General features: G+C 39.1%; 195 protein-coding genes, 5 pseudogenes and 1 other annotated feature (2 of these 201 only partly in view). Of the genes and pseudogenes, 8 read left to right on the top strand and 192 right to left on the bottom strand.

Annotated features, from left to right (window positions below; translation table 11 throughout):
• The 8 genes from BTR25_RS02220 to BTR25_RS02185 all read right to left on the bottom strand — a co-directional run.
• Nucleotides 1-627, bottom strand: partial view of a glycoside hydrolase family 1 protein gene (locus BTR25_RS02220; RefSeq protein ID WP_075685680.1) — the 5' portion only. It extends 648 nt beyond the left edge of the window; the window shows 627 of its 1,275 coding nt (coding positions 1-627); the start codon lies at nt 625-627; the stop codon falls past the left edge of the window.
• A gap of 141 nt (nt 628-768) precedes the next feature.
• A complete protein-coding gene (locus tag BTR25_RS02215; protein WP_075685678.1) occupies nt 769-1,758 on the bottom strand; it encodes an AraC family transcriptional regulator in 990 nt (329 codons plus the stop codon).
• A gap of 144 nt (nt 1,759-1,902) precedes the next feature.
• Nucleotides 1,903-2,355, bottom strand: coding sequence for a PNPOx family protein (locus BTR25_RS02210; protein WP_075685676.1), 453 nt, complete (start codon nt 2,353-2,355; stop codon nt 1,903-1,905).
• A gap of 15 nt (nt 2,356-2,370) precedes the next feature.
• On the bottom strand, nt 2,371-3,546 hold the full coding sequence (locus tag BTR25_RS02205) for an acyl-CoA dehydrogenase family protein (protein ID WP_075685674.1): 1,176 nt from the start codon (nt 3,544-3,546) through the stop codon (nt 2,371-2,373).
• A 30-nt stretch (nt 3,547-3,576) separates the two neighbouring features.
• On the bottom strand, nt 3,577-4,536 hold the full coding sequence (locus tag BTR25_RS02200; protein ID WP_217696953.1) for a VOC family protein: 960 nt from the start codon (nt 4,534-4,536) through the stop codon (nt 3,577-3,579).
• Nucleotides 4,533-5,471, bottom strand: coding sequence for a fumarylacetoacetate hydrolase family protein (locus tag BTR25_RS02195; RefSeq protein WP_075685672.1), 939 nt, complete (start codon nt 5,469-5,471; stop codon nt 4,533-4,535). The genes BTR25_RS02200 and BTR25_RS02195 overlap by 4 nt, the downstream gene beginning before the upstream one ends.
• 195 nt (nt 5,472-5,666) lie before the next feature.
• A complete protein-coding gene (locus BTR25_RS02190; RefSeq protein WP_075685670.1) occupies nt 5,667-6,605 on the bottom strand; it encodes an alpha/beta hydrolase in 939 nt (312 codons plus the stop codon).
• Nucleotides 6,605-7,657, bottom strand: a complete 1,053-nt coding sequence (locus BTR25_RS02185) for a quercetin 2,3-dioxygenase (protein ID WP_075685668.1) — start codon at nt 7,655-7,657, stop codon at nt 6,605-6,607. Before BTR25_RS02185 ends, BTR25_RS02190 begins: the two co-directional genes overlap by 1 nt.
• Nucleotides 7,658-7,896: 239 nt before the next feature.
• Between BTR25_RS02185 and BTR25_RS02180 the strand changes: the two genes are divergently transcribed.
• Nucleotides 7,897-8,796 carry a LysR family transcriptional regulator gene (locus BTR25_RS02180; RefSeq protein ID WP_075685666.1) on the top strand — a complete coding sequence of 300 codons (900 nt, stop codon included), beginning with the start codon at nt 7,897-7,899 and terminating at the stop codon, nt 8,794-8,796.
• A 66-nt stretch (nt 8,797-8,862) separates the two neighbouring features.
• Here BTR25_RS02180 and BTR25_RS02175 read toward each other — a convergent pair whose 3' ends face one another.
• Nucleotides 8,863-9,714, bottom strand: coding sequence for a helix-turn-helix domain-containing protein (locus BTR25_RS02175; RefSeq protein WP_075685664.1), 852 nt, complete (start codon nt 9,712-9,714; stop codon nt 8,863-8,865).
• 123 nt (nt 9,715-9,837) lie between these two features.
• Here BTR25_RS02175 and BTR25_RS02170 point away from each other — a divergent pair, with 123 nt between their 5' ends.
• Nucleotides 9,838-12,645 carry a glycoside hydrolase family 2 protein gene (locus BTR25_RS02170; protein ID WP_075685662.1) on the top strand — a complete coding sequence of 936 codons (2,808 nt, stop codon included), beginning with the start codon at nt 9,838-9,840 and terminating at the stop codon, nt 12,643-12,645.
• Between the two features lie 74 nt (nt 12,646-12,719).
• On the opposite strand, the gene BTR25_RS02165 is transcribed toward BTR25_RS02170, so the two are convergent.
• Nucleotides 12,720-15,059: a beta-galactosidase gene (locus BTR25_RS02165; protein WP_075685660.1), complete on the bottom strand. Its 2,340-nt coding sequence runs from the start codon at nt 15,057-15,059 to the stop codon at nt 12,720-12,722.
• Entirely contained in the window at nt 15,046-18,423 is a 3,378-nt protein-coding gene (locus BTR25_RS02160; RefSeq protein WP_075685658.1) for a DUF5107 domain-containing protein, read from the bottom strand. Before BTR25_RS02160 ends, BTR25_RS02165 begins: the two co-directional genes overlap by 14 nt.
• Before the next feature lie 197 nt (nt 18,424-18,620).
• Between BTR25_RS02160 and BTR25_RS02155 the strand changes: the two genes are divergently transcribed.
• Entirely contained in the window at nt 18,621-19,502 is an 882-nt protein-coding gene (locus BTR25_RS02155; protein ID WP_254842612.1) for an AraC family transcriptional regulator, read from the top strand.
• A 32-nt stretch (nt 19,503-19,534) separates the two neighbouring features.
• Here the strand turns inward: BTR25_RS02155 and yiaA are convergent, their stop codons facing one another.
• From yiaA to BTR25_RS01930, 45 genes and pseudogenes are all read right to left on the bottom strand, one after another.
• A complete protein-coding gene (yiaA, locus tag BTR25_RS02150; RefSeq protein WP_075685654.1) occupies nt 19,535-19,999 on the bottom strand; it encodes an inner membrane protein YiaA in 465 nt (154 codons plus the stop codon).
• 178 nt (nt 20,000-20,177) lie between these two features.
• Nucleotides 20,178-22,247: a bifunctional aldolase/short-chain dehydrogenase gene (locus BTR25_RS02145; RefSeq protein WP_075685652.1), complete on the bottom strand. Its 2,070-nt coding sequence runs from the start codon at nt 22,245-22,247 to the stop codon at nt 20,178-20,180.
• Between the two features lie 929 nt (nt 22,248-23,176).
• The gene (locus BTR25_RS02140) at nt 23,177-23,896 is read right to left on the bottom strand and encodes a LutC/YkgG family protein (RefSeq protein WP_075685650.1); all 720 of its coding nucleotides are present in this window, start codon (nt 23,894-23,896) and stop codon (nt 23,177-23,179) included.
• A 2-nt stretch (nt 23,897-23,898) separates the two neighbouring features.
• Nucleotides 23,899-25,323 carry a LutB/LldF family L-lactate oxidation iron-sulfur protein gene (locus tag BTR25_RS02135; RefSeq protein WP_075685648.1) on the bottom strand — a complete coding sequence of 475 codons (1,425 nt, stop codon included), beginning with the start codon at nt 25,321-25,323 and terminating at the stop codon, nt 23,899-23,901.
• Between the two features lie 428 nt (nt 25,324-25,751).
• Nucleotides 25,752-26,468, bottom strand: a complete 717-nt coding sequence (locus BTR25_RS02130; RefSeq protein ID WP_075685646.1) for a (Fe-S)-binding protein — start codon at nt 26,466-26,468, stop codon at nt 25,752-25,754.
• 156 nt (nt 26,469-26,624) lie between these two features.
• Nucleotides 26,625-27,497: a glycoside hydrolase family 43 protein gene (locus tag BTR25_RS02125; protein ID WP_075685644.1), complete on the bottom strand. Its 873-nt coding sequence runs from the start codon at nt 27,495-27,497 to the stop codon at nt 26,625-26,627.
• 29 nt (nt 27,498-27,526) lie between these two features.
• Nucleotides 27,527-28,444 (bottom strand): glycoside hydrolase family protein, encoded by a 918-nt coding sequence (locus BTR25_RS02120; protein WP_139311153.1) that lies wholly within the window; start codon nt 28,442-28,444, stop codon nt 27,527-27,529.
• Between the two features lie 3 nt (nt 28,445-28,447).
• Entirely contained in the window at nt 28,448-29,230 is a 783-nt protein-coding gene (locus BTR25_RS02115) for an alpha/beta hydrolase (RefSeq protein WP_075685642.1), read from the bottom strand.
• 13 nt (nt 29,231-29,243) lie between these two features.
• Nucleotides 29,244-29,660 carry a hypothetical protein gene (locus BTR25_RS02110; RefSeq protein ID WP_139311152.1) on the bottom strand — a complete coding sequence of 139 codons (417 nt, stop codon included), beginning with the start codon at nt 29,658-29,660 and terminating at the stop codon, nt 29,244-29,246.
• Nucleotides 29,651-30,010, bottom strand: coding sequence for a UxaA family hydrolase (locus BTR25_RS02105; protein WP_075685638.1), 360 nt, complete (start codon nt 30,008-30,010; stop codon nt 29,651-29,653). The genes BTR25_RS02110 and BTR25_RS02105 overlap by 10 nt, the downstream gene beginning before the upstream one ends.
• Before the next feature lie 34 nt (nt 30,011-30,044).
• Complete coding sequence (locus tag BTR25_RS02100; protein ID WP_075685636.1) at nt 30,045-31,028, bottom strand: Gfo/Idh/MocA family protein; 984 nt, start codon at nt 31,026-31,028, stop codon at nt 30,045-30,047.
• Between the two features lie 110 nt (nt 31,029-31,138).
• Nucleotides 31,139-31,320: pseudogene (locus tag BTR25_RS27025) on the bottom strand (glucuronate isomerase); the annotation flags it as partial.
• A gap of 73 nt (nt 31,321-31,393) precedes the next feature.
• Complete coding sequence (locus BTR25_RS02090) at nt 31,394-34,639, bottom strand: rhamnogalacturonan lyase family protein (RefSeq protein ID WP_075685634.1); 3,246 nt, start codon at nt 34,637-34,639, stop codon at nt 31,394-31,396.
• A 236-nt stretch (nt 34,640-34,875) separates the two neighbouring features.
• Nucleotides 34,876-35,514 carry a YesL family protein gene (locus BTR25_RS02085; RefSeq protein WP_083652217.1) on the bottom strand — a complete coding sequence of 213 codons (639 nt, stop codon included), beginning with the start codon at nt 35,512-35,514 and terminating at the stop codon, nt 34,876-34,878.
• A 118-nt stretch (nt 35,515-35,632) separates the two neighbouring features.
• Nucleotides 35,633-36,478 (bottom strand): carbohydrate ABC transporter permease, encoded by an 846-nt coding sequence (locus tag BTR25_RS02080; protein WP_075685632.1) that lies wholly within the window; start codon nt 36,476-36,478, stop codon nt 35,633-35,635.
• Nucleotides 36,479-36,480: 2 nt separating this feature from the next.
• The gene (locus BTR25_RS02075) at nt 36,481-37,434 is read right to left on the bottom strand and encodes a carbohydrate ABC transporter permease (protein ID WP_075685630.1); all 954 of its coding nucleotides are present in this window, start codon (nt 37,432-37,434) and stop codon (nt 36,481-36,483) included.
• Between the two features lie 88 nt (nt 37,435-37,522).
• The gene (locus tag BTR25_RS02070) at nt 37,523-38,836 is read right to left on the bottom strand and encodes an ABC transporter substrate-binding protein (protein ID WP_075685628.1); all 1,314 of its coding nucleotides are present in this window, start codon (nt 38,834-38,836) and stop codon (nt 37,523-37,525) included.
• Between the two features lie 190 nt (nt 38,837-39,026).
• On the bottom strand, nt 39,027-40,307 hold the full coding sequence (locus tag BTR25_RS02065; protein WP_075685626.1) for an ABC transporter substrate-binding protein: 1,281 nt from the start codon (nt 40,305-40,307) through the stop codon (nt 39,027-39,029).
• A 24-nt stretch (nt 40,308-40,331) separates the two neighbouring features.
• A complete protein-coding gene (locus BTR25_RS02060; protein ID WP_075685624.1) occupies nt 40,332-41,891 on the bottom strand; it encodes a response regulator transcription factor in 1,560 nt (519 codons plus the stop codon).
• Entirely contained in the window at nt 41,884-43,653 is a 1,770-nt protein-coding gene (locus BTR25_RS02055; RefSeq protein WP_075685740.1) for a cache domain-containing sensor histidine kinase, read from the bottom strand. The genes BTR25_RS02060 and BTR25_RS02055 overlap by 8 nt, the downstream gene beginning before the upstream one ends.
• A gap of 262 nt (nt 43,654-43,915) precedes the next feature.
• Nucleotides 43,916-45,697 (bottom strand): ABC transporter ATP-binding protein, encoded by a 1,782-nt coding sequence (locus BTR25_RS02050; protein ID WP_075685623.1) that lies wholly within the window; start codon nt 45,695-45,697, stop codon nt 43,916-43,918.
• A gap of 6 nt (nt 45,698-45,703) precedes the next feature.
• Nucleotides 45,704-47,449 carry an ABC transporter ATP-binding protein gene (locus BTR25_RS02045; RefSeq protein ID WP_075685621.1) on the bottom strand — a complete coding sequence of 582 codons (1,746 nt, stop codon included), beginning with the start codon at nt 47,447-47,449 and terminating at the stop codon, nt 45,704-45,706.
• A 156-nt stretch (nt 47,450-47,605) separates the two neighbouring features.
• Nucleotides 47,606-48,229 (bottom strand): YesL family protein, encoded by a 624-nt coding sequence (locus BTR25_RS02040; protein WP_075685619.1) that lies wholly within the window; start codon nt 48,227-48,229, stop codon nt 47,606-47,608.
• A 43-nt stretch (nt 48,230-48,272) separates the two neighbouring features.
• On the bottom strand, nt 48,273-48,971 hold the full coding sequence (locus tag BTR25_RS02035) for a DUF1961 family protein (protein WP_075685617.1): 699 nt from the start codon (nt 48,969-48,971) through the stop codon (nt 48,273-48,275).
• Complete coding sequence (locus BTR25_RS02030; RefSeq protein ID WP_075685615.1) at nt 48,968-51,451, bottom strand: glycosylhydrolase-like jelly roll fold domain-containing protein; 2,484 nt, start codon at nt 51,449-51,451, stop codon at nt 48,968-48,970. Before BTR25_RS02030 ends, BTR25_RS02035 begins: the two co-directional genes overlap by 4 nt.
• A gap of 125 nt (nt 51,452-51,576) precedes the next feature.
• On the bottom strand, nt 51,577-53,928 hold the full coding sequence (locus tag BTR25_RS02025) for an AraC family transcriptional regulator (protein WP_083652215.1): 2,352 nt from the start codon (nt 53,926-53,928) through the stop codon (nt 51,577-51,579).
• 197 nt (nt 53,929-54,125) lie between these two features.
• The gene (locus tag BTR25_RS02020; RefSeq protein ID WP_139311151.1) at nt 54,126-55,019 is read right to left on the bottom strand and encodes a carbohydrate ABC transporter permease; all 894 of its coding nucleotides are present in this window, start codon (nt 55,017-55,019) and stop codon (nt 54,126-54,128) included.
• Nucleotides 55,020-55,049: 30 nt separating this feature from the next.
• On the bottom strand, nt 55,050-56,045 hold the full coding sequence (locus tag BTR25_RS02015) for an ABC transporter permease (RefSeq protein ID WP_083652214.1): 996 nt from the start codon (nt 56,043-56,045) through the stop codon (nt 55,050-55,052).
• 97 nt (nt 56,046-56,142) lie between these two features.
• Nucleotides 56,143-57,684, bottom strand: coding sequence for an extracellular solute-binding protein (locus BTR25_RS02010; RefSeq protein WP_254842611.1), 1,542 nt, complete (start codon nt 57,682-57,684; stop codon nt 56,143-56,145).
• Nucleotides 57,685-57,859: 175 nt separating this feature from the next.
• Nucleotides 57,860-60,454: an exo-rhamnogalacturonan lyase family protein gene (locus BTR25_RS02005; protein ID WP_075685613.1), complete on the bottom strand. Its 2,595-nt coding sequence runs from the start codon at nt 60,452-60,454 to the stop codon at nt 57,860-57,862.
• Nucleotides 60,455-60,477: 23 nt separating this feature from the next.
• On the bottom strand, nt 60,478-61,647 hold the full coding sequence (locus BTR25_RS02000) for an MFS transporter (protein WP_075685611.1): 1,170 nt from the start codon (nt 61,645-61,647) through the stop codon (nt 60,478-60,480).
• Nucleotides 61,648-61,698: 51 nt separating this feature from the next.
• Nucleotides 61,699-62,901 carry an oligogalacturonate lyase family protein gene (locus BTR25_RS01995; RefSeq protein WP_217696952.1) on the bottom strand — a complete coding sequence of 401 codons (1,203 nt, stop codon included), beginning with the start codon at nt 62,899-62,901 and terminating at the stop codon, nt 61,699-61,701.
• Between the two features lie 261 nt (nt 62,902-63,162).
• Entirely contained in the window at nt 63,163-63,477 is a 315-nt protein-coding gene (gene rhaM, locus BTR25_RS01990) for an L-rhamnose mutarotase (protein WP_075685609.1), read from the bottom strand.
• Between the two features lie 20 nt (nt 63,478-63,497).
• Nucleotides 63,498-65,489 (bottom strand): beta-galactosidase, encoded by a 1,992-nt coding sequence (locus tag BTR25_RS01985; protein WP_075685607.1) that lies wholly within the window; start codon nt 65,487-65,489, stop codon nt 63,498-63,500.
• Between the two features lie 28 nt (nt 65,490-65,517).
• Nucleotides 65,518-66,195 (bottom strand): rhamnogalacturonan acetylesterase, encoded by a 678-nt coding sequence (locus BTR25_RS01980; RefSeq protein WP_075685605.1) that lies wholly within the window; start codon nt 66,193-66,195, stop codon nt 65,518-65,520.
• A 12-nt stretch (nt 66,196-66,207) separates the two neighbouring features.
• A complete protein-coding gene (locus tag BTR25_RS01975; RefSeq protein WP_075685603.1) occupies nt 66,208-68,088 on the bottom strand; it encodes a rhamnogalacturonan lyase in 1,881 nt (626 codons plus the stop codon).
• 193 nt (nt 68,089-68,281) lie between these two features.
• Nucleotides 68,282-69,310, bottom strand: coding sequence for a glycoside hydrolase family 88/105 protein (locus tag BTR25_RS01970; RefSeq protein ID WP_075685601.1), 1,029 nt, complete (start codon nt 69,308-69,310; stop codon nt 68,282-68,284).
• A 207-nt stretch (nt 69,311-69,517) separates the two neighbouring features.
• Nucleotides 69,518-70,828: a Gfo/Idh/MocA family protein gene (locus BTR25_RS01965; RefSeq protein ID WP_075685600.1), complete on the bottom strand. Its 1,311-nt coding sequence runs from the start codon at nt 70,826-70,828 to the stop codon at nt 69,518-69,520.
• Nucleotides 70,829-70,984: 156 nt separating this feature from the next.
• Nucleotides 70,985-71,740 (bottom strand): 2-dehydro-3-deoxy-D-gluconate 5-dehydrogenase KduD, encoded by a 756-nt coding sequence (gene kduD, locus BTR25_RS01960; protein ID WP_075685598.1) that lies wholly within the window; start codon nt 71,738-71,740, stop codon nt 70,985-70,987.
• Between the two features lie 22 nt (nt 71,741-71,762).
• The gene (locus BTR25_RS01955) at nt 71,763-72,599 is read right to left on the bottom strand and encodes a sugar phosphate isomerase/epimerase family protein (protein ID WP_075685596.1); all 837 of its coding nucleotides are present in this window, start codon (nt 72,597-72,599) and stop codon (nt 71,763-71,765) included.
• Nucleotides 72,600-72,622: 23 nt separating this feature from the next.
• Nucleotides 72,623-73,453: a 5-dehydro-4-deoxy-D-glucuronate isomerase gene (kduI, locus tag BTR25_RS01950; RefSeq protein WP_075685594.1), complete on the bottom strand. Its 831-nt coding sequence runs from the start codon at nt 73,451-73,453 to the stop codon at nt 72,623-72,625.
• A 54-nt stretch (nt 73,454-73,507) separates the two neighbouring features.
• Nucleotides 73,508-74,521, bottom strand: a complete 1,014-nt coding sequence (locus BTR25_RS01945) for a sugar kinase (RefSeq protein ID WP_075685592.1) — start codon at nt 74,519-74,521, stop codon at nt 73,508-73,510.
• The gene (locus tag BTR25_RS01940; RefSeq protein WP_075685590.1) at nt 74,518-75,171 is read right to left on the bottom strand and encodes a bifunctional 4-hydroxy-2-oxoglutarate aldolase/2-dehydro-3-deoxy-phosphogluconate aldolase; all 654 of its coding nucleotides are present in this window, start codon (nt 75,169-75,171) and stop codon (nt 74,518-74,520) included. Before BTR25_RS01940 ends, BTR25_RS01945 begins: the two co-directional genes overlap by 4 nt.
• 19 nt (nt 75,172-75,190) lie before the next feature.
• On the bottom strand, nt 75,191-76,276 hold the full coding sequence (gene bglB / locus BTR25_RS01935) for a beta-galactosidase BglB (protein WP_075685588.1): 1,086 nt from the start codon (nt 76,274-76,276) through the stop codon (nt 75,191-75,193).
• 117 nt (nt 76,277-76,393) lie between these two features.
• On the bottom strand, nt 76,394-77,077 hold the full coding sequence (locus BTR25_RS01930) for a rhamnogalacturonan acetylesterase (protein WP_075685586.1): 684 nt from the start codon (nt 77,075-77,077) through the stop codon (nt 76,394-76,396).
• Nucleotides 77,078-77,477: 400 nt separating this feature from the next.
• Here BTR25_RS01930 and BTR25_RS27390 point away from each other — a divergent pair, with 400 nt between their 5' ends.
• The 3 genes from BTR25_RS27390 to serC all read left to right on the top strand — a co-directional run bounded on the left by BTR25_RS27390 (nt 77,478) and on the right by serC (nt 84,276).
• Nucleotides 77,478-80,030, top strand: coding sequence for a rhamnogalacturonan lyase (locus BTR25_RS27390; protein ID WP_075685728.1), 2,553 nt, complete (start codon nt 77,478-77,480; stop codon nt 80,028-80,030).
• A gap of 380 nt (nt 80,031-80,410) precedes the next feature.
• Nucleotides 80,411-83,011 carry a bifunctional acetaldehyde-CoA/alcohol dehydrogenase gene (adhE, locus tag BTR25_RS01920; protein ID WP_075685584.1) on the top strand — a complete coding sequence of 867 codons (2,601 nt, stop codon included), beginning with the start codon at nt 80,411-80,413 and terminating at the stop codon, nt 83,009-83,011.
• A 167-nt stretch (nt 83,012-83,178) separates the two neighbouring features.
• Nucleotides 83,179-84,276: a 3-phosphoserine/phosphohydroxythreonine transaminase gene (gene serC, locus BTR25_RS01915; protein ID WP_075685582.1), complete on the top strand. Its 1,098-nt coding sequence runs from the start codon at nt 83,179-83,181 to the stop codon at nt 84,274-84,276.
• A 59-nt stretch (nt 84,277-84,335) separates the two neighbouring features.
• Here the strand turns inward: serC and BTR25_RS01910 are convergent, their stop codons facing one another.
• From BTR25_RS01910 to BTR25_RS01450, 93 genes and pseudogenes are all read right to left on the bottom strand, one after another.
• Nucleotides 84,336-84,980, bottom strand: a complete 645-nt coding sequence (locus BTR25_RS01910) for a protein kinase family protein (protein WP_075685580.1) — start codon at nt 84,978-84,980, stop codon at nt 84,336-84,338.
• A gap of 130 nt (nt 84,981-85,110) precedes the next feature.
• Nucleotides 85,111-85,311, bottom strand: a complete 201-nt coding sequence (locus tag BTR25_RS01905) for a hypothetical protein (protein WP_075685578.1) — start codon at nt 85,309-85,311, stop codon at nt 85,111-85,113.
• Nucleotides 85,312-85,423: 112 nt separating this feature from the next.
• The gene (locus BTR25_RS01900; RefSeq protein ID WP_075685727.1) at nt 85,424-85,969 is read right to left on the bottom strand and encodes an outer spore coat protein CotE; all 546 of its coding nucleotides are present in this window, start codon (nt 85,967-85,969) and stop codon (nt 85,424-85,426) included.
• Nucleotides 85,970-86,180: 211 nt separating this feature from the next.
• A complete protein-coding gene (locus tag BTR25_RS01895; RefSeq protein ID WP_075685576.1) occupies nt 86,181-86,630 on the bottom strand; it encodes a YlbF/YmcA family competence regulator in 450 nt (149 codons plus the stop codon).
• Nucleotide 86,631: 1 nt separating this feature from the next.
• Complete coding sequence (gene miaB, locus BTR25_RS01890; RefSeq protein WP_075685574.1) at nt 86,632-88,176, bottom strand: tRNA (N6-isopentenyl adenosine(37)-C2)-methylthiotransferase MiaB; 1,545 nt, start codon at nt 88,174-88,176, stop codon at nt 86,632-86,634.
• A 317-nt stretch (nt 88,177-88,493) separates the two neighbouring features.
• Complete coding sequence (locus tag BTR25_RS01885; RefSeq protein ID WP_075685572.1) at nt 88,494-89,360, bottom strand: 2-oxoacid:ferredoxin oxidoreductase subunit beta; 867 nt, start codon at nt 89,358-89,360, stop codon at nt 88,494-88,496.
• Nucleotides 89,361-91,097 (bottom strand): 2-oxoacid:acceptor oxidoreductase subunit alpha, encoded by a 1,737-nt coding sequence (locus tag BTR25_RS01880; protein ID WP_075685570.1) that lies wholly within the window; start codon nt 91,095-91,097, stop codon nt 89,361-89,363. It abuts the gene before it with no gap.
• A 451-nt stretch (nt 91,098-91,548) separates the two neighbouring features.
• The gene (spoVS, locus tag BTR25_RS01875; protein WP_075685568.1) at nt 91,549-91,809 is read right to left on the bottom strand and encodes a stage V sporulation protein SpoVS; all 261 of its coding nucleotides are present in this window, start codon (nt 91,807-91,809) and stop codon (nt 91,549-91,551) included.
• Nucleotides 91,810-91,988: 179 nt separating this feature from the next.
• Nucleotides 91,989-92,786, bottom strand: coding sequence for a TIGR00282 family metallophosphoesterase (locus BTR25_RS01870; RefSeq protein WP_075685725.1), 798 nt, complete (start codon nt 92,784-92,786; stop codon nt 91,989-91,991).
• A gap of 86 nt (nt 92,787-92,872) precedes the next feature.
• On the bottom strand, nt 92,873-94,432 hold the full coding sequence (gene rny, locus BTR25_RS01865; protein WP_075685566.1) for a ribonuclease Y: 1,560 nt from the start codon (nt 94,430-94,432) through the stop codon (nt 92,873-92,875).
• 317 nt (nt 94,433-94,749) lie between these two features.
• Nucleotides 94,750-95,193 (bottom strand): annotated as a pseudogene (locus tag BTR25_RS01860) (recombinase RecA family protein); the annotation flags it as partial.
• A 309-nt stretch (nt 95,194-95,502) separates the two neighbouring features.
• A pseudogene (locus tag BTR25_RS01855) lies at nt 95,503-95,826 on the bottom strand (recombinase RecA); the annotation flags it as partial.
• Nucleotides 95,827-95,929: 103 nt separating this feature from the next.
• Complete coding sequence (gene ltrA / locus BTR25_RS01850) at nt 95,930-97,840, bottom strand: group II intron reverse transcriptase/maturase (RefSeq protein WP_075685564.1); 1,911 nt, start codon at nt 97,838-97,840, stop codon at nt 95,930-95,932.
• A gap of 830 nt (nt 97,841-98,670) precedes the next feature.
• Nucleotides 98,671-98,955: pseudogene (locus tag BTR25_RS01845) on the bottom strand (recombinase RecA); the annotation flags it as partial.
• A 510-nt stretch (nt 98,956-99,465) separates the two neighbouring features.
• Complete coding sequence (locus BTR25_RS01840) at nt 99,466-100,713, bottom strand: competence/damage-inducible protein A (RefSeq protein ID WP_075685562.1); 1,248 nt, start codon at nt 100,711-100,713, stop codon at nt 99,466-99,468.
• Between the two features lie 35 nt (nt 100,714-100,748).
• The gene (gene pgsA / locus BTR25_RS01835; RefSeq protein WP_075685560.1) at nt 100,749-101,327 is read right to left on the bottom strand and encodes a CDP-diacylglycerol--glycerol-3-phosphate 3-phosphatidyltransferase; all 579 of its coding nucleotides are present in this window, start codon (nt 101,325-101,327) and stop codon (nt 100,749-100,751) included.
• A gap of 53 nt (nt 101,328-101,380) precedes the next feature.
• Complete coding sequence (locus BTR25_RS01830) at nt 101,381-102,283, bottom strand: helix-turn-helix domain-containing protein (RefSeq protein WP_075685558.1); 903 nt, start codon at nt 102,281-102,283, stop codon at nt 101,381-101,383.
• Between the two features lie 20 nt (nt 102,284-102,303).
• Complete coding sequence (locus tag BTR25_RS01825) at nt 102,304-103,092, bottom strand: YmfK family protein (protein ID WP_075685556.1); 789 nt, start codon at nt 103,090-103,092, stop codon at nt 102,304-102,306.
• Between the two features lie 358 nt (nt 103,093-103,450).
• Nucleotides 103,451-103,708, bottom strand: coding sequence for a DUF3243 domain-containing protein (locus BTR25_RS01820; RefSeq protein ID WP_075685554.1), 258 nt, complete (start codon nt 103,706-103,708; stop codon nt 103,451-103,453).
• A gap of 79 nt (nt 103,709-103,787) precedes the next feature.
• A complete protein-coding gene (gene ymfI, locus BTR25_RS01815; protein ID WP_075685552.1) occupies nt 103,788-104,510 on the bottom strand; it encodes an elongation factor P 5-aminopentanone reductase in 723 nt (240 codons plus the stop codon).
• Between the two features lie 76 nt (nt 104,511-104,586).
• Entirely contained in the window at nt 104,587-105,879 is a 1,293-nt protein-coding gene (gene yfmH, locus BTR25_RS01810; protein WP_075685550.1) for an EF-P 5-aminopentanol modification-associated protein YfmH, read from the bottom strand.
• Nucleotides 105,872-107,158, bottom strand: a complete 1,287-nt coding sequence (yfmF, locus tag BTR25_RS01805; protein WP_075685548.1) for an EF-P 5-aminopentanol modification-associated protein YfmF — start codon at nt 107,156-107,158, stop codon at nt 105,872-105,874. Before yfmF ends, yfmH begins: the two co-directional genes overlap by 8 nt.
• Before the next feature lie 155 nt (nt 107,159-107,313).
• Complete coding sequence (locus BTR25_RS01800) at nt 107,314-108,267, bottom strand: ABC transporter permease (protein WP_075685546.1); 954 nt, start codon at nt 108,265-108,267, stop codon at nt 107,314-107,316.
• A 1-nt stretch (nt 108,268) separates the two neighbouring features.
• Nucleotides 108,269-109,348, bottom strand: a complete 1,080-nt coding sequence (locus BTR25_RS01795) for an ABC transporter permease (RefSeq protein ID WP_075685544.1) — start codon at nt 109,346-109,348, stop codon at nt 108,269-108,271.
• Nucleotides 109,345-110,868, bottom strand: a complete 1,524-nt coding sequence (locus tag BTR25_RS01790; protein WP_075685542.1) for an ABC transporter ATP-binding protein — start codon at nt 110,866-110,868, stop codon at nt 109,345-109,347. The genes BTR25_RS01795 and BTR25_RS01790 overlap by 4 nt, the downstream gene beginning before the upstream one ends.
• Nucleotides 110,869-111,069: 201 nt before the next feature.
• Nucleotides 111,070-112,182, bottom strand: coding sequence for a BMP family lipoprotein (locus BTR25_RS01785; protein ID WP_254842610.1), 1,113 nt, complete (start codon nt 112,180-112,182; stop codon nt 111,070-111,072).
• Between the two features lie 79 nt (nt 112,183-112,261).
• Nucleotides 112,262-112,993, bottom strand: a complete 732-nt coding sequence (locus BTR25_RS01780) for a GntR family transcriptional regulator (protein ID WP_075685540.1) — start codon at nt 112,991-112,993, stop codon at nt 112,262-112,264.
• Nucleotides 112,994-113,423: 430 nt separating this feature from the next.
• Nucleotides 113,424-115,775, bottom strand: coding sequence for a DNA translocase FtsK (locus BTR25_RS01775; protein ID WP_075685538.1), 2,352 nt, complete (start codon nt 115,773-115,775; stop codon nt 113,424-113,426).
• A gap of 118 nt (nt 115,776-115,893) precedes the next feature.
• Complete coding sequence (locus tag BTR25_RS01770) at nt 115,894-116,130, bottom strand: YlzJ-like family protein (protein ID WP_075685536.1); 237 nt, start codon at nt 116,128-116,130, stop codon at nt 115,894-115,896.
• On the bottom strand, nt 116,127-116,882 hold the full coding sequence (locus BTR25_RS01765) for a ClpP family protease (RefSeq protein ID WP_075685534.1): 756 nt from the start codon (nt 116,880-116,882) through the stop codon (nt 116,127-116,129). The genes BTR25_RS01770 and BTR25_RS01765 overlap by 4 nt, the downstream gene beginning before the upstream one ends.
• A 122-nt stretch (nt 116,883-117,004) precedes the next feature.
• Nucleotides 117,005-118,672 carry a ribonuclease J gene (locus tag BTR25_RS01760; RefSeq protein ID WP_075685532.1) on the bottom strand — a complete coding sequence of 556 codons (1,668 nt, stop codon included), beginning with the start codon at nt 118,670-118,672 and terminating at the stop codon, nt 117,005-117,007.
• Nucleotides 118,673-118,874: 202 nt separating this feature from the next.
• Complete coding sequence (dapA, locus tag BTR25_RS01755) at nt 118,875-119,747, bottom strand: 4-hydroxy-tetrahydrodipicolinate synthase (protein ID WP_075685530.1); 873 nt, start codon at nt 119,745-119,747, stop codon at nt 118,875-118,877.
• A 68-nt stretch (nt 119,748-119,815) separates the two neighbouring features.
• Nucleotides 119,816-121,054, bottom strand: coding sequence for an aspartate kinase (gene dapG / locus BTR25_RS01750; protein WP_075685528.1), 1,239 nt, complete (start codon nt 121,052-121,054; stop codon nt 119,816-119,818).
• Between the two features lie 29 nt (nt 121,055-121,083).
• Entirely contained in the window at nt 121,084-122,142 is a 1,059-nt protein-coding gene (gene asd, locus BTR25_RS01745) for an aspartate-semialdehyde dehydrogenase (protein WP_075685526.1), read from the bottom strand.
• A gap of 190 nt (nt 122,143-122,332) precedes the next feature.
• The gene (dpaB, locus tag BTR25_RS01740) at nt 122,333-122,932 is read right to left on the bottom strand and encodes a dipicolinate synthase subunit B (RefSeq protein WP_075685524.1); all 600 of its coding nucleotides are present in this window, start codon (nt 122,930-122,932) and stop codon (nt 122,333-122,335) included.
• A complete protein-coding gene (gene dpaA / locus BTR25_RS01735; RefSeq protein ID WP_075685522.1) occupies nt 122,929-123,831 on the bottom strand; it encodes a dipicolinic acid synthetase subunit A in 903 nt (300 codons plus the stop codon). Before dpaA ends, dpaB begins: the two co-directional genes overlap by 4 nt.
• Nucleotides 123,832-124,000: 169 nt before the next feature.
• The gene (locus tag BTR25_RS01730) at nt 124,001-124,246 is read right to left on the bottom strand and encodes a YlmC/YmxH family sporulation protein (protein ID WP_075685520.1); all 246 of its coding nucleotides are present in this window, start codon (nt 124,244-124,246) and stop codon (nt 124,001-124,003) included.
• Between the two features lie 401 nt (nt 124,247-124,647).
• A pseudogene (locus BTR25_RS01725) lies at nt 124,648-124,980 on the bottom strand (transposase); the annotation flags it as partial.
• 116 nt (nt 124,981-125,096) lie between these two features.
• Complete coding sequence (locus BTR25_RS01720) at nt 125,097-126,335, bottom strand: M16 family metallopeptidase (RefSeq protein WP_075685516.1); 1,239 nt, start codon at nt 126,333-126,335, stop codon at nt 125,097-125,099.
• Nucleotides 126,336-126,359: 24 nt separating this feature from the next.
• On the bottom strand, nt 126,360-127,307 hold the full coding sequence (locus BTR25_RS01715; RefSeq protein WP_075685514.1) for a polysaccharide deacetylase family protein: 948 nt from the start codon (nt 127,305-127,307) through the stop codon (nt 126,360-126,362).
• A gap of 189 nt (nt 127,308-127,496) precedes the next feature.
• Entirely contained in the window at nt 127,497-129,614 is a 2,118-nt protein-coding gene (pnp, locus tag BTR25_RS01710) for a polyribonucleotide nucleotidyltransferase (protein WP_075685512.1), read from the bottom strand.
• Nucleotides 129,615-129,865: 251 nt separating this feature from the next.
• The gene (rpsO, locus tag BTR25_RS01705) at nt 129,866-130,135 is read right to left on the bottom strand and encodes a 30S ribosomal protein S15 (RefSeq protein WP_075685510.1); all 270 of its coding nucleotides are present in this window, start codon (nt 130,133-130,135) and stop codon (nt 129,866-129,868) included.
• A gap of 146 nt (nt 130,136-130,281) precedes the next feature.
• The gene (gene ribF, locus BTR25_RS01700) at nt 130,282-131,235 is read right to left on the bottom strand and encodes a bifunctional riboflavin kinase/FAD synthetase (protein ID WP_075685508.1); all 954 of its coding nucleotides are present in this window, start codon (nt 131,233-131,235) and stop codon (nt 130,282-130,284) included.
• A gap of 30 nt (nt 131,236-131,265) precedes the next feature.
• A complete protein-coding gene (gene truB, locus BTR25_RS01695; protein WP_075685506.1) occupies nt 131,266-132,189 on the bottom strand; it encodes a tRNA pseudouridine(55) synthase TruB in 924 nt (307 codons plus the stop codon).
• A gap of 201 nt (nt 132,190-132,390) precedes the next feature.
• Nucleotides 132,391-132,762, bottom strand: coding sequence for a 30S ribosome-binding factor RbfA (gene rbfA, locus BTR25_RS01690; protein ID WP_075685504.1), 372 nt, complete (start codon nt 132,760-132,762; stop codon nt 132,391-132,393).
• Between the two features lie 17 nt (nt 132,763-132,779).
• On the bottom strand, nt 132,780-133,061 hold the full coding sequence (locus tag BTR25_RS01685; RefSeq protein WP_075685502.1) for a DUF503 domain-containing protein: 282 nt from the start codon (nt 133,059-133,061) through the stop codon (nt 132,780-132,782).
• Nucleotides 133,058-135,343 (bottom strand): translation initiation factor IF-2, encoded by a 2,286-nt coding sequence (gene infB / locus BTR25_RS01680; RefSeq protein ID WP_075685500.1) that lies wholly within the window; start codon nt 135,341-135,343, stop codon nt 133,058-133,060. The genes BTR25_RS01685 and infB overlap by 4 nt, the downstream gene beginning before the upstream one ends.
• Before the next feature lie 19 nt (nt 135,344-135,362).
• A complete protein-coding gene (locus BTR25_RS01675; protein ID WP_075685498.1) occupies nt 135,363-135,665 on the bottom strand; it encodes a YlxQ family RNA-binding protein in 303 nt (100 codons plus the stop codon).
• Nucleotides 135,662-135,946 carry an RNase P modulator RnpM gene (gene rnpM, locus BTR25_RS01670; RefSeq protein WP_075685496.1) on the bottom strand — a complete coding sequence of 95 codons (285 nt, stop codon included), beginning with the start codon at nt 135,944-135,946 and terminating at the stop codon, nt 135,662-135,664. Before rnpM ends, BTR25_RS01675 begins: the two co-directional genes overlap by 4 nt.
• Nucleotides 135,947-135,962: 16 nt before the next feature.
• Nucleotides 135,963-137,084: a transcription termination factor NusA gene (gene nusA, locus BTR25_RS01665; RefSeq protein WP_075685494.1), complete on the bottom strand. Its 1,122-nt coding sequence runs from the start codon at nt 137,082-137,084 to the stop codon at nt 135,963-135,965.
• Nucleotides 137,085-137,272: 188 nt separating this feature from the next.
• On the bottom strand, nt 137,273-137,743 hold the full coding sequence (gene rimP / locus BTR25_RS01660; RefSeq protein WP_075685492.1) for a ribosome maturation factor RimP: 471 nt from the start codon (nt 137,741-137,743) through the stop codon (nt 137,273-137,275).
• Between the two features lie 315 nt (nt 137,744-138,058).
• Nucleotides 138,059-142,381, bottom strand: coding sequence for a PolC-type DNA polymerase III (locus tag BTR25_RS01655; protein ID WP_075685490.1), 4,323 nt, complete (start codon nt 142,379-142,381; stop codon nt 138,059-138,061).
• Nucleotides 142,382-142,566: 185 nt separating this feature from the next.
• Nucleotides 142,567-143,829 carry an RIP metalloprotease RseP gene (gene rseP / locus BTR25_RS01650; RefSeq protein WP_075685488.1) on the bottom strand — a complete coding sequence of 421 codons (1,263 nt, stop codon included), beginning with the start codon at nt 143,827-143,829 and terminating at the stop codon, nt 142,567-142,569.
• An 80-nt stretch (nt 143,830-143,909) separates the two neighbouring features.
• The gene (gene dxr, locus BTR25_RS01645) at nt 143,910-145,052 is read right to left on the bottom strand and encodes a 1-deoxy-D-xylulose-5-phosphate reductoisomerase (protein ID WP_075685487.1); all 1,143 of its coding nucleotides are present in this window, start codon (nt 145,050-145,052) and stop codon (nt 143,910-143,912) included.
• Nucleotides 145,053-145,120: 68 nt separating this feature from the next.
• Entirely contained in the window at nt 145,121-145,909 is a 789-nt protein-coding gene (locus BTR25_RS01640; RefSeq protein WP_075685485.1) for a phosphatidate cytidylyltransferase, read from the bottom strand.
• Between the two features lie 61 nt (nt 145,910-145,970).
• Nucleotides 145,971-146,750, bottom strand: coding sequence for an undecaprenyl pyrophosphate synthase (locus tag BTR25_RS01635; RefSeq protein WP_075685483.1), 780 nt, complete (start codon nt 146,748-146,750; stop codon nt 145,971-145,973).
• A gap of 257 nt (nt 146,751-147,007) precedes the next feature.
• Nucleotides 147,008-147,565, bottom strand: coding sequence for a ribosome recycling factor (frr, locus tag BTR25_RS01630; protein WP_075685481.1), 558 nt, complete (start codon nt 147,563-147,565; stop codon nt 147,008-147,010).
• Complete coding sequence (pyrH, locus tag BTR25_RS01625; RefSeq protein WP_075685479.1) at nt 147,565-148,290, bottom strand: UMP kinase; 726 nt, start codon at nt 148,288-148,290, stop codon at nt 147,565-147,567. Before pyrH ends, frr begins: the two co-directional genes overlap by 1 nt.
• A 163-nt stretch (nt 148,291-148,453) precedes the next feature.
• Nucleotides 148,454-149,335 (bottom strand): translation elongation factor Ts, encoded by an 882-nt coding sequence (tsf, locus tag BTR25_RS01620; RefSeq protein WP_075685477.1) that lies wholly within the window; start codon nt 149,333-149,335, stop codon nt 148,454-148,456.
• 225 nt (nt 149,336-149,560) lie between these two features.
• Nucleotides 149,561-150,262 carry a 30S ribosomal protein S2 gene (gene rpsB, locus BTR25_RS01615; RefSeq protein ID WP_075685475.1) on the bottom strand — a complete coding sequence of 234 codons (702 nt, stop codon included), beginning with the start codon at nt 150,260-150,262 and terminating at the stop codon, nt 149,561-149,563.
• A 195-nt stretch (nt 150,263-150,457) separates the two neighbouring features.
• Nucleotides 150,458-151,237 (bottom strand): GTP-sensing pleiotropic transcriptional regulator CodY, encoded by a 780-nt coding sequence (gene codY, locus BTR25_RS01610; protein ID WP_075685473.1) that lies wholly within the window; start codon nt 151,235-151,237, stop codon nt 150,458-150,460.
• A gap of 156 nt (nt 151,238-151,393) precedes the next feature.
• The gene (gene hslU, locus BTR25_RS01605; RefSeq protein ID WP_075685471.1) at nt 151,394-152,794 is read right to left on the bottom strand and encodes an ATP-dependent protease ATPase subunit HslU; all 1,401 of its coding nucleotides are present in this window, start codon (nt 152,792-152,794) and stop codon (nt 151,394-151,396) included.
• Between the two features lie 18 nt (nt 152,795-152,812).
• Entirely contained in the window at nt 152,813-153,355 is a 543-nt protein-coding gene (gene hslV, locus BTR25_RS01600) for an ATP-dependent protease subunit HslV (protein WP_075685469.1), read from the bottom strand.
• Between the two features lie 97 nt (nt 153,356-153,452).
• Nucleotides 153,453-154,355 carry a tyrosine recombinase XerC gene (gene xerC / locus BTR25_RS01595; RefSeq protein ID WP_075685719.1) on the bottom strand — a complete coding sequence of 301 codons (903 nt, stop codon included), beginning with the start codon at nt 154,353-154,355 and terminating at the stop codon, nt 153,453-153,455.
• A gap of 58 nt (nt 154,356-154,413) precedes the next feature.
• Complete coding sequence (trmFO, locus tag BTR25_RS01590; protein ID WP_075685467.1) at nt 154,414-155,721, bottom strand: FADH(2)-oxidizing methylenetetrahydrofolate--tRNA-(uracil(54)-C(5))-methyltransferase TrmFO; 1,308 nt, start codon at nt 155,719-155,721, stop codon at nt 154,414-154,416.
• A 166-nt stretch (nt 155,722-155,887) separates the two neighbouring features.
• A complete protein-coding gene (gene topA / locus BTR25_RS01585) occupies nt 155,888-157,966 on the bottom strand; it encodes a type I DNA topoisomerase (RefSeq protein WP_075685465.1) in 2,079 nt (692 codons plus the stop codon).
• Between the two features lie 467 nt (nt 157,967-158,433).
• Nucleotides 158,434-159,321, bottom strand: a complete 888-nt coding sequence (dprA, locus tag BTR25_RS01580; protein WP_075685463.1) for a DNA-processing protein DprA — start codon at nt 159,319-159,321, stop codon at nt 158,434-158,436.
• A 73-nt stretch (nt 159,322-159,394) separates the two neighbouring features.
• The gene (gene sucD, locus BTR25_RS01575; protein ID WP_075685461.1) at nt 159,395-160,297 is read right to left on the bottom strand and encodes a succinate--CoA ligase subunit alpha; all 903 of its coding nucleotides are present in this window, start codon (nt 160,295-160,297) and stop codon (nt 159,395-159,397) included.
• Nucleotides 160,298-160,320: 23 nt separating this feature from the next.
• Nucleotides 160,321-161,481, bottom strand: a complete 1,161-nt coding sequence (sucC, locus tag BTR25_RS01570; RefSeq protein ID WP_075685459.1) for an ADP-forming succinate--CoA ligase subunit beta — start codon at nt 161,479-161,481, stop codon at nt 160,321-160,323.
• A 215-nt stretch (nt 161,482-161,696) separates the two neighbouring features.
• Complete coding sequence (locus tag BTR25_RS01565; RefSeq protein WP_075685457.1) at nt 161,697-162,470, bottom strand: ribonuclease HII; 774 nt, start codon at nt 162,468-162,470, stop codon at nt 161,697-161,699.
• A 324-nt stretch (nt 162,471-162,794) separates the two neighbouring features.
• The gene (gene ylqF / locus BTR25_RS01560) at nt 162,795-163,664 is read right to left on the bottom strand and encodes a ribosome biogenesis GTPase YlqF (RefSeq protein ID WP_075685455.1); all 870 of its coding nucleotides are present in this window, start codon (nt 163,662-163,664) and stop codon (nt 162,795-162,797) included.
• 15 nt (nt 163,665-163,679) lie between these two features.
• Nucleotides 163,680-164,234 carry a signal peptidase I gene (lepB, locus tag BTR25_RS01555; RefSeq protein WP_075685453.1) on the bottom strand — a complete coding sequence of 185 codons (555 nt, stop codon included), beginning with the start codon at nt 164,232-164,234 and terminating at the stop codon, nt 163,680-163,682.
• A gap of 174 nt (nt 164,235-164,408) precedes the next feature.
• Nucleotides 164,409-164,753 (bottom strand): 50S ribosomal protein L19, encoded by a 345-nt coding sequence (gene rplS / locus BTR25_RS01550; protein WP_075685451.1) that lies wholly within the window; start codon nt 164,751-164,753, stop codon nt 164,409-164,411.
• Between the two features lie 144 nt (nt 164,754-164,897).
• A complete protein-coding gene (gene trmD, locus BTR25_RS01545) occupies nt 164,898-165,638 on the bottom strand; it encodes a tRNA (guanosine(37)-N1)-methyltransferase TrmD (RefSeq protein ID WP_175596684.1) in 741 nt (246 codons plus the stop codon).
• The gene (rimM, locus tag BTR25_RS01540; protein ID WP_075685447.1) at nt 165,638-166,156 is read right to left on the bottom strand and encodes a ribosome maturation factor RimM; all 519 of its coding nucleotides are present in this window, start codon (nt 166,154-166,156) and stop codon (nt 165,638-165,640) included. Before rimM ends, trmD begins: the two co-directional genes overlap by 1 nt.
• Nucleotides 166,157-166,169: 13 nt before the next feature.
• Nucleotides 166,170-166,556: a YlqD family protein gene (locus BTR25_RS01535; RefSeq protein WP_075685445.1), complete on the bottom strand. Its 387-nt coding sequence runs from the start codon at nt 166,554-166,556 to the stop codon at nt 166,170-166,172.
• A gap of 150 nt (nt 166,557-166,706) precedes the next feature.
• The gene (locus tag BTR25_RS01530; RefSeq protein ID WP_075685443.1) at nt 166,707-166,937 is read right to left on the bottom strand and encodes a KH domain-containing protein; all 231 of its coding nucleotides are present in this window, start codon (nt 166,935-166,937) and stop codon (nt 166,707-166,709) included.
• A gap of 5 nt (nt 166,938-166,942) precedes the next feature.
• Nucleotides 166,943-167,215: a 30S ribosomal protein S16 gene (gene rpsP / locus BTR25_RS01525; RefSeq protein WP_075685441.1), complete on the bottom strand. Its 273-nt coding sequence runs from the start codon at nt 167,213-167,215 to the stop codon at nt 166,943-166,945.
• Between the two features lie 242 nt (nt 167,216-167,457).
• Nucleotides 167,458-168,810, bottom strand: a complete 1,353-nt coding sequence (gene ffh / locus BTR25_RS01520) for a signal recognition particle protein (RefSeq protein WP_075685439.1) — start codon at nt 168,808-168,810, stop codon at nt 167,458-167,460.
• A 12-nt stretch (nt 168,811-168,822) separates the two neighbouring features.
• Nucleotides 168,823-169,155 carry a putative DNA-binding protein gene (locus BTR25_RS01515; RefSeq protein ID WP_075685437.1) on the bottom strand — a complete coding sequence of 111 codons (333 nt, stop codon included), beginning with the start codon at nt 169,153-169,155 and terminating at the stop codon, nt 168,823-168,825.
• An 87-nt stretch (nt 169,156-169,242) separates the two neighbouring features.
• Entirely contained in the window at nt 169,243-170,229 is a 987-nt protein-coding gene (gene ftsY / locus BTR25_RS01510) for a signal recognition particle-docking protein FtsY (RefSeq protein ID WP_075685435.1), read from the bottom strand.
• A 27-nt stretch (nt 170,230-170,256) separates the two neighbouring features.
• Entirely contained in the window at nt 170,257-173,823 is a 3,567-nt protein-coding gene (gene smc / locus BTR25_RS01505) for a chromosome segregation protein SMC (RefSeq protein ID WP_075685433.1), read from the bottom strand.
• A gap of 56 nt (nt 173,824-173,879) precedes the next feature.
• A complete protein-coding gene (gene rnc / locus BTR25_RS01500; protein ID WP_075685431.1) occupies nt 173,880-174,623 on the bottom strand; it encodes a ribonuclease III in 744 nt (247 codons plus the stop codon).
• Between the two features lie 153 nt (nt 174,624-174,776).
• Nucleotides 174,777-175,010, bottom strand: a complete 234-nt coding sequence (locus tag BTR25_RS01495) for an acyl carrier protein (RefSeq protein ID WP_075685429.1) — start codon at nt 175,008-175,010, stop codon at nt 174,777-174,779.
• Nucleotides 175,011-175,080: 70 nt separating this feature from the next.
• Nucleotides 175,081-175,824 (bottom strand): 3-oxoacyl-[acyl-carrier-protein] reductase, encoded by a 744-nt coding sequence (gene fabG / locus BTR25_RS01490; RefSeq protein ID WP_075685427.1) that lies wholly within the window; start codon nt 175,822-175,824, stop codon nt 175,081-175,083.
• Nucleotides 175,821-176,768 carry an ACP S-malonyltransferase gene (gene fabD / locus BTR25_RS01485; protein WP_075685425.1) on the bottom strand — a complete coding sequence of 316 codons (948 nt, stop codon included), beginning with the start codon at nt 176,766-176,768 and terminating at the stop codon, nt 175,821-175,823. Before fabD ends, fabG begins: the two co-directional genes overlap by 4 nt.
• A 14-nt stretch (nt 176,769-176,782) precedes the next feature.
• On the bottom strand, nt 176,783-177,796 hold the full coding sequence (gene plsX / locus BTR25_RS01480) for a phosphate acyltransferase PlsX (protein WP_075685423.1): 1,014 nt from the start codon (nt 177,794-177,796) through the stop codon (nt 176,783-176,785).
• Nucleotides 177,797-177,810: 14 nt separating this feature from the next.
• On the bottom strand, nt 177,811-178,377 hold the full coding sequence (gene fapR, locus BTR25_RS01475; RefSeq protein WP_075685421.1) for a transcription factor FapR: 567 nt from the start codon (nt 178,375-178,377) through the stop codon (nt 177,811-177,813).
• A 117-nt stretch (nt 178,378-178,494) separates the two neighbouring features.
• Nucleotides 178,495-180,543, bottom strand: a complete 2,049-nt coding sequence (gene recG / locus BTR25_RS01470; RefSeq protein ID WP_075685419.1) for an ATP-dependent DNA helicase RecG — start codon at nt 180,541-180,543, stop codon at nt 178,495-178,497.
• Entirely contained in the window at nt 180,540-181,424 is an 885-nt protein-coding gene (sdaAA, locus tag BTR25_RS01465; protein ID WP_075685417.1) for an L-serine ammonia-lyase, iron-sulfur-dependent, subunit alpha, read from the bottom strand. Before sdaAA ends, recG begins: the two co-directional genes overlap by 4 nt.
• Before the next feature lie 19 nt (nt 181,425-181,443).
• The gene (gene sdaAB / locus BTR25_RS01460) at nt 181,444-182,106 is read right to left on the bottom strand and encodes an L-serine ammonia-lyase, iron-sulfur-dependent subunit beta (RefSeq protein WP_075685415.1); all 663 of its coding nucleotides are present in this window, start codon (nt 182,104-182,106) and stop codon (nt 181,444-181,446) included.
• A 245-nt stretch (nt 182,107-182,351) separates the two neighbouring features.
• Entirely contained in the window at nt 182,352-184,034 is a 1,683-nt protein-coding gene (locus BTR25_RS01455; RefSeq protein ID WP_075685413.1) for a DAK2 domain-containing protein, read from the bottom strand.
• Between the two features lie 38 nt (nt 184,035-184,072).
• Nucleotides 184,073-184,435, bottom strand: coding sequence for an Asp23/Gls24 family envelope stress response protein (locus BTR25_RS01450; RefSeq protein WP_075685411.1), 363 nt, complete (start codon nt 184,433-184,435; stop codon nt 184,073-184,075).
• Between the two features lie 246 nt (nt 184,436-184,681).
• Between BTR25_RS01450 and rpmB the strand changes: the two genes are divergently transcribed.
• A complete protein-coding gene (gene rpmB / locus BTR25_RS01445) occupies nt 184,682-184,870 on the top strand; it encodes a 50S ribosomal protein L28 (RefSeq protein ID WP_075685409.1) in 189 nt (62 codons plus the stop codon).
• 127 nt (nt 184,871-184,997) lie between these two features.
• Here rpmB and spoVM read toward each other — a convergent pair whose 3' ends face one another.
• The 17 genes from spoVM to BTR25_RS01360 form a co-directional block, all read right to left on the bottom strand.
• On the bottom strand, nt 184,998-185,078 hold the full coding sequence (spoVM, locus tag BTR25_RS01440; RefSeq protein ID WP_075685407.1) for a stage V sporulation protein SpoVM: 81 nt from the start codon (nt 185,076-185,078) through the stop codon (nt 184,998-185,000).
• A gap of 96 nt (nt 185,079-185,174) precedes the next feature.
• Nucleotides 185,175-185,819, bottom strand: a complete 645-nt coding sequence (locus tag BTR25_RS01435) for a thiamine diphosphokinase (protein WP_075685405.1) — start codon at nt 185,817-185,819, stop codon at nt 185,175-185,177.
• A gap of 54 nt (nt 185,820-185,873) precedes the next feature.
• Nucleotides 185,874-186,518, bottom strand: a complete 645-nt coding sequence (gene rpe, locus BTR25_RS01430) for a ribulose-phosphate 3-epimerase (protein ID WP_075685404.1) — start codon at nt 186,516-186,518, stop codon at nt 185,874-185,876.
• A 1-nt stretch (nt 186,519) separates the two neighbouring features.
• Nucleotides 186,520-187,401: a ribosome small subunit-dependent GTPase A gene (gene rsgA, locus BTR25_RS01425; protein ID WP_075685402.1), complete on the bottom strand. Its 882-nt coding sequence runs from the start codon at nt 187,399-187,401 to the stop codon at nt 186,520-186,522.
• A 19-nt stretch (nt 187,402-187,420) separates the two neighbouring features.
• Nucleotides 187,421-189,373: a Stk1 family PASTA domain-containing Ser/Thr kinase gene (gene pknB, locus BTR25_RS01420; protein ID WP_075685400.1), complete on the bottom strand. Its 1,953-nt coding sequence runs from the start codon at nt 189,371-189,373 to the stop codon at nt 187,421-187,423.
• On the bottom strand, nt 189,373-190,125 hold the full coding sequence (locus tag BTR25_RS01415; protein ID WP_075685399.1) for a Stp1/IreP family PP2C-type Ser/Thr phosphatase: 753 nt from the start codon (nt 190,123-190,125) through the stop codon (nt 189,373-189,375). Before BTR25_RS01415 ends, pknB begins: the two co-directional genes overlap by 1 nt.
• A 4-nt stretch (nt 190,126-190,129) precedes the next feature.
• Nucleotides 190,130-191,221 carry a dual-specificity RNA methyltransferase RlmN gene (gene rlmN, locus BTR25_RS01410; RefSeq protein ID WP_075685397.1) on the bottom strand — a complete coding sequence of 364 codons (1,092 nt, stop codon included), beginning with the start codon at nt 191,219-191,221 and terminating at the stop codon, nt 190,130-190,132.
• 3 nt (nt 191,222-191,224) lie between these two features.
• The gene (gene rsmB, locus BTR25_RS01405) at nt 191,225-192,574 is read right to left on the bottom strand and encodes a 16S rRNA (cytosine(967)-C(5))-methyltransferase RsmB (RefSeq protein ID WP_075685395.1); all 1,350 of its coding nucleotides are present in this window, start codon (nt 192,572-192,574) and stop codon (nt 191,225-191,227) included.
• A 2-nt stretch (nt 192,575-192,576) separates the two neighbouring features.
• Nucleotides 192,577-193,521 carry a methionyl-tRNA formyltransferase gene (fmt, locus tag BTR25_RS01400; RefSeq protein ID WP_075685393.1) on the bottom strand — a complete coding sequence of 315 codons (945 nt, stop codon included), beginning with the start codon at nt 193,519-193,521 and terminating at the stop codon, nt 192,577-192,579.
• Nucleotides 193,518-194,003, bottom strand: coding sequence for a peptide deformylase (gene def, locus BTR25_RS01395; RefSeq protein ID WP_075685391.1), 486 nt, complete (start codon nt 194,001-194,003; stop codon nt 193,518-193,520). The genes fmt and def overlap by 4 nt, the downstream gene beginning before the upstream one ends.
• A gap of 140 nt (nt 194,004-194,143) precedes the next feature.
• Nucleotides 194,144-196,555, bottom strand: coding sequence for a primosomal protein N' (gene priA / locus BTR25_RS01390; RefSeq protein ID WP_075685389.1), 2,412 nt, complete (start codon nt 196,553-196,555; stop codon nt 194,144-194,146).
• A complete protein-coding gene (gene coaBC, locus BTR25_RS01385; protein ID WP_075685387.1) occupies nt 196,556-197,761 on the bottom strand; it encodes a bifunctional phosphopantothenoylcysteine decarboxylase/phosphopantothenate--cysteine ligase CoaBC in 1,206 nt (401 codons plus the stop codon). It abuts the gene before it with no gap.
• A 178-nt stretch (nt 197,762-197,939) separates the two neighbouring features.
• Entirely contained in the window at nt 197,940-198,158 is a 219-nt protein-coding gene (gene rpoZ / locus BTR25_RS01380; RefSeq protein WP_075685385.1) for a DNA-directed RNA polymerase subunit omega, read from the bottom strand.
• Complete coding sequence (gene gmk / locus BTR25_RS01375) at nt 198,158-198,775, bottom strand: guanylate kinase (protein ID WP_075685383.1); 618 nt, start codon at nt 198,773-198,775, stop codon at nt 198,158-198,160. Before gmk ends, rpoZ begins: the two co-directional genes overlap by 1 nt.
• A gap of 11 nt (nt 198,776-198,786) precedes the next feature.
• Entirely contained in the window at nt 198,787-199,047 is a 261-nt protein-coding gene (gene remA / locus BTR25_RS01370; protein WP_075685381.1) for an extracellular matrix/biofilm regulator RemA, read from the bottom strand.
• Between the two features lie 60 nt (nt 199,048-199,107).
• Entirely contained in the window at nt 199,108-199,983 is an 876-nt protein-coding gene (locus tag BTR25_RS01365; protein ID WP_075685379.1) for a YicC/YloC family endoribonuclease, read from the bottom strand.
• 122 nt (nt 199,984-200,105) lie between these two features.
• Nucleotides 200,106-202,784: a calcium-translocating P-type ATPase, SERCA-type gene (locus tag BTR25_RS01360; protein WP_075685377.1), complete on the bottom strand. Its 2,679-nt coding sequence runs from the start codon at nt 202,782-202,784 to the stop codon at nt 200,106-200,108.
• A gap of 192 nt (nt 202,785-202,976) precedes the next feature.
• Here BTR25_RS01360 and BTR25_RS01355 point away from each other — a divergent pair, with 192 nt between their 5' ends.
• Nucleotides 202,977-204,689 (top strand): Rqc2 family fibronectin-binding protein, encoded by a 1,713-nt coding sequence (locus tag BTR25_RS01355; protein WP_075685375.1) that lies wholly within the window; start codon nt 202,977-202,979, stop codon nt 204,687-204,689.
• A gap of 211 nt (nt 204,690-204,900) precedes the next feature.
• On the opposite strand, the gene pyrE is transcribed toward BTR25_RS01355, so the two are convergent.
• The 26 genes from pyrE to ftsA all read right to left on the bottom strand — a co-directional run.
• The gene (gene pyrE, locus BTR25_RS01350) at nt 204,901-205,533 is read right to left on the bottom strand and encodes an orotate phosphoribosyltransferase (RefSeq protein WP_075685373.1); all 633 of its coding nucleotides are present in this window, start codon (nt 205,531-205,533) and stop codon (nt 204,901-204,903) included.
• Nucleotides 205,530-206,243: an orotidine-5'-phosphate decarboxylase gene (gene pyrF / locus BTR25_RS01345; RefSeq protein WP_075685371.1), complete on the bottom strand. Its 714-nt coding sequence runs from the start codon at nt 206,241-206,243 to the stop codon at nt 205,530-205,532. The genes pyrE and pyrF overlap by 4 nt, the downstream gene beginning before the upstream one ends.
• On the bottom strand, nt 206,215-207,156 hold the full coding sequence (locus BTR25_RS01340) for a dihydroorotate dehydrogenase (RefSeq protein ID WP_075685369.1): 942 nt from the start codon (nt 207,154-207,156) through the stop codon (nt 206,215-206,217). Before BTR25_RS01340 ends, pyrF begins: the two co-directional genes overlap by 29 nt.
• On the bottom strand, nt 207,153-207,926 hold the full coding sequence (locus BTR25_RS01335) for a dihydroorotate dehydrogenase electron transfer subunit (protein WP_075685367.1): 774 nt from the start codon (nt 207,924-207,926) through the stop codon (nt 207,153-207,155). Before BTR25_RS01335 ends, BTR25_RS01340 begins: the two co-directional genes overlap by 4 nt.
• On the bottom strand, nt 207,923-211,129 hold the full coding sequence (gene carB / locus BTR25_RS01330; protein WP_075685365.1) for a carbamoyl-phosphate synthase large subunit: 3,207 nt from the start codon (nt 211,127-211,129) through the stop codon (nt 207,923-207,925). Before carB ends, BTR25_RS01335 begins: the two co-directional genes overlap by 4 nt.
• The gene (locus BTR25_RS01325) at nt 211,108-212,214 is read right to left on the bottom strand and encodes a carbamoyl phosphate synthase small subunit (protein WP_075685363.1); all 1,107 of its coding nucleotides are present in this window, start codon (nt 212,212-212,214) and stop codon (nt 211,108-211,110) included. Before BTR25_RS01325 ends, carB begins: the two co-directional genes overlap by 22 nt.
• Nucleotides 212,211-213,500: a dihydroorotase gene (locus BTR25_RS01320; protein ID WP_075685361.1), complete on the bottom strand. Its 1,290-nt coding sequence runs from the start codon at nt 213,498-213,500 to the stop codon at nt 212,211-212,213. The genes BTR25_RS01325 and BTR25_RS01320 overlap by 4 nt, the downstream gene beginning before the upstream one ends.
• Complete coding sequence (locus BTR25_RS01315) at nt 213,460-214,404, bottom strand: aspartate carbamoyltransferase catalytic subunit (RefSeq protein WP_075685359.1); 945 nt, start codon at nt 214,402-214,404, stop codon at nt 213,460-213,462. Before BTR25_RS01315 ends, BTR25_RS01320 begins: the two co-directional genes overlap by 41 nt.
• 161 nt (nt 214,405-214,565) lie before the next feature.
• A complete protein-coding gene (locus BTR25_RS01310) occupies nt 214,566-215,876 on the bottom strand; it encodes a solute carrier family 23 protein (protein WP_075685357.1) in 1,311 nt (436 codons plus the stop codon).
• Between the two features lie 160 nt (nt 215,877-216,036).
• On the bottom strand, nt 216,037-216,579 hold the full coding sequence (gene pyrR, locus BTR25_RS01305) for a bifunctional pyr operon transcriptional regulator/uracil phosphoribosyltransferase PyrR (RefSeq protein WP_075685355.1): 543 nt from the start codon (nt 216,577-216,579) through the stop codon (nt 216,037-216,039).
• A 188-nt stretch (nt 216,580-216,767) separates the two neighbouring features.
• Nucleotides 216,768-217,673 (bottom strand): RluA family pseudouridine synthase, encoded by a 906-nt coding sequence (locus BTR25_RS01300; RefSeq protein ID WP_075685353.1) that lies wholly within the window; start codon nt 217,671-217,673, stop codon nt 216,768-216,770.
• Complete coding sequence (gene lspA, locus BTR25_RS01295; protein ID WP_075685351.1) at nt 217,645-218,136, bottom strand: signal peptidase II; 492 nt, start codon at nt 218,134-218,136, stop codon at nt 217,645-217,647. The genes BTR25_RS01300 and lspA overlap by 29 nt, the downstream gene beginning before the upstream one ends.
• A gap of 74 nt (nt 218,137-218,210) precedes the next feature.
• On the bottom strand, nt 218,211-218,510 hold the full coding sequence (locus BTR25_RS01290; RefSeq protein WP_075685349.1) for a hypothetical protein: 300 nt from the start codon (nt 218,508-218,510) through the stop codon (nt 218,211-218,213).
• A 138-nt stretch (nt 218,511-218,648) separates the two neighbouring features.
• Nucleotides 218,649-221,420 carry an isoleucine--tRNA ligase gene (gene ileS / locus BTR25_RS01285; protein ID WP_075685347.1) on the bottom strand — a complete coding sequence of 924 codons (2,772 nt, stop codon included), beginning with the start codon at nt 221,418-221,420 and terminating at the stop codon, nt 218,649-218,651.
• 74 nt (nt 221,421-221,494) lie between these two features.
• Nucleotides 221,495-221,732 (bottom strand) — a binding site (T-box leader).
• Between the two features lie 46 nt (nt 221,733-221,778).
• Nucleotides 221,779-222,294: a DivIVA domain-containing protein gene (locus BTR25_RS01280; RefSeq protein ID WP_075685345.1), complete on the bottom strand. Its 516-nt coding sequence runs from the start codon at nt 222,292-222,294 to the stop codon at nt 221,779-221,781.
• Between the two features lie 81 nt (nt 222,295-222,375).
• Complete coding sequence (locus BTR25_RS01275) at nt 222,376-223,149, bottom strand: YlmH family RNA-binding protein (RefSeq protein WP_075685344.1); 774 nt, start codon at nt 223,147-223,149, stop codon at nt 222,376-222,378.
• 40 nt (nt 223,150-223,189) lie between these two features.
• Entirely contained in the window at nt 223,190-223,453 is a 264-nt protein-coding gene (locus BTR25_RS01270; RefSeq protein ID WP_075685342.1) for a YggT family protein, read from the bottom strand.
• Nucleotides 223,454-223,458: 5 nt separating this feature from the next.
• The gene (locus BTR25_RS01265) at nt 223,459-223,893 is read right to left on the bottom strand and encodes a cell division protein SepF (protein WP_075685340.1); all 435 of its coding nucleotides are present in this window, start codon (nt 223,891-223,893) and stop codon (nt 223,459-223,461) included.
• A gap of 16 nt (nt 223,894-223,909) precedes the next feature.
• Nucleotides 223,910-224,587 carry a YggS family pyridoxal phosphate-dependent enzyme gene (locus BTR25_RS01260; RefSeq protein WP_075685338.1) on the bottom strand — a complete coding sequence of 226 codons (678 nt, stop codon included), beginning with the start codon at nt 224,585-224,587 and terminating at the stop codon, nt 223,910-223,912.
• Nucleotides 224,584-225,408, bottom strand: coding sequence for a peptidoglycan editing factor PgeF (gene pgeF / locus BTR25_RS01255; RefSeq protein ID WP_075685336.1), 825 nt, complete (start codon nt 225,406-225,408; stop codon nt 224,584-224,586). The genes BTR25_RS01260 and pgeF overlap by 4 nt, the downstream gene beginning before the upstream one ends.
• Nucleotides 225,409-225,474: 66 nt before the next feature.
• Nucleotides 225,475-225,744, bottom strand: coding sequence for a YlmC/YmxH family sporulation protein (locus BTR25_RS01250; RefSeq protein ID WP_075685334.1), 270 nt, complete (start codon nt 225,742-225,744; stop codon nt 225,475-225,477).
• Between the two features lie 103 nt (nt 225,745-225,847).
• Entirely contained in the window at nt 225,848-226,627 is a 780-nt protein-coding gene (gene sigG / locus BTR25_RS01245; protein WP_075685332.1) for an RNA polymerase sporulation sigma factor SigG, read from the bottom strand.
• Nucleotides 226,628-226,790: 163 nt separating this feature from the next.
• Nucleotides 226,791-227,510, bottom strand: coding sequence for an RNA polymerase sporulation sigma factor SigE (gene sigE, locus BTR25_RS01240; RefSeq protein WP_075685330.1), 720 nt, complete (start codon nt 227,508-227,510; stop codon nt 226,791-226,793).
• Between the two features lie 44 nt (nt 227,511-227,554).
• Nucleotides 227,555-228,490, bottom strand: coding sequence for a sigma-E processing peptidase SpoIIGA (gene spoIIGA, locus BTR25_RS01235; RefSeq protein WP_075685328.1), 936 nt, complete (start codon nt 228,488-228,490; stop codon nt 227,555-227,557).
• A 434-nt stretch (nt 228,491-228,924) separates the two neighbouring features.
• Nucleotides 228,925-230,058: a cell division protein FtsZ gene (ftsZ, locus tag BTR25_RS01230; RefSeq protein ID WP_075685326.1), complete on the bottom strand. Its 1,134-nt coding sequence runs from the start codon at nt 230,056-230,058 to the stop codon at nt 228,925-228,927.
• Nucleotides 230,059-230,096: 38 nt separating this feature from the next.
• On the bottom strand, nt 230,097-230,686 hold the end of the coding sequence (ftsA, locus tag BTR25_RS01225; RefSeq protein WP_075685324.1) for a cell division protein FtsA. Its footprint extends 694 nt past the window's final position; 590 of the gene's 1,284 nt are visible here — the last part of the coding sequence; the start codon falls outside the window, past its right edge — the gene reads right to left on this strand; its stop codon occupies nt 230,097-230,099.

The raw sequence follows: 230,686 nt of genomic DNA, 5'->3' as shown, positions 1-230,686 counted from the left end.
ATGGAAGGTAAAGTAATTTTCAATTGTTGTTCCGCACAATTTTGCCGCTGATTCTCTCCATTTAGGGGCCGTCCAGGCATCTCTGTCTATGCCAACAGGCGGGATAAATCCAATTCTTGAAAAAATCTCACGTAACATGACAGGCAGGTTAATCTCGTTCATAGTCAGTACATAAGGAATTAAATGTCCGATTTCATTGAAAACTACTTCACAATATTTTGCAAATCGATCGGGAACCTCTGGGCTTGCCCAGCCTCCTAATCTCATTAACCACTTTGGAGAAGAAAAGTGATGCATCGCTACCATCGGTGTAATACCGTGTTTGTAGCATGTTTCGAGAACATCCCGATAATGTTCAATCGCCGACCGTGAGTACTGTCCTGGTTCTGGTTCTACCCTGGACCACTCAATAGAGAATCGGTATGCCTTTAAACCTAGGCTGGCCATTAGGGCTATATCTTCCCGGTATAGGCGATAATGGTCTATCGTATCACCTGATTTGTCCTTATATGGTGAGCCCTCCGCATGCTCTTCTGCCCAGAAATCGCTGTTAACATTATTTCCTTCCACTTGATAGGCTGCTGTAGTCGAACCCCAAAGAAAATCTGGTGTAAAGGTAAACTTCATTTTTAACACTCCTCGTTGCTATTCTTTTTTCTATTCTCATTGTAGCAAGCGTTTCCAGAAGGTTTAATAGTAAAAGCAAAGAAGTTTATTGCTCGAATCAAAGATTTGATATACATAAAAAAGAACCCTCCGCTAAGAAGGTTAATCTTGATTTTCCCTGTATGCTTTTGGTGTTTGATCAAACACTTCATTAAATTTTTTGTAAAAGAAAGATACACTCGAGTAGCCAACTTCTTCTGCAATATCAGGTATCGGCAAGTCTGTGTTTGATAAGTACTGTGCCGCTTTATTTAATCGCTGAATTTGTAGCAGCTCTTTAAACGATTTTCCTGTCGCTTTTTTAAGGACAGCGGATATATAGTTTGGATGATACCTGAAATAAGCAGCCATTTCGGTTAAGCTGCATTCCTTATAATGGTCTTCAATATACTTAAGAAAATCGAAGACCATCATACCATTTTGTGTCGTATGATCATGGTGTGAGGTCTTCCTGTTACTGTGCCTGATTAACTCTGTTAAAAGAATGAAAAGATAAGCGTTAATCATATCATTCGAACAAAAGTCCTTATCAAAATACTCGCACATGATTTGGTCCATAATTCCCACAACATTGGAGCGGCTTTCTAAAGGAAAAGAAAGATAATTGTTCGCATTTCGCTTGTTAATAAGTGATTCGATTAAAAATTGAGAGATAATGCTCTTATTGGTAAACCGACTGAGAAAGCCTGATGACAGGAAATCCTGCTTGAGCTTGATATCGATAACAATATCAGTAGCTGAAATATCCTTTACAGTGTGAGGAATGTTTTTGTCAATAATGATAATCCCGCCCTCTGTAAGGGGGATTTCACGCTTCTCAATATCAACAGTACATTCTCCCTGATAGACGTAGATCATTTCAATATAATGATGGATATGCATGGGCACAAAAGCGGTAGGAAGCTGCTGCCAGATAACAATACTATCTTCAACAGGATTAATCGAGGAATCAAAACTTAGATTGAAGAGGTAAACTTCCTGACCATTTACTTCAATTGTTTTTGGATGATAAAGTTCTTTTATTACATTCCAATCAGGTGCTTCATTTGTGTTGTTATTTATTAGAAAACTTCGTAATTCAAGACGATTCATATAGGTTCCTCTATCTATCATTTAGGTACGGTAATTTTTTATATACTATACCATATTACTTGACCTTTTTGATTTGAAATTAACTACCATTTTAACTAAAGAAATAAACGCCTGAATTCGATTCAGGCGTTTAGGGAACTCGTATTAATTGTTCTGGCTTAGGAGTTCATATACTTCATTATCTAATTTCTTAGCTAGGTCTGCATTGTATGTTTTTTCATATTCAGGTTCAACGGTAACTTTTCCTCCGTAAAACATAACATTCTCCACTGCTTCAACCTCGATCGTCACTACACAGTATTTCATCGTCCTTTCAATTACCTCTGAAACAGTCGCAGTACCTCGTGCCTCAAAGCAGCTCCCAGCTCCAATGATGCCTAGTAGAACATTTGGGTTGTTTTGAATGTTCTCAATGCTTGATGCTTTATGGCCAAGTGCTATTTTAATTTGTTTCCCGTCTGGCTTTGCCAACACCCAAGATACAACGCTTAATTGAGGTAATTTTGTTTTTGCGTCAATTGTGATGAGTGAAACCATTTTTTCTCCCTCTAAGGAAGATACTAGTTCCGAAGTTAAATGATCTACTGTTTTTGTCATCATCATCACCCTTTCTTAATATACTTCTTTCACTGGAATTCCAAGCTCTATCTTACCATAGATTTCTCCAACCCAATCGAAATTGAATGCTGTATGCTGGGCTCCGGCATGAATATCCCGCCAAAACTGTTGAAGTGGGTGGTTCTCTGCAGTAGCGGCAGCACCGCTTTTCGTATAAATTGTTTCCATTATCTCCGCACACATTTCTGCACAGTAGGCATAGTTACAACGTAAACGTACTCGTTCTTGAAAATCAAGCACTCTACCCGATTCCACAAGCTCCAAGGATTGGTGAAGAAGAGCGTCCACTGCCTCAATTTTCGCCGCCGTCTTGGCTAGCCTGATTTGTTGATGTGATAAATTGGCCACAAGCTCTCCTGTTCTCGATCTATTTTTTCCGATCACTCGGTCACGCCAAATGGCAAAGGCACCCTTGGTCGCTCCAAGAATAACGGACAATAAAGTAACAGGCATGACCGCAGATAATTGGATACGGTAAAGTGGTGCGGTATTAAGGTCCATGCCAGGAGATTTACCGTAAAGATTCCACGGCTCTAACTCCATGGTTCGGTAATCAGGCACAAATACGTCAGTTAACTCTAATAGATTGCTGCCGGTTCCTTTCATTCCAATCACATGCCAAATATCAATCACGTTTAAATCACTTTTTGGAACGAGGTAATATAAAACCTTTTTTCCATCTTCGGTTGGAGCTTCAGCACTAATCATCACCCAGTCACAGTGATTGATGCCAGATGAAAACCCCCATTTACCAGTCAGTCGATAACCGCCATTTACACGTTCGATTTTCGAATCCGTACTTGGGTTAATCGAGGTCGCCAAGCATGCATCAGGATTCTCTTTCCATACATCTTCTTGTGCTTTATTCGGGAAAAACGCAAGCATCCAGCTGTGCAGCAATAACAGTGAGTAGCACCAACCAGCAGATGCATCTCCCTTTGATACTTCAATTGCTGTATCCGCTAGCGTTTTCCAATTAAGTTCATGTCCACCCCAACGCCTAGGAACTAAAGACCTAACTAAACCTGATTCAATGAAATCTTGTATGTTTTCTAGCGGCTGATGTCGAAGTAATTCTCCCTCACGTGACCGCGAACTTACTCCTGGAACTAAACTTTTTGCACGCTCAATTGCTTCATCATAGGTTAACTGCTTTAACGTTTGGTTCATGATCCCATCCCCTTCTGTTCATCTAGTCATTTATTTGCTTGCATCGGGTGTTCCATATGTGTGAAATGTCGATGGTAACGGTGTCCCCCAGGCTAATCCTTTTTTTCGTTCTTCAGGCGTCCACGTCACAGTTTCCCAATCTGGAGAAAAGATTAAAAATCCTCCCGCACAAACTTCAATTCGATTTCCACCCGGCTCATAGACGTAAACAAACATTGTTTGACCTGCCACATGTTTATTAGGGGGAGCTTCAATGAAAATGCCATTGTCCAAAAACACATCGGCAGCGCGGAGCACCATTTCTGGACTCTCCACTTTAAAGGCTGCATGATGAAAACGTCCTCTGCTCCCTGATTTATCAAGTGAGATGGCTAGATCGTATGATTTATTGGTAACGTGAAGCCAGGCTGTCGTCTGCTTGCCCTCGTCTGTGATCGCTTGTTCACTGAGCTTGAATCCAAGCTGCTTACGATAGAATAAGCTGTCGGCATCTACATTTGAACTGAACAAATTGATATGGTCAAGCTGTGTAACCGATGCACCCCTAGCCGAGTATTTCTGGGGCATATTTTTTAGTCCTGGCTTTAAATGATCTGGTACTGCATATTTCTCTGCATCATAATAGATTTCTAGATTATGTCCATCTGCATCCGTGAACCGGTAGGAGCGGCCATGACCGTAATCACCATCTGACCATCCTAGTCCTAGTCCACTTTCCTCTAAATCTTGTGCCCTGCGCTCGAGTGCAGACGGAGAAACCGTTCTTAACCCTACATGACCTAGTCCAGCTTGTTTTGCTTCCGTAAGTTTCAAGCTGTAAAGCTGCTGATCCCCCCACCCGCGAAGGAAAACAGACTGCCCTTCACTATGAACCACTTCCATACCAAGTAAGTTACGGAAAAAATCTAGACTTTCAGTTGGTTTAGGTGTCAATAGTTCGATATGGGCCAAATGAGCAATATCTAGAATCGGTTCTTGATTCATCGTCATTGTTCTGACACCTCCATGATCGTTGTTTCAATTGCCCCAATTCCAGAAATTTCTACCTTTACCTTGTCACCATCCGTAAGGAATTTATTTTGTGCTTCTCCTACCCCTCCAGGAGTTCCTGTACAAACAATGTCACCTGGTTCTAACGTCACGATTCCTGATAAAAATTCAATAAGGTGATTGACATTGAATAATAACTGCTCCGTATTCGAGTTTTGTCTTACTTCACCGTTAACCGTTAAGGAAATATCCAGTGTGTGCGGGTTCGGTATTTCATCCTTTGTTACTAAAACTGGTCCAAGTGGAAGACTTTTATCTAGAGTCTTTCCTTGCAGCCACTGTATCGTTCTTTTTTGCATATCGCGAGCAGTTATATCATTTGCAACGGTGTAGCCATAGACATAATCCAAGGCGTCATCGTAGGAAATGTCCTTTCCTTTTTTTCCAATGACAAAGGCCATTTCTGCCTCGTAATCTAGTTTTTTCGTTAAGCTTGAATTTAATGGAAATACGTCGTTAGGACCTGCGATTGCTGTGGCAAACTTGGCAAAGATTACGGGGTGTACTGGGAAATCACGTTTCATTTCTAGGATATGATTCTTGTAATTTAGACCTACACAGATGATTTTATTTGGTTTCAGTATAGGGGCGCCGATTTGGATATTTTCTTTTTTATAAACTGCCGAAGACTGCTGCTCCTTTCCTAAGGCATCATTGATTGCTTCATTAGCTTTCTGGAGTGCGAGTTCTCCGTTTGCGATAAATTCAGTTGGATCGCATGGGACTAAAGCGCTTGCAATTTCTTCTGCTCTTTCTTGTCCGCGGTTCTTTAACAGTTCTTCATATGCTCGGTTGGGGTCGACAATGGTATTCTCATCTACTAAAACTCCAAGTCGGAATGGGGTATCGTTTGTTGAATATGTTAGTAATTTCATGTAATTTCCTCCTGTTATCATTCGAATAAAGTGTTTTTCCTATAGTTATCATGATAAAGCACTAAAAATCTTTTTTGAAATACACAGTTTGCATTTGAGAAATCTTGATTTCTGATAATTGAATTTTTTTACAAAAAAATACTCCGCATTATGTGCGGAGGTTTGAAATTTCATTATTTAAGCAGCTAATTCCTATTATTTCTTTAAATGACTATAGAAAAATTTTTCTATCATCTCGAAAATTTTGATTTCACTCTGCATAACTTGTTCTGCTTGCTCAGTATTTGCCCACCGAATCGTCACAGAGTGCCGAGTATTGTCCAAATCATTTTTATTAAAAAATGCATGCCCTAAACCTTCGATTAAACAAAGAGTGCTATCATTTCCTTTCGCAATAAGGGCGTCATACAACAGTTCACTTTGATAAACAGGTACAGCTGAATCTCCCAATCCATGGATAATCAGAAAGGGTGGAGCTCCTTTGGCAACATACGAAATTGGATTTGCTTCTCGTACTAGATGCGGAACGGATTGGATCGGTGCCCCTAGTAATTGTGATTCTGGGGAATCCATAGATACATGTAGCCGTGGCGGGTCTAGTGGTGCTGTTTCAGGGTCACGAGAGATGATCTCCAAATTGCTATAGGCATCCATTTGTAGAAAATCTGTAGGTCCATACCCGTCAACAACCGCTTGTACCTCACTCGAAAACTCAGCACATCCGTGCTCAAAATCTTCGAGTATTCCACTGCCAGTGGTTCCCGAAAGTGCTGCTAAATGGCCTCCTGCTGAAGAACCCCACAAACCGATTCGCTCACCATCTAATCCGTATTTGCCTGCATTACACCGAAGCCACCTAATCGCAGTCTTTACATCATGAATCTGTGCAGGGAAAATCGCCTCGCCACTTAAACGATACTCGATACTCGCCATACCATATCCACGTTCTGCAAAAAAGGTACGGAAATCCGGTCCCAATTTCCTGTCCCCGATTCTCCAGCCGCCTCCATGCAGCCAAACGATTACCGGCGGAGCCTTTTCCACCCCCATAGGTAAGTACAGATCAAGAAGTAATGGTTTTCCATTTGGTGCGGCAAATTCAAGATCTGGCAAAACTTGTACTTCATATCTCATTAACTATTAACCTCTTCAGCCTTAGCAGGCGGACCCGGCGGCTTACCTAGTAAAATCAAATCTAACTCAGCGATACGTTTAATGACCCGATCGAAACGGTACGGCGCTGACTCGCTTGGAAAAATTGGATACTCGTAAGGATCTCCGAGAATACGGAAGAAGTCTTCAAAACTGCCAGGAGTTAATACACCCAAAAACTTCGTATAATGGGCATCGCAGCGGAAGCGGTGCGGTACGCCCGCAGGCACATAAGCGAAATCACCTGGAAGCAAATGCAATTCCTCTCCATCCACCCAAAGTGTCATTTGTCCGTGTAAGCACATAAATGTTTCATTCGTAAATTTGTGGGCATGCTCACCAATGGGTAAACCCTTCGGTCCTTCAGAAACTAGAGCGAGAAATTGACCATCAGCAGCAGCTTTAGTTGTTAAAAGCGAATGAACGGTATCACCACTTAGCAAGTGAACTCCCTCTCCTGATTCGAGTACATATGGCTGAACTTCATCTGGAATGGTACCGCCTTTAACCAATTGTGGTAAACCGTTCGATTGCATGCGGTCTGCCAATTTAGTATCAATGTCAGATGGAAGCTCAGTAAAACGATCAAGATCTAGTGGTGCTTTTGCTACTGGCGGGCGCTCGAACTTATCATAAGGCTCTCCAATTAATGAGTATAGTTTTGCAGCATTTCCATTTATCGTAAACGACCAGAAGCGTGTTCGATGACTCTGCATCCAATATGCGTGGACCGTTCCTGCAGGGATGTGTACATAGTCGCCTGCTGTCAAAAGATGAACTTGTCCATTTAGCTCTACCTCAAGTCTGCCATCCAATACAACGATGCCTTCATGAGCGTTCTCATGGACATGTGCCGGAAAGTAGTCACCTTTTCCACCCGATAGTTGAACAATCTCCATCTTATCGCCTGTGCTATCCGTAGTAGCACAGATGGAAGCTACCTGAGTACCAAAAAGATACCGTTCTCCCTCTCCATTTTTAACAAAATATGATTTTTTTTCATTTGGAAGTTTGCCAACAACTTGCAGGACCATCTTTCCACACTCCTCAACTCTATATTTAAGCGTTTTCATTTTTAACCATAATATGAAACTAGCTGAATGGGAAATATATGATTGCGATTTCTGTAATCTATAATTCATATTATTTAGTATATTCAAACAAAAGTCACGGTTAATTTATTTTTGAACAAGATCTGGTTTTTAACCTTTTTAAAACTAAAGTGGATTAGATATGATAGAATAATAATAAATAATTCACAAGTGAGGTTTTTATGGATATCCGCCAATTACGTTATTTTATTACTGTTGCAGAGTATTTAAACTTTACGAAAGCGGCGAATCAACTTTACGTTGCTCAATCGGCCATCAGCCACCAAATTGCTGATCTTGAACAGCAGCTAGGTGTGAAACTGTTTATTAGAAATAAACGATCTGTTCAACTTACTCCTGCAGGTGCTGTTTTTCTAAAGGAAGCAATAGAGATTGTCGACAAGACGTCAGGTGCTGTTGAGAAAGCACAGCAAACAGATGCTGGTGTGATTGGCAGCCTATCTGTTGGTTTCTTAAATGTACATGTTCGACGTTTTTTACCAAATTTAATCAAACAGTTCAGCAAGCAGCACCCGAAAGTAGAACTACATCTTAATCACTTTCCTAGCAGAATGTTAAAGGAGGCATTAGAGGAAGGTGAACTGGACCTTGCTTTCACTTTGCCATCCGGATTAGATAGAATTGAAGATATTAAAACTCAAACGGTTGCAAAAGAACCGTATTGTATCGTCTTACACAAAAATCATCCTCTTTCTCATAAAAATATAATCAATCTTTCAGAGCTGGAAAATGAACCATTTATCATCCATAACCGTCATGACTCACCTGTGGGGTCCTATGAATTTATTGTTCATTTATGTGAAAAAAGTGGATTCACTCCTAGAGTAGTAAGTCAACCTCGCTTTGTTGATACCGTACCCGTTCTGGTTGAATCAGAAATTGGCATATCTATTCTGCCAAAAAGCTTCGAATCGATCTCTAGTCCTTCCCTTCGATTTATCGAAATGGATGGAGTAAAAAATCATGATTGTGAGCTCGTTATCGCTTGGAAGAAAAACAATATTAACCCCTCTATACCTTCTTTTCTTACTGTGTTAACGTCAAACGTGATTACTACATGAATCCTTATTAATATAAAAAAGTCGTACATACATGTGGTACGACTTTTTTAGACCTCTTACAAACCCCTATTTTGCACTAAAATTCTTCCGATATGTTGAAGGATTTTCCCCATAGTACTCGGTAAATTTCCTTGTAAAGTAATCTGGTGTTTTAAAGCCAGTCTCATGAGATATTTCGTTAATTGTCCTTGTAGTATAGGTTAATAATCCTTCAGCCTTCTTTAACCTTATTTTTGTCAGAGTATCAATAATCGATTCACCTACTTGCTCTTTATACAAATGGGATAGTCTTGAAGGTGATAGAGATACATGATGAGCTAATTCTGAGATTATAATCTTCTTATCATAATTTTCGGTTAGAAATTCAATTACTTCTTTAATTCTAGGATCTAATACCTTTCTTGAATTGTTTTGGGAATGAGTATAGTTTGCTAATAAAAGAATGGTTTCTTCTAATGCATTTATGGCGAGCTCCTGGTGAAAGTGATTAAGCAGGTTTAAATTGTAATAAATGACTTTTTGGAAAGAATTTAGAATTGCTGACTGATTACTTTTATCATCAATTTCTGCATAGAAAATGGCTTTCTCTTTAGGTATGGACAGTAACCATTCCATCCAAGACGGCTTTGGTATGAAATGACACCAAACCATTTCCCAGGTAGTCCCCTCGCATGTGTAATAATCATGAACGGATCCAGGGGGCCATAGCGTAATTGTCCCAGCAGTACATGTAAACTCTTGACCATCAACTCTGACCCCTCCTTTACCAGACATGGTATAAATCATCAGCCAATCCTTTGTTCCAGAGGAGCGGTAAACACTGTAGGTACTATCATTTTTATAGTAATCCGAAACGAGGATCCCAGGAGGAGTGGTAGGGGTGTCGTCGATGACAGAATAGTTAGGATTATTAGCCATATCCTCCATTCCTTTCTAGGTTAAGAATATTTAAGATAGTAAGTAATGATAATACTAATTTATCTTTTTACCCGCTATTCGTCTACTAATTCTAACTATTGAGCAGGTTGGAGGCTATTAAAATTGATTAATACTGATAAAAAAAGCAGCAGAAGCAGAATTTCTTTAAACGGAGATTGGTTTTTTATGATGGACCAGGAGGATTGCTTAAAAGCAGAGGATATAAATACCAATGACTTTAAGGATCAAATAAAGGTCCCTGGGTCTTGGGAAGAACAAGGTTTTGGGCAGCCAAGCAAGCATAACCCGATTGGTGCTTGGAAAAAGACTCATGAATTTGTTGGAAGTGCTTGGTATGCACAAGATATCTTTATTCCAGAACATATGAAAGACCAAACGATTCAGTTAGTACTATCAGGGGTCCGCTGGGTGACTAGAGTATACGTAAACGATCAGTTTACAGGTGGGGGTGAAAGTTTAGTCATTGATCACACCTTTGACCTAACGGATTATGTAAAGATTGGCCAAAACAACAAAATCACCATTTATGTAAATAATGAGATGAGATACCCGCTTTCAGACAGCCATATTCACTCTTATCATACTGCTACAAACTGGGGTGGAATTACCGGCGGAATCTATATCGAGGCATATAACAAAACGAATCTTAAAACATGTCACGTTTATCCTAATCCCGATTCCCAAACCATTGATGTTGAGATCGAACTTAATAAAATGGAATTGATTAAGTCTGCTAGTTTCTTATCCATACACATTTACTCAAGTGAAGGAACTTTAGCTGCCGAATATACTGAACCTTTATCAGGTAAGAGTATAGAAACCTTTTCCATTCCATTTTGGGATGATGTTGTTTATTGGGATGACAACATCCCCTATCTTTATAAAATTTCTTTCACCCTCCTTGAGGCAGATACCATTATTGACCAGCAAATCCGTCACTTAGGAATTCGGGACATTAAAACTGACGGGAAAAAGATTTTACTTAATCAGAAACCGAAGTTTTTAAGAGGCTATGTTGACTGCTGTATATTCCCTCAGACCGGATATCCTAGCTGGGATAAGGAGCATTATCGTAAACAATTTATCACCGTAAAAGAATATGGATTTAACCATGTACGGCTTCATGGCTGGACACCGCCAAAGCCATTTTGGGAGGCAGCAGATGAGGAAGGCATGTTAGTTCAGACTGAATTACCACACTGGTCGTTCTTTTATAAAAATCGTGAAAAAGAACCTGATCAGGATGTTCATGAATTCTTAATTCGCGAGCTTAAGAGAGTGATCACTCAATTAAATGAACACCCATCCTTTGTATTATTTTCACTTGGCAATGAATTAATCAGCCCTGAGGGCCATGAAGCTTTAAATGAAATGGTGCGATTATCTCGGACGATTGACCCAACAAGATTGTATACAGACAATACTGGATTTGGGCGGCTGCCGGCACATGACCGTGAAGGAGACTTTTATATCCCTTCTTTAAATGCTCACCCTCCTGTTAACAATAACTATGCAGGGACTCCGAATACATTTGAAGATTACCAGGTAATTACGATGCAGGCATCAAAGCCTGTCCTTGCTCACGAACATGGACAGTTCACGATGTACGTCAGACCTCAGGAAGCCGAGAAATATCAAGGTGTCCTAAAGCCGCATTGGCTTAACACCACCTTGGAAACATTGGAGAAAAAACGTCTGCTCAGCCGTGTTGAGGAATTTATTGATGCATCAGGTAAACTCCAAGTCATAGCCTACAAAGAAAATATCGAGCGTGCCAGAAGAACATCAGGGCTTTCAGGAATTCAACTTTTGGATATTAGGGATTTCCCTGGCCAAGGGCATGCGACTACCGGCGTATTGGATGTATTTTGGGATAGTAAGGGAACCATTACCCCTGATGAGTTTCGCACTTTTAATGATGATGCTGTGCTATTAATGAGAAGCCTAAGTCGAACTCATTATGCAGGTGAGAAACTTCGGATCGGGATTGACCTGTCCAATTTTAGTTCTTTTGATTTTTCTAATTGTGAAGTAGCATGGCAACTAAAAGCTGGCAACCAAATCTATCAATCAGGTAAAATCCCTATCTTAGAGGTACAGCCTGGTCACGTTCAATCACTCGGAACGATAGAAACCGTTACTCCAGCAGATAAAAGTCAATCACTTGCTCTGAGTGTACAAATCCTGGCGGGGTCGAGAGTCATACAAAATGAATGGGAGTTCTGGTCCTATGAAAAACCTTCGCTTCATAAAAATGCGAACAGGATTTGGTCGGATGTTCAACTACTAAAAAATTCCCTTTTTGGTGCAAAATATATTGGTAAAATTGGTTTTGACGGCTTTAGCTATAAAGAAGAAAAGAATATTGATTTAGCGATATCAGATCACTTGTCAACAGAGTTACTGCAATTTCTCCTTGATGGTGGTAAGGCTTGGATCATGGCTAATGAAGGAAATCAATTTGATGAAGTAAAAACAAGATTTTTACCGATCTTTTGGAACTATATATGGTTCCCATCACAAATTGGCACTACCATGGGAATGATAATTCATGCTCATCCGTCACTGAAAGATTACCCTCATGATGGCAGTTCAAATTGGAATTGGTTTCATTTGGTTGACCGTGCTACGGCCATTAATTTGGAAACCGTGCCACAAGTGAAACCAATCGTTGAGGTCATCGATAATCATAGCCGCGGAAAACATTTAGCTTATTCGTTTGAAGTGAAAATTGGCGAAGGCAAACTATTTGTATCAAGCTTTAATATTCTGCAGCATTTGAAGCGGCCTGAGGTGGAATCACTTTTACATCAATCCATCGATTATTTAATGAGCGATCAATTTACCCCATCTGCAAGCCTTACAGTGGGTGAGCTGCTAGGTATTTTTAAACTACAGGGCCACTGGTAAAAATAAATTAAACCTTCAAAATGAATAGACGCCCCATATGGAGCGTCTATTTTTATGGCAGAAAAACACCCTGATTATGATAGTACCTCTATTTCTATCTCTTGGACGGCTGTTGCAAAGATCGATTTGATTTCAACCATCTGCTTATTGATAATCTCAGCTCTCGCGGCCATCGGGGAATCACTTTTCACACGGCTATTTTCCTTTAATGGCGAAACATAAATATACATTCCCTTTTCTAATAGCTCTTTCTGATACTGCTTCAAACCGATTTGCCATGTATCACTGTTACAAAAGTTATCGTGGATCAGTTCTCCGTCAATAAAGGCATATCCGATATCACCAGCATAATCAATATTCAAGAGCAGTTCTTTACTATTTTCAAAAACCTCTGGAGAAAAGTTGATCACGGCTTTCGAGGAACTTACATTTCTTACATCAATAGGTAATGTCTTTCTATTAGCAGCCATATAGTATTCCTCAAAAATACCAGCACTCTTCTTCGCAGCGATCTCTTTTCCTGCTGCTTTCAAACCTCCAAGTGAAGGGAATACTTTAAGCTCCAACCTGTCCTCATGATAAGTTTCCAATCTGATTGAATCATCAGCCGCCAGCACCGTTGAGTTTGTGATAAAGATTCTTTCGGTCCCTTTGATGAGCACCTTCCATAAATTCAAGCTCTGTTCATCGGTCAACGTTACAATATGAAATTTAGACATTGAAGGTAAGGTAACAGTACATACGCTCATTTCCTGATCACTAACCCGGATGATTACATCTTGTTCGTTCGAGATGATTTCTGCAGCATCTGCCTCGATAATCTCCACTTCAGCTCGCCCGAAACAATATTCCCCGCTCATCCCCTTTGGAACAAAGAAAAAGTAGTAAGCTTCTCCTTTGACCTCCAGCTTTGTAATGAGCTGGGTAGTTGCATATTTTAACAAGGCATCTTCCATTTCAAAATAGTATGGGAGAATGCAGCAGGCATCTTTTGCCAGCGATAACCCATTTTCCTTAGGTATTCTTAAAGAGTCAGTCTCCTGCCTAATTTGTATAGCAAAATTAATTTGATCCTTTGTTTCAGCATGGTCTTGGTAATTATTAATGAAAACAAAGCCTGAATTGCCATCTCCTCGTACTGCATACCTTAGTGTCTCCGTATCAAGAGGATCCATTTCTGAAGTATCGTAAGGCAGAACCGTCTGCGTTTTTAGAAAAGAGGACTCTACTGTTTTATAAAAATAATGCTGCCGTTTTAAACGTTTATATGAATCTCGAACCTGCCCAAACTCTCCGATTGGGGCTTGATAATCGTAAGAGATTTTAGGAGTAGCATTTTCATTTAAGAAAGGTGTCTTTTTTCCTTTAGGATTAGAACCGCCGTGAAATACATAATAGCCGACAAAATTACATCCACCTGCCACTTTTACTTCCGCTAAAGCATCGACACTTTCATATGGCAGTTTAAATCGATATTTATAAAAGTTAGTCATTCCGCCTCCCATTTCACAGCAGGCAAAAGGGAGCGTTTCAGGATGATAATTTGGTTCATATCCTTTTATCTTCGTTTCATCATTATGATAGTCTCTAAATATAAATTCAGGTGTGGCCGGATGCTCTTTTGCATCACCATAAAAAATCCAAGGCCAAAACGCATAGCCTCCCCATAATGGGAGAACCTCTTCTGGCGGAGCAGCAGCACCTCCCCAGCCGGTACAAGTATAGATCGGCGTTACGATGCCTGCCTCCATCGCTAATTCTTTTAATGTGAGAATATGCTGATCACCGTCCTTACCCGCCGGAAGCCACTCATTCCCTGTCCCTGACGTAATTTCCCATGGTGCTCCTGCATGCTCGTATTCATTCTCAAGCTGAGTCCCGATTACCGGACCTCCGTCCTTAAACATGAATCCTTGAACCTGGCTGCCGATTTCTTTATACAACCTTTTTACAATCGTTAAATATTCTTCATCATTAGAACGAAGGTCAAACGGCCTGCCAAAGAGCCAATCCGGCAGTCCGCCATTTCTAGCCTCTCCATGGGCAAATGGACCAATTCTTAAAATGACATAAAGTCCATGTTTACCACAAAGCTCCACAAACGTTCGAAGGTCTTTGTTCCCAGCCCAGTCGAATACTCCCTGCTCCTCTTCATGATGGTTCCAGAAGATATAGGTGGCAACCATATTGATTCCACCCATTTTCATTTTGATGATTTCATCTTCCCATTTTTCAAACTGATAGCGGCTATAATGGAACTCCCCGCATATTCCGAAAAAGGGCTGATTATTTACTAGCATGTAATAGTTGGTAAAGCTGATTTGATCGCCATTGGGATTGGTGCCGCCAAGCTTTGTTTTAGCAGGATAAATAGATTTTCGCTCTTCAGGTATTTCGATACTATACTCTCTCATTTACTTCTCCTACCTTAACATTGATAGTACTGCAAAAAGCTTGATGAATCATTGCTCCTTGATGACTAGGATCTAAGGCTAATACCCTCTTCAACTGCTCGCTCGCACTCTCAAACTCTTTTAGACCAATCATCCCAAGTGCTATCATATATCGGCAATGAATCTCATTTCTTACTAAAAGATTGTCATCAAATACTAGGAAGTGCGGAAGTGATACGGCAAAATAGTCAATATTCGGTTGGTCAAATAAATGCTGTTCCCCGTAATCAATTAATTTATTGAATCTTCTTTTCGCTTCTTTTTCATTTTGTAATTTGAGCCAGGACAGTCCTTGGTAAAAAATCATATCAGGCGGCTGATCATTATAGTACATCGCACTAGCCGGTTCCTCTAACCCTTTAGACGCAAAAGTAAAATACTCTCTAGCTGTCTCTTTTTCGCCCAGTTCCTCGTAGGCACAGCCGAGGTAATAATAGATATTATTTTCTTGTGCCCCATAAAGTTTACCCTCGCCAAGGTTATGTGGAAAGACAAGGGCTTTGTTCAAGGCATGAATGGCATCTAAAATCTTTTGTTCAGCTAGATAATATTTTCCAAGTTCAGTATAAGCCGTAACATATTGTCCCGTTACCTTTCCCTCGCCGCCTTCCCACGGGTGGAAGTTCCGATTTTCTAGTAACTTGATCGCCGCTTTGCATTGCCCCATTGTATTTAAGAGTGTGACAAGTTCAATAAACAAATCATCGCGAGATTCAACCAGTTGGAAGTTATCGTGCAAAAAAGTAAGACGTTTTTCTGGTTCATATCCTAACTTTTTATATAACTGATCTAACTCAAATAACACTCTAGCATCTGAATTGTTGCATGAAAAAGCAGTTTTTAACGAAACAAGTGCCTCTTGAGGCTGATGTAAATGATTATAATAGGCGAGTGCTAAATTCCGGTGCACAGTTGAGAGCTCTGGATTTAATGCCCTGGACTCCTCCCACAGCTTAATTGCTTCGTTATAGCGCTTTTTGTCATAAAGCAGATTGCCTAAATAGTACTTTGCTTTATTATCCATTGGATTCATTTTGATTGCAGCATTCAATATTCTATATTCAAATAAGATGTTAGGAAAACAATAGTCTGATGATGCTGCACCGCCTGCATTCAGGTAAGCTTCTGCCTGGTTGTTATCATTTATTTTAGAAGATAAGTATGCTAACGCGTAATAAATCATCGGATAGACTGATTTAACACTTCTCTGTACAACACGTTTAAGGACTTCGATTGCTTCCTCATAGAGACCACATTCTTCATAATCAGCTGCTAACTGAAGATAGTTTAGCTCATCATCTCGCATTAACTTAATTAACTCTTCTAGAATCCTGTTCGCTCTGTCCAATTGTCCTTCCTTTATAGCTAATAAGTATAGTTCGTTATATGCACTAAAGTCAGCAATATCCAGTTTCACTGTTTCTTCAGCAAATCGCTTTGCTTCAGCTAAGCGTCCTGATTTCCGGAGAATCACGGTTTTGAGATGTCTCCCTTTTAGATTACGATGATTACGGTTTAAGGAAGCTTCTATTAATTCCAGCGCCTCTTTCCATGCACCGTTTTCAGCCGCAATTTGTGCAAGGGAGAAGAAACCGCTATCCTTCCATGCAGCAGACCAGGTTGATTTATAGAATGCAGAATAAGCCTCCTTTTGTTTCCCTTGAAGTTTGAGGGACAACCCCAGCTGATAATAGGCTTCTGAATCATATGGGTTAGGATTTCGCCATGTTAGAGAACGAATAGCTGTCTGAAAGTACTGTTCGCTTTCCGCAAAAAGACCTCTTCTCAAAAGCAACGTCCCATATGCCACATTGATCCGGATATCTTTTGGGTCCCGCTTTAAGCCTTCTTCATAATAGTCCTCAGGCTCAAATGTTGCATGGCGGTATTGTTCTAAGTGTAGTCCTGCAAGATACAATTCCTCGGTTGTTTTTAGTTCTACAGGATTTGGTAGAGGTTTTGCTGCCTCAGGCATTTCCTCAATCTTCTTTTCCTGTGGCTGATAACTAATCAATATCACTCCATTTTGATCCGTCACACAAACGCATATATCATGTTCCCTTTCTTCTACGTCAAGCTTTATGACAGATTGATAGGTTTTCTCGGGAGAAAGAATAACCGTTTCCTGCAAATATCTTCCTTTCTTTCCTGTTAATTCTATCGTTACATCCTTTAAGGAGGACGTACCATACACAAATACGGAAGCTTCACTTGTAGCTGCGTTTAGCTCTAGGTTCACGGCCGCCTCTATCGAAGCATTTTTGACCACTCCAATATTTTTATAAGGCATGAAGTATTGTGTAAAGGACTTTTCCTCATATGGCTGCAGCCAAGTAAAGTCAGGCTGGTTATCGGTGAATACCCCTGTCATAAGCTCAATGTATGGCCCATCTTCATCGGTTAAATGTCGATCCCATGCCTGCCCAAAATCACCGTTCCCCCATGTCCACTGTTTTTTACCAGGTGAAATGTGGTGATTCGCAACATGAAGCAAACCTGCTTTGACACCATGGTCGTAGCCGCCGACAAAATTATAGTCTGACTTGTACGCCATATAAGAAGTTGGAACGGGAATATTCTTATATCTTGAAATATCGACTCCTTCTGAATAATCCATTTTATAATAAGTTCCCGTAGCGATTGGGAATTTGGACACATCCCGCTTTCCGTGGTCGAAAACGGCATGTACATCCGGTGGAAAAACAGATTGTGTATGTTCATTCACCGCAACTGCCGGATTTGCCCACCAAAGAAATGTTTGTGGAAACGGGGTCCGGTTGTAGACTTGTGACTTCACTTCTAGATACGCTTTACCTGGGTATAGGGTAAAACCTGTCGTTACCTTTGTTCCGTACATCCGATCAATTTCACTCACCCATACCGTAGCACTTCCATCTTCATTTTCAGTTATCGTATTTTCAACGGGGCCGAAAGTATTTGGACGGTGATGCTGTGGCCAATTGAACTCAATGCCTCCTGAGATCCATGGACCCGCCAAACCAACAAGCGCTGGTTTAATCACTCGATTATAGTAGACAAAATCATAGTTATTGGTTTTATCAAGTGCCCTGTAAATCCTCCCACCTAGTTCTGGCATAACCTCTATATGTAAATATTCATTTTCTATAATGATCAGCTGATAGCTTTGCAACTTTTTATCATCAAAAATTTTATCGATAACCGGGTAGGGATAAACCTTCCCGGTACTTCCTTGATATACACGCTTTTCGAGAAACATCGGATTTTTGTCTGGCTCACCTGTACCATAGGTTGGAATATCCCTTGTTTCCTCCCAAACTTGGACAATTTGTTTTGGTTCATTCACAGATTCCACTACTCCTTTAACCTTGTTATATGTTAACCTTACAAGGTTTATAGCGGTTAGACCATAAACAAAATTCTCTTATTGATGGACAATATTCGGATTTATACAATAAAATAGAGTGTGTGATTATAAGTCTTTAACTACTTAAAGATAAACTATTTTCTTTTTTACCAATGGAGTGAGTGCTGGTGGATACCGTGAAGAAACAGGATGGGTTTGATTCAGAGAAAATCTTAGTCTTGCCCAAATACGTTGTCGATGAAGTAGAAGAGAATTCTTTAGTTAAAAGCTTATATCTCACAGATATTGGCTATTTTCCGCTTGCTAAATACCATTATCGGGAACGCAATGAAGGATGCAATACCTACATATTAATCTATTGTGCTGATGGCGAGGGCTGGGTAGAGCTTGAGGGTTCAAATCTATTTAAATTGAAAGCGAATATGTTCGTTGTCATCCCCGCTGGTACTCCTCACCGTTATGGGGCATCTGAAAAGAATCCCTGGAGCATTTATTGGTTCCATATAAAGGGCACAGAGGTGGAAGGCATCATCGAAACATTTGGTTTAACCAATGGACCTATTGAGATTCCTTTTAGCGGCGGAGTAAAACTGGCAGAGCTTTTTCATGAATGTTATGAAACACTAATTCATAAAACCTATTCCTTACAGCATCACCTTCTTGTATCACAAACGATGAAATATTTGTTGAGTACGATCGGACTGTTGAGTATACGTACTCAGCAGGAGGTTAAATCGAACTATTATATTGAAAAAGCCATCCAGTACATGAACGAGCATTTACATCAACAAATCACATTGCAAGATGTATCAGACTTTATCGGCTTATCAAAACAGCATTTGATTTTTTTATTTAAACAGGAAACGAGTTTCACCCCAATCGATTATTTTCTAAGGCTGAAAATCCATCGCTCTTGCCAAATGCTTGATTTGACAAACCTGACTATTAAACAAATTGCCTTATCTGTCGGAATGGACGATCCTTATTATTTTTCTAGAGTCTTTAAAAAAATCATCGGCTGTTCGCCTTCTCAATATCGAAGCAATAAAAAAGGATAATCTTTGATGATAAGATTATCCCATACATTTAACTATCTTTCTCTTGCCCTTTGTGTGTCTCTAATATTCTTTTGAACGGTTATGGCTGCGAATAAACTAAGAACAAAGGACATAGCATAGAATCCCTTTTCGCTCAAATCAATACTTCCTGCATTGTATAAACCGATCCCCATTAAGGAAATAGAAATAATAAGTGCTAACCAACTAATACCATAATAAATATTGGTAACAGGGATCCCCTCATCTTTATCTCTAACTGCTTTTTGTAATGATACCGCTGCATAGAGTCCGAATACTAAAACGGCAAAGTAATATCCTTTTTCGTTCAGTTGCATCGTTGCGTTAAACAAACCTATGAGATAAGCCGTAACTCCTACCAACAGCGCTGCCCAAGAAGCACCTATGAAAGCAGGAGTCGGTTCTCCCTCTTTTCTTTCTATTTTCTTTTTGGGATCATTTTGTTTTCCATTATCTAATAAAACCTCATGATCAGACATTGATGTTTCGCCTCCAATTTTTCTCTAATAAAAATAGTACAGCTGACACACTAAAGCGCTTCTTTCCTATTATATAGAAATTTCTTACAAATAAAAACAATTATTTACCAAGCCTATAAACGCACGAAAAGCAGTGTGTTAGATGAAAACACACTGCTTTGTAAGCATCTTTTTAAGTTTATCTAGTAAATGCAGCCGGTACTCCGCCGTCTACTGTTAACATACATCCAGTCGTTCTGTCTGATTTCGATGATGCAAAGAATGCGATGGATTCAGCAATATCTGCTGGATAGATATTTACTAGTAATGTTGTACGCTTACGATAGTGTTCTTCTAGTTGATCTGGGTGGATTCCGTACGCTGCCGCACGCTCTTCACGCCAGTTTGAACCCCAAATCGCAGAACCTTGAAGAACGGCATCTGGAAGTACAGAGTTAACGCGAATACCAAATTCTCCGCCCTCTGCTGCAATACAACGAGCTAAGTGAGTTTCAAGTGCTTTTACTGAGCTGTAAGCTGCTGCATTTTTACCAGCGTATACAGAGTTTTTAGATCCGATAAATACCATGTTACCGCCAATACCTTGCTGCTTCATTTGCTTGAATGCTTCACGGGCTACTAAGAAATAGCCTGTTCCAAGAACATTCATATTTAAATTCCACTCTTTTAAAGATGTTTCATCGAATGGACTTGATGTTGCTAGACCTGCGTTGTTTATGATGATGTCTACTCCACCATAGTTTAGGGCAGTTTGGTCATAAGCTGCTTGAACTAGTTCCTCGCTAGTAACATCCACTTTCACAGCCAATGCTCGGTTTGCACCATATTGTTCGTTAATTTCCGCAGCAACCTTTTCTGCACCTTCAAGGTTAAGGTCAGCAAGGACAACGTGTGCGCCTTCAGCAACCAAGCGTCGAGCTGTTGCACTGCCGATTCCGCCTGCACCGCCAGTGATAAATGCTACTTTTCTAGAAAACTCAGCTTCTGCTGGAGCAAGTGTTAATTTATATAATTCTAATGGCCAGTATTCTACGTTATAGGATTCATTTTCACTTAAAGAAACAAAGCTTCCTAGAGTCGTAGAACCCTTCATAACAGCAATCGCACGATGGTATAAGGCACCGCTTACTCTTGAGTTTGCAACGTCTTTACCTGTGTTCACCATCCCAACACCAGGAATTAAGATGACACGTGGAGCTGGTTCAAACATTTTGTCGCCTTCGTTTTTATTGCGTTCAAAGTATTCTTTGTACTCAGCTTTAAATGCAGCTACCCCTTCTTTGATGCTTGAGATCAGTGCTTCAACGTCCTTTGTTTGTGGATCCCAGTTCACGTAGAGCGGCTTCATCTTTGTATGTACAAGATGGTCTGGGCACGCGGCACCAATTTGAGATAATTCTGGTGCATCCACGCTGTTTACAAATTGAAGTACATCTTCACCACGGTCGTATGTTAAAAGCATTTTCTTTTCATCACTTACAGTGCCGCGAATAACAGGCATTACTTTTGCTAAAATACTAGTTGCTTCTTCATCCGTAAGAGACTCATATTTTTGTCCGCCGAAAACTTCTTCTTCTTTCACGCGCTCATTAATATATTGTTCTGCTTCATTAATGATTTGGATTGTTTTTGCATAAGCTTCTTCAGATGTTTCTCCCCAAGTTACAAGACCGTGTTTTTCCATTAATACTAGTTCTGCATTTGGATTGTTTCTTACACCTTCAGCAATCATTTTTGATAGAGTGAATCCAGGGCGAACATATGGCACCCAAACAAAGCGGTTACCGAAAAGCTCTTCTGCTAGCTGCTTACCGTTATCAGCACAGCATAGGCTTATGATGCTATCTGGATGTGTGTGGTCAACATGATTAAATGGTAAGAATGCGTGTAATAATGTTTCGATTGACGCACGTGGGTGCTTGCTGTCGATCATACAGTGCGTGAGATACGCAACCATTTCTTCGTCAGGCATTTCATCACGTTCAAATAGTGGGCGAATATCTTCTAGGTTAAGACCTGTGAAATTTTTTGCTTTCATTGTAGCTAGGTCAGAACCGCTTCCCTTTACCCACATAATTTCAATCTCACGGCCGCGGAAATCTTTTTCAATCGTTTTCATAGATGTATTGCCGCCACCCCAGTTACATACGGCACGATCTGTTCCGATTAAATTTGAACGGTAAACTAGTTCTTCTACCCCTTTAGTAACCTGTGATGCTAGTTCTTCGTTCCATAAGCTTTTTACCATCTTTTTATTCCCCCATTTAGTTCGTTTGTTATCTTCTGTTTTATTATAATATATCTTTGTTTGTTTTTGAATACTAAAATATAAAATTTGTTTTTTATTTGTTTTTCTTTTGGTTATTTGGGTGATCTTGTTGATTCAGAAGTGATTCCTGCTCATCTCAGTTCTTACCGTTTTCCTCGAATTTCTCCTTTTGAGGGAGGAACTTAGCCTCGGTTCTTACCCAACTCTTTGAATTTCTGCTCTTAAGGGAAGAACTTTGCCTCAGTTCTTACCCAACTCTTTGACTTCCCCCTCTTAAGGGAAAAACTTTGCCTCAGTTCTTACCCAACTCTTTGACTTCCCCCTCTTAAGGGAAAAACTTTGCCTCAGTTCTTACCCAACTCTTTGAATTTCTGCTCTTAAGGGAGGAACTTTGCCTCAGTTCTTACCCAACTCTTTGAATTTCTGCTCTTAAGGGAAGAACTTAGCCCCGGTTCTTACCCAACTCTTTGACTTCCCCCTCTTAAGGGAAGAACTTTGCCTCAGTTCTTACCCAACTCTTTGACTTCCCCCTCTTAAGGGAAAAACTTTGCCTCAGTTCTTACCCAACTCTTTGACTTCCCCCTCTTAAGGGAAAAACTTTGTCTCAGTTCTTACCCAACTCTTTGAATTTCTGCTCTTAAGGGAAGAATTTTGCCCCGGTTCTTACCCAACTTTTTGAATTTCTGCTCTTAAGGGAAGAACTTTGCCTCGGTTCTTACCCAACTCTTTGACTTCCCCCTCTTAAGGGAAGAACTTTGCCTCGGTTCTTACCCAACTCTTTGATTTCCCCCCTCTTAAGGGAAGAACTTTGCCTCAGTTCTTACCCATTCCTTCGAGTTGCACTTTTTTCGGGAGAAACTATCTGCTGATAGAAAAAGACTGCCAATCTAATGAGGCAGTCTCCTTCTTTATAGATCATCAATCACAATATAAGTCGCTTTAACGGGTCCGTGTACTCCGACAACGAGGTTTAGTTCGATATCGGCTGAATTACTAGGTCCTGTGATAAAATTGATACAGGAGGCTACATGTCCTGTTTCTTTATAAATCTCACGCATCTTTTGCGCAGCTTGTGTCATCCTTGGTACGAGTGTACTTTTAGGGACCAGGGCAATATAGGTCGCTGGCAGAAAGCTTACGGTTCTACCTTTATCTTCATCACTAAATAAGACAACCGTACCGGATTCCGCAAGGGTTACCTCACTAATGGTAATCCCGACATTCGCCGCTTCTGCTTTAGCAATATTCTCTTCGCCTTTTGAGTGGTCCCACTTATACACGTCATAATCCCGGGCAGGCCACTCTTTTTCAAAAAGTGTCTCAAGTCCCCATTTTGTAAACCGTGCATCTTTCCAGGTAACAACCGGACCCCCGCCATAAGCTTCCACAACATCATTTAGCGTGTCTGACAAGTTCTTACTGTCCGTTACATGGATGCTAGTATGGATTTTTTTACATTGTTCTTTTAATACCTCTAATAATTCGTCCTTTGATGCGCCTTTTAATACCTCATCTTGAGGTCTAAACTTCCAAACAGGTCTTTCAACCGGAGCGGAGCTGCGTGGACGACCAAGACGTTCAGCTATTTGAGTTAAGAATTGATCACGGTTATGAATGGTTCCTGCCATATCTATTTGCTCCCCTTTTCACGGTTTTTAAACCAATCTCTGAATCTCTCTTTATTTGGAGCTGGAAACTCTCGAATTTCTGTCCAAGCTTTCAATGGGCCTGGTCCCTTTGATATTTTATCCCCGACTGTGAATGGATTCAGTGCGGTTGGTGCAATCTTCGAACCTAGTTTGTATAAAGTTGGTGATGCTGCACCCAATCCAAATGCCTTCATCGCTAATTTTTCCGAGATCGGTGCTTTTCCTTCTTTTTCAACAATTACCTCACGGTGCTTATGAAGGAGCTGGTGAAGAGGAATTTTCACAGGACAAACCTCTGTACATGCCCCGCATAATGTTGAAGCATATGGAAGCTCTTTATATTCCTCATATCCTCCGAGTAATGGTGATAAAACGGCCCCTATTGGTCCAGAATAAATGGAACCGTAAGAATGACCGCCAACATGACGATAAACCGGGCAGACATTTACACAGGCAGCACAGCGGATACATTGTAAAACCGACTGAAATTCTCCTCCAAGGATCTTTGACCTTCCATTATCAACTATGACCAAATGGAATTCATCTGGCCCATCTACATCTAATTCCTCTTTCGGTCCCGTTAAAACGGTAATATAGCTGGTTAATTTTTGTCCTACCGCACTTCGTGTTAAAAGCGATACCAGTACTTCCATTTCTTCGAAGGTGGGAACAATACGTTCCATTCCCATTACCGTAATCTGTGTTTTAGGAAGTGCGGTTACTAAATCTGCATTTCCTTCATTCGTAACTAAGCTGAATGAACCTGTTTCAGCCACAGCAAAGTTACATCCAGTAATCCCGATATCTGCTGTTAAATATTCCTGGCGCAGCATCTCACGTGCATGCCATGCAAGTTCTTCTGGCTTTGAGGTCTTATTATAGCCAAGCTTTTCAGTAAAGACATCACGAATTTGTTCTTTATTTTTGTGTAAAGCCGGGACTACGATGTGAGAAGGTGGATCATGGTCATCGACTTGGAGAATATATTCTCCTAAATCGGTTTCAATTACCTGACAGCCCTCTTGTTCAAGAACTGCGTTCAGGCTGATTTCTTCGGTCACCATCGATTTTGACTTTACTATTTTCTTTGCATTTTTCTTTTGGACAACTTCTCTGATGTAATCATTTGCCTCTTCTTTTGTTTGGGCAAAAAATACATGTCCGCCACGCTTAGCTACGTTCTCACTTAACTGCTCTAAATAATAATCGAGATTTTCTAATACATGCTGACGGATTTCCTCACCATGTGAACGCCAATCTTCCCAGTTTCCTATTTCCTCTGTAACAAGTCTTCGCTTTACACCCATCCCGTCCTGGGCTCCGGCAACTGCACCGCGCATAAAGGAATCCTGTATTCCCTTATCCACACGCTGTTTAAATTCATCCTTGCCAATCTTCATAGCCATTTGTGTATCCCCCATCCTTATAAGTCCTGGCTTTTATATATCAGGTGCTTCTTCTGTTTACCGTCGAACCCATTTTTTCCTTTCAACGGTAATCAGGTGACCTTTCTGGTTACCGCTCTTTCCATTTTTCTCCTTCAACGGTAATCAGGTGACCTTTCTAGTTACCGCTTGATCCATTTTTCTCCTTCAACGGTAATCAGATGACCTTTCTAGTTACCGTCGAACCCATTTTTTCCTTTCAACGGTAATCAGATGACCTTTCTGGTTACCGTCGAACCCGTTTTTTCCTTTCAACGGTAATCAGATGACCTTTCTGGTTACCGTCGAACCCGTTTTTTCCTTTCAACGGTAATCAGGTGATCTTTCTAGTTACCGCCGAACCTATTTTTCTCCTCCAGCGGTAATCAAACATTCTTCTGTTAACAGTTTCAACGACTATTTAACACTTCCGCAATATGAAGAACTTTAATTGGTTTTTCTTTTCGATCGATTCTTCCGCCAATATTGATTAAACACCCTGCATCTGCCCCGATTAGATACTCAGCGTTAGTCTCTTCAACATGACAGACTTTTTCATCCACCATTTGCTCCGAAATTTGGGCCATTTTAACTGAAAACGTACCCCCAAAACCGCAGCATTGCTCTTTCCCGGGCAGCTCGGTAAACTCCAAGCCCCGTACATTTCCTAATAGAATTATAGGAGCTTTTTTAACTCCTAATAATCTCGTCATATGGCAGGAGGTATGGTATGTAACCTTGCCTTCAAATCTTGCACCGACATCCTCAACTTTTAAAACCTCCACGATGAATTGTGTTAATTCAAAGGTTTTTTCCGCTAGTTTCTTTGCCTTTGGTTCCCAGACGGGATCATTATTAAAAATATGCGGGTATTCATGAAACATATAAGCACATGAGCCTGAAGGCGAAACAACATATTCCGCATGCTCAAAGGTTTCAATCATTCGTTTCATCGCTTCCTTCGTATCTTTTACATACCCACTATTATAAGACGGCTGGCCGCAGCATACCTGTGATTCTGGAAAATCAATTTCACAGCCCAGCCTTTCCAGGAGCTCTACCGTCGCCTTTCCAACATTACTTTGGAACATATCTACAAGGCATGTTGCAAATAAACTTACTTTCATGCTCACTCATCCCCTTTAATCTACTACTCTATTGAATATATTTTTATTTATTTTTGTTTTTATTATATTACATGTTGGTTTGTTTTTGAATACGTTATGATTATTTATGTAAAAAAAACGAAACGACCAGTCATAAAAACTTGTCGTTTCGCTCACTTATTTTTTTATGGCCAAATTCCCATTTTCCACGATTACCGATAAAAATACAGGACGTTCTAGTGGTGTTTTATTTGGTGAATGGATGGTTAGTTTTAACTCCTGCTCAAAGGTGTGAAAAATCATTGCATGCCCGCCGTCTTGGTCAATTAATGGTTCTCGTTCATGAACCCATGGACCTAGTATGTTGCCAGATTCTGAGCGTACAATTCCTACAGCATATCCATTTTTACTCCTGCTGGACCAGAGCATTTGCAGTCTACCTAGCTTGTCATTATAGAGAAATGGTCCGTCTGTAACATAATCTGTTTCCCCTCTTACCGGTACGGTCCAATCTGCATCTGAAGCTTTAAATAATACAATCGGATCACCCACGGTAGCTAAAAAATCATCTGTTAAACGCTGGGCACAAATTTCTCCGTCGTGTACCTGGAGCCATTCATGACAGTAAATAATCCACGCCTGCTGTGACTCATCTATGTATAGCGTACCATCAAGGCATTCCCAATCTCTTGGTGTGACTGGTTTTGTGCTAAGCGGAGTAAACGGTCCCAGCGGGTTCTCTGAAACTAGTATTTGGGTACCTCGGCAAACCCCTTCCGACTTAAAACTGGCAAACATATAATATTTTTCATGATGATAAAAAACCTCTGGCGCCCAGAAGTGGCGATCTCCCCAGAAATCTGCTGCAGGCCGGAACACTTGGAAAGGACCTTCCCAGTTTTCTAAATCTGTACTTTGGTAAGCATTAAATCCAACTGCCTGACCCTCCCACACATTTTCATCAGTTGTTCCATAAAGAAAGTAAGTTTTTGAGTCATGGTCAGTCAAAATAAAAGGGTCTCGAATTCGAATGTCATTTTTAGTTAACATATTCTGTCTAATATCTCCTTCTAAAATTACTAAAGGTCTAGATGAAATGGAGCGTTTCGATCACATGTAAGGATCTCATCCTCCAACTCTAGTTTTGCCACCTGGATTGATGATCTTCTAGATTTATAGATTGATCGTTCCCCTTCTTTTCTGTCTGGGTGTGTAAAATAAAAAATATAGGCATTTTCCCCATTTACATGAACATCCGCATGAAGGCCGATGGTACCATCATCCTCACGTGTACCAGGTTCATTTAATATTTTGCTGTTTCTTGTCCAGCTCTCACCATCACCAGAACGATAAACACTGAGACCTGACCATTGGTCAATGATCATCCAGTATGAGTTCTTCCAATAAAACACGTTTGCCCCTTCATGCGGGAAACCAGTTATCACTGGCCCCACTGCTTCCCAATGATATAAATCCTTACTTTCCGCCGAATGGGTGTGAGAATGGTCCGCTTCGTCTTTATACCACATCCGCCAAATACCATTTGGCAGTCTATGTATGGCAGCATCAATCACATACTCTGAACTTAAATTTAATTTAGATTCCAACTTCCAATCCCATAAATTTGTACTAGTATAGTGAAGAATGTTTCTTTTGTGTCCAGGCCAGTCATCAGGAACCCCCTGAATATAACTAACATACATATGGTACAAACCTTCATACATCAGAATTTCCGGAGCCCAAAAAGTGTTTCTTCCTCTCTCAAAATCAAGCCCTTTCAGCACACCGCGATACTTCCAGTTCATGCCCCCATCAGATGACGAGGCCACCCCAATGTCGGTTCCATGAACCCAGGCATTCTTCTGACATTCAACATTTGCCCGTCTGTTTGTATAAATCATCCACCATTCTTTTTCTTCCAGGTTCCAAATAATAGCCGGGTCTGCAGCGCCATCAAAAATTGGGTCTCTAAATAACGGTGCTTTCGGAATGAGCACAGCCTAAAACCCCCTTTTCCTCAACCAAGTTTCACAAAGATTTGGCCAGACTACCGCTTCAGGATGCTCTTCAGCTAATCCAAGTCCATGCTGACCACTTTCAAACACATGAAGGTCAAAAGGTATTTTATGTCTGCTTAACCCGGCAGCAAATTGCAAACTGTTTTCCACGTCTACTGCTGCATCATCTGCTGTATGCCAAAGGAAGGCTGGCGGTGTATCGCTAGTAATTTGAGTTTCATTTGATAACAGAGCAAGCTCCTCATCCTTAGGATTCTCTCCTAGCAAGTTCGTTCTGCTGCCTTCATGTGTATGTTCACCCATTGTAATGACTGGATAACAAAGCACCATTAAATCTGGACGGCAGCTTAAACGATCAATGGGGTCGCCTGACAACTCATTTCCTAAGTCAAAATGGGTACCAACAGTTGATGCTAAATGTCCTCCAGCCGAAAAACCAAGAATTCCGACACGTTCGGGGTCTATATTCCACTTCTCTCTATGATACCTCGCCATTCGGATTGCTCTTTGAGCATCGGTAAGTGGATCTGGATGCTTATAAGGGGTTACACGATAATTTAAGACGATCGCGGAAATCCCAATAGAGTTTAACCAACGGGCTACTGGATGTGCTTCATGATCAGCACGGAAAAAGTAAGCCCCGCCTGGAGCAACGATCATGACCGGATGCGGCCCCTCGCCCTCAAGTAAATAAAGCTGAATGCTCGGACAGTCGGTATTAAATCCACTATTATCTAAATCCTTAGAATCCCATAACGGTATCATACTATTTTCACTCCTAATGAGTAACTCCCCCTTTACTAGCTGAAATCTCCAGCAGTTGTTGCAAGCTCTCCTGGATTCCTTTTTGAAGAATTGATTTAAGATGATTAGAGACTGCTTCGTGAAGTCCATCCACTTTTGCTAAATTCGTACCCCATATTTCTTCATTCTTAAGAATTTTTAATACAAGCTGGTCACTATCATTATTTTCCCAGGCTTCAGCTAATGCGGTAATCGCTTCTTTAGCATCTCGAATTTTATATTCTTCATCTCTTCTTATCCCAGCCATATGTTCCTCATCTATCATTCTAATTGGACGATAGTAAACGAATAAGGCAGCCAACGAGAAGGTCATGAGTTGAGTACTTGATTTTGTCATCCACCCAGCGAAGCAGCAGCGGAAATACTCTCGTTCTAAATTTACTAATGGCATTTATTAATGATCCAAATTTCATTACGAATCGCTGCATCTCCGTTTGCTCTCATATACCCGCGGAAGGTTCGTTCTTTGTTTTCATTCTGGTTAACTTTATTCTCAGTAGGTTTAAAGCTATACTCCAGGGTACCACCGAGTTTTGTCATCACATTAGGGGTGTGTACCCACCCGCCTGGTTGAATCAGCGCTTTCGCTTTGCCAATCGGGTAGCCGTATTTTATAACATCTGCATTTTTTTCGATCGTTGTAAGAGCCATCTTATGCCCGACAGGAATATCTTCCCTAACCTCTACTACATTTGATTGGATGTTGATCTTTTCTCCTTTTTGGAAAGGTTTCAAGGTCACTAAAACATTATCATTTTTATGAATGATGACAAACTCAGATTTCCTGTTTCTCCTCCAGCATTAAGGAAATTGGTTTTCCGGTCATTGCAGATTGATTCGCTGCAACGGTCACTTGATGTGTTTTTACCGCATCTTGATAGGTTGATAAAATATTAGATGTATTTCCTGTTCTGACCGCATCAAGAAAGATTTGGTTTTCAACGAAATACGGATTATTTTGTTCCGTATATTCCACGATTCTCTTTCCTCGGACGTCTCTTAACTGGTGATTCCACAGTTCTAGAACTCCTTCGTCCGTATATATTTCAAGTCCTGATTTATTTGGTTCCGGGAGAATACAAGTATTTGAGATCGTTGCCACCATACCGTTTTGCAGCTTAACAATCACACTGCCGACATCTGAAGTGGTTGTTCCTTCCACTTTTTCAGCCATCATTGTACTATTATAAGCTGCATACACTTCCTTAATATCACCGCATAAGTATCGTAAAAGATCGACAATGTGGGTAGTCTGTTCCATAAATTGTCCGCCTGACCTTGACACGTCTCTCCACCACGGGACCATAGGCATTGTACCCATCCAATATCCAAGTGCCATTCCTGCTTTACGATTCTGAAGTAATGCTAACGCCTTTTTGGTCGTATCTTTATATCGCCAGTGGTATCCCACAGATGTAATAAGACCCTGCTCTTCTACTTTTCTCGCAATTGCGTCAGGCTCATCTTTTATTCCAATTGGCTTTTCTACAAAAAAGGGAATATTTCTTTCTAGCAAAGCATGTTCGATTGCTCCATGTGCCATTGGGGGAACACATATGTAAACTGCATCAAGTTTCTGCTTATCCAGCATTTCTTCTACATTTGCGTAGCCAGATGCCTTTGACCATTTTCTTGCTTCTATTTCTGCTTTCTCCACACTTGTTCCACAAAATGCTGTTATCTCTACCCCATCCATTTCCCCTAAAATATCAGCATGTGTTTTAGTGAACCAGCCCGTTCCAATAAATCCGATTTTCAAGATTGATCTCTCCTTTGATGTTTATACGCCCGTTTCATAAGCAGCTGTGTTATTGTAGCAAATATCCTCTACTATTTTTCCAAGTAGTTTGTAATCCTTAGGTACTTCTATTTATAATGGTCACCATTCAGCCAGATTTCTGTCATATTTTTAAACTTTTTATTTTCAGTAATCTCTTTTGGGTTTAAGTGACAATGGTAGTCAATGATCGGCATCTGTTTGGCATAATCATGATATAAAATCTTTCCTGCTTCACTATTTAATAAAAAGTATCGTGTATAAATGGTTTCAAAATTCGTTCCTCCCCTAGATAATAAAAATGATGAAGGGAGAGATAGTAAAAACACTCTATCTCTCCCATTCTGTTATTGACTAATAGTTAGTGTTTCTTTTGCAATAAAGCTCTTTCCATCATATAAGAAACCGCCAACACTGATATCAACTGTGCCGCTGTATCCTTGTAAAGCGTCAACGACTTTTTGACGGTCAAATTTGACCATCAATTTCTTTTTCTTATTTCCATTAACAGAAGAATGGGGTTCTGCAAAAATCGCTTTACCATTGATGACAAGCTTAATAGTTGCAGAATTAATTTCTGAAACATTGCCCCCGCCGTCTAATTCAATATTAACGGTAAATGGACTTTTGCCATTCGTCACCTTTAAATCAAATGTGTTAGGATTCACATCAGCTAATGCCGGTAACACTTCACTAAAATAAAGATTTGGAGCCGGAGCCGCTTCCATATCTTGACCTATAAAGAAGCTTGTGTGCGGCGGCTGGTTATATCCAACATTCTGCCAAGCAACACCTAAACGATATGCAGGGTCATGCATTAACGTATAAATACGATGCTCAGTTAGATTTGTAGTCGTATAGATTCGTAATGCATTGCTGTCTTCAGTTCTCCAAATGACTTCTTCTCTCCAGTCTCCAAGGATATCTGCTTGCAGGTTTGGAGTGCCTTTTGTTCCATTATTCGAGAAAGTACCGTCTGCAGTTAGTAAGTTGACCATTTTGTTATTTTCATAGTCCCATTTACCTATCGTACCTACACCAACCTGTGCTGCTGTGTTAAAATTGCCATGATCAAGAATCTCACGCTGGAGATCCCCGTCCCACCAAATTACAAAGTTTGCAGGAGGAATAGAAGTTGAGATTTTTTCACCTTTAGCAGTGTACAAACCACCGGTGGTATCATTCCAAGCGCCACCAATTGCCCATGATTCATTACCAGGATATCTAGGATCAATATCGGCTGAAGCTCCTCGACCAGTATCTCTGCCCGTATGTTCACCCCAAATGATTTCACCCGACTCCGCATCGCGGAATTCTATACCGTATTTTGCCCCACTGCTCTCATGGACTGCAAACATTTCTAAACCAGGTCTAGATGGATCAAGATCGCCAACATGCATTGCGTCTCCATGCCCTAAACCGGTAGTATACAAACCTGTTCCGTCATCATCAATTACGGCTGCACCATAAACAATTTCATCTTTTCCATCTTGATTCACATCATTTACACTTAAGCTATGGTAACCCTGACCAGCATAGCCGGCATATCCCGGGTTATTGCTATCAAAGGTCCACAGCTCCGTTAATTCACCATCTCTAAAGTTATAGGCTGCGAGTACTGACCTTGTATAATAACCACGTGCCATTATAAGGCTTGGTCTTTCACCATCAAGGTAGGCAATTCCGGCTAAGAAGCGGTCAACACGGTTACCATAGTTGTCTCCCCAAGCAGCTACATTACCTCTTGGTGGATTATAATCAGTTGTAACTAGTGCCTTACCTGTTAAACCGTCAAAAATAGTTAAAAATTCTGGTCCAGCTAATATATATCCGCCAGAGTTGCGGTAATCCGCCTTTGCATCCCCAATTACAGTGCCTTCACCGTCAATGGTCCCATCTGCTGTCTTAACTGCCAGTTCAGCCTTACCGTCTCCATCTAAATCGTACACCATCATTTGCGTATAATGGGCACCGGAACGAATATTTTTCCCTAAGTCAATACGCCACAGTTTTGTTCCATCAAGCTTATAGGCATCAATTAATGTGTTACCAGTATTTCCAGATTGAGAATTATCCTTTGCATTGCTAGGATACCATTTGACAATTAACTCATATTGACCATCTCCATCCACATCACCGACACTTACATCGTTAGCGGAGTAGGTATAGGTTACACCATCTGGTGTCTTACCACCTTCCGGCTTATCGAGAGGCATGTCAAAATAATTTTGCCCCCAAACGGTTACCGTTTCTGCAAGCGGTTCCTCATTCCCATTGAAAACTACACGAACATCGTATTTAGAATCCTGTGTTCCGTTTGCATCTAAATAATTGGTACTTGAGGTAATTGGTTTGCTATTTACTTTTACACCATCACGGTATAGGTTAAACGAAACGCTGTTGGGATCAGTTCCTAACATTCTCCAGCCGACATACACACCGTTTTCTACTTTTGCTGCGACTAATCCTCTATCAAGCTTTTCCATTTGGCGTTGGAACACCTTTGTAATTGGAGTTTTAATAACCGTAGACGATTCTGAAATTCCTCCTAAACTTACCGCAGACACTTTATAATAATAGTTCCTAGTTGGGGATACAGACTGGTCAGTAAATTCCTGATTATCCGAAATTCCCATCCTTTTATATACTCCATCTTCTGATGTAGCTCTGTATACGTAGTATAATAACGCACCCTCAACGCTATCCCATTTAAAGCTGATCGAGTTTTCTGATGCTTCTAATATGGCAACACTACTAGGAGCCTTAGGAGTTCCTACTGTTTCATCAAAGAAATTCACAGAGATTTCTTCACTTTTCGTAGATTCTATACCAGCGCTATTCACTTGAGTTACATAGTATTCATATGTATAACCCAGCTGAACGGTTCTATCAACATATTCTTGAGCTGTTGTTGTACCAACCTTAACAGCTTCTATCTCTCCTACTGATTTTCTGAATACATTATAGGTTGTAGCACCATCTACCGAATTCCAGCTTAATGTTACACTTGAATCGGGGTAAAGATTTTTTTCACTCGCTTCTAATCCCTCAGGTGACGTCATTGGAACAATTTCTAAGGCATTAATTCGCCCATTTTCACTAATAGCAACATTAAGCTGATTATCCTTTACATTAACAATAGTAGACTTTTCAGCAAATTGCCCAGTACCAGTCGAGATTGATCCAAGCGACTGCCCTTCAATATTGAAACTTGTTCTACTAGAAGCAATATTATCTCCTGTAACTACATTTACAAAATATTCACCATTAGGAACATCGACCATAAAAGAATAGTTACCATCAATTACAAAATCTCTTTTTATATCGTCGGGATTTCCTCTATCACGCTCAGCAACTGCTTTACTTAATCCGTACCCTCTAGTACTATTGTAAATCATTGTATTTGTTACTTGAGTATAACCTTTTGCAACAGGGCTTGAAGCAGATCCAAAGTCAAACCTAAGACCCGCACTACTGCTTGATCCCTCTGCTTGAATAGGTGTAGGATTTACTGACCCAACGCCGGTAAACATGGATAGTATCATCGCGGAACTTACAACGACAGGCAATTTTTTAGAAAGTTTTTTAAACATTTTTACCCCCATTAAATTGAATAATAGCTAGTTCATTTATTAGAAATCTAGAATGATAAATTTCTCCCCCCTTTCTATACTTAGGGGATAAAAACAAAAATTCCCCCACTATAATTCATAATATTCTAATTATTGAAAGCGCTTAAGGTGATTTTCCGTCTATTTTGTTTAAAAAACAGACATATATTTCCTCTGGCTATGAAAAAATCGGGTCTCAAAGTAGAGAGCCCGATTATTTATTGTTCTTGAAATACTAACTTAGATTTACTGCCTATTTTCTCGAACGCATTAACGGCAGGCTTCATAATAAATAAGGCTAATAGATTTCCGCTGTATAAAATACAAATCGGAGGTGCATAGGAAAGCACAAAGAGAATTCCAAAGCTTCCAATTAGCATAAAGAATGTAGAAAGTGGATTCAAAATCATGACGAAGAAGGAGTTTTTTATGACCTGACTTATTTTCATATCATAATGTACAAAGATTGGAATGATATAAAACAACATACAGATATAAATAAAAGTAATAATTAAAAATGGAACGTATAAAATGGCTTTCAAACTACTTGCTGCATGATTTACAAAATAAAAATCTATGTATAAAACAAGTCCAAAACCAATAATGATTAATCCAAGAAGATTACTCTTTAAAAACTCCTGTCTGTAAGCAGTCCAAAAGGTCTTAAAAATGGATAGATCTTCTTTCCCAAACATCCATTTACGGACAACCGCAAACATAGCGACAGTTGCTGGGAAAAAACCAAAGATGCCAAAGCCAAGTATAGTGCCAGTGATCCATAATATATTCAAGAAAGCTAATCTTGAGATCCATTCTAGTAATTTATTAAAACCGCCCATAAAACCTGAAGTTTCCATTGTAATCCTCCTACTCACTTGAAAACTTTTATTCTTTGCCACTTCACCAATTAAATTACTTATGTGGAAGTGGCAAAGTGAAACAAAACTTGTCAGCACGTATCATTAATGTCACCTATTAACCTTTTAATCCGCTAGTACTAATTCCTTCCACAACGTGGCGTTGGAAAATAAAGAAGATTACAAATACTGGAATCAAGGTTACAACAGACATGGCAAACATCGCACCCCAGTTTGATACTGTTTCATTACTCAGGAACATGTTTAATGCCATAGAAACAGTATATTTCGATGGGGAATTCAAGTATAATACAGGCCCTAATAAGGATTCCCACGTCCAATAAAAGGAGAAAATAGATGCTGTTGCTAAAGCTGGTTTGATTAACGGTAAGATTATTTTAGTGAAAATCTTGAAAGTGCTACATCCATCTATGATCGCCGCTTCATCAAGTTCTCTTGGAATGGTCCGAATAAATTGGACTAAAAGGAAGATGAAAAACGGATGTCCGAAATAGGCTGGAATTGCAAGCGGTTTAATCGAGTTTAACCAACCAAGCTTTGAGAAAATGATATATTGTGGAACCATTAACACATCATGTGGAAGCATTAACGTAACCATCATAATCGCAAACCAAAATGCTTTTCCTTTAAACTGTAATCGTGCAAAACCGAAGGCAATGAAAGCCGATGAAATAACCTGTCCGATTAAGGTAATAACAACTAGGATTGCTGTATTTCTGATGAAAACGCCAAACGTATTTCCGCCTATACCTTTCCAGCCTTCTGTAAAGTTGGTCCAAATCCATGGATCTGGGAAGAGCGATTTAGCCGTAACAAAGATGGTATCACTAGGTTTAAAAGAACTCATTAGGAGCCAAATAACAGGATACAACATTAATACTGCAAATCCGCCGACAAGTAGATGGTAAATCCACCATTTTGGTGATTTTAACTTTTGTAGCATCGTTATTTGCCTCCTTCCGATTCATAATGAACCCAATATTTTGATGAAACAAAGATGATCACGGTTAACACTCCGACAATAATGAGCATGACCCATGCCATTGCTGAAGCATATCCCATATTAAAGAACTCGAAACCTTGAATAAATAGATATAAAGAATATAGAAGAGTTCCGTCTAACGGACCGCCTGTACCTTTCGAGATAATAAAAGCTGGTACAAAAGTCATAAAGGCCGCAATCGTTTGCATAACTGTATTAAATAGAATTACTGGGCTTAGCATTGGAAGAGTAATTTTGAAGAATTTCTGTACTCCGTTCGCACCATCTACACTTGCAGCTTCATAATAACTCTTTGGAATGCCTTTTAATCCTGCTAGGAAGATTAGCATCGAGGAACCAAATTGCCATACAGATAAGAAAATCAACATCCATAGAGCAGCGGTCGGGTTACCAAACCATCTCACCACATTGAGTCCAAGCAAATCTAATACGATATTCACTATTCCCAAGTCACCGAAAACATTCCGCCACATGATTGCTACCGCGACGCTCCCTCCAATTAGGGAAGGTAAATAGAATAATGTTCGGTAGATCCCCACTGCTTTAGAAGCAGTATTTAGAATCATAGCAATTAGCAGGGCGAAAGCAAGTCTTAAAGGAACACCTGCTAATACATAAATCAGTGTGACTTTTAATGACTGCCAATAACGCGGGTCTGCTGTAAACATTTTTATGTAGTTATCAAAGCCTATCCATCTTGGGGCAGAAAATAAATTATAGTTTGTAAATGATAAATATAAAGATGCAATGATAGGAATTAATGTAAAAGCAAGGAATCCGATGATAAATGGACTAATAAACGCATAGCCTGTTAAGTTTTCATTGATGATCCGCCGTCTTTTACTAACTGTTTTAATTGGGATATTTACATCTCGCTTTACCACAGGTGTACTCATATATTCAACTCCTTTTTCTTAGGATCAACTTCCTTAGTTGAAAGGACGATAGCTGATCTTTAAGACCGATCAGCTATCGAAATGGTTATTATTTTTTGTTTTGAGCTAAAACACTCTCAGCTTGCTGTCTAAATTGCTTAGCTGCATCTTCTACTTTTAGATTACCGTATGCCATTTGCTCAGCAATACTATCTAGTGTTTCAATGACCTCACCAGCACCAACTGGATCTGGACCGGAAAATGATGAACTGTTTTCTTCTGCCCAGTCAACATAGTCAAATACTTGAACTTGTGCAGGTGAAAGTAATGGCTTTAATGCGTCTTTGACAACAGAAGAACCTGGAACTCCACGATCTCCAAGAGTTAACTTGTTAGCCTCAACATCATTGATTAGGAAGTCGATAAACTTCGCTGCTTCTTCTTTATGCTTTGAATTATTAGCCATAGACCAGAACATACTTGGCTTTAAGTATAGGCCTTGTTTGCTGTCAGGTCCTGGCATATTGTTAATTGCTAATGGACGATTTGCAACTTGCTGTAAACCTACGAATTGGTTAGACCATTGCCAGATACCAATTGCTTTTTGAGTTACAACTGGGTCATCTTCAATCCCTTTCAACTGTGCTAAGTAGTCAGGAGTTGGAACTGCTTTTTCTTTTACTAAACCAGATGTCATGTTAAAGAAGTCTTCAAACAATTTGTCATCTGTATAACCTAGAGAAGCTCCATCTTTACTATAAAGTGACTTCCCTTGTGTTCTTAAATAGTAGTTAAAGAATACATCGGCTTTCATTCCTGTATCCATGAATAGACCTGCATCTTTTGCTTTTAGTGCGATTTCCTTATAGTCATCCCAAGTCCAATTCTCATCAAGAGAATCTACACCGATTGTTTTCAATAGTTCTTGGTCATAGTGGAATCCAACTACGTTAACCCCTGCGTTAATTCCATAAAGCTTATCGCCAAGCTTACCACCGCTGATAATAGTATCAGCAATATCTTTTGTGTTGATTTGCTTATCTAAATATGGAGTTAAGTCAGTAACTTGACCATTTTGAGCGTATTGTGAAAAATAAGAAAGGTCCATTTGAACGATATCTGGTAATTCGTTTGCTGCTGCCTGTGGAGCTAGCTTCTTCCAGTAGTCATCCCAAGCTGCATATTCAGCTTCAATTTTTACATTTGGATTTTTTTCTTCATACATTTTAATAATTTCTAGTGTGTAATCATGTCGTGGTTGAGATCCCCACCATGCAATACGTAGTGTAACTTTTTCATCTTTTTTCTCATCTTCTTTTGGTTCTGAATCAGAATTATTACCGCTTGTTGAACTGCTGCCGTTACATGCTGCTAATGAAAAGACTAGTACAAAACTGAATAATAAAACTAAGATTTTTTTCATTTTGTCTCCCCCTTTTTCTTTTAACACCTTTATGTAAGTGTTTACATTTACTATTGTAAGTTTTTATCGGAATTGTCTGAATCCAATTTTCCGTTTATTTTGTTTAAAAATCAGACTATTAATCAATATATATAATAAAGAAAGGCCTCCTTGAACAAGTTCAAGGAAGCCTTAGTAGTTTTTGAATAAATTAGTTGTYTTTTGAAAGGATCTTATTTGCTTCAGTTCTAAATTTTTGTGCTCCTTCAATTGGAGTTACTTTTTTAAACAAGATTTGTTCTGAGACATCTTGCAATAGATTTACGACCTCAATACCGCCGAGAGGGTTAGCCTTTTCAACCTTTTCGTTGTTATTTTTTACTTTATTGACATAGTCGAAAACCTTTTTCTCATCCTCGGTAAGACCATTTTGTATCTGCTCTATCACCTCGTTAGAAACAGGAACTCCTCTTTCTCCTCTTATTACTTTATTTGCTTCAATATCATTAATAAAGAAATTGATAAATTGTGAAGCTGCCTCTTTTTTCTTGGAACCTTTAGAAATGGAAAAAAGCATGCTCGGCTTTACCGTTAATCCTTGTTCTTGTCCAGGTCCTGGTGGCAGGATAAGTTCCAGCTGACGGTTTGCAGCCTTTAAAAATCCAATATATTGGTTTGAATAGGCCCATGTCATCGGGGACTGTTGATTTATTAATAGTTCATCTTCTATACTCTTAATTTGCTCCGTTACATCTGCCCGTGGGAAGGCTCCTTTTTCTAGTAATCTTAATTGCATTTCGAAGTAATCAATAAACAATTGATCCTCTTCATATCCAAGTTTAGTCCCCTTTTCATTATACAAATTCATTCCTTTCGTACGCAGGTAATACGAAAAAAACACATCAGGTGATTTCATCCCATTCGTACCATAGATTCGCTTTTCCTTATGGACCTTTACAGCTAGTTGCTCAAAATCGGTCCAAGTCCAATTGGATTTTGGATAGGTAGAAAGCAATTCTGGATCACCGATAATCGCGGGTGCATTCATCCCTAAAGGAAACCCATATAAATGGTCATCGACTTTCCCGCCCAAAAGAACCTCTTTACTGATAGAGTCTGTGTTAATAATATTTTTATCTATATATGGACTTAAATCCTCAAGAAGATTTTTATCACTGTATGTTTTTAAATATAATAAATCCATTTGAATAATGTCTGGCAATTGATTACCGGCTGCCATCGGGGCTAACTTTTTCCAATAATCATCCCAATTTGCATATTCCGACTCGATATTAATATGGGGATATTTCTTTTCAAACATCTCAATAACTTCTAATGTATAATCATGTCGAGGCTGCTCACCCCACCAAGCAATTCTAAGAGTAACGGTTTCTTTATTTTTACTAGCCGCTGATTCTACTATCTCAAGGTTACTGCAGCCGCCAACCATTACCATTACTAGGGACAAAGTCGAAAACAATATTTTTTTCATCGTTTTTTTCCCCTTTTTGTTTTTTTATAACCCTTGTAACGATTCTCTTTTGAACTCTGATGGTGTAAATCCCGTATGTTTCTTGAATACCTGGCTAAAATATTGGGGGTTTTCCCCGTAGCCAATTTTCTCAGCTATTTCAAATACCTTTACGTCGTTCTCTTTCTCAATCAAATGAATGGCCATTTCAATTCTTAATCGCGTTAGGTAGTTAGAGAATTTTTCACCTGTTTCTCTTTTGAACAATTTTCCCAGATAATCTGCATTCATATATAACATTTCGTTTGCTACCCAATGCAAAGATAAATTTTGGTTGGCCAAATACTGATTTATAACTTCTATCACTTTATTAATAATAGCCGAATGCTTATTTTTATTTTGGTTATAAAAGAATTCAGTGATCTCCCTAGCGACATTTTCAAAAAAGCTCTTCATATTTTGAATGGTATCCATTTCAAGAAGAAGTGTTATTTTCGTTAAATACATATTCATCTCTTTCAGGTCACATAAACGAATCATCGAGTTAAACAACTGGATTACATAAGACTTTGTGATGTTAATATCATGTCTTAATTCACCAAGTTGATTAAAAAATGTGAAGATTTCTTTCAAAACGTCTTCCCAGCTGCCGGATTTGACTAATCTGCAGAAATTTTCATCATCATAATAAAACTCTACATCCTTTGTATTGTTTTGAAACGTGATATCCTTTTTTGTAATAACCCCTCCCTCACCTAAATAAAAACGATAAGATAGACAGTCAAGGGCCTCCTTGTACAATTTATTTGCATTCTTAATTTTTCCTGGATCACTAATGGCGACTGTGGAATCAACTTGATAATATTGATAAAATGTTTCTTGTATTTTTTCAATATGTGAGTGTAGTTTGCCAGTTACATAGGTGTCTCCAATTAGAAATAGTATCGTTTCCCCAACAGTACAACTGAGGATATATTCATCAAAGATGTGTTCAGCAATATTTTTAATGGCAAACATATGCTCAAATTGAATATCTCCTTCTAATTGGAACAAAACCAGTCTTACATTTTCCTTTTCTATGTTGAGCTGAAAAAGTTTTTGATAATGCTCTAAATCTTTATTATTATAATGATTCGTAATAAATTCTTTAAGCATCTGTTCTTTAGCGTAAGGAAGGACTGTTTCAAGGGTTCCTTTCATCTTTTGAACAAATTGCTCGCGATTATGTTTTTCTTTTAAGTCCCCGCATATTTCACTAACAGCATCCATTATCGTATTTTCATTACAAGGTTTTAATAGATAGTGTTTAACACCAAACTCCATTGCCTGTTTTGCATAATCAAATTCACTGAATCCTGAAAGTAAAATAAACTTAATTTCAGGAAAAGCGTTATATACCTTTGCAACTAATTCTAGACCATTCATTCCAGGCATTTTGATATCACTAATGACGATATCTGGCTTTATTTGTTCGATTATGTTATAGGCTTCTATACCATTTCTTGCCGTACCGATTAAGGTAGTCCCGATTGACTCCCAATTGATTACCCGTGAGATTCCTTCAGTAATAATTCTTTCATCATCTACTAACAATACTTTATACATAATCTCCCCCCCGATCGTAAGGCAAAACAATGATTACTTTCGTCCCTTGATTGGGTGCGCTTTCAATTGTCACCCCATATTGTTCACCATAAGAAAGTTTTATCCGGTCGTCAATATTTGATAATCCAACTCCTTGGCCCCGTGTTTTTACTTCCCCTCTTTTTAATTTTTCAATAAAAGAAGGCTCCATTCCAGGTCCTTTGTCTTCCACAACTAATTTGATTGTTTCCTTGTCTAATTCTGAGTAAATACTAATTTTACACGGGTCAATCATTGGCTCTAATGCATAGTGAATGGCATTTTCGACAAGCGGTTGCAAGGTTAGTTTTGGTATATAATAGCCAACTATATCTGAATCAACTTGTAAGTGAAAATCTAATCTTTCCTCAAATCGATATTTCTGGATCGTGATATAATTTTTAACAATATTAAGTTCATCTTCAATCGTAATTAGCGGTTGTTTTAAGCTAATTGAATTTCGAAGTAAATAACCGAGTGATTCTACCATTTTAGAAATCTGTGTTTGTCCATTCCCTTTTGCTAACCAATTGATTGATTCCAACGTATTGTATAAAAAGTGGGGATTTATCTGAGCCTGAAGTGCCTTAAACTCTGTTTCTTTAATGGTAAGCTGCTTGGAATAGTTCTCATTGATTAGTTCGTCAATTTGTTGAATCATATTCTGAAAGTTTTGTTGTAGTGTCCCTACCTCATCATCATGAAAATCGGAAGTTTTAAGAGCTTCTTTTCTCGCTTCCTTAAAATCTCCTACTTTCACAAATTGCATACCAGCAACTAAATTTTCTAGTGGGCTTGTAATGTTTCTTGCAAATCGAATACCTAAAAAAGTTACCGCAAAAAACATAAGAATAAAAATAATGATTAGGAGTGTTTTGATTATATTAATATCTTTAAAGATATGATTGAAGGGAATCACATTCAAATATTCCCATTCAAAGTAATTAGATTTAATATGGACAAGAAAGTAATTCTTTTTATCTATATTTTTAATTTGATAGCCTGCACCAGCAGAAAGGGCTGCTTCTTTAAAGGGAGTTTCTGTTTCCTTCGGATAAATCAAATCGTTTTTGCTAGCAATTAAGAATTCACCATCTATTTTTTTGGAGCCTTCTAATATATTGCCAACTAATTTATCCATATTGATATAAATAATGAGGGTTCCAAGATTGTCGAAGCTTAAATTACGATATTGTCTTATTTCCCGTGCTGTCGCAAACGTGAAATTAGTATTTTTCGGATGAATCCAAACATTGCTCCCGTCAGCCTCAACGGCCATTTCAATAATATTCTCTTTTTGTTCATTTGATATTTTAAGAGTTTTTGGGCCGACATTATATTCTTCACCATATGCATCAATTAAATTTACAGATAGTATGTATTTTTCTTTATTTACATAGCTAAGAAGCTTGTCCATCATGTTAGTGCGCAGCTGAAATTTTTCATATTCGGTACTTTCTTCATTTATGGAGGCTAGGTACTGCTGAATCTGTGGGTCTGTCAAAATATTATAGGAAACTTCTTCAAGGTTTTTTAATTCGTTCTCAATCCCATTCGAGGATGTGCTTAAAACCTGAGAAGATTTGCTATAAAGCTGTTCATCATATGCATGGAACGCATATTGTAAACCAAAGAAAATAAAGGAAAAGGAAATAATCATCGTCCATGAAACTAAGATAAAAAGTTTGTACTTAATTTTTAAATCGTTATACATTTTCTTAAGTCGTTGAAAAACTTTTTTCATTAGATTCATCCTCACCCCTTTATTATAATATTAAAAATACTCAGCACTGTAAGCGTAGCCAATTTTTTTAAAAAAATACTTTATCTCTAGTAAACTTGTCCGTATGTAATATTTAAATTTTACCATTTCACTGCTTATTTTCAAAGGAAATAATCAAAAATATTTTTCATTTCCATATTTGGAAATGAACTTGTACGCACATGTTGTTAGTTGTATGTAAAACAAAAAGTCCTCAGGATCTACACCTGAGGGCTTTTGTAAGTTAACCAGCATCTAGGGATGAATAGTGGGAAGTGTACAACTTCCAATAATATCCCTTTTTATCCAACAATTCTGTATGTGTACCTTCCTCAACAATCTTCCCTTTTTCAATAAATAAGATTCTGGTTGCATTTTGGATGGTAGATAAGCGGTGTGCTATGATAAACGATGTTCTACCTTCAAGCAGTACCTCAAGTCCCTTTTGTAAGGCCAATTCTGTCTCGGTATCAATGGAAGAAGTTGCCTCATCTAATATGAGGATTTTCGGGTTGGCTAATAATGCCCTAGCAAAGGAAATAAGCTGCCTTTGTCCGTTGGATAGCATGGTTCCTCTTTCATTTACTTCTGTTAAATAACCATTCTTTAATTGGACGATAAATTGATGTGCCTGCACTGCCTTCGCTGCCTCCATGACCTCTTCGTCCGTTGCATCTAATCGGCCATACCGGATATTATCTAGTATTGTACCTGAAAAGATAAACGGATCCTGGAGCATTACACCCATTTGTCTCCTAAGCGAGGAAATCGTAACGGATTTTATATCGATATCATCAATATTAATTTTGCCGCTATTAATATCATAGAATCGGCTTAATAAACTTACAATGGTAGTTTTCCCCGACCCGGTTGGACCGACAATCGCAATTGTTTCACCCGGATTCACCTTGAAATTGATGTGATCCAAGTTCCTGCCATTTTTTTCATAACCAAACACAACATTTTCAAACTCCACTTTACCTTTGATATGAGGGAGTTCTTTCGCGTTTGGATCACTTAAGATGAATGGCTTTTCATCCATCATCTCAAAAATTCTCTCTAAATAGGCGGTAGCATTAATAATGGCATTATAGAAATTTCCAATGTTCGCTAAGGGTCCCCAGAACATCCAGATATAACCGATAAAGGCAACCAAGGACCCCACTGTGACTCCTTCCCCGATCATGGAAATACCAATCACATAGATAAACGAAACGGTCAGTACAGAGATGTTTTCAATAGAAGGCCAAAGCAGAAAATGAACTCTAATCGCTCTAATCCATGATTTGCGGTATCCATCCGATACTTCGTGGAAGATTCTTTTATTTTCCTCTTCCCTAACAAAGGCTTGAGTCACCTTAATTCCACTTATACTTTCATGCATATAGGCATTCATATTTGATACTTTATTGCTTAAATTTTGCCAAGCCCTTCTTTGAGCATTTTTAATGAGGAATATGATGGCAGCCAATATCGGAAATCCTGCCATTGCGTATAACGTCAATTTAGGGTCAATCGCTAGCATGAAACCTATAATGACCAAAAGACTAAATAAGTCTGTAATCAAATTTATTAATCCGTTTGACAATAAGTCACTTAATGAATTTACATAGTTCACAACCCTGACTAAGATTTTCCCATGTGGACGACTATCGTAAAAAGAAAATGATAACTTCTGCAGGTGAGTAAACAAATCCTTTCGGATGTTTTTAATCACACTTTGGCCTATTTCAGACATCATTCTAATTCTAAATTTCATACAGATTCCTGTTATCATTAAGGCAAATAGATAAACTCCTGCGAGCATAAATAGACCAGCTATATTCTCTGAAGGTATTTCATCATCAATTGCTTTTTTTATTAGATAGGGTCCAATTAAATTAGCACAGCTTGCGACAAGCATAATCAATACCGTTAACATAATTGTGTTTTTAAACGGTTTTAAATACACTAGTAATCTCTTAAGATGGACGACATTAAACGGAGTATCCAATTCCTCGTCTACATTGAATTTATTGCGTGCCATTCATTCTCACTTCCTTGCCATTAGCTCAATATCAAAGTTTCCATACTGGTTCTGATAAACGTTGTAATAGTATCCTCTTTTCTCGAGTAACTCTTCATGGTTTCCTCTTTCAATAATTTTCCCGTTTTCCATAACTAGGATTTGATCTGCTTCTTTAACAGAAGAAATGCGATGGGCAATGATAAAGCACGTGATCGTCTGTTGAAGGGTCTTTAACGTCTGTTGGATTTTCTCTTCCGTTTCCATGTCGACACTCGAGGTGGTATCATCAAGGATTAGAATTCCCGGGTCCTTTAAAAGGGCACGTGCAAGTGCGATTCGCTGTTTCTGGCCTCCAGATAGACCTACTCCTCTTTCACCCACAATGGTGTCATAGCCTTCGGGTAAGGAGGAAATAAATTCATGTGCTTCTGCCATCCTTGCTGCTTTTTGAACTTTTTCCATGGAAGCATGAGGCTCACCATAAGCGATGTTTCCCTCGATGGTATCGGAAAAAAGAAATATATCCTGCATGACGGTTGCCATTTCGGACCTTAATTTATGGGTATCCCATTCCTTGATGTTGATTCCTGCTACTCTTACTTCTCCACTTGTTGTGTCATAAAAGCGGCTAAGTAAATTTACCAACGTTGACTTCCCTGATCCTGTTGGTCCAATTACAGCAATTGTCTGTCCTGGGCTGGCAGTAAAGCTAATATCATCCAAGACTAATCCATCACCATAGCTAAAATAAACATGATCAAATTCAACTTTTCCTTTCTCTACAGTCAAGCTAGTTCCTTTGTCTCCACTGTTAATGGCAGATTTCGTTTCAAGTAATTCTTCTACTTTTTCTGCAGACGCAATAAACCTTTGTGTGTCATTAATCAGCCAACCAGCCATCCGCATTGGATTATTCAAAGCCCATATTAAGGAGTTAAACATGACTAATTCTCCTATAGTTAGGGTACCGCCTATCACCATGATCCCACCTGCCAAGATCATAATGACAATGAAGACACCGGCTAGCGAATCAAGGACTGGCAGATATCTCTCCCATACTCTGGCAGATTGCAGATTTTTCTCCTTAAATGCGTTATTTTCCATAGAAAATTTTTCAATCTCATAGTCTTCTTTGGCAAAAGCCTTGACTACACGATTTCCACTTATATTTTCTTGAACTACTGAGTTAAGATTGGCAAATTGATTTCTGATTTCTGTAAATGTAGGTTTTACATCATTAGAAAGTCTAAATGCAAAATAACCGATAATAGGTGTAACAGCTAAAATCGCTGCAGCCAATGGTGGATGGATGGTAAACATAAAGATAATCGCAAAGATTAACACGGTTATATTTTCAAAGATCATATAAATCGAAAAGGCCGTAAAATGTCTAATCGCTTCCATGTCACCTGTCATCCGGGCCATAATGTCTCCGGTTTTGGTGCGGTCATAAAAGCTAAAATCCAACTGGAGGAGCCTTTGATAGAGGTTTTTTCTTATTCTAAAAATGACGTTCTGAGATAGATTTTCAAACATAATTTGATACCCATATCGGACAGAGGTTCTAACAACTGTAACTCCAATCATTAACCCAATAAACGGCCATAGCAAACTCTTATTTTGTCCGTACATTACATCATCCACGATTTTTCCTGCCAAGTACGGATTCAACATATTTAGGGCTGAAACAGAAAGTGCTAACAGCAGGCCGATAAACAACCTTTTTTTATAATTTCGAATGTAGCTCCATGCCCAGCGCAAGCTTTGCATACTTCACGCCCCCTTCCAAGTGTCTGTGTTTAAACATAAATACATCTTATTTTCTTACAAGCAGACTTATGAATATTGTTTTAGAATTTTTTTATCCGTCTCGTTAGTAAATTAGGGAAGACCACCATAAACGTTCTGGTGGTCTTCTCCAATTTCTTAAGCGGCTTCTTGATTCTGCTTTATTTTCGAAAAAGCAAAGAAAGAGGACCACATGAGCACAATCGCTAGAAAGCTGCCGCTAAAGATCGGGATTAATCCTGGAATCGTTGTCATTAAAAAAAATATGGCTATACTCCCCATTACCATTAAAATGGTTGAAATAGGATTCATAAGCATGATGATAAAAGCATTCTTTATTACTTGAAGCAGTTTAATATCAAAATGTACATAAGTTGGAAACACATAAAATGCGGTTAAAATAAATCCTAAACTAACCATTAAAGTTGGGTAATAGAGTAAATTCAGGAGACCTGCTGTTGTTCTCAGAAATGCGAGATCAATATATAATATGTATCCAGCGACCACCATCGTAAGACCTAAAAGGTTACTTTTTATGAAATCAATTTTATATGTTGCCCAGAAGGTTTTAAATACTGGGACATCGTCTTCGCCCATCAGCATTTTTCTAACAATGGCAAACATCGCTGTTGTTGCAGGAAACAATCCCAAAACAACCAAACCAAGGATGGAAAAGAAAATCCATAAAATATTGATATAGGCCAACTTCATAACCCATTCACACAGCCGATAAAATCCGCCTAATACTCCATTCATCTGCATCGCTGCATCCCCCTATGATCTTTAATTTTTCAAGTATGGTGTCTTATTCACGTTGAATGATTGCTTGATGTACGGTTAAGTTTGTATAGGCAGCTTTCATAGGTGCCATTTGTCTAAGACCTATCTTTCCACCTCTCAAAATAGGACCATATGTTTCACCATCATCTTCCCATTCAAGGATAGGAAGGTCATTAATAGAAAATTGAACCATTCCTTCATACTTTATTAGTTTCATATGATAAGGCGATATGGCATCCTCTGCAGGCGGGAGAGGATCAGCACCTGCTGCAACTAAATGGAATCCATGGCTCTTTCGCAAATTACAAGTACGAAAAGCACGTTCGTCGGCATGTTTATGCCTAAAATAGGATAAATGCAAAGCATTTATTTCACCAGAATGGTACTCTGGATATCTCCCATTTCTTGCAGCTAATTGTTCATCGAAAAGATCCTCACCCTTTCTGCCCGCGGCTGCAAAAAAAATCATACAAAGTCCAGGCTCCCTTATAGGGTAAAAATCCCATTGAATCATCACTTTATCAGGAAAATTCACAGGACACCAGAACACCCAATGAGCATTGTCCCCATATTCTTGAGGGTCTAACTCATTCTCCAAATGTAAACGGTTTTCCTTGAAACTGATCCTTGCCTTTCCTTCCAATCTCCAATTCTCAATATCTTTTTTGCTACTTAGAGAATTTCGATAAAGGCATTCTCCCGTTTCAAACTTTTTTTCGTTCATTCGATGAATCCTCCTGCTTTTTCATCAAGTTTATAGCCTTCAATAACAACTGGACCCAGTAAACCTGATGGGTTAGGCCTATGATCCATTTGATTGGCTTTGCTATTCGTAACAGCAATTCTGATGCTATTATGGCCAGGTTCTAAGAAACGTTTGATTTCAAAAACATACGGTGCCCACATTTTTACTCCTGCATCTTGGTTATTGATCCAAACATGTGCCGATTCAAAAACGGTTCCAAGGTTCAAGGTAATCTGGTCAAATAGTTCTTGGTCATCATCAATAAAGAAAGAATTTTGATAGACTAATGTACCAGAATAGTATTTAAAATCCGGCCAATTCGTCCAAGATTCTAGGAACATCGTGTTCAATTGTTCCGAATCCCTCATGATGTTCCAGTGATCCTTGATGGAAGCTAATAGAAAACTTTCAAACTGCTTTACTCCTTTATCATTGATAGGTGTTTCAGATTCATTTACATAAAGGAGTAGACTTTCCCTTCTATTTATCGAAATAGGAATTTCCATTTTATTCAAGTTCACAGATACTCCCGTCACATCACGAGACCCACTCCATGGATTCCACTTTTCCACCTTCCCCTTTACATCCACTAGAACCGTGCCATCATATGGAAATTCACCTTCATTTACAAGTAAGATAAAGTGAATGCCTTCTTTGACTAGATGACTGACACGAATATCTTTAGATGCTGATTTCAACTCGATTTTTCGGTTGGTATTGATCGATCTTAATAGTTCCTCTAACGTATGAGCATATGTGGCATTTCTTATTATTTCAGAATGCTGTTGCTCAACATAAATGATCACCTTTCCTCCGCTAGCAATCCATTGCTCTAGTATTTGACAAGTGTTATCTTCCAATGTTTCAAACTGTTCAATTAAAAGCACATCGTATGACTGGTTTTGAATTTTTAGCTTCCCTTGGTCGAGGTCACAGTCTGGTAAAAGGGCTTCCTCTAAGTAATTGAATTCTAATTGATTTTCGTATAAGGGCTTAACGATTTTCCAAGGCAGATTATTGTCCTTGCATAACACAGCAATGCCGGTTTGGTTAACACTATCTGTCATTAGCCAGCTTAACCTCTTCATGTATTCGGAAAAAGATTGATAATAAGGCCACCAATGATTGTTCGGACCCACATCTGGCGGTCTTTCATGGCTGCGCTTCCTTCCATCGATTGAAAAATAAAAGGCATGTGGGCATAGCAGATTAACGCCTCTGACTAAGAGCCAATCCATGTACCATTTCATATCCCCAGGACTTAAATCCCATCCACTTTCTTTCCCACAAACCCCTAAGAATTCATTCAGGTTTCTCCTCCTGCCACGATGACGGGCAGCATCAGCAGAACATTTCGCCACCGTGCTATGTGGTCCAACCACTCCCTTGTCATCCTCAGGTGCTACCCAGCGCCAAACAAGATCTTGACCTGGGATTTGAAAGTGATGAAGAAGACCAATGTCACAGCTTTGGGCAGGATGTCCTGTCAGAGCAATCCCGTGATTCATGCACCACTCGCTGATTGGTTTGTAAAAAGCATCCTCCAGGCGTATCTTTACAGATTTTTGATAATTTCTCCGAACCCTTTCTGTTCGTTCCCCCAAATCAAGAAATAAGGCAGGAAGGTCCGTTTCACAATTACCGTTCTGGATGTACCATTCCATAAAACCATAGGTCCAAGGTATCAATCTTTTTCTGCTGCCGCGGCCCAATATTTCTGGTTCATCTGTAAAAAAGGCTTGTATCGTATTTCCAAAATATTTTTTTAGTCTGCTATAGTATCGTTCGTGGGTAAGATGAATAAATTTTGCTACTGCATCAGGATTTAACAAATCTGCTGAAGGAGGGGCCCCTGTTTCACCATCATCCTCACCAAAATGAATTCCTCTAATCGTCCCATTTGAAAATGTTTCAATAAATAAAAGAACAGACCATTCATTTTCGTTGGGCGGAATAAACTTAAGGGTTTCATCATGAACCTCCAAGATTTGAGTACTGCTGGGACGATTCCTGCTTTCGGAGGTTCTTTCAACAGCCTGTGCAGAAACAAGTGTTTCCCCTGTTACTAATCTTAAGATTATTTCAAGATTCCCACTGGTATGATATTCTTCCATTCTTAATCCTCGGCTTGCATACTCAGGATGATCTTTTACAACTAGACCCTTTGCCGAACCGGATGGATACATCGCTTCATCATATAACATGACCTGCATTCCAAGTTTTGCAGCCTCTTGGACTGCAGTTTCTACAAAGTCTAAATAAAGGTCAGACAAGTAACCAATCTCTTTTGGCATACCCATTCTTGGATGAATAACAAACCCCATTACACCTTTTTCCTTAAAATCACGGATTTGCCTAATAATTTCATCATTTGTTATAAGATCATTCCAAAACCAAAATGGTATAGGTGTAAACTCATCAGACGGCTGTAAAAATTGGTGATATAAGTTTTTATTCATTTTCCACCTGCTCACTAATCAGCTGTTTTTGTCTTACTATAGAATGATTTGATTTTTCCTACAACCATACTTTTTTGTTTAAGTAGACAAAAGCTTTTAAAATAAAGAAAAACGATGGTTATTTGCTAACCATCGTTTTCGGCTTTTATTTGGTTAAAATCCTGATTGAGTTTCCGGTATTGACTTGGCGGAACACCGATTTGCTTTTTAAAGATCCGGTTGAAGTAGCTGTGTCTGTAACCTACACTCTCGGCAATATCATTAATTTTCATATCCGAGTGAATAAGTAATTCTTTTGCTTTATCAATTCGTAATTGTGTTAAATAATCAATAAAATTAATGCCCACCATTTGTTTGAAGGCCTTACTTAAAGAATATGGATTTGTTCCTACTTCGTCAGCACAGCTTTCCAAAGAAATATCATCCATATAGCTGTCCTGTATTTTTACAACAACTTTCTCAATCACTCGTTTTAATTCAAGATTCATTCGGCCTTCCAACTTTTGAAGATATGGGCGAATGACATCCTTTGTAAACCAGTTTAAAATCCTTTCAGAATCACGGAGCTGAGAAAGTTCTTCAAACATATTCTTACCTTCAAAAAGATCATGAGGATGGATTCCCGAATGAAGAATTTCGTGTTGAATACTGCTGTATAGCTGGATGACCCCCTGCTGAAAGTTAATCTCATTGATGCCCTTCTCTGTTAGGTCCTGCAGAAATGGTTTTATTAAGTTTTCCACTTCATCTGCCTGTCCCATTCGAATGGCCTGTATAATTTCTTTTTCTATTGCAAATGGATAATGGAAATGATTCACATTATCTGTCCGTACAAGTTCTTGCAAGTCAATAACCTGATTACTATTTTCAAAGATTCTAAACCGTTTACCGCTTCTGACCGCTTCAAATATATGTGGAATCTTTTTGATACTCTCAGTTGGTTCACTAATTGTAACCGTCACTTGCATTTTTAATATCTCATTTATAGTTTGTGTCACTTTATCAGCAAAGAGATGTAATTTCTCTCGGAAAGATGGGTGATGTTGTTCAATGACTAATATCCCGACTGATAAATCCTCAAATCTGACCACATTAAACTGATCAAATATTTCATCGGCTAATTCTTCCACGATATTAGATGCAGTAAATGTAACTAAACTTTCATCATTATTAGAAAAGCTAACCTTTGATTCACTCAAACCTGTAAGCTGAAGTTCCAGCGCCGTAAACGATCTACCTTCTAAATTCCAGCCATAATTCTCCATTCTTGTACGTAAATCTTCTTCCCTATAATGATATAAATACCCTTGGGTTAATTGGAGTACAAAACTACTCTTAATTTGTGAAAGCTGTTCTGCTAAGCGTGTCTGCATTAAATCACTTTTTTGTGAAAGCATCTGCCATTGCTGTTCAATGACTGTAAATTCATCCTTACCTTTACGTTTCCACAATCCTTCATCTTCATGTCCTAAATTGTTTAATAATCTTTTAATTGGAGAGTATAGTCTATTCGATGTAACCCAAGATAAAACAAAAGCTAAAATAAGTGCTGAAAAGCTAAAAATTAAAATCAATCTTGAGACCAGTACTAGTGGTGCAGTAATCGAAGACATCGGTGCAGCAGAAACATAGGTCCAGTTTGAATCAACTCGCGTAAATTGACCATATGAAACAGAATACATTTTTTTATTGTTTTCAAGTTGAAAAGATCCTTCAGAGTTCTTATGCTTCTCTAACTCATTCTTTAAAACATTTACAAAATTGGCATCTTTCGTACTATTGGACGACAGTAAGATTTCGTTCTTACCGTCTAAAAGGAAGGTTGCCCCATTATCATATGGCGTCAAAGTCTTTAGAAGCTGAAGAACTTTGTAGCGGTCAATGGTAACGATAATAGACCCAAAAGGTTCCTTACTGGTTGCTGGAATGCTATGCACAAATGCTAATGTTTTATGTTCGGAACCATTTTCTGCTGAGTACTCTGCCCATTGCAACTTTTTTCCTGTTTGTAGTGTATCATGGTAAAAAGCCTTTGATTTCTCATCTAACACATTATATTCACTATTAAATAAGATTGGCTTTTCCCTCTCAATATATAAATCTACATCTTTTATCAGTGAATGACTGCCTTGTAATAAAAGCAGTGTCTTCGTAATATCATAGGTTTCAGTAAATTGTTTAACAAAATCAATATCCTGTAATGATTCACTAAAACGCGGTTCAAAGGCCCAATGTGACGTAGAATACTCTAGGTATTTAAATTCCTCATCTATATTTTTTGCCCTTTGCTCGATTTGACTATCATGTATGGAAGTTAATTCATTCTCAACCTTTCCAACAGCAAACCAATAGATACTAAGACCCGTGATTAAGCCTGGAATACTGGCGATCGCTAATATCAAAATAAAACTATTACGATGGAAACTTCCTCTCCAATGGAATGATTTTCGTTTCGCCTTCTTGTCTTTCAAACCCACTAGTACACCCCCAAGATTTATTTCCCCTTACATGTTTGGAACTATTATGTCACACTTTTGTCAAAAAATGAAGGCGCTTTTATGGAGAAGTTCTGAATTTTGCTTTTTAGGTTACTCAAAAAACTAAAAGGGCCATTTGCCTTGAATGAATAAATCATCCAAGGCAAATGGCCCCTTTAGACTATAGTTTTTGTCTATTAACCTTTTACTGATCCTAAAAGCATCCCTTTGGCAAAGTGTTTTTGCAGGAACGGGTACACAATTAATATTGGTAATGTAGCAACAACAACGACAGCTAATTTCAATGACTGATCCGGCGGCTCCACAAAAGAAGCTCCCGCTGATGCTGCATCGCCAAGCTGTGATTGCGATAGAATAATAATTTGTTGAAGCAATACCTGAACCGGCCATTTCGCACTGTCAGTAATATATAACAATGCACTAAAGAAGTCATTCCAAATCGCTACTGCATAAAATAGGGCAAAAGTAGCGATTACTGGCTTAGATAAAGGCAGCATGATTCTCCAAAAAATCCCTATCTCGGTACATCCGTCGATCTTTGCTGCTTCCTCTAATTCTATCGGAATATTTTGGAAAAACGTTTTTACAATGATCAAGTTAAAGGGATTGATAGCTATTGGTAAAATCAATGCCCAATAAGAATCTAGTAAACCTAAAGACTTTACAACGATGTACGTAGGGATCATACCACCACTAAATAACATCGAAAATACCACTAGATTCATAAATAAACTTCGGCCCATCAGCGTTTTTCTTGAAAGTGGATAGGCCATTGTGAATGTAAAGAATAAACATACCAATGTTCCTACTAGAGTGATACCCATTGAAACAAGAATACTCCGAACGAAAGTATTGGTAGCAAAGATATACTTATAGGCATCTAGAGTAAATGTTTCCGGGAAGACAAAGAAACTTCTTCTTGTCAGCTCAGCCTCAGTTGCAAATGAACCTGCAATAACATATAGAAACGGACAAATCATTAATAGTCCAATTAACCCCAAAAAGATAAAGTTAAAAACATCAAATACCCTTCCTGCCGGGGTATTGTGCATTTTTGGCATACCTGCCATTTTTTCCACCTCCTGTAATTAAACCGCTGCTTAAAAAATACCTTCCTTACCCATCTTTTTGGCCAGCTTATTCGCACCTAATACTAGGACAACTCCCACTACTGATTTAAATAAACCTACTGCAGTACTGTAACTATACGCACCTTGTGTAATCCCCACAAAATAGACATACGTATCAAATACATCTGCAACATCACGATTCAAGGAATTCGTCATAAGGAAAATCTGTTGAAATCCTGTATCAAGGAAATTTCCAAGCCTTAGGATTAAGAGAACAATAATCGTACTGCTTACAGCCGGCAGTGTAACATGCCATAAGCGTCTCATCCGCCCTGCCCCGTCGACTATGGCTGCTTCATATTGCTCTTTATCAACTGTTGATAATGCCGCTAGGAAAATAACTGTACCCCATCCGGACTCTTTCCAAATGATTTGACCCATGATTAATGGTCTAAACCATTCAGGAGCTGAAAGGAAGTTAATTGGTTTTCCGTAAAAATAGGAAACAATTTCATTAATTACTCCACCGCTTGTTGTAAAAAAGATATAGGTAATACTTGCGATGATTACCCAGGACATAAAATGCGGCACATATATAAAGGTTTGCACTGTTCTTTTATAGGAATTAATACGTAATTCATTCAAGAGAAGTGCCAGAATAATAGGTGCCGGGAAAAAGAAAATTAAATCTAAACAGGCAAGAATAAAGGTGTTTCTTAACAGCCTAAAAAAGTCTGGATTTTTAAAGAAATCTATAAAGTTCTCAAATCCCACCCATTTACTTCCAAAAACTCCTAGAAAAGGCGAGTAATCTTGGAAGGCAATCACGATTCCCCACATTGGAAGATATTTAAAAATAATGAAGTAAACTAAACCTGGGACTAATAACAAATACAGCCATTTATCTCTTTTTAAGCGTTGAAGATTGGTCAAATTTAATTGTACTTTTGCTTTTGAGGCTTTTGTTTGTGCCTTTGATACTTGGCTAAATTCGGTTTCAACATTCTGTGCTTTAAGGCCAGCCATCTCTTCTCTCCTTTCATACTCATCATCTATGGTTTTTCTGCATTATATTCATTTTCTAAAACAGGCAGTGTACAAACACTGCCTGTCAAAATCAATCCTATTTATTTGCTTCTTTGTATAGTTTATTGATTTCCTTGATGTAATCGTCTCCACCTGTGCTGCGCCATAACTTAATGGCATCCTTAAAGCCGGATTCATCGATTTGACCGACGATAAATTTAATTCTCGCATCATTGATAATATTATCTAACTGCTGGCCTTTTTGAGCATAGATTTCAGATAGTAATGCTTCTGCAGGGTTTGCCACAACGATCTCTTCGTTATCCTTCAAGATTTGCTGTTCCTTTTCTCTAACTGGTGACATTTCTGGCTGATGGAATCGATTCTCAGGAATGCCTGTATAGAACTGGTTTAAGTCAGTGAACTCATTAATAAGTGCCTTATTATCAGTAGCAAGTGACACTAGTTTGCCATCATTCAACTCAAAGTGGCGTCCTTCAATACCATTGTAAGCAAGAATTTGTGCTTCTTTTTCACTTAATTTATCAATGAATGCTAACACTTGTTTTAACTCTTCTTCTGTTTTCACGCTAGTTTTAGGAATTGCTAGCAATCCAGAGTATCCTGATGTTGGCAGGGAACGAAGTCCTTTTGGTCCTTCCACCGCACCAAAAATATCAATTGGCTCTTTTAAATCTGGGTTTGCTTTTCTCATATCTTCATCAGCACGGCGTCCGCGATCCAATACATCGACAATGACTCCAGCTTGACCATTTAATAATGGGTCACCCCATTTTTGAGGATCCATAACGGCAAAGTCTTCATTAATTAATTTTTCATCATATAATTTCTTAAAGAACTTTAATGCATTCATGTATTCATCTGAGAAGAAATCAGGCTCTAGGCTTCCGTCCTTACCAACACCCCATTTATTTGGAGCACCAAACCAAATTTGCATAATATCAAATGGACCAGTGTATTTCGAAATGACCATTCCGTACGTGTCGTCTTGACCATTGCCGTCAGGATCGTCATGTGTAAATGCCTTCAAAACATTATAAAATTCATCAATTGTTTGAGGGGTTTCTATACCAAGGTTCGTTAACCAGTCTTTACGAAATGTCACACCAAGTCTTCCAAGCGGACGTGCACGGTAAATACCGTAGACTTTTCCATCAATAGAACTATTTTGCAATGTAATTTCATTTGCTTGGCTTAGGTTCGGATAATCCTTTAAGTATGGCCCAAGCTCCCAAAACGCCCCGTCTCTAACTGCGCTTATGAAACTAGGAATCTTACTTGGAATCATCATGATATGAGGTAGATCACCAGATGCTAGTGTAATATTCAACTTATCTCCATATGCACTATCTAAAACATAGTTCATGGTAATATTCGTATTTGTAAATTTCTCAAGTTCTTTTATAACTAAGCTGTCATTTGAAGGAGGATCAGGTGTATAAGCCGTCGTCATGATTCTAATTTCAGGCTTTGTGTCTTTTCCTTGTTTACTATCATTTCCTGATGTTTCCGAACTAGTACAGGCTGCTAAGGTGGAAGTAAGCAGCATAGCAGTTAAAAACGAGACTACTACTTTTTTGCTTTTTAACTTTTTAAGTTTTTTCATTTTTTTCATCATTTTCTATACCCCCTGCGATCTTTTGTTTTTAGATCTTGATCAGCATAATGACTTCTCCCATTTCTGGGTATCAACCGATTGACTGAGTCATGTTCTACTTTAAATGTAAACCGCTTTCATTTTTCTGACAATTACATTTTTTTGTACTTTGAAAAGCCTTGATATCATAAGTTTTTTATCCTTTTAAGTACTTTATTGTCGAATTAATACTTTCTTGAAAGTCCTTATTTACTAGGGTATCTCCTATTAATTCCAATGCAATGATTGTATTTAGACACCATTGCGAAGTTGTATTCGTTGTGATGCTCGGTATTTCGGTTAAATTCCTCCATGCATTGACCTTTTGTTCTTTAATTGGCAGCACCATTTCGCTGATTTCTTCATTTAATAATAGATGCCATGCTGTTTCAGCAAGTGCTGAATCCTTTTTCTTAGCAGCAGCATAAGCCACCATCCCAGAAGCTAGCATTGGAAGACTAAATAGTCGATCATGGAGGATACCATTGCTTCTTTTTAACTTTTCTTCATTACTTAGTACATAGAATTCTCCAAATTCAGCAAGCATATCTTCCCATTCTTCATCATCAAGATTTTGGGCAATTTCCATCCAGGCTTGTGGTCCGCCAAATGCTATGACCATATGGTAGCCTCCTTGGTTTCCATCCCCCATATGCAAAAGAGTGCTAGTTTCTGGATCATAGCCAAAAGTAGGTCCAGATAACAATCTCAACGGAAGCTTCTTGAGAGTTTCTATACCTGTAATAATTTTTTCCTTATATGCCTCGTTTTCAGTTCGTTCCCACTCGGAAAACCAATTAGAACAAAATGCCGCCCAATCAGGACCAACTCGTGCGTGAGTTGAATGCTGTTCATTTGTATAAAACTCTCTCATAGGGTCTAGAGTGGATAAGGCCTTATCTGAGTCTCTTACCTCTGTTAACAAGTCTCGTGTTCTTTCATCTGTCGTTAAAAAGTAATAGAATTTATGGAGACCTGCCATACTAATTCGGGCCTCTTTGCAGCCGCAGCCCCAATGGACCACATTATGTCTTGACCCTAATCCTGCATACTCACCAAAATGATAGCAATCCACTTCGCTCGTATGCCGGGTCATCGCTTCTGCCATAATAAATACATCTTCCCGACCGGAGCGTAGGAACGAATACCACAGCCAAATATTTGGCACAAGCTCAGTATTTTGCCACGCAAATCCTCCTAAATCATACCTCCATTGATGTCTAATAGGGTCATAGGTATGCATGACATCCCCATAATTCCAAAATCCGTACCATCTACGCTGTTCAATTTCTTTTTTATAAAAATTAAAAGCTGCATCTAGCTGATCTTCCAACATCATTTTTATAGGTGTGCTTCGATCAGGAATACTCCATATTCCTGTTGCTTTTGTCTGGTAATAGTATTCTGGTTCGCAAACTAATACTAATGGTGCTTGCCACTCCAATGCCTTTTCTATTAAATGATCATTTGCCGGGGATTCAGAATAGAAGTGGAAAAACAATTCACTCGTATTAGCAATCCCTTCTGGAGTTGCTCTTAGTTCATCAAAGCCTTCATAAGCACTCACCACATGTGTTTCATTATTGTAATGTCTTAGATCCATTGCTTCTGAATCTGGTGACCAGAACCATGCTATGAGCTTTGCCTTTGATTTGCTAAGATCATTTACTTCGAGTGAAGAAGGATGTTTTTGCCAAAAATTCTTTAAGCCGATGGCAACACCATGGTCAACACCACCCACATACATTAAACCTGTTGCTCTCGTTCCATGAGTAGATTCGACCCACGAGTATTCGTCACCTGTCCGCTTCATGATCCGGTAGTGATCTGAAGAATCTTGAAATATCTTAAAATCATTCCAAATTGCATTTTGTCTTGCATGTTCAAGTAATGGTTGGTGCTGTTGCTCAGAAAATGTAATGACTTCAGCATTAACTTGTTTTTCGTATAAATCACCCGCGTTTCGATGTCGTCGTGTAAGCAATAGCTGTGCTGGCTCTGAAAATATTCCAGTATCACCCGAAAATCTGACATTACGATTAAATGGTTCCCCTCTTAATGGAACCGTTAGTTCCATTCCAACACCCTTTATAAAATCCTGTTCCGGATTTCCATCATAAAGAAGAGTATGAACGGCTCTTACCGATGAAGCGTTTGCAAAAAAGTATAATCTTATCACAAAAGGAAGCATGGTTTCAGTGCCAAATATAGATTGATGACTTCCTTCTATTTTTATCACTGCTCTTACCGGTCCTGCTTGTTCTATTTCTACTTTATTTATCTTACTTTGTAATGCCTCTTCTCTAATGGTCTTTATCCCGTTTTCCTTACTTCGGACTTCTTTGATTGCTATTAATCTTCCATTTTCTCCAATTACTTTATTTCCTCTTGTAATGGAATCAATTAGGCTATTGCCTTGTTTGTTAAGAGTGAATTTAACTTCGCCAGTATCTACTTCAATGGTATCTATGGTTTCGTTCACATTTAAAGGTCTAGTAGAAACAGATTCTTCCACTTTACATAAGTCGAAAGTGGATCCAAGTGATTCTTCCAAAACTGCGGCATGTCCAGTCCATTTGACACTTCCATCTGGCCAAAAAGCCATCGGCCAGCTCTGTGTCGGTATCTTATTCCCCCTGTTATCCTGTAGACAAAGGGAATCTAAGCGATCTAATACACCCTTTTCCCAAGGAACTCCCCATGAAACCCCTGTCTGATCCTTTGGGGCTTTGCTTAACCATGATAATTTCATTCCACTTCCCCCATCCGTAAATTCTATACCCTATGACTACCTTCTTCGATTGCAAATTTTCTATTTTTCCCACTTTTAATGCTAATAACCAAATATAGAATTGCCCCGCTTAAACAAAGCAGGCTGCACAGCCTATAGGTTAATGGTGAGCTATATGTTTCCATAAACCAGCCCCCACCTGCCCCGCCAATGATCCCCCCAAGTCCAGAAATCATAGCTGCATAAAACATTTGACCAGTTGCGATAAGATTTTCTGGAACAATTTTTGTAATAAAAATAAGGGCAGCGACTGAAAATATTGGAAATGTGACCCCCTGCATAACTTGCAAATACGTTAACATCACAGGGTCATCAAACTGACTATATAAAAACCACCGGACTGAATATAAAATGGCTGCAGCCACAATGAGCTTCCACTCAGTTACACGTTTTACCAGGTATCCGGTTAGGATGAATGCAGGAAGTGAAGCGAACGTAGCAATCATCCACCCCTTTCCAACGAGAGCTTCGGAAGCACCTAAACCACTAATATATAAGGAAAATAAGCTATCATTCATTCGGTGAGGAACAAAGATGATCAAACAGACAAAAATAAAACTAATATACTTTCGGTTTTTTATTAATTTACCTAGTGAACGGACTGTTATAGGAACTTGTTTTTTTGGGCTGCTGTCAATTAGTGTAAAGGCAAGGGGGATGGCTGCTAACAAAATAATTGTGTACATCCAGCCAAGATACTCTATACCATAAACACCCGTTAAGATCCCTAGTAACAAAGAGGATGTTCCTACTCCGACGTCTCCCCAAACACGGACCATTCCATAATTTTTGTTATGCTTTTTTGTATAGAGAACAGCAATATTGTCCGCTAAAGGCCCGCATGAGGTTCTAAACATATTTACGAGCAGAAAACACAAGATGATTAACAAATAAGTCTTAACTGAGAAAAATAAGAGACTGCCCACCAAAGTTGCACAAAGGACAATGAGTAATGTCCGCTTTGAAGATTGAATACGGTCACTTATAAACCCCCACACAGGCTGTGAAAAAACAGTGACAACAGACCCCATTGCTAAAACACTTCCAATTTGGCTCGTGCCTAGCCCTAAATCTTTTAAATACAATGGCACAAACGAAATAAACACTGCCTGTGTTGAGAAAAATAAAAAATAAAAAAGCGAAAGTCTAGCCATCTTTTCTCCTTATTATTGGATCTTTCTAGTCAGCTGCATTGGGTTGCACAATCAATTCTTAACTAGTTTTCCATCCACAAGCTCAGGCAGACTTTCGAACTCTGGAACGTCTGCAAGATAAATGTTCCCGTAACCAGTCCGGTCAGATGTAAATAAGATTTTACTAGCATCATGACTGAAGCGCGGATGAACATGAAGCTGCTGGACTTGAAAACTACCACGATGCTTGCCTAAAATCCTTGGTCCTTCCATCCCACTAGCCGTATTCTTCCATAAGAAAATACAATCCTGGTATTTTTCGCCATGATAGGCACTTGATTGCTGTCCGTCACCTACAATTAGTGTTGTATCGTTAGAATGAATGTGCATGTTTTGGTAAGGGAATTCAAATTCTTGGCGTTCTGTATTATCAAATTTCGTAAATCCTAGGAATTTTCCATCTTTTCGATCTAAAGAATCGGTAAATCCATGATATCCAATATGAATTCCATCAGCATGCCAGTATTCATGACCGGCAAATTGGTTTGGTTCCCCTTCTCTGATTTTCCAAACTTCTCCAGACTCTATATTCATTGCCCAAATTCGGTGGTCTACTTTTTCCCAAGGGCCTTCATGGCAGAATGTAATAAGATGCGGTTGTGTTGGTGAAGCATTCACATGCCCAATCCAGCGTTTCTCTTCGTGAATGACTTTCGTTTCTCCCGTTTCAAACGAAAGCAGACAAATCTGGCAGTGCGGTCTTGCTGCTTCTGTTTCCTCAAATCCTACATAACCGCCTGATAGATTGCTTTGGATTTTTCTAGATAAATCCTCTGAAAGGCCAAAGCATAAATGTTTCCCATCAGCTGTACAGCTTAGGTTGCTGAAGTTATATCCGGCAGGCTGATTGAAAATGACCGTTTCTTCAAGGTTGTCAAGATTGATGCTGGTTATGGTTTTACCCAATGTAAAGTAAGCTTCATTCCGAACAGAATTGATATATGTCCCCTGTATGCCCTTGGGCACATTCGGGTCTAAGTCGGTTATTTGTGTGATTTCTCCATTAACCAGATCTAAGCTATATAGATTTGTCGCATTTTCCCTATCTGAGCAGATGAGTAATTTGGTTCCGTTGTCATACCAGCCGTCATTTGTAAAATACAGATGAAAACTATGCGCTAGATAATCTGTTAATTGGGTAATCTTTACTCCCGATATTGGATCTCTAAATTCTTTCCATTCAACAGGCCATTTTGTCCCTTTTCCCATTTTCATTCCTCTTTTCTCCTGAAATAAACTACTATATATTCCAACCTTATATAGGTTCGCTTTTTCCATCAATCATACTTTTTTGCATATCGTCTTTTGCAATAATTGAATAGAGGATAAAGTGAAACTTCCATCAGTGGGGTGGTTCTTCATCCCCCACTGATGGTTAGTTGAACTTATCGGGCTTTTACGGGCAGTTAATGCGGGATAAAAAAAATAGACCATCACCAATGGATGATGGTCTTCATTTTTTGAAGTACTTTTCTTTTAATCTAAATAAAATACTGGTTTTAATTCTGTGGCAACAGGGCTGTTGTCTGGGTTTGTTTCCATGATGTCTTTCATATAGACCCACCATTTTTGACAAATGGCTGTTTGTGACATTTGGCTCCATTTTTCTTCACTTTCAATTTCAACATAGGCGAAAAGGTTGTTTGTTTTTTCATCTAAGAAAATGGAATAATGGTGTGCTCCGTGGTTTCTCAGTTCAGTTTCCATTTCAGGCCATAATTCATCATGACGTTTTTTATACTCTTCATGACAGCCTTCAAACACTTTCATGACAGATGCTTTCCGAATCATTCTAACCCCTCCTATACTTCCTATTTATGATCAAATTGGATGATTTTATAGTCGAATTTTCCAATTTCTAGTTTACCAGGTTCTATCTTGCTGTTTGTTTGTAAGTCAGTGCCGGCCTGTGGTATGGTGACGCTCCCGCCATTTCCATCCATATTGATTACAAACCAAACAGTATTGCCGTCTCCCTGTCTTGGAGCAACAATTGTACCGTCTGTAACATCTGTTCGCAATGAAATTTCTGCTTCTGCTGCGTAATGTTTAACTAGTTTTTGAAGCATTAGATCTCCCTCATCACCAAGCGGCAAAGAGCCAAGCATAACGATTTTTCCAGCACCTAATTTATGTTCTGTAATAAAGGATTTTCCTTGTGAAAGACCCTCTTCAATAACGCCAACTGCAGTCTCTTCGTTATATTCAAATACAGAACTCCATAGTCCTAGCGGTGCAGATACATCAAAAGCGCGTCCGACTGTCCCGCTATCATCCATAGGATAGGTAAAGAGCACCTCAGCACCTGATACTTTTTCTAATGCTCCTAACGCATAATCCGTATGAACGGTATGTTCTTCTGATCGTCCCCCTGTTAACGGACCTGCAATCCAAATCCCTCCATTTTCAACAAACTCCTTTGCCCTCGCAATATAATCACTTGATAGATATGGGATGAAAGGGGTAAATAAAAGCTTATATCCTTCTAGACTGGCACCCTCTGGAATCAAATCTCGGTGAATACCCATGGCTAAAATGCGTTTATAAAAATCTGTTATTAAAGCGCGAGGGTTTAACTTTCGATGTGGTTCTGTTTTTAAGAATGCTTTAGCCCGGTCAGAATAGGTGATGGCCAGTTCCGCTTGACTTGGTTTTGTTGCTAAAATAATCGGTTCGATTTCTTTTCTAAGCTGCTCAACTTCCAGCACGTTCTGATATCCAACGGTAGGTTTTCCCCATGCACTTAGGACGGACCCATGTGGCTGTTCACAGCCGGCACGCTGCTGTCTCCAAAGCCAGTAACAGAAAGCCTCAGCACCTAATGCGTAAGCAGCCGCCGCTTCCACTTTTAAATACCCATTTTGATGGGGGCTTGCGTAGCTTTCTAGGGATGCAGCATAGGATGGACTTGTTTCCATCACCCAAAAGCCTCTATCTTTTTTAAAATTTCTCCATAAATCACTATTAATCAAATAAGCTGGAAAGTTTTCAATCGTTGCATACGTGTCAAACGAAGCAAAGTCAAGATTTTTGAAAATCCGCTCATTATCTACACTAAAAAAGACAGAGCTATTATGTGTAATCGGTGCAGTAGAGTGTTTTCTGATGATTTCTGCCTGCTCATCGGAAAATTCAGCGATTTTTTCCATTGAAAATATTTGGTACATCGTACTTAAAGATGAATTGTGCAAAAACGGTGCAGGTCCCGGCTGTGGTACCTGCTCGAAGCTAAGATAATTCTCACTCCATATCTGTGCACCCCAAGCCTCATTTAGATCCTCAATCGTTTGATAGCGATTTTGTAACCATTCATGCCATAAACCTTTACATGTTTCACACATGCACTCGCTAACATGACATTTAAACTCATTATCAATCTGCCAACCGATCACACCTGGTAAACTACCAACAGCTTTCGCAATATGTTCCGTAATTAGTGCGGCTCTTTCTCTAAAATAAGGATGGTTGGTACAAGCATGCTGCCTTGACCCATGACCCATCACCAAGCCATCCCGATCAACATACATTCTTTCTGGATGACCGTGAGTGTACCAAATAGGAGGTGTTGGTGTTGGCGTACACATAACCGTTTCTATTCCATTTTCAAATAGTCTATTGATAATACTGGTAAAAAAACCGAGATCAATTTTCCCTTCTTCAGGTTCCATTGTTGACCAAGCAAACTCTCCTATTCTTACCACGTTTATACCTGTCTGTTTCATATGGCGAATATCTTCTTCTATAACTCTTTCATTCCACAGTTCCGGATAATAAGCGGCCCCATGATATAATTTTTTACCCATTCCAGTCACCTCATATATAGCATTTATATTAATCTAGTTCTTTTATAAACTTAATAATTGGCAATTGTAATTCTTTCATACCTTCTATTACCAATTTTGCAACTTCCTTCGCCCCAGTTTCACAAAAGTGTGTATTGTCCTGTATTCCTTCTGGATAATTAGGATTCTCATTAGGGGCAAACCATGTAAATAATTGCTTTGAAGCTTCTACTCCCATGGATTGATAAAGATGTTCTGTTTTTTCCCATAAGTTAATTAGCTGGACATCAAGTTTTTCCGCTACCTGGATCATGGATAACGGGTACTCCCCGAGTGTATTAACTTGTTTACCGTTTTCATCAAAATTTCTTCGGTGAACGGATGTAATCAAAATCGGGACGGCACCTTTTTCACGGGCACCGTTAATATATTCAGTCAAATAGGACTGGTAGGTTGTAAATGGCTCTGTACCAAATGACTTTTGATCGTTATGCCCAAATTGAATGAAAAGATAATCATTCGGTTGAATCGCGTCCAATATCGTTTTTAATCTGCCTTCTTCAATAAAACTATTGGTACTCGCCCCACCCTTTGCATGATTATGGATTCTCGCCTTTTCGGTAAAGAAGGCTTGAAAGACTTGCCCCCAGCCGGCCATTGGGGCCTCTTGCGGGGGACAATTTGCAACTGTTGAATCTCCAGCTAAAAAAATATTAATCGTATCCAAATCGGCCACTCCTTACAAATAAAGTTTTCCGCTGTCTTCCTTATTTTTTTCTTTGTCTTTTGGCTTCACTTCATAGATTTTTGGAACAGGCGGCTTTTCCATGTTATGTCCTAAAAAAAATCCTGGGTGCGGCGGCTGGTTGTAGGCGACATTCTGCCAAGCAATTGCCAATCTATAATTAGGATCATGCATAAGTGTATAGATGCGATGATCGGTAACATCCGTTGTTGTATAGATTCTTAGGGCGGTACTATCATTGGTCCGCCAGATCACTTCTTCTCTCCAGTCACCCAAAATATCAGCCTGCAAACAAGGATTTCCTTTGGTTCCATTATTGGACCTAGTACCGTCTGCTGTTAGAATATTGACAAGTCTGCCATTTTCATAATCCCATTTATCTATTTTTCCAACACCAATACCAGTTTCTACATCGTATTCATGGTCAAGGAGCTCTCGTAATAAATCTCCATCCCACCAAACCGCGAAGTTAAAGGACTGTGGATTTGTGTCAGATATTTTCTCGCCCGAGCTATTGTATAAGCCTGCTCCACCTGTTCGCCAATGAGTCGACGACCAAACTTCCACACCGTCATATCGTGGGTCAATATCAGCGGCCATCCCTCTTCCGACATCCTCTGTAGAAGGAATGCCCCAAAGAATTTCACCGGTTTTTGCATCATGAATTTCCGTTCCATTTACCTGTGGAATTTCATGTACTTGGAAAATCTCCAAACCAGGTCTGCTTGGAATAAGATTGCCAACGTGGATCGCATCACCATGTCCTAAGCCTGTTGTATATAGACCTGTACCATTATGATCAATCACACATGAGCCATAAATAATCTCATCTTTTCCATCTTCATCTACGTCCGCTACACTTACACTGTGATTTCCCTGTCCAGAATACCCTTCATTGCCAGCTTCAAGACTATCAAACTTCCATACTTTTGTAAGCTCACCATCACGCCAGTTAAAGGCCACTAATACGGCTCTAGTGTAGTAGCCTCGGCACATAACTAGACTTGGTTTTACACCATCTAAGTAGGCAACACAGGCAAGAAAACGGTCAACGCGGTTACCTTCATCATCGCCCCAATCAGATCCTTTCCCTCTTGGCGGGTCATAATCTGTCGTAACGAGTTCTTTACCTGTCAGACCTTCAAATATCGTTAAATACTCAGGTCCTTCGAGGATAAAACCATCCTGATTACGGTAGTCTGCCTCACTATCCCCGATGATTTTCCCTTGACCATCTTTTGTACCGTCAGCCGTTTTACAAGCAATCTCAGCCATTCCGTCACCATCAAGGTCATATACTAAAAATTGTGTGTAATGTGCTCCTGCTCTGATATTTTTCCCAAGGTCAATTCTCCAAAGATGTCTTCCATCTAATTTATAAGCATCTAAAAATACATTTCCTGTGTAGCCTTTATGTGCATTGTCATGCGAATTAGATGGATCCCATTTTAAAATGATTTCATATTCACCATCTCCGTCCACATCACCGACACTTGCATCGTTTGCATGGTAGGTGTAACTGACTCCATCAGGWGAAACTCCATCCTCTGGTTTATTTAGTGGAACCGTTAGATAGTTTGTGTCCCAAACATTTACCGTTTCAGATGTTGGCTGCTCTTCTTTATTTAAGATTTCACATATTGAATAGAGAGAATCAGCATTGCCTTCCTTATCAAGGTAATTTGTACTTGAGGTAATCGGTTCTTGATTAACCTTGATTCCATCTCGATAAACATTGAAAGATATTTCTTCTGGATCCGTTCCAAATAGGCGCCAGCCGATATAAACCCCTTTTTCTACTTTTACAGCAACCAATCCCCGATTCAGACTTTCCATCTGACGAAGTTCTGGAATCTGATTTTCAGTATTTGACATGCTCCCCCATCCCCCTATTGTGGTTAGTACCTGTAGAGTAATCCAGCCCCTATTTTTCAGCAATCTTCATTTTTTGATTGAAACTCTATTGGACTTACGACTTTTTTGTAGATTAGTACATTCTTGTATTTTTGTTATAAACGATAATTCTAAATAACCTGTGGAAGCCTTTTATTTCTTCCACAGGTTTCATTTATTTTCTGTTTTCTCTTTTTAAAAGTAGGGATAAGAAGGCTAGAACCAAGCCTTGGCCCCACCCTTGTACCCGTTTGTAAGGTACTTCCCGATAGCCATCTGCATTATACATAACAGCGGTTCCAGCCGAAACGCCCATAACAGAACCATCTTCTCTGATTTGATTCAGTATGCCATCTAGTGCTTTTTGAATTTGTTTATTATATAATTTTCCTCTTGTTAACAATGCTGCCGCAATTCCAGCGGTTCCTGATGTCTCAAGATAGGAGGTTGGGTCATCGACAATCGTATGCCACATTCCTGATTCGGATTGAAGTCTTACTAATGCACTTAGCTGATCTCTTAATGAGCCTTGGATGATCATAAATGAAGGATGCTGCACTTCAATTAGTTCGAGCGCTCTGGCCATAGTGTAAGCAGCCCAACTGTTCCCTCTTGCCCAAAAAATACCTGACATATGGTTTTGTGAGAGGTTATCCCAGCCATGGTAATATAGATTGGTGATGTCGTCTTGAAGAAATTTCTCATGTCCATGATATTGCTTTAATCCAAAATTAAAATAATCTTCCCTTTCGAGCATGTGCCCGATTCTCAATAGAAAGTAGCCTGCCATGAACATCGTATCGACCCAAGCCTGTTCTGGGAATTGATACTTTGTTCCATTGACTGTATGCTGTAGCACTCCATCATCAAAGCGCTCTGCATCATGGAGCAGGTAGTCTGCCATTTTAATAGCATTCTCTATATATTTTTCATCATTAGTGGCTTTGTATAAGGTTAATAGGATGTGGCCAATGGATGATGCATTTACCGTTAATTTAGGAAGGCCATCTTCTAACTCCTCGTCCACCCATTTTTTAATAGCTTGTAGATATTTCTCTTCACCAGTCGCTTCATACGCTTCGGCTACCCCGAAAAAGGCAACTCCCCCTGGCCAATCCCAGCTAAAGTCCATATTAAAAGTTCTTTCGACCACTCGGTCAATTGCTTGACTCACTTTATTTTCTTCAAGTACTAATTGCGGCATCCTACGTCCTCCTTAATTCGTTCACTATTTCTCATACCCACCACTAATTTCTGCTATCCGCAACTAAATCTAGCTACCCGCAACTAAATCCGGCTATCCGCAACTAAATCCAGCCATCCGCAACTAAATCCAGCTATCCGCAACTAAATTTAGCTATCCGCAACTAAATTTAGCTATCCGCAACTAAATCTAGCTATCCGCAACTAACTATACTGTCCTAGAAAGATTCGCGTCTTTGTTCAATAAATCCTTAATCTTAACTGGCTTATTCTCTTTGCTAGAGCGCCAAACTCCCTCACCCAACGCAATGGTGTAAGCGCCTTCTTTCGCACCTGCTAATATCTGATATGGTCTAGCAGGGTCCACTCCTAAGAACAAGTCTTCCTGAAGTACTGGATCGCCGCCGCCATGGCCTCCTTCATTTTGCAAAACATGAATCACTTCTTTTGAGCCCCCGAATAAAGGATAATATTCAATCGTTTGTTCAGGGATTGGGAATGGAATTCGGCTTGGTTCATGAAATTCGGTCGTTTCAATTCTTCCTTTCGTACCATTAATAGCTAAACGATAGCCCTCGTACGGAAGCGAAAAGTTAACAGAGTAGCTTAAGAAGGCACCTTTGTCATATTTAACCGTTGCCACATAGGTATCTTCGATTTCAATTTCATGATCAAAAATACAAGAATCCGGTCGATAATTCGTATAGTTGTGTGCTGATTTTTCAATATTATCTGCTTTGATATGATCATCTTTAACCGCGATGCTATTCCGACGGTTAGACCAGCGCATATAATATTGACATAAATGTTGTTCCTGACAGGTACCGCAATAGCGATTGTCCGTCGGGCTTGGATTCATTTCTCCCTCTTTCCCAAAGTAATTCAGTGCGCCATAAGCAAACACCTCTTCAGGTTTTTGATCTAGCCACCAATTGACCAAGTCAAAATGATGGGTTGATTTATGAATCGATAACCCGCCCGAAAATTCCCTATTCCGGTTCCATCTCTTAAAGTAACTGGCCCCGTGGTATGTATCGATATACCAGTTTAGATCGACGGAAGTCACCCTGCCGATTTTACCTTCTAAAATTAACTCTTTAATTTTCCGATGAAAGGGATTATAGCGGTAATTAAAAGCGACAATGACTTTTCCTTTACTTTTCTCCTCCGCTTCAACAACTCTCCTAGCATCAGCCGCATTTGTTACCATTGGCTTTTCCGTAATAACTGTCAGGTTATTCTCTAGGCCTTGTAAAATATAATCAATATGTGTGTCATCCCGACTCGTAACTATGACCGTATCAGGATTTGTCTCGTCAATCATCTGCTGAAACTGGTCGGAGTTATATACAGAAACATTTGTTAGTTCTGGAAAACTTTCTTTACAAATCTCAATTCTCCGAATGTCAGTATCAAGCAAGCCGACAATTTGATTGCTAACTGAAAAATTATGTAGGACTGGTTGAATAAACATTCCTAATGCACGATTACTTAATCCACAAACTACGATTTTATTCATTGGTCTTCCCCCATGATCTGAAATGTTTAGAAAAACTTGGCATTCTCCAAGTCCTTAAGGCGAGTGCCTAGATTCTCTTATACTTTCATATTAGCTAAAAAAACTCCCATTAGAGTTAACAGACAACTTTAATGGGTAGTATTTTTTATATTAATATTAAGAACTTAGCCAGCCGCCATCAACTGCTAATATATGACCATTCACATAACTAGAGGCATCTGAAGCTAGGAAAATAACCGCTCCCTTTAAATCCTCTGGTTTACCCCAGCGTCCTTGTGGAATTCTAGATGTAATGTAAGCGTTTCGGTCCGCATTTCCTCTTAGTTGTGCGGTATTATCTGTTTCAAAGTATCCTGGTGCAATGGCGTTTACATTTACACCTTTACCTGCCCATTCATTTGCAAATGATTTCGTTAAGCCTGCTACTGCATGTTTACTTGCTGTATAAGCTGGCACTCGCAGTCCGCCTTGGTATGACAACATCGAAGCAATGTTAATAATTTTCCCAGACCCTTTTTCAATCATGTGCTTGCCTGCTTCACGACATAATTGGAACACAGCATTTTGATTTACATTGATTACTTCTAGCCAGTCCTCATCTGAGAAATTCTCAGCGTCTGCCCGGCGAATAATGCCTGCATTATTCAATAAAATATCGATACGATCGGTAATGGCCAACGCATCTGCTACTAGCTTTACTGCAGCTCCCGGCTGTGATAAATCTACCTTTAGTTCATGAAAGGTTCCACCAACAGACTCGATTTGCTGCCGGGTACCTGTCATATCACTCATTCCTGCACCAATAACAGTCGCACCTGCTTCCGCTAATCCTACTGCCATTCCTTGGCCGAGACCTCTGCTTGCTCCAGTGACTAAAGCAACTTTCCCTTCCAATGAGAAAAGTGTTTTCATGATTCTCTCCCCTTTCGTATAGTCAAGCTTGTTGATATATTTCCTTTAAAAAAGCGACACTTTCATCAACAAATGGCTCTTTTGTTTCCTCCAATAAGATATTCATATACGGTTTCTTCTTCTTAATTGCCTTCAGGATATAGTCATAGTTCAGTAGCCCTTTGCCAACGGCAGTTGGTACTAGCTGGTTATCCTCTATGATAAAATCTTTAGCGTGAAGGACCACGATTCTATCAGCAAATAAATCCATTGCCTCTTGAAAAATCTCTTCCTGATTTTTATAGGTGTCGATTGTTAATAGATTTACTGGATCGAGAATCACTTGGAGGTTGTTAGAATCAATGGAATCTAGCAGTCTTTTCATTACTTTAGCTGAATACACCGGGTGATTCACTCCGGCTTCTATTCCCACGATAACCCCAAATTTTTCTGCTTCTTGTACTAATTCACGTACACTTTCAACGACCTCTAAAAAAGGCTTCTCTTGGAAGTTTTCCATTGTATAGACAATATCCGCGTTTACATTTCCAGTTTCGGTTGCAACGATACTGCAGCCAAAATCTCTTGCAAAACGGATATGCTCTTTAAAACGCTCCATCCCTTTTCTTCTTTCAGTTAAATCCGGATGAATCATATTAAAATAACATCCTAATACAGCAATCTGAAGATCTTGCTTTTTAAATGCACTACCAATATAGTTAGCCAATCCAGGGCTTAAACTCCCAAGGCTTGAATTGATGTGTTCGAAAGACTTCCCTAAGGCCAACTGAACAGAGGTAAGTCCTTTTCCAGCAATCGCACTAACTAACTCCTCTGTCGGGCGGTTTTCAAAGTCATGTGCCCTTACTCCAAGGTTCATCACTTGTACCTCCAGTTAATTGATTATCGTAGATCTTCCATTTTCACAAAGTCCATGTCAGTATAAGTGATGTTCTCACCGCACATACCCCAAATGAATGTATAGTTGCTAGTTGCTGTTCCTGTATGGATGGACCAGCTCGGGGAAATGGCAGCCTGTTCATTACTCATGACTAAATGTCTGGTTTCATCTGGTTTTCCCATGAAATGGAATACGCGGGTTTCAGGCTCCATATCAAAGTATAGGTACACTTCCATCCTGCGTTCATGTGTATGACAAGGCATTGTGTTCCAAACACTTCCCGGAGAGAGCATGGTTAAGCCCATTTGTAGCTGACAGCTTTCACAAACATTGGGGTGGACATATTGATAGATTTTCCGCTCATTCAATGTTCCAGGAGCACCAGCCTCTAGAGGTGTAATTTCATTGATATCAATCTTTACTGTTGGATATTTGTGATGGGCCGGTGTTGAGTTAATATAAAATTTTGCTGGATTTTCAGGGTCATTCGAACGGAATAACACTTCCTTTATTCCTTTTCCAACATATAAACCATCGCGGCGCTGCATGTTATACTCCTCGCCGTCAAGGATAACCATTCCATCTCCACCGATATTGATAATTCCCATTTCACGTCGCTCTAGGAAATATTCAACGCCAAGCTCTTTATCTAGTTTAATGGTTAATTCCTTTTCAGCTGGTGTTACACCGCCAAAAATCATTCGATCCACATGGGTATAAGTTAAGTGTACTTGACCTGCCTCAAAAAGTGTTTCAACTAAAAATTCTCTTCTCAGTTCTTCTGTCGTGTATTTTTTCATATCCTCTGGGTGATGGGCATAACGAGTTTCCATTTAGCATTCTCCTTTATTAGTCAGATTTCTTTTGACACTTTTCACAAAAACATATTAACGATTAATTTTTCCTGAGCCATGGTCTACTATTTTAGAAACTTCTTCTGCTGTAAAAGCGTTACAGTCACCATGGACAGTATGCTTTAATGCTGAAGCTGCTGTTGCAAAGTCAATGGTTCTTTTTGCAGGCATTCCTTCTAGAATTCCAAATAAAACACCTGCCGCAAAAGCGTCACCGCCGCCAACACGGTCAACAATTTGGTCAATGTTATGCTCCTTAGATTGATAGAGTTCACCGTTCGTATAAAAGTTGCCTTGAAGCTTATTTGCAGAAGCAGACAAAACCGTTCGGAAGGTTGAACTCATATACTGCATATTAGGATACATTTCTTGAATTTTTTTATAATAGTAAACCAGCCGGTCTTCACGCTGGAGTGCTGCTTCAGCAGGTTCAATCCCTAGTAAATGAATCGCATCCAGTTCACCGCAAAAGCAGATATCTATGAAAGGCAGCAAAGGCTTGATCGCAGCAGATGCCTCCTGCTGACTCCACAAGGATGAGCGATAATTAAAATCAAAGCTCGTTTTGACGCCAGCCTCTTTTGCTTTTTTCAATGCGGTAAGTACTAACTCTCTTAAATTTTGAGAAAGGGCAAGGGTAATTCCGGTAACATGAAAGAGGTCTGCATTTTGGAAAATATCATCTAAATCTAATTCATCCAATGATAGATTGGAAAAACTAGAGTATTTTCGGTCATAGGTTACCTGTGCACTTCTTCCCCCTACACCTGATTCAAGGTAATAGGTTCCAAGCCGTTCTCCGCCTTTTACCAAAAAATCTGTATATACAGAATGAGATTTTAAATGTCTTTCAACAGCCGTCCCCAGTGGATTATTGGGAACCTTACTGACAAAAAAGACATCATATCCAAAGTGAGCAAGCGATACACCTACATTTGCTTCAGCCCCGCCATAGTGCATCGTCAAGTTATTTGCCTGCATGAGCCGCTCACCCGTATAAGTAGATAAGCGCAGCATGATTTCTCCGAGAGTAACTATTTTCCTCATCTTGATGCCTCTCTTGCCTCTTTTACTCTAAGAACATATTGGCTTGCTATTTCGGTTATTTGCTCATAGTTCCCAGTCTTGGCAGGAGCAACCAAATTACCGCCAACTCCTACCGCAACGCAGCCATTTTTAATCCACTCAGCCACATTTTCTAAACTTACCCCGCCTGTTGGCATAAGGTTTACTTGTGGCAGCGGTGCTTTCACAGCCTTGATAAAATCTGGGCCAAAGGCACTTCCAGGGAATAATTTAATAATGTCGACTCCATATTCAAGTGCATGCTTCATTTCCGTAATCGTCATGCAGCCTGGCAGATACGGTATTTGATATAAGTTACATAGTTTAGCAGTTTCTTCATCAAAACAAGGACTCACAATATACTGTGCACCCGCTAAGATCGCTAGACGTGCAGTCGCGGCATCAAGAACGGTTCCCGCCCCTATGATCACTTCATTGTTATTCTCGTAATAAGAAGTAAGTCCTTTAATTACTTCTGCAGCGTCCTTCACTGTAAAAGTTACTTCAATTCCAGCAATACCGCCTTTTACACATGCTTCTGAGATTTGAAAGGCTTCCTCACTTGATTCCGCCCTAACTACTGCCACCACGCCGCATTCTGAAATTCTTGTTAACACATTTAATTTTTTCATCTAGTAGGCCCTCATTCTCTTAAATTCTGTGATATAAGTACTCAACTAATGCAAGAATTGCCATTGATTGTCCATATGGCATAGCCGTAACAGGTATTTCTTTATAAAACTCTTGTGTTACCCCCATTGCGGTACCAGCAGAAACATGTTGTAACTCCCCATTATCATTAATATTTTCAATCACCGCTTGAATTGCCTTTAATCCCATGTTCTGATATTTATTATCCACATACCGCTTCCGGAGAGATCTTAACGTTCCAAAGGCAAATCCAGCTGTACAAGAGGCTTCCACATAGGACGTAGGGTCTAGCAAAAGCGTATGCCATAATCCGTTTTCATGTTGGCATGTTTCTAACGCCTCTAATTGTCTCTCTAGCGTATCAATTAACATTTGACGAACCGGATCATTTTCAGGAAGTTCGACCAAATCTAAGAATTCAGGAATGGCAATGGTTACCCATGAATTTCCACGTCCCCATAATGCTTCCGCAAAGTTATGATTGCCTTCGAAAGTCCAGCCATGGAACCATAAACCTGTTTTCTTATCAAATAAATATTTAATATGTATTAGGAATTGCTTCTTTGCCTCTTCAATGTATTCAGGCTTATTTAGCAGTAAACCGATTTTCGTTAGTGGCAAAACACTCATCATTAAGGTATCATCCCATAACTGCTGATAATTTTCATTACCGAACACTACATGCTGAATTCCGCCGTCCTTTGTTCTTGGCATATCATGGTACAGCCAGTCACCCCAAGTTTCTAGGTAAGGAAGATAGGTTGGATTCCCAGTTTCTTCATATAAATATGCAAGCGTTAACATTTGAACCATTGTGTTAACATTCTTTTCTACTGGAAGCTCTTTAAATTGGTCATCGAACCACTTAACGATGAGGGATAATACTTCTTCCTTTTTTGTTAATTTATAATATTTCATCATCCCATAAAGGCCGACTCCTGCTGTCCACTCCCAATAATTAAAGCTTTTATTATCGATTTTTCTTCCATCAGCTAGTGGAATGGCATATTTCCCGTCTGGGTCATTTAAGTTAATCAGGTTATCAATTAGGAGTTCTATTTTCTGTTCGATTTCATGTCTATGCATTTCATTACCTCCTCATATTCTAAGTAAATCAGTGAATTTTACTGCAGGGTATGAACATTCAATATTATTATATGTAAACTAGGATTACGATTAAATTTAAAATTCAGTTTACTTTTATTAAAAAACAGTGTTTTCGGATCTGTTACGGATAAACCTTGAAATGGGTAAAGCACTTTCTTTGATTGCCTCACTTACAAGCCAAGCCATCTTATGTGCTCCTTTTTTAGTGAAATGAGTGAAGTCTGTTTCGTTTACAGAAGCCATAAAGAAGGTAAATACTTCTTCGTAGCCGATGGTATCAAAATAGTTCAAGCTCTTATCCATTAAATCTATCAAATATACTTTTTCCTCAGCCGCCACTTCCTTCATTGCCTGACAGTATTCTGGAAAATCGTTTAAAAAATTCCCATTTTCATGGTGCAGCCTTGCGACTGGTGTGATGAGGATTGGTTCAGCCTGGCAGTTTCTTGCACCTTTGACATACATTTTTAAATACTCTTTATAGGTAGTGTGAGGGTCCGTATATCTTTCGGGCTTACTAATTGTTGAATCGTTGTGACCCATTTGGATGAACAAGAAATCACCCATTCTTATTTCTTTTAGAATCCTATCTAATCTACCTTCTTCGATAAAGGTCTTAGAACTTCGGCCGCCTATGGCATGGTTTAAAACATGGACATCCTCTTTTGAAAAATACAACTGAAGAAACTCTCCCCATCCTCCCTGATTTCTTTCACTGGCAACATAAGCTTGTACCGTTGAATCAGCAGCAAGAAAAATGTTTATTGGTTGTTTACCCATAGATAACACCTCTTTTATTAGTAATTATCCTTGCATCTAATGATAAACACAAACTGAACCTGTATTCCATTAGACATTTTTGCATTCTCCACTTTGTGAATTAGACTTTTTTGCTTTTCTAGCACACTTTTGTACATGTGTGCTAGAAAGAAGATATAGTTCTTTCAGACTACTAAAATAGGCATAAAAAGGTATTTTTAGTTGAATTTAACACTGTTTTTTTATTAAATAAGACTGAATTTCAAGTTTAGTATTCAGAATTTTTAAAATATACTTATAGTCGTAATTCAACAGCTTGGTGTATATACGTAGTTATATTGTCTGAATGGAGGTGCTTAGCGAATTGTTTTGTAAGCGTATTCAATCTTAAATTAAGAATGTAGGAGGGCGATTAAATTTGATGAGAAAGTCAATTACTAAAAAGGTTTTATCGACAGCTATTGCATTACCACTGCTTTTATCCGGGGTTTCAGGTGCATCAGCTGTTGATGTACAAAAAAGCAAACTTTCATATACTCCTCAGGGGGTGCAATTAGAATACCTTGATAGGGGCTTGGTCGCTGCCTCTACTTCCAATGGTATCTTTCTTAGCTGGAGATTATTGGCTAATGAAGTAAGCGGTTATTCTGAGAAAGGATTAACCGGAGTTAACTTCAATGTGTATCGTGACGGCAAACTTATTGCCACTGTTGACGATAGTACCAACCTTTTAGATCCAAACGGAAGCTCCACTTCCCGTTATTCGGTCAGCTCCGTATTAGGTGGAAAAGAGTTAGATAAAAGTTCATCCGTATCTCCATGGGCAAACACCTATGTTGACCTCAAACTAAACAAGCCAGCAGATGGTGTAACACCCGTAGGTGAAAATTATACTTATTCTGCAAATGACATGAGTGTAGGAGATGTCGATGGGGACGGACAATATGAGTTTTTTGTTAAATGGGAGCCTTCAAACTCAAAGGACGTTTCACAAAGAGGTTATACAGGCAATACCTATATTGATAGCTATAAACTTGATGGAACCCTTCTGTATCGTATAGACCTAGGGGTAAATATTCGCTCTGGTGCACACTATACACAGTTCCTAGTTTATGATTTTGATGGAGACGGAAAATCTGAAATGATGTTCAAAACTGCTCCGGGAACAAAAATCGTTAATTTTGATAAACAAGGGAATATAACGTCTGAAAAATATATTACAATGCCTCAAAGAGACATAGAAGCAGGGTATAGCAATCAAGATGACTATCGTATGAGCAGGAAAGATTACTATAACCATGTTTTGAAAATGTTTATGGGCTGGCATCAACACGCAGAAGTCGTGAACGGAAACTGGCCAAGTACCCTTGAAGAGGCTTTTGGTATAGAGCAACAATACAGCTACCCTCTATCAAGAGAAGATGCAGAGAGCTTGACCGATTATTTCATGGATGATTATGCTCTAAAAAGAAGTGGTAATAACAGATTAAGAGAATTTGAGGGCTTTATTTTGGAAGGTCCTGAATATTTAACAGTATTTAACGGTGAAACAGGCGAAGAAATGGAGACGATCGATTACAACCCTGGTCGCCATGACGATGGATTGATGTGGGGCGACTATGCAATGGGTAGAATTGAACCCGGCAATCGTGTTGACCGTTTCCTTGCAAATGTAGCGTATTTAGATGGAGAAAAGCCATATGCAGTATTTGCTCGTGGTTACTACACCAGAACCAATCTAGTTACATACAGCTGGGATGGCAAAAATCTTAAAGAAAATTGGACAGTTGACAGTGGATGGACACCAATGAGTAATCCATTTAACGATGGCCCTCACGGTGTAGACGGTACTGATCCTGAATTTGGAACGATTACTACCCAAGGAGCTCACTCATTAAGTGCTGCAGATGTAGATGGTGACGGAAAACAAGAAATTGTTTACGGTGGTGCGACCATTGATCATGATGGCTCCTTATTATACAGTTCAATGGATATCATGCCTCCACAAAGTGCTGCACCTGGAACAAATGCCAGACTTGGTCATGGCGATGCGATGCACGTAACAGATATCGATCCAAACAGACCTGGAATGGAAATCTTTATGGTTTTTGAAGGTGGGGCATGGGCTCCATATGGATATGCACTTCGCGATGCCAAAACCGGTGAAGTGATCTATGGTGATTATACCGGCAGAGATACTGGCCGTGGTATGGTTGGCGATGTTGATCCATCAAAGCCGGGATTAGAAACGTGGGCAGTTGGGTTATGGACTGCTGATGGAGAAAAAATTTCCAATTCAGGTCCTGGCACAAATATGAACATTAAATGGTCTGCCGATATGACTACACAAATTGTGAATGGGACAGGTAACACTTCTCCGACCATTGACGACTGGAAAAAAGGAAGAGTCCTTACCGCCACAGGTACGAGGACAAATAACGGTACCAAAGGGAACCCTGGTTTAGTAGCTGATATATTTGGTGATTGGCGTGAAGAGCTTCTTGTAAGGACTGCTGATAGTTCTTCTATTCGAATTTATTTAAGTACGGAAGTTACAGACCGAAAATTATATACGTTAATGCACGACCCTCAGTACAGAGCGGAAGTTGCAAGACAAAATACCACCTATAATCAACCGTCCTATACAAGCTTCTATTTTGGAAGTGATACAGACTTCTCAAATGTTCCTGTTCCTACTTTCTGGACTCCAGGTGTATTTTCTTTAATTGAAAAGGCTCTTGAAGATTATCAAGCGAATGGAGAGGTCACTGGTCCGCTAAGTGCACAACTTAAAAATTCCCTTAAGCAAGCAGCCCATCATTTTGAAAAGGGCTCTGCAAGGGATTCGCTAAAATTCGTAGAAAAATTCATCTCAGATCTAAATAAGGAAAATAACCAGAAGTACCTTTCACCAACCGCTAAGCTTAATTTGGCACATAATGCCCAGTTGATGGTTAACATGCTGGAAAACTAATTAAAACCAACCACTCTCTTTATTAGGGTGGTTGGTTTTTTCTTAAATTATCTATTCAAAACTATTACATTTTCAGAATCCATTTATAGTGATCATTTATTTTCCCTTCATCTACAATTTTATTAGATTCATCTAAATATCTGGCATTTTTTAAAAGCACTTCTATCACTCCATCTTATTTCTACAAATATAAAAATTATTTCGACCATAAATATACATAAAATAACACCGTTTACTATTTTCTGAACTTTTTTTGAACTTTCCCTCTAAACGGGTGATTCCCCATTTTTCGCAACAGCTTTCTACAATTTTCGTTTTATTCAGTTGATATATTTTAAAGCGTTATAGGAATTTAAGATACGTATGGGAGGTTTTAGTCAATGGCCGTGATAGAAAAAGAGCTAGAAAAGCAACAGTTGGAAATGATGGTTAATCACTTGGCAGATAACGGAGCAATAGCGTTAACACAGTTTAGGAGTTTTAATCAGGAAATGGTAGATGAGGTGGTAAAGCAGATGGCCCTTACGGCACTCGAAAACCATGTAGATTTAGCCAGAATGGCCGTTGAAGAGACAAAGCGAGGAATACTTGAGGATAAAATCTCTAAGAATATGTTTGCAACCGAAATGATCTACAACAGCATCAGAAATTTAAAGACAGCTGGCATTATCAGCGAAAATGAACATGAGGGAACATTTGAAATCGCAGAGCCGGTTGGTGTAATTGCAGCACTTGTTCCTGTTACCAATCCTACCTCAACCGTTATCTATAAATCTCTCATTTCCTTAAAAACGAGAAATCCAATTATTTTTTCCTTCCACCCTATGTCAAAAAACTCTGGGATTGCAACCGCACAACTTCTTAGGGATGCAGCTGTAAAGGCTGGCGCGCCTGAACATTGTATACAGTGGCTTGAAACTACCACACTTGAAGCTATTCAATCTTTAATGAAGCATCCGAAGGTTTCTCTTATTCTTGCAACTGGCGGAGCAAGTATGGTTAAGGCTGCATATAGTTCCGGTAAACCCGCTATCGGCGTTGGTCCTGGTAATGTGCCCTGTTATTTTGAAAAGACTGCAAATATTAAGAGTTCTGTCCAAGATTTACTGCTTTCCAAAACATACGATAACGGAATGATTTGCGCTTCCGAGCAGGCTCTAATTATTGATAAGGAGATTTATACAGACGTCCTAATCGAACTGATTTCGAATCAATGTTATATTCTAAGCGATGAAGAAAAGCTGATGCTTGAGAAAATTGCAATTAAGCCCGAAACTGGCACCTTAAACCCAATGATTGTGGGACTAGCAGCCTACCAAATTGCAGAAATGGCCGGAATTGAGGTTCCACTTGAGACAAAAATTTTAATCGTTGAACTAGAGGGTGTTGGACCACAATACCCGCTTTCATGTGAAAAATTAAGTCCGATTTTAGTCTGCTATAAAGCAGACAGTTTAGAGCAAGGCCTTAGGCTTGCAGAAGAAACTCTCGAATATGGAGGTTTAGGCCATACAGCATCCATTCACACTACAAATCAAGAAGTGATCGAGGAGTTTGCTTTAAGGATAAGAGCAGGCCGAATTTTAGTTAATACCCCTTCTGCGCAAGGGGCAACAGGTAATGTTTACAATGATTTTCCGCCAACCTTAACACTTGGATGCGGAACTTACGGCGGTAATTCTGTTTCTACCAATGTAGGAGCTATGCATTTAATTAATTTAAAAAAAGTAGCCAAACGGAATGTGAATGCCCAAATTGTAAGAACACCCCCTCTAATTTATTATAAAAAGAACTCTGTACAAGTATTAGAAGTATTACCCGGAATCAAAAGAGCATTTATCGTAACAAGCCCGAGTTCTATTAAGAATGGCTACGTTGATAAAGTCCTTCATTTCCTTAAAAAAAGAGCTGATTTTGATCATTTTGATATTTATTCTGGAGTTGATCCTGACCCATGTATCGATACTATTCTTGATGGTGCAGAACGCATGGGAAACTCCCAGCCTGATGTTATTATTGCCTTGGGTGGCGGTTCAGTACTTGATGCAGCAAAAGCTATGTGGTTATTTTATGAACAGCCTGAGGCTGACTTCAACGCCTTAAAGCAGAAGTTCTTAAATCCAAGAAAACGGGTTGTCACCTTTCCAAAACTTCACCAAAAAGCAAAGCTGATTGCCATACCAACAACCTCTGGAACTGGCTCGGAGGTGACCTCCTTTACCGTTATCTCTGATAAGCAGGTTAATATTAAATACCCGCTGTCAGATCCCGAGCTTTTACCTGATATTGCAATTGTCGATCCGCAGTTTGTGATGAGCGTCCCTAAGCATATCACTGCTGACACGGGTATGGATGTATTGACACATGCCATTGAAGCCTATGTATCGGTTGTGGCAAATGACTTTACAGATGGACAAATCTTAAAAGCCATTCAACTCGTTTTCAATTATCTGCCGAGAGCTTATCGAAATGGAGCAGATGAACTCGCTAGGGAAAAAATGCATTACGCTTCAACCATTGCAGGTATGAGCTTTAACAATGCTTATTTAGGAATTAATCATAGCCTTGCCCATGCTGTAGAAGCGGAATTTAGCATTCCCCATGGACGGGCAAATGCAATCTTTCTACCGCATGTGATTCGTTTTAATTCCAAGAAACCTACTAAGTTTACGCCATTTGCGGGATATGATCATTTTATTGCTGGAGAACGCTACGCTGAGCTTGCCAAAATGTTAGGGCTCCCTGCCAGAAACATGGAAGAAGGTGTCGAAAGCCTTTGTAAAGCGGTTACCCAGCTTGCCTGTGAACTCGACATGCCAATTAGTATTGAAGAATGTGGAATAAATCAAGAGGAGTTTGAAAGTAAAATCAGTATGTTAGCCTTAAATGCCTTCAATGATCCTGATACAAATGTAAACCCGAAACGTCCTCTCATGAGAGAACTAGGCGACCTGCTCCACCAAGCCTTTAAAGGAGTTTAAAAGAACAAAAATCCGACAGGTGCCAGTGGTTGCCTGTCGGATTTTTTTAAGCATTTTATTCTAAGTTTTGATTTAGTCACAAAAAAGTGAGTTACCTACTTTCATTTATTATTTAAATAGTCTAAAATATGAATATTATTTTAATAATTTTTACGGGGAGTGAGAAAATGAATTCATTAATACAGCGTGCCTTTAATTTTAATGCAGGACCATCTGCCCTACCACTTGTGGTTCTGGAGAAAGCTCAAAATGAACTTATTGATTTTCGTGGTACGGGTATGTCGGTTATGGAGCTTAGCCATCGGAGTGCGGCTTATGAAGAGGTACATAATCAAGCCATTTCCTTATTAAAGGAAATGTTATCCATCCCCGCAGATTACGAGGTCCTTTTTCTGCAAGGAGGCGCAAGTCTTCAATTCTCTATGATTCCAATGAACTTTTTGAAACCAGAGGAAAAAGCAGGATATGTAATGACCGGTGTATGGTCTGAAAAAGCATTTGAGGAAGCTAAATTATTTGGAAATCCCTATCAAGTGAGCTGCACAAAAGATAATCAATATCGTCACATTCCTAAAATTGATGAACTGAACTTCAGTCCAAACGATGCTTATTTGCATATTACCTCAAATAATACTATATACGGAACGCAGTGGAAGAATTTCCCTGATACGGGAGATGTTCCACTGATTGCAGATATGTCTAGTGATATTTTCTCGAAGCCATTTGACGTTAGCCGATTCTCATTAATTTATGCCGGTGCGCAAAAAAATCTTGGCCCCTCTGGTGTAACCCTGGCCATTATCCGTAAAGATATGATTGAGAAAGCAAGTTCGTCTATACCAACGATGTTAAAATACAGCACTTACTCCAAAAACAATTCTCTATATAATACGCCGCCAACCTTTGGAATCTATATGATTGGTGAAGTATTGAATTGGATTAAAGATTTAGGCGGACTTTCTGAAATGAACAGACGAAATGAGGAAAAGGCAAATCTTATCTATGACACAATTGACCAAAGCAACGGTTTTTATTTTGGTCATGCTGAAATAGAAAGCCGTTCACTCATGAATATTACCTTCCGCTTAAAGGATGAAGAGTTGGAGAAAAAGTTCTTATCTGAAGCTAAAAAGGAAGGCTTTATTGGTGTAAATGGACATCGCTCGGTTGGAGGATGCCGTGCTTCAACCTACAATGCTGTTCCATACGAATCATGCAAAGCTTTCAGTGACTTTATGAGACAATTTCAGGTTCTTAATGGATAAAAAATATGGTCTCTTCCTGCTATTGTTAAAGCCCTCCTCTTGAGGGCTTTCGTTTTCTATTAGCAATTTTTTAGTTTTTGATAAAAGCGATACCCTTTTCGAACACTCTCAAGGATGAAGAATGGTACTGGAGGGTGATACTTATATAAAAACGGTTTATAAAATTTGTCATAGGCTTTTTTTAGATCTATCCATTTTCTGCAGACTCCCAGTTTATAAAAATCAGATACATCCACAATATAACCTCTCCCATTACTCATCACTACATTTTTACCATGAACATCAAATGGGTTCAATCCGACTGACTTTGCATAAGCAATCCCTTTGTCTACATCCGATATAACAGTTTCAGGGATGGGGACTCCTTTTATGACAGCGTTGAACAAGGTAATGCCTTCTATTCTTTTTAAAATTAAGTAATTTTCACCAAAGTCAATCAGTGTGGAGAACGTCTTGTGTTCTCCTAATCTCCTGTAAACCTCTACTTCCTTTATTAATTCTTCAGGTTTACGGCCATACACTTTAACAACCCAATTTGGCTTTGACTCGTGTGTAAAAACGCCAGCATAGTTACCTATTCCGATAGTTTTCCATGACTTTGAATGATTCCTAACAATGATTGGGTCAAAGGGTCCTATAGAGGACAATTGAATATTTGGTAATAAATCTTTACCAATTAAATGTGTATACTTTTCTTTTTGCATGGAAACACCTCAAAACAAGTTTATTCCTTTATAAAGTATACAACTCTATTGTCTAACGAATGTTATGATTATGATAATTTTTAAAATAGTCATGAAAAAGCCAGAGGGACTAGTCCATCTGGCTCTTCTTTTATTCTTCGAAATAATCTGTAAAGGCTTTTGGATTTTGTGTTTGATTCCCCTGATAATAGGGGTTGTTATCTGTTGAGTTTTCTGGATCAAGGTTCGTATTAATAACTAAATGGGGTCCGTTTGGTTCTTCTGCAATAATTCGGTCATTAAGTGAGTCAAAATCAGGCATATTTTTATTTCCAGGTTGTCTAGGATCCATGACGTTTCGCACCTCCTAAAAATAGGTTGCTGATTTTTGTTTTCAAACATACATAGAAAGTATTCAACTTGTCAAAAAGAAAAAACTAGGAAGTAAAGACTTCCTAGTATGTTTATTCCTCTTCGAAGCCGACTAAGAAATCTGGATTTAAATCTTCAAATTCTTCGTCATCCACATCTACTCCCCAGTCATCATCGCAATCTTCACAGCCCTTTGGATTAATAGCGACACAAACCTTTGTTTCACCAATTACCTCCACTAGGAACTCTCTTTCGACATGGACAATGATTCGATTGCCATTTGGGGAAATAACTGCTTCACAACAATTAGGTTGCTGCAGAACTCGAGCACAAATTTCATTGTCGTCCAAGCAATCATCATCACGGTATTTCAACTTAATAACATCACAGTATTGGACCTTTTCAGTCACTACTTCTGTTTTGGTATTATCGTTAAAGGAATACCAAACATTGATGTCATAAGAGCCGTGTATCTCTACAGTTTTACCAACTTTTTTCGCGTTGTATTTATGGTTGATAATCCAGCACCCTAAAATGCTAGTTGGATTATGTGCCGGGCTGATCGTATGATTGGACTGGGTGAATTTACGTCCCTTCGCAACTACGGCCTTTGTAATTATCTCTCTATATTCTCCCATTTCGCGCGAACCCTCCTCATTCATTTTCATTTCATCCTATGCTAATATCTAGACTAGTGTGCGATATATTTCTGCGAATACTGGATAAAAGTTTAGTCATGGTTCATTTTATGCGGGACTTTTATGTAGGTTCCACTTAGGCAAGTACTAATCTAAAAGTGAGATAAACAAAAAAACAGCCAGGCTTCATGTAGAAGCCTGGCTAAATATTTTAATGATCGTGGTCGTGATCGTGTCCACCGCAAGAACCGCCGCTATTCATACTTGCACCTGTTTCTCCGCGCAAGACATCCCCACCGGTTGAAGCAATGACCTCATCCGTAACCTTATTTGATATTGTTGAAGCGATCAACTGAAGTAGTTCGTTTACTTCCAATTGAGATTGTTTGAACTCTTGAACAACAGGAATATCATCTAATTCCTGCTCGATTGAACTGATTTTATTTTCTACTTTTTTTAATGCTTCAGGTTTTCCATAGTGCTGTAAATTAACCGCTTGTTTTTGCAAGCCTTTAATGTCAGAAATTAAAGTACTCACCTTTGGGTTTGCGTGTATTTGCGCTTCAGCGCGTTTAAAAAAATCTACTTCCTCTGTCTCAGCAATCATGCCTGCTAATTCTTTAGCACGAGCGACGATTTCATCTTTTGTATATTTCGCCAACTTAGTTCACCTCTACTGGTTCGAATTCTTCTACCATCTCTCCGTTTAAAGACCAAGTTCTTGCTTCAGTTATTTTTACTTTAATGATCTTACCAATTGTTGATTTAGGAGCCTTAAAGTTTACCAACTTGTTCCTAGATGTGTAGCCAGCTAAGACCTCTGGGTTGTTTTTGCTCTCTCCTTCAACAAGGACATCAACTATTTGACCCTCATGCTTTTTCATAGCTTCTAAAGAAAGCTGATTAACCAATGCATTTAAACGCTGCAAACGTTCTTTCTTTACTTCCATTGGAACATTATCTTGCATCTTCGCAGCAGGAGTACCTTCACGAGGAGAGTAAATAAATGTGTATGCAAGCTCATAACCTACTTCTCGATATAAGGATAAAGTTTCTTCAAACTGTTCATCCGTTTCATTCGGGTAACCAACAATGATATCCGTAGTAAGAGCCACATTTGGGATAGCCGCTTTAATCTTGCGAACTAGCTCTATATATTGTTCTCTTGTATACTTACGTGCCATAATCTTTAATACATCTGTTGAGCCGGATTGAACTGGAAGGTGAATATGATTCATTAAATTGCCGCCCTTAGCCAGTACTTCAATAAGATAGTCATCAAAGTCGCGTGGATGGCTTGTTGTGAACCTAATTCTAGGGATATTAATTTTACGCAATTCATCCATAAGGTCACCAAGGCCATAGTTCATCGCTTCTAGATCCTTACCATATGCATTTACGTTTTGTCCAAGTAGAGTTACTTCTTGATAGCCTTGAGCTGCTAGCTGGCGGACTTCGTGAATAATCTCTTCTGGACGACGACTTCTTTCCTTACCGCGTGTGAAAGGAACAATACAGTAGGTACAGAATTTATCACAGCCGTACATGATATTAACCCAAGCTTTGATATTACCACGGCGTACCTTTGGAAGGTTTTCAATTACATCGCCCTCCTTGGACCATACTTCAACTACCATTTCTTTTGACATATATGCTTCATGCAAAATGTTTGGCAAGCGGTGGATATTGTGTGTACCAAAGATCATATCAACCTGCTGATAGGTCTTAAGAATTTTATTAACAACAGATTCCTCCTGTGACATGCAACCACAAACACCTATTAGTAAATCTGGCTTTTCTAATTTAAGTGCCTTTAAATGACCTAGCTCACCAAACACCTTATTTTCTGCATTCTCACGAATCGCACATGTGTTTAACAGAATAACATTCGCATCCTCTGTATTGTCTGTTGGCTCATAGCCTAATGCTAAAAAGATTCCAGCCATTACTTCCGTATCATGTTCATTCATTTGGCATCCGTAGGTACGAATATAGAATTTACGGCCCTCTCCCATTCCTCTGAATTCTTCAGGAATAGAAAAATCGTTATGATATTTCACTTCTTCTTTTCCGCGTTTCTTTGCATCTTTTAAAGACGGTGCGGTAATTACCTGTTCGAAGTACTTACTGTAATCCTTGGCGGATTTTTTGTCCGAAGAATTGGCTGTCTGCACTTGTTGACTTTCTTTACGTTGATTTTCGTTCATTTGGATTAAAGGCTCCTTTCAATCATCATTTTTAATCGTCTATTAAAATTTAAAATGAAGGTTTACACCATTTATTTTTACAGATAAGAAAATATTATAGATAATCTGCACATTATAATAGTATAAAGGTTAATAGGTCTGAAAACAATAGAAAAACTAGGTACTTACCTTAGATCTATGCTTACTAGATAGAACTATTTTAGAATAGTTCTACCTAGTAATTGTAGATGATAATTAATTGAAAATATGTGATGCACGTCACGAAAGAGCTAAAGAAATCCCGCGGCCATTGACCGCGGGATTTCTTCTACAGGAAATTACATAAATTCTCCAACTAATTTATCAAAGTAGCTTTGATCAAGATTTAAGTCTGCCTTTGATAAAGGGGTTTCTGAATAGCTAGAGATTAGTTCTTGATAGGATTTTCTCTCTGTATCCTGATAAATTAGGCCCGTAACCAGACCTTTATGCTTCATAAGTGTCTGCATCGCATCTTCACGATTAGAAGGATCATAGCCTTCGATATCAGCTAACTTTGTAAGATTCTCTTTAAACCAATCATAAGTGTTCACCTTATTATAGGTTACACAAGGACTAAATACATTGATAAGAGAGAATCCTTTATGCTTCATACCCGCTTCAATCAGTGCAGTAAGATCCTTTAAGTCTGTTGAGAAACTTTGTGCTACAAAAGTTGCTCCAGCTGTTAAAGCCATTTCCATTGGCGAGATTGCTTGTTCAATCGAACCTAAAGGAGTTGATTTTGTCTTAAAACCAGCAGCAGAACGTGGAGATGTTTGTCCCTTTGTTAAGCCGTAAATTTGGTTATCCATTACAATATACGTAATATCAATGTTACGACGGATTGCATGGATAGTATGACCCATACCAATTGCAAAGCCGTCTCCATCACCGCCTGATGCGATAACAGTTAGATCTCGGTTCGCCATCTTTACACCTTGAGCAATCGGCAGGGAACGACCATGGATACCATGGAAGCCATATGAGTTGATATATCCAGAGATACGGCCTGAACAGCCAATACCAGAGATAACAGCTAAGTTTTCAGGTTCTAAACCAACATTTGCTGCAGCACGCTGCATTGCAGCCTGTACAGAGAAGTCGCCACAGCCAGGGCACCAGTTCGGTTTTACATTATTGCGAAATTCTTTAAAAGTTGCCATTTAGAACAACTCCTTACATTTTGTATACACTTCATGTGGTAAGAACGGGTTACCGTCATATTTTAAATGCTTATGAATCTTTTCAGCGTGACCTACATTCATTTTCATGATATTTGCCAATTGGCCTGTTGCATTATTTTCGACAACGACTACTTTCTTCGCCGAATGAATAAGTGGCAGCATTTCATCAGTTGGGAAAGGATGAATCAAACGAACATGCGCATGGTTAACTTTTACGCCGTCTTTTTCCAGCCTAACCATTGCCTCTTCAATTGCACCGCGAGTTGAGTTAAACCCTACAAGCAGGAAGTCAGCATCTTCATGCTTAATATTTTTATGAACAGGTGTATCAAAGCGGATATTTTCTACCTTACGGAAACGCTTATCCATTTGTGCAATCCGGTTTACAGCTGATTCGGACGGTTTACCAGTCTCATCATGCTCAACCCCTGTAACATGGTGAATTCCGTTTTTCATACCTGGAATAACACGAGGTGAAATTCCATCTTCTGTTACTTCATATCGCTTAAAGTATGCTTTGTTTTCGGCTTCTGGAAGATCTCCTTGAACGAGCTTGCCACGTCTGATTTCAACATTATCAAAGCTTAATGGTTCAACTGTCTGCTTACCTAAAGAGAGTTGAAGATCAGTCAAGACAATAACAGGGCACTGATACTCTTCAGCAAGGTTAAATGCTTCTGCAGTATCATGGAACGCTTCTTGCACCGTACTTGGCGCCATTACAATCTTTGGGATCTCTCCATGTGTTCCATAGATCATAGCCATTAAATCAGATTGCTCTTGCTTAGTTGGCAAGCCTGTAGATGGGCCTCCACGCTGTGTATCAACGATTACTAATGGTGTTTCCGTAATACCGGATAATCCAATTGCTTCCATTTTCAAAGATAAACCAGGCCCTGCAGAAGCTGTTAGTGCACGGACACCGCCATAGTTAGCTCCAATGGTCATAGTAACTGCAGCAATTTCATCTTCTGTTTGGATCACCGTACCACCAAGTGCTGGCAGTTTCTTAATTAAATATTCCATAATTTCAGACGCTGGTGTAATCGGGTAAGCAGCCATAAAACGACAACCTGCTGCAAGAGCACCTAATGCAATAGCATCATTCCCAATCATAAACATCCTTTTTTTGCCATCTGCTTTTTCTAGCTCCATTACTTGAGCGTTTACTCCAAGTTGTTCCTTCATATAATCAAAGCCAGCTTTAATTGCTTCCATATTCTTAGCAACTACCTGCTCGCCTTTTCGACCAAAAATCTCTTGCACTACTTCCTCGAATACCTGAATATCTAAATCTAAAACAGCTGAAGTTGCACCAATCGCAACCATGTTTTTCATTAGAGAAGTTCCTAACTCAGTGGCAATCTCTGTAAATGGAACCGCATACATAGCTGCTTCTGTATCTTCAGGCTTTTTAGGTGTAAACTTAGAGTCCGCTAGGATTACTCCATTACCATGTAGTTCCTTGTAGTTTACATCGATGGTTTCTTGGTCAAACGCGACAAGGATATCAAGATCGTCAGAAATCGAGCGAACCTGTGTAGTGCTTACCCTTATTTTATTGTTGGTATGACCACCTTTAATACGAGATGAAAAGTGACGATAACCATACAAGTAATAACCGAGGCGATTTAAAGCTATTGCAAAAATTTCCCCAGTACTTTCAATACCTTCCCCTTGTTGTCCGCCAACTTTCCACGAAAGTTGATTGATCATGACTTACACCCCTTTGGATATGTAAAAAATATATTTTATTTTCTATTAGTGTAGCACTTTTCCAAGTAAATCACTAGAAATAAGTCCCTTTAATACTTTAAAGGCTAAAATTTATTACATGGATAATGTACTAAACGCTTACAATTCTAGACCTATGCACAGAAAATTGCAACCCTTTCGCGCGAAATATTGTCTAAAATATGAATATTTTTTCATAATTTAAAAATTGACTTTTTCTGGTTGTCGAACATGAGATTTAAAAACGAGATAAACATTGATTTATAGCTATTTATCCAATTTCTTCTCCCTAAGCGTAAAAGTTCGGTCTGATCGTAAAAGCACATTATTTTATATCAGAATAATATATTTATAGTTTTTTCATTTATTAGAAATAAAAAATACCTGCTCTGTAAGCAGGTAGACAGATAACTTTTTCATATTTTTTTATCTCTTACCTCGGTTCGATAATCAGCTTTATAGCTGTGCGTTCTTCACCGTCAATTTTAATGTCAGTGAACGCTGGGATACAAATCAAATCAACTCCGCTAGGTGCTACAAATCCTCGAGCAATTGCTACTGCCTTTACGGCTTGATTTAATGCACCTGCACCAATCGCCTGAATTTCCGCAGCACCTCTTTCACGCAGAACTCCGGCAAGCGCACCAGCTACAGAATTAGGATTAGATTTTGCTGAAACTTTTAATATTTCCATTCCTAGCTCCCCCTTGTATAATCCCGATCCTGGCATGAGCAGTTTCATGAACAAATCAGGTATATAAGATTCCACTGCTACTATATTCACCCGATAAAAGACATATTCCGGCTTGGACAAAAAAAAGCCATTAATATTAAAGTTCAAATGAAAAACCTTCCATTTTGGAAGGTTGCAAATCAAGAATATAAGGGATGATCATCATTTATTAAAATACGATCAATCTTCTTGCATTTTCCCGTTTTTCGATCCAGCTCGATATAGACCGCACTTAGCTGGTTTCGACCTGTTTTAGGTACTTCAAATCTAACTGGAAGGCTGGTAAGAAACTTCGTTATGACCGCCTCACGGTCCATACCTAAGATACCGTCATAAGGACCGGTCATTCCCACATCTGTTAAATAACCAGTCCCACCAGGCAATACACGATTGTCTGCTGTTTGAACATGCGTATGTGTTCCCACTATTGCAGATACCCTTCCATCTAAAAACCAGCCCATCGCCTGTTTCTCACTCGTTGCTTCAGCGTGGAAATCAACAAAGACGAAGGGGGTTCTTTCCTGGGCGATTTCTACCAATTCTTCTGCTTTCTTAAAAGGACAATCCAGCGGCGGCATAAAGGTGCGGCCCTGAAGGTTAATTACAGCAATTTCTAGATCATTTACTTTAAAAAATCCTAAACCTTTCCCTGGTGTATCCTCGGGAAAATTTGCTGGTCTGACCATGTTCTTAGCATTATCAATAAACTCAAAGATCTCTTTGTTATCCCAGGCATGATTGCCAAGGGTAACTGCCTGTGCGCCATGACCTAAAAACTCCCGGTAGATTTTCTCTGTAATCCCCCTGCCCCCAGCAGCATTTTCTCCGTTAATAATAGTAAAATGCGGTCTGTATTTCTCTTTTAATTTTGGAAGATATTCTTTTACCATGTCACGTCCTGGTGAGCCGACTACATCTCCGATAAATAGTAAATTCATTTTGTTCCCTTTCGTAAAAAAAATTTTCTGCTGCCACTTATTGTATGTAATATTCCAATAAATAAAGCGGTGCATTCGCACCGCTCTTATTTTGCGTATTCTACAGCCCTTGTTTCACGGATGACTGTCACTTTAATATGTCCAGGATAGTCAAGTTCCTCTTCAATGCGTTTTCGAATGTCGCGTGCCAATCGATGTGCCGCTAGATCGTCCACCGCATCAGGTCTAACGATAATACGAACTTCACGTCCAGCTTGAATGGCGAATGACTTCTCAACACCTTCATACGATTCTGAAATCTCCTCCAGCTTTTCTAAGCGGCGGATGTAGTTTTCAAGAGTTTCACTTCGTGCACCGGGTCTTGCAGCAGATAGAGCATCAGCAGCAGCGACTAACACTGCAATTACTGAAGTCGGTGCTGTATCACCATGGTGGGATGCAATACTATTAATTACCACGGGATGTTCTTTGTATTTCGTAGCGAGTTCCACACCAATTTCCACATGACTTCCCTCAACCTCATGGTCAATGGCTTTACCAATATCATGAAGTAAGCCTGCGCGGCGAGCTAAGGTCTCATCTTCACCGAGTTCAGCTGCCAATAAGCCTGATAGCTGTGCGACCTCAATGGAGTGCTTTAAGACATTTTGCCCATAACTTGTACGGAATTTCAAACGGCCGAGAATCTTAATAAGGTCTGGATGCAGACCGTGAACGCCGACTTCAAATGTCGTTTGTTCACCCACTTCACGGATATACTCATCGACTTCTCTACGAGATTTTTCTACCATTTCCTCTATCCGTGCTGGATGAATTCGCCCATCTTGAACTAGTTTTTCTAGTGCCAAGCGTGCGGTTTCACGACGAATAGGGTCAAAACCTGATAGAATAACAGCTTCTGGAGTGTCGTCGATAATCAAATCAATCCCTGTAAGTGTCTCAAGGGTACGGATATTTCTTCCTTCACGGCCAATAATACGGCCCTTCATTTCATCGTTTGGAAGGTTGACTACGGATACAGTCGTCTCCGCCACATGGTCAGCAGCGCAACGTTGGATTGCAAGAGATAGAATTTCCTTTGCCTTCTTGTCAGATTCCTCTTTCACGCGGTTTTCACTTTCCTTAATCATTATTGCAGTGTCATAGGTTAACTCCTGCTCCATCTTATCAATAATGATTGTTTTAGCTTCTTCACGCGTTAAGCTCGAAATTCGTTCGAGTTCAGTTTGTTGTGTTCGTACCAGCTCGTCCACTTTGCTTTCCATCTGTTCAATATGCTGTTGTCTTTGGTTTAGAGAATCATCCTTTTTCTCCAAAAGAATATCACGTTTATTTAACGTTTCATCCTTTCGGTCTAAATTCTCTTCTCTTTGCAGTAAACGGTTTTCTTGTTTTTGCAGTTCATTTCTTCGTTCACGAACCTCACGTTCAGTTTCTGTACGAAGCTTGTGAATTTCATCCTTTGCCTCAAGCAAAGCTTCTTTTTTCAATGAATCAGCATCGCGCTTTGCATCTTCAAGAATCTGCTCTGCCGCATTCTTTGCACCTGCTATTTTTGCTTCAGCAATGGATTTACGAACAAAATAGCCAACAACGGCACCGACGATAATGCCAAGCAAAATGGAGATGATAGTAATAATTTCCATCGTTACACCTCCTCTTGCTATGAACTTTTTCTTACACTTTTTTAAGTGTCGGCATGTACATTGTTTAGACTCAACATACAGCAAGCACTAAGGCTTTTCATGTAATATTAACAAAATGTAAAATATACATTTTAATTGTAAATGTGTGTATATTCATTGTCAAGGGTAAGTCCTACCAGCTTTTTGAAATATTTAGAATTTGTTCAGTGTTTCGCAAAGAGTATGGTAGGATCAAAATGAATAAACATACATCCACTTTAATAATTATTCATTTTATTTCAAAAAAGCAAAACCTGCTTCAGGTTTTGCTTAAAATTTTAGTCTAGTAATTCTAATTTCTCATCGTCTCCTGTTTCTGTAACGATTTTGTCACCATCTAAACCATAGTGATTACGGATTTTTTGTTGGATTTCTTGGCGAATGCTTGGATTTTCTTTTAAGAATAACTTTGCATTTTCACGGCCTTGTCCCAGTCTTTCATCATTATAGGAAAACCATGATCCACTCTTTTGAACAATTTCTAAATCAGAGCCGATATCAATGATTTCGCCTTCTTTAGAAATACCTTCACCATACATTATATCTACCTCAGCTGTACGGAATGGCGGAGCAACTTTATTTTTAACAACTTTAATCTTTGTTTTGTTACCTACGATATCAGTACCTTGCTTAAGCGCCTCTGCACGACGTACTTCAATACGTACCGTCGAATAGAATTTCAACGCGCGTCCACCTGGAGTTGTTTCTGGCGACCTATAGATTTTCCATTTCTATAGCACGGACTATCTCTTCATCTCTAATTAGAGAGCCTTGCACTTCCAGCAGCAGCCTATCACCTGCCGTACCCTACTCAGTTAGCCTTACAGCTCTTTTCGGTAGTCTCTACACCTTCCTTATCAAGATAAGGCTTGGCACGGTATTACCCATACATGGAGGGCTTCACCGTTAGCAATGTTTTCATCACACCCCTAGGCAATAGGGTTCACAAGGTTATTTTACATACTATCACTAGTAAGGGAAACCCAGTGTAAACTCCTTAATCTAAAAAACGATTAAGCAACTACGAGTTGATTTCCAAACATGACACCAATTTTTTCACGAACTTGGTTAATGAAGATTGCGATTGTTTTAGATTTATTAATGGCACCGGATAGTTTTCTAAGTGCTTGAGACATTAAGCGTGCTTGAAGACCCATGTGAGAATCTCCCATTTCGCCTTCAATTTCCGCTTTTGGGACTAATGCTGCAACGGAGTCGACAACAAGAATATCAACTGCTCCGCTTCGAACTAGAGCCTCGGCAATTTCAAGTGCTTGTTCCCCAGTATCTGGCTGAGATAACAATAACTCATCAATGTTTACACCAAGTTTTTGAGCATATGCTGGATCAAGGGATAGCGATAGGTAACAGACATCCTCGGCTTACCCGTTAGGAGCTGTTTTCCCCCGCCTCACACCGTACGTGCGAGTTTCCCCGCATACGGCGTTCCATCAATAGTTATGCGATTTGCTTGACTAATTTCTTCCTAAAACTTTCAATCCTTTTACCCACCGTAGGTGGTATCCCTGTTAATTCTTTTTCGTTATGGATTCGATAATGACACGGTTTACACACTGTTGCCAAATTCGCAACCTTATTAATCTCGTTCAATGGTAAATATGGTTTTACATGGTGAATATTTACCGTTTCTCCAGTGACGAAATCACTGCAACACCTGCATTTTCCCCTATCCCGATTGAAAGTATATCCTCTGTTCATTAAGTATTCAAAATTATATATTTGACTTTTTGTGTCATAGGCGATTAAAACCGATTGGATGTCATTAAAGATAGAATCAGCCCTGTATAAAGCTGCTTTCTTCTTTGACCTTTTTGTGTAATGTTCTCTTCCATCTATTGTATATGGCGATTCCGTTAACTTCTTTTTCGTAACCATTTGCCACTTTGCAAAAGCTATGGAAGTGATACCAACAACTATTTTATCCTTTTCGGTTATATGCTTCTTAGGTATTCGTTTAGGCACTACATATTCAATTGCCGCAATTTGTTCAGTTCTTTCTTCGTGAACTTCCCTTAAATTGTCTGTTTTGTTTGCCGGAGTCCATTTTGCACCATACTTCTTTAATGCCTTATAAGAAGCATATTTCAGTGTTTCTTTGTACTTTCGAAGAACTTCATTTACACCATCTGCCGCTGAGTAATAATTAATTATTCCTCTAATTTGGGAATTGATAAGATTTATATCACTAATTAAGAACTCTTTGTTTTTGGCGTATTTCAATCTCCTGATAGCTTTACGTAATTCTTTTACCTTCAGATCAATTCGTTCTTCATCCGGCGTTACTTTCGGCAATATCCCATGTGTTGCTTTTCCACGATTACTGAGCATTTTAATCTTGAACCCTAAGAACTTTAGAGGTTTCTTTCTGGCGTCCGTTATTAATGTCTTTTCTTCCGAAAGCCGAAGTTTTAATGTATTTCCCAGATATTCTCCTATCCGGTATTTCCACTTTTCAGCGTCCGTTTTACTTCGACATACAATGACCCAATCATCGGCATAACGTATTAAATACGCTGGTTTTAGTGTCGAATGATGCTTTAATGTAGAAATTTTAGACGCTTGGCTTACAAAACTTTTCCTTGTCTTCTTGTTATACCACTCTTTTGTTATCCACATATCCATACGATGTAAGTATAGGTTTGCTAACAATGGAGAAATAATTCCTCCTTGTGGTGTTCCAAGTTCATTTCTACTGCATTCATTCATTATTCCGGCTTCAAGCATCTCTTTAATAATCATTAATATCCGTTTATCTCTTATTCCCATAGACCATAAGGTCTTTAGAAGAATACGGTGATTAACTTCATCAAAGAATTTGCTTATATCACCTTCGATACACCATGTGTACCCTGTACGTCTCATAATATGGTTAAGGTATTCAACCGCCTGGCCTGCTTCTCTCATGGGTCTAAACCCGTAAGAGTGGTCATAGAACTGGGCTTCAATTATAGGCTCTATTACGCCCCTAATCAGTTCTTGTATAACCCTGTCTATGATTGCCGGAATGCCAAGTGGTCTAAATTCACCTTTCTTACCTGTTTTCGGAATTAGTTTTCTTCTTACAGGCAATGCTTTGTAATTGTCCAGTTTCTTTTTAACCCCTTCGACTACCTCACGATAATCTTTGACCAAAATATCTTCCATGACAATTCCATCGCTTCCAGGTGTTCTACTACCTTTATTTGCTTTTAGCTTGTGTATTGCCGTTATTATTACTGCATCGCATTTAACGATTTCGAGAAGCCCTTTAAAACTTAGGCGTTCGTTTCTTTCCAAACATTTCTTTGTTTGGTTATAAAATTTATCTTGCAGGGATTTGTATTCGGCTTCTGTTCTTGGTCTCGACAAGTTCTTGTACCCCCTTCAATCGTGTATAACTACACGAAATGCTTTGAAGGATTGCAGGTTTTAGTCAGTTGTGCTCATTGAAATCGACTAATTACTTCGATTCCTTAACGGCTTCCTTGTCAGTTTAGTCGCAAATCTACTCTTGTAACATAACTACTAACTATGCCCCTTCGGTCCACACCTTATTATCAGTGCTTCATACCTACTACGGGCTGCTGCCACCGAGATTCATCAGCCATTTCCTACTGATTAGTGTCATTGGTTCCGCAACCTTAGCATCCACTTCTCGGCTTCATTTGTTCCGTATGACTTAGCTTTACATATTCCCTTAGCGTCCAACTCTAACCCGCCAGCAAAGAATTCAACCACTGCGAGAGGTTTAAATTCCCGAATAACCTATACTGGTTAATCACAGATTTTGCAAACACGAGCACAAAATCCACTACTGGTCATCCTTTCGGATGTGAGTACCTTCATTTTGGTATCTCCACGCCTTTCGAGCCGTACTTCCGTTGGTTCGTTCTAGTCCAGAGGACCCTCTACGCATAGGAATTTTCTAGCCCCCCGACTACTCCTGACCATCTCAGGTCAAGTTTCGCCGTCCTCTCCGAGCTTCACACCATGATAAACACGGATTTATCATAGCATGTCGGGGTATTAGGGTAGGAATGCTCGCATTCATCCTAAGCAGGTATTTCACCTGCCAAATTAGTCATACAGTTCGAGTTTTTAACCACCGGTTACATTTGGAGTTTTACTTCCGTGGTCTTTACTCGGCTAAGCTTTAGCCCATTGTTTCCAATGGATTTAACTTAGCAACAAATCGCACCATGCTCAGCATCAATAAATGCTGCTTGTCCACCTTTTGCTTGAACTTCTGCAATAGCATGTAATGCTACAGTTGTTTTACCAGAGCTCTCAGGGCCATAAATTTCAATTATTCTACCGCGGGGGTATCCACCTACTCCAAGTGCTGCATCAAGTGCTAAGGATCCACTTGGAACTGTTGAAATCTTTGTTTCACCTTGCTCTCCCATTCTCATAATGGAGCCTTTACCAAATTGCTTTTCAATCTGTTTTAGCGCCATTTCTAAGGCCGCTTTACGATCACTCACTACTTGTTCCTCCTTTATATCAAAACAAAAGTTTTATAGCCAAAATCTATTGATTTAAAACCTATTAATAATATAACCCCTTTTAGCTTTTTTGTCGAGTAAAACAGCGAACGTTTATTCTGTTTTTTCATATCAATTAGACATGTAAAAACAGGTAAATAGATAAACTTTTATCCAATAAATATAAATCTTCTTAACGAAATCAACCATTTTCCTCTATTATCTGACATTTTCCTTTCTATAAGACTGTGTTAAACTAGGCTGTTGATTTACGCTACAGGCGCTATGCTTTCCGCGGGCTCGCCCGTGAGCCTCCTTACAGCTTCGCACCTGTGGGGTCTCACTCAGCTCGTACATCCCGCAGGACAAGGAAGGCTACGGTAGTGAAACATTGCACGAAGAAAATGTGATTTTCATTTTCGAAGAGTCAAGCGCCTTACACTCCAATCAACAGGTTCTAAAATCAACAGTATCCATTAACACAGCCTTCTATAAAAAAAACACAGAAGCTTAAATAGCTTTCTGTGATTCTTGTAATAGCTTTATTAAATGATAGCATCCGTATTTGACTGTCCTTGTGCGGTTAGCTTTTCTGTTTCCTCCCAGCACTAGTTTTTCAACAACAGTTGGTTGGCCCTTTATTGAGATTCCAATATATACCGTTCCAACCGGCTGCCCTTCTAGTTCGTCTGGGCCAGCAACACCGGTAAAACTAATTCCAATATCCGTTGAGATCAATGTGGCGATATTTTCAGCCAACTCTTTTGCACATTCTTCACTAACAACTCCATGCTTCTCAATTGTTTCCCGCTTAACATTTAAGACATTGTGCTTCACTTCATTCGTATAACAAACAACGCCGCCTTTAAAGATTGAACTTGCACCAGTGAAACTAGTCAGACTCTGTTGAAACATCCCGCCCGTTAAGCTTTCTGCGGCAGATATGGCCATTTTCTTTTCCTTTAGCTGTTTTACTAACTCTTCCATTAAAGAGGTATTTTCATAGCCATAGAGAAATTCACCAACACGGGAATGTATCTTTTCTTCCACCTCATCCAGCATCTTCTGTGCCGCTTGAGTGTCCTGATGTCTTGCCGTCAACCTTAACGTCACTTCTCCATCTGAGGCTAGCGGTGCAATAGTCGGATTGGTTTGAGTATCAATTAAATCAATAATTTCCGTTTCAAGTGCTGCTTCACCAATTCCGAAGAACCTTAAAACTCTTGAAACGATCTTTTCCATCTCCTCTACCGAAAGGGCAGGAAGACCATATTGTAAAAACATCGGTTCCATTTCCTTAGGCGGTCCTGGCAGCAGCATATATGTATGATTTTCCTTCTCTAGTACCATTCCAGGAGCCATGCCATTTTGATTGGGCAAAACATGTGACCCCTCTAAAACTAGTGCTTGCTTCTTATTATTCTCAGTCATTACTCGATTGACATTTTTGAAATATTGCTCAATTGACTCTAATGCCGTTAGATCCATCACGAGATTTGTTCCAATATGTTTAGCGATGGTTTCTTTTGTTAAATCATCCTTAGTAGGACCAAGTCCTCCTGTGAAAATAATTAAATTCGAGCGCTTTTCAGCAATCTCAATAGCAGTTTTCAAACGGTCAGGGTTATCTCCAACCACTGTGTGAAAGAAAACATTAATACCTGCTCCTGCTAAATGCTGCGATAAAAAACGAGCATTTGTGTTGACGATCTGTCCTAATAATAACTCAGAACCCACCGCAATAATCTCAGCATTCATCTTCATTACCCCTTTGCATGACTGTCAAAGACAACTTATTTAGAGTTTTTAAATACATGACTATTTTTAGAAAAATAATCCCAGCCTGACCACATGGTAAAGATTAAGGCAACCCAAAGAGCAATATCATCAAAGGGAAAAGAAATCATTTCAAAAATAATATTATGTAAAAGTAAAGCTGAAATGGCCACGATTTGGGCCCATGTTTTAATTTTTCCAAGCGTGTTAGCAGCTACAACTTCCCCACCTTCAACAAGTAAAAGACGTAAACCTGTTACAGCAAATTCTCTGCTGATGATCGCGATAACAATCCATGAAGCTGCAAAACCAAGCTCAACAAGGACAATTAAAGCGGCAGAGACAAGAAGTTTATCTGCTAATGGGTCAAGGAATTTTCCCATATTCGTTACTAAATTGTATTTACGGGCATAATACCCATCTACCCAATCAGTAGCAGCTGCAAAAATAAAAATAAGTGCCCCAACAAAATGCGTCACCGGCAATACCGCCCCAAGTAACTGCATTTCTCCCCAATTAAGTGGTGCAAGCATGATGATTAGGAATAAGGGAATTAATAAGATCCTTGAAACCGTTATTTTATTTGGTACATTCATATAATATCCTCCAAAACTTTATTAGCACGAAGAAGAATAGTCATCTCGGATGACTATTCTTTGTCCTTCGGAACATATTGAATCGTTATGTCCTGTCGAACTACTTCTGTCGGTGCAATCGCATACTCAAGCTTTTGATCATTTACAAATATATCAGTATCGAGCGTTCTTCCGACCACAATGATTATATTACCATCGTTCGTTAAATCCACAGTTGTACTTGGGGTACCACCTGCTGCTGTTGAAAGCATTCCTTGGAAATAGGATTTGCCTGCTTCATCTTTAATATTAACCCAAGACTCACCCTTTGAAACTAATTTAAGTTCAAATTTATCGGCATTTTTCAAATCATACGTGGTTTTAATTCCACCGCTTTCAACAACTGTTAATTCTTGCTTCGGTGTTTCTTCAACAGGTACAGGATCTTTCTCCTCTGCCTGTTCTGTTTCACCATTTTCTGTACCTTCCTCTGTATCTTCTTCAACTTGATCAAGATTATCAGATCTTACAAACTTAACAGGCTCATTGTCGTTGTTAACAGCATCATTTGCGTTATTACCGAGGTTATTTGCTAAAAAATAATATAAAACTCCTGCAGCCCCAATTAAGAACACACCTATTAAAATTTTCGGAAGCACATCAAATATTTTCGAACTGCTTTCTGTAAAACTTTTGCGAGTCTTCACCCTGGACAATTGCTCTGGCAAATCATCATGATGGGTAGCAGGAATTTCTCCCTTATACGTATCGAAGATCTCATCGGGATTTAAATGTAATGCTTCAGCATACTGTTTTACAAATGCCCGTACATAGAAATTCCCAGGCATCGCAGAGTAATTACCCTCCTCAATTCCTATAAGGTACCTCTTTTGGATTTTTGTGATAGACTGTACATCGTCAAGACTTAATCCTTTAGCCAAGCGTACTTCTTTCAATCGGTTACCTAGTTCAGTCACCTTTTAACACCTTCCAATTTTCAAAAATCAAAATCTCCAAAATCAGACCCGGAGAACAAATTATTTTTATCCACAACGTCGTAAGTAATCTCCTCGTCCGCACCATTTCGTAACTCGATAATATAGTCAAAGTCATCAAGTGTATACTCCGAATTTTGGACGAAATAATCAGGATGTTCTACCACTTTGACAGCAGGTAAACGCATAATTTCACGGACAAGCTGCCAATGCCTCTCACTGGCCCGTCTTGAGACAATTCCGTCAAGGATAAATAGATTATTGCTATTATACTCATCCTCAATAAGCTGGTTTCGAACGGTTTGTTTTAATAGCGTAGAAGAAACAAAAAGCCAACGCTTATTTGCACAGACACTAGCAGCAACCACAGACTCTGTTTTTCCTACCCTTGGCATTCCTCGTATCCCAATCAATTTATGGCCTTCCTGCTTAAATAATTCTGCCATAAAATCAACTAAAACACCTAGCTCATTTCTTACAAAACGGAATGTTTTTTTATCATCCGCATCCCTTTGTATATATCTTCCATGTCTTATAGCAAGACGATCACGTAGTTTTGGCTCTCTAATCTTTATTAACTTTATTGTGTCCATTGTATTTAAAATTGACTCTAAACGTTTAATTTGATTATCATCTTTTGCTAGCATTAATAAACCTCGTCTACCTTCGTCAACACCATTAATCGTTACAATATTTATGGCTAACATACCTAATAGAGATGAAATGTCACCTAACAATCCAGGACGGTTTTTTTGAATCTCATATTCTAAATACCATTCTTTCTTCTCCATAAAAAACCTCCAATGTAAAACGACAAATTTTTCATTACTTCATCTAAACCTTATAATATATGATTTCTGTATAAGATGAAAGTAAAATCACAGAGGAGGCAGCTCTAATATTTTGTTTTAGATTTTTGAGAAATCCGCTCCCTTTCCGCGGGCTTACCGGTGAGCCTCCTCGATCGTACCGACTCACACGGCTCGTTGTTCCCTCTGGACATTGAATATACATCTTCGAATCTGCCCACGCACGAAGGAAATGCGATAGCATTTTCGAGGAGTCTCGTAGATTTCGCAAAAATCTGTTCATAATTAACATTCACCTTTATCATAAAAATAAACAAAAAAAGAGAGGAGAACCTCTCTCTTAGCGACTACCATTATTTTGGACTAATTTTACCATCATGTTTGCAATTGCTTGCTGCTCTTCTTCGCTTGCCACGGACCATAGGTCTGCAAGTACTTTTTCTTGTTCGTTTTTAGGCTCAACTTGCGTTGATAAATAATCACCAATTTGAAAAGCAAGATTGCTAATTGCTCCCTCACTCATCCCTTGGCCTTGTGCTTGATGAAGACGGTCAGCAAGGAAATCTTCCCACTGTTTCCAGTTATCTAGAACAGACATATATTAACCCTCCTTAGGAATAGTACAATGTTATTTTGGATTAAATAGGTGGTAATTATGCAATAGAAAATTAGATATTTTATGTATACCAACCGCCATTAATCGAAAGCACCTGACCTGTTATATACGAGGAATCATCTGACAGTAAGAATTTTACTGCATTTGCTATCTCATCGGGGTTACCAATTCTCCCCATTGGGATCTCATATTCAATTTCCTCTTTTTCCTCTTTCGTAAACTTGCCCATCATTAATGTGTTTACCGCCCCTGGAGATACCGCATTCACCCGAACACCACTTAGTGCGACCTCTTTACTTAGGGCCTTCACAAAGGCAATTTGAGCCCCTTTGACTGCTGAATAGGCTACTTCACAAGCAGCGCCCGTTTGGCCCCAGATGCTAGTTATGACAACGATATTTCCAGACCTCTTACTTGTTAATTTTGGAAGTAACTCTTTAGTTATTAACATTGGACTCATAATATGGACTCTCATTAATGATTCAGCCTCTGCCTGTTCTAAATCAACTAAAAGTCCATAATGACTGTGACCGCTGCAGTATACGATTGCATCAATTGAAAAAATGTGCGAGCATAGTTTTTTATAACCGTCAGGATCATTTAAATTTGCTCTAATAGGAATATATTCTCCGCCAAAAACGGTAAGTTCATACACCAATTCATTCACAGCTTTTTCATTCGTATGATAATGCAAATATAAATTGTACCCTTCAGTGGCTAGTTTCCAGGCAGTTGCTTTACCAATTCCTCCGCTGGCTCCAGTAATTAATGCGTACTTCGGCATGATCTCACTCTCTTCTTATCAATACATCCATTGTAACATTAAATAGAAGCGCCAACAGCCGGCGCTTCTACTCTTTTTACTTTTTGTTAGGTACAACCTGGCATACGGAGAAGCGTTCCTCAGCAATAAAATCCGCTGCAAGTGAGATAACATCATTTAAAGTGATTTGCTCAAGTGTTGGCACAACATCAAATAAGTCCATATCATTAAAGGCATATCTCGTGAATTGGTTGGCAATATATTCAGGTGAATTCACAGCTCGTAAAAATGCCCCAATCTTCTTCTTTTTTGTCCGCTCTAGTTGTTCTTCTGAAAAAACATCCCCAGCTTTTACAGTTAGGAGCATCCTTTCAAGCTCCTTGGCTAATTGATCTGGTTGATCTGTGTCTCCACCTAGCATAGCAAAACCAAAGCCTTTTTCCTGCGAATAATCATATGAAAACGTATCATCAATAAGCCCTTTATTATAAAGCTGTTGATAGTTTTCAGAGCTTTTACTAAACAACATATCTAGAAGAACATTTATGGCTAATTCAGTTTTCAGCATTTCTTTGCCACTTTGATCAACATGAAGTGCCTTAACTCCAACTAAACATTTAGATGTTTGGACATTCATCTCAAGCACCTGCCTTTTTTCAGCAGTTGGCATTGGCTCTTGATCAAATTTCCGTTGAATTTCAGGCATTGCCTCATACTCTTTTTTTGCCTGATTGTCACGCACCTGATTCATGATCGATTCTGGATCAACCGGTCCGACAATAAATAAAAGCATATTGCTTGGATGATAGAAGGTATTGTAGCACTCATATAGCAGGCCTTTTGTTATGTGAGAAATTGATTCAATCGTCCCCGCTATATCAATTTTAACTGGGTGGTTTTGATACATGTTTTGGATTAGCCCGTAGTAAAGGCGCCAATCAGCATTGTCATCGTACATGGTAATTTCTTGGCCAATAATTCCTTTTTCCTTTTCAACCGTCTTTTCTGAAAAATAAGGTTCCTGAACAAAATCAATTAATGTCTCAAGGTTTTTCTCAACATCCGATGTGCTCGAAAATAAGTAAGCTGTCCTTGTAAAGGAGGTAAAGGCATTTGCAGAAGCACCTTGACGGCTAAATTGCTGAAAAACATCACCGTCTTCTTTTTCGAAAAGTTTATGTTCTAAAAAATGAGCAATCCCATCAGGAACGGTTGTATATTCATTTTTACCTAATGGAATAAAGGTGTTATCAATTGATCCATATTTTGTTGTAAAAGTTGCATAGGTCTTATTGAAACCTTTTTTTGGTAAAATATATACGTTTAGACCATTGGACATCTTTTCATGAAATAATTCTTCTTGTAGCTGTTCAAAGGTGATTTTATCCATTGACTACTGCCTCCTTTCCAGTAAGGAAATAGATTGTATCTAAGTCAATCTTTTTAGCAACTGCAATAATATCTTCTTTAGTCGTTTTTTGCATTTCCTCTAACCAAGTATTTAAATCAATATTACTGTCAGAGACTACATTATGGTAAAGTACCTCTGTTAGTCCTCTTGCAGTATCGACGGTTTCAAGCATTTGGTTGCGAACGACAGCTTTGGTCTGGTCAATTTCTTGATCAGTGAACTCTCCTTTTCTCATTGCCTCCATTTGTTCCCGAATAATTCCAATTGCTTGATCATAGTTGGCCAAATCTATTCCTGACATGACCATCATAAGCCCCTTATGGCTTTCCAATCTACTTGCTACATAATAAGCAAGACTGGCTTTTTCACGGACATTGATAAATAGTTTAGAATGTGAAAAACCTCCGAATATTCCATTAAAAACCTGTAATGCGTAATATTCAGAATCACCGTAGGCAATATTTGTCCGGTAACCTATATTGAGTTTCCCTTGTTTTACGTCCTGTTGTTCCTTAATTTCTTGAACTTCTGATTTTTTATTAACTTCTGTTGACTGAACCATTTGCGGTGTTCGATTTTCAAATTGGAGCAAATCATTGGCAAATCCAATTACCTCATCCTCATTGACATCACCGATGACGTATAAATCCATTTCATCCTCTGCAAAAGCCTTTTTATAATACTCATATAAATTTGAAGGCGTGATAGGGTCAACATCATCTGCTTGACCGTTCACTTGAAGAGCATACGGTTCGCCCTTACACATTTCTTCTAACAAGCGGACATTTGAATAACGCATTTTATCATCAAAAACTGATTGTATTCGCTGCTTCAATATTCGCTTCTCTTTTTCTACGGTTTCACTGTCAAGTGAATCGCCAGAAACGTTCGGATTTGTTAGTACTTCTGCTAATAATTCAAAGCCTTTTTGCAGTAACGGGCTGGGATTGCTCAGAAATTTTTCATTGGCGATCTCTAAAGAAAAGCTGATTACCTGATACTCTCCTTTTTTTGCCAAATCAATAAATAAAGTTGCCCCATATAGCTCATCTAAATAAGAACGGAGTGCTGCAGTAGTAGGGTATTTAGCTGAACTGCTTTGCAGGACATGGGGAAGAAGAGCTCTTTTTGTTACAGCATCCTGTGTCAATGGGGCTTTCATCTTCCAAACAATTGTATTTGTTTTATATTTATCTGTCTTGACAATATGAAGCTTATACCCCTTCATTTCCTTAACGGCTTCTGTTAAAACGGGCATGGACCATCCTCCTTATCAATCGTAAACTATTCTATTCTATGTATGGTACGTCTAACATATATTTCCCTTCATCTGTTACTATACAGTTTTAGTTTTTCCATTCAAAATAAACCTATACAAAAAAGACTGGCACAATGGCCAGCCTTTCGTATTTTTTAGCGTTTTCCTGAATCAAACGGCTCCCCTGCAGCTTTAGGCGCTTGTGATGATTTCGAGAAGATAACTAATGCAATTAATGTCACCACATATGGGAAAATTTTAAGAATGATTGGCGGAATAACTGCCAGTTCAGGTATAACTTGCGAAACGTTTGCAATTGTACTTGCAAAACCAAAGAATAGAGCAGCTCCTAATAATCCAAGCGGTCTCCATTGACCAAAGATCAATGCAGCAAGTGCTAAGAATCCAAGCCCGGAAACAGATCCGGTAAATTCACCTGCATAAGTAACAATAATTAAGGCACCGCCTAATCCTGCAAAAGCACCAGAAATGAGTACACCACTATAGCGGATGCCTCTAACATTCACCCCTGCAGCTTCAGCAGCCTGAGGAAACTCTCCACAAGATCTTAAGCGCAGTCCGAATTTTGTTTTGTAAAGGATAAATGTGCTGACTAACAATACTACTAAGATAAACCATGTTGTCGGATACGTCTTTGTGAAAAGTAACGGACCAATAATTGGAATATCAGATAAAAACGGTATATTTGATGGTGTAAAACCACTTGTAATACGAATATTTCCACTGCCTGTAATGTTTCTTGCTAAGAATACTGTTAAAGCAGTAGCAATCATATTAATAGCTGTACCGCTAATAATTTGATTGGCACTTAAATTAATACTTGCAAACGCATGTAACAAGGAAAAAAGCATTCCTGCGAGAGCTGCGACTAAAATACTAACCCATAATACCATATTATTATTTGTCCAGATATCTTGCAGGTAGTTTGCCGTGAGGGCACAACCAAAGGCTCCAATGATCATTAGACCTTCAAGACCAATATTTACAACACCACTACGTTCGCTAAAAAGACCGCCTAATGCTGTTATAAGAAGAGGGATGGTGAATATTATTGCATAAGGAAATATTTGTTCTATGATTGTCCACATATTATGAGTCCCCCTTCTTCACAGCAGTTCCATTGGCGTCTTTTAGATTTGCACGGCGCTTTTGTGACTTGTTAATTAAACGCTCAATTAATACACTTGTCGCTGCAAAGTAGATAATAATCGCGATAATCGTGTTTGCAAGTTCTGGCGGAATTTCAGTCATGGCATTCATAAAGCCTGTACCAGAATAAAGGATTCCGAATAAAATAGCTGCAAAGAATACTCCTGCTGGAGAGTTAGCACCAAGTAATGCTACCGCAATTCCATCATAGCCTTGTGTTGGCAGAATTCCAATTTGAATACTAGATGCATTTCCAGTATATAGTGCTACTCCACCAAGCCCTGCAAGACCACCTGAGATCAGCATGGATAATACGATATTTCGGTTAACTCGCATACCTGCGTATTCTGCCGCATGACGATTGAATCCAACGGCTTTTAGTTCAAAGCCTAGAGTAGTTTTATTAATAATAAAGGCAACTATAATGGCAACAATCGCTGCTAAGAATAACCCTAGGTTGATATACGAACCACCGAATAAATCAGTGATAAAAGAAAATCTAAGTGTTGCTGCTTCTGGAAGCTTACGAGATTCTGTCTCAAGAAAGTCTCCTTTAAAATAACCCGGTACAACATAATAGACTGTCCAATATGCAACCCAGTTCATCATAATAGTCGATACAACTTCATGAACATTAAACCTTGCTTTAAGCAATCCAGGAATAAATGCCCATAGTGCTCCACCTATAAAACCTACTAAAATCATCAATATGAGTAATAATGGTCTTGACAAGTCCATCGTCAAGCCAATCGCTGTGGCACAAAGTCCGCCAATTAACATCTGACCTGACGCACCGATATTAAATAATCCAGTCCGGAAGGCAAAGGCAACGGAAAGACCCGTAAAGATTAATGGTGTAGCTGTAGCCAGAGTATTACCAATACGTTCTATATTTTTTAGTGCCCCTTGCAATAAGAAAGAATAACCTTCGATAGGGTTGCTCCCTATAAAAAGCATTAATATTCCACCAGCAATCAGTCCCAAAAGAACCGAAATTATTGATACAATGGTATTTCTCATATACTTCTCTCCTTACCTACGCCTGCCATCATTAGTCCAACTTCGTTTTCATTGGTTTCAGCTGCAATAACTTCACCTACGAGTTCTCCATTGTTTACGATGGCAATTCGATCGGACAATTGCAATACCTCATCTAGTTCTAAGGAAACTAGTAATACAGCCTTCCCTTTATCTCTATGTTCAATTAATCTCTTATGGATATATTCGATTGACCCAACATCCAGTCCACGTGTAGGCTGAACGGCGATTAACAAGTCAGGATCCAATTCCAGTTCCCTTCCAATAATTGCCTTTTGCTGGTTACCGCCTGATAATGTTCTAGCAATCGAGGCACCGCCTTCTCCAGAACGCACGTCAAAATTTTCGATAATCTTTTGAGCATACTTACGAATGGCAGAACCATTTAATAATCCATTCTTTGCAAAAGGAGGTTTATTATAAACTTCGAGAACCATATTATTTTCCATCGTATAATCTAAAACTAAACCTCGTTTATGCCGATCCTCCGGGATATGTGCAATCCCTTTATCAATTCGTTGACGAATAGGGATATTGGTAATGTCTTGTCCATTAAGCGTTATCGTTCCTGATTCGACTTTGCGCAGACCTGTAATGGTCTCAACAATTTCTGATTGTCCATTACCTTCAACTCCTGCGATTCCAACAATTTCACCTTTTCTAACCTCAAGCGAGAAGTTCTTTAGACCCATTACTTTACGCTTATTTTTTGCTGATAAAGAATCTATTTTCAGTACAACATCTCCTGGAGTACTTGCTTTCTTATCCACTTTAAAGTTAACATGACGCCCAACCATCATTTCCGCAAGGCTAGCCTCACTTGTTTCCTTCACGTTAACCGTGCCAATTCCTTTTCCACGTCGAATGACTGTACAACGGTCTGCAACCGCTTTAATTTCTTTCAATTTATGAGTGATGATAATAATCGATTTACCTTCGTTAATAAGGTTGCGCATGATTTTCATTAACTCATCGATTTCATTTGGAGTTAAAACCGCGGTAGGCTCGTCAAAAATAAGAACTTCTGCTTCACGATAAAGCATTTTCATAATTTCTACTCTCTGTTGCATACCAACAGATATATCTTCAATCTTTGCATGTGGATCAACATTTAGACCATAATGCTTCGATAATTCTTCAATTTTTTTTGCTGCCTTTTTAATATCAAGTGTTATACCTTTTAATGGTTCACTGCCAAGAATAATATTTTCAGTAACCGTGAAATTCTCTACTAATTTAAAATGTTGATGGACCATACCGATGCCAAGTCGATTAGCAACGTTTGGATTCGTAATACGAACTTCCTTTTCATGGATTTTGATGATTCCTTTTTCGGGTTGATACATACCGAATAAAACACCCATTAGTGTTGACTTTCCAGCTCCATTCTCACCTAGTAAGGCATGAATTTCACCTTTTTTTAATGTAAGCGTAATATTATCATTTGCCACAATACCAGGGAATTCTTTCCTAATATTTAGCATTTCAACAACATAACTCATAGTAGCACTCACCTTTTTATTTAGACTCAGGTTCCTTTTATTAATAGGGAGTCCCCTATCACTACACAAAATGTAGGATATTGAATAACCAAAAACTATAAGAATAATTAATTATATACAGATTATTTCCATATCTTAATATTCTTCTTTAGCAAAAAAATATACAATAGAGACGGGTAACCCGTCTCTATTGTACACACGTTACTTCAACAAATTACCCTGTTCATGTGAAACTTTGATTTCACCAGACTTGATCTGTTCGAATACTTCTCCAACTTTAGAAACTGTATCTTCGCTTAAGTTAGGGTTTTTCTCAGGAAGACCAACACCATCATTTTTCGCATCAAATGTTAATGTTTCTCCACCAGGGAATTCTCCTTTTACTTCTCTTCCAATTAGGTCTAAAGTAACAGCATCTAACTTCTTCATTGCAGAAGTTAAGATTACAGATTTTTCACCTTCATAAATACCATCAGCATATTGGTCTACGTCAACACCAACGATCCAAATATTGTCGCCAGCTTTCTTACGAGTTTTCGCTTCGTTGATCGCACCTACACCAACACCGCCAGCAGCAGTAAAGATTACATCTACACCACGGTCAAACATTTGAGCAGCGATTTGTCCACCTGCTGCAGCGTTATCAAATGAACCTTGGTAAATTACGTTTTCAGCTTTGATAGCAACATTAGTGTCTAAGTTTTCATTAGCATATGCAACACCTTGTTGGAAGCCCCAGTTGAATTTTTGTACAGCTGGAATCTCCATACCACCGATAAAGCCTGCATCTCCTTCTTTTAATTCAAGAGCAGCAGCTACACCAGCTAAGAAGCCTGATTCATGTTCAGCAAAGAATACTGCAACAGTGTTATCTGCAACAACTGGATTAAAGTCACCAGCGTGTGGATTACCATCAAGGATTACAAATTTTGCATCTTCATATTTTGTTTGTGCTTGGAAAATGGCAGTTTCAAATTTGAAACCTGGAGTTACGATAAATTTATACCCTGCATCGTACAAGTTACCAATTTCTTTTAAATATTCAGCTTCAGTTGTACCAGCTGGCTTAAGGTATTTCTCTTGAATTCCTAATTCTTCTTTAGCTTGAAGGATCCCTTCCCAAGTACCTTGGTTGAAAGATTTGTCATCAATAGTACCAGCATCAGTTACCATACCTACTTTTAGGTTTGATTTTTCAGTGCCRCCATCTTTACCAGTTGTATCTTTTTCCGTATCCCCGCCACCACAAGCAGCTAAGATTGTGCTTGCCGCTAAAAGAAATGACATTACAAAGCCAAATTTGCGTTTTTTCAAGGAAATTTACCCCCTAATTATGGTTGTTGATTAAGTAGAAACTCTAGATAAAGCAAGATTGATTCTGTTTCAAGCTATTTTAAATATTAGAGCGTTTTCTCAAAACCTGAAAACTGAATTTATCTGCTTTAAAAAAGTTTACCGAAAAAAGGATTGGTTCATCCATCTCGTCGAAATGCATTTGCTTTAGTACAAGCAAAGCGGTTTCGGGATCACATTCTAGAATTTGTGAGATTTTGTCATGATAGCCTATTGGCTCGATGTTCGCGACCGCATATGTAATCTTCCGGTTTGCCTCTTCTTCCAATATGTGAAAAATAGATTCTTCACCATGTGAAAAAGTTTCCGGCAAAATTTTTTCAGGTACCTTGTCGATACAATATACGACTGGTTCCCCATTTGCAGTACGTACTCGCTCCATGACAACAATTTCTTCATCCACAGAACATGAGAAACGGCGACTATCCTCCTCAGTAGCTCCAATAGTTGATGAGCTTAAGAAAATGGTTCCTGGTTTCATCCCTGCTTGTAATATCATGTCAGTAACACTAAAAAGTTGTTCAATCCCTGAAGTAAACAAAGGCTTTGAATTAAAGAAGGTTCCGACACCATGACGTCGAATGATTACGTTTTCTTCTTCGAGTATACGTAAAGCCTCTCTTAAAGTTGCCCTGCTAACTCCCAGTTGTTTTGCAAGATCAAACTCAGAAGGTAACTTTTCCTTTTCTTTATATAGCCCTCGCTCAAAATCTTGCTTTAACCGATCGATAACTTGTAGATATAAGTGTCTGTTATCTAACTTTATAGACATGCAGGTACCCCCAACCTTTTTCCTAAGACATCAGACATCTGATGTATTATCATTCCTACTAATCGAAAATTAATATACCATTATTCTTTCAATAAATAAATAGGATTTCATAATTTTGTCGAAAAAAGGTGGAATGTCGAATTTTATTGCAAATATTTGAGTCGTTTAATGTTAAATCTGTTATACTTATAGATGACTTTTTACATAATTCAACACAAATTGAGCCAGAATTCCTATTCTGGCTCTTTTTAGCTATATTAAGGTGTTCAGTTGATTTGTGCTCCAGGTGCTTCGCTTTCCGCAGGAGGTTCGGGTAGCCTCCTCGGCGCTAAAGCGCCTGTGGGGTCTCCCCTGCCCCTTACTCCTGCTGGAGTCTTGCACCTGGAGCACAAATCATAATGATACAAACTCAACATAGTTCTTTTCCAAATCAATTGACTTCTTCGGTTGGTTTGGATTGTAGTACTGATCTTGGCTTACTTCCTTCGTAGGCACCGACTATTCCTCTTGCTTCCATTTCATCAATTAAACGGGCAGCCCTAGTATAACCTATACGAAAGCGTCTCTGTAACATAGAGACTGATGCAGTCTGCATATCAATTACTAAATCAACCGCTTCTTCATATAGGTCGTCGTCTACTTCACCTTTTGCTTCAGGTATGTCATCAGGTATCATTTCTTCTTGGTATTGTGCTTTTTGTTGTCCAATTACGAAATTGACGGTATCCTCTACCTCCATATCTGACAAAAAGGCACCTTGTACCCTGACAGGCTTCGATGCACCGACTGGTAAAAACAGCATATCACCTCTGCCAAGAAGCTTTTCGGCCCCTCCCATATCAAGTATTGTTCTCGAATCCGTTCCGCTCGAGACGGCAAAAGCAATCCTAGATGGAATGTTTGCTTTAATAATACCTGTTATAACATCAACAGATGGGCGCTGCGTTGCAATGATTAGATGGATACCTGCAGCCCGCGCCATTTGGGCTAGCCTGGTAATGGAATCTTCAACATCGGAGGATGCTACCATCATTAAATCAGCTAACTCATCTACAATGACAACGATATATGGCAATAAGGGCTGTTTATCATCTTCTTCATTGTTATGTCGTTTAATATGGTCATTATAGCCCTCGATATTCCGCGTTCCAGTATATGAAAATAATTCATAACGTCTTTCCATTTCACTAACTACCTTTTTCAATGCTTGCGATGCCTTTTTAGCATCTGTAACAACTGGAGCTAGTAAGTGTGGAACACCATTATAGACATTCAGCTCGACCATCTTAGGGTCAATCATCATTAGTTTTACTTCATGTGGCTTTGCACGCATCAAGATACTTGTAATAATGCCGTTTATACAGACACTCTTTCCACTACCTGTAGATCCTGCTACAAGTAAGTGCGGCATTTTATTTAATTCTGCCAACACCGCTTCTCCGGTAATATCTCTGCCAAGTCCAATTAACAACTTAGCTTCTGGTTTATTATTTTGTGTTGCTTCAAGAACTTCTCTGAGAGATACCATAGCGACCTCAGAGTTCGGCACTTCAATTCCAATTGCAGACTTTCCTGGGATCGGAGCCTCAATCCTAATATCTTTCGCCGCAAGTGCTAAAGCCAAATCATCACTTAGGCTGACAATTTTACTTACTTTGACACCTACATCAGGATGTACTTCATATTTGGTTACAGCTGGTCCTAAGTGAACTTGGGTAACACGTGCTTTCACCCCAAAACTTTGAAAAGTTCGTTCTAGCTTTGCAGCATTCGCATGGATTAATTCATACTCACCGCTCTGATCGGTTTTCTTAGGGTGTTTTAACAAGCTCAATGGTGGAAGTTCATAAGCGACATTCTCGACTTCAGTAAAGGTAATAGGTGGTGTTAAATCCTCGTCTTTCTCTGTTTTTTTATCGGGTTCATTCTGTCTCTTTTCACGTCTTTGTCGTGTTTGGTTGGGTTCCTCTTGTTGGTAAGCGCGATCTGCAAAGCTTGAGATAATTGGCTCGGGTGGTCCAACCTCTTCTTGTACGGACTGTTGTTGAATGTTAATACCCGGTCCTACACTTGCTAATTGTTCGCCACTAGGCTGTTGCTGCTGTTGTACGGCTCTTTCTGCTTTTCGCTCTTGTTGCTTTTGCTTCCATTCTGCGATATCTTTCTTAAAAGCTGTCCACTGATCTTTTGAAAAGGTTCCCATTGTGATGCCAATTTTAGCAACAAAATCACCAAATGACCTGCCTGTTATAAGAATAAAACCAATTAAAATAAAGATGACTGCAATAATCTTTGTACCAGTTTCTGCAAATAAGTAATGAAATAGTGCAAATAGAATAGCACCAATCATACCTCCACCTAAATCTGTTGTACTTGTTTCTCCTCTTACCTCCATCATGAACAATTCCCAAGTATTACCAATCACGCTGGGATTTTTAAAGTTACCATTATTCGAGAGCAGGCGAAACAAAGTAACATGGCTCAGTAAGAGAATGGAAGAAACGATAAAATACGATCCTGTTAATTTGATATTAAAAAGGAAGGGAATCTTCCGTTTCCACATCAAATAGATACTTAAGACGAGAAGACCGATTAAGCTGAGCATATACCATTCACCCATCCAAAATCGGAAAAATAAAACGGTCGCTTGCCCCACTGCTCCTAGTTTCGCCATGGAGATGATTGCTAAAGCCAATAAACCAAGGGCTGCTAATTCATACTGTATAGTTTCTTTTAAACGAATATCTCTTTTTTTCGTTGTACGTCGTTTCTTTTTCGCCATTTGATCACCTTACATGCTTTAATTATGGATTCTCCATTTTACAACAATAGGTAAAAAAGGAAGAAAGCAGCCTCTTTGGCTGCTTCTATCATTGTATCCTGATTATACCATAAACTTTCTAGAATGCGGACAATCCTTCGAGATTAGCAGTTGAAATTTTAGAACCAGGGCAAATCTCTGCATTTAAGAAATGCTGTGGATCACTGCTGAGAATACGAACAACTTGCACGTTCTGTTGGTCGACAACCTCTACTAATAAACTAATTCCCTGATACGTTACGGAATGTTGATTCGAGGATGTTTCTGTTTCGCTGGGAAAAATAAGTTCTTGAGGCATCATCGTATATAATATCATTGGATCAGCCCCTCAGGAGTAGACTTCTGCCCGGCAATTAACTCATTTAGCTTTTTCATAGCCTGACCTAATCCGCCAACCTCATTGATTAAACCGTATTCTACCGCATCTGCACCGATGACATTTGTACCGATATCTCTAGTTAAATTTCCTTTAGCAAACATTAAATCCTTGAATTTTTCTTCAGTTATATTGGAATGTTTCTTAACAAAATTAACAACACGATCCTGCATCTTGTCTAAATACTCAAAGGTTTGCGGCACTCCAATGACAAGACCTGTTAAGCGAACCGGGTGAATGGTCATGGTTGCAGTCTCAGCAATAAAAGAGTAATTACATGATACAGCGATTGGGACTCCAATTGAATGTCCCCCGCCTAAGACAATCGATACTGTTGGTTTGGATAAGGTTGCCAGCATCTCTGAAATGGCAAGACCTGCCTCTACATCTCCACCCACTGTATTTAATATTATCAACACACCTTCAATCTTCGGATTTTGTTCAATCGCGACAAGTTGTGGAATGATGTGTTCATATTTCGTAGTTTTATTCTGGGGCGGCAACGCTAAATGTCCTTCAATTTGTCCAATAATGGTTAAACAATGGATGCTTGAATCCGAGGAAAGCTGTGGGACATTTGTTTGCCCGAGCTGCTGTATTTTCTCAATCAATGTAGATGAAGATTTTTCATCCTTTGGAGGCTCTTGTCCTTCTTGACTGCCAGCTCCACCTTTTTGTAAGTCCCTATTCATCATAAGTCTCCCTTCACGCATTATAAAGTTAGTATTGACCTATGATTTATTTTCATTCTTTTCGTTCTATTGATTTATAGTTAAAAGGCATTAGTTTCCCAATGCCTTCTTCTTTCCAGGGTTTATACTTCCATAATAATCGGTAGAATCATTGGTCTTCTCTTTGTTTTATCAAATAAGTAGCGGAATAAATCATCCCTTATCCCCTGTTTAAGACTTGACCACTCAAAAGATTCTTTTGCAAGGTTTTTTTCAACAATATCACGGACAAGTTTAGTGGATTCATCCATTAATTTTTCTGACTCACGAACATATACAAATCCTCTAGAGATTATTTCTGGACCTGCTGCAATTTTTCTTTCTTTCCTTGTTAATGAAACCACCACAATTAAAATCCCATCTTGGGATAACAGTCTCCTATCACGTAAAACTATATTTCCTACATCCCCTACACCAATACCATCAATTAAAACATTCCCTGATGGAACTTTTGCACTAATGGCAATTTTATCGTCCGAAATCTCCACGACATCACCACGGTCCGGAATGAGTATATGTTCATCGCTCAAGCCATAGTCTAGTGCAATTTTACGATGTGCCTTTAACATCCGATATTCCCCATGCACCGGAATAAAAAACTTTGGTTTCATTAGGTTTAACATAAATTTTAATTCTTCTTGACTGGCATGACTTGAAGCATGTATGGTTCGTTTACCAGAAATAACATTTGCACCGGCTCTAAATAACAAATCCACAGTTTTATATAAAAACACTTCGCTGCCTGCAAGTGGGGAAGCAGCAATTAATACTGTATCACCTGGTTGAATATTGACATGTTTATGAACCTGTTTTGCCATCTTCTGGAGTGCTTCGATTGGTTCCCCTTGACTACCTGTCATTAGTACGACAATTTCGTGGTCATTGTAATTTTTTATTTCATTAACGGAGATCATTACATCATCCGCAATATCTAAATAACCTAAATCTAACGCGATATGGTAAATCCTTTCAAGGCTTTTTCCAACGACCGCTACTTTCCGGTTATTTTCCTTGGCCGCATCAAATATATGCTGAATCCTATTGATGTCTGAAGCAAAGCAAGCGGCAATTATTCTCCCCTGGGCATTATAAAAGGCATTTGACAATTCTCTTTCCACGATTGCTTCAGAAGTGGTATAGCCTGGTCTTTCCGCCTCCGTACTATCCGAGAGTAAGCACAGTACTCCTTTGTCTCCTATTGCTGCCATCTTGCCAATTTCAGGTTTGTAAAGTTTTGTTGCAGCCTGATCAAATTTAAAATCACCCGTGTAAACAATAGCACCTTCAGAGGTTTGTACGCACACACCAACGGAATCTGGAATACTATGGTTTGTTCTAAAGAAACTTACTTCTACAGAGTCCATATCAAGAATGGTATTAGATACTATTTCAATAAATTCTGTTCTGCCAGTGTAATCCTGTTCTTTTAATTTTGCATTAGCTAGTGCAAGAGTCAGCTTTGTACCATAAACAGGAACATCTATTTCCCGTAGTAGGTAGGACAATGCCCCAATATGGTCTTCATGACCATGTGTTAGAAATACCGCCTTTACTCTTTCCCTATTTTCTTTTAAATATGTAATATCAGGAATTACAATATCAATGCCGAGCATCTCTTCCGCGGGGAACATTAACCCCGCATCTATAACAAAGATATCTCTATCCACCTCAACAAGATACATGTTTTTACCAATTTCCCCAATACCACCAAGAACAATAATCTTAATGGAATTATTTTGTCTATCTCTCAAGTCCGTTTCCTCCTACGTTGAATATCTACTTCCCCACCCTATTCTCTAAAAGGGCTTCAGCTTTTCATTTTTACAAATGTGCCGATCGAAATCAGTTACCATTATTATACTTGAATTTAGAAATTCATTACAACCAGATTCACTATAGATATGATATAAAAAAATAAGCCAGCCGAAACATCCGGCTGACTAGAATTTGCTGTTACAGACTTGTTATTAGTTGAGTTAATGCCACCCGTTCTTGTTCTGTTAATGGAACAAGCGGCAGTCTAACGGATCCTACATCCAGGCCTTTTAGTTGCAGAGCTGTCTTAACAGGAGTCGGACTTGGTGCAGTGAATAGACCTTGCATAATAGGTAACAACTGTTGATGCATTTTCGCAGCCTTCTGATGTTCACCCTGTAAAAACGCGCCTACCATTTGCTGCATCTCTAGTCCGATGACGTGTGAAGCAACGGAAACAACACCTGCACCACCGATGCTTAGGACGGGAAGTGTCATTCCGTCATCACCACTGTATAGTTGGAAATGATCTGGTGTATTTGCCATGATCTGCGTCATGGCATTTAAATCCCCACTCGCTTCCTTTACAGCCACAATGTTATCCATTTCAGATAGTCGAATAATGGTTTCAGGAAGTATATTTACTGCGGATCTTCCAGGTATATTGTAAAGCATGACTGGTAATGAAGTAGATTTTGCAACTGCTTTGAAATGCTGAAAGAGTCCTTCTTGATTTGGATTATTATAATACGGTGCCACAACCATAATTGCATCTACACCAAGTTTTTCAGCTTTTTTAGTCAACTCGACAGATGCGTAGGTATTGTTGCTGCCTGTACCAGCAATAACTGGGACCCTTTTATCAGCTACTTTTACAACATGAGTAAATAATGCCAATTTCTCTTCCTTTGATAATGTTGGAGATTCTCCAGTTGTGCCTGCAACAACCAGAGAATCTGTACCATTTTCTATTAAGTAATTTACTAATTGAGTTGTTTTGGCAAAATCAATATGACCCTTTCTATCAAAAGGTGTTACCATTGCTGTCGATACTCGCCCAAAATAAACCATTCTCTTACTCCTTTCAGTACCACAATCCCATTCTGAAACAAGAAGCAATAAAGGAAAAAAATAATAAATCAAATTGGCTTATGATCAAATGATTCCTTTTCTAATTGAAATGCATCATGTAAAGCATTCACTGATTTAGCTAAATCAACCTGTTTCACAAGCACCCATATGGTTGTATGGCTATCAGCAGATTGTAAAATACGAATACCATGATCGGAAAGTGCTGTAACTATTTTGGATGTAACACCGGGTACACCAGCTATACCAGCGCCAACCACCGAAACTTTGGCACAATGTCTTTCTACTTCTGGATCGTGACCTAATTCATTTAAAGCCTTAACCGCCTTATTTGACATATCATCGGTAACTGTGTAGACAACCCCATTCGGTGAAATATTAATAAAGTCTACACTAATATTTTCACTAGCCATTGTCTTAAACACTTCTGCTTGGAGGTTATACTGATCTTTTTTTGCAAATACCTTAATTTGAGTAACATTTGAGACGTGAGCAATACCTGTTACAGTTCTTTCTTTAATATCACTGCCTCTTGCTTCCTTAGTCATAAAGGTAACTAAAGTGCCTAGATTCTCAGAATACGTTGACCGAATCCGAATAGGAATTCTTGCCTGCATGGCAATTTCAACCGCTCTTGGATGGATTACTTTTGCACCTTGGTAAGCCATATTACATAGCTCAGTATAAGTGACTACAGTTAACGGTCTAGCGTTTTCTGCAAGCCTTGGATCTGCCGTCATGATACCTTCTACATCGGTGAAAATATCAATCCATTCGGCATTAAGAGCAGCACCTAAGGCAGCCGCAGAGGTATCACTACCGCCCCGTCCTATCGTAGTGACTTCACCATTGTTTGTAGAACCTTGAAACCCTGCTACTACCACTACATCTTCATCTTTTAATTCTCGCAGTAAACGGTCACATTTCATATCCATTATTTTAGCATTTGAATGATCATTATTTGTTCGAAATCCAGCTTGAGCCCCTGTCAATGCAATCGCTTTTATTCCATTCTCCAAAAGCATATTGGAAAAAACAATACTTGAAATCACTTCACCGCAGGATAATAGCAGATCATGTTCTCGTTTACTTATTTTGCTAGCATTACCCCCAACTAAGGACAGCAGGGTATCCGTTGCATAGGGGTCACCTTTTCTTCCCATTGCAGATACCACCACTACCACTTTATACCCGTCAGCTAATGCTTTTTTGATATGAAGCAAGGCATGTTCCCTGCTGGCTTCATTTTTGACAGATGTTCCGCCAAATTTTTGAACAATAATTTTCATAGACAATCAGACCTGCCTTTAGTGAAACTTTATTGTTTTTCTTTAATCAAACCTAACTTTACTAAGCTTTCTGCAATTTGTACGGAATTCCATGCAGCACCCTTAAGTAAATTGTCAGACACAACCCACATATGGAATCCGCGGCTTTCATCTATGTCGTTACGAATTCTGCCCACGAAGACATCATTGCTTCCTACACAATTTGCAGGCATAGGGTACACTTGATTTTCAGGGTCATCCTGTAAAACAACACCTGGGGCATCCTTTAATAATTCTTTCATTTCACTTGCGGTTACTCCATCTTCTTCAATTTCAAAATAAACTGATTCAGAATGACCTACAGCAATCGGCAGTCGAACACATGTTGCAGAAACTGGTAAATCAGGTAAGTGCATGATTTTCTTAGTCTCATTAATCATTTTCATTTCTTCAAAGGTGTATCCATTTTCCTGAAATTTATCAATTTGTGGAATCGCATTGAAGGCGATTTGATAGTGATTTTTGTCGCCCTTTACAGGTAGTATATTCGGCTCTATTTCTTTACCGGCAAGAAGTGCCTCAGTTTGCTGATTCAACTCATCAATTGCAACAGCACCTGCCCCTGAAACCGCCTGATAAGTGGATACAATGACTTTCTTTAAACCATATTTTTTTCTAATAGGTTCTAGTGCGACTACCATTTGAATGGTAGAACAATTCGGATTAGCAATAATGCCATTGTGGTTCTGTAAGTCCTGTTCATTTACTTCCGGCACGACCAACGGTTTATCTTGATCCATACGGAAGGCGCTGGTATTATCCACTACAATTGCTCCACGTTTTACAGCTTCAGGAGCTAACTCTAATGAGATGTTGCCTCCAGCACTAAACAAAGCAATATCAACACCTTCAAAACTTTCAGGCTTTGCTTCTTGAATCGTAATTTCCTTACCATTTACCTCTACCTTTTTACCAGCAGATCTCGCGGATGATAATAAAGATAATTCCCTAATAGGAAACTTCTGATTAACTAAAGTTTTAATCATTTGTTGACCTACAGCTCCTGTTGCACCGACTACAGCTACATGAAAACCAGTTTGTGGACTCATTTCTTGTTACTCCCTTCAATCTAACAATAAAATTTATTGGTCATTTCTGTTCTTCGGAAAAAATCAGAAAAGGCACATCAATCATAATCATTTCCAGTGGGGGTGATGATCCCCACCGGTAAAATAATTATTAATATTCTAACATATTTCCTCAGTAAGAAAGTAACCTATTTGATGAAAGGAGAAGAAATTAGGTCAGATCCCTATACTTTTCTACTAAAACTGGCTGAATTTGTTTACCATCAATTGCTGATTCAACCGTTTCTTTTAGCAAGGTCATTCTCGCTACCATTGAATTTGGCTTTTTTACTGGATCATCTTGGCCGTATGGAATAAAGAAAATATTTTTCGTTGCCATTAACCTCATTAAATTTATCCCATTCAACCCTAGTGCATCATTCGTAGATATTCCAAGTACGACCGGTTTTAAATTTCTTAGTGTTGCTTTGGCAGCCATTAACACGGGGCTATCATTCATAGCATTAGCAAATTTACTCATTGACACACCTGTTAATGGAGCAATCACCATACAGTCTAACGGCATTTTAGGTCCTAAAGGTTCAGCCTTTACAATAGAATCGATTGCCTTATTACCAGTAAGGTCTTCAATTCTTGAAATCCAATCTTCGCCCTTTCCAAAGCGTGTATCTGTGTTTTTTACTGTATAAGAAACAACTGGTATTACTTCTGCTCCTGCTAGAACTAGTTTCTCTATTTCTGGAAATACCTCATCATACGTACAATGGGACCCCGTTAAGCCAAAGCCAATTTTTTTCCCTTTTAAGCTCATTTTGTATTCCCCTTTCGATTTCCGAAATCATCTTGAAGCAATTGAGCCAGAATATTAGCTAGAATTTGACCAGCCGTTTTTGGCGCGACAATGCCTGGTAACCCCGGAGCTAAAAGGGCTTTGATTCCCCTTTTTTCTGCATATCTAAAATCTGTACCACCAGGCTTCGAGGCAAGGTCAATGATTAAAGTATGAGTTGGCAACTTAGAAATCACAGAGGCACTTACAATTAACAGAGGGATCGTATTAATCAAAATATCTGTATCTCGTACTTCCTTTTCGATTTCATTCAAGTGAAACGGTGTTAACCCCATTTCAGTAATCCTAGCTAAATGTTCACTTTTTCTAGCACCAACCTTTACTTTTGCTCCAAGTGCCTGGAAGGTTCTAGAAACACTCATTCCCACTCTTCCTAAGCCTAAGACAGTAATGTTTGATCCATGAATCGTGAAATCTGTATGTTGGATGGCCATCATAATGGTACCTTCTACTGTCGGGATGGAATTATAAATAGCTACATCATCTCTTTCAAAAAGTTGAACGAGTTTACGCTTCGCATTTTTTGTTATCTCATTTAAATAGGAATTACTGATACCGGAATAAACCGTACAATGTTCCGGTGTTTTAATTAGCTTTTCTTCCGTTAACACTACCTTTTCGTTTGAAAAGATTGTTTCTACTAGTCCCTCTAAATTTGTACCGGGAACCGGCAAGATCAGTGCATCCATATTCGAAAAATCGACTTCATCTAACTTCTCCTTAACAGCGCCTGTGAAGGCATGGTCAAGCTGTTCGAAGCCAATAAGAGATAATCTGGCATCCAACTCGGTCAACTTCCGGATAATTTCCAGCTGTCTTGCATCTCCACCAATAACGGCTATCTGCATTCCTGTCAGCATGAAATCATTCACCTTCTTTTCAATAAATCCATTCAGGAAGTCTTGTATTGTATCACTTCAACATCTTATGTAAGTAATGTTCAATCGGTGAGTTTTCCTCAGATTAATAATAAAAAAAGCCCAAGCAAATTTTTTTTTGCTTGGACATCTAAGATATTTATACCAGGTTTTATTCCTCTTCAGAAGGAACATCGATAATAATCATATCGGTGCCAACTTTTTTTATATGCTGCCACGGCACCCTTATTTCTTCATTTTGTTTCCTAAAACCAAACCATTTTATAGAAGGGATTAATAATGCTTGAATTTGTCCTGTACTTGGGTTAATTTCAAGGTCGGTTTGTCCAAGAACACCTAGTCGTTCAGCCTTTTTTACATCAACAATCTCCTTACCGCTTAATTCACTCAGTCTCATCTTTATAGCCTCCCTCCAACCCCTTTTCTATATATTATCGATATCCAAGCCAATTTAGAATAAATAAAAAAACAGTTCGAAACTCGAACTGTTTTTTTATTGTTGAAAAACTATTTAGTCAAGGAAATCTTTGTGAATTTTCAGTTAGATTTCCTCTTTTTTTTTGGCTCTTTTCTTATAGAATGTTGTTATTGGAAATAAACATGGACCGTTTCTTTTCGCTACAGGCGCTTGCTTTCCGCGGGGAGGAAGTCGAGCCTCCTCGACGCTTCGCGTCTGTGGGGTCTCGACTTTTCCTCTATATCCCGCAGGAGTCAAGCGCCTTTCGCTACAATCCACTCTGCGCTTTGAATATTGGTAAAAGCAACAATCAGTTAGAAAAGAGCCTTTTTTTTGAATTGCTATATTGAATCATCTATAATTTTATATGTGAGGTGTAGGCCAATTTTCTGTAATGAACAGAGCTTGACCCACTTTTTCAAGTTTTGAATGATGGCCGTCATCAAAACTTGGGTTTCAACTTTTTTGGCTCCACGGTAATTCGCATAGCGCAAACCGTGGAGTTCTTTACTATGGGCGAAACTTAATTCTACGGTTGCAGGTCTGACGGAACGGAGTATTTTACCACGAAACGATAGGCGTTGTTCTCGAATCTTGTCGTATACGTCTTGGTGAATCGATACACGAAGGGTTCGATCTTCTTCTGGATTTTTCAAGAATGAGCACCCCTTACACCCCCTCTAAATAAATCATTTCGAGGAGATTTTATAAAATTCCCCATAATTTGTCCATTGATAAAAGACTTTATCAACAGAATGAAAAAACAGTTCGAAACTCGAACTGTTTTTTCTTATTTTAAGCTTTTTGGAAATTCACCATCTGGACTAATCAATGACACAGAATATTTATCGGTAAAGATCGATCTAGACATTCCATCCACACTTTGCTTTGTAACTAAATCAATTTGTTCAATGATTTCATCAAGTGAACGATGGCGTTTTAAAAGAAGCTCGTTTTTGCCATTTCTGCTCATCCTGCTGTTCGTGCTTTCTAAACTCAACATTAAGCTGCCTTTTAATTGTTCTTTACTATTGGTCAATTCTTTATCAGTAATTCCTTCTTGTTTTAACTTATCTAGTGTTTCTCGAATGGTTTCATACAACACATCAAGTTGTTTTGCACCAGTACCTCCATAGACCGTTACAATTCCATTATCCTGGTAGGCAGAATGGTATGAAAAGACAGAATAGGCCAAGCCCCTTTGTTCACGAACCTCCTGAAATAACCGGCTGCTCATGCTGCCGCCTAAAACATTATTTAAAATAATTAGGCTATATACATCCTCATGCCCAACCTTTAAACCTTCAAACCCAATACAAAGATGGGCTTGTTCAGTTTCCTTTTTCCTAGATATTCTATTAGATTGAAACACAGGAACTGGGATTTCACTAGTATCATTTCCACCCTCATAAGCACCAAAATACTTTTCAACTTCAAGAATGAAACTATCGGAGATATTTCCAGCAACTGAAATAACAACATTGTCCGGTGTATATCTTTGGTTCATATATTCCTTAAGTGTTTCTCCTGTAAAGGTATTTAATGTTTCCTCAGTACCTAAAATGGGATAGCCAAGTGGATGATCACCATAAACAGCACGACTGAGTAAATCATGAACGATATCGTCCGGCGTATCTTCATACATCTTGATCTCTTCTAGGACAACATTCTTTTCCTTCTTTAATTCTTCTTCCACAAAAGTCGAATTAAAAAACATATCTGCTAAAACATCCAAAGCAAATTGTGAATGCGTATCCAATACCTTTGCATAGTAACAGGTATATTCCTTTGATGTAAAAGCATTTACCTGACCGCCAATACTGTCAAAAGACTCAGCGATTTCTTTCGCTGAGCGCGTAGCAGTCCCTTTAAAAAACATATGCTCTAAAAAATGAGAAACACCATTTGTTTGAGGAATTTCATTTCTCGATCCTGTTCCAATCCATACACCGATCGCTACAGATCTAACTGTAGGAATATTTTCTAGTACGATTCTTACTCCGTTTTTGCATGTATGTTTATTAATCATCGAACTCCTCCGGATCTTCTACATTTATTTTATGATTCTATCTTCACTCATCAGATCGGTTAGGATACCGATTTTTAAGTTTTTTTCTTTAATAAGTGCAATTAATCGATCCAATGACTTAACCGTTGATTCTGTTGGGTGCATGAGTACCATGGAGCCATTATCTATCTTGGAAATGACACGGTTAATTAATGTATCTGGTGTTGGTTTTCTCCAATCAACCGTGTCCACGGTCCACAACACTGTCTTCATGTCTAATTCAGCAGCGATTTTAACTGTCTCTTCTCGGTAACTTCCACTTGGCGGTCCAAACCAAATACTTTTCTTACCCGTAGCAGCTTCAATTACTTCATTCGTTTTTACGATTTGTTCTCTAGCCTGCCCTGCAGTTAATCTGCTCATATCAGGATGTGAATAGGAATGATTTCCAACCTCATGCCCTGCACTGACTATCATTTTAGCCAATTCAGGGTTTTTTTTCACCCAATTTCCTTCGAGAAAAAAACTTGCATATACTTGATTCTTCTTTAGGGTTGCAAGTATATCTGACAAATATTCATTACCCCAGGCAACATTTATAATAAAGGTAACCATTGGTTTATCAGGGTGCCCTTTATAAATTGGAGATGACGGTAAATCATTAAGGTGTACATTTGGTGCAGTCTGTTTAAAAACTAATTTACTTTCATCAAAAATACCAGTTTTTTTCATTTTTTTATAAGATGCATCCAGATCAACAGTTAACCCGTTATATCCTGGTATTGCTTTCCATACAGGATCTATTTTCGCATCTGATGCTTTTATTTCATATGTAGAAGCACTTTTCACGATTGTCTGATAAAGAGGATCTGTCTGTTTTCCCGCCGGAAGGGCAGTTTCCTTCAAAGAAATTAGATACGTATTTACAAGCGGATTGTTTACTGCAAACAATATGGCCATTACTAAAAATGCCATTATCCCAAACTTTTTCATTTACCTTGCCCCCTTGATACAAAATATATGTACTCAAGGGACAAGGTAGAACTAAAAGAGGAAGCACTTAGGCGCTGGAGCTAGATAGTCAAAAGTAATTTATTAACCTGTTGAATTGAAAAGGTATCCATACACGGAAAAGGTCAGGGTTACCCCTGACCTGCCATATTGTGTCAAAACTGAAAAAGATTATTGCTTTTGCTCAGCCTTTTCACGTTGTTCTTTTAATATGGCCTTACGTGAAAGGTTAACGCGGCCTTGTTTATCAATTTCAGTAACTTTTACTAGTAATTCATCGCCAATCGCAATGACATCCTCCACTTTTCCAACTCGCTCTTCTGCTAATTCAGAAATATGGACAAGTCCGTCTTTACCAGCAAAGATTTCTACAAAAGCTCCGAATTTTTCAATACGTTTAACCTTACCTAGATACATTTGCCCTACTTCAACTTCACGGACGATATCTTCAATTATTTTCTTTGCCTTTAGGTTCATCTCTTGGTTAGTAGATGCAATAAAGACAGTTCCATCTTGTTCGATATCAATTTTAACGCCTGTTTCCTCAATAATTTTATTGATTTGTTTACCGCTTGGGCCGATGACATCACGAATCTTATCTGGGTTAATCTTCATCGTTAAAATCTTCGGAGCAAATTGAGAAAGCTCAGTTTTCGGTTCAGAAATGGTCGCAAGCATAGATCCTAAAATGTGCATTCTGCCAACCTTTGCTTGTTGGAGTGCTTCTTCTAGGATTTCACGAGAAAGACCTTCAATTTTGATATCCATTTGTAAGGCTGTTACACCCTTTGCGGTACCCGCTACCTTAAAATCCATATCTCCTAGATGGTCTTCCATCCCTTGGATATCAGATAATACAGTATAGTGTTCACCGGATTTAACAAGTCCCATTGCAATACCTGCTACTGGTGCTTTAATTGGCACACCCGCATCCATCATGGCTAACGTACTTGCACAAATACTTGCCTGAGAAGTCGAACCATTTGATTCAAGTACCTCAGATACTAGGCGGATGGTGTATGGGAAATCCTTTTCAGTTGGAATAATCGGTTCTAGGGCACGTTCACCAAGTGCACCATGTCCTATTTCACGGCGGCCAGGTCCTCTAATAGGCCCTGTTTCACCTACACTAAACAGTGGAAAATTGTAATGATGCATGAAACGTTTTTCTTCTTCGATTCCTAATCCATCAAGAATTTGTACGTCTCCCATTGCACCAAGAGTACAAATGCTCAATGCTTGAGTTTGTCCACGTGTAAACAATCCAGATCCATGTGTACGAGGAAGCAAACCAATCTGTGATGATAATGGACGAATTTCGTCAATTTTACGGCCATCAGGACGAACCTTTTCAACCGTAATTAGGCGTCGAACTTCACCTTTTACAATCTTATCTAGAATCTGCTTTACTTGTTTCATATCATCTTCTGTTGCTTCTTGTTCTTGATACTTAGCAATAACTTGATTCTTTACTTCTTTAATGGCATCTTCACGGGCATGTTTTTCTTGAACTTGGATCGCCTTAACCATATTCTCTTCGCATATTTCTCTTACTTCAGCTTCAAGCTGCTGGTCAAGTTCGTATAATGAAATATCCCTTTTTGCCTTTCCAACTTCAGCCACAATCTTTTCCTGGAAGTCAATTAGGCGAATAATCTCGTTATGACCAAACATAATTGCCTCAAGCATAACTTCCTCAGAAACCTCATCTGCTCCCGCTTCAACCATATTAATCGCATCTTTTGTTCCAGCGACTACTAGGTTAATATCGCTCATTTCAGCTTGCTCAACGGTTGGATTGATAACGAAGTTTCCGTCAACACGCCCCACTACAACACCAGCAATAGGACCTTCGAAAGGAATATCTGATGTACTAAGGGCTAAAGACGATCCAAACATCGCTGCCATTTCAGAAGAACAGTCTTGGTCTACACTCATAACAATGCTGATAACTTGTACATCATTACGGAAACCATCAGCAAACAGCGGGCGGATTGGACGGTCAATAAGACGGCTGGCTAAAATAGCCTTTTCACTAGGACGTCCTTCTCTTTTAATAAAACCTCCGGGAATTTTCCCTACTGCATATAGTCTTTCTTCATAGTTAACAGTTAATGGGAAAAAGTCTAGATTTTTTGGTTCTTTCGAAGCTGTAGCTGTACTCAATACGGCAGTATCACCATAGCGGACCATTACTGCGCCATTCGCTTGTTTTGCAAGCTGGCCGGTTTCAACAGTCAGTTTTCGACCTGCCCATTCCATGGAATACTCATGTTTTGTTTGTTCCATTATGTTACCCCTCTCTATCTAACATACTTTAGAGGATGAGCTTACGATAAGTCATTCGCCCATATCATCTAATATAGAAAAAGCCAATAAAGGCTTACTTTATTTAAAACAAATATACCTATAGTATGCACAAATTATCGTGACTTAAAATATGTATAATAATTTTTTATCTCAGAAAAAACTATACTAAGTATGAATGTTTTTTGTTTTTTAACCTAACAAAAAAGCGGGAAAATTCCCGCTTGTTTTGATTATCGACGAAGACCAAGTTTTGTGATTAATACACGGTAACGTTGAACATCTGTATTACGTAAGTAAGTTAAAAGATTACGACGCTTACCAACCATTTTCAACAGACCTCGACGTGAGTGGTGGTCCTTCTTATGAGTACGTAAGTGCTCATTCAAATTGTTGATTGATTCAGTAAGGACAGCGATTTGAACCTCTGCAGATCCAGTATCGTTTTCATGAGTCTTATACTCATTGATAAGTTCATTTTTACGTTCTTGAGTGATTGCCATCCTATTCACCTCCTAAAATATACTATCCCCTGTTACCGAGCAAGCGTCGGTGACTCGACTTGCCAAGCAAAGGTTATTTTTAATACGTAAATAAGAATACAACTTTTTAAGACAAAAAGCAAGTCAATTCATGAAGGAACTACTCTTTATTCAAAATTTTGTGGTTTGTTAAAGTAGTTTATGGCATTTTGTTTGTCTGTGTTGATTTGAGATACCAATTCGGAGATTCCTGAAAACTTTTGTTCTTTTCTTAAGAAGATACGCCATTCTACTTGTAAATTTTTACCGTAGATATCTTGGTCAAAATCAAATAAATGGACTTCGACAGAAAGTTTTGCTCCATTTTCATTAAAAGTTGGTTTATATCCAACATTACATACCCCATGGTACCAGGTTTCATTTACCAGGGTCCTGACGGCATAGACACCTACTGGAGGGACAATATACTCTTCATTTATTTCACAATTTGCCGTTGGGAAGCCAATGGTCCTGCCTCGTTTATCCCCATGAATGACCGTGCCAGCAGTAGTGTAGAATCTCCCAAGCAAGTGAGGAAGTTCACCTGTTCTTCCCTCTTTGAGGTACTTCCTAATCCGTGTAGAACTTACCTTTTCATTATCTGAAGTAAATTTCTCCACAACAGAATATGTAAATTGTCCTCTAGAATGGAATGGCAATGTTTCCATTGTTCCCTTCCCCATCCTGCCATATGAAAAATCAAATCCTGCCACAACATGTTTCACATTCAATTCGATAATAAATTGATCAATAAACTCCTGTGGTAGGAGATTAGCAAACTCTGGTGTAAATTGAACAATGAAAAGATAATCAATCCCCAGCTGTTCAATCAATTTTATTTTCTCTTCTAAAGGAGTTATATACTGGACATGCTGGTCAGTCTTGCCCAAAATAACAGATGGATGTGGGTCAAAGGTCATCACAGCAGACTTGATCTCTCCCTGTGCTGCTTGTTGTTTTGCCTCAAGTATAACCTTCTGATGTCCAAGATGGACACCATCAAAATAACCGAGCGCCATAGAAAGCGGCGGAAGTTCAATATTATTCAAGTTAAGTGGAAAATAAAGCTTCTTTACTTCCAAGGAAACTCACCTTTTCTCTATACCGTACCTTTATAGTTCTTGATTATTTCTTAACACTTTAACAGGTTTAAGCAGGTCAGGCTTCGCTGGATGAACCGCATAAATGGCGATTGCCTGGCCTTCAATTGTTTCAGCGATAATAGGTCCGTTGATATATTTTAAATTTTCTGGTATCTGCAAAAGCGCGCCATTTTTCACTTTCTCTGCTACTTTATCATTTATTACGTATTTCGGCAAATGAGATAGTGCGGTTTCCAAAGGCTTTAAGACCGATGAGATCGCCCCTTTATCCATTAAATCCTCAATTTCCTCAAATGTTAAGCAGTCTTCTAATGAAATGGCCGCTGATTGAACTCTAATTAAATGAGACATATGTGCAGGATAACCAAGGATCTCTCCAATCATTACGGCGAGAGTTCTTATATATGTACCCTTTGAGCAGCTCACTCTAAACCGAAATGATATGGTTTCACCTGAAAATTCTTCTCGGTCATCAAGTAGATCGATTGAGTAGATTGTAACCTTTCTAGTTGGCCTTTCTACCTCAATACCTTTACGAGCATATTCATAAAGGCGGGTTCCTCCTACCTTTACAGCGGAATACATTGGAGGCGTCTGTTCAATCACTCCTGTTAGGGACTTAAGAACCTTTACTATAGCTGTTCTTTGAAGCACACCTTCAATAACCTTCTTATCAACGACATCTCCTGAAGCATCCTCTGTTGTAGTAGAAAAACCGATGGTTACTTCACCTTCATACGTTTTTCCTGCATCTGTTATGTATTCTGCAATCTTTGTGGCTCTGCCAATACATATAGGAAGAACACCTGTGACATCTGGGTCAAGTGTGCCAGTGTGCCCTACTTTTTTTGTTTTTAGTATCTTGCGCAATCTGAATACACAATCATGTGATGTCAGTCCGGCAGGTTTATATAAAGGTAAAATACCTTCCATACCAATCCCTCCGATATAAGGTTTTCATTCGTTACTGTGTTAGAGGTCAGTTTGATTGTAGCAGGTGAGACCCCGCAGGCGCTTTAGCGCAGAATCGGGCTCGCCGAACCTCCTGCGGTAAGCGAAGCACCGGGAGCGCAAATCAACAGGCACTTTAACACAGCCAATTCAAAAAAAAGGATAGACAATTGTCTATCCTAATTATTCTTCTTCGCGATTTTCCATTGGTTTTTCATCACCATGTAATTGATGAAGAAGAGAATTGATTCGATTTCCGTATTCCATTGCGTCATCCCATTCAAACTGAATTTCAGGTGTTTTTCGCAAACGGATTCGATTCCCGATTTCAGTTCTGATAAAGCCTTTCGCCTTTGCCAGACCTTTTAAGGTGTTCTCTTTTTGTTCTTCATCGCCTAGTACAGAAATGAAAACCTTTGCTTGCTGTAGGTCTCCTGTTACTTGAACATCCGTGACTGTTACAAAGCCGATCCGGGGATCTTTAATTTTACGGCCAATGATGTCACTAAGTTCCTTTTTCATTTGTTCTCCTACACGATTTGCTCTGTGGCTCATAACATTCACCTCTTAATTTAAAGCCATTCAATATCGGTGATCGTTCTTTCTATCTCTGGAAACGAGTCAATTAACTTGAGTGCATTCTGAAGCTCCTGCTCGGTTGAAACCTTAGAAGAAGTTACAACAGCAATAGCGATTTTCGTACGTTGCCATACATCCTGATAATCAACCTCAGAAACGGATACGTTAAATCTCTGTTTTAACCGCACCAAAATACGCTGCAAAACTGCACGTTTCTCTTTTAATGAATTGGCATCATAAATGATACATTCACACTCGGCTACGCCAACGATCATGTACGCTCTATTTCTTCCATTACAAATGCTTCAATAATATCTCCTTCTTTTACATCATTGAAGTTCTTAATTGTGACACCGCACTCATAACCTTTGGCTACTTCTTTCGCATCGTCTTTAAAGCGTTTTAAGGCATCGATTTGTCCTTCATAAACGACAACACCATTACGGATTAAACGAATTCCGCTATCACGAGTAATTTTTCCTTCGGTAACGTAAGAACCTGCAATGGTTCCAACCTTTGAAACCTTAAAGGTTTGGCGAATTTCTGCCTGACCAATAATCTTTTCTTGGAATTCAGGGTCGAGCATCCCCTTCATCGCTGCCTCAATCTCTTCAATTACTTTATATATGATACGGTGTAAACGCACATCAACCTTTTCAGCTTCTGCGGCACGCTTAGCATTAACATCTGGACGTACGTTAAAACCAATTACAATCGCATTCGAGGCAGCAGCAAGTGTGATGTCCGACTCATTGATTGCACCTGCACCACTATGAATGATTTTGATATTGACACCTTCAACATCTATTTTTTGAAGGGAGGCAGCAACTGCCTCTGCAGAACCTTGAACATCAGCTTTTAAGATAATGTTAAGATCCTTCATTTCACCTTGCTTCAATTGATCAAATAACGTTTCAAGGCTTACAATTGACTTTTCACCACGTTGTGCAACCAAAGCCTGCTGTGCACGTGCTTCACCAACTTGACGTGCCGTTTTTTCATCATCAAACACTACGAAGCGGTCACCTGCTTGAGGAACATCACTTAGACCTGTAATTTCTACTGGTGTGGAAGGTCCTGCCTCTTTTACTCGGCGTCCTAAATCATTTACCATGGCACGAACACGGCCATAGGTGTTCCCAACAACAATCGGGTCACCAATTTTTAATGTACCATTTTGAACAAGCAAAGTAGCAACTGATCCTCGGCCTTTATCTAGCTGTGCTTCAATAACAGTTCCAACTGCATTTCTATTTGGATTAGCTTTCCACTCTTCTACTTCACCTACAAGGAGAATCATTTCTAGCAGTTGATCAATTCCTTCTCCAGTTATAGCAGATAGTGGTACAAAGATGGTATCTCCACCCCATGCTTCTGCTACTAATCCATGCTCGGTAAGCTCCTGCATAACACGGTCAGCATTTGCAGCTTCCTTATCCATTTTATTAACAGCGACAATAATTGGTACTTCGGCAGCCTTTGCATGGTTAATCGCTTCAACTGTTTGAGGCATTACACCATCATCTGCTGCTACAACTAAGATAGTTATATCCGTAATTCTTGCACCACGTGCACGCATCGTTGTAAAGGCAGCGTGTCCTGGTGTATCTAGGAAGGTAATTTTCTTACCATTTTCAACAACCTGATACGCACCGATATGCTGGGTAATTCCGCCCGCTTCTCCTTCGGTTACCTTTGTGTTACGAATAGAATCCAATAGGGTTGTTTTACCATGGTCAACGTGCCCCATAATCGTAACAACAGACGGTCTTTCAACGAGGTCCTCTGATGTATCTTCAGTAAAGTAAACCTCAAGGTCTGTTGCATCAATTTTTATTTCTTCTTCAACCTCGACACCGTACTCATTTGCAATCAATTCAATCGCATCTTTATCTAATGCTTGATTGATTGTTGCCATTACACCTAGCATAAAGAGCTTCTTGATGATTTCTGACGGTTCACGATAAAGCTTTTTAGCTAGCTCAGCAACAGTTAAACTTTCACTAAAGGTGATTTTTGCAGGAAGTTCTTTAACTTTCTTAACCTGTGGTTGTACTGGTTGAACCGGAGTATAATTCTTTTTCCGATTGTTATTATTATTACGATTTTGGTTATTATTATTAAAAGGTTTTTTATTTCCTTTTCCAGCACTGAATACTTTATTTTCTTTTGATTGGAATTCCTGGCTTTGCTTTTTACCTTCTACCTTTTTTGGAGGAGAAACCACTTTCACCTTGCTAGGTGTATTATTTTTCGCATCATCATCTTCAAAGGCCTTTGGACTTGTCTTTGGCTGAACTTGTGGCTTTTGGACTTGTTGTGGTTTGTTAGGGTTAGGCCTTTGGTTCTGACGGTTATCCTGCTGTGTTTTGTTCTGTGTTTGCTGGTTATTACTTTCTTTTTTCTTGAAAGTTGCGTCAAGCTTTCCAACTGCTGCATCTTCTATTGTTGCCATATGATTTGAAACCTCTATGTTCATTTCTTTTAATTTTGTTATAACGTCCTTACTTGAAATATTATATTTCTTTGCATATTCATAAACACGTATTTTACTCATTATTTCACCCCCGCTAGAATTAATCGAGCAACGATACCAGTTTTTTTGCAAATCCATCATCTAATACAGCTACAACAACGCGGGCTTCTTTGCCTATCGCTCGGCCAAGAAGGTAACGGTCTTCCACTAATTTATATGGAACTTCATATGATTTACATTTATCTGTAATTTTTTTGGTCGTATTTGCAGATGCATCTGCTGACAATAAAATGAGCTTTGCTTTACCGTTCCGTATTTCCTTCACGGAAAGCTCCTCACCTGATATAATTTTTCGTGCTCGATTGGCCAAGCCAAGCAATGACATCCATTGATTCTCCTTCATATGGACTGCCTGTTCTCTTTCTCTATAAGCTCTATAAGTTCTTCGTACAGACCTTCACTTATTGAAACCTCTAAATGGTTAGATAAGATATTTTTCTTCTTGGCTAATTGTACAGCTTCCTTGTCCTTTGAAAGGTATGCACCTCTACCAGACTTTTTACCTGTTAAGTCGATAGATACTTCCCCTTCTTTGGAGCGAACGATGCGAACTAGTTCTTTTTTCGGCTTCATTTCACCGGTTGCCACACATTTGCGCATAGGAACTTTTTTACGATTGTTCACGATCATTCACCTCACACTATTCCATTTCATCTTCTACATTTAAGTCTAGATCATCGTGGTTATCAAAAAGCCTGATCATTTCTTCACGAGGATAGATTCCCAATTCGCGAGCCTCAGCTTCTGCTTTGATATCGATTTTCCAGCCGGTTAGTTTAGCCGCGAGCCGAGCATTTTGTCCCCGCTTACCAATTGCCAGTGACAGTTGATAGTCAGGTACCACTACCGTAGTTGCCTTGTCTGCTTCATTGACCATAACATCTAAAACCTTAGATGGACTTAAAGAGTTAGCAACAAAAACGACTGGATCGTCTGACCATTTAACGATGTCAACCTTTTCACCTTTTAACTCATTTACGACCGCTTGTACCCTTGTCCCTTTTGGACCTACACATGATCCAACTGGATCCACTTCATTATTCTCTGAGTGTACAGAGATTTTAGAACGGTCACCAGCTTCACGGGCAACAGATTTAATTTCAACTGTTCCATCATAGATCTCAGGTACTTCAATTTCGAATAAACGCTTTAATAGTCCAGGATGTGTTCGTGAAACAAAGATTTGAGGACCCTTCGTTGTTTTTTCTACTTTTGTGATAAATACCTTAATTCGATCATGCGGCTTGTAACGTTCATTCGGAATTTGTTCATTTACTGGTAGTAATGCTTCTATTTTACCAAGGCTTACGTAAATAAATTTAGAATCCAGTCTTTGAACGATACCAGTCATAATATCTTCTTCGCGATCAATAAATTCTGAATAGATAATGCCTCTTTCAGCTTCTCTTACACGTTGTGTAACTACCTGTTTGGCGGTTTGAGCAGCAATTCTACCAAAGTCCTTTGGTGTCACTTCCATCTCAACCACATCTTCTACAGAATAGTTTGGATTGATTTGTCTAGCATCTTCTAGAGAAATTTCAAGACGTGGGTCAAAGACTTGATCAACTACTTCTTTCCTTGCAAATACTCGCATTGATCCTGTTTTCAGGTTTAGATCAATCCGCACATTCTGGGCTTGGTTAAAGTTACGTCGATATGCCGAAACAAGTGCTGCTTCAATTGCATCAATTAATACTTCCCTTGAAATGCCTTTTTCTCTTTCTAGTATAATAAGAGCATCTAATAATTCGCTGCTCATTTGATTGTATCCCCCTAACTATAATTAAATTATCTATTTTTATCCCGCATTAACGGGCAATAACACCATCACTTCAAGACTAAGATGAAATCAAAGCAGAATAAAAGGAGGATAAACTGCCCGTAAAAGCCCGATTAATTCAACTAACCATTAGCAATGGATAAAGCCACCACTAATGGAAGTTTCATTTATGAAAAAATGACAGCTAGTCTTGCATTTGCTACTTTTTCAAAAGGTATCTCTACCGATTTCTTACGTGTTTTAATTTTCACTTCTACTATTAAAGCATCACCGTTGTATTCAAGTAATTTTCCCTCGAAGCTTTTTTCACCATCAATCGGCTCATATGTTTTAACAAACACATTTTTACCTACTGCCTTTTCAAAATCTCTAGCTTTTTTTAAGGGACGCTCTGCTCCAGGGGAGGAAACTTCAAGAAAATAATTATGGGTTATTGGATCAATTTCATCGAGTTTTTCACTTAATCGCTCACTAACAATTCCGCAATCCTCTATATCAACACCATTATCTTTATCAATATATACGCGCAGGAACCAGCTTTTTCCTTCTTTCACATACTCGATTTCAACCAATTCAAGTCCTAGTTCTTGAATGATTGGTTGAGCTAGCTCTTCTATTACTTCCGTTACTTTGCTCATGTTTTAACCTCCTTTACCGCAATTACTCACCCATATTATACGTATTTCACGGAAAGTTTTATAAATATCTCTGCAAAAAAACCTTATACAAAAACGAAAGAGCGGGTTTCCCCACTCTTGAACACGAGAGTATTTCTTAGTATTTCCAATAAAACTATAACATAACCAATATTTATATGCAAACGGAAAAGCGGAAGCGCCTTGGTCAGGGGCGACCGACATAAGACGAGCGCTGACAGAAGGCGTTCTTTGCCTTCCGAAGCGATTGGCTTATGTCCCGAGCCCCTAGGCGCTGTAGCTCGATGTCACAAAATATTAGAAAAGAGAAAGCTGATTTTGTTCTGGCATTGCACCAAGGGAGCCTTGTTTATCTAGATACTCAAGGATGGTTTTTGAAACTTTGCCTCGTTGCTGAAGATCTTCTTTTGATAAGAACTCTCCATTTTCTCTCGCCTTAACAATATTATAGGCAACGTTGGTTCCCAGACCAGGAATTGAGTTAAATGGTGGTATGAGTGAGTTTCCCTCTATAATAAATTCCGAAGCATCCGATTTATACAAATCGATATTTTTGAAGGAGAATCCCCTTTCAGACATTTCTAGTGAAAGTTCTAATACAGTTAGCAGGTTTTTCTCTTTGTTTGAAGCTTCTAGTCCTTTTGCATTAATTTCTTCAATTTTTGCCCGGATTGCTTCTGAACCTCTTGCCATCGCTTCAATATCAAAATCATCTGCACGAACGGTAAAATACGCAGCATAATATAACAGCGGCAAATGCACTTTAAAATAGGCAATCCTTACTGCCATTAGTACATATGCAGCAGCGTGCGCCTTCGGGAACATATACTTTATTTTTTTACAAGAATCAATGTACCATTCAGGCACTTCATTTTTTCGCATCTCCGCTTCCATATCTTCACTCAGTCCTTTCCCTTTACGGACTGATTCCATGATTTTGAATGCAAAGGATGGTTCTAGTCCCTGATAAATCAGGTAGACCATGATATCATCACGACAGCCGATAACCTCACTAAGATTACAGGTTTGGTTGTGAATGAGTTCTTGGGCATTTCCAAGCCAAACATCCGTACCATGGGATAAACCAGAGATTTGAACTAATTCTGAAAAAGTCGTTGGTTTTGTATCTTCGAGCATTTGACGAACAAAACGTGTACCAAACTCAGGAATCCCAAGTGTCCCTGTTTTACACATAATTTGCTGCTCCGTAACACCTAGTGATTCCGTTCCACTAAATATCTTCATAACTTCAGGATCATCAGTTGGAATAGTCTTTGGATCAATCCCACTTAAATCCTGAAGCATTCTGATTACGGTCGGATCGTCGTGCCCGAGAATATCAAGCTTAAGGACGTTATCATGAATAGAATGGAAGTCAAAATGTGTTGTCTTCCACTCAGAGTTTCGGTCATCTGCTGGAAATTGAATCGGTGTAAAGTCATATACATCCATATAATCCGGAATAACGATAATGCCGCCTGGGTGCTGACCAGTTGTTCTTTTTACCCCAGTACATCCAGACGCAAGCCGCTCTATTTCTGCACCGCGGATTTGAAGATTGTTGTCCTGCTGATACGCCTTTACGTAACCAAAAGCAGTCTTATCGGCCACAGTTCCAATCGTTCCAGCACGGTATACATATTCTTCCCCAAACAAAGCTTTAGTATAGTTATGCGCCCGCGGTTGATATTCACCAGAGAAATTCAAATCGATATCTGGGACCTTATCCCCCTTGAAGCCAAGGAATGTTTCGAAGGGAATATCATGACCGTCTTTGCGGTATTTCCCGCCGCAGTGCGGGCAATCTTTGTCAGGTAGATCAAACCCTGAACCGACCGAACCGTCGTTAAAAAACTCTGAATGCTTACAACTTGGACAGACATAATGCGGCGGCAGTGGATTTACTTCTGTAATTTCTGTCATCGTTGCAACTAAAGAAGAACCGACTGATCCACGGGACCCTACTAGATAACCATCATCTAAAGATTTTTTTACGAGCTTATGAGAAATTAAGTAGATAACCGCAAATCCGTGTCCAATAATACTCTTTAATTCTTTTTCAAGGCGTGCCTCAACAATTTCAGGCAAGGTTTCCCCGTAAATGCTCCGAGCCATCGAATAGCTCATTTCACGCATTTCTTCTTCAGCGCCTTCAATTTTTGGTGTATACAAATCATCTTTGATCGGTTTGATATCATCAATCAAATCAGCAATCTTATTCGTATTTGTAACAACAATTTCCTTAGCCTTTTCTTTTCCTAGGAATGAGAAGGCATCTAGCATTTCATTGGTTGTCCTGAATTGAACATCAGGAAGCTGATGACGATTTAAAGGATTGGCCCCACCTTGTGAGTTAACCAATATTTTTCGATAAATTTTGTCATTTTCATTCAAGTAATGGACATTTCCTGTTGCTACGACTGGAAGACCAAGCTTATCGCCGAGCTTTACAATGTTTCCAATGATATCTTCAAGTGCCTTTTCGTCCCGAACAAGTTCCATTTCTAGTAACGGGGCATTTACTGCCTTTGGCATAACCTCAAGATAATCATAGAATCGCGCAGCATTTTCGACTTCCTCTGGTGATTTCTGCATCATCCCCTCGAATACTTCACCCTTATTACAAGCAGAGCCTACTAGAATACCTTCCCGATATTTTTGCAGAACCGATCTCGGTAATCTAGGTACCCGATAGAAATATTCGATATGTGAAATCGACACTAATTTAAACAGATTTTTAAGTCCTGCCTCTGTTTGAGCAAGAAGTGTGCAATGATAGGGGCGTGCCCTTTGATATGCATTTCCCTTACCCATGTTATCGTTAAATTGATCATGGTACTCAATCCCCTTTTCAAGGGCATCCTTAAGCATTTTTAATAACAGATAGCCAGTGGCTTCAGCATCATAGATCGCTCTGTGGTGCTGTGTGAGTTCAATATCAAACTTTTTCGCCAACGAATTTAATCGGTGATTTTTCAACTCTGGATAGAGAAATCTTCCTAGTTCAAGTGTATCTATAACTGGGTTTTTAGCCTTCCCTACTCCAATTTTTTTGTAGCCAACATTTAAGAACCCCATATCAAAGGAAGCATTATGTGCTACTAGTACCGCATCCTCTGTCCATTCATAAAACCTTTTTAATACATCGTCCACTTCAGGTGCATTTTGGACCATCTCATCCGTTATACCAGTTAGGTTAATCGTTGTAGCTGACAGCCTGTGATGTGGGTTGGCAAAGGATTCGAAACGGTCAATGATTTCTCCATCCCTAATCTTAACAGCTGCTAATTCAATAATTGTATCGTAGACAGCTGACAGTCCAGTCGTTTCAACGTCAAAAACAACGAAAGTATCGTTTGCAATTAAACGGTGAGCGTCATTGTATGTGATAGGAACCCCATCATCTACTAAATTTACTTCAACACCATACAAAATCTTAATCCCATTTTTCTTTCCCGCACCGAATGCCTCTGGGAAGGATTGGGCACCTGCATGATCTGTAACAGCAATCGCTTTATGTCCCCACTTCTTTGCCTGGGAGATAAGAGTGGCTACTGGCGTTACTGCGTCCATTTGGCTCATAGGTGTGTGAAGATGAAGTTCAACGCGCTTTTCGTCTTCAGGTGCGGTATCCTTACGACCCTCTGGCTTTATTTCATTGATATCATTTCCAATCATGACTAAATCACGCACAAAGGTGTCGTTTTGAATACTTCCTCGTACTTTTACCCACATACCTTTTTTAACCAGCTGATAGAGTGCTGCATCTTCTTTATCTCTCGAAAACATCTTTACCATAATGGAGCTAGTGTAGTCCGTTACCTTAAAGGTTAATAATGTACGTCCGCTTCTTAATTCTCTTGTTTCAGCACTAAAGATATATCCCTCAACCGTAACTCGTCTTTCTTCGTCAAGAATATCAATCATGTTACGGAAATCTTGGTCATCCTTAATCGTTAGGCCAATCGTAAGCGGTCCCTCTGGTACAGCACCTGCTGAATCCTTTTCAGCTTCCTTTTTCTGCAGCTCAGCCATCGCCATTAACCCGCGTTCCTGATCTTCTTTCTGTTTGGCAAGCATAAACTGCTGGTACTCATCGTTCTTTTCGATACTATTTAATTCAGTATCAATTACTAAGCTAGGAAAGCCAAAGTTTTGGTAGACACCAGTGATAATTGAAGAGTATTTTCGTTTAAGTGCCAAGCCCTCGGTATCGTTACGAACCGAAATGGTTAACTTATTTCCGCTTACAACAGGAAGCTGTTCATTAAGAAGCTTTAAAAGCGGGGGTGCAATGCCATCAATTTGTTGGATAGAATGGCTCCAATACTCAAGAAGCAACTCTGGTTGGAAGCTTGGATTGTTAACTTGAAAATCATAGGAAATACTTGCGATATTCGAAAATTTTCTTTCTAGTTGTGTTGTAAATCGAAGATAAACACTAAAAGGAAGTATTTTTTCTAATAGGAATTGAAAATGCCATTTCCTTGCCTTTTTTTCAACAAGGAATCTTTCAATTTGTGCATTTGAAAAATGAGTTACTACAGCATCCTCTTGTAAGTCTAGCTGCTGGAGCAAGAGTAAGAATCGCTCTTTTTTGCCTTCGGCATGATCGCTCATCAATCCCTCTCCCATCTATATATGATCTCTTTATTCGTTTCTATTCAAAGTGTAATTATATCATATGTTACAATATCAATCGGCTAAATTCGACAGAAAACTTCATCCAGTTTTTATTTAACGATTCTATCTGCAAGCAAGTAAAAATACCCCCCGTAAGATTAACGAGAGGTATAAGCTTTATTCTAGTCAAGGAAGAATCTTTGTATGTCATTCCAAGTTACGACAAGCATGAGCAGCATTAACAGTGCAAAGCCGATAAAGTGAACTAGACCTTCTTTATGACGGTCAACTGGCTTTCCTCTTACCGCTTCAACTGCAAAGAACATTAAACGGCCGCCATCTAGCGCTGGAAGTGGAAGAAGATTCATAATGCCGAGGTTTATACTTAAAATAGCTGCCCATTTCATCACATAGTAAATTCCTGATTGGACAACAGTATCAGTAGAAACATAAATACCTACTGGACCGGAAAGCATATCAATGGAAAATTGTCCGCTGATTAGAGTGCCGAGCATGACAAATATTTGTTTCGTCCAGAAATATGTTTCTGTAAAACCTGCTGAAACTGCTTTTACAGGAGATTTTTCTACCGGGCTATAAACGCCAATAATACCAATCGTTTCTCCCTCAATCGTTTGTTCCTTTGGCGTCACCTTAATTTCCTGTTCTACACCATCTCGACTAATAAGGAAATCAAGATTTTCATTCGGGTTTTTACGAATAATTTCTACTACATCAGACCAACTTGAGATTTCAGCATCATTAATTGTTTGAACAATATCGCCCTTTAATAAACCGGCTGCATTGGCAGCACCATCAGCCGTTATTTCTCCCAATTTTGGTTCGTTAGTTGGAACTCCTTGCAGGAGAGCGATGACGATAAATACAAAGAATGCAAGGATAAAGTTCATCATTGGACCAGCAAAAATAGCCATTGCTCTTTTTGGTAAGCTCTTTGAATTAAACTGGCGATTATAAGGTGCTATTTGCGTTTCAACACCATTTTCAACAGTTACAGCAGTTTGACTGATCGGAAATGCCTTTATACTATCTTCTTCATCTTCAGGATAGCCTTTGATAACAAGTTTATGTTCAAGGTCAGCATGTTCTACTTCAATTATTCGACAATGTGGATATTTTTCCTTATTATTCAAGATGATTTTATCCACTTTATTTTCTTTATCAAATAAAAGACCAACCCGATAGCCAGGTTTTAATTCAACCACTTCTGGGTCTTCACCTGCCATACGGACAAACCCACCAATCGGTAATAATCTGATGGTGTATATTGTTTCTCCCTTTTTATGCGAAAATACCTTAGGTCCAAATCCGATTGCAAACTCTCTGCACAAAATACCTGCTCTTTTTGCAAAGATCAAATGGCCTAATTCATGGAAAAAGACTAGTGCACCAAAGATTACTATGAAGGCAATAACTGTACTCAAAAAATAAAACCACCTTTTTTCAGGATAAGTAGTACAAAAGGATAACTGTCAGCTTTAGATAATCTGAAGTTATTCATTTCTTAAAGAAGTGAATGAACAAACTGTCTTGTCTCACTATCAACCTCTTGAATAATTGATAAGCTTGGATTATCAATTGATTGATGCTCACTAAGTGCTTTTTCAATTAAGTCTTCGATCTGTAAGAAACGAATTTTTCCTTTTAGAAAAGCCGATACTGCCACTTCATTTGCAGCATTTAGAACAGTCGGCATGGTTCCTCCCTTTTTTCCTGCCTCAAAGGCTAGCTGAAGACATCTAAAGCGATCTAGATCCATTTCTTGAAAATGCAATTTCCCGATTTTCGCAAGATCCAATCTATTAGAGGAATTTAGTGGCAAACGGTCAGGGTAGGATAGTGCATATTGAATTGGCACTCTCATGTCAGGGGTTCCTAGTTGGGCAATAATACTGCTGTCATGAAATTCTACCATTGAGTGTATTATACTCTCTTTATGGAGGATGACATCTATCTTTTCATATGGCATATTAAAAAGCCAATGGGCCTCTATGACCTCTAAGCCCTTGTTCATCATTGTTGCTGAGTCAATGGTTATTTTCGCTCCCATAGACCAATTAGGATGGTTCAACGCCTCTTTTACAGTAACCGTTTCAAGGTCCGCACGAGTGCGGTCTCGAAAACTGCCGCCTGATGCAGTTAAAATCAATCTGTCAATCGTTTTATCGTTTTCGCCTTGTAAGCACTGAAATATAGCGGAATGTTCACTATCAACAGGCAGCAGGGTGACACCATTTTTCTTTGCTGCTTCCATCACCAAGTGACCAGCCGTAACAAGTGTTTCCTTATTTGCAATGGCAATAATCTTTCCACTTTCAATGGCCTGTAAGGTGGGCTTTAACCCAACGCTTCCGAGAACGGCATTCACCAGGATCTCAGCCTTATCATATACCGCCGTCTCAACTAACCCTTCAAGACCAAAAGTGAACTTTGTATTAGGGTATTCTGCTTTTAATGACTGACAGTCTTTATGATCTTGGACCGAAACGAGCTCTGGTTTAAATTCATTTATCATTTTTCTAGCTAACTCTAAGTTTCTTCCCACAGACATCGCTACTAGTTTAAACTCTTCAGGATGTTCTCTAAGTATATCTAATGTTTGGGTGCCAATTGAACCTGTTGCTCCCAAAATACTAATATTTTTCAAAGTTTTCCTCATCTCCTATAAAACACGGTGTATCTATCTACCAGCTAGCCCGAGCTCTAGTTCCCGCATTACCATATGTGGAACAAATTCAATAGCGGCAGCACGAATAGTAAGCTATCGAAGCGATCGAGAATTCCCCCGTGCCCGGGTAAGATGTTTCCTGAATCCTTCACATTAAAATGTCTTTTAAAAGCAGATTGGACGAGGTCCCCTATTTGTCCAAAAATAGATAGGATAATCGTTATGCCTAATAAAGACAAAAGAGTTGCATTTATATCAGATAGAAATACAAATAGCACAGCCACCACCAGGGCACTAACAACACCACCAATGGAACCTTCAACCGTTTTATTAGGGCTAATTTCGGGCCATAGCTTGGTCTTCCCGGTAGCTTTTCCAATAAAATATGCCCCTGAATCCGTTGCCCAAATCATAAATAAGGAATAGAAAATATATACTAGTCCTGCTTCACGGGTTTCAATGAAAAAGTAAAACCCAATACCTACATATATTGCTGAGAGAATGGAGAAACCGGCATCCTCAAAATCGAACTGATTCTTTGTCAGAACTGTATAAGCTAATAATAATAGAATGAGAAAAATACCCAGTTCTGTTTTTGAATAATGAAAGCTATCTAGTACATGAATATATCTCTCGGGAAGAAGGACAACCCATAAAAATAAAAGTGATAAGAGCCCATTAACGGAAGATATCTTTAGCTTTTTCATTTTTAACAGCTCATATAACCCAACAGACGCAAGGAAATAAGTCAGTAAGATAAATGGAAGTCCTCCATAAAAAACAATCGGTAAAAACAAGGCAGCGGCTACGACACCTGTTATAATTCTTTGCTTCATCTAAACTTCAACACCCTTTTCTAGAGAGACTCGTAATGAAACTTTCTCTATGGTTGTGTATTTAAATTCCCCCAAAGCGGCGCTGGCGGTTTTGAAATGCTTCAATTGCTTCCAATAAATGTTTTTCTCGAAAATCCGGCCAAAGGACATCCGTAAACCAAAACTCTGAGTATGCCAACTGCCAAAGCATGAAGTTACTTAGGCGGATCTCACCACTTGTACGAATTAATAAATCCGGATCACGTAAATTTGAAGTCATAAGATACGAATTAAATACATCCTCATTTAATTCATTTTCTTTTAGTATACCACTTTTGTAGTCAATTAAGACCTGCTTTGCAGCGTCAACAATCTCAGCTCTGCTGCCGTAATTAAGTGCAAAATTTAAGACAAGACCATCGTTATTTTCGGTATCCTTCATTGCTTTTTCAATTGCATTCAGAGTATGTACTGGAAGTTGATTTTTGTATCCCATCATTTGGACTTGAACATTTTCTTCGATTAACTCTGGAAGGAAGGAACCAAGGAATTCTTCAGGTAGTTTCATTAAGTACTCAACTTCACTTTTGGGACGTTTCCAATTCTCTGTTGAAAAAGCATATAAGGTAAGAGTTTTAATCCCTAATGAATTTGCTAGCTTGGTTATTTTACGAACAACCTTCATTCCTTCATGGTGTCCAGCAACCCGCGGTAAAGCTCTTTTATTAGCCCAACGTCCATTGCCATCCATAATAATCGCAACATGTTCAGGAACCGGCATCGTTTTAATTGTTTCTATTTGGTCTCGGAGTGTGGAAGAGTTATTATTTTGATTCTTCCAAAGCCTGATTTTATTAAACATGACATTGCTCCTCCATATAAAGATATTCATTTACTCCGATAATAGATCATGCCATATGAGCTATTGATGATTATTAGAATAACAGTGATAGCTGACCTTTTGGCATGCTTTTATCATACCAAAAATAAAAAAATATATCTTCTACTAAGTAATTTATGTACTAGTCCAAGAATTAAGAATATACATCGTATTATCTTTTAAGTCGAAGATAGTGAAAAAACCCCCTAAAAAAGAGGGTTCACTATTTCGTTAATAGATTACACTTCTAAAATTTCTTTTTCTTTATCTTTTGTTATTTGGTCAATCTTGCTGATATGTTCATCTGTTAATTTCTGAATATCATCAGAAAAGCCACGCAAAGCATCCTCAGTGATTTCACCATTTTTTTCAAGCTTTTTCAAGTCGTCATTCGCATCACGACGAATATTTCGGACTGCAATTTTAGCTTCTTCTGATTCTTTTTTCACTAATTTTACAAGGTCTTTTCTACGTTCTTCTGTTAATTGGGGGATAGGAAGTCTAATTAGCATACCGTCATTTGAAGGATTTAACCCTAAATCTGACTTAAGGATTGCTTTTTCGATGTCACCCAAAATCGATTTATCATATGGCTGGATAACTAATAGTCTTGCTTCTGGTGTAGAAATACCCGCTACTTGATTTACAGGAGTTGGTGCCCCATAATAGTCAACTGTAATTCTGTCCAACAGTGACGCACTTGCTCTTCCAGCACGAATGCTTGCAAGTTCCCTTGTATAAGCTTGAATCGCTTTTGTCATTCTATCTTTCGTAGCGGAAATAACTTGTTGTGCCATTAATTTTTCCCCCTAACAATCGTTCCTATTTTTTCACCCATAACTGCACGTTTAATATTGCCTTGTTCCATAATTGAAAATACAATAAGCGGAATGTCATTATCCATACATAATGAAGAAGCAGTAGAATCCATGACTGCCAACCCTTCTTTTAAAACATCAAGGAACGTTAAATCCTGATATTTTGTTGCATTTGGATCAATACGAGGATCTGCAGAGTAAACTCCATCCACGTTGTTTTTCGCCATTAGAATCACTTCAGCATCAATCTCTGCTGCTCTTAATGCAGCTGTAGTGTCAGTGGAGAAATAAGGATTTCCCGTTCCTGCCGCAAAGATCACTACGCGATTTTTCTCTAAATGTCTAATAGCACGGCGTCTGATATATGGCTCCGCAACCTGTCTCATTTCAATGGAAGTTTGAACACGAGATTCAATTCCTAAGTGCTCCAAACTATCTTGAAGTGCCAAAGAATTCATTACCGTAGCCAGCATCCCCATATAATCAGCTGTTGCCCGGTCCATACCCATTTCGCTACCAATCTTCCCACGCCAAATGTTACCCCCACCGACAACAACCGCAACTTCTACTCCAAGCTCAGCAATTTCCTTTACTTGACTGGCAATCGATTTAATAACAGATGGTTTAATACCAAAGCTGGATTCTCCAGCTAGTGCTTCACCACTTAATTTTAATACAACTCGTTTATACTTAGGACCGCTCATTTGAACCTCCTTATGTAATCTTATTTGCGCAGCTTTGCTACGTTGGTTTAATATCTCGAAATTCTAAAACTCTTTTTAAAAATAGGGAACACAACGTGTCCCCTATTTAAGAGTATATTCCTGCTGTAATATGTTATGAAACAGAGTACCTAGGAGCTCACTATTACTTCTTATTTACTTGGTTCATAACTTCTTCAGCGAAGTTATCATCGCGCTTTTCAATTCCTTCGCCAACTTCATAGCGTACGAATTCGCGAACAGTTGCACCTTTAGACTCTACAAATTGACGAACCTTTTGATCAGGGTTCTTAACAAAAGTTTGGTCTAGTAGACAAACATCTTCGAAATATTTGCCAAGTCGTCCTTCAACCATTTTTGCAACAATATTTTCTGGCTTACCTTCATTAAGTGCTTGTTGAGTTAGAACTTCACGTTCACGCTCTACTTCTTCTTGTGATACTTGATCACGAGTTACGTACTTAGGACGTAATGCCGCAATGTGCATAGATACGTCCTTTGCAGCATCTGCATCTGTAGTACCTTGAAGAACTGTTAATACCGAAATGCGTCCTCCCATATGAAGGTAAGCACCGAAAGCATCATTATCAGTTTTTGATACAACAGCGAAACGGCGAAGCGTAAGCTTCTCACCAATCTTAGCAATCGCAGCATTGATATAATCTGCTACAGTAACGCCATTAATTGTTTGAGCACTAGCTTCTTCTACTGTTGCTGGCTTGTGTGCTAATAAATGTGCAGCTAATTCTTTTACAAGGCTTTGGAATGCATCGTTTTTCGCAACGAAGTCAGTTTCAGAGTTAACTTCTAGAATAACTGCATCATTACCTTCAGCTACAACATATGTTAATCCTTCTGCAGCAATACGGTCACCCTTTTTAGCAGCTGAAGCAATTCCTTTTTCACGAAGGAAATCAATTGCTTTTTCCATATCACCATTTGTTTCAGTTAGCGCCTTTTTACAATCCATCATTCCAGCGCCTGTTTTTTCACGTAATTCTTTAACCATTTGAGCAGTAATTGCCATAATAAACTTCCTCCTTTAATATCTATGTACTATACACATATCTTAGCCATCCAAGCTTAAGATAAACTGCTATGCAAGTAAAAACTTTTTAGAGTTTTTCTTTAAAAAAAGGTGATAAAGGGTCTCCCTCTTATCACCTTTAAATTAAAAACTATCGTTGTCTAGCTGCAGCGCCTAGCCCTCAAGGTCACTTCGGGGCTGAACAGACGATTTTAGCTTTTCTATTTAAGCAGTAGTAACTTCTTCACCTTGTTTTGCTTCAAGGATCGCATCAGCCATTTTACCTGTTAAGAGCTTAACTGCACGGATCGCATCGTCATTTGCAGGAATAACTACATCGATTTCGTCTGGATCACAGTTAGTATCAACAATTCCTACGATAGGAATGTTTAACTTCTTAGCTTCAGCTACTGCGATACGCTCTTTACGAGGATCAATGATGAATAAAGCATCAGGAAGCTTCTTCATGTCTTTGATACCGCCTAAGAATTTCTCAAGGCGTTCTAATTCTTTCTTTAATTGAACAACTTCTTTCTTAGGTAATACGTCGAATGTTCCGTCTTCAGACATTCTTTCAATATCTTTTAAGCGGCCAATACGCTTTTGGATTGTTTCGAAGTTTGTTAATGTACCACCTAACCAACGTTGGTTAACAAAGTACATACCAGAACGAGCTGCTTCTTCTTTAACAGAATCTTGAGCTTGTTTCTTAGTACCTACAAATAGGACAGTTCCGCCGTTAGCAGCAAGTTCCTTAACCCAGTTGTAAGCTTCTTCTACCTTCTTAACTGTTTTTTGAAGGTCGATGATATAAATGCCGTTACGCTCAGTGAAGATATATTTCTTCATCTTAGGGTTCCAACGGCGAGTTTGGTGTCCGAAGTGTACACCAGCTTCAAGCAATTGCTTCATAGAAATTACTGACATGTTTTTTTCCTCCTAATGGTTTGTTTTCCTCCGCTTATCTCATTTTTAAACAGAAACTGTTAAAAACAGCACCATCTGTTTAAATCAATAAGCGTGTGTATTAACACCATGAAATAATATAGCATATGTCCTGTAGACAATCAAGGAATTTTAACATAAAAATCCCCTGCCAGAATAATCTAGCAGGGATTTGGATTAATTCGAGCGTAATTTATCAAGTTCAACTAGGAACTTATCATTTAGGACTTTGATGTAGGTTCCCTTCATACCAAGGGAACGAGATTCAATTACTCCAGCACTTTCAAGCTTTCTTAGTGCATTTACAATAACAGAACGTGTAATACCTACACGGTCAGCGATCTTAGAAGCAACTAACAAGCCTTCGTTGCCGTTGAGTTCTTCGAAGATATGCTCAATAGCCTCAAGCTCACTATATGATAGTGAACTAATAGCCATTTGAACAACAGCCTTGCTTCTTGCTTCCTCTTCAATTTCTTCTGATTTTTCACGTAAAATCTCCATACCAACTACCGTTGCACCATATTCAGCCAAAATAAGGTCATCATCATGGAATTTTTCCTGTAATCTAGCAAGAATCAATGTTCCAAGGCGCTCCCCACCGCCAATAATTGGTACGATTGTGGTCAGCCCTTCACGGAATAAATCTCTATTTTCTACAGGGAAAGCAGTATACTGACTTTCAACATCTAGATTTGAAGATGTTTCTTGAATGTTAAATAATCCCTTTGTATATTCTTCTGGGAATTGACGATCTTCTAACATTTTCTTCATTCTGTCATTTTCAATTTGCTGGTTAATAGCGTACCCTAACAGCTTGCCGCGACGACTAACAATAAAAATATTCGCCTCAATAACTTCACTCAACGTCTCAGACATTTCCTTAAAGTTAACCGGTTTTCCTGCTGCTTTTTGTAATAGTACGTTAATTTTTCTAGTTTTTGTAAGTAAATCCATCTGTTTCTTCCTCCTAATAAACTGGAACCATTATTAAATTTTATATTTCATCAATCATTGCACGGGAATTAGGGAAAGTGCCCTCGACATGAACGATTGTTCTATTTGAAATCCAGCTCCTGTGCCCAGCGACTTCACTAAACGGTCGCTTCCGCTTTATAATATAAATTGACTTAAATCTTTATTTTTCGCAATTGCACCAAGCTTTTCATCAACATATTGTGGAGTAATCGTAATTTTCTCCATTGTGATATCCGGTGCTTCAAATGATAGGTCTTCTAGTAGTTTTTCTAGAATTGTATGAAGTCTTCTTGCACCAATGTTGTCAGTGTTTTGATTTACTTCAAATGCAACCTCCGCTATTCTACGAATAGCATCGTCAGAAAATTCAATTTGTATACCTTCTGTTTCCAATAATGCTTGATATTGCTTAATTAACGCATTATCTGGTTCAATTAAGATTCTGTAGAAATCATCTACTGTTAACTTGGTTAGTTCAACGCGAATCGGAAAACGTCCTTGCAGCTCGGGAATTAAATCAGATGGCTTTGACATATGAAAAGCCCCTGCAGCAATAAACAAAACATAGTCTGTCTTTACCGACCCATACTTCGTTACAATTGTTGAACCCTCCACAATAGGAAGAATATCTCTTTGTACACCTTCGCGTGAAACATCTGCTGATGACCCGCCAGAATTCTTACTGGCAATCTTATCGATTTCATCGATAAATATGATACCACCCTGTTCAGCGCGGTATACAGCCTCGGAAGTGACGTCGTCCATATCAATCAACTTTGCTGCTTCTTCGTTGGTTAACACTTTTCTGGCTTCACGAACAGTCAGTTTTCTCTTTTTACGCTTTTTAGGCATAAAGCTGCTAAAAGCATCCTGCATGTTCATCCCCATTTGTTCCATGCCAGAACCTTGAAGCATATCGAACATAGATGGTGTTTGTTCTTCCACTTCAACAGCTACCATTTCATCTTCTAGCTGTCCTAGAGCAAGCTTTTCTCTCACAATCTTCCGCTTTTCAGTGATAGAAAAGTCTTCTTGCTGATTTTCCTGTTCTACTTGGCCATTTCCACCGAACAACATCTCAAGTGGATTTTTATAATTCGTTGTTTTTTTAGCCGATGGGACTAATAAATCAACAAGTCTGCTATTTGCATTTTCTTCGGCACGTTCCTTAACCGCTAGCATACGATCCTCTTTAACTAGTCTTACAGAAGTTTCAACAAGATCCCTAACCATTGATTCGACATCGCGTCCGACATAGCCTACTTCAGTAAATTTAGTCGCTTCTACTTTAATAAATGGTGCTCCAACAAGCTTCGCAATTCTACGGGCAATTTCCGTTTTACCTACGCCAGTCGGTCCAATCATAAGTATATTCTTGGGGATAATTTCTTCTCTTAGTTTGTCATTTAATAAGCCTCTGCGAAACCGGTTACGTAAAGCGACAGCTACAGCTTTTTTAGCGTCCTTTTGTCCAATAATATATTGATCGAGCCTTTCGACTATCTGCCGAGGCGTTAAATCAGTTGTTTTAGCCATTGATTTGTCCCCTTTCCATTATAGCTCTTCAACGATAATGTTGTGATTTGTGTATACACAAATCTCAGCAGCTATTTCTAAAGAAGCCTTCGCAATTTCCTGTGCAGAGAGGTGCTCCCCAGCGTATTTCTTTAGGGACCTTCCCGCTGCCAGTGCATAGTTACCACCAGATCCAATTGCCAAAATACCATCGTCTGGTTCAATAACTTCTCCTGTACCGGAAACAAGAAGCATGTGTTCCTTATTCATAACAATTAACATTGCCTCTAACTTTCGAAGAACCTTATCACTTCTCCATTCCTTTGCAAGCTCTACTGCCGCTCTTTGGAGATTTCCGTTATATTCTTCTAATTTCCCTTCAAACATTTCAAAAAGGGTAAAAGCATCAGCAACCGACCCAGCAAAACCGGCCAAGACTCTTCCATTAAATATTTTTCTTACTTTTCTTGCAGTGTGTTTCATCACTACTGCATTACCAAATGTCACTTGTCCATCGCCAGACATAGAACATTGTCCATTATGTTGAACAGCAAAAATCGTGGTCGCATGAAATTGATTCAATATAAAATCCTCCTTTTGGAGTTTTACTAAAAAATATGTAACAAGAGATAACACTTTCACAGCGTAATATAGTAGATTGTATTAAAACTGTTTTCATTTATGCCCGTGGATGATGGGACATATACGTTTTTCTTAAGTGTTCATTTGTTACATGCGTATATATTTGTGTAGAGGACAAAAATGAATGCCCTAACAGTTCTTGTACTGCACGCATGTCAGCTCCATTATTCAATAGGTGTGTAGCAAACGAATGCCTCAATTTATGGGGATGAATCTTCCCGGCAAGTGCAGACTTTTCTAACATACCATTTAGAACCCCTCTTACTCCCCTTGGCGTCAATGGTCCCCCGCGATGATTAACAAAAAATGCATCTACTGGATTTTTACCTTCAATCAGTTTCTCCCGGCCATCTTTTATGTATTTCTCCATCGAGCTTTTTGCATGACTGCCAAAGGTTACATAACGTTCTTTTTGACCTTTTCCTAGTATAAAGATCGTATCAAGGTGCTGGTCTATGTCCTTTAACTTAATTTGGCAGCACTCGCTAACCCGGATACCGGTCCCATAAAGAAGTTCAAGCAGCGCCTTGTTACGCTGTCCGAGAGCTGTATCTGATTCACAGGATTGAAAAAGAACTTGGAGCTCTTCTTCGTAAAAAAATTTAGGTACCCTTTTTTCAAGTTTAGGGGTCTTTACTAACGAAAACGGATTTTCTTCTACCAATTTCTCACGGAGAAGAAACTTATAAAAACTCCTAAGTATAGAAATCTTTTTTGCAACTGTTTTTCTAGCAAGGTTTTTATCATATAACTTTGTTAGATAAAGCCTTGTATCCAAATATTCCACTTTATTGACATCATCAATTGCTTGTTCAGACATGAACAAGAAGAATTCATTTATTGCCTGTTGATAATGTACAACTGTATATTGTGAGTAATTCCTTTCCATTTGTAAATACTCGGTAAATAACTTTAATAAAACATTCACATTTTTCATTATTTTCACCTCGCAAAGGCTACTAAAGCGTACCATACTTCAATATCCCTTGCAATAAATTTTACAAATTTTTCACAAAGTTCTGAATTGTTTCTAACGCTCTATTTGCATGCTGTTCATTTCTTTCTTGCTTTCCTCTAATCTTTTCTGACAGCTCCGGAAAAAGACCAAAGTTTGCATTCATTGGCTGAAAATTCTTTGCATTAGCTGTGGTAATATAGCGTGCCATGCTGCCAATTGCTGTTTCAGCAGGCAGTTCTAGCGGCTCTTGCTCCATTGCTAGTCTTGCAGCGTTTAATCCTGCTACTAAACCGCTAGCAGCCGATTCTACGTATCCTTCAACACCTGTCATTTGGCCGGCGAAGAACAAGGTTTCCCGTTCTTTAAACTGGTAGGTAGCTTTTAGCACCTTTGGTGAGTTGATGAAGGTATTACGATGCATCACGCCGTATCGGACTATTTCTGCATTTTCGAGACCAGGAATAAGCTGGATCACTTCTTTTTGCGGACCCCACTTTAAATGTGTCTGAAAACCGACAATATTGTAAAGGGTTCCTGCGGCATCATCTTGCCTTAGCTGGACAACTGCAAAAGGTCTTTTCCCTGTTTTAGGATCCTCTAAACCTACCGGCTTAAGTGGACCAAAGAGCATTGTTTTTCTGCCGCGTTGACCCATTACTTCAATTGGCATACAACCCTCAAAAAATATTTCCTTTTCAAACTCTTTTAATGGTACAGTTTCTGCAGCAATCAACGCTTCATAAAATCGATTAAATTCCTCTTCTGTCATAGGACAATTTAAGTAAGCTGCTTCACCCTTATCATATCTTGACTTTAAGTAAACCTTGTCCATATTAATGCTGTCTTTTTCTAAGATTGGTGCAGCGGCATCATAGAAATAAAGGTATTCCTCACCTGTCAGCGATTTAAGTTTTGCGGATAAGTCAGGGCTTGTCAGCGGTCCAGTGGCAATTACCGTAATTCCCTCAGGTATATCTGTTACTTCTTCATTGATAACCGTGACATTTTCATGATTTTTTACCATTTCCGTTACTTTTGCGGCAAATTCATGTCTGTCTACTGCTAATGCACCACCTGCAGGAACGGCACAAGCATCAGCCGCAGCAATGATGACGGAATCAAGCTTTCTCATTTCTTCCTTTAAGACACCAACAGCATTTGTCAACGTATTGGCTCTTAAAGAATTACTACAAACCAATTCTGCAAACTTATCTGTATGATGGGCTGGAGTTTGTTTAACAGGTCTCATTTCATATAGCCTGACCTTGACACCTCTTTTGGCTATTTGCCACGCTGCTTCACTTCCGGCAAGACCTGCTCCAATAACATTTACTGTTACTTCATTCATGTTTATACCTCCTGAATATCTAAAGCTGTCAAAGTCTTGATTAACTAAGCTTACTTTTCCCTCTTTTTATCCCATCTTGCATTGTACTATACGAATGAACGAGAAAAAAGTTTTAAGTTCACTATAAAATTTTAATGAAATTGAAAAGAGTGAGCTGGGCTCACTCTTAGCTTTGCGGTTCTTCTTTGTAGTCGCATTCGGTGCATTGAACTTGAACACCCTTTTTTAGTTTCTTCTCGACTAAAGGTCCTTCGCATTTTGGACAGCTTCTTGGAAGCGGCTTATCCCAAGAAATAAATTCACATCCTGGAAACTTATCACAGCCAAAGAATAGTCTCTTTTTCTTACTCTTTCGCTCAATGATATTTCCCTCTTTACATTTAGGACAGGTTACCCCTATCTCCTTTACAATCGCTTTTGTGTTCCGGCAATCAGGGAAATTGCTGCAAGCCATAAATTTACCGTATCTGCCCATCTTGAAGACCATCGGACTGGTACATAATTCACAGTCTTCCCCTGCTGGTTCATCTTTGATTTCAACCGATTGCATTTCCTTTTCTGCCTTTTCCAGATGCTTTTCAAAATCACGATAGAAGCCATCAATAATATCGACCCAAGGAACATTACCATCCTCAACATTATCTAAATCCTGCTCCATTTTTGCGGTAAATTCGACATCCAAAATTTCCGGGAAAAACTCAAGGATTAGTTCAAGGACAATTTCTCCAAGCTCAGTCGGGATAAATCGTTTATTATCAAGGGCAACATAGCCTCTCTTCTGAATGGTATCCAATGTGGGTGCATAGGTAGAAGGTCTGCCTATTCCCAATTCTTCGAGGGTTTTTACCAGTCTTGCCTCTGTATATCTTGGAGGTGGCTGAGTAAAGTGTTGCTTTGGTTCAATATCCTTTTTAAAGACTTCGTCACCTTCTTTAAGGTCCGGAAGCATTTTATCGCGTTCTTCAACTTGGTCATCGGTTCCTTCAACGTATATCTTCATAAAACCAGGAAATTTTATTTTAGATCCAGTTGCTCGAAAAATAACATTGCCATTTTGTAGATCTACGCTCATCGTATCCATCACAGCCTGAGCCATTTGACTTGCCAGGAATCTTTCCCAAATCAACTTATACAACCGAAACTGGTCTCGTGAAAGGAATTGTTTTACACTACTGGGATCCCTAAAGGTACTTGTAGGTCGGATGGCTTCATGAGCATCCTGAGCCTTTGATAGCTTTTTATCTTTTCTTTGTTCTTCTTTTAGATAGGCATCGCCAAATACTGTACGAATATAATCGGCTGCTTCTGCCTGAGCTATGTCTGAAATTCGTGTAGAATCTGTTCTCATGTAGGTAATAAGACCAACAGTCCCTGAGGAACCTAATTCAATACCTTCGTAAAGTTGCTGAGCGAGCATCATAGTCTTTTTTGCACGGAAGTTTAGCTTTCTCGCCGCCTCCTGTTGAAGGGAAGAAGTAATAAATGATGGAGAAGGGTTCCTTTTCCGCTCTTTTTTCGTTACCGAAATTACCTTGAACTTATCTCCCTTCATCTGCTTTAAAATAGCATCCACATCTTGTTGTGTTGTTAGTTCGATTTTTTCTTGATCAGCCAATGAGTGAAAGGATGAGCTAAAATGATCTTTCCCTTTAACTAACTCTGCCCCAATTGTCCAATATTCTTCAGGAATAAAAGCTTTAATTTCTTTCTCACGATCGATTATTAATCGGACTGCTACGGATTGGACCCGTCCCGCACTAAGACCCTTTTTGACTTTTTTCCATAAAAGCGGGCTGATGTTATAGCCTACTAGTCTGTCTAAGATACGTCGTGCCTGCTGTGCATCGACAAGATCCATATTAATTGGACGAGGGTATTTAAAGGATTCTTTTATTGCTTCCTTGGTAATTTCATTAAAAACAACTCGGCAATCAGATGTAATATCTACATCTAAACTATGGGCAAGATGCCAAGCAATAGCTTCCCCTTCACGATCCGGGTCAGCTGCGAGAAAAATTTTCTTCGCTTTTTTTGCTGCTGTTTTTAATTCTTTTAACACAGGCCCTTTACCACGAATAGTAATGTACTTAGGCTCAAACCTATTTTCAACGTTTACACCCATTTGGCTTCTTGGCAAGTCTCTAATATGCCCCATCGACGCTTTTACTTTATATTTACTGCCTAAATAACGTTCAATCGTCTTTGCTTTTGCAGGCGACTCTACGATAACAAGAAATTCTGACATGCAATAATCCTCCTTAAGAGGGTATAAGTAGTGTGCAGCGCCTAAGAAGCTGGCAAAAGCCATTTCTATGCTGCTTACATCATTTGTAAGTTTTCCTTATTTCCAAATACTCAAACTCGGATGAGAGAAAATACTTTACACAAATTGCCTTATCCCAAAAATATACTCCATTCTACAAATAGCAAATGCTAACAGTTTTTTAGCAAAATTAATACTCTATATTGTTAAACAACTCACCTATAATTGTCAACGAAACAAAATGTTTCTAGAAACCGTTTACAACTATTTAATGATAATAAACCTAATATTTATACCTAAATTAGGATTATTTTTTTCAAATATCTGTTGGAAAATGTATAACATATTTTAAAAAATTTCAACCTTTTTAAKCTAAATTATCCAATAATTATAAAAAACCTGCAAAAAAACCGAGATTTTCACATATTTCACTTTCACTCATACCTTATTTATAATCTATATTCCTCAAGAATATCCTCGGCTTTTGTAACGAGTTTAGCCCCCTGCTGAATTAGGTCATTGGTTCCAAGTGAAAAGGGATTAAAGATACTTCCTGGCAAAGCAAATACATCTCGCCCCTCATTTATAGCATAATTTGCGGTAATTAATGATCCACTTTTTCTTTTTGCTTCTATTACAAAAGTGCCGATTGCTAACCCACTGATGATTCTGTTTCTGGCAGGGAAATGCCATTTTAGAGGTTTTGTATCAGGAGGGTATTCAGAAATAATTAGCTGGCTATTCATTAATTCTTTTGCGAGTGGCACGTTTTCCTTTGGATAGATATGATAGAATCCGCCAGCTATCACTGCAATCGTTTTACCATCGTTTTTAATTGCATATTCATGCGCATAACTATCGATTCCTTTAGCTAGGCCACTTACGATAAGCATATCTTTTTCGATCAATCCCGGAAATATTAATCTCATTGCATTTCTTCCATACTGTGTTGACTGCCTAGAACCTACCACAGCAAGTTTCTTATCAATTTTTAGTAATGACAGGTCACCTTTGACAAATAGCGCCCATGGCGGCTGGTATATCTCTTTTAACAAGCTCGGATATTCTTTATCAAAAATAGTAATGACTCTAATACCATTGGCTTCATACTGTTGGATTTGTTGAGAGATTAATTCAGATGGTTGTGTTGTTATAGGAGGTGTTGCTTCTGTGCTGCTGGTGCGGTCGGTGAAGAGTGAAAGTTGATTAGAGGGACTTGAATTTACACGAGGTACAGATTGGAGTAATGGGTCTTTCTTCAGCAATTTAAAAATGGAATTCCAAGAAATTTCTGGGTAATGCAGTAAAGAAATGAGCTTTTCTTTTAAATCATCCATATAATAACCTCCAGGATAAAGATAGAAAGAGAAATAGCCCCTCACCTTTTTGAGGGACTACCTTCTGTTACTTTTAGTGTGTTTTGCATTTATCGTATAAACCTTGCTCTTTTAAAACTTCAATTAATGTTTCACCCATAACGGATGGTGTATCAGCCACCTTGATTCCGCATTCATTCATTACACGAATCTTTTCATCGGCAGTACCTTTACCACCAGAAATGATAGCACCCGCATGACCCATACGCTTACCAGGGGGAGCTGTACGTCCGCCAATAAAGCCCACAACTGGCTTTGTCATATTAGCCTTAACCCACTCAGCTGCCTCTTCCTCTGCCGTTCCACCGATTTCACCAATCATAATAACCGCATATGTTTCTGGGTCTTCATTAAAGGCCTTTAGAACATCAATGAAGTTAGTTCCATTAACTGGGTCTCCACCGATCCCAACAGCAGTTGTTTGACCGATTCCGGCTTGAGTCAATTGATGTACAGCTTCATAAGTTAATGTTCCAGAACGCGAAACAACGCCAACATGTCCTTTTGTATGAATGTATCCAGGCATGATGCCGATTTTACATTCATCTGGAGTAATAACACCAGGGCAATTTGGACCAACAAGGCGGGTCTTTTTGCCTTCCATATAACGTTTAACTTTCACCATATCCAAAACTGGGATATGTTCAGTAATACAGATCGCTAAATCTAATTCTGCATCAACAGCTTCAACAATTGCATCCGCTGCAAAAGCTGCAGGGACATAGATAACTGAAGCGGTAGCGCCTGTAGCTTCAACAGCTTCTTTCACTGTGTTAAAAACAGGTACTCCTTCTACTTCCATACCACCTTTACCTGGTGTGGTCCCAGCAACAATTTGAGTACCATACTCAAGCATTTGTTTTGTATGAAAAAGGGCAGTTGAACCTGTAATCCCTTGAACTATAACCTTCGTATCTTTATTAATAAAAACGCTCACGATAATTCCCCTTTCTGAAAATCCTATTTCACTAATGAAACGATTTTTTGTGCTCCGTCAGCCATTGATTCTGCAGGAGTGATGGCTAAACCAGATTCAGCAAGAATTTTCTTACCCAATTCCACGTTAGTTCCTTCTAAACGAACAACAAGAGGCACGCTTAACTGAACTTGCTTAGCTGCTTCCACTACACCCTCAGCAATGACATCGCATTTCATGATTCCGCCAAAGATATTAACAAAAATACCTTTAACGTTTGGATCAGAAAGGATAATTTTAAATGCTTCAGTAACCTTCTCAGCTGTTGCACCGCCCCCAACATCAAGGAAGTTAGCTGGGTCACCGCCATAATGCTTAACAATGTCCATAGTTGCCATTGCAAGTCCGGCACCATTAACCATACAGCCGATGTTACCATCCAAAGAAATATAGCTTAAATCATATTTAGATGCTTCAATTTCTTTCGGATCTTCCTCTTCAAGATCACGGTATGCTAGAACGTCTTTTTGACGATAAAGTGCATTAGAATCAAAATTTAATTTTGCATCTAGCGCCATTACTTTTCCGTCACCTGTAACAACTAGCGGGTTAATCTCAGCAATAGAGCAATCCTTTTCAATATATGCCTTATATAAGCCGAGCATAAACTTTACAGCTTGATTTACCAACTCTTTTGGAATGTTAATATTGAATGCAACTCTACGAGCTTGATATGGCATTAACCCTAACACCGGATCAATTTCTTCTTTAAAGATTTTTTCCGGAGTTTTTTCAGCTACTTCTTCAATTTCTGTTCCGCCTTCTTCTGAAGCCATTAAAACGACACGAGAGGTAGCACGATCTAAAACTAACCCAACGTAGTATTCTTTCTTAATATCGCATCCTTCTTCGACAAGAAGACGCTTAACTTCTTTACCTTCAGGACCAGTTTGATGTGTAACTAATGTTTTTCCTAAGATTTCATTTGCATATGTACGCACTTCATCAAGGTTTTTAGCAACCTTTACTCCGCCTGCTTTACCCCTGCCACCGGCATGAATTTGCGCTTTAACTACACATACCTGTGTGCCTAGTTCTTTTGCAGCTTCAACAGCTTCTTCAACCGTAAATGCCACTTTTCCATTAGGAACCGTTACCCCGTAACTCTTGAGGATCTCTTTTCCTTGATACTCATGGATATTCATTTCCCATCCTCCTATCAAACTCAAAAATTGACTCCGTTTTCATTTTATATAATGACTATTCTCTTGTCCACCTTTATGTACAATAAAATTATATTCTTCACAGTATTTCGAATAGTATTTCACTGTTATTAAAGCGCTTTCAATTGTTAACTAGAAAAAAATAGAATAATAATGCTTTGCAAGAATAATAAAAAACAGGATTTTCCCGCTTTTTATTATTCCCTAATGAGGTCCTTTATTGGCGCGAAGGTTTTACGATGGTAGGGTGTGATTCCATGTGATTTAAGTGCTTCGATATGTTCCTTAGTCCCATACCCCATATTATTTTGAAACCCATACTGCGGATAAATTGTCGAAACCTCTGCCATTAGCGTATCTCTTGCAACTTTGGCCACAATGCTGGCAGCAGCAATGGAAACACTTTTTGCATCACCTTTTATAATCGCTTCAAACCCCATTGGTGTATCAAGTTTCATGGCGTCAATTAATAAAAAATCCGGTGTCGGATTTAAAGAGGATATCGCTATACTCATTGCTTTTTTTGTCGCTTCATAAATATTAATCTGATCAATCTCTTCAGCTTCGATCATACCAATGCTGTATGCAATCGCCTTTTCTCTGATGATTTCATCATATTCAAGGCGTTTTTTCTCCGTCAGTTTCTTTGAATCATCAATTCCCGCCAAGTAAAAATCTTTTGGGAGTATGACTGCCGCTGCCACTACTGGTCCAGCGAGCGGGCCTCTGCCAACTTCGTCGACACCAGCGATATATTCATAGCCTTGTGCACGATATTTGTTTTCAAAAAAATTCATCTCAGCAAATTTTTCTTGTAAACGGTTTTGTTCCTCTACTCGCTTGCGCCATTTATGTATTAACTGCTGAACACCTTTACGTTCATCTTGGAGAATTCTTTGGAAAAATGGATCATTTTCAACAGTCACGCTGGTAAGTTGTTTATCTATTTCTGCGATTGTATCTATTTTCATATTTTTTCACCCGTAGTTATGATACCCTTTACTCGTTTTGCTGGCAATGGAAAAAGCACACAATTTGTGTGTTTCACAAGACTAAATTATTTAGGATAAAACTAAGTCTTTTAGTAGCATTCATTTTTTAATATAATATGAATGCGGTTACATGGTTTTAATTCAGAATAACATTAGTTCAATAGGCTCTGCGCCGAAATTATTGTAACACAGATACAAATACTTTCTAGTATAATTTTTAATGTTAAAAAAAGTTTTAGTAGAATATTATTTTCCTCAAAAAAAGCCCCCGGAACGAGAGCATTCTGTAATATTTAGTTAGGTCTATTCATTTTCCATTAAGAAATCGCTTGGGCGTTCAAACGTTACGGGACCAAATTTTTCTGACCTTATTTCCCTTATAACAAGTTCCGATACTTTATCATAGTCTACTTCTCCACCGGCCCTTAAACAGCCTCTTAAGATACCGATATGGTCAAACATCTCTACAATTTCATCTGGTACAGAATCAAGTTTATAACGGTCCTTCAGTCTATCTGGGTATCTCATTTCTAAGAATCTTATTGTATAAACCACTAAGTCCTGAAGATTTAGCAGCGTATCCTTGATAGCACCTGTAACCGCCAGTTTCTTCCCGACCTCTTGGTCTTCGAACTTTGGCCACAAAATACCGGGTGTATCTAATAATTCTAACTCTTTTCCTACTTTAATCCACTGTTGGGCTTTTGTGACACCCGGGGTATTACCGGTTTTTGCAATATTTTTTTTTGCAAGCCTGTTGATTAATGTTGATTTGCCAGCATTCGGGATCCCAACAATCATTGCTCGGATTGCTCTTGGATTTTTTACCCCTTTTGCTCTTAATCGATCAAATTTTTCTTTTAAGATTTCATGGGATGCTTGAACAATTTCCTTCATCCCTTCTCCAGCCTGAGAGTTAATCGCTATGGCTTTAATTCCTTTTGATGCAAAGTACTTTACCCATTCCCTTGTAATTTGTTTGTCTGCCATATCAGACTTATTTAACAATACAAGTCTTGGTTTGTGCTGGATAATTTCATCAATCATTGGATTACGAGAAGAATATGGGATTCTCGCATCCACCAATTCAAATATAATATCAACTAGCTTAAGCTTTTCTGTGACCTCTCTGCGAGCCTTAGCCATATGGCCAGGAAACCATTGGATCGTCATAGCAGTCACCTCCTGTTATTTCTTCACAATGTGTGCATCATTTAAAGGCCAGTAGACTATGCTAGTCTTCCCGATTATTTTATCCATAGAAATTGTCCCAATATGCCGGCTGTCTTTGCTGAAACGGCGATTATCTCCCATAACAAATAATTCGCCTTCAGGAACCGTTAGACTGCCAACAGGAGTTTCCTCTAATGAAAATGAATCGGTTAAAGGACCTTCTGCTTGTTTTTTATAGTCCGCTAAATAAGGTTCTTCATACGCCTCTCCGTTTACATATAATGTATCATCTCTGTATTCAATATGATCGCCCGGTAAGCCAATTACCCGTTTTATATAATCTTTTTCCTCTGGAGCATGGAAGACAATAATATCGAATCGCTCTGGCTCGCCAATTTCATAGCTAAGCTTGTTCACAATCATCCGGTCTTGATGTTTTAAGGTTGGCATCATCGATAATCCGTCAACGATAATCGGGGCAAAGAGGAAATATCGTATAACGGCAGCTAAAGCAATTGCAATTAGGAGAGCCTTAACCCATTCCCAGAGTTCATTTTTCTTTTTTGTCATATTTAGTTCCCCACCAATCACATTCAAAAAATTATTCTTAGTATCCATTTTACATAATAACAGTAATTTTATCACGATGGGACGAAACATATAATAAACTTGTTTTTTATTATTACATAGGATTAATAAAGTATGTACGAAAAAAGAGCTTGCAGAGCAAGCTCTCTTCTTTTATTATCGAATTTCTTTAATACGTGCTTTTTTACCACGTAGCTTACGTAAGTAGTAAAGCTTAGCACGGCGAACTTTACCGCGACGAATCACTTCAAGCTTCGCAATTTTTGGTGTGTGTACAGGGAATGTACGCTCAACGCCTACACCGTAAGAAACTTTACGAACTGTGAAAGTTTCGCTAATTCCACCACCACGACGCTTAATCACTACACCTTCGAATAACTGAATACGCTCACGAGTACCCTCGATAACCTTTACGTGTACACGTACAGTATCACCAGGACGGAAAGCAGGAAGATCAGAACGAAGTTGTTCTTTTGTGATATCTTCAATCAATTTTTGCATCGTTTTCAACTCCTTCCAACAGACGCTCATGCATATCTACTATCTTTTCCCATTGCAGCGGAACATCTTTATAAGACCGACTGAAATAGTTTCAGCTCAAGTCACAAGAAGTATCATATCATAAATGTTGCACCCATGCAATATCTAGTTGTGCTCTTTTTTTACTTCCTCCAGCCATTTTTCCTGTTCACTTGTCAAATCGATCTTCTCAAGGAGATCAGGTCGCCTAACCAACGTTCTTCTGAGTGCCTCTTTATTTCGCCACTCCTCAATGAATTTATGGTTTCCAGAAAGAAGGACTTCAGGAACTTTTAAATCGCGAAAATCAGCCGGTCTTGTGTAATGGGGATGCTCTAATAATCCGGTGCTGAAGGAGTCTTTCATGTGTGATTCTTCATTTCCTAACACTTCTGGCAGCAGCCTTACAACGCTGTCAATAACGACCATTGCACCTAGTTCTCCTCCGGTGAGGACATAATCTCCTATTGAGATTTCATCGGTTACAACATGTTCGCGTATCCTCTCATCATATCCTTCATAGTGTCCGCAGATAAAGATTAGATGCTCCTCTTTCGCTAATGCTTCCGCTGTTTTCTGGTCATACCTTTTTCCTTGTGGACAAAGGAGAATCACTCTTGAGTTTTTTGATTCAGCTTTCGCTTTTAAGGCTGCTACAGCATCAAAAATCGGTTGGGGCTTTAACACCATACCTGCACCGCCGCCATATGGATAATCATCAACTGTCTGATGCTTATTATCGGCATAGTCACGGAAATTGACAACATTATAGGAAACCGCTGATTTCTCTGCAGCTTTTTGTAAGATTGATTGGCCCAGTACGCCGGTAAACATCTCAGGAAATAATGTGAGAACATCTATTTTCATCATGAAAGTAACCCTTCCATTGGTTCGATTAGGACAACTTTTTCCTTCACATCTACTTTTTTCACCACATCTTTAATATAAGGAATATATACTTCCTTTCCGTCCTCACCTTTTACCACCCAAACATCATTAGCACCTGGTGAGAGGATTTCCGTTACCTTACCAATCTCTTCACCAGATGTGGTTACAACCAGACATCCAATAATCTCATGATAATAAAATTCATCTTCTTCGAGTTCACTCTGCTGTGATTCAGTAATTTTTAAAATACCGTCTCTAAATTTTTCAACTTCATTTATGTTTTCGTATCCTTCAAATGTTAATAAATTAAAGTTTTTATGTGGACGGTGGCTTTTAACCGTTAACTCAATCGGCGTGGTGGATTTTGGTAAAAACAGGTGCAAGACATTCCCTTCCTTGTAACGCTCTTCCGGGAAGTCCGTTTTCGAAATCACCCTTACCTCACCTCTTATACCGTGGGTATTGACGATCTTCCCAACATTAAACCATTTAACCATTTAACTGTCACCTCTATCTAATTTCCTCTATAATTCCATCTTTGATTACAATTGTAGGTTGTGCTATTTTCTCATCCCACTCATCGCCAACCTTCACTTCAACAAGGGCCTTCATTTCTTTTTCCTTCAATTCACTACCTATTGATAGCATATGTAGTTGTTCGATTTGAAAGTCATAAAGCTTTTCTTTATCATGACGTATTTGTAATTCTTTTTCAAAATGTTTCTTTAGAGCGCTGGTTTGATATTTTTTGGCCTTCTCCAGTTTCTTTAATTCAAATAGAAGCTGTTCGTATTCCTTTTGCATCTGGAGCTTTCCAGCAAAGTATTTTTCAAGCAGAGCCTGCTTGCTTTTCTCTGTTAAGATTTGCTTCACGATAACAGTTTGAATTAGCTGCATTTCATTGCCCTCCTCCAAGCTTCTGTTATTATTGTCCAGCTTCAGCGCTAGGGGCTCGGATATGCTCCTGATCAAGGCGCTTTCCGCTTTTCTTTTTGATAGCAAAAAAGGGAGGAAATTCATTCCTCCCTTTCATCTAGATGCAAAAAGCTATTCACCAATTTCTAGAAAAATTTTCTTTTGTTGTGATGTTCCTGCTGCATATACAACAGTCCTTATGGCTTTTGCAACTCGCCCCTGTTTACCGATTACCTTTCCCATATCTGTCTTATTAACAGTGAGTAGATAGGTAATTCGTTGTTCTTCTTCCTTGACATCCACTTGGACATCTTCTGGAAAATCAACAAGAGGCTTAACAATCGTTTCGATCAATTGTTTCATAGCAATTACTTGCTGAACTTAGCATTATGGAATTTTTCCATGATACCTTCGTTTGAGAAAAGGTTACGCACTGTGTCAGATGGCTTAGCACCGTCTTGTAACCACTTAAGAGCTAACTCTTCATTGATTTGGATTGCAGCTGGTTGAGCAACCGGATTGTAAGTTCCAATAACTTCAATGTAACGTCCGTCACGAGGAGAACGAGAATCTGCTGCTACGATACGATAAAAAGGAGTTTTCTTTGCTCCCATACGCTTTAAACGAATTTTTACTGCCATTTTAAATAAGCACCTCCGAATAGTTTCACACAAGATAGTATAATATCAATTATTAAATCATTTGTAAAGTGTTTTTTCTTTACAGTTATTATTACCAATTTAATACATTTTAAAACAGAATTGTCTAGCTCCAGCGCCTAGGGGCTCGTGGTCATAAGCCCCTTGGCACTATGGAATACTTCTTAAAATAATCCTCGCAGGAACAAGCTGTGCTTGTTCCGAAGGAGCTTCCGCTTTTCGTTTTAAAATGGTTTAAATGGGAATTTAAATCCGCCTTTTTTCTTGCCTTTTTGCTGCATCCCTGTCATTTGCTTCATCATTTTCTTCATGTCCTCGAATTGCTTCAATAAACGATTTACCTCAGGAACCGTTCGACCGCTTCCCTTTGCAATACGTTTTTTACGATTAGAGTTTAAAATTTCAGGATGAGTCTTTTCTGCCATCGTCATAGAACGAATAATGGCTTCGACATGGGCAATTTGTTTCTCATCAATCTGCATATTATTGAGGCCTTTAATTTTATTAGCGCCAGGCATCATTTTCAGTAATTCATCAAGTGGTCCGAGATTCCGTACTTGACCAAGCTGCTCTAAAAAGTCGTCCAGTGTAAAGGACGCAGTCCGCATTTTTTGCTCTAATTCTTTTGCTTTTTGTTCATCTACATTGGCCTGAGCCTTCTCTATAAGCGTAAGGACATCACCCATACCAAGAATTCTTGATGCCATCCGTTCTGGATGAAACGGCTCGAGTGCATCAAGCTTTTCCCCTAGACCGACAAATTTAATTGGTGTTTGCGTCACAGCACGAATGGATAATGCTGCACCGCCTCGGGTATCACCATCAAGCTTTGTTAATACTACACCTGTTAGCCCTAGCTGTTCATTAAAGCTCTGTGCCACATTAACAGCATCTTGCCCTGTCATTGCATCGACTACAAGAAAGATTTCATCTGGCTTTGTCAGTTCTTTTATGTCCTTTAACTCATCCATGAGCGCTTCATCTACATGTAAACGGCCAGCAGTATCGATTAGGACATAGTCATTATGTTCTTCTTTAGCATTTGCAATAGCTTGTTTGGCAATTTCGACTGGGCTGACCTGATCACCAAGAGAGAAAACAGGCATGTCCAACTGTTTCCCTAACGTTTGTAACTGCTTTATAGCAGCCGGACGATAGATATCAGCGGCAACAAGCATTGGCTTTCTGTTATACTTTTTACGTAGAAGGTTAGCTAGTTTACCAGTTGTAGTGGTTTTACCTGCACCTTGTAATCCAACCATCATAATCACGGTTGGGGGTCGGTTTGAAGCAGCAATCTTGCTCTGCTCTCCCCCCATTAAAATTGTTAATTCCTCATTAACAATTTTAATGATTTGTTGTCCTGGGGTTAAGCTCTTTAATACCTCTTGTCCTATTGCTCGCTCACTGACTTTCTTCACAAAGTCCTTTACAACCTTGAAGTTTACGTCTGCCTCGAGTAGTGCCAGACGTACTTCACGCATCATTTCTTTTACATCCGCTTCAGACACTTTCCCTTTTCCGCGGATCTTTTGGATTGTATTTTGCAGTCGGTCGGCTAATCCTTCAAATGCCATTCATGCCGCCTCCTAATCTAAATTCTCAAGCTCGGCAACGGCTTCAATCATTGCCTGCTTTGAAGGGTGTTCTTCTTTCAGTAATTCTTTCACATAGCCTAAAAGCTTAATGCGATCTTGAAATTTCTGAAATAAGAGTAGCTTTTCCTCATACTCCTCAAGCATTGCTTCAGTCCGCTTTATGTTGTCATAAACAGCCTGCCGGCTGACATTATACTCTTCTGCAATTTCCCCGAGTGAGTAATCATCTAAGTAATAGAGAGACATATAGCTTTGCTGCTTTGGTGTTAACAACGAATGATAAAAATCATATAGATAATTCATTCGTGTTGTTTTTTCAAGCATGGCTATCCCTCCTTGTTAAGTGAAAAGCCTTTACAAAAGTAGTTTACACAGTTAGACAAAGTCTGTCAAGAAAATATCTTTACATCATCAGACAGATGTATCGACCTGATCAGCAAATAATCCGTATACATATTGTTCAGCATTAAATTCCTGAAGATCGTCCATCTTTTCTCCAAGTCCGACAAATTTAACTGGTATTTTCAGTTCATTCCGGATCGCCAGGACAATACCGCCTTTTGCAGTCCCGTCCAGCTTTGATAGGACAATACCACTGACATTGGTAGCTTCTTTAAAGGTTTTTGCCTGGATAAGAGCATTTTGACCTGTAGTAGCATCGAGTACGAGCAACACTTCATGCGGGGCACCAGGAACTTCACGCTCGATGACACGCTTTACCTTTTCAAGCTCTTTCATTAAGTTAACCTTATTCTGCAAGCGTCCAGCGGTGTCGCATATCAAAATATCAACATTTCTGGATTTAGCAGCTTTAATTGCATCGTACATTACTGCCGCTGGGTCTGAACCTTCTGCTTGCTTGATTACGTCTACTCCGGCCCTTTCACCCCATACCTCAAGCTGTTCAATCGCACCCGCACGAAATGTGTCCCCTGCAGCCAACAAAACAGATTTGCCTTCAGTCTTGAACTTGTGGCCAAGCTTTCCGATGGTAGTGGTTTTACCAACACCGTTTACACCAACAAATAGTATGACCGTTAATCCATTTACTTGGATATTCAATTTAGATGACTGCTCTCCGCCGCTGTTATAGATGTCAACCAACTTTTCAGAGATTACACTATGCACTTCTTTAGGATCTTGGATATTCCGTCTTTTCACTTCCATTTTGAGCTCTTCTATTAGTTTCATAACAGTATCGAATCCGACATCAGCTTGAATTAAGATTTCCTCGAGCTCTTCAAAGAAGTCTTCATCAACTTTACGATATCTTGCTACTAGGTCATTCACTTTACCAGAGAAATTATCTCTAGTTTTCGTAAGTCCTTCTTTGAACTTTTCCGATACCGTCTCCGTTTGCTTAGTGATTTTCTCTTTTAATTTTTTAAAAAAGCTCATTGGTTCACTTCCTTATCCATTTCCTTTTTAGGATTTGACTAATTCCTTTGTTTCTTCGAGTCGAACTGATACTAGTTTTGATACTCCGGATTCCTGCATTGTGACGCCATATAATACATCTGCTTCTTCCATTGTACCTTTTCTATGGGTAATGACAATGAATTGTGTGTCGGCACTAAATCTTTTTAAGTATTGACTAAAGCGGAATACGTTTGCTTCATCAAGCGCCGCTTCTACTTCATCAAGGATACAGAAAGGAACTGGACGGATTTTTAAAATAGAAAACAGCAGTGCAATGGCGGTCAATGCCCGCTCTCCACCGGATAACAATCCTAAATTTTGAAGTTTTTTACCTGGAGGCTGGGCAACTATTTCCACCCCAGTGTTTAGTAAGTCTTCTGGCTGTGTAAGCCTTAAATCCGCTCTTCCACCGCCAAATAAAGCTTGAAATACGGGCTCAAAATGTTCACGGATTCCATAAAAAGTGTGCTCAAAACGTTTTTTCATTTCTGAATCCATTTCTTCAATTACTTGGAAGAGTGTATTCTTCGCTTCTTGCAAATCTGTCTTTTGCTCATTTAAAAATTCATAACGTTCAGAAACCCGTTCATACTCTTCAATTGCCCCAATATTAACATTGCCAAGTTCATCCATTGCTAATTTAATTAACTTCATTCTCTTTCGTGCATCGTCAACTGGGATGGTTAATGGATATTGTTCCTTTGCACCCTCGAAAGATAGTAAATATTCTTCTCGCAAATGGGCGAGTCGGTTTTCCAGGTCAACATCTAAACGATTGATTTTGACTTCTTCGTCCTTAAGAACTTCCGTCATTCCCCTGTGCAGACGCTTTAACTCTTTTGCTTCTAGTTCTAAATCTTCAAGGAATGTGTGTAAGGATAATCGTTCATGTCTTCTAGAAGAAATAAGTCTAACGGTTTCTTCTTTATCCTTCTGTTTCATTTTAGCAGCAAGATCTAATTGCTCTTCACCTGAAGAACTATTGGTCATTTCTGAAGATAACAATTGAAGATCTTCACTGAATATGGAATGTTTTTGTTCACTCTCCTGAAGGTCCTGTTCCAATAAAGCATAGCGTTCCTTAGCATGAAGGAACTGTTCATTTTTTGCCGCAAATTCTACCTTTAATTCATTCATATCCTTTGAAAGCGTTTCTTTCGATGACATATCCTGCGTCTTTTGTTTTGTCAGTTTATCGATTTGATTTTCAAGTGAGGCTACCTTGTCCTTAAAGAACGAAACAGCTGCATGAAGTTCAGATTTTCGTTTAGTTAAAGATTGTTGTTCATCCGTAAACTGTCCCTTTTCTAAATCATATACGGCTAAGCGCTCATCAATATTTTTCTCTTCATACTCCGCTTGTCGTAGGTCTCCATTTAATGCCTGCTCTTCAGCTCGAAATGCTTCGCCCTTTTTGCGCATCTCCTCTAACTGGAGTTCAATATTTTGGATATCACTTTTTAAAGCCTTTACTAGTCGTTCTAGTTCAGCTGCTTTCTGGTCCATTACCGTGAGCTTCACTTTTAAATCTTCAAGCTCACCTTTCCGGGTCAATAAGGATGTTGATTTTTGTTTTAGTGCTCCTCCTGACATCGAACCACCGGGGTTTACAACGTCACCATCCAGAGTGACAAGACGGCAACGGTATTGTAGAAGCTTAGCTAATTCATTAGCACCCTTTAAATCCTTTGTAATTACGACATTCCCTAAAAGGTTATTCATGACTGAATCATACTTAGGATCAAAGGATACTAAGCTTACAGCTGTCCCTACCAAAGAAGGGTGGGCTTGTATCGAGGCAAGCTGAACACTCGTCAATGTTCTTCCTTTGATGACACTGAGTGGCAAAAATGTGGCTCGTCCAAATGAATTCTGCTTTAAGAACTGAATTGCTGACCGAGCATTTTGTTCGTTATCCACAACAACATGCTGCAATGCGCCTCCAAAGGCTGTTTCTAGAGCTGTTTCGTACTCCTTTGGCACTGTGACGAGCTCAGCTACTGCACCTTCAATCCCATTAAGTTTCTTTCCTCTAGCCTTTAGAACTTCCTTTACGCCTTGAAAAAAACCAGAGTAATCTTCTTCCATTTCCTCAAGCATTTCTTTTCTAGATCTTGCCTGTTGTACTATTTGGTAGGCTTGGTATAGTGTTTTTTCTTGTTTTTGATAGTTATTTCTGACTGCTTCAAGTTGACGCTGTTTCTCACGAAATGAAGATACTTGAGTTTCTATGTTCTGATGTATTTCTGTTAGGGCTGCTTGGATACTAGTTTTTTTAATTTCGGCAGTCTGCCGTTCATAAAGAAATTTTTCATTTTCAGCATCAAGCCGAGTACTCTTCCTCTCTTGCTGTTCAAGCTGCTGCTCAATATACTTTAATTCATTTTTTGCGCCAGCCTGATCATTGAGAAGATCAATGTACTCACTTTTTAAACGATCGATCTTTTCATCGATATTTTCTGTGAACATCGCAAGCTTTTCTTGCTTATCTTTTAGCTTAAATTGTAACGAGCTAACCTGTTTTGTAAGACTTTCTACAAGTTCTGCTTGTATGTCTTTACTTTTTTTCAAATGACTGATTTTCTCAGTAAACTCAGCAATATTTCTCTCAAGCTGATCTTTATTTTGTGATGCATTCTTCTTTCGCTCTTTTAAAACTTCTTTTCTACCTTCAAGCTTTTCGAGCTCTTCACTAGCGTAAAGAAGGACATTTTGCAAATCGGCAATCGATTCATCTAAAGCACCTATCTGATCTCTTGCCTCCTCGATTTTTGCTTCTTTTCCCTGAAGCTGGGCCGATAGCTTTATTTCCTCACGCTTATGTTCTTCGAGCTGACCGGATAAGTTTTCCCACTTTTTATGGAGATCTTCTATATCATAGACCGTTAAGGCGACTTCAATTTTCTCAAGTTCTTCCTTCTTCTCTAAAAAGTCTTTTGCCATTGACGCTTGTATTTTCAAGGGCTCAACTTGACTCTCAAGCTCATGTAAAATATCGTTTACACGATTCAGGTTTTCCTGTGTCTCTGTGAGTTTGACTTCCGCTTTTTTCTTACGGTTCTTATACTTGAGCACGCCGGCAGCTTCTTCAAAAATGGTTCTACGGTCCTCAGCCTTACTATTTAGAATTTCTTCTACTTTTCCTTGGCTAATGATCGAAAATGCTTCTCTTCCAAGTCCGGAATCTATAAATAGATCAATAATATCTTTTAGCCGGCAAGACTGTTTATTTATTAAAAATTCACTTTCACCAGAGCGTGAAACCCTTCTTGTTACACTCACTTCGTTATAGTCAATTGAAAGTTTTTGATCATGATTATCGAGAGTAAGAGTGACTTCAGCATAGTTTAGCGGTTTCCTCGAGTCACTTCCGGCAAAAATGATATCTTCCATCTTCGAGCCTCGGAGCGACTTAGCCGATTGCTCACCCAATACCCAACGAATGGCATCGATAATATTACTCTTTCCACTTCCATTTGGTCCAACTACAGCAGTTACACCAGGGACAAAATCAACTCCTATACGTTCAGCGAATGATTTAAATCCTATGATGTCCAACCGTTTTAAATACATTTACATTTTCCTCCCTAGCTGGCCGGAATCTCTCTGACTTTAGCAATAGATTGTCATTACATGGTAGTTTTTGCTTTTAGAACTTCCAACGCCATTTGGGCAGCATGCTGTTCGGCTTCTTTTTTTGACTTTCCCGTACCTGTTCCTAATTCTTCGCCGTTTAATAATACTCTTGAGACAAATTCCTTATTATGGGCAGGACCTTTTTCGTGAAGTACACGGTACTCAATCACACCTGTCCCATCTCTTTGAATCAGTTCCTGTAATTGGCTTTTAAAATCCATCACATGAGAAAAAGCACCTTCATTAATTTTAGGAAAAACAATCTGAGAAAGATACTGAATAACGGTTTCTATTCCCTTATCCAAAAACAGTGCTCCAATAAAGGCTTCAAATACATCCGCAAGCAGTGCAGGACGTTCTCTCCCTCCTGTCAATTCTTCACCTTTCCCCAGCAAAATCAGCTGTCCAAAGCCTAACTCATTGGCAAAAGATACAAGTGAAGGCTCACACACAATTGCTGCCCTAAGTTTCGTTAATTCCCCTTCACTCATCATTGGATATTTTTTGAATAGAAATTGTGAAACTGTTAGTTCCAGTACAGCGTCTCCTAAAAATTCCAGCCTTTCATTATCTTCATAAGGCTTTCTGCGATGCTCATTCACATAGGATGAATGAGTAAAAGCTTGTTTTAGTAGCTTTTCATTTTCAAAATGTATATCAATTCGATCTTGGAACTCCTTGAATTGATTATCTTTTGCGCGATTAATCATATCTTTATCCTTTTGCTTTTTGCGCATTAATGTCTCCACCTTGCATGTATTTTACATCTACTCTAGTTTAAAAAAATTAATAACAAAACGCAAAAAACTTGTGCGCTTTTTCAACTGCCATGTACTATCATACAGAAAAAAGCCCCGTTTGAAAACGGAGCTTTTTAAGAATTTCTACGATTATGCCTTAGTATTTATGTAATTAACAGCATCACCAACTGTGCTGATTTTTTCAGCATCATCGTCAGAAATTTCCATATCGAACTCATCTTCTAATTCCATTACTAATTCTACTACATCAAGGGAATCAGCACCAAGATCATCTTTAAATGAAGCCTCGAGCGTAACCTGAGACTCGTCTACTCCAAGACGGTCAACGACGATTTTTGTAACACGTTCTAATACCTCTGCCATGCTTGTTCACCTCCCCTCAAACTATTATAGGATAATCATGCCATAAAACAAAGTGTTTTATTTCATGAATTTACATTAGCATTCCGCCGTTAATGTTTACGGTCTGTCCGGTAATATAACCAGCATCATCAGAAGCTAGAAAAGCAGCCGCTTTTGCAATATCCTTTGGTTCACCTAAACGTGCTAAAGGTATTTGTTTAAGCATTTCCGTTTTGAGTTCTTCAGTCAATTTGTCGGTCATATCCGTGGTAATAAAACCAGGTGCAATTACATTGACAGTAATATTCCTAGTAGCAAGCTCTTTTGCCGTGGTTTTTGTTAACCCAATTACTCCTGCTTTTGCTGCAACATAATTGGCTTGTCCTGGATTCCCGCTTACTCCAACAACGGAAGAAATATTAATGATTCGGCCAACGCGCTGCTTCATCATTTGGCGGGTAACAGCCTTTGTACAAAGGAAGACACCCTTAAGATTAATATTTAAGACATCATCCCATTCTTCTTCCTTCATCCTCATCAATAAATTATCCTTGGTAATCCCTGCATTATTAACAAGAATATCTAATCTGCCGAACCTGTCGGTTGTACCTTTCACCATGGCAGCTACTTCCTCTGCACTTGAAACATCACATTTCACTGCAAAGGCTTCACGCCCCATCGTCTTTATTTCATCTACTACTTCATTTGCTTTTGCTTCACTCCCAGAGTAATTCACTGCTACATTTGCTCCCTGTCTTGCAAGCTCAAGTGCAATTTCTCTTCCTATACCTCTTGATGCACCCGTGACTAAAGCAATTTTTCCAGCTAGATTCAAAGTTTTTCCTCCTTTAATGCTTCAATTACAGCTTGACAGCTATGTTCATCTGAAACGGAATAGGTTCTAACAGTTCGATTTACTTTTTTAACTAACCCCGCCAAAACCTTCCCTGGTCCAATTTCAATAAAGGTATCAACGCCTAAATCGATCATTTTTAGTACACTGTCCTCCCATAACACAGGGGAGTACAGTTGTTCAATCAAATTCTCTTTTATTTCCAACGCCTCACTCATAGGCTCGGCGGAAACATTTGCTATGACTGGAATTGATGCATTTTTCATCTCTAAACCATCTAGTACCGTCCTTAGCTCATCTGCCGCAGGCTTCATCAAAGAAGAATGAAAAGGTCCACTTACTTCTAGCGGGATCACTCTCTTAGCTCCCGCTTCCTTTGCCTTAACAGATGCAGACTCTACGCCTTTCTTTGATCCGGAGATGACAATTTGCCCAGGACAATTTAAATTAGCTAATGAAACAGGGAACCCTGTTTCGGTAACTTCTTTCGTAACCTGCGTAAGCCCTTGGCGGTCTAATCCTAAGACAGCAGCCATGGAGCCTTCACCATTTGGTACAGCACGCTCCATATACTCCCCACGTTTTCGGACAGCATACACGCCATCTTCAAAGGTAAGTGATCCTGCAGCTACAAGGGCCGTATATTCACCTAGGCTATGACCAGCTAAATAATCAGCTTTTATACCAGATTTTTCAAAAAGACTTAAGATTGCAATACTTGTTGTTAAAAGGGCAGGTTGTGTATTTACTGTCAATGTTAATTCTTCTTGAGGCCCTTCAAAAATAAGCTTGCTTAAATCTGTTTTAAGGGTTTCGTCCGCTTTTTCAAAATATGCTTTAACCTCAAGATAACGCTCTGCCAGCTCTTTTCCCATTCCAACCGCTTGAGAGCCTTGCCCCGGAAATACGAATGCTATTTTACCCATAACCTGCTCTCCTTTTAAAGCCTTATTTTAGTTACATCAATTTCTTCGATTTCTTCAATTGATGTCTTAATTAGTGACCCCACATTTTTTTCAACCATCTCTCTTGTCTGGCGAATTGAACTATATATCGCTTGAGCATTGGAAGAACCATGCGCTTTAATAACAGGAGCCTTTAGTCCAAAAAGACCAGCTCCGCCATATTCTGAATAATCCATAGTACTTTTTAAAGCTTTAAATTCAGGTTTTAAAACAGCGGCAGCTAATTTACTTTTTAAACTGCTCATTAATGAACTCTTTAACATTTTAAACATGGATAAAGCTGTTCCTTCAATGGTCTTCAATACCATGTTGCCGGTGAAACCATCTGTCACAACAACATCTGCGGCACCTTCTAGCAGGTCTCTTGCCTCGACGTTACCGACAAAATTAAGATTGGCCAATTTTAAGAGATCATAAGCTTGTTTTGTCAATTCATTTCCCTTCTTTTCTTCGGAACCGATATTAAGAAGACCGACGCGCGGATTCGCAACTCCTCTTACTTTTTCACTGTAAATCGAACCCATAATGGCATATTGTAATAAATGTTCTGCTTTTGCGTCAACATTTGCACCAACATCCAACAGCAGAAAACCTTCCCCGCCAATAGTAGGAAGTGTCGGTGCCAGGGCAGGGCGCTCTATTCCTTCAATTCTACCGACAACAAATAGTCCTGCAGCCATTAGTGCACCTGTATTACCAGCAGAAATACATGCATCAGCAGCACCATCAGCCACTTGCTGTGCCGCTAATACCATGCTCGCCGTTTTCTTCCTTCTCACTGCTCTTACTGGTTCATCAGTCCCTAGAATTACTTCCGTAGTATGTAGGACTGTAATTCTTTCTGGGTTTGTTAAGTATTCTTTTATTTTACTTTCGTCCCCAACTAGGGTGATATGTATATCTGGAAATGCTTCAACAGCTTTCATTGCACCATTAACAATTTCTTTTGGAGCGTTGTCGCCACCCATTGCATCGATTGCGAGTTTCATTATGTTATCATCCTTTAATGATTTTTCGAGCGATACATTTCAAATTCACCTTTAAAGACTAGTTCGTTATTAACAAAACTAGTTACTTCCACAATCGTTCTGCCCGTACCATCATCTATTTTTAATACTCTTGCTTTTGCAATCACACGTTCATCTTGTCTTGCAGAACGCTTAAACTGAATATTAGCCTTTGCCGTTAAGGCCAGCTCATCATTAATCACTGCTACTGCCAGAGAGTTTGCCTGGGCGAAAACGTGATGCCCGCGAGCAATCTTATTACGCTTAAAAACATGCTCCTCTTTCACATCAAGTATTGAAATAGCACTATGATCCAATTCAATGTCTATTATTTCACCAATTACTTCTTCAATTGGTAATGAGCGGACCTCATCCTCAAATTTCTTCTCTGCTACATGCTTAATCCGTTCACGTAATTCAGGAATTGATAATTCCAAACGGTCAAGGCGTATCGTTTGCACACTTACTAGAAATTTTTCAGCAAGCTCTTCGTCGGTGATAAAGGGATTATCATGGATTGTTACTGTCAGCATTTGCTGCCGTTCTTTTTTTGTTCTTTTCATTTTCAACACACCGTCCGACATCTTATGACTAGGTACTAATAGTAGTATAAAATTAGAAAAAGCAGATTGCAAGAAATACTTTTTCCCCAAAACTGCTTTTCCTCACTCTAGATTTGCTTAATCAAGCTTTTCTCCTTCTAATACCCCTGTTTCTTCAAGCTGACTTCTTAAGTATTTATATTCTTCAGAGGACCAAAAAACCTTCGATTGAATCATCAGATCCGCATCATTCCTAGCCGTTTCAAGTGCCCTGTAGTCATGGACCATATCAGCAACCTTGAATTCAGGAATCCCGCTTTGTTTCTTACCAAAAAAGTCGCCTGGCCCCCGAAGTTCGAGATCTTTTTCACTCAAGACAAATCCATCATTTGTTTCTGTCATAATTCTCATTCGTTCTTGTCCTACCTCAGACTTTGGGTTCGCGAGCAAGATACAATAAGACTGTTCACTACCGCGGCCAACACGACCGCGAAGCTGATGCAGCTGTGATAGTCCAAATCTTTCAGCATCGTAAATTACCATCATCGTTGCATTGGGCACATTTACCCCAACTTCGACGACAGTGGTTGATACTAGGACCTGGATTTCATTTATGCTAAATTGCTTCATCACAGCTTCTTTTTCATCTGAATGCAGGCGTCCATGCATGAGCCCGACTGAGAAGCGCTTTTGAAAATAATGACTTAAGGTTGTATGAACATCAATTGCATTTTGAACATCCAGTTTGTCAGATTCCTCAATCAGCGGACATATGACATAGGCTTGATGCCCTTTCACTAATTCCTTTTCAACAAATGAAAGCACACGATCTAACATTTCTGGTTTAGCCCAATAAGTTTCAATCGCTTTTCTCCCTGCAGGCATTTCATCAATAATGGAAACATCCATTTCCCCAAACGCAGTAATCGCTAAGGTCCGTGGTATGGGCGTTGCTGTCATAAATAAAACATCTGGGTTTTCACCTTTTTCTCTAAGCACTCTCCTCTGTTCAACTCCAAAACGGTGCTGTTCATCTGTTATGACAAATCCAAGCCTTTTAAAATTAACTTCATCTTGGATTAGTGCGTGTGTCCCAATTAATATATCTACTTTTCCCTCTGCTAATTCATGAAGGACCTCTCTGCGGCGTTTTCCTTTTATGGAGCTAGTTAGAAGTTCGCAGCGCACATCAAAGGGCTGGAGCAGTTTTGTAAGGGACTCGGAATGCTGTTCAGCTAGTATTTCTGTCGGAACCATTAATGCTCCTTGAAAACCAGCTGTAACACTGGCGAATAACCCAATGGCAGCCACCACCGTTTTCCCTGAACCAACATCACCTTGTAAAAGTCGATTCATCCTTAACGGAGACTTTAGATCTATAAGAATTTCATTTACCACACGATCTTGTGCATTTGTTAGTGGAAAAGGTAAACGATGAATAAACTCTTCTAATTTTTCTGCTAAGAACTTCTGTTGTAATCCAGGTGCATTTTCCCGTTCAAACTTTCTTAAAGCTTGTATTCTCAATTGAAAAAGAAGGAATTCTTCATAAACAAATCGGCGCCTCGCCTGCTTAACCTCCTCGGCGTTCTGAGGAAAGTGCATGGCCCTAAATGCTTCATTACGATCTAACAGGCGATACTTTTTAACAAGGGAGATGGGGAGTATTTCTTCAATACCATTACCAAATTGCTTAAAGGCAATACTGATAAATTTCCGCATTCCTTTTGTAGTAATTTTACCTTTTAGAGAATAAACGGGCTCAAAATCTGTCATTTTTGTATTATGTCCCAGCTGCAGTTCACCGCCAGTAATCGTTTGTTTATGCTGGTCCCATTTTCCGGTAATCGTTATGGTGTCATTCATTACAATTTTATTTTTTAAGTAAGGCTGGTTAAAGAATACCACCTTCACCAGATAACGGTCGATGAAGAAACGAAACGTAAGTTTTGATTTTTTACGGCCAAAATAGCTAAGAGAAGGCTCACTATGAACCTTCCCTTCGACCGTGATTTTTTCTTCGTGTTGAACTTCTGAAAGATCACGTAAACGATAATCTTCATACCGGTATGGGAAGTATTCTAATAAATCCTTGACTGTATAAATGTTCATTTCTGCTAAGCCTTCAGCCGTTTCTTCCCCGATGCCTCTTAATACTGTAATAGGTTCTAATATTTTTGGTTTCACGGTTTCTTCAGCGGAGTACCGAAGATCTTTGCCTCAAGTTCACGACCTGTCGGTGTTGCCGCCAACCCTCCCTGAGCAGTTTCTTTTAGAGCAGACGACATGTTCTGACCAATTTTGTACATAGCATCAATCACTTCGTCACAAGGAATACGGCTTGTGATCCCTGCTAATGCCATATCAGCAGCAACCATGGCATTCGCTGCACCCATGGCGTTTCTTTTCACACATGGAACTTCTACCAGTCCTGCCACCGGGTCACAAACAAGCCCTAGCATATTCTTTAGCGTAATTGCCATTGCTTCCGCACTTTGCTCAGGTGTCCCACCTGCCATTTCTACTATGGCAGCTGCAGCCATACCAGACGCCGAACCAACCTCAGCCTGGCAGCCTCCAGAAGCACCTGAAATCGATGCATTGTTTGCAACTACATAGCCAAACGCTCCCGATGTAAACAAAAACCTAATCATCTCTTCTCTGGTAGGATTCAGCTTATTCTTTACTGCAAACAAGGTACCTGGGACTACACCTGCAGAACCCGCAGTAGGCGTGGCGCATATCGTCCCCATTGCAGCGTTGACCTCATTTGTGGCAACTGCCTTACTAACTGCATCTAGCAAGATTTCACCGGATAGAAATTTCCCTTTTTCTATATATTTTTGTAAAAGAACTGCATCACCGCCTGTTAGCCCGGAATGTGATGTTACCCCTTTTAATCCCCGTTCAATTGCTTCTTCCATGACAGTTAAATTTCGATCCATAAATGAAAAAACCTCTTCACGGGAACGTCCGCTCACAGTGACTTCCTGTTCTATCATGATTTCAGATATTTTTTTATTTTGACTGATTGCTAGTTCTACTAACTCAGCAACGTTACGAAACACATGTATCCCCCTCTTAGGCTTAATCAACTATTTTCGTTACTTTCAGTATATTTGGGAGTTTTTCTAGTTCCAGAAGTATTTTTTCTTTAATATTTTGGTCAACTTCAATGGTCATGAGGGCGATTTTTCCTATTTCCTTCCGTGACACTTCCATATGACCAATATTGATTTCATGTTTGGCAAGGACATTTGAAACACTAGCAATCGCTCCAAAACGGTCGTTATGCACAACTAAAATCGCAGGATGGTTACCAGACAACTTTAACTCGAATCCATTTAATTCTGTTACTTCGATTTTACCGCCGCCAATAGAGATTCCAACTAATTCAAGCTCACCTTTTTCATCACCAATCATGACTCTTGCGGTATTAGGATGGTCCGTTACCGCATCCTCTTCAATAAAGCGAAGCTTGATTCCTTTTTCCTTGGCAATGTCGATTGCATTAATAATCCTTACATCGTCTGTTTCGAAATCTAATAAACCGCCTACTAATGCAACATCTGTACCGTGACCTCTATACGTTTTAGCAAAAGAACCATAGAGTGAGATATTAGCCCACTTAGGTTCTCTTCCAAACAAGCTTCTTGCCACTTTACCAATTCTAGCTGCACCTGCTGTATGTGAACTTGATGGACCGATCATGACTGGTCCAATTATGTCAAATACGCTTCTATATTTCACCGTCTTCTCCCCTCCCGAAAAACACTATTCTGTATAGCCATTAATATTTATATCATAGAAAAAAGAAAATAGAAGGGTTTCCCCTTCTATTTTAACATCTATCCCGCCTTAACGGGCAGTAGGTTCCCCCTTCAAATCTTGGAAATTCAAGAATAGCAGAGTGGGAATCAACTGCTCGTAAAAGCCCGATCGGTTCAACTAACAATCAGTGGGGGTGGAACCTCCTACTGATTGTTAGTTGAACCTTATTCAATTGCAAATATAAATGAATATAATGGTTGTTTTCCGTTATGGATTTCAACCTCTACATCTTGATAATTTTCTCCTACATATTGAACAAGTCCATTAACTTCCTCTTCGGTTACACCTTCACCGTACAGGATGGTCAAGATTTCAGAATCCTCATCCAACATCTTTGAAAGCAACTCTTCAGCCACTTGGCCTTTATCTTTTGATTTTACAACAATCTTACCTTCTGCAATGCCCATAAAATCCTCTTTTTCGATTTCTAAGCCATCAATTTGAGTATCACGTACTGCGAACGTGATTTGCCCTGTCTTAACATGCTTCAGGGCTTCAATCATTGCCGCTTCATTTGTTTCAACATCTCCAGCTGGATTAAATGCCAATAAAGCAGATAGTCCTTGTGGAACTGTTTTGGATGGGATTACATAGATCTCTTCGTCTGAAACATCTGCCGCTTGCTGTGCAGCCATAATAATATTTTTATTATTAGGGAGGATAAATACTTTTTTCGCATTGACTTCTTTAACAGCTTTAACGATATCCTCTGTGCTTGGATTCATCGTTTGTCCGCCTTCTATAACCGCGTGAGCACCTATACTCTTAAACAAATCCGCTATTCCAGATCCCATAGAAACAGTCACAACTCCGTACTCTTGCTGCTCTTTTGGTGCTTGTGGACGATCAGAAACAAGAGGAGTATATGTTTCACCAACTATATTAGAATGCTGTTGACGCATATTTTCAATTTTCATATTGATTAAGCTACCATATCGTTGACCATAGTTAAGGCAATTACCAGGCTGCTCAGAGTGAATATGAACCTTTACCACTTCATCATCTGCAATGACTAAAAGGGAATCCCCCAGTTTACTAAGATCATTACGGAAAACTTGTTCCTTATATGGATGCTTTGCCATCTTTTCCTCTTCAAATCTAACCATGAACTCGGTACAATATCCGAATACAATATCTTCCGTGTTCATATGGCTTTGCACGCTTTTATGATGCTCAGCACTTACCATGTCATTCATTGATGGAAGTGTTGCTGGTGAATCAGGAAGCTTTTCTCCTTTTAACTCTGCAAGAAAGCCTTCGTAAACAAAAACTAACCCTTGACCACCGCTATCCACCACTCCAACTTCCTTTAAAACAGGAAGCAAATCAGGTGTGCGTTTAAGTGAAGCCTTGGCTTCCTTAAGAATTTCTTCCATAATCTCAATAATATCATTAGAATTTTGGACAGCATGGAGTCCTTTTTTGGCAGAATCCTTTGCTACTGTAAGAATAGTACCTTCAACAGGTTTCATCACTGCCTTATAGGCTGTTTCAACGCCGGCCTCAAATGCATCTGCAAATTCTTTAGCTGAAATGGTTGGTTTTGTTTCAACTGCTTTGGCAAAACCACGGAATAATTGAGATAGGATTACACCAGAGTTCCCTCTAGCTCCCATCAATAAACCCTTTGAAAGGGCAATCCCTACCTTACCAATATGCTCTTGAACATGATTTCTAACTTCCTTTGCCCCAGAAGTCATAGATAAATTCATATTCGTTCCAGTATCACCATCGGGCACAGGAAAAACGTTTAACGCATCAACCATTTTTGCATTGGCTGCCAAATGATTCGCACCTTGAATCACCATTTCTGCAAAACGTTTTCCGTCTAAAGCTGTTATTGACACAAACTTTCCTCCTCTACTTGAGACTTCGCCGTACGAACTTAAGGGTTCGTTACACGAACTCCCTGAACGTAAATATTTACCGAGTCAACGGCAAGTCCAACGGTCTTCTCTAGCGTGTATTTAACCTTTGATTGAACGTTATGGGCAACCTCGGAAATTTTCGTTCCATAGCTGACAATAATATACATATCAATATGTACTTCTTCATTTTCTTGACGAACAATAACTCCACGAGTGAAATTTTCTTTACGTAATATTTCTGTAAAACCGTCTTTAATTTGATTCTTAGAAGCCATGCCGATAATTCCATAACAATCGATGGCTGCTCCTCCAGCAATGGTGGCGATTACTTCAGTTGAAATATCAATTTGTCCGTACTTGGTCATTAATTCGATGGACATGAATCGTTCCCCCTTTTGGAAATTGCTACTTGACTAAAGACATTTTACTATAGTCAAGGATATTTTGAAAGTCATACTTTCCCCCTATTATTAGTGTCCGAAAATAAAACCAATGTCAAGGATATTTTCTTGAAAGCTTTATTAATCACTATTGCATTCAACTTAGTTGTATGATAAATTATTAAAGTATCTTTAGACAATAACCTAAATGCTGTATAAAGCTTTTGTAATAAGGAGGGAATCAGTATGCCACGTAAATGTGTTATAACTGGAAAGAAAACAACAACTGGTAACACACGTTCTCACGCTATGAACGCTAACAAGCGTACATGGGGTGCTAACCTACAAAAAGTACGTATTCTTGTTGATGGAAAGCCTAAACGAGTTTGGGTTTCAGCAAGAGCGTTAAAATCCGGTAAAGTAGAACGCGTATAAAATGGCGGGCATCCTATAGTAGGATGTCCTTTATTTTTATTCTTCCCATCTGCATGAAAAATAAAAAGCACCTATATTAGGTGCCAAAAATAATTTAAATGAATTTAGTCATCTTATTTTTTATTAGTTAATTCTTCTTAAATGCTCCAATCATCGCGCGGACAAGTCCACCTAAAAATTTCGGCAGTTTAATTGTATAAAACTTCATAATGTCCCTCCTCACCATCTCACACATCTAGCTTTTCTCGTACGCCCTTATTATTTTATTCCAACGAACGAAATCAGTACCTTATGATAAAGCCTATTAATCATCACTTCTTATCACTAATAATATGCCTTCGGAAAATGAAAAAGTACCATAATCACTAATAAGTTCATTACTAATACATAGTGTCGAGCCAATCGAAATATACCTGCCTGTTAGTGGAAACTTGAAGCCTTCTAGTGTTAGGTTAGTAACTACAAGGGTTATAGGGATAAAAGAAACATATTTTTTAGAATCCTTTTCGACTCTATAAGTCCCTGGGCCTTTGATAAATAAAAGATTCTGTTTATCCATGATGAAGATTGGAATAGACTTTTTCTCTAAGTATGGTTTTATCATTAATTGAACATTTGCAAAATGGTGATCCTGTCTTCCTCCGGTAGCACCAAAAATAAGGATTTCAGCAGGGCCTTGTTCAAGTGCCCAATTCAAGGCAAGTTCCATGTCAGTTTCATCTTTCTCAGGTTTAAAACGTTGCATTTGATGAACTTTGTTCTCAATCAAATGAAGTTCTTTTTCCGAAACTGAATCAAAGTCACCGAAGGCGATTGCCGGCTTAATCCCCCTTTGAAGTAAATAGAAAACTCCCCGGTCCACCCCAACCCACATGGCCCCTTCTTTTGCATATTGAGTTAATTCTGGCAGGAGTGCTTCTGGTCCTCCCGCCACTATATTAATTTTCATTCATGTACCTCCAGACTACACAAAAAGCCGAGCTTTACGCCGGCTTCTACAGTTTTAACCTCTTATTAAAGCTATTGCTTCTTGGTAATTAGGCTGATTATAGACAGCAGAGCCAGCAACAAGTACATTTGCACCGGCCTCAATGCACTGCTTTGCTGTTTCTGAGTTAACACCGCCATCAATTTCGATTTCAATATTAAGTCCTTTTTCCTCAGCCATTTGCTTTACTTTCCTAATTTTATTTAAAGTCTCTGGAATGAATTTTTGCCCGCCGAAACCTGGATTCACTGACATTAATAACACCATATCAATGTCATCAATTACATGCTGAATCGACTCCACAGGTGTAGCAGGATTAAGTACAACTCCTGCCTTTATTCCAAATGATTTAATATGATGGATGGTCCGGTGCAAATGCCTGCAAGCCTCTACATGGACAGTAATATAGTCTGCCCCAGCATTAGCAAAAGCTTCAATATATTGATCCGGTTTTTCAATCATCAGATGAACGTCTAGCGGTAGCTGTGTAATTGGACGGATCGCCTCAACAATAAGCGGGCCAATTGTAATATTTGGCACGAATTGGCCATCCATTACATCTATATGTATATAGTCCGCCCCGGCTTCTTCAACCGCTTGAATCTCTTCTCCCAGCCTCGCAAAGTCAGCTGAAAGGATCGAGGGTGCAATTTTAACCATCTTAGTACCTCGGCTTTCTATCTTTTATTTCCTGTAAAAATTCAACGTAATGTTCATAGCGGTATTTAGTAATTCCCGCTGATTCAACACCCGTCTTGACCGCACACTTCGGCTCACTTATATGTAAGCAGCCTCGGAATTTGCAGTTTTCACTCTGCCTAGCGATTTCAGGGAAACAAGAATTTAAATCTTCTGCTTCTATATTGGTAAATTCCAGCGAGCTAAAGCCTGGTGTATCAGCGATTAACCCATTACCGATACCGATTAACTCAACGTGTCGAGTAGTATGCTTTCCTCTCCCTAAATGGGTGGAGATATCATTTGTTTTAAGTTCCAAGTCGGGTCTTAAAACATTTAACAGCGAAGATTTGCCTACTCCTGATTGTCCAGCAAATACAGAGATTTTATCATCTACATGAGGTGTTAAAGCTTGAATTCCCATTTCTGTTTCTGAAGACGTGAGGATCACTTCATATCCCACTTCTCGGTATTGGTCAGCGTATTCTTTAATTGCTTGTATTTGTTCCTTATCCGCTAAGTCTATTTTCGTAATACAAATAAGCGGTTGTATATGGTTAAATTCAACTAGTACAAGAAATCGGTCTAAGAGCACTGTGCTAAAATCAGGTTCAACTGCCGAAAATACTAAAATTGCTTGATCAACGTTAGCGATTGGTGGACGGATCAATTCATTCTTTCTGTCCTTTACCTCCATGATATACCCTTCACGGTCATTTTCCGCTTGATAAACGACTTCATCGCCCACTAGTGGTGTAATTTTATTCTTTCGGAATACACCTCTTCCACGGCATTGAACAAGTCCTCCTTCGTTGAGTACATAATAAAAACCGCTTAGTGCTTTTACAATTTTCCCTTCAGGCATAGCCACACTCCTTGATTTATTATTCTGAATCTGGATATGGTACTGATTGTTCTTCAACAACCTTGTTGTCCCTGACTATTTTATAACCTGCTTTTTTCCCATAAGGAACCAAAAGCTCAAGCTTAATTTTTGTTCTAGCTGTTATTGGAAAGGTCTCTGCAGGATCGAAGATTGTTCGATTCAGGTCATCAATATAGATGACAACTACTTGTTCTTGACCAGGTTCCTCTGGTTCGTACTCAATTGTAACATCTACACTCACAGGTTTAGGTTGTTTCACTTCTTTGCCTTTTGAAATGACGACTGAAATCTTATCACCTTTTTTCATTTCCGTTCCTGGTGCTGGTGATTGAGAAATAATGTTTTCTGCAGGGATCGTATCATGATAATTCTCCTCAGAAGTTTCAAGACTTAAACCAACAGAATCGACATAATCCTGTGCACCTTTAATACTGTATTGTGTCAAATCCTTAAGAATGATTTTTTCTGGCCCTTTACTTATTTCAAACTCTAAGACTGTTTCCTCTGGGACCACTTTTTCTCCACCCGCAGGTTTTTGACTTAGAATGGTACCTGGTTCGCTATCATTATGGACTTCTTTGATCTTTATATCCTTAAAGTATTTATTATCCAAGAAACTGACTATATCCTTATAATTTCGGGAAACATAATCAGGCAATTCATATAAAACTTTCCCAGTACTTATGTAGATGGTAACGGGTGCATTTTCTTTCACCATATTTCCTGCTTCTGGGTTTGTTTTAATTACCATGCCTTCTTCCACTTCATCGTCGGTTATCTCTATTTGCTCGCCAACCTGCAGCCCGCTGGCTTCCAATTTAGAGATTGCTTCCTCTAATTCCATTTTGCTTACATCAGGAATTTCTACTTCCTTAGCAGACAGCATCCCCGGCAGCATAGCAAAGAAAACACCTAGTAATGTTAAAAGCAGTAAAGTTGTAATGAATATAATAGGCCATTTTTTACGTTTTTTTGGTTCTTTTTCTTTTTTGGGTGCTTCATATCCATTCTTGTGACTGTGTACTAATGTCTCATCTAGATTTTGAAGCGGACGATCATTTGTGATAATGGGAATTGCTTTTGTAGCCTCATCGTCAACAGGAATAACAAATTTGGGCTCGTTTGACCGATCAACATCAAGTGCTGTACGTAAATCTTCTTCCATTTCTTCTACGGTATTATATCGATGAAAAGAATCCTTGGCCGTTGCTTTTATGACAATATTTTCAACACTCTGTGGAATATTAGGATTCCACCTTCTTACAGATGGTGTTTCTGATTGTAAATGTTTTAAGGCAATAGAAACCGCGGACTCACCAGAAAAAGGCAGTCTGCCCGTTAATAGTTCAAACATTACAATTCCAATAGAATAAATATCTGACTTCCGATTTGCCATTCCACCGCGTGCCTGCTCAGGTGACAAATAATGGACAGACCCAAGGACAGAATTAGTCTGAGTAATGCTAGTAGCACTGAGTGCCATTGCAATACCAAAATCCGTTACTTTAACGGTTCCAAAACGGTCAATTAAAATGTTATGTGGTTTAATATCCCGATGGATAATTTGATTTTGATGGGCATGAGATATAGCGGAAGTCAACTGTTCCATAATTTCGATCGCCGCTTCAACCCTTAAAGGTGAATTCTGCTGTATGTATTGTTTCAATGTTTGACCATCTACATGTTCCATGACAATATAATATAGTTCATTTTCCTCGCCAACATCATAGATATTAACAATATTCGGGTGAGCAAGACTGGTTGCGGATTGTGCTTCTCGGCGAAACCTGCGAATAAATTCCTCATCATTAGCAAAATCAAGGCGAAGCATTTTAACGGCAACATCACGGTCAAGAATCATGTCATGGGCTAAGTAAACATTGGCCATACCGCCTCCGCCAATCATCTCCAAAATTTTATAGCGACCGCTTAATTTTTTACCGATTAACATTATAAATCACCCTCACTGCTCTCAGAAAACTCCACAATCACCAATGTAATGTTATCTTCTCCACCATTTTCGTTAGCGCGAGAGATAAATGTCCCTGCTTTTCTCTCTAATAACTCTTCGGTTTGTAAAATCCCCATCATTTCTTGTTCACTTATTTTATTTGAAAGGCCATCTGAACATAATAAGAGAATGTCCCCTTCCTCAAAAATAATAGTTCTAATATCCATTTCAACTGTTTTTTCGGTACCTAGGGCTCTTAGTAGTACATTCTTGCGAGGATGGTGCTCGGCATCTTCTCTTGATATTTGTCCTGACCTCACAAGCTCATTAACAAGAGAATGATCTTCTGTTACCTGTTTAAAACCAGATTCATTTAACAGATAGCATCTGCTATCTCCAATATGAGCAATCGTAACAAACCGGTTCGTACTTATGGCAGCTACGATTGTTGTCCCCATTCCATCACACTCAGAATGACTCATTGCATGGTCTAAAAGCATGCTATTAACGCTTGTAATATGTTCTTTAAGCCAAGCTTCTGCCTCATCTGCTGTTATAATTCCATTAGCAGCTTCCCATTTTTGTTTCAGCTGTGAGATTGTCATTTTACTCGCTACGTCTCCAGCACGGTGCCCGCCCATACCATCTGCTACAATGGCTAGGCGATTACCGTCCCGATTTACAAATATTCCGCCGGCGTCCTCGTTATGAAGCCGGACCTTTCCTTGATCTGTCATGAAAACTGCTTTCATAAATTTACCTCGTCTCCTCTTTCCGCTCCTTTGCACGAAGTTGTCCACATGCTGCATCAATATCAGAACCGTGCTCTCGGCGAATGGTTACATTTATCCCACGCTTTTTCAATGTCTTTTCAAAAGCAAAAATCTTATCTTTTGGAGTTCGCACATAATCTCTCTCAGGTACATAATTAACAGGGATTAAGTTCACATGGCACTTAATACCCTTTAACAAAGTAGCTAATTCCTCGGCATGTTCCTCTGAATCGTTAACACCACCAAAAAGACCATATTCAAAGCTAACACGACGGCCTGTCTTATCGATATAATACCTTACAGATTTCATTAAGTCATCAAGTTTATAGGCCCTATTAATCGGCATTAAGCGTGAGCGGATTTCCGTATTTGGGGCATGAAGGGAAATCGCAAAATTAATTTGCATATCCTCATCAGCGAACTGATATATTTTCGGAACAATCCCGCTAGTTGATACAGTGATATGTCGTGCACCAATATTAAGAGCTTTCTCATGATTGATAATCTTTAAAAAGGATAACATATTGTCATAATTATCAAATGGTTCTCCTATCCCCATAATGACAACAGAGCTTACCCGTTCATCTGTCTCATCAAGTTCCTGCTGGACAGCCACCACCTGAGAAACGATTTCTCCTGCCTCTAAATGTCGTTTAAGTCCACCAAGTGTTGATGCACAGAAGGTACAGCCAATGCGGCAGCCCACTTGTGTAGTGACACAAACAGAATTCCCATAATCATGACGCATTAATACGGTTTCAATCGAGTAACCATCGTGAAGTTCGAATAAAAACTTAATGGTTCCATCTGCCGACTGTTGTTTAATAACTGTTTTTAAAGTAGTAAGTTGAAAGCCTTCAGAGAGTTTATCTCTTAAGGTTTTAGACAGGTTGCTCATGTCCTCAAATGAAGACACACGCTTTTTATAAAGCCAATCAAAGATTTGCTCAGCTCGAAATGGTTTTTCTCCATTTTCAGATAGCCAATCCTTTAAATGGTGAAGCTCCAGGGAATATATAGATGTTTTTTTCGTATCCATCGTTGTCTTTTTCTCAGTTGTATTTAATTGTTCCAACTGTTACACCTTCTTTCTTAAAACTGCTATAAAGAAACCGTCAGAGCCAAAGTCCTGGGGGAATATTTGTAAATAACCGTCTTTGACCATGGGTTGTATTGCTTCTGGCATTCGTGATGTAAAGGTATCATCCTGTTCAAATTGAGGGTGCTCCTGTAAAAACCACTTTACTGTATGTTCATTTTCCTCTTTATCTACTGTACACGTACTATAGACAAGAATGCCACCTTTTTTCACTAATGACGATACAGAATCTAATAGGGACTTTTGAATTGTACTTAATTGATATATATCCTTCTCCTGCTTGGTGTATTTCATGTCAGGTTTTCTCCTCATGACACCAAGGCCCGAGCACGGGGCATCCAGCAGCACTCTTTGAAAAGACTCCTCATCAAAATGATTCCCTAAAGTTCTTGAATCCATTGCCATTGTTTTGATATTTCCAAGACCTAAACGCGATGCTTGATCATTTATCAATTTGACCTTATGTTCATGCAAGTCTATCGAATAGATGACACCGGTTAACTTCATACTTTCAGCAATATGTGTAGTCTTGCCTCCTGGAGCAGCACATGCATCGAGAATCTTTTCATTTTCCTTGGCACCCAGCGCATAAGCAACGAGCATAGAGCTTTCATCTTGGATGGTAATTAAACCTTTTGTATACGCTCTAGAATGTGCTAGGTTTCCTCGATAAGACCTTATGGCTTCTGGAATAATAGAGCTCCTTTCAACTTGGAAACCCTCTTCTTCAAGATCCTCGATACATTCACGAAGGCTGGTTTTTGTAAGGTTCACCCTAGCTGTTTGCAATGGTGCAGTTAAATTAACTTCGCACATCTCTTGGGTTGTTTCAAAACCGAATTGATTAACCCATCTTTCAACTAACCACTTGGGATGGCTGGTTTCAATTGCTAATCTTTCTATTGGGTCTGTAATGTCAGCTAAAGACGGCAGGCCTTGTCTTTGAATACTTCTTAGGACCCCGTTAACCATTCCAGCAATTCCCTTGTGTCCACGCTTCTTAGCTATTTCAACTGCTTCATGGACGGCTGCTCGTTCGGGGATTTTATCAAGGTACTCCATTTGATAGAGCGTTAACCTCAGTAAATGTTTTACCCAGTTTTCTAATTTCTTTTGGTTATTGATGAATGGATCTAAAAAGAAATCAAGCGCCATTTTTCGCTGTAAAGTTCCATAGGTTAATTCTGTCAATAAACCTATATCTTTCGGCGAAACCTTATTTTTCTCAATCGCACTATTAAGCAATAAATTACTATAAGACTGATTTTTGTCAATTGTAACAAGGAGGTCCATTGCTACTTCTCGTACTGTTTTTCTAGTTGAAGTCATGTTTAATCTCCTATTTTGCTGCCCACTGTTAGTTTTGAGCCTGCTCCTCTTATGAACTCTTCACTTTTCATTCTAGTTTTACCCGATGGCTGCAGCTCCGTTATCTTGATGGCAGTATTATCTCCAGTGCTGATTAGTAACCCAGCAGGATCAATACTTAATATTTTTCCAGGAGTTTCGGCAGTATTACTAAGGACTTTTTCAGAGTTCCAGACTTTTAGGACCTTACCTTCTAATGACGTAAAGGCTACTGGCCAAGGATTTAAACCTCTAATATGGTTGTAGATTTCCTCACCTGTTTTTGTCCAGTCTATTTTCTCCTGCTCTCTTTTAATATTGAAAGCAAAGGTTGCTTCTAATTCGTTTTGAGGGATGGGGGTAACGTTCCCTTCAAGTAACTTAGGCAGGGTTTCTGATAATAAAGCAGAACCAGCCTTGCTAAGTTTGGTGTGCAATGTACCTACATTATCCTCTTCTGTAATTTCTACCTCCACCTGGGTCAATATATCTCCTGCATCCAGCTTTTCCACCATATACATAATTGAAATACCAGTCTTCTTTTTACCTTGGATGATTGCATAATGTATTGGAGCACCGCCCCTGAGTTCTGGTAATAGTGATGCATGTACATTAATACATCCAAGTGGTGGTGCTTCTAATAATTCCTTCGGGAGAATTTGCCCAAATGCGGCCGTAATAATCAAATCAGGCTTTAAGGCAAGTATTTTATCTAACTCCTCCCGTTGACGGATCTTTTCTGGTTGAAAAACGGGAATTTCATTCTTGAGTGCCTCTACCTTGACTGGAGGGGGAGTTAACACCTTTTTTCTTCCAACTGGCCTGTCTGGCTGAGTAACTACCCCAATCACCTCATAGCCATCATTAATAATCTGTCTTAAAACAGGCACGGAAAAATCGGGTGTACCCATAAAAATGATTTTTGTCATTCACTTTCTACTCCTTTTAACTCATCTTCCTCTAGATAACGTAATACCTTTGTGGTAAACAATACTCCATCTAAGTGGTCAATCTCATGTTGAACAGCTCTTGCCAAAAAACCTTCAGCCTCAAGCGTATATTTTTGCCCTTTTCGATCGTAGGCTTCAATTAAAACATAATTGGGTCTTTTAACTTCTCCAAAAAGGTCTGGAAAACTCAAGCATCCCTCTGGGCCTATTTGTTCTCCAGCGGTTTTCAATATTTTTGGGTTAATCATTTCAATTGTTCCGGTTTCATCATCAATGTCAACGATCGCAATTCTTTCGTTTAAACCGATTTGTGGTGCTGCCAATCCGACTCCATCGTACTCGATCATCGTATCGTACATATCATTAAGGACTTTTACAAGTCTTTTATTAAACTTTTCTACTGGTTTACTGGTTTTCTCGAGTACCTCTGCAGGGTATGTTACTATCTGTTTTACTGCCAAGTTGGTTCCTCCATTTTTGCTCTCTTTTTATTTGAGCGCCTATACATTTATTTTGTTTTTTAACTAATTAACTTTCTTATCATTATACATTTTCACCCAAAAATGATGAAGATAACCTATACATCAACGATTTTAGGACGTTACATTAAAATATACGGGTTTACATCAATACTGACTTGTAAACCACTTTTTGCATCGACTTGGTATTGGTCAAGGATTGTTCTTAGTGTATCAAAAAGCCCTGGTTCTCGTTTATATTTGATTAAGCATTGGTATCGATAGCGGTTATTTATGCGCGGGATAGGTGAAGCGGCAGGACCGAGAATGACTGATTGGTTCGAACTTCTTGACCTAATAAATGCTGCAATCTTTTCAGTTTCTGAAACTACCGTCATTAACTGCTCATGACTAACCGTGACGAGTGCCAAATAGTAGAACGGAGGATAATGATGGAGTTTTCGCACCATCATTTCCTGTTGATAGAAGTGCCCGTAATCCTGTTGGCCCGCGAGGACGATACTATAATGTTCTGGAGTATAGGTTTGAATGATTACCTCTCCTGGCAACTGGTGTCGTCCAGCCCTGCCGCTTACTTGAGTTAACAGTTGAAATGTTTTTTCAGAAGCACGGAAATCTGGCAAATGGAGCATCGTATCTGCAGAAAGGACACCAACAAGAGTAATATTAGGAAAATCTAAGCCCTTTGCAATCATTTGTGTCCCTAACAGAATATCGGCCTTGCCTTCCTGAAATTCCTTTAATAATCTTTCATGCGATCCCTTTCGTCCAGTCGTATCTACGTCCATTCGAATAACTCTTGCTTCAGGCAGAATCTTCCCTAATTCATCCTCAACTTTTTGAGTTCCTGTTCCGAAGTACCGAATATATTCGCTCGCACATTCTGGGCAATTCTTAGGGACTTTGCTTTCATAGCCGCAATAATGACACTTCATTTGCTCATTAACACGATGGTAGGTAAGTGAGATCTCACAATTAGGACAATTCATCACATAGCCGCAATCTCTGCACATGACAAAGGACGAATGTCCTCGTTTGTTTAAAAATAAAACAGACTGTTCTTTTTTCTCTAGTCTTTCTTTCAGCATTTCAAGCAGTTTTCGTGAAAACATCGAACGGTTACCTTCTCTTAATTCTTCACGCATGTCAATGATTTCAACGGCTGGCAATGCCTGTTTATTCACCCTGCTTGGCAGTGTTAAAAGCTGATATACACCTTTTTGAGCTCTCGCAAAGGTCTCAAGTGAGGGAGTAGCACTCCCGAGAACTACGGGACAATTGTGCTTCTTAGCCCGTTCAATGGCAACATCTCTTGCATGGTACCTCGGCATTTCCTCTTGTTTATAACTCGTCTCATGTTCTTCATCAATAATGATAATCCCGAGCTTTTCAAACGGAGCAAAAATGGCTGACCTTGCGCCAACAACTACTTTTACTTCCTTACGTTGTATTTTCCGCCATTCATCATACTTTTCGCCAGCAGAAAGGCCACTGTGCAGAACGGCTACTAAATTTCCAAACCTTCCCTTAAACCGGTTCACCATCTGTGGTGTCAGTGCAATTTCGGGAACAAGGACAATAGCTTCACCACCCTGTTCAATTACATCCTGTATGGATTGAAGGTAAATTTCCGTTTTACCGCTGCCTGTTACGCCATAAAGGAGGAAAACATCATGTTGTTTATTCTCCACGGACTGAAGAACAGGAATAATCGCTTGCTGCTGATGGTCCGATAATGGTATTGGCATGGTACGCTCAAAGGTCCTATCAGCATACGGATCACGGTAGACTTCTAACTCAATCTCATTCAGAAGTTTTTTTTCAACAAGAGCTTTGACGGTTGCTTGTGATATGTTTAGGCCTGCAAGAAGGGTCCTTAGTTCTACCTTTTCATGGTTTTCAACGAAGTATCTTAATACTTCCTTTTGCTTTTCGGCTCTCTGTGGTAATTTGTTCAACTCTTCTTCAATAGCTGCCGCTGATTTAAGCGGATGAATAAACTTTAAGAGTTTTTTATTTACCTTCCCTTTTACCTCGTACATGACTTCAAGATTGCCTTTAGCTGCCTCTCGTTGAAGAATAGGAACAATCCCGTTCCTAAGTGCATCTTCCCAATGAATCGTTCCACTTTTGTCGAATAGTTGCTGTAGGGTTTGTGGTAAAACGTCTATCCCTTTCTCTTCTGCAAGCTTAACCTTTTTTTCATATTTAGCTTTAAGGGCTGCTGGAAGCATCACCTGGAAGGCAGATATTTTGAAGCATAACGTATGTTCAGTCAACCATGATCCCAGTTCGAGCAGTTCCTGGTTTAGAACTGGCTCAAGGTCCATAGGCTCACTAATTTCTCGGAGTTTGTTAAAATCAGAGTTCTCTTTTACAGCTATTACGAAGCCTTGAATTTTCCTGGGACCAAAAGGGACAATCACTCTCATTCCTGGTTGAATGGTTTCTTCCAAATCCGGAGGGATTAAATAATCAAAACTCTTATCTGTTTGTTTGGCAGGAACATCGACAATCACACTAGCAATTTTCATTTACTCTTCCAATTCCTTTTTTAATGAGGAGATTTCTTCAATAATTTTATCTGCTACAGCCTGTTTTGACATCAGCGGCAACTCTAACTTAGGACCATTACGTTTAAAGATGGTTACAATATTCGTATCTGTACCAAAACCAGCCCCTTTTTCCTTAACATTATTTGCAACAATCATGTCAGCATTTTTAGCAAACAGTTTTTTTTGTGCATATTCTTCAATATGATCTGTTTCCGCGGCAAAGCCTACAAGAATTTGTTCCTTCTTCATTTGGCCGAGTGTATATAAAATATCCTTCGTTCGCTCAAGTTCAATTACCTTATTACCCGGCTGTTTCTTAACCTTATGTTCGAAGGTTTCCTTCGGACGGTAATCGGCAACTGCCGCTGTTTTTATTACGATATCTGCAGCATCAAAATTGCTCACGACTGCATTATACATTTCCTCTGCACTTTCAACGTTGATTACATTTACCCCAGAAGGTGCTTTAATATTTACCGGACCTGAGATTAACAAAACCTCAGCCCCACCTTTCTTAGCTGCTTCTGCCAAGCAATAGCCCATTTTTCCTGTTGAATGATTAGAAATAAATCTCACTGGATCGATTTTTTCTCTTGTTGGGCCTGCAGTGATGACAACTGTTTTACCTTTAAGGCTTAATTTATTTTCTAATTGAAAATATTGACTTATTAACTCGACGATTCTTTCTGGTTCCTCAAGGCGCCCTTTTCCTACATATCCGCAAGCAAGATAGCCTTCACTTGGTTCAATAAATTGATAATCGTAAGCTGCAAGGACGGAAACATTTTTTTTAACCGCAGGGTGATCATACATGTGTACATTCATGGCAGGAGCAATCCAGACGGGTGCAGTTGCAGCTAAAAGTGTTGTAGTAATCATGTTATCCGCTATGCCATTAGCAAGTTTTCCGATTGTATTAGCTGTTGCTGGGGCGACTAAGATTAAATCAGCCCAGTCGGCCAGATCTATATGGGCAATGACACTTGCATTTTTCTCTTCGAATGTATCCATATGTACTTCATTCCGTGATAAGGCCTGGAAGGTTAATGGGGAAACAAATTTAGCAGCAGAATCACTTAGGATGACCTTTACTTTCGCACCTGCCTGTACAAGTTTACTGGTTAAGGCAGCCGCTTTATAGACAGCAATTCCACCTGTTACACATAATAAGATTTTTTTATTCATGGATATCCCCCATTTTTCTACACGTTTATTCTTTATTATGCTAGAATGAGCTCAACTTTTCACCTTTTTCATCTGAATTCTACAAATTTCCCTATCTGGGACTAGAAAATAAAAAGGACTGACAATTAATTGCTGTCAGACCTTCTATCCTTAGCATACATGGTTACGCTAATGGTTATTATTCAGTTGATGTTTCATCTTTCTTTGCAATCCGGTAGGTAAGCTCTCCACTGTAAATTTCCTCAAGTGCCTTCCCGACATACTTATAAGAAACATACTTTGGTAATCTTTCGTCTCTTACTTGGGACATGGCACGTGCACGCTTTGCTGCCACGGAAACAAGTGAATACTTTGAATCAATTTTATTAAGTAAAGAGTCAATAGAAGGATATAACATTATAATTCGACCTCCAACAATTTTTTGTAACGATGTTCTACACGTTCTCTGCGGCAATGTTCTGCAATCACAATCGATTTGACACGATTACACGCGAATTGAACCTGATCATTTTCCACAACATAATCGTATAATTCCATCATTTCAATTTCTTCACGAGCAGATAACATCCGATTATTAATTAATTCTTCTGTCTCTGTCCCTCTCGTCACTATTCGGTTTTTCAATTCGGTTAGGCTCGGAGGCATAAGAAAAATAAACAATCCCTCTGGAAACTTTTCACGTACCTGGCGTGCACCTTTTACTTCAATTTCTAGGAACACATCTTTACCCGCATCCAAGGTTTTACGGACATAGTCAACAGGAGTCCCATAATAATTACCGACAAACTCTGCATATTCCAACAGCTTGCCTTGATGAATTAACTCTTCAAACTCTTCCCTAGACTTAAAAAAATAATCAATTCCATCCACTTCTCCTGGACGAGGTGCCCGAGTTGTCATCGAGATAGAGTATTCAAAGGCTGTGTCTGGATCAGAGAAGATTTCTTTCCTAACTGTTCCTTTTCCAACTCCGGATGGGCCAGATAATACAATAAGTAATCCTTTTTCCTGCATTCTAAAAGATCCTACCCTTCATCAATAATTTCATCACGGTCCGCTAGTCGATGGGCAACCGTTTCTGGCTGTACAGCGGATAAAATAACATGATCACTATCCATTACTATTACAGCACGCGTACGTCTTCCATATGTAGCGTCAATCAACGATCCCCGGTCACGGGCATCCTGGATAATCCTTTTTATTGGCGCAGATTCAGGGCTAACAATTGAAATAATTCGATTGGCCGACACGATATTTCCAAATCCAATATTTATTAACTTAATCACATGTAATCATCCAATCATTAATAATATATTTTGACCGTGAAAGTCAAGTTCTAAACAGAGTTATTCGATATTCTGTACTTGTTCTTTTAGTTTTTCAATCAAACTTTTGATATCTACTACTTTTTCAGCAATACTCGAGTCATTAGCTTTTGAGCCAATTGTGTTTGCTTCTCTATTCATCTCTTGAACAATGAAATCAAGTTTTCTTCCAATTGGATCCAGTACATTTAAGGTTTTTTTAAATTGCTGAATATGACTATTCAGTCTTGTAATTTCTTCGTTTATATCTACCTTATCAGCAAATACAGCCACTTCTGTCAGCATTCTCGTTTCATCTAGCTGGCCTTCTACGAATTCCTGGATTCTCTTTCCTAATCGTTCTTTATAGGCACGAACGACTAACGGAGCATATTGCTGCAATTCTGTAATTGTTATCTCTAATTGCTTCAAAGAGGTAAGTAAGTCTTTTTTTAATTCTTTTCCTTCATCAGTCCGCATTTGTTTTAGTTGAAGAGCTGCCTCTTCTATTGCTGTAAGTACTAAATTCTCTAGTTCTACATTTCCGGCTTCATCTTCTATAATATGTATGAGTTCACTACGATTAAGCAAATCCTGAAGAGTAACCTGTCCCTCAAGATGAAACTTCTCACGGGCCTGATTAAGAAAATGAAAGTATTCTTCTAATAGCTTCCAATCGACCTGGACTTTTCGGGTAATAGCTGCATCGCCTTCTATTGTTACAAAAACTTCTACTCTTCCACGACGAAGATGCTGTGTTATTTTTTTCTTCATTTTATCTTCAAGCATTAAAAGCTGTCTTGGCATGCGAATATTGATCTCACAAAAACGATGATTGACTGTTTTTACTTCCACATTAACAGAAAAGGCTTGAGATTGTACTTTACTTCTGCCAAAACCGGTCATACTGATAACCATCTTTTGCACATCCAATCTACTGTTAGTGATCGGCCACTTAGTTATGTTAAAGAGTTATATAATCGTGAATTACAAAAGGTAATAGAGTCCATACTCTATTACCTTTTGGATTATAACATACTTTATTTCGTTTTTCTTAATAAAAATGATCCAGCCAATAAAAAAGTTGGTATAGAGGAAAGTCCAATAATTAAAAGCCAATCCTTCGCAAGCACTGGAAGGGTATGGAAAATAGGCTGCAATGGTGGATAGTAGATGACAACTAGCATCAAGACAAGTGATGATATAACCGCCCATACAAGATATGGATTTCCGAAGGGATTTCTCGACAATACTGATTTTTCACTTCGGCAATCAAATACATGGATCAGCTGTGCCATAACTAACGTGGCAAATGCAATTGTTTGTGCATATTGTAAATTGTCCGCAGTCTTGTCATAAACCACCATAAATGCAATTAAGGTCACTACCCCAATGAGGAATCCTCTAGAGACAACCTTCCAGCCTAACCCTCTGGCGAATACACCTTCGTTAGGACTACGCGGTTTTCTTTTCATCACATCTTCTTCTGGGCGGTCAAGCCCTAGTGCCATTGCTGGCAGCCCATCAGTTACAAGATTGACCCAAAGAATTTGAATAGGTACTAAAGGGAGCGGAAGAGCTAGAAGCATCGCAAACAGCATAACCAAAATCTCCCCTACATTTGATGCTAATAAGTATCTTACAAATTTCCGGATATTTTCATAAATATTTCTGCCTTCTTTAATAGCGGCTTTAATGGTCGCAAAGTTATCATCCAAGAGCACAAGTGATGATGCCTCTTTGGCCACATCTGTTCCAGAAATCCCCATCGCCACTCCGATATCTGCAGCCTTTATGGCTGGTGCATCATTTACTCCATCACCTGTCATAGCGACAATATGACCTTTATTTTGAAGAGCTTTTACAATTTTCAATTTATGCTCTGGTGATACCCTGGCAAAAACGGACACATCTTCAACCACTTCTTCAAGCTCATCAACGGTCATAGCTGATAGCGCATTACCATCTAGCACCTTACTCTTTTTAGTGAGGATTCCAAGCTGGGCTGCTATTGCTTTTGCCGTAATGACATGGTCACCGGTAATCATTACTGTTTTAATACCAGCATCTTTACACTCTTTTACAGCATCCTTTACTTCTGGTCTAGGTGGGTCGATCATTCCTTGCACACCAATAAAGGTTAGTTTTGCTTCTGCTTCTTGTTCACTCAAAATGATTGTATTAGATTGAACCGGTTTAAAGGCAATGGCAATCGTTCTTAGAGCCTTCGAAGCTAGTCCGTTTATAACATCCTGTACTTTATTTTGGACTTCTTTCCCTAAGTATTGTGTTTTACCGTCCCATAGGATTGACTCACTTTTACCTAAAATAACATCAGGCGCACCCTTGGTCACAATAAAATGTCTGCCATGCTTATCTTTCACGTGCATACTCATCATTTTTCTCGTTGAATCAAATGGGAATTCTCTAATAATAGTAAATTCATCTAAAAGATTTGGCCGGTTTAGACCTGCTTTCATTGCACTTACTAGCAAGGCACCTTCAGTCGGGTCACCATCCAGGATATAATCATCATCTTTCGCTACTACATCAGAGTGGTTACAAATCATTCCGAAAATTAACATTTGCTGTAGTGCCTTCTCTTCCCTAGGCTGCACTACTTGGTCATTTCGATAGAATGCACCAGTTGGCTGGTATCCCACACCTTCTACTGTCCATGTGTTTCCACCACTCCACAAATGAGTAACAGTCATTTTGTTTTGTGTCATTGTTCCTGTCTTGTCCGAACAAATAACCGACGCACAGCCAAGTGTTTCTACTGCTGGAAGTTTACGTACGATTGCATTTTTCTTAATCATTTTCTGTACACCCAGCGATAATGCAACGGTCACAATTGCAGGCAGACCTTCAGGAATCGCTGCAACTGCCAGCGATACCCCGGCTAAGAACATGGTATATAGATCATGGCCCTGCAATACCCCTACTACCACCACAAGAACTGTTAATAGTAAGGCTACTGTGATTAGGATCTTTCCAAGCTGTTCTAATCGACGTTGCAGGGGAGTCTCTTGGGTTTGGGCCTTTTGTAGTAAATCGGCAATTTGTCCCATAGTTGTTTTCATCCCGGTAGCAATGACAACGCCAACACCACTGCCTCTTGTTACCATCGTGCCCATGAAGGCAATATTTTCCATATCACCAATACCAGGATTAGCTGTATTTAGACAATCTGTATGTTTAGAAACCGGGACAGATTCACCGGTTAGGGCTGACTCTTCTATTTCCAAACTTCTTGACTCAATTACCCGAACATCGGCACCTATTCGGTCACCATTCATAAACTTAATAATATCCCCAGGGACAATTTCTTTTGAAGGGATTTTAATCCATTGTTCTCCCCTCAATACTGAAACCTGTGGTGCTGATAGTTCCTTTAATGCCTGTAAAGATTTCTCTGCCTTTCTTTCTTGAAAAAAGCCAAGAAAACCATTAATAATAACAATGGCAATGATGGCGATGGCATCAATATATTCGCCTAATAGACCCGATATTAATGTTGCCGCAAGCAGTACAAGAACCATAAAATCTTTAAATTGACTAAAAAATAAGAGTAAAGCTGATTGCTTTTCTCCTTCGTCCAATTCATTATAACCGTGCTGTTCAATTCGTTTCATAACCGTTTCTGGTGATAATCCAGACGAAAAGTCGGTATCTAAGACCTTTTCTACCTGTTTTATCTCCATTTCATGGAATTTCATCCGACCATCTCACTTCCTCCTTAATTATAAAAGACATACTCTAGGCCAAGCTTCGGCTTTCTGTCCTTAAGAAATCTTATTCAGCCTCGTCCCAAAAAATGCTATGTTAAAATGAAACAATTAAATGCGACATAAATCATCACTCTGGGATATACTTAAGGATGAATATGATTCAAGTAAAGGATGTTTTCCATGTCATTTGATGGTTTATTTACAAAAGCAATGGTAAATGAGCTTTCGTGCTCATTAAAAGGCGGAAGGATTAATAAGGTACAACAGCCGTACAAAAATGAAGTCATCTTAACAATCCGTGCAAATGGAGTAAACCAAAAGCTCCTATTATCGGCACACCCTAGTTATGCTCGTGTGCAACTGACGAAAGAAGCATACGATAACCCAAGCGAACCACCTATGTTCTGTATGCTGCTTAGAAAGCATATGGAAGGTTATATTTTGGAGGATATCTATCAGGTTAATAATGATCGAATGATCATTCTTGAAATTAAAGGGCGGAATGAAATTGGTGATATCAGTTATAAACAATTGATCATTGAAGTAATGGGCCGCCATAGCAATATTGTGTTAGTCGATAAAACGAGGAATATAATTCTTGATAGCATTAAGCATATTTCGTTTGCGGTTAATACACACCGAGCAATTATGCCGGGACAACCGTACGTTTTCCCGCCAGAGCAGAATAAACAAAATCCTTTTACTTCTGGGGAAGAAGATGTTCTGAGAGCAATTGATTTTAATGCAGGAAAGCTTGATCGGCAGCTAGTGGAACAATTTGCAGGAATATCACCGTTATTTGCTAAAGAAGTCATTTTTAAAAGTGGACTTGCTAATCGGACAACGGTGCCAAATTCATTTATTTCACTAATTAATACGATTGACAGAAATGATTTGACCCCCTCGATCATGATCACAGGTAATAAGGAATCCTTCTACTTATTTCCTCTTGAGCATTTAAAGGCAGAAATAAAAAGCTTCTCTAGCTTGAGTGAAATGCTCGATCGGTTTTATTTTGGCAAGGCAGAACGTGACCGAGTTAAACAACAAGGCAATGATATTGAGCGGTTTATCATCAATGAAAAGGAAAAAAATGAAAAGAAAATTGCTAAACTGCAGCATACCTTGAAGGAATCTGAAAAGGCTGATCAATATCAGCGCTATGGAGAACTATTAACCGCAAACCTTTATGCAGCAAAAAAAGGGATGAAGGAAATCGAGGTAATTAATTATTATGATGAAGCTGGCGGATCGGTAGTTATTACTTTAGACCCGCGAAAATCTCCTTCTGAAAATGCACAAAAATACTTTTCTAAGTATCAAAAAGCTAAGAATGCGGCTTCCATTGTTGTCGAGCAAATTGCAAATGCATATGTGGAAGTTACTTACTTCGAAAACTTACAACAGCAGGTACAGGCGGCATCACCAAAAGACCTGCAAGAAATTCGTGATGAGTTAGTAGAAGGCGGCTATATCCGTGAGCGTCAAAAACGGAATGCTAAAAAGACTAACAATCTTAAGCCAGTCTTTGACCACTTCGAAGCTTCAGATGGAACGGCGATTATTGTTGGTAAAAACAATAAACAAAATGATTATTTAACGAATAAGCTCGCTGCCAGAGATGAAATTTGGCTTCATACAAAGGATATTCCTGGTTCGCATGTTTTGATTCGAAGTAAGGAACCTTCTGATGATACAATCCGTGAAGCTGCCGCATTAGCAGCCTATTTTAGTAAGGCTCGAAACTCAAGTTCGGTTCCTGTGGACTTTACCAAGGTCCGACATGTTAAAAAACCTAATGGTGCTAAACCTGGATTCGTTATTTACGATCATCAGCAGACAGTTTATGTCACTCCTGATGAGGAATTGGTCCTTAAATTAAAGAAAAGTTAACGAAAAGCCCCGGTTGTACCGGGGCTTTTTATGTTCTAACAGGGGTATCAACAAATTTTATGGCGATATCAACAAATGGAAGGACGATATCAACAAATTTTCAGCTGATATCAACAAATTATTAGCTGATATCAACAAATTATTAGCCGATATCAACAAATTATTAGCCGATATCAACAAAACTGTATGCGATCCCCTATAACCTACCGTCCTACTTAAATCTCTTACTCCATTCCGTTGGGTTCATACTCCAAGAGAATAAACTCTCTTGGTCATCTACACTAATATCCCCTTTAGAAATGGCTGTCTCCACTAGAGCAGGGAAGTCAGTTAAGGAATAGCTGCTAATTTCAGCTTGATCTAGTAATTCTTTCCCCTTTTCAAGACCGTATGTAAAAATTGAAACCACACCTATCACTTCGCAGCCCGCTTCTCTTAAAGCCTGTACTGCAGTAATGACACTGCCTCCTGTAGAAATTAAATCCTCTACAACAACTACTTTTTGTCCCTCATCCACTTTTCCTTCAATTTGATTCCCTTTTCCATGGCCTTTCGGCTTTGAACGGACATAACACATCGGCAAATCCATCAATTCACTTACCCAGGCAGCGTGGGGAATTCCTGCTGTGGCGGTTCCTGCAATCACCTCTGCCTCAGGAAAATGGTCTAAAATGAGACCTTTAAGTCCTGAAGCAATTTCTCTTCGAACTTCAGGATAAGATAAAGTTAAGCGATTGTCGCAATAAATCGGAGAACGTAACCCGGAAGCCCAAGTAAAAGGTTCTTTTGGCTTTAATGCAACAGCATTGATGTTTAATAGTTTCTCTGCAATTGAATACTTCATTGGTGGACCCCTTTCCATGCATTTAGCCATTGGTGATAGCTTTTGACTGGGTCAGTAGCTCTTGTGATGGAACGTCCCACCACAATGGCACTAACTCCTTCGTTCCTTGCAAATTCTGGTGTAGCAATGCGCTTTTGGTCCCCTATTTGATCGTTTTCCATCCGAATACCTGGTGTAACGGTTAAAAATTCACCAAGCTTGTTTTTTATAGAAGCAGCTTCCCATGCGGAGCAAACAACACCATCTAAGCCTGCTTCTTTCGTTAATGAGCTATAATGCAAGACAGATTCTTCAAGAGAAACGGGTATCAGTTGTTCTCTGTTCATTTGCTCTTTAGATGTACTCGTTAATTGAGTAACAGCGATACAGTAAGGGCGTTTCATGCCTCCAGGTGTTCCCGCCTCTAAACCATCTAAAGCGGCCTGCATCATCTCTTTGCCACCGGCGGCATGGACATTTACGAGGTCACAATTTAGTTTTGCAAGTCCCTTCATCGCACTTTTTACGGTGTTAGGGATATCATGAAGCTTTAAATCCAGAAAAATACGATGACCTGAATCTTTTAACATATGAATAATGGAGGGACCTTCTTGGTAAAACAATTCCATTCCTACTTTTACAAAAAGCTCTTGTCCCTTAAACGGTTCAAGAAATTGCCCTGCCTCATGAGCAGTTGCAAAATCAAGCGCGATGATAAGCGAATTGTTCATGCTCTTTCCAGCTCCTTCCTTTGCACTCACTAATATGATCATACCCTAATTGATCAAGCAGTATTGGTAATTCATCAATAATTGTCGGGCAGACAAACGGATCAACAAAATTGGCTGTTCCAACAGCGACAGCACTTGCACCTGCATAAAAGAATTCTATAACATCCTCTGCAGACTGAATACCGCCCATTCCGATAATCGGAATATTGACAGCTTGACTTACTTCATAAATCATTCGAATCGCAACAGGTTTAATGGCAGGGCCAGATAATCCGCCTGTACGGTTCGATAAAATGGGCTTCCCTGTTTTTAAATCGAGCCTCATCCCAACAAGTGTATTAATCATTGTCAGACCATCCGCTCCACCGTCCTCAACTGCTTTAGCCATTTCAACAATGTTGGTAACATTGGGAGAAAGTTTTACATATACCGGAACTTCTGATACTTCCTTTACCTTCTTCGTTAATTGCTTTGCTACTTCCGGAATAGTCCCAAATGCAATTCCTCCTGTTTTTACATTCGGACAGGAAATATTTAATTCTAGTGCCTGAACATTCGGTGCCTTAGATATTTTACCAGCAACTTCAACATAGTCCTCTACGAGCGAACCAGCAACATTTGCAATAATCGGTACATCATACTGTGATAGCCACGGTAATTCTTCCGACACTACCTTCTCTAATCCGGGATTTTGAAGTCCTATTGCATTTAACATACCCGCCGTTGTTTCTGCAACTCGCGGGGTAGGATTTCCAAATCTTGGTTCAACTGTTGTTGCCTTAATCATAATGGCCCCAAGTTTACTTAAGTCGTAAAACTGGCTATATTCCTTACCAAATCCGAAGCAGCCTGATGCTGGCATGATTGGGTTTTTTAATGTTAAACCTGGCAAATTAACACGTAAGCGACTCATATTAATACCTCCCCGCCGCGAAAGACTGGCCCATCGCTGCAAACTTTGCGGTAGCTTACACCGTTCGGATCGCTTGCCGTTTTACATACACATGCAAAGCATGCTCCAATTCCACAACCCATTCTTTCCTCTAACGATAAAAACATCTTTTGATTAGCGTAGTCTTTTTCAATTGCTCTAAGCATGGGAGTTGGACCACAGGTATAGATACAATCAAACTGTAAATCTTTCATAATATCTGTAACAAAGCCCTTTTTTCCGTAGCTCCCATCAACAGTTGCTATATACGTCTCGCCGTTATGGCTAAACTCTTCTTCATAAAAGGCTGCTGATTGAGACTGAAACCCGAGAACGTGAAGAACCCTTACTCCTTTTGCCATCAGCTGCTTCGACAGCTCATAAAGTGGAGGAACACCGATTCCTCCTCCAACAAGCAAGGCTGTTTCACCAGCCTGCAATTCATCAACAGGAAAGCCGTTACCAAGAGGACCTAGAATATCAATTTCCTGACCAGACTTCAATTCTGAAAGCAAGGAAGTTCCTTGACCTTCCTTGCGGTATATCATCGTAAATTGACTGTCTTCCTTGTCAATAGAAGAGATGCTGATCGGTCTTCTTAACAGCGGAACAGGCGCATTAGACACCCGGATATGGACAAATTGTCCGGGCGTCATCATTTCATCAACCAACTTGCTTTTTACCGTAAGCTCATATATATCTTCAGCAATTTCCCTTTGGGACACAATCCTAGATAAGTCTTTTTTAATCATACAAGTACTGCCTCCTTGGTTTCTGATACCATTGATTCAGCTGAGAAATTCATTGACTCAATTACCTTTAGAATCGCATCTGCAGTATCTAATGAGGTTAAACATGGAATACCATTTTCAACTGCCTCACGACGGATACGGAAGCCATCCCTTTCTGGCTGTTTCCCTTTCGTCAGTGTATTTATAATGAACTGTGCTTCTCCCTGATGAATAACATCTAATAATGTTGTACCCTCTGAACCGATTTTACCGACTACCTTAACTTGAAGGCCGGCTGCTTCTAGTACGGAAGCTGTTCCGCTTGTTGCCATTAAACGGTACCCATTAGCTGCAAAACGTTTTGCGAGCTTTAGGGCTTCCTGCTTATCTTTATCTGCTACAGTAAACAGTACTGTTCCAAACCTTTGAATCTTCATGCCTGAGGCAATTAGCCCTTTATATAGAGCTTTTTCAAGCGTGTGGTCCTTCCCCATTACTTCACCTGTCGATTTCATTTCAGGTCCAAGCGTGATATCAACACTTCTCAATTTCGCAAACGAGAATACTGGTACTTTTACAAAGACGCCCTCTTTTTCAGGCAATAATCCTGCTTTATATCCTTGACTCTTGAGTGAAATTCCTAATAATGCCTTTGTCGCAATTTTTGCCATTGGTACGTTTGTAATTTTACTTAAAAATGGAACAGTACGGCTTGAACGTGGATTTACTTCCAAAACGAATACTTGATTTTCCGAAACAACATATTGAATGTTTAATAAACCAACAATATTTAGCCCAATTGCTAATTTCTCTGTATACTCTACAAGTTTTAGCTTTATTTCTTCAGATAAGGTTTGAGGTGGATAAACGGCAATTGAATCACCAGAGTGAACCCCTGCCCGTTCGATATGTTCCATTATTCCTGGTATTAGGACATCTTTTCCGTCTGATATTGCATCTACTTCAATTTCTTTTCCCGTCAAGTAGCGGTCAATCAGAACTGGGTGTTTTGGATTTACTTTAACTGCATTTTCCATGTAGCGAATCAATTCTTCTTCGTGATAGACAATTTCCATCGCTCTGCCGCCAAGAACATAGGAAGGACGAATCAAGACTGGAAAGCCGACTCTCTTTGCAATTAAAAGTGCTTCTTCTACTGATAAGGCTGTCTTGCCAAGCGGCATTGGAATATTAAGTACCTTAAGAGCATGCTCAAATTTATCCCTGTCTTCTGCTCGGTCTAAGTCCTCTAGACTTGTTCCTAAAATCTTTACACCCTTTTCAGCCAGTTTTGCTGCCATGTTTATCGCTGTTTGCCCCCCAAATTGAACGACTACACCGATTGGATTTTCTAAGTTAACAATATGCATGACATCCTCAATTGTAAGCGGCTCAAAATAAAGCTTATCGGAAATACTGAAATCAGTTGAGACAGTCTCTGGATTGTTATTAATAATAATAGCTTCATAGCCTGCTTCTTTAATAGCCGTTACAGAATGAACTGTAGCGTAGTCAAACTCAATTCCCTGGCCGATCCTTATCGGACCAGAACCTAGGACAATGACGCTTTCCTTACCGCTAACAACTGATTCATTTTCTTCCTCGTATGTTCCATAGTAATACGGTGTTTCAGATTCAAACTCGGATGCACAAGTGTCTACCATTTTATAGACAGGAATAATACCAAGCTCCAACCGGTAATTGTAAAGGTCATTCTCCGTACTACTCCATAGTTCTGCAATCTTTTTATCAGAAAAGCCTTTTTGCTTTGCTTCCTTTAACACTTCAGCATTAAATGGATGCAGCTTTAGTTTTCCTTCTAAGTCTATGATACCTTCCATTTTCTTTAGGAAAAATTTATCTATTTTACTCCAATCGTGGATGGTTTCCATCGTTACTCCGCGCTTAAGCGCTTCAGCAATATAGAAGAGACGCTCATCTCCAGCTTTCCGAATTCGTTTCTCTAGCAAGTCATTATCGATGCCCTCAGCACCCGTTAATTCAAAGTGGTATACATTTGCTTCAAGCGATCTGATTGCTTTTAGTAAGGATTCCTCGAAAGTCCTGCCGATTGCCATTACTTCACCAGTTGCTTTCATTTGGGTTCCAAGCGACCGATTACCTGATTCAAATTTATCAAACGGCCATCTAGGAATTTTGGTTACAATATAGTCTAGTGCAGGTTCATAAGCAGCATATGTTTTTCCTGTCACAGGATTAAGCATCTCATCAAGTGTTAAACCGACGGCAATTTTCGCTGCAAGCTTAGCAATCGGATAGCCTGTTGCCTTTGATGCAAGTGCAGACGAACGGCTTACCCTCGGGTTTACCTCGATAATATAATAATTAAAACTATCAGGGTCTAATGCTAGTTGAACGTTACAGCCTCCTTCGATTTTCAAAGCTCGAATAATTCTTAGTGACACATTTCGAAGCAACTGATATTCCCGATCACTTAGTGTCTGACTTGGTGCTACTACTATCGAATCGCCAGTATGTACACCTACTGGGTCGATATTTTCCATATTACAAACGACAATGGCATTATCATTGGCATCACGCATAACCTCATATTCTATTTCCTTAAAACCGGCAATACTTTTCTCAAGTAAGCATTGATGAACAGGACTGTTTTTTAGGCCGCTTGTAACGATTTCTTCAAGTTCTTCAGCGTTTTTACATATTCCTCCACCGGTGCCTCCTAGTGTGTATGCAGGACGGACAATGACTGGATATCCCACTCTTTCAACGAAGATTTGTGCTTCTTTGAAATTATGGATGATGTCACTATCTGGGACTGGTTCGCCTAATTCATTCATTAGATTACGGAATAATTCACGATCCTCAGCTTGTTCAATTGCCGTGAGCTTAGTGCCGAGTATTTCAACCTCACACTCAGCAAGTACACCAGAATTCGCTAATTCAACTGCTAAATTGAGGCCCGTTTGTCCGCCTAATGTCGCAAGCAATGCATCCGGCCGCTCCTTGCGAATGATTCTACTGACAAATTCTAATGTTAATGGCTCAATATAGACCGCATCTGCCATCTCTGTATCAGTCATGATGGTTGCTGGATTTGAATTAACCAGGATGACACGATAGCCCTCTTCTCTGAGTGCGATACAGGCCTGTGTGCCTGCATAGTCAAATTCTGCGGCTTGACCAATGACGATAGGACCTGAGCCGATCACTAAAATGGAGTTTATATCAGTACGTTTTGGCATGTTGTGGCTACCCCCTGTTTTTGTGTTTCAATCATCTCAAGAAATTGATTGAATAAGTTGCTTGCGTCTTCTGGCCCTGGTGAGGCTTCAGGGTGATATTGAACGGTGAAGGCAGGGAAATCAAGATGCCTTAATCCCTCAATCGTTCCATCATTTAAGGCAGTATGTGTAACTTGTAGTCTAGTAATTTGGATTGAATTTCGATCAACCGTATAGCCATGGTTCTGTGCTGTAATTGAGACCTTGCCTGTTGCTTCCTCTTTAACAGGGTGGTTAGAACCCCGATGGCCGAATTTCATTTTACCGGTATCTGCTCCGCAGGCAAGAGCAAACAACTGATGTCCTAAACAAATCCCAAAAAGCGGTACCAGACCAAGTACATCTTTAATCATCTGTATTCCTTCTGGAACATCCTTTGGGTCTCCAGGACCATTTGACAGCATAATACCATCCGGTCGCAATTGAAGAATTTCATCCGCAGTTGTGTGATATGGAACGACCACAACGTCACAGCCTCGGTTATTCAATTCACGTAAAATACCATGCTTCATTCCAAAGTCAACAAGGACAATCCTTTTTCCTCTGCCTGGGCTTGGATAAGCATTCTTCGTCGATACTCTCCTAACCTGATCGATTGGCAGTCTCGTTTGCCGTAATTTGCTTAATACTTCATTTGCATCATTTTCAATACTACAAATAGCCCCTTTTAAGGTTCCATGTTGGCGAATAATTCTCGTTAATTTCCGAGTATCAATTCCAGCAATTCCTGGGATTTTTTTCATTTTAAAATATTCGTCGATTGTAAATTCACTTCTCCAATTAGAAGGAAATTCACAAACCTCTTTTACAATGAAGCCTTTTACTGCGGGAATAATTGATTCAAAATCATCTCGATTTATACCATAATTGCCGATTAAAGGATATGTCAACATCACAATTTGTCCACAGTAGGATGGATCTGATAAAATTTCCTGATAACCTGTCATGCCCGTGTTAAATACAACCTCGCCAATTGCATCATTATGACTGCCAAAGCCTTCACCAATAAAAATTGTTCCATCTTCCAAAATTAGCTGTGCTTTCATGCTGTAACACTTCCTTTTTCCCAAACTATTTGTCCGCTAGCGATAGTCAGTACTGGCCAGCCTTTACAATTCCATCCTGTGAAAGGGGTGTTTTTCCCTTTAGATAAAAATTCTTCGGGATTAATTTCTTTATCTGCTTTTAAATCGAGTATAACTATATCTGCGCACGCACCCTCTTCAATTGTCCCATATGGCAATTTAAAGGCATCTGCTGGTTTCTTCGTTAAAAGACTAATTAATTGTTCAAGCGAAATAACATCTTTTAAGACCAAATTTGTATATAAAAGTGGGAAAGCCGTTTCTAATCCAACAATTCCGAAAGGCGCTAAAAGCATGCCTTCGCTTTTTTCTTCTTCCGTATGCGGTGCATGGTCAGTTGCGATAAAATCTATCGTTCCATCGAGAAGCCCTTCCATTAATGCTTCACGGTCCTCGGCATCCCTTAGTGGAGGATTCATTTTAAAATTTGCATCCATACTTGTTATGTCGTCCTGTGATAATAGTAAGTGATGCGGTGTCACTTCAGCAGTGACTTTAATTCCTGCTCGTTTGGCATCTCGAACGATTCTAACTGATTCCTTCGTACTGATATGACAGACATGGTAATGACAGTCTGCAGCTTCTGCTAGTAAAACATCTCTGGCAATCTGGACAGATTCACAAACTGATGGAATTCCATTTAAGCCATGCCTTTCAGCAAATGTACCTTGATGTACACTGCCCTTATTGATTAGGGAATTTTCCTCACAGTGGGCGACAATCGGCATATCTAGTTTGCTTGCTTTCCTCATCGCGTCAAGCATCATGTTAGCGGACTGTACCCCGACACCGTCATCAGTAAACGCGAATGCTCCCGCCTCTTTTAAGCTCTCAAAGTTTGTCAGTTCTTGGCCTAGCTCTCTAATCGTGATAGAAGCATATGGTAATACACGTATTGCTGCTGTATCTTGGATCCTCTTTTGCAGCCATTCCATTTGTTCTTTAGAATCCGGGACTGGTCTCGTATTTGGCATAGCTGCAACCGTTGTGAAACCACCTTTTGCAGCAGCGAGTGTTCCTGTCCTGATTGTTTCTTTCTTTTCTCCACCTGGCTCTCGAAGATGCACATGCAGGTCGATAAATCCTGGAGCCGTTAGAAGCCCAGCGGCATCAATAATTTTATAATCTGGGTTTACTTCGATCTTCTTATCAATTTTTACAACAATCCCTTTTTCTATTAAAATATCTGCCTGCGTCATTTCTCCATTAGATGCTATGTAGTTTGAGTTCTGAATAAGTATTTTCATTTATTTTTCCTCCTTCAAGGATTTGGAGAGCTCTTTTTAATACTGCCATTCTTACATATACTCCATTTTCCATTTGCTTAAAGATTCTCGAACGTTCGCATTCTACTAAACTATCTGCAATTTCAACATTTCGATTGACAGGCGCTGGATGCATGATAATACTATGGGGTTTCATTTGCTTTTCTCGTTCTAATGTAAGGCCAAATTGTCTATGATACTCAGCTGCCGTAAAGCTTCCCTTTTTTTGGTGCCTTTCATGCTGAACCCTTAGCAACATGACCACATCAGCTTGTTTGATTGCCTGTTCTACTGGGATAAATCTTGATGTGTTTAAGCTATGTTGGTCAAACCATTCTTCCGGCCCAGAATAAATGACATCAGCCCCCAGCCTCGTTAAGGCATCTGCATTTGAACGTGCCACCCTGCTGTGCCTGATATCACCGATAATGGCGATCCTCAGTCCTGAAAAACGTCCAAATTCTTGATAAATCGTTAATAGGTCTAATAATGATTGTGTCGGGTGATGACCACAACCATCGCCTCCGTTTATAATAGGGATATTTATTTTTTCTACTAGTTCATCAAAATATCGGTCTTGCTGGTGGCGAATCACAATGGTATTTACTCCGAGGGCTTCTAGGGTCTTTACAGTATCGTAAAGTGTCTCTCCTTTTTGAACACTGGAGGTTTGTACTTCAAACGGGATCACACCTAATCCCAATTTTCTTTCGGCAACTTCAAAACTGCATTTGGTTCTCGTACTTGCTTCAAAGAATAAGTTTGCAGCGAATAGCTGCCGAGTTGGACGCCAGCTCATCCCATCTGCAAAAGCTTGAGCATCTGCTAGGATTTGATAAATTTCTTCCACCTTTAATTCATTGGTCGTTAATAAGTGATGTAACATTCATCTTCCCGCCTCTCATTTTTCGGTAAAAAAATACCCCGATCAGATTGATCAGGGTGCAGTTACATAAGACTATGTCCATAATTTATCCTAAGAAAATTTATGAACTCAGCCTTTACACCCTTCTTAGCCTCTCTGGACTTATTTAAAAGGTCTTCATCTTATGCCGTTTTCTTATTAGTATCAGCGTCTGTTTCATCAAACAAACTGTCTTTGATGGGTTCTTTGCCCGGCAGAAGCAGGTGTAGTACAATCCCGCAAATGGCAGCCAAGGCCATACCGTGGATTTCTAATTCCTCTGAGAATTTGATAAAGGCACCGCCGATTCCAATTACTAATATGACGGATGAAATCACCAGATTACGCTTATCTCCAAAATCAATTTTACTATCGACTAACATTCTCAAACCGGATGAAGCAATAATACCGAACAATAATATCGAGACACCGCCCATTACAGGAGTAGGTATCGTTTGGATCAAGGCAGTTATTTTTCCAATAAAACCGAAGATGGTTGCTAGTACAGCAGCACCTGCAATTACATATACGCTGTATACTCGAGTGATTGCTAGTACACCGATATTCTCACCGTAGGTTGTCTTTGGCGGTCCACCCATTAACCCAGAGATCATGGTCGCTGTTCCGTCTCCCAAAATCGAACGATGTAAGCCTGGTTTCTTAATATAGTCGCGGCCGACGACCTTACTCAATACTAGCTGATGACCAATATGCTCAGACAAGGTTACTATCGCCACTGGGACCATTAAGGCAACTAAGTCCAATGTAATTTTCACTTCATAGTTGACAAATGGAATGATAAATTCAGGCATCTGAAACCACTTTGCATTCATTACGGGTTGAAAATCAACCAGCCCTACTGCTAATGCATAAAGATACCCTACAACAATCCCGGCTAATATTGGGATAATACTCAGCATTCCCCGCAGATAGATGGAGAAAACAATCGTTGCAGCTAGTGTCACCAGTGCTGCGGAAAAATGGATTAGGCTATAATCTCCTTGCGGATTGTTCATCGCCATATCCACTGCTGTTCCCGATAATGATAATCCTATTACGATAATCACAGGGCCTACAACAATCGGCGGCAGTAAATTCATTATCCAACGGTGACCAGCTTTTTTTATTACTAAAGCTACAATTCCGTAAACCACACCTGCAAGAAAGGTGCCTATCATAGCTGCTCCAGGGCCTCCTGCTTCGTACGCTAGTTTAACAGGTACGATGAAAGCAAAGGAAGAACCAAGATAGGCTGGAACCTGCCATTTCGTTATCCACAAAAACGCCAGTGTCCCTAACCCACTTGAGATAAGTGCAATAGCAGGATCTAAACCAATAAGATATGGAACAAGTATAGTTGCACCAAACATGGCAAATAAATGTTGGAGACTTAATGTAAGCCATTGAGTTGGTTTTGGATAGTCTTTTACGTCTAGGATGGGTTCGTTATTCATTCTGTATACTCTCCTCCATATTTGGTTTCTCTTTATTATGCTCAAAAATTAAAAACCCCTTCGTCCAATAAGGCACAAAGGGGTACAGAAATGCCACTAAAACCAATTAATGACAATTCCCCTTTGTCAGCCTCTCTGGACTGAAATTAAAAGGGTCTATTTAATTCTCAAAGATACTAACTTGATCTATTTGATCGACTTCTGTTAATTGGACAACAATTTTCTCTGTACTCGAGGTTGGGATATTCTTACCCACATAATCTGCTCTGATAGGCAGTTCTCGGTGGCCTCTATCGACTAGTACCGCCAATTGAATCACAGACGGCCTACCAATATCCATAAGGGCATCTAATCCTGATCTTACCGTTCTCCCTGTATATAGAACATCATCAATAAGAACAACCTTTTTATCCGTAATTTCAGCAGGAATATCAGTCCCTCTTACTAGCGGTTCCTGATTATCCGTCTTCATGGTTAAATCGTCACGATAGAGCGTAATATCAAGTTCCCCAACTGAAATGGCCCTGCCTTCTATTTCGGCAATTTTTGCTGCAAGTCTTTCGGCTAAGAAAATCCCTCTTGTCCGAATTCCGACAAGAATACAATCTTCAACCCCTTTATTTTTTTCAATAATCTGATGGGCAATTCTCGTCAAAGCCCTGTTTATTGCTTGGGCATCAAGTACTACTGCTTTTTGGCTCATACTCACACCTACCTTACCAAAATAAAAAACCTCTCACCTTGTGGGTTGAGAGGTAGACGTACAGCATTAAGAAATGGGTAGATAGAGAACCCAATTCAAACCGTTTCCTTCTCAGCCTCACAGGACTGTTTTAAAGGCATATTCAACTGTTGTTATCTTACTTTAGATTTCCACACCTGTCAAGTAAGTTATTTTCTTAATTGCTCAAGTAACTGAACAAATTCGCTTGGCAATGGTGCTTCAAATTCTAGGTATTCATTTGTGCGAGGATGTTTAAACCCAAGTACTCCAGCATGTAATGCCTGTCCATTTAAATCCAAAGTTTTTCTGGGTCCATACTTAGGATCACCAGCTAATGGATAGCCAATATACTTCATATGAACACGGATTTGATGCGTTCTTCCTGTTTCTAATTGACATTCTACATACGTGAAGTCCTTGAACCTTTCAATTACATGGAAATGTGTCACAGCATGCTTGCCCTTGTCTACAACAGCCATGCTTTGGCGGTCTTTTGTGTCTCTCCCAAGCGGTGCATCGATTGTTCCGAATTCATGCTGAATAACACCATGAACTATCGCCCGGTACTTTCTTGTTACCGTCTTTTCCACTAATTGATTTACAAGTTTTTCGTGTGCCATATCATTTTTTGCTACCATCAAAAGACCTGATGTGTCCTTATCAATCCGGTGTACAATACCCGGTCGTAGTACACCATTTATTCCTGATAAATCCTTACAATGAGCCATTAAACCATTTACAAGCGTTCCTGTTAAATGGCCCGGTGCTGGGTGCACGACCATTCCTCTAGGTTTATTTACAACTAATACATCCTTATCTTCGAAATAAATCGTTAAATCCATCTCTTCCGGGATAACATCTAGTACTTCCGGGTCTGGAATATTAATTTCAATATGATCATTCAAACTACACTTATAATTTGTTTTTATTTTCTGGCCATTCACAAGAATATTGCCTTCTTTTATCCATTGCTGGACCTGTGTTCTTGACCACTCTTCATCTAAAGTAGAAATGACCTTATCAATTCGATCACCTTTTTGCTCTTCAAGAATGGTGTGTACCATTTTCTCCATAAGTTTTCTCCTTCGCTTCTTTCTCATCGCGCAGCATTTGAATCATCAGCAACACTACCCCAATGACTAGAGCTGAATCCGCAATATTAAATACCGGAAAATTATAGCCAAAAATATACGAATGTATAAAATCAACTACTTCCTTGCGAAATAACCGGTCAATAAAATTGCCGATTGCTCCTCCAAGCATAAAAGCAAGAGAAACCCCTAACAACCATTTATTTTTTGTTTCTTTTTGAATGTAATAAACGATTGCAACAATAACAATGACTGTAATAACGTAAAATAGCCACATTTGCCCTTGCAGGATACCCCATGCTGCTCCTCGATTGCGATGAGAGGTAATATACAAAATATCATTAATAACTGGAATACTCTCTCCAAGGTGCATTTTCGTTACGATTAGCCATTTCGTAACCTGATCAATCAAAATGATAAAAAGTGCAATTAAATAATAAAACACTAAGAAATACCTCCATCTTAACGAAGACTATACTTCTTTAGCATTTTAGCACAAACTTTAAAGAAACGACAATCTTACATATAAAAAAACGAGTGAATTGGTTTCCGGTAGTAATGATTAACCAACTCAGTATCCTTTGCAGTCTTAACCGTGGGTAGCATGCATAATAAATCATCTGGTAATGGCTTTCCAGTGGTTTCGCAATGACCAAAGTTTCCATTCACAAATTTTTCTATCGCTAAGTTAATGTCTGCCAATTCATCCTGTAAAATTGGCGTTATCCATTCATCTTCTTGTTTAGATTGCAGTGCTTCCATAATCTCTAATTGGGTTTGACGGAGTTCCGAAAACAGCTTTTCTTGGGTAGCATTCATCGTTGTATCCTCCGTTTCTTCTTTTGTTATATTGTTTCCGTACTTGTTTAACTAACACGGTTAAACATTTGACATCAACTACATAAATTTACGGAGGTGGAAAAATTTAAGCCCTGTGCTCTTTGCACAGGGCTCATTTTATGCTAGATGAGAGTAGTTTTCTTTAACAACTTCGGCACAGCGTGGGCAGAGTGTTGGATGCTCTGAATCTTGCCCGACTTCTGGTGTCACAACCCAGCAGCGTTCACACGTGTCACCTTCTGCTTTTGTGATGACAATGGCAGCAGTATCTAATTTAATCGCGTTTTCAGGCGCCTGATCGTAGAAGCCCGCTACTTCGAATCCAGAAACGATGAATAATTGCATAACATTTTCATCAATCGAATCTAAAAGATTTTTTGTTTTTTCATTTACATACAAAGTTACTTTAGCAGTTAAAGACTTCCCAATGATCTTTTCATTACGTGCTTCTTCTAATGCTTTTAGGACATCGTCACGCAGCTTCATAAATGAAGTCCACTTAACTTCTAGTTCGTCAGCATTTGAATAATCCTGATATTCTGGAAGGTCGGTTAATTGAACACTTTCACCTTCAACATTAGGAATAAACTTCCACACTTCATCTGCTGTATGTGAGAGAATTGGAGTCACTAATTTTGTCAACGCAACCAGTGATTCATATAGGACAGTTTGAATTGCACGACGGTCACGCTGATCAGCTGCTTCAATGTAAAGAATATCCTTTGCAAAATCTAGATAGAATGCACTTAAGTCAAGCGTACAGAAATTATTAACAGCGTGATAAATGCCAGCAAACTCATAATTTTCATAAGCATTTTTTACATTTTTAATCAACTTATTCAGTTTCACAAGCATAAATTGATCTACTTCACGTAGGTTTTCATAAGAAACTTTATTTGTATCTGGGTTAAAGTCAGCTAGATTTCCTAACAAGAAACGGAACGTATTACGAATTTTCCGGTAAACCTCAGCCACCTGCTTTAAGATTGCATCTGAAACTCGTACATCTGCTTGATAGTCAACGGATGCAACCCATAAGCGTAAAATGTCAGCCCCTAATTGCTTCATAACTTTTTCAGGTACCACCACATTACCAATTGACTTACTCATTTTCCGGCCTTCTCCATCAAGAGCAAAACCATGGCTTAGAACCCCTTTATACGGCGCCTTACCAGTTACGGCAACAGCTGTAGATAAGGAAGAGTTAAACCAGCCGCGGTACTGGTCAGAGCCTTCAAGATATAAATCTGCTGGTCGGACTAAATCGTCTCTTTCGAGTAGAACAGCCTGATGTGAAGAACCGGAATCAAACCAAACGTCCATAATATCGGTTTCTTTTGTAAATAATCCATTTGGACTTCCTGGATGTGTAAAGCCTTCAGGCAGCAAATCCATGGTTTCCTTTTCAAACCAAATGTTTGACCCAAACTGCCGGAAGAGATTAGAAACATGCTCGATTGTTTCGTCTGTAATAATTTCTTCTCCATTTTCGGCATAGAAAACTGGGATTGGTACACCCCAAACACGCTGCCTGGAGATACACCAGTCCCCGCGATCGCGAACCATATTAAAGAGACGTGTTTCCCCCCATGCCGGTACCCATTTCGTTTCCTTTACAGCTTCAAGCAATTCGTTCCTGAAATCTTTAATACTTGCAAACCATTGTGCAGTGGCACGGAAAATAACTGGTTTTTTCGTTCTCCAGTCATGTGGATACGAATGTGTAATAAAGGAAAGCTTTAATAACGCACCCGCTTCTTCCAACGCTTGTGAAATTGGCTTGTTTGCTTCATCGTAAAATAAGCCTTCAAACCCTGGTGCTTCACTCGTCATAATCCCTTTATCATCTACAGGATTTAAGACATCTAGACCATATTTTTGTCCTACATGGAAGTCATCTTCCCCGTGTCCTGGCGCAGTGTGAACACAGCCTGTTCCTGCATCGGTTGTTACGTGTTCACCTAGCATTACAAGAGAATCACGTTCATAAAGCGGATGTGCTGCAAGAATGTATTCAAGCTCACTTCCTTTAACCTTTTGAACAACAGCTGGATTTTCCCAGCCGATTTCCTGCTTGACTGCTTCTAACAGAGCTTCTGCTACTAAGAACTTTTTACTGTTCACTTCAACCACTACATAAGATAATTCCGGATGAACGGAAATCCCCAAATTGGCAGGAATCGTCCAAGGAGTCGTAGTCCAGATGACAATTTGTGTGTCAGTGTCTAGAACTCCTTTACCATCCTTTACCTTAAATCCTACATAAATAGACGGTGAGCGTTTATCCTGATACTCAATTTCAGCTTCAGCAAGCGCTGATTCACTTGAAGGAGACCAATAAACCGGTTTAAGCCCTTTATAAATATAGCCCTTTTTAGCCATTTCCCCGAATACTTTAATTTGCTGTGCTTCGTATTCTGGATTTAGGGTAATATAAGGATTTTCCCAATCGCCACGTACACCAAGGCGCTTAAATTGCTCGCGCTGGTTATCAATTTGTTCAAGTGCATACTTTGTACAAAGCTGACGGAACTCGGCAACTGTCATCTCTTTTCGTTTTACACCTTTGTTTGTTAAAGCCTGCTCAATAGGGAGACCATGTGTGTCCCAACCTGGTACATATGGTGCATTGAAGCCGCTCATCGATTTATAGCGGACAATAAAATCTTTTAGAATCTTATTCAAGGCATGCCCCATGTGAATATCTCCATTTGCATATGGAGGTCCATCATGCAGAATAAACATTGGACGCCCTTCAGTTCGTTCCTGCACTCTTTTGTAAATTTCTAGTTCTTCCCATTTTGACTGAATTTGTGGCTCTCGTTGCGGAAGGTTGCCTCGCATAGGAAACTCAGTTTTCGGCATCAATAACGTATCTTTATAATCCATTTTTATTCCTCCTGTAATCCTCTATATAGAACAGAATGACCAATATTTGCAATAAAAAAACCCTCTCATCCCTAAATAGGGACGAGAAGGTTTTATTCCCGCGGTACCACCCCGATAAATTGTATTAAGCAAATACAATCCTCTTTGATATTCCCTAACGTGAATAACCCGCCAGGACCTACACACTCATAGAGCTTCGACCTGGGACTCAAGGGTGATTTTCTAATTTTTCTGCCATGCCAGGCTTACACCATCCCCAGCTCGCTATGAAAGCATTTTGAAAAATTATACTGTCCCTTTCATTGCCGTTCTATAATAGACTATGTTAAAAAATTATATGCGAAAGACTACGCTTTCGTCAAGCTAATGAATCCTCTTCCTCATGTACCTTTAATTCAGTTGCATCTACTTCATACTCTAATAGATGGTCCCAGTCATCTGTATTTAGCATATCTAATTGTGCTTCAATTAACATCTTAAATCGAGTGCGGAACACTTTTGACTGTTTCTTTAAATCCTCGATTTCTAGTGCAATTTTTCTTGCCTTTGAAAGTGATTCATTAACAATACGATCTGCATTTTTCTCGGCTTCTCTAACGATCAGCTTCGCTTCCTTTTGCGCATTCCGTTTTACATCTTCACCTGCTTCTTGGGCAATTACGATTGATTTGTTTAAGGTTTCTTCAATATTAACGAAATGGCCTAAACGATCTTTCATTTCTGTTAAGCGCTCTTCCATTTCTTTCTTCTCACGTAATACTAACTCATAATCCTTGATTACCTGGTCAAGGAATTCATTCACTTCATCTTCATCATACCCACGAAACCCCTTATTAAACTCTTTATTATGAATATCTAACGGCGTTAACGGCATGCTGCCACCTCCAAGAATCTCTTTCAGTATGTATAAGCAGATATTCGACATTTTTCTTGCGACTCCTGCTGTATTTCTAAATTATTTTTGCTTTCCGATGACAATTCTCCATTTATCCTTTTTAGTTCTACCCTCAATTGACAATATTTTCACTCTGCCATACCCTCGGACCGATATCAGGTCACCTTCTGCACAATCAAATGAGGAGTTTTCGATTAAGGTCCAGTTGACCCTAACTAAACCCTGTTGAATAAATAATTGAGATTTTTGACGGGAAAGATTATTGATTCCTGAAACAATTGTATCTAATCTTAAGGATGTGACCGTAATAGTGTTCTCCATCCAGCTATTTTCAGTTAATACCGCTTCCTTTATAGTTAACTCTTTTAATTCAACGCTTGCTCTGCCAATCGATTCAAGATTTGTACGAATATAATCTCTTATCTCACTAGCACAAAAAAATTGGATTGTTCCATCCTGAACCAAGATATCGCCAAATTTCCCACGTTTTAAACCTAGTGACATCAATGAACCTAGTACCTGTGGGTGTTCGATCTTCACGAATTTCATCGGATAAACGATTTCAAGAAGAGATAATTGAAATTCCTCGGACTCAGGAGTTAAATACTCAGGCACGATCAAAGCCCTTTGTCTTTCAGATCCGATTATCCCACCGAAAAGATGTACTCTCACATTTCCGTTTTCACCAACCATCACCTTTAGTATATGCTGTTCTCTTGGATCAAGAAAATCCGTGAGTTTAGGGGTGTATGTGGATTCTACATAATCCCGCCAATGCATTACTTGGTCAATATATTCGCGTTCTTCCGGGCGGAAATGCTGATAGATGTTCATAGTTTTCTCCTTGGTCTCGCAAAATTCAGAATCTTATTATTTACAATAGCAGGTCACGTATAACATCCAGGCCTGCAGGGGCAAAACTTAAAACGAGGAATGCTACTAATGGTGATAAATCCATCATCCCTAAAGGAGGAATAATTTTTCTAAATGGTTCTAAAAAAGGTTCGCAGACTCTAGAAAGTATAGATCCAATTTGGGACTCCCTCATGTTAGGAAACCACGACATGAAAATATAAACAATTAACACCCATCTATAAACACTAATTAATGTAATTAAAAAATCAAAAATCATATTCATACCCACTACCACCTCGAATCTTGGTAATCTGATTGTTGAACTAACTCAGAAATATTACCGGAGATCTCCACATTATCTGGGGTACATAAGAAAATACTGGACCCTACTTTTTGAATATCTCCACCTAATGCATAGACAGCACCACTTAAGAAGTCCACAATTTGCCTTCCTTCTTCATGGCCAATCCGCTGAAGGTTTACGACCACAGCACGTCTGCTTTTTAAGTGATCTGTAATATCTTGGGCTTCAGCATACACTCTAGGTTCGACTAAAATGACCTTCGAAGACTTTTGGACACTTTGTAGGCTGACGACATTCTGTGGCTTTACTTGCTGCTTTATAGGCTTAGCCGGTTCCACCTTTTCGTAAGCATCCATATTAGACTCATCATACTGGTCATCTAAAAAGAAAAATGTTTTTAATTTTGATTTAATTGTCATATCTGGTTCTTCACTCCTAACTATGCTCACCGACAAGTGCGGTGCCGATTCTTACCATTGTTGCACCTTCTTGAATCGCTAAAACAAAATCATTGCTCATCCCCATTGACAGCTCCTTACATGGTGCAAATTCCAAATGAAGCGACTGTACTTGATCACGTAAACTCCTTAACCTCTGAAAACAGGATCGAAGTAATTCTTGATCTTCAGAAAAAGGTGCCATAGTCATTAAACCAACAACCGTGATATGTTCAAAACGGCTTAGTTCATTAATAAAGGGCAGCACATCTTCGGGCTTTATCCCATGTTTTGATTCTTCATTTGACACATTTACTTGAACAAAGCATTTTATTTTTTTGCTTGCACGCTTATTAATTTCTTCAGCTAATGACAGCCTGTCTACAGAATGAATATAGTCAACCTTATCAATAATACTTTTTACTTTCCGGGTCTGCAGAGTTCCGATAAAATGCCATGTGGGCTTGTCCCTTAAAACTTCCCATTTCTCCAAAAGACCATCATCACGATTTTCGCCAAGGTTAACAATTCCTGTATCTAGTGCTTCTTGCGCCCTACCTATAGTCACATACTTGGTAACCGCAATGATGGTGACCTCTTCAGGGGAACGATTCGCCTTGATACAAGCCTTCCTTATCTGTTGTGTAACTCGTTCAAGATTGTCAGCTACCTTCAATTCTTGGCCTCCTTCCAGCCTATAAAGCCTAAAATTCTACCTGTTTTACCTTGATCACGCCGATGTGAGAAAAACTCTTTGTGATTACAGCTTGTGCACAGATCCGTTTTAAAAATATTTTGATCCGGTATTCCAGCTCTCTTGAGGATTAGTCGATTCATTTCCCGCAGGTCTAATGTGTATTGACCATCATTTATTAAATTATATGGTTTTTCTTCGACATCTTCTAGTGTATTTTCTACGAAGTTTATAACATAATCATTTACAATATAACATTTTTCACAAATAGAGGGACCAATCGCGACAAAAATTTCCTCTAGGTCTATCCCCTCTTTGCCCCAAGCCTCAATCATATGCCTCCCAATTTCATTAACCGTTCCTTTCCAGCCAGCATGAGCAGTACCTATCATCCGCTGCTCTGGCGCTATGAAAAAAAGTGGAACACAATCGGCATAGCAAAGTGTCAAAAGGATGTTCTCTTGATTTGTATAAAATCCATCTGTACCTTTGAAGGCTTGTTCATACGTTCTTGCCCCTCGTCCCTTGTCAATACTTGTTACCCTTCTAATGGTAATGTTATGAGTTTGTTCTGCACTAACCCAACAATTCAAAGGAAAGTTTAGGAACTTTGAAAGTTGGTTCCTGTTGGAAATAACATCGTTTTGAACATCACCAACGTGAAAGCCAAGATTTAAGTCCTTATAAACTCCTTTTGAACTCCCACCATTTTTTGTTGTTATTCCAGCCACGAGGCCTGGAAATTTATTCACCCATTGTTTAATGGAAAAGAATGAAGGGTTTTCTAATTGAAACGGTTCCATTTTCTAACCTCATTTGTTTTTATATAGTTTACCATGAATAGCATGCTGGTCATAGGGATCAGGAGTTTATCCTTCTAATTCCTCTGTTTTTCTTTCCTCAAATCCTTTAAATCTGACTAAAATGACATCCTGACCAATCTTAATAATGTTTTTCCATGGAATAATAATTTCTTCGTCTCTTCCAAAGAATCCAAGGACCTTACCAGCGCCGGTAATCACAACCGCTTCAATTTTTCCGGTTGATAAGTTAATCTCAATATCACCAATGTTTCCAAGTCTTTTCCCATCCGCTACGTTGACCACATCTTTAATCTGGAAATCAGATATTTTCACCATCAACTCTCACTCCTGCCTACTATACTATAATAAATATATATGACTAGACTTTCGAGAATATCTTTAAATCCAGAAAAAAGAAAAGCTGCCCTTTTGGACAGCTTTAACTTTGAATATTCTTATTCATCTGTTTAATTGCAGCCTTTTCCAGTCGAGAAACCTGTGCTTGGGATATCCCAATTTCATCAGCAACTTCCATTTGTGTTTTTCCTTGGAAGAATCGCTTTCGAAGAATAAGTTTTTCACGCTCATTTAAGCGACGCATACCTTCTTTTAAAGCAATTTCCTCTATCCAATTGATGTCCTTATTTCTTTCATCACTTAGCTGATCCATAACATAAATTGGGTCGCCCCCATCATTATATATCGGCTCAAATAGCGATACAGGATCCTGGATTGCATCTAAAGCAAAAACAATTTCTTCATGAGGAACTTCTAATACTTTTGCAATTTCTTCTGCAGTCGGTTCCCTTGAAGTCTCACTCATCAAACGCTCTCTAACCTGAAGAGCTTTGTAGGCAATATCTCTTAAGGATCTTGAGACGCGAATTGGATTATTATCACGCAGGTACCGACGAATCTCTCCAATAATCATTGGTACGGCATAAGTGGAAAACTTAACGTTTTGACCTAAATCAAAGTTATCAATCGATTTCATAAGTCCAATACAGCCAACCTGAAACAAGTCATCAACAAACTCGCCTCGGTTATTAAACCGTTGTATTACACTTAGAACGAGTCTTAAATTTCCGTTGACGAGCTTTTCTCGTGCAGTAATTTCGCCCTCTTGCATTTGTTTGAAGAGTAGTCTCATTTCTTCATTCTTTAATACAGGAAGTTTTGATGTATCAACGCCGCAAATTTCAACTTTATTTCGAGTCAATCCCTTTTCCCTCCTCATAGGAGTTGCTGTACAAAAAACAGTATCTCCTTGAGAAGGAAAAATATGCACTAATGAAACCTGACGGATCGGGTGAAAGTTGTCGAAAACTGTTAATGAATCCTTAATTTACAAGTACTTTTTGCAAGTAAAAATTTTTTCTTTTTTAAACCATTTTATTAAATTCTTTTCTTAGTCTTTTAATTATTCTTTTTTCAAGACGAGAAATATAGGACTGTGAAATCCCCAGCATATCTGCCACATCTTTTTGCGTTTTTTCTTCCCCATTAGTCAAACCAAATCTAAGCTCCATGATTTGCTTTTCCCTGTCAGATAATTGGTGCAATGCCCTTGTTAAAAGCTTTCTATCTACATTCGCTTCTAGATCCTTGGTAATAATATCATCATCCGTTCCTAAGACATCCGATAACAGTAATTCATTTCCGTCCCAATCAATATTTAGCGGTTCATCAAATGAAACCTCAGATCTAATTTTGTTATTTCTTCTTAAGTACATCAAAATTTCATTTTCAATACATCTTGATGCATATGTAGCAAGTTTTATTTTTTTCTCAGGATTAAAGGTATTTACAGCTTTAATCAGTCCAATTGTTCCAATACTAATTAAGTCCTCAATGTTTATACCTGTATTCTCGAACTTTCTGGCAATATAGACAACTAGTCTTAGGTTGCGCTCAATTAAGATTGACCTAGCAGCCTTATCACCGCCAGGAAGCTTATTTAATAATACCTCTTCCTCATCTTTGCTTAAAGGAGGCGGTAATGCTTCGCTTCCACCTATATAATAAACTTCGTCTGATTTAAGGCCCAATTTTATTAATAGCTTATACCAGTAATAAGATAAGCGAAGTCTCCATTTTTTCATCCATGTTCCTCCTTCTAAAAATGTTTTTCCCGAGTATAGTATTATTAGCTTACTTTCACCGAATCCCTGAGTCTAGGACCGGTCATCATTTTCGGATGAACGATGCATTGGAAGGCATCATCTGCTGACAACTGCTGCATAGTAAAAGACACGAGACCCTTTTCGCATATTCGCTGCTCCCCATTCAAATCAAAAAGAATAGAATCGGGTTTTATCGCAGCAATTAGCTGATGCTCTTGTCCAACCACCTGATATGGGATGATTCTTAATTTGCTCTGCCACTCGTGTGGAAACTCTTCATCTCCCATTATCAAGGATTCAGGGTCAGAAGCCATCCTTTGAATTGGCACTGCAATCTTTTCTAACTGGTCTTTAATTGAGACAAACATAACTGGAAGTTTCGATATAGGATCATAAAGCTGATTTCCACTGTCAACTAACCCCTTAAAGATTAACGTTTCATGGTTAATCGTTAGTTTGACGGTAATAATCTGATCATATTGAATCTTAGTCATTTCCATACTTTCTACATTACGTTTTGAAAAATGCCAGGCTAACGGAAAACCTAAAAATACAAATAACCAGCTAATTGGGTCTCCATATCCTGTTACACTGGATAATAAAACATTAGTTGACATTTCAGCATCATACTGAATAAAGTAATGAACCCCGATTAACGCACCACCAATTAGAAAGGTTGTAACATACAGGGTCATTAGAGCCTTAATAAAAAAGGAGAAGCGTTTATATCCAAATGCCATGAGTACCATCCCTATTGAAAAGAGGAGCTTTGTAATCGGGTGGTTCGAAAATAATTGTAATGGTGTAAACGACAATAAAATAATTAGTGACCCAATAAAACCACCAGCTAATATCCTCCACATTTTTGTTTGTCTTTTTAAAAAAATAGCTGATAAATAAAGGAGAAGGCTATCAAATAATAGGTTAAGAGCCCATATTATATCTAAATATACAGTCAAGCCGCTGCCTCCTTTTTTAAAGGCTCTGTTAAACTTGATTGTTGATTGGAAGGGAAGGCACTTCGCTTTCCGCGGGCCACCGCCGAGCCTCCTCGACACTCCGTGTCTGCGGGGTCTCGCCTGTCCCGCTTCTCCCGCAGGAGTCTTCGTGCCTTCCATTCCAATCAGCTGTGGTAATAATTAACATTAATCTTTACCAGTGCCTTTTTAAAAGCTTCAGAAATGGAAGGGCAATATGAACATTACCAATCATTTCTATTATTCTGTTTACGGAAAAGTATAACGTACTTTTGGGGCGGAAGTGTGTCACTTTCTGTAATCAAAAAAACAGAAATTTTCACTATTAACAACGTATTTTGTCTAATTTGTTTTGCTGGATGTAGGCATTGAAAAAGGCATGGTCCATGGACCATGCCTTTTCTATCAAAACATTATTATCTGCGACGGTTGCGGTTGCGGAGGAAGGTTGGGATGTCTAGTGTGTCTTCTTGAGAAGCGTTATTCGAGCGAACAGGTTCTTGGGATACTTCTTCGCGCTTTTGTTCTCTTTTCACACTGTTTACCTGTGGCTTAGCTTGTCCAAAAGCTGGACGATTAACCTTAGGCTGTGCTTCTTCCTCGTTGAATCCAGTAGCAATAACCGTTACAATTATTTCATCTTTTAGTGTTTCATTAATTACAGAACCGAAAATCATATTTACTTCTTGGTCAGATGCGGTTGCAACAATATCCGCAGCCTCTTGAACTTCATAAAGACTTAAGTTCGTGCCGCCAGTAATATTCATGAGAACACCCTGAGCTCCATCAATAGACTTTTCTAGTAATGGAGAGCTGATTGCCTTTTTAGCTGCCTCAGTTGCACGATTTTCGCCTGCAGCGACACCAATACCCATTAAGGCAGATCCTTTATTAGACATGATCGTTTTAACATCAGCAAAGTCTAAGTTAATTAGTCCTGGCGTAGCGATTAAGTCGGAAATACCTTGAACCCCTTGACGTAAAACATTATCAGCTTCACGGAATGCCTCAAGCATCGGAGTACTCTTATCAACTATTTCAAGAAGGCGGTCATTCGGAATGACAATTAATGTATCTACCGCTTCCTTCATAGCACCGATCCCGCCAGATGCTTGATTTGAACGCTTTCTACCCTCAAATGTAAACGGACGTGTCACAACACCCACTGTCAATGCTCCTAAATCACGAGCTATTTGGGCAATAACAGGGGCAGCACCAGTTCCGGTTCCTCCACCCATACCAGCCGTAACAAACACCATATCTGCTCCACGAAGTGCATCTTCTAGCTGCTCTTTACTCTCTTCTGCAGCTTTTTTTCCTACTTCAGGATTGGCGCCAGCACCAAGTCCTCTAGTTAATTTAGCACCAATCTGCATTTTCACTTCTGCTTTAGAAAGGTTTAACGCTTGTGCGTCTGTATTCACTGCAATAAATTCTACACCTTGAACCCCATGTTCAATCATTCGGTTTACTGCGTTGTTTCCACCGCCGCCAACACCGATTACTTTTATGGTAGCAAGAGAATCTAAATTGGTATCAAACTCTAACATGAACAAATCCTCCTAATTCGTCGATATCTTTTCGCTAGTTATTCGAAAAAGAGACCAAGGAATTTCTTTACTTTAGATGACATCTTATCTTCCGGATGTTTTTCTGGTTTAGCTTTCGGCTGTTGTTGTTTTGGCATTCTTTTTTCGATTGGTTCAGAAACCGCCGCAGCCCCGTCGAAGGTTCCTCCTGGTATTCTAGCATTCTTGTAAGCATACTTAATCAAACCAACCGCTGTAGTATATTGAGGTTCTCTTACTCCAATATAATCAGGAACGGCGTTGCGAACTCTATTTTGCAAAATTACCTGTGCCAGCTCCAATACACCTTGCATATTAGCAATTCCACCCGTTAAAACAAACCCTCCAGGTAAATCACTATAACCTAAGCGTTTCATTTCACTGACAATTAAATCAAATATTTCTTCCAATCTTGCTTCTATAATATCAGAAACTTCAAGTTGATTAAATTGCTGGTGCTGATCACTTCCAATAATCGGTACACTAAATACTTCATCTTCTGAAGCATCATCATAAAAGGCATGTCCGTATTTGACTTTTATTTTTTCAGCATCTTCAGTTGATGTCCGTAACCCGATCGAAAGATCTTTTGTAATATGATCCCCGCCGA

The organism is Bacillus sp. MRMR6 (assembly GCF_001940785.1).
GTDB lineage: Bacteria > Bacillota > Bacilli > Bacillales > Cytobacillaceae > Neobacillus.
This window is presented reverse-complemented; position numbering and strand designations above follow the sequence as displayed.

Excerpts from the sequence above, each read along its gene's own strand:
- BTR25_RS02215 (WP_075685678.1), bottom strand. The coding sequence starts at position 1,758 with ATGAATCGTCTTGAATTACGAAGTTTTCTAATAAATAACAACACAAAT.
- BTR25_RS02210 (WP_075685676.1), bottom strand. The coding sequence starts at position 2,355 with ATGACAAAAACAGTAGATCATTTAACTTCGGAACTAGTATCTTCCTTA.
- BTR25_RS02205 (WP_075685674.1), bottom strand. The coding sequence starts at position 3,546 with ATGAACCAAACGTTAAAGCAGTTAACCTATGATGAAGCAATTGAGCGT.
- BTR25_RS02200 (WP_217696953.1), bottom strand. The coding sequence starts at position 4,536 with ATGACGATGAATCAAGAACCGATTCTAGATATTGCTCATTTGGCCCAT.
- BTR25_RS02195 (WP_075685672.1), bottom strand. The coding sequence starts at position 5,471 with ATGAAATTACTAACATATTCAACAAACGATACCCCATTCCGACTTGGA.
- BTR25_RS02190 (WP_075685670.1), bottom strand. The coding sequence starts at position 6,605 with ATGAGATATGAAGTACAAGTTTTGCCAGATCTTGAATTTGCCGCACCA.
- BTR25_RS02185 (WP_075685668.1), bottom strand. The coding sequence starts at position 7,657 with ATGGTCCTGCAAGTTGTTGGCAAACTTCCAAATGAAAAAAAATCATAT.
- BTR25_RS02180 (WP_075685666.1), top strand. The coding sequence starts at position 7,897 with ATGGATATCCGCCAATTACGTTATTTTATTACTGTTGCAGAGTATTTA.
- BTR25_RS02175 (WP_075685664.1), bottom strand. The coding sequence starts at position 9,714 with ATGGCTAATAATCCTAACTATTCTGTCATCGACGACACCCCTACCACT.
- BTR25_RS02165 (WP_075685660.1), bottom strand. The coding sequence starts at position 15,059 with ATGAGAGAGTATAGTATCGAAATACCTGAAGAGCGAAAATCTATTTAT.
- yiaA (WP_075685654.1), bottom strand. The coding sequence starts at position 19,999 with ATGTCTGATCATGAGGTTTTATTAGATAATGGAAAACAAAATGATCCC.
- BTR25_RS02145 (WP_075685652.1), bottom strand. The coding sequence starts at position 22,247 with ATGGTAAAAAGCTTATGGAACGAAGAACTAGCATCACAGGTTACTAAA.
- BTR25_RS02140 (WP_075685650.1), bottom strand. The coding sequence starts at position 23,896 with ATGGCAGGAACCATTCATAACCGTGATCAATTCTTAACTCAAATAGCT.
- BTR25_RS02135 (WP_075685648.1), bottom strand. The coding sequence starts at position 25,323 with ATGGCTATGAAGATTGGCAAGGATGAATTTAAACAGCGTGTGGATAAG.
- BTR25_RS02130 (WP_075685646.1), bottom strand. The coding sequence starts at position 26,468 with ATGAAAGTAAGTTTATTTGCAACATGCCTTGTAGATATGTTCCAAAGT.
- BTR25_RS02125 (WP_075685644.1), bottom strand. The coding sequence starts at position 27,497 with ATGTTAACTAAAAATGACATTCGAATTCGAGACCCTTTTATTTTGACT.
- BTR25_RS02115 (WP_075685642.1), bottom strand. The coding sequence starts at position 29,230 with ATGATACCGTTATGGGATTCTAAGGATTTAGATAATAGTGGATTTAAT.
- BTR25_RS02110 (WP_139311152.1), bottom strand. The coding sequence starts at position 29,660 with ATGCCATTAGTAAATTTAGAACGAGAGTATTTCCGCTGCTGCTTCGCT.
- BTR25_RS02090 (WP_075685634.1), bottom strand. The coding sequence starts at position 34,639 with ATGTTTAAAAAACTTTCTAAAAAATTGCCTGTCGTTGTAAGTTCCGCG.
- BTR25_RS02085 (WP_083652217.1), bottom strand. The coding sequence starts at position 35,514 with ATGGAAACTTCAGGTTTTATGGGCGGTTTTAATAAATTACTAGAATGG.
- BTR25_RS02080 (WP_075685632.1), bottom strand. The coding sequence starts at position 36,478 with ATGCTACAAAAGTTAAAATCACCAAAATGGTGGATTTACCATCTACTT.
- BTR25_RS02075 (WP_075685630.1), bottom strand. The coding sequence starts at position 37,434 with ATGAGTACACCTGTGGTAAAGCGAGATGTAAATATCCCAATTAAAACA.
- BTR25_RS02070 (WP_075685628.1), bottom strand. The coding sequence starts at position 38,836 with ATGAAAAAAATCTTAGTTTTATTATTCAGTTTTGTACTAGTCTTTTCA.
- BTR25_RS02060 (WP_075685624.1), bottom strand. The coding sequence starts at position 41,891 with ATGTATAAAGTATTGTTAGTAGATGATGAAAGAATTATTACTGAAGGA.
- BTR25_RS02055 (WP_075685740.1), bottom strand. The coding sequence starts at position 43,653 with ATGAAAAAAGTTTTTCAACGACTTAAGAAAATGTATAACGATTTAAAA.
- BTR25_RS02050 (WP_075685623.1), bottom strand. The coding sequence starts at position 45,697 with ATGGCACGCAATAAATTCAATGTAGACGAGGAATTGGATACTCCGTTT.
- BTR25_RS02045 (WP_075685621.1), bottom strand. The coding sequence starts at position 47,449 with ATGCAAAGCTTGCGCTGGGCATGGAGCTACATTCGAAATTATAAAAAA.
- BTR25_RS02040 (WP_075685619.1), bottom strand. The coding sequence starts at position 48,229 with ATGCAGATGAATGGAGTATTAGGCGGATTTTATCGGCTGTGTGAATGG.
- BTR25_RS02035 (WP_075685617.1), bottom strand. The coding sequence starts at position 48,971 with ATGAACGAAAAAAAGTTTGAAACGGGAGAATGCCTTTATCGAAATTCT.
- BTR25_RS02030 (WP_075685615.1), bottom strand. The coding sequence starts at position 51,451 with ATGAATAAAAACTTATATCACCAATTTTTACAGCCGTCTGATGAGTTT.
- BTR25_RS02020 (WP_139311151.1), bottom strand. The coding sequence starts at position 55,019 with ATGGCAGGTATGCCAAAAATGCACAATACCCCGGCAGGAAGGGTATTT.
- BTR25_RS02015 (WP_083652214.1), bottom strand. The coding sequence starts at position 56,045 with ATGGCTGGCCTTAAAGCACAGAATGTTGAAACCGAATTTAGCCAAGTA.
- BTR25_RS02010 (WP_254842611.1), bottom strand. The coding sequence starts at position 57,684 with ATGATGAAAAAAATGAAAAAACTTAAAAAGTTAAAAAGCAAAAAAGTA.
- BTR25_RS02005 (WP_075685613.1), bottom strand. The coding sequence starts at position 60,454 with ATGAAATTATCATGGTTAAGCAAAGCCCCAAAGGATCAGACAGGGGTT.
- BTR25_RS02000 (WP_075685611.1), bottom strand. The coding sequence starts at position 61,647 with ATGGCTAGACTTTCGCTTTTTTATTTTTTATTTTTCTCAACACAGGCA.
- BTR25_RS01995 (WP_217696952.1), bottom strand. The coding sequence starts at position 62,901 with ATGAAAATGGGAAAAGGGACAAAATGGCCTGTTGAATGGAAAGAATTT.
- rhaM (WP_075685609.1), bottom strand. The coding sequence starts at position 63,477 with ATGATTCGGAAAGCATCTGTCATGAAAGTGTTTGAAGGCTGTCATGAA.
- BTR25_RS01985 (WP_075685607.1), bottom strand. The coding sequence starts at position 65,489 with ATGGGTAAAAAATTATATCATGGGGCCGCTTATTATCCGGAACTGTGG.
- BTR25_RS01970 (WP_075685601.1), bottom strand. The coding sequence starts at position 69,310 with ATGCCGCAATTAGTACTTGAAGAAAATAAAGTGAGTCAAGCAATTGAC.
- BTR25_RS01965 (WP_075685600.1), bottom strand. The coding sequence starts at position 70,828 with ATGAATAAAATCGTAGTTTGTGGATTAAGTAATCGTGCATTAGGAATG.
- kduD (WP_075685598.1), bottom strand. The coding sequence starts at position 71,740 with ATGAAAACACTTTTCTCATTGGAAGGGAAAGTTGCTTTAGTCACTGGA.
- BTR25_RS01955 (WP_075685596.1), bottom strand. The coding sequence starts at position 72,599 with ATGAACCTTGGAGTAAGGGCACATGACTTTGAAAACCGCCCGACAGAG.
- kduI (WP_075685594.1), bottom strand. The coding sequence starts at position 73,453 with ATGGAAACTCGTTATGCCCATCACCCAGAGGATATGAAAAAATACACG.
- BTR25_RS01945 (WP_075685592.1), bottom strand. The coding sequence starts at position 74,521 with ATGAGGAAAATAGTTACTCTCGGAGAAATCATGCTGCGCTTATCTACT.
- BTR25_RS01940 (WP_075685590.1), bottom strand. The coding sequence starts at position 75,171 with ATGAAAAAATTAAATGTGTTAACAAGAATTTCAGAATGCGGCGTGGTG.
- bglB (WP_075685588.1), bottom strand. The coding sequence starts at position 76,276 with ATGCATAGACATGAAATCGAACAGAAAATAGAACTCCTAATTGATAAC.
- BTR25_RS01930 (WP_075685586.1), bottom strand. The coding sequence starts at position 77,077 with ATGGGTAAACAACCAATAAACATTTTTCTTGCTGCTGATTCAACGGTA.
- BTR25_RS27390 (WP_075685728.1), top strand. The coding sequence starts at position 77,478 with ATGAGAAAGTCAATTACTAAAAAGGTTTTATCGACAGCTATTGCATTA.
- adhE (WP_075685584.1), top strand. The coding sequence starts at position 80,411 with ATGGCCGTGATAGAAAAAGAGCTAGAAAAGCAACAGTTGGAAATGATG.
- serC (WP_075685582.1), top strand. The coding sequence starts at position 83,179 with ATGAATTCATTAATACAGCGTGCCTTTAATTTTAATGCAGGACCATCT.
- BTR25_RS01910 (WP_075685580.1), bottom strand. The coding sequence starts at position 84,980 with ATGCAAAAAGAAAAGTATACACATTTAATTGGTAAAGATTTATTACCA.
- BTR25_RS01905 (WP_075685578.1), bottom strand. The coding sequence starts at position 85,311 with ATGGATCCTAGACAACCTGGAAATAAAAATATGCCTGATTTTGACTCA.
- BTR25_RS01900 (WP_075685727.1), bottom strand. The coding sequence starts at position 85,969 with ATGGGAGAATATAGAGAGATAATTACAAAGGCCGTAGTTGCGAAGGGA.
- miaB (WP_075685574.1), bottom strand. The coding sequence starts at position 88,176 with ATGAACGAAAATCAACGTAAAGAAAGTCAACAAGTGCAGACAGCCAAT.
- BTR25_RS01885 (WP_075685572.1), bottom strand. The coding sequence starts at position 89,360 with ATGGCAACTTTTAAAGAATTTCGCAATAATGTAAAACCGAACTGGTGC.
- BTR25_RS01880 (WP_075685570.1), bottom strand. The coding sequence starts at position 91,097 with ATGATCAATCAACTTTCGTGGAAAGTTGGCGGACAACAAGGGGAAGGT.
- spoVS (WP_075685568.1), bottom strand. The coding sequence starts at position 91,809 with ATGGAAATATTAAAAGTTTCAGCAAAATCTAATCCTAATTCTGTAGCT.
- BTR25_RS01870 (WP_075685725.1), bottom strand. The coding sequence starts at position 92,786 with ATGAATTTACTATTTATCGGAGATGTAGTCGGCTCACCAGGACGTGAC.
- rny (WP_075685566.1), bottom strand. The coding sequence starts at position 94,432 with ATGGAAATTATTACTATCATCTCCATTTTGCTTGGCATTATCGTCGGT.
- BTR25_RS01840 (WP_075685562.1), bottom strand. The coding sequence starts at position 100,713 with ATGAATGCTGAGATTATTGCGGTGGGTTCTGAGTTATTATTAGGACAG.
- pgsA (WP_075685560.1), bottom strand. The coding sequence starts at position 101,327 with ATGAATGTACCAAATAAAATAACGGTTTCAAGGATCTTATTAATTCCC.
- BTR25_RS01825 (WP_075685556.1), bottom strand. The coding sequence starts at position 103,092 with ATGGAGAAGAAAGAATGGTATTTAGAATATGAGATTCAAAAAAACCGT.
- BTR25_RS01820 (WP_075685554.1), bottom strand. The coding sequence starts at position 103,708 with ATGTCTGTTCTAGATAACTGGAAACAGTGGGAAGATTTCCTTGCTGAC.
- ymfI (WP_075685552.1), bottom strand. The coding sequence starts at position 104,510 with ATGCCGAAGTACGCATTAATTACTGGAGCCAGCGGAGGAATTGGTAAA.
- yfmH (WP_075685550.1), bottom strand. The coding sequence starts at position 105,879 with ATGGATAAAATCACCTTTGAACAGCTACAAGAAGAATTATTTCATGAA.
- yfmF (WP_075685548.1), bottom strand. The coding sequence starts at position 107,158 with ATGCCCGTTTTAACAGAAGCCGTTAAGGAAATGAAGGGGTATAAGCTT.
- BTR25_RS01800 (WP_075685546.1), bottom strand. The coding sequence starts at position 108,267 with ATGTGGACAATCATAGAACAAATATTTCCTTATGCAATAATATTCACC.
- BTR25_RS01795 (WP_075685544.1), bottom strand. The coding sequence starts at position 109,348 with ATGAGAAATACCATTGTATCAATAATTTCGGTTCTTTTGGGACTGATT.
- BTR25_RS01790 (WP_075685542.1), bottom strand. The coding sequence starts at position 110,868 with ATGAGTTATGTTGTTGAAATGCTAAATATTAGGAAAGAATTCCCTGGT.
- BTR25_RS01780 (WP_075685540.1), bottom strand. The coding sequence starts at position 112,993 with ATGTCTATAAAGTTAGATAACAGACACTTATATCTACAAGTTATCGAT.
- BTR25_RS01775 (WP_075685538.1), bottom strand. The coding sequence starts at position 115,775 with ATGGCGAAAAAGAAACGACGTACAACGAAAAAAAGAGATATTCGTTTA.
- BTR25_RS01770 (WP_075685536.1), bottom strand. The coding sequence starts at position 116,130 with ATGATATTATATACGATGATGCCTCAAGAACTTATTTTTCCCAGCGAA.
- BTR25_RS01765 (WP_075685534.1), bottom strand. The coding sequence starts at position 116,882 with ATGAATAGGGACTTACAAAAAGGTGGAGCTGGCAGTCAAGAAGGACAA.
- dapA (WP_075685530.1), bottom strand. The coding sequence starts at position 119,747 with ATGGTTTATTTTGGGCGAGTATCGACAGCAATGGTAACACCTTTTGAT.
- dapG (WP_075685528.1), bottom strand. The coding sequence starts at position 121,054 with ATGAAAATTATTGTTCAAAAATTTGGCGGAACATCTGTCAAAAATGAA.
- asd (WP_075685526.1), bottom strand. The coding sequence starts at position 122,142 with ATGAGTCCACAAACTGGTTTTCATGTAGCTGTAGTCGGTGCAACAGGA.
- dpaB (WP_075685524.1), bottom strand. The coding sequence starts at position 122,932 with ATGAGCTTAAAAGGGAAAAAAATTGGCTTTGGCTTAACGGGGTCCCAT.
- dpaA (WP_075685522.1), bottom strand. The coding sequence starts at position 123,831 with ATGCTGACAGGAATGCAGATAGCCGTTATTGGTGGAGATGCAAGACAG.
- BTR25_RS01730 (WP_075685520.1), bottom strand. The coding sequence starts at position 124,246 with ATGAGACTGAGTGAATTAAGCGGTAAGGAGATTGTTGATGTAAAAAAG.
- BTR25_RS01720 (WP_075685516.1), bottom strand. The coding sequence starts at position 126,335 with ATGATTAATAAACATACATGCAAAAACGGAGTAAGAATCGTACTAGAA.
- BTR25_RS01715 (WP_075685514.1), bottom strand. The coding sequence starts at position 127,307 with ATGAAAAAGTTTGGGATAATGGCATTTTTAGTAATGGCCATATTGTTT.
- pnp (WP_075685512.1), bottom strand. The coding sequence starts at position 129,614 with ATGGAACAAACAAAACATGAGTATTCCATGGAATGGGCAGGTCGAAAA.
- rpsO (WP_075685510.1), bottom strand. The coding sequence starts at position 130,135 with ATGGCAATCACTCAAGAACGTAAAAATGAACTTATCAATGAGTATAAG.
- truB (WP_075685506.1), bottom strand. The coding sequence starts at position 132,189 with ATGGAAGGTATTTTACCTTTATATAAACCTGCCGGACTGACATCACAT.
- rbfA (WP_075685504.1), bottom strand. The coding sequence starts at position 132,762 with ATGAGCCACAGAGCAAATCGTGTAGGAGAACAAATGAAAAAGGAACTT.
- BTR25_RS01685 (WP_075685502.1), bottom strand. The coding sequence starts at position 133,061 with ATGATCGTTGGCGTAGCCGAGTGTGAATGTATCATTTATGATGCCAAT.
- infB (WP_075685500.1), bottom strand. The coding sequence starts at position 135,343 with ATGAGTAAAATACGTGTTTATGAATATGCAAAGAAATATAATATTTCA.
- BTR25_RS01675 (WP_075685498.1), bottom strand. The coding sequence starts at position 135,665 with ATGAAGGAGAATCAATGGATGTCATTGCTTGGCTTGGCCAATCGAGCA.
- nusA (WP_075685494.1), bottom strand. The coding sequence starts at position 137,084 with ATGAGCAGCGAATTATTAGATGCTCTTATTATACTAGAAAGAGAAAAA.
- rimP (WP_075685492.1), bottom strand. The coding sequence starts at position 137,743 with ATGAGCAAAGTAACGGAAGTAATAGAAGAGCTAGCTCAACCAATCATT.
- BTR25_RS01655 (WP_075685490.1), bottom strand. The coding sequence starts at position 142,381 with ATGAGCGATCATGCCGAAGGCAAAAAAGAGCGATTCTTACTCTTGCTC.
- BTR25_RS01640 (WP_075685485.1), bottom strand. The coding sequence starts at position 145,909 with ATGAAGCAAAGAATTATAACAGGTGTCGTAGCCGCTGCCTTGTTTTTA.
- BTR25_RS01635 (WP_075685483.1), bottom strand. The coding sequence starts at position 146,750 with ATGTTTAATAAAATCAGGCTTTGGAAGAATCAAAATAATAACTCTTCC.
- frr (WP_075685481.1), bottom strand. The coding sequence starts at position 147,565 with ATGGCACAACAAGTTATTTCCGCTACGAAAGATAGAATGACAAAAGCG.
- pyrH (WP_075685479.1), bottom strand. The coding sequence starts at position 148,290 with ATGAGCGGTCCTAAGTATAAACGAGTTGTATTAAAATTAAGTGGTGAA.
- tsf (WP_075685477.1), bottom strand. The coding sequence starts at position 149,335 with ATGGCAATTACTGCTCAAATGGTTAAAGAATTACGTGAAAAAACAGGC.
- rpsB (WP_075685475.1), bottom strand. The coding sequence starts at position 150,262 with ATGTCAGTAATTTCTATGAAGCAATTGCTTGAAGCTGGTGTACACTTC.
- codY (WP_075685473.1), bottom strand. The coding sequence starts at position 151,237 with ATGGATTTACTTACAAAAACTAGAAAAATTAACGTACTATTACAAAAA.
- hslU (WP_075685471.1), bottom strand. The coding sequence starts at position 152,794 with ATGGCTAAAACAACTGATTTAACGCCTCGGCAGATAGTCGAAAGGCTC.
- trmFO (WP_075685467.1), bottom strand. The coding sequence starts at position 155,721 with ATGAATGAAGTAACAGTAAATGTTATTGGAGCAGGTCTTGCCGGAAGT.
- topA (WP_075685465.1), bottom strand. The coding sequence starts at position 157,966 with ATGTCAGAATTTCTTGTTATCGTAGAGTCGCCTGCAAAAGCAAAGACG.
- dprA (WP_075685463.1), bottom strand. The coding sequence starts at position 159,321 with ATGGATGATTTAAAAGAAAAGCTCATTTCTTTACTGCATTACCCAGAA.
- sucC (WP_075685459.1), bottom strand. The coding sequence starts at position 161,481 with ATGAATATCCATGAGTATCAAGGAAAAGAGATCCTCAAGAGTTACGGG.
- BTR25_RS01565 (WP_075685457.1), bottom strand. The coding sequence starts at position 162,470 with ATGAAAATAGATACAATCGCAGAAATAGATAAACAACTTACCAGCGTG.
- ylqF (WP_075685455.1), bottom strand. The coding sequence starts at position 163,664 with ATGACGATCCAATGGTTTCCTGGCCATATGGCTAAGGCTCGCAGAGAG.
- lepB (WP_075685453.1), bottom strand. The coding sequence starts at position 164,234 with ATGACAAAAAAGAAAAATGAACTCTGGGAATGGGTTAAGGCTCTCCTA.
- rplS (WP_075685451.1), bottom strand. The coding sequence starts at position 164,753 with ATGCAAAAATTGATTGAAGATATCACAAAAGAACAACTTCGTTCTGAT.
- trmD (WP_175596684.1), bottom strand. The coding sequence starts at position 165,638 with ATGAAAATAGATGTTCTCACATTATTTCCTGAGATGTTTACCGGCGTA.
- rimM (WP_075685447.1), bottom strand. The coding sequence starts at position 166,156 with ATGGTTAAATGGTTTAATGTTGGGAAGATCGTCAATACCCACGGTATA.
- BTR25_RS01535 (WP_075685445.1), bottom strand. The coding sequence starts at position 166,556 with ATGCAGCTAATTCAAACTGTTATCGTGAAGCAAATCTTAACAGAGAAA.
- BTR25_RS01530 (WP_075685443.1), bottom strand. The coding sequence starts at position 166,937 with ATGAAACAATTGATCGAAACGATTGTTAAGCCTCTTGTTGATTTTCCA.
- rpsP (WP_075685441.1), bottom strand. The coding sequence starts at position 167,215 with ATGGCAGTAAAAATTCGTTTAAAGCGTATGGGAGCAAAGAAAACTCCT.
- ffh (WP_075685439.1), bottom strand. The coding sequence starts at position 168,810 with ATGGCATTTGAAGGATTAGCCGACCGACTGCAAAATACAATCCAAAAG.
- BTR25_RS01515 (WP_075685437.1), bottom strand. The coding sequence starts at position 169,155 with ATGCTTGAAAAAACAACACGAATGAATTATCTATATGATTTTTATCAT.
- ftsY (WP_075685435.1), bottom strand. The coding sequence starts at position 170,229 with ATGAGCTTTTTTAAAAAATTAAAAGAGAAAATCACTAAGCAAACGGAG.
- smc (WP_075685433.1), bottom strand. The coding sequence starts at position 173,823 with ATGTATTTAAAACGGTTGGACATCATAGGATTTAAATCATTCGCTGAA.
- rnc (WP_075685431.1), bottom strand. The coding sequence starts at position 174,623 with ATGCGCAAAAAGCAAAAGGATAAAGATATGATTAATCGCGCAAAAGAT.
- BTR25_RS01495 (WP_075685429.1), bottom strand. The coding sequence starts at position 175,010 with ATGGCAGAGGTATTAGAACGTGTTACAAAAATCGTCGTTGACCGTCTT.
- fabD (WP_075685425.1), bottom strand. The coding sequence starts at position 176,768 with ATGGGTAAAATAGCATTCGTATTTCCGGGGCAAGGCTCTCAAGCGGTT.
- plsX (WP_075685423.1), bottom strand. The coding sequence starts at position 177,796 with ATGAAACTCGCAATCGATGCAATGGGTGGCGACAACGCTCCAAAAGAA.
- fapR (WP_075685421.1), bottom strand. The coding sequence starts at position 178,377 with ATGAAAAGAACAAAAAAAGAACGGCAGCAAATGCTGACAGTAACAATC.
- BTR25_RS01450 (WP_075685411.1), bottom strand. The coding sequence starts at position 184,435 with ATGTCCATCGAATTAATGACCAAGTACGGACAAATTGATATTTCAACT.
- rpmB (WP_075685409.1), top strand. The coding sequence starts at position 184,682 with ATGCCACGTAAATGTGTTATAACTGGAAAGAAAACAACAACTGGTAAC.
- spoVM (WP_075685407.1), bottom strand. The coding sequence starts at position 185,078 with ATGAAGTTTTATACAATTAAACTGCCGAAATTTTTAGGTGGACTTGTC.
- BTR25_RS01435 (WP_075685405.1), bottom strand. The coding sequence starts at position 185,819 with ATGAAAATTAATATAGTGGCGGGAGGACCAGAAGCACTCCTGCCAGAA.
- rpe (WP_075685404.1), bottom strand. The coding sequence starts at position 186,518 with ATGGTTAAAATTGCACCCTCGATCCTTTCAGCTGACTTTGCGAGGCTG.
- rsgA (WP_075685402.1), bottom strand. The coding sequence starts at position 187,401 with ATGCCTGAAGGGAAAATTGTAAAAGCACTAAGCGGTTTTTATTATGTA.
- pknB (WP_075685400.1), bottom strand. The coding sequence starts at position 189,373 with ATGTTAATCGGTAAAAAATTAAGCGGTCGCTATAAAATTTTGGAGATG.
- BTR25_RS01415 (WP_075685399.1), bottom strand. The coding sequence starts at position 190,125 with ATGAAAGCAGTTTTCATGACAGATCAAGGAAAGGTCCGGCTTCATAAC.
- rsmB (WP_075685395.1), bottom strand. The coding sequence starts at position 192,574 with ATGACTTCAACTAGAAAAACAGTACGAGAAGTAGCAATGGACCTCCTT.
- fmt (WP_075685393.1), bottom strand. The coding sequence starts at position 193,521 with ATGACAAAAATCATTTTTATGGGTACACCCGATTTTTCCGTGCCTGTT.
- priA (WP_075685389.1), bottom strand. The coding sequence starts at position 196,555 with ATGAAAATTGCTAGTGTGATTGTCGATGTTCCTGCCAAACAAACAGAT.
- coaBC (WP_075685387.1), bottom strand. The coding sequence starts at position 197,761 with ATGAATAAAAAAATCTTATTATGTGTAACAGGTGGAATTGCTGTCTAT.
- rpoZ (WP_075685385.1), bottom strand. The coding sequence starts at position 198,158 with ATGTTATATCCTTCTATTGACTCTTTACTTAATAAAATTGATTCAAAG.
- gmk (WP_075685383.1), bottom strand. The coding sequence starts at position 198,775 with ATGCAGGAAAAAGGATTACTTATTGTATTATCTGGCCCATCCGGAGTT.
- BTR25_RS01365 (WP_075685379.1), bottom strand. The coding sequence starts at position 199,983 with ATGGTTATCAGTATGACCGGTTTTGGCAGAAGTAAAGTACAATCTCAA.
- BTR25_RS01360 (WP_075685377.1), bottom strand. The coding sequence starts at position 202,784 with ATGAAATTCCATGAAATGGAGATAAAACAGGTAGAAAAGGTCTTAGAT.
- BTR25_RS01355 (WP_075685375.1), top strand. The coding sequence starts at position 202,977 with ATGTCATTTGATGGTTTATTTACAAAAGCAATGGTAAATGAGCTTTCG.
- pyrE (WP_075685373.1), bottom strand. The coding sequence starts at position 205,533 with ATGAAGTATTCAATTGCAGAGAAACTATTAAACATCAATGCTGTTGCA.
- pyrF (WP_075685371.1), bottom strand. The coding sequence starts at position 206,243 with ATGAACAATTCGCTTATCATCGCGCTTGATTTTGCAACTGCTCATGAG.
- BTR25_RS01340 (WP_075685369.1), bottom strand. The coding sequence starts at position 207,156 with ATGAGTCGCTTACGTGTTAATTTGCCAGGTTTAACATTAAAAAACCCA.
- BTR25_RS01335 (WP_075685367.1), bottom strand. The coding sequence starts at position 207,926 with ATGATTAAAAAAGACTTATCTAGGATTGTGTCCCAAAGGGAAATTGCT.
- carB (WP_075685365.1), bottom strand. The coding sequence starts at position 211,129 with ATGCCAAAACGTACTGATATAAACTCCATTTTAGTGATCGGCTCAGGT.
- BTR25_RS01325 (WP_075685363.1), bottom strand. The coding sequence starts at position 212,214 with ATGAAAGCACAGCTAATTTTGGAAGATGGAACAATTTTTATTGGTGAA.
- BTR25_RS01320 (WP_075685361.1), bottom strand. The coding sequence starts at position 213,500 with ATGAAAATACTTATTCAGAACTCAAACTACATAGCATCTAATGGAGAA.
- BTR25_RS01315 (WP_075685359.1), bottom strand. The coding sequence starts at position 214,404 with ATGTTACATCACTTATTAACGACCAATGAATTAAAGGTGGAAGAAATT.
- BTR25_RS01310 (WP_075685357.1), bottom strand. The coding sequence starts at position 215,876 with ATGAATAACGAACCCATCCTAGACGTAAAAGACTATCCAAAACCAACT.
- pyrR (WP_075685355.1), bottom strand. The coding sequence starts at position 216,579 with ATGAGCCAAAAAGCAGTAGTACTTGATGCCCAAGCAATAAACAGGGCT.
- BTR25_RS01300 (WP_075685353.1), bottom strand. The coding sequence starts at position 217,673 with ATGGAGAAAATGGTACACACCATTCTTGAAGAGCAAAAAGGTGATCGA.
- BTR25_RS01290 (WP_075685349.1), bottom strand. The coding sequence starts at position 218,510 with ATGAATGCTACCCAAGAAAAGCTGTTTTCGGAACTCCGTCAAACCCAA.
- ileS (WP_075685347.1), bottom strand. The coding sequence starts at position 221,420 with ATGGATTATAAAGATACGTTATTGATGCCGAAAACTGAGTTTCCTATG.
- BTR25_RS01280 (WP_075685345.1), bottom strand. The coding sequence starts at position 222,294 with ATGCCGTTAACGCCGTTAGATATTCATAATAAAGAGTTTAATAAGGGG.
- BTR25_RS01275 (WP_075685344.1), bottom strand. The coding sequence starts at position 223,149 with ATGAACATCTATCAGCATTTCCGCCCGGAAGAACGCGAATATATTGAC.
- BTR25_RS01270 (WP_075685342.1), bottom strand. The coding sequence starts at position 223,453 with ATGAATATGATTTTTGATTTTTTAATTACATTAATTAGTGTTTATAGA.
- BTR25_RS01265 (WP_075685340.1), bottom strand. The coding sequence starts at position 223,893 with ATGACAATTAAATCAAAATTAAAAACATTTTTCTTTTTAGATGACCAG.
- pgeF (WP_075685336.1), bottom strand. The coding sequence starts at position 225,408 with ATGGAACCGTTTCAATTAGAAAACCCTTCATTCTTTTCCATTAAACAA.
- BTR25_RS01250 (WP_075685334.1), bottom strand. The coding sequence starts at position 225,744 with ATGGTGAAAATATCTGATTTCCAGATTAAAGATGTGGTCAACGTAGCG.
- sigE (WP_075685330.1), bottom strand. The coding sequence starts at position 227,510 with ATGAAAAAATGGAGACTTCGCTTATCTTATTACTGGTATAAGCTATTA.
- ftsZ (WP_075685326.1), bottom strand. The coding sequence starts at position 230,058 with ATGTTAGAGTTTGATACCAATTTAGATTCTCTTGCTACCATAAAAGTA.